At 63.6% G+C, this 230686-nt stretch carries 206 protein-coding genes and 3 pseudogenes (2 of these 209 cut by a window edge); 67 read left to right on the forward strand and 142 right to left on the reverse strand.

What is annotated here, in order from left to right; translation table 11 throughout:
- Window positions 1-393, forward strand: partial view of a CHRD domain-containing protein gene (locus V5279_RS30700; protein ID WP_029085329.1) — the 3' portion only. The gene continues 30 nt to the left of window position 1, outside the view; only the last 393 of its 423 coding nucleotides appear in the window; the start codon falls outside the window, past its left edge; the stop codon is at window positions 391-393.
- A gap of 91 nt (window positions 394-484) precedes the next feature.
- Here V5279_RS30700 and V5279_RS30705 read toward each other — a convergent pair whose 3' ends face one another.
- Both V5279_RS30705 and V5279_RS30710 read right to left on the reverse strand, forming a co-directional pair.
- Window positions 485-931, reverse strand: coding sequence for a cytochrome c (locus tag V5279_RS30705; RefSeq protein ID WP_338690910.1), 447 nt, complete (start codon window positions 929-931; stop codon window positions 485-487).
- Window positions 932-1033: 102 nt separating this feature from the next.
- Entirely contained in the window at window positions 1034-3343 is a 2310-nt protein-coding gene (locus V5279_RS30710) for a xanthine dehydrogenase family protein molybdopterin-binding subunit (protein ID WP_338690911.1), read from the reverse strand.
- A gap of 600 nt (window positions 3344-3943) precedes the next feature.
- Between V5279_RS30710 and V5279_RS30715 the strand changes: the two genes are divergently transcribed.
- On the forward strand, window positions 3944-6385 hold the full coding sequence (locus V5279_RS30715) for an EAL domain-containing protein (protein ID WP_338690912.1): 2442 nt from the start codon (window positions 3944-3946) through the stop codon (window positions 6383-6385).
- A gap of 1 nt (window position 6386) precedes the next feature.
- Here V5279_RS30715 and murJ read toward each other — a convergent pair whose 3' ends face one another.
- The 4 genes from murJ to V5279_RS30735 form a co-directional block, all read right to left on the reverse strand.
- Window positions 6387-7916 carry a murein biosynthesis integral membrane protein MurJ gene (murJ, locus tag V5279_RS30720; RefSeq protein WP_338690913.1) on the reverse strand — a complete coding sequence of 510 codons (1530 nt, stop codon included), beginning with the start codon at window positions 7914-7916 and terminating at the stop codon, window positions 6387-6389.
- A 43-nt stretch (window positions 7917-7959) separates the two neighbouring features.
- The gene (locus V5279_RS30725; protein WP_338690914.1) at window positions 7960-9111 is read right to left on the reverse strand and encodes a DegT/DnrJ/EryC1/StrS family aminotransferase; all 1152 of its coding nucleotides are present in this window, start codon (window positions 9109-9111) and stop codon (window positions 7960-7962) included.
- Window positions 9112-9144: 33 nt separating this feature from the next.
- Complete coding sequence (locus V5279_RS30730; RefSeq protein WP_166207465.1) at window positions 9145-10161, reverse strand: Gfo/Idh/MocA family protein; 1017 nt, start codon at window positions 10159-10161, stop codon at window positions 9145-9147.
- A gap of 247 nt (window positions 10162-10408) precedes the next feature.
- Window positions 10409-11821, reverse strand: coding sequence for a mannose-1-phosphate guanylyltransferase/mannose-6-phosphate isomerase (locus V5279_RS30735; protein WP_338690915.1), 1413 nt, complete (start codon window positions 11819-11821; stop codon window positions 10409-10411).
- Window positions 11822-12160: 339 nt separating this feature from the next.
- Here V5279_RS30735 and V5279_RS30740 point away from each other — a divergent pair, with 339 nt between their 5' ends.
- Complete coding sequence (locus V5279_RS30740) at window positions 12161-13126, forward strand: lysylphosphatidylglycerol synthase transmembrane domain-containing protein (RefSeq protein WP_338690916.1); 966 nt, start codon at window positions 12161-12163, stop codon at window positions 13124-13126.
- A 31-nt stretch (window positions 13127-13157) separates the two neighbouring features.
- The gene (locus tag V5279_RS30745) at window positions 13158-14168 is read left to right on the forward strand and encodes a glycosyltransferase family 4 protein (protein WP_338690917.1); all 1011 of its coding nucleotides are present in this window, start codon (window positions 13158-13160) and stop codon (window positions 14166-14168) included.
- A gap of 4 nt (window positions 14169-14172) precedes the next feature.
- On the opposite strand, the gene V5279_RS30750 is transcribed toward V5279_RS30745, so the two are convergent.
- The 6 genes from V5279_RS30750 to rfaD form a co-directional block, all read right to left on the reverse strand.
- A complete protein-coding gene (locus V5279_RS30750; protein ID WP_166305844.1) occupies window positions 14173-15114 on the reverse strand; it encodes an NAD-dependent epimerase/dehydratase family protein in 942 nt (313 codons plus the stop codon).
- Complete coding sequence (locus V5279_RS30755; RefSeq protein ID WP_338690918.1) at window positions 15111-16325, reverse strand: glycosyltransferase family 4 protein; 1215 nt, start codon at window positions 16323-16325, stop codon at window positions 15111-15113. Before V5279_RS30755 ends, V5279_RS30750 begins: the two co-directional genes overlap by 4 nt.
- Before the next feature lie 48 nt (window positions 16326-16373).
- Entirely contained in the window at window positions 16374-18287 is a 1914-nt protein-coding gene (locus tag V5279_RS30760; RefSeq protein ID WP_338690919.1) for a nucleoside-diphosphate sugar epimerase/dehydratase, read from the reverse strand.
- A gap of 84 nt (window positions 18288-18371) precedes the next feature.
- Window positions 18372-19664, reverse strand: a complete 1293-nt coding sequence (locus V5279_RS30765) for an O-antigen ligase family protein (protein WP_414645850.1) — start codon at window positions 19662-19664, stop codon at window positions 18372-18374.
- Window positions 19661-21133: a D-glycero-beta-D-manno-heptose-7-phosphate kinase gene (rfaE1, locus tag V5279_RS30770; protein WP_338690921.1), complete on the reverse strand. Its 1473-nt coding sequence runs from the start codon at window positions 21131-21133 to the stop codon at window positions 19661-19663. Before rfaE1 ends, V5279_RS30765 begins: the two co-directional genes overlap by 4 nt.
- A gap of 17 nt (window positions 21134-21150) precedes the next feature.
- Window positions 21151-22131 carry an ADP-glyceromanno-heptose 6-epimerase gene (gene rfaD / locus V5279_RS30775; RefSeq protein ID WP_338690922.1) on the reverse strand — a complete coding sequence of 327 codons (981 nt, stop codon included), beginning with the start codon at window positions 22129-22131 and terminating at the stop codon, window positions 21151-21153.
- Window positions 22132-22267: 136 nt separating this feature from the next.
- On the opposite strand from rfaD, the gene waaF reads away from it, so the two are divergent.
- Window positions 22268-23332, forward strand: a complete 1065-nt coding sequence (gene waaF / locus V5279_RS30780) for a lipopolysaccharide heptosyltransferase II (RefSeq protein ID WP_338690923.1) — start codon at window positions 22268-22270, stop codon at window positions 23330-23332.
- Here the strand turns inward: waaF and V5279_RS30785 are convergent.
- Window positions 23314-24402 carry a glycosyltransferase family 4 protein gene (locus V5279_RS30785; RefSeq protein ID WP_414645851.1) on the reverse strand — a complete coding sequence of 363 codons (1089 nt, stop codon included), beginning with the start codon at window positions 24400-24402 and terminating at the stop codon, window positions 23314-23316. The genes waaF and V5279_RS30785 overlap by 19 nt on opposite strands.
- 86 nt (window positions 24403-24488) lie before the next feature.
- Between V5279_RS30785 and galE the strand changes: the two genes are divergently transcribed.
- Together galE and V5279_RS30795 are read left to right on the forward strand one after the other, a co-directional pair.
- Window positions 24489-25502, forward strand: coding sequence for a UDP-glucose 4-epimerase GalE (gene galE / locus V5279_RS30790; protein ID WP_166305826.1), 1014 nt, complete (start codon window positions 24489-24491; stop codon window positions 25500-25502).
- A gap of 108 nt (window positions 25503-25610) precedes the next feature.
- Complete coding sequence (locus tag V5279_RS30795; protein WP_338690924.1) at window positions 25611-27416, forward strand: ABC transporter ATP-binding protein; 1806 nt, start codon at window positions 25611-25613, stop codon at window positions 27414-27416.
- 11 nt (window positions 27417-27427) lie between these two features.
- On the opposite strand, the gene V5279_RS30800 is transcribed toward V5279_RS30795, so the two are convergent.
- Window positions 27428-28606, reverse strand: coding sequence for a dipeptidase (locus V5279_RS30800; RefSeq protein ID WP_338690925.1), 1179 nt, complete (start codon window positions 28604-28606; stop codon window positions 27428-27430).
- A 171-nt stretch (window positions 28607-28777) separates the two neighbouring features.
- Between V5279_RS30800 and V5279_RS30805 the strand changes: the two genes are divergently transcribed.
- Window positions 28778-29479 carry a fumarylacetoacetate hydrolase family protein gene (locus V5279_RS30805; RefSeq protein WP_029085308.1) on the forward strand — a complete coding sequence of 234 codons (702 nt, stop codon included), beginning with the start codon at window positions 28778-28780 and terminating at the stop codon, window positions 29477-29479.
- Between the two features lie 66 nt (window positions 29480-29545).
- On the opposite strand, the gene V5279_RS30810 is transcribed toward V5279_RS30805, so the two are convergent.
- Window positions 29546-29767, reverse strand: a complete 222-nt coding sequence (locus V5279_RS30810; protein WP_338690926.1) for a hypothetical protein — start codon at window positions 29765-29767, stop codon at window positions 29546-29548.
- Window positions 29768-29812: 45 nt separating this feature from the next.
- On the opposite strand from V5279_RS30810, the gene V5279_RS30815 reads away from it, so the two are divergent.
- Window positions 29813-30232: a hypothetical protein gene (locus V5279_RS30815; protein ID WP_338690927.1), complete on the forward strand. Its 420-nt coding sequence runs from the start codon at window positions 29813-29815 to the stop codon at window positions 30230-30232.
- 36 nt (window positions 30233-30268) lie between these two features.
- Here the strand turns inward: V5279_RS30815 and V5279_RS30820 are convergent, their stop codons facing one another.
- Window positions 30269-31960: an NAD-dependent malic enzyme gene (locus V5279_RS30820; protein ID WP_338690928.1), complete on the reverse strand. Its 1692-nt coding sequence runs from the start codon at window positions 31958-31960 to the stop codon at window positions 30269-30271.
- Window positions 31961-32398: 438 nt separating this feature from the next.
- Between V5279_RS30820 and V5279_RS30825 the strand changes: the two genes are divergently transcribed.
- Window positions 32399-32554 (forward strand): hypothetical protein, encoded by a 156-nt coding sequence (locus V5279_RS30825; protein ID WP_165124580.1) that lies wholly within the window; start codon window positions 32399-32401, stop codon window positions 32552-32554.
- A gap of 142 nt (window positions 32555-32696) precedes the next feature.
- On the opposite strand, the gene V5279_RS30830 is transcribed toward V5279_RS30825, so the two are convergent.
- Window positions 32697-33626, reverse strand: coding sequence for an aspartyl/asparaginyl beta-hydroxylase domain-containing protein (locus tag V5279_RS30830; protein WP_338690929.1), 930 nt, complete (start codon window positions 33624-33626; stop codon window positions 32697-32699).
- A 346-nt stretch (window positions 33627-33972) separates the two neighbouring features.
- On the opposite strand from V5279_RS30830, the gene V5279_RS30835 reads away from it, so the two are divergent.
- From V5279_RS30835 to V5279_RS30845, 3 genes are all read left to right on the forward strand, one after another.
- A complete protein-coding gene (locus V5279_RS30835; RefSeq protein WP_414645852.1) occupies window positions 33973-35175 on the forward strand; it encodes an ABC transporter substrate-binding protein in 1203 nt (400 codons plus the stop codon).
- A 10-nt stretch (window positions 35176-35185) separates the two neighbouring features.
- On the forward strand, window positions 35186-36904 hold the full coding sequence (locus V5279_RS30840) for an FAD-dependent oxidoreductase (RefSeq protein ID WP_338690932.1): 1719 nt from the start codon (window positions 35186-35188) through the stop codon (window positions 36902-36904).
- Between the two features lie 216 nt (window positions 36905-37120).
- Window positions 37121-37915, forward strand: a complete 795-nt coding sequence (locus tag V5279_RS30845) for an IclR family transcriptional regulator (RefSeq protein ID WP_338690933.1) — start codon at window positions 37121-37123, stop codon at window positions 37913-37915.
- A gap of 1122 nt (window positions 37916-39037) precedes the next feature.
- On the opposite strand, the gene V5279_RS30850 is transcribed toward V5279_RS30845, so the two are convergent.
- From V5279_RS30850 to V5279_RS30865, 4 genes are all read right to left on the reverse strand, one after another.
- Window positions 39038-39190, reverse strand: a complete 153-nt coding sequence (locus V5279_RS30850; protein WP_165124582.1) for a hypothetical protein — start codon at window positions 39188-39190, stop codon at window positions 39038-39040.
- A 204-nt stretch (window positions 39191-39394) separates the two neighbouring features.
- Window positions 39395-40822: an adenosylhomocysteinase gene (ahcY, locus tag V5279_RS30855; protein WP_338690934.1), complete on the reverse strand. Its 1428-nt coding sequence runs from the start codon at window positions 40820-40822 to the stop codon at window positions 39395-39397.
- 201 nt (window positions 40823-41023) lie between these two features.
- Window positions 41024-42220, reverse strand: a complete 1197-nt coding sequence (metK, locus tag V5279_RS30860) for a methionine adenosyltransferase (protein ID WP_166308487.1) — start codon at window positions 42218-42220, stop codon at window positions 41024-41026.
- A 60-nt stretch (window positions 42221-42280) separates the two neighbouring features.
- Complete coding sequence (locus V5279_RS30865) at window positions 42281-43636, reverse strand: hypothetical protein (protein ID WP_338690935.1); 1356 nt, start codon at window positions 43634-43636, stop codon at window positions 42281-42283.
- A gap of 173 nt (window positions 43637-43809) precedes the next feature.
- Between V5279_RS30865 and V5279_RS30870 the strand changes: the two genes are divergently transcribed.
- Window positions 43810-45555, forward strand: coding sequence for a caspase family protein (locus V5279_RS30870; RefSeq protein ID WP_338690936.1), 1746 nt, complete (start codon window positions 43810-43812; stop codon window positions 45553-45555).
- A gap of 49 nt (window positions 45556-45604) precedes the next feature.
- Here the strand turns inward: V5279_RS30870 and V5279_RS30875 are convergent, their stop codons facing one another.
- The 7 genes from V5279_RS30875 to V5279_RS30905 form a co-directional block, all read right to left on the reverse strand.
- The gene (locus V5279_RS30875; protein WP_338690937.1) at window positions 45605-47341 is read right to left on the reverse strand and encodes a serine hydrolase; all 1737 of its coding nucleotides are present in this window, start codon (window positions 47339-47341) and stop codon (window positions 45605-45607) included.
- Window positions 47342-47600: 259 nt separating this feature from the next.
- Window positions 47601-48719 (reverse strand): cobalamin-independent methionine synthase II family protein, encoded by a 1119-nt coding sequence (locus tag V5279_RS30880; protein ID WP_338690938.1) that lies wholly within the window; start codon window positions 48717-48719, stop codon window positions 47601-47603.
- Between the two features lie 19 nt (window positions 48720-48738).
- Window positions 48739-49455: an ABC transporter ATP-binding protein gene (locus tag V5279_RS30885; RefSeq protein ID WP_338690939.1), complete on the reverse strand. Its 717-nt coding sequence runs from the start codon at window positions 49453-49455 to the stop codon at window positions 48739-48741.
- On the reverse strand, window positions 49448-50200 hold the full coding sequence (locus V5279_RS30890; RefSeq protein WP_338690940.1) for an ABC transporter ATP-binding protein: 753 nt from the start codon (window positions 50198-50200) through the stop codon (window positions 49448-49450). The genes V5279_RS30885 and V5279_RS30890 overlap by 8 nt, the downstream gene beginning before the upstream one ends.
- On the reverse strand, window positions 50197-51228 hold the full coding sequence (locus tag V5279_RS30895) for a branched-chain amino acid ABC transporter permease (protein WP_338690941.1): 1032 nt from the start codon (window positions 51226-51228) through the stop codon (window positions 50197-50199). The genes V5279_RS30890 and V5279_RS30895 overlap by 4 nt, the downstream gene beginning before the upstream one ends.
- Before the next feature lie 7 nt (window positions 51229-51235).
- Window positions 51236-52105 carry a branched-chain amino acid ABC transporter permease gene (locus V5279_RS30900; protein ID WP_166207542.1) on the reverse strand — a complete coding sequence of 290 codons (870 nt, stop codon included), beginning with the start codon at window positions 52103-52105 and terminating at the stop codon, window positions 51236-51238.
- A gap of 204 nt (window positions 52106-52309) precedes the next feature.
- Window positions 52310-53491, reverse strand: a complete 1182-nt coding sequence (locus tag V5279_RS30905; RefSeq protein ID WP_166305775.1) for an ABC transporter substrate-binding protein — start codon at window positions 53489-53491, stop codon at window positions 52310-52312.
- 378 nt (window positions 53492-53869) lie between these two features.
- On the opposite strand from V5279_RS30905, the gene V5279_RS30910 reads away from it, so the two are divergent.
- A complete protein-coding gene (locus tag V5279_RS30910) occupies window positions 53870-54148 on the forward strand; it encodes a hypothetical protein (protein ID WP_338701453.1) in 279 nt (92 codons plus the stop codon).
- Between the two features lie 81 nt (window positions 54149-54229).
- Here the strand turns inward: V5279_RS30910 and purU are convergent, their stop codons facing one another.
- Complete coding sequence (gene purU / locus V5279_RS30915) at window positions 54230-55093, reverse strand: formyltetrahydrofolate deformylase (RefSeq protein WP_166305769.1); 864 nt, start codon at window positions 55091-55093, stop codon at window positions 54230-54232.
- Between the two features lie 128 nt (window positions 55094-55221).
- On the opposite strand from purU, the gene V5279_RS30920 reads away from it, so the two are divergent.
- Window positions 55222-56067 (forward strand): uroporphyrinogen-III synthase, encoded by an 846-nt coding sequence (locus V5279_RS30920; RefSeq protein WP_338690942.1) that lies wholly within the window; start codon window positions 55222-55224, stop codon window positions 56065-56067.
- On the opposite strand, the gene V5279_RS30925 is transcribed toward V5279_RS30920, so the two are convergent.
- From V5279_RS30925 to V5279_RS30940, 4 genes and pseudogenes are all read right to left on the reverse strand, one after another.
- A complete protein-coding gene (locus V5279_RS30925) occupies window positions 56064-57041 on the reverse strand; it encodes a tripartite tricarboxylate transporter substrate binding protein (RefSeq protein WP_338690943.1) in 978 nt (325 codons plus the stop codon). The two genes, V5279_RS30920 and V5279_RS30925, sit on opposite strands and share 4 nt — an antisense overlap.
- Before the next feature lie 114 nt (window positions 57042-57155).
- The gene (gene fcl, locus V5279_RS30930; RefSeq protein WP_338690944.1) at window positions 57156-58097 is read right to left on the reverse strand and encodes a GDP-L-fucose synthase; all 942 of its coding nucleotides are present in this window, start codon (window positions 58095-58097) and stop codon (window positions 57156-57158) included.
- Window positions 58081-59162, reverse strand: a pseudogene (gene gmd, locus V5279_RS30935) (GDP-mannose 4,6-dehydratase). The gene fcl and the pseudogene gmd overlap by 17 nt, the downstream one beginning before the upstream one ends.
- 248 nt (window positions 59163-59410) lie before the next feature.
- Complete coding sequence (locus V5279_RS30940) at window positions 59411-60085, reverse strand: Crp/Fnr family transcriptional regulator (RefSeq protein ID WP_029084712.1); 675 nt, start codon at window positions 60083-60085, stop codon at window positions 59411-59413.
- Window positions 60086-60469: 384 nt separating this feature from the next.
- Between V5279_RS30940 and V5279_RS30945 the strand changes: the two genes are divergently transcribed.
- From V5279_RS30945 to V5279_RS30970, 6 genes are all read left to right on the forward strand, one after another.
- Window positions 60470-61291: an ABC transporter ATP-binding protein gene (locus V5279_RS30945; protein ID WP_338690946.1), complete on the forward strand. Its 822-nt coding sequence runs from the start codon at window positions 60470-60472 to the stop codon at window positions 61289-61291.
- On the forward strand, window positions 61288-63216 hold the full coding sequence (locus V5279_RS30950; RefSeq protein WP_338690947.1) for a long-chain fatty acid--CoA ligase: 1929 nt from the start codon (window positions 61288-61290) through the stop codon (window positions 63214-63216). The genes V5279_RS30945 and V5279_RS30950 overlap by 4 nt, the downstream gene beginning before the upstream one ends.
- Before the next feature lie 214 nt (window positions 63217-63430).
- On the forward strand, window positions 63431-64324 hold the full coding sequence (locus V5279_RS30955) for a branched-chain amino acid ABC transporter permease (protein ID WP_338690948.1): 894 nt from the start codon (window positions 63431-63433) through the stop codon (window positions 64322-64324).
- Between the two features lie 3 nt (window positions 64325-64327).
- Entirely contained in the window at window positions 64328-65401 is a 1074-nt protein-coding gene (locus tag V5279_RS30960) for a branched-chain amino acid ABC transporter permease (RefSeq protein WP_029084716.1), read from the forward strand.
- A 59-nt stretch (window positions 65402-65460) separates the two neighbouring features.
- Window positions 65461-66744, forward strand: a complete 1284-nt coding sequence (locus V5279_RS30965; protein ID WP_338690949.1) for an ABC transporter substrate-binding protein — start codon at window positions 65461-65463, stop codon at window positions 66742-66744.
- Window positions 66745-66904: 160 nt separating this feature from the next.
- Window positions 66905-67744, forward strand: a complete 840-nt coding sequence (locus tag V5279_RS30970; protein WP_029084718.1) for an ABC transporter ATP-binding protein — start codon at window positions 66905-66907, stop codon at window positions 67742-67744.
- 74 nt (window positions 67745-67818) lie between these two features.
- Here V5279_RS30970 and V5279_RS30975 read toward each other — a convergent pair whose 3' ends face one another.
- Entirely contained in the window at window positions 67819-68970 is a 1152-nt protein-coding gene (locus V5279_RS30975; RefSeq protein ID WP_338690950.1) for an AGE family epimerase/isomerase, read from the reverse strand.
- A gap of 98 nt (window positions 68971-69068) precedes the next feature.
- On the opposite strand from V5279_RS30975, the gene V5279_RS30980 reads away from it, so the two are divergent.
- Both V5279_RS30980 and V5279_RS30985 read left to right on the forward strand, forming a co-directional pair.
- Entirely contained in the window at window positions 69069-70292 is a 1224-nt protein-coding gene (locus V5279_RS30980; RefSeq protein WP_338690951.1) for a phenylacetate--CoA ligase family protein, read from the forward strand.
- Between the two features lie 125 nt (window positions 70293-70417).
- Window positions 70418-70948 (forward strand): HAD family hydrolase, encoded by a 531-nt coding sequence (locus V5279_RS30985; protein WP_338690952.1) that lies wholly within the window; start codon window positions 70418-70420, stop codon window positions 70946-70948.
- Between the two features lie 3 nt (window positions 70949-70951).
- On the opposite strand, the gene V5279_RS30990 is transcribed toward V5279_RS30985, so the two are convergent.
- The 6 genes from V5279_RS30990 to rfbA form a co-directional block, all read right to left on the reverse strand.
- Window positions 70952-72049 carry a DegT/DnrJ/EryC1/StrS family aminotransferase gene (locus tag V5279_RS30990; protein ID WP_338690953.1) on the reverse strand — a complete coding sequence of 366 codons (1098 nt, stop codon included), beginning with the start codon at window positions 72047-72049 and terminating at the stop codon, window positions 70952-70954.
- Window positions 72050-72059: 10 nt separating this feature from the next.
- Entirely contained in the window at window positions 72060-72527 is a 468-nt protein-coding gene (locus tag V5279_RS30995) for an acyltransferase (RefSeq protein ID WP_029079915.1), read from the reverse strand.
- Window positions 72524-73585, reverse strand: coding sequence for a Gfo/Idh/MocA family protein (locus V5279_RS31000; RefSeq protein ID WP_029079916.1), 1062 nt, complete (start codon window positions 73583-73585; stop codon window positions 72524-72526). Before V5279_RS31000 ends, V5279_RS30995 begins: the two co-directional genes overlap by 4 nt.
- 224 nt (window positions 73586-73809) lie before the next feature.
- On the reverse strand, window positions 73810-74640 hold the full coding sequence (locus V5279_RS31005; protein WP_029079917.1) for a class I SAM-dependent methyltransferase: 831 nt from the start codon (window positions 74638-74640) through the stop codon (window positions 73810-73812).
- Between the two features lie 296 nt (window positions 74641-74936).
- Window positions 74937-75992 carry a dTDP-glucose 4,6-dehydratase gene (gene rfbB, locus V5279_RS31010; protein WP_338690954.1) on the reverse strand — a complete coding sequence of 352 codons (1056 nt, stop codon included), beginning with the start codon at window positions 75990-75992 and terminating at the stop codon, window positions 74937-74939.
- A 14-nt stretch (window positions 75993-76006) separates the two neighbouring features.
- On the reverse strand, window positions 76007-76897 hold the full coding sequence (rfbA, locus tag V5279_RS31015; protein WP_338690955.1) for a glucose-1-phosphate thymidylyltransferase RfbA: 891 nt from the start codon (window positions 76895-76897) through the stop codon (window positions 76007-76009).
- Window positions 76898-77183: 286 nt separating this feature from the next.
- Between rfbA and V5279_RS31020 the strand changes: the two genes are divergently transcribed.
- Window positions 77184-78539 (forward strand): hypothetical protein, encoded by a 1356-nt coding sequence (locus V5279_RS31020; protein ID WP_338690956.1) that lies wholly within the window; start codon window positions 77184-77186, stop codon window positions 78537-78539.
- 94 nt (window positions 78540-78633) lie between these two features.
- Here V5279_RS31020 and V5279_RS31025 read toward each other — a convergent pair whose 3' ends face one another.
- The 32 genes and pseudogenes from V5279_RS31025 to V5279_RS31185 all read right to left on the reverse strand — a co-directional run bounded on the left by V5279_RS31025 (window position 78634) and on the right by V5279_RS31185 (window position 116234).
- Window positions 78634-79938 carry a nucleotide sugar dehydrogenase gene (locus V5279_RS31025; protein ID WP_338690957.1) on the reverse strand — a complete coding sequence of 435 codons (1305 nt, stop codon included), beginning with the start codon at window positions 79936-79938 and terminating at the stop codon, window positions 78634-78636.
- Between the two features lie 206 nt (window positions 79939-80144).
- Window positions 80145-80888: a hypothetical protein gene (locus V5279_RS31030; RefSeq protein WP_338690958.1), complete on the reverse strand. Its 744-nt coding sequence runs from the start codon at window positions 80886-80888 to the stop codon at window positions 80145-80147.
- Between the two features lie 8 nt (window positions 80889-80896).
- Window positions 80897-81415, reverse strand: coding sequence for a GNAT family protein (locus V5279_RS31035; RefSeq protein WP_338690959.1), 519 nt, complete (start codon window positions 81413-81415; stop codon window positions 80897-80899).
- Complete coding sequence (locus V5279_RS31040; protein WP_166305708.1) at window positions 81408-82115, reverse strand: WbqC family protein; 708 nt, start codon at window positions 82113-82115, stop codon at window positions 81408-81410. The genes V5279_RS31035 and V5279_RS31040 overlap by 8 nt, the downstream gene beginning before the upstream one ends.
- A gap of 15 nt (window positions 82116-82130) precedes the next feature.
- Window positions 82131-82922 (reverse strand): ABC transporter permease, encoded by a 792-nt coding sequence (locus tag V5279_RS31045; protein ID WP_165124639.1) that lies wholly within the window; start codon window positions 82920-82922, stop codon window positions 82131-82133.
- A complete protein-coding gene (locus V5279_RS31050) occupies window positions 82919-84136 on the reverse strand; it encodes an ABC transporter ATP-binding protein (protein ID WP_338690960.1) in 1218 nt (405 codons plus the stop codon). Before V5279_RS31050 ends, V5279_RS31045 begins: the two co-directional genes overlap by 4 nt.
- Window positions 84136-85311: an ABC transporter ATP-binding protein gene (locus tag V5279_RS31055; RefSeq protein ID WP_166305702.1), complete on the reverse strand. Its 1176-nt coding sequence runs from the start codon at window positions 85309-85311 to the stop codon at window positions 84136-84138. The genes V5279_RS31050 and V5279_RS31055 overlap by 1 nt, the downstream gene beginning before the upstream one ends.
- Window positions 85312-85556: 245 nt before the next feature.
- Window positions 85557-86705, reverse strand: a complete 1149-nt coding sequence (locus V5279_RS31060) for a DegT/DnrJ/EryC1/StrS family aminotransferase (protein WP_338690961.1) — start codon at window positions 86703-86705, stop codon at window positions 85557-85559.
- A gap of 105 nt (window positions 86706-86810) precedes the next feature.
- Complete coding sequence (locus V5279_RS31065) at window positions 86811-88706, reverse strand: hypothetical protein (protein WP_338690962.1); 1896 nt, start codon at window positions 88704-88706, stop codon at window positions 86811-86813.
- Between the two features lie 330 nt (window positions 88707-89036).
- Window positions 89037-90929, reverse strand: a complete 1893-nt coding sequence (gene asnB, locus V5279_RS31070; RefSeq protein WP_338690963.1) for an asparagine synthase (glutamine-hydrolyzing) — start codon at window positions 90927-90929, stop codon at window positions 89037-89039.
- 33 nt (window positions 90930-90962) lie between these two features.
- Window positions 90963-91961 (reverse strand): NAD-dependent epimerase/dehydratase family protein, encoded by a 999-nt coding sequence (locus V5279_RS31075; protein WP_165124653.1) that lies wholly within the window; start codon window positions 91959-91961, stop codon window positions 90963-90965.
- A gap of 137 nt (window positions 91962-92098) precedes the next feature.
- Window positions 92099-93160 carry a non-hydrolyzing UDP-N-acetylglucosamine 2-epimerase gene (gene wecB / locus V5279_RS31080; RefSeq protein ID WP_338690964.1) on the reverse strand — a complete coding sequence of 354 codons (1062 nt, stop codon included), beginning with the start codon at window positions 93158-93160 and terminating at the stop codon, window positions 92099-92101.
- Window positions 93160-94218: an NAD-dependent epimerase/dehydratase family protein gene (locus tag V5279_RS31085; protein WP_165124657.1), complete on the reverse strand. Its 1059-nt coding sequence runs from the start codon at window positions 94216-94218 to the stop codon at window positions 93160-93162. The genes wecB and V5279_RS31085 overlap by 1 nt, the downstream gene beginning before the upstream one ends.
- 2 nt (window positions 94219-94220) lie before the next feature.
- Window positions 94221-95153 carry an NAD-dependent epimerase/dehydratase family protein gene (locus V5279_RS31090; protein WP_338690965.1) on the reverse strand — a complete coding sequence of 311 codons (933 nt, stop codon included), beginning with the start codon at window positions 95151-95153 and terminating at the stop codon, window positions 94221-94223.
- A gap of 13 nt (window positions 95154-95166) precedes the next feature.
- On the reverse strand, window positions 95167-96114 hold the full coding sequence (locus V5279_RS31095) for an NAD-dependent epimerase/dehydratase family protein (protein ID WP_338690966.1): 948 nt from the start codon (window positions 96112-96114) through the stop codon (window positions 95167-95169).
- Window positions 96115-96137: 23 nt separating this feature from the next.
- Window positions 96138-98054 carry an asparagine synthase (glutamine-hydrolyzing) gene (gene asnB, locus V5279_RS31100; RefSeq protein WP_166305675.1) on the reverse strand — a complete coding sequence of 639 codons (1917 nt, stop codon included), beginning with the start codon at window positions 98052-98054 and terminating at the stop codon, window positions 96138-96140.
- 47 nt (window positions 98055-98101) lie between these two features.
- A complete protein-coding gene (locus tag V5279_RS31105) occupies window positions 98102-99430 on the reverse strand; it encodes a hypothetical protein (protein ID WP_338690967.1) in 1329 nt (442 codons plus the stop codon).
- 44 nt (window positions 99431-99474) lie between these two features.
- Window positions 99475-100974: a hypothetical protein gene (locus tag V5279_RS31110; RefSeq protein ID WP_338690968.1), complete on the reverse strand. Its 1500-nt coding sequence runs from the start codon at window positions 100972-100974 to the stop codon at window positions 99475-99477.
- Window positions 100934-101530 (reverse strand): acyltransferase, encoded by a 597-nt coding sequence (locus tag V5279_RS31115; RefSeq protein WP_166305666.1) that lies wholly within the window; start codon window positions 101528-101530, stop codon window positions 100934-100936. The genes V5279_RS31110 and V5279_RS31115 overlap by 41 nt, the downstream gene beginning before the upstream one ends.
- Entirely contained in the window at window positions 101527-102465 is a 939-nt protein-coding gene (locus V5279_RS31120) for a Gfo/Idh/MocA family oxidoreductase (RefSeq protein ID WP_165124670.1), read from the reverse strand. Before V5279_RS31120 ends, V5279_RS31115 begins: the two co-directional genes overlap by 4 nt.
- Window positions 102466-102600: 135 nt before the next feature.
- Window positions 102601-103116 (reverse strand): transcriptional activator RfaH, encoded by a 516-nt coding sequence (locus V5279_RS31125; protein WP_338690971.1) that lies wholly within the window; start codon window positions 103114-103116, stop codon window positions 102601-102603.
- Complete coding sequence (locus V5279_RS31130; protein ID WP_338701456.1) at window positions 103116-103754, reverse strand: winged helix-turn-helix transcriptional regulator; 639 nt, start codon at window positions 103752-103754, stop codon at window positions 103116-103118. Before V5279_RS31130 ends, V5279_RS31125 begins: the two co-directional genes overlap by 1 nt.
- A gap of 137 nt (window positions 103755-103891) precedes the next feature.
- Window positions 103892-105109 carry a glycosyltransferase family 4 protein gene (locus tag V5279_RS31135; RefSeq protein WP_338690972.1) on the reverse strand — a complete coding sequence of 406 codons (1218 nt, stop codon included), beginning with the start codon at window positions 105107-105109 and terminating at the stop codon, window positions 103892-103894.
- Window positions 105106-106197: a glycosyltransferase family 4 protein gene (locus tag V5279_RS31140; protein WP_166305654.1), complete on the reverse strand. Its 1092-nt coding sequence runs from the start codon at window positions 106195-106197 to the stop codon at window positions 105106-105108. The genes V5279_RS31135 and V5279_RS31140 overlap by 4 nt, the downstream gene beginning before the upstream one ends.
- 8 nt (window positions 106198-106205) lie before the next feature.
- Window positions 106206-108020, reverse strand: coding sequence for an asparagine synthase (glutamine-hydrolyzing) (gene asnB, locus V5279_RS31145; protein WP_338690973.1), 1815 nt, complete (start codon window positions 108018-108020; stop codon window positions 106206-106208).
- A gap of 176 nt (window positions 108021-108196) precedes the next feature.
- Entirely contained in the window at window positions 108197-108976 is a 780-nt protein-coding gene (locus tag V5279_RS31150) for a glycosyltransferase (RefSeq protein WP_338690974.1), read from the reverse strand.
- A gap of 401 nt (window positions 108977-109377) precedes the next feature.
- A complete protein-coding gene (locus V5279_RS31155) occupies window positions 109378-110307 on the reverse strand; it encodes an NAD(P)-dependent oxidoreductase (RefSeq protein ID WP_338690975.1) in 930 nt (309 codons plus the stop codon).
- A gap of 18 nt (window positions 110308-110325) precedes the next feature.
- A complete protein-coding gene (locus tag V5279_RS31160) occupies window positions 110326-110889 on the reverse strand; it encodes an acyltransferase (protein ID WP_338690976.1) in 564 nt (187 codons plus the stop codon).
- On the reverse strand, window positions 110886-111740 hold the full coding sequence (locus V5279_RS31165; protein ID WP_338690977.1) for a methyltransferase domain-containing protein: 855 nt from the start codon (window positions 111738-111740) through the stop codon (window positions 110886-110888). The genes V5279_RS31160 and V5279_RS31165 overlap by 4 nt, the downstream gene beginning before the upstream one ends.
- Window positions 111741-111748: 8 nt before the next feature.
- Window positions 111749-112837: a glycosyltransferase gene (locus tag V5279_RS31170; RefSeq protein ID WP_338690978.1), complete on the reverse strand. Its 1089-nt coding sequence runs from the start codon at window positions 112835-112837 to the stop codon at window positions 111749-111751.
- Between the two features lie 3 nt (window positions 112838-112840).
- Window positions 112841-114678 (reverse strand): annotated as a pseudogene (gene asnB / locus V5279_RS31175) (asparagine synthase (glutamine-hydrolyzing)).
- Between the two features lie 2 nt (window positions 114679-114680).
- The gene (locus tag V5279_RS31185; protein WP_338690981.1) at window positions 114681-116234 is read right to left on the reverse strand and encodes a lipopolysaccharide biosynthesis protein; all 1554 of its coding nucleotides are present in this window, start codon (window positions 116232-116234) and stop codon (window positions 114681-114683) included.
- A 305-nt stretch (window positions 116235-116539) separates the two neighbouring features.
- Here V5279_RS31185 and V5279_RS31190 point away from each other — a divergent pair, with 305 nt between their 5' ends.
- Window positions 116540-117733, forward strand: a complete 1194-nt coding sequence (locus V5279_RS31190) for a CoA transferase (protein WP_338690982.1) — start codon at window positions 116540-116542, stop codon at window positions 117731-117733.
- A 4-nt stretch (window positions 117734-117737) separates the two neighbouring features.
- Here the strand turns inward: V5279_RS31190 and V5279_RS31195 are convergent, their stop codons facing one another.
- The 9 genes from V5279_RS31195 to V5279_RS31235 form a co-directional block, all read right to left on the reverse strand.
- Window positions 117738-119249 (reverse strand): tripartite tricarboxylate transporter permease, encoded by a 1512-nt coding sequence (locus V5279_RS31195; RefSeq protein ID WP_029079940.1) that lies wholly within the window; start codon window positions 119247-119249, stop codon window positions 117738-117740.
- A gap of 22 nt (window positions 119250-119271) precedes the next feature.
- Complete coding sequence (locus V5279_RS31200; protein WP_338690983.1) at window positions 119272-119814, reverse strand: tripartite tricarboxylate transporter TctB family protein; 543 nt, start codon at window positions 119812-119814, stop codon at window positions 119272-119274.
- A gap of 72 nt (window positions 119815-119886) precedes the next feature.
- The gene (mtnA, locus tag V5279_RS31205; protein ID WP_338690984.1) at window positions 119887-120990 is read right to left on the reverse strand and encodes an S-methyl-5-thioribose-1-phosphate isomerase; all 1104 of its coding nucleotides are present in this window, start codon (window positions 120988-120990) and stop codon (window positions 119887-119889) included.
- Window positions 120987-121862: an S-methyl-5'-thioadenosine phosphorylase gene (locus tag V5279_RS31210; RefSeq protein WP_338690985.1), complete on the reverse strand. Its 876-nt coding sequence runs from the start codon at window positions 121860-121862 to the stop codon at window positions 120987-120989. The genes mtnA and V5279_RS31210 overlap by 4 nt, the downstream gene beginning before the upstream one ends.
- Before the next feature lie 151 nt (window positions 121863-122013).
- Window positions 122014-122991, reverse strand: coding sequence for a Bug family tripartite tricarboxylate transporter substrate binding protein (locus V5279_RS31215; RefSeq protein ID WP_414645775.1), 978 nt, complete (start codon window positions 122989-122991; stop codon window positions 122014-122016).
- Between the two features lie 1225 nt (window positions 122992-124216).
- Window positions 124217-125014 carry an enoyl-CoA hydratase/isomerase family protein gene (locus tag V5279_RS31220; protein ID WP_338690987.1) on the reverse strand — a complete coding sequence of 266 codons (798 nt, stop codon included), beginning with the start codon at window positions 125012-125014 and terminating at the stop codon, window positions 124217-124219.
- A 64-nt stretch (window positions 125015-125078) separates the two neighbouring features.
- Window positions 125079-126275: a pyridoxal-phosphate-dependent aminotransferase family protein gene (locus tag V5279_RS31225; protein ID WP_338690988.1), complete on the reverse strand. Its 1197-nt coding sequence runs from the start codon at window positions 126273-126275 to the stop codon at window positions 125079-125081.
- A gap of 297 nt (window positions 126276-126572) precedes the next feature.
- Window positions 126573-127856: an MFS transporter gene (locus V5279_RS31230; protein ID WP_338690989.1), complete on the reverse strand. Its 1284-nt coding sequence runs from the start codon at window positions 127854-127856 to the stop codon at window positions 126573-126575.
- A 67-nt stretch (window positions 127857-127923) separates the two neighbouring features.
- Window positions 127924-129126, reverse strand: coding sequence for an alanine--glyoxylate aminotransferase family protein (locus V5279_RS31235; protein WP_338690990.1), 1203 nt, complete (start codon window positions 129124-129126; stop codon window positions 127924-127926).
- A gap of 132 nt (window positions 129127-129258) precedes the next feature.
- Here V5279_RS31235 and V5279_RS31240 point away from each other — a divergent pair, with 132 nt between their 5' ends.
- The 3 genes from V5279_RS31240 to V5279_RS31250 all read left to right on the forward strand — a co-directional run bounded on the left by V5279_RS31240 (window position 129259) and on the right by V5279_RS31250 (window position 133517).
- Entirely contained in the window at window positions 129259-130011 is a 753-nt protein-coding gene (locus tag V5279_RS31240; RefSeq protein ID WP_338690991.1) for a GntR family transcriptional regulator, read from the forward strand.
- A gap of 112 nt (window positions 130012-130123) precedes the next feature.
- A complete protein-coding gene (locus V5279_RS31245; protein ID WP_338690992.1) occupies window positions 130124-133096 on the forward strand; it encodes an FAD-binding and (Fe-S)-binding domain-containing protein in 2973 nt (990 codons plus the stop codon).
- Window positions 133089-133517 carry a heme-binding protein gene (locus tag V5279_RS31250; RefSeq protein WP_338690993.1) on the forward strand — a complete coding sequence of 143 codons (429 nt, stop codon included), beginning with the start codon at window positions 133089-133091 and terminating at the stop codon, window positions 133515-133517. The genes V5279_RS31245 and V5279_RS31250 overlap by 8 nt, the downstream gene beginning before the upstream one ends.
- A 53-nt stretch (window positions 133518-133570) precedes the next feature.
- Here V5279_RS31250 and V5279_RS31255 read toward each other — a convergent pair whose 3' ends face one another.
- The 3 genes from V5279_RS31255 to V5279_RS31265 form a co-directional block, all read right to left on the reverse strand.
- Window positions 133571-134350, reverse strand: a complete 780-nt coding sequence (locus V5279_RS31255) for an enoyl-CoA hydratase/isomerase family protein (RefSeq protein WP_338690994.1) — start codon at window positions 134348-134350, stop codon at window positions 133571-133573.
- Between the two features lie 79 nt (window positions 134351-134429).
- A complete protein-coding gene (locus V5279_RS31260) occupies window positions 134430-136529 on the reverse strand; it encodes a molybdopterin oxidoreductase family protein (RefSeq protein ID WP_338690995.1) in 2100 nt (699 codons plus the stop codon).
- 125 nt (window positions 136530-136654) lie between these two features.
- The gene (locus V5279_RS31265; RefSeq protein ID WP_224741764.1) at window positions 136655-137638 is read right to left on the reverse strand and encodes an ABC transporter substrate-binding protein; all 984 of its coding nucleotides are present in this window, start codon (window positions 137636-137638) and stop codon (window positions 136655-136657) included.
- A 236-nt stretch (window positions 137639-137874) separates the two neighbouring features.
- On the opposite strand from V5279_RS31265, the gene V5279_RS31270 reads away from it, so the two are divergent.
- Both V5279_RS31270 and V5279_RS31275 read left to right on the forward strand, forming a co-directional pair.
- On the forward strand, window positions 137875-138849 hold the full coding sequence (locus tag V5279_RS31270; protein WP_338690996.1) for a tripartite tricarboxylate transporter substrate binding protein: 975 nt from the start codon (window positions 137875-137877) through the stop codon (window positions 138847-138849).
- Window positions 138850-138887: 38 nt separating this feature from the next.
- Complete coding sequence (locus V5279_RS31275; protein ID WP_166308472.1) at window positions 138888-139586, forward strand: molybdate ABC transporter substrate-binding protein; 699 nt, start codon at window positions 138888-138890, stop codon at window positions 139584-139586.
- A gap of 98 nt (window positions 139587-139684) precedes the next feature.
- On the opposite strand, the pseudogene V5279_RS31280 reads toward V5279_RS31275, so the two are convergent.
- A pseudogene (locus V5279_RS31280) lies at window positions 139685-140493 on the reverse strand (SDR family NAD(P)-dependent oxidoreductase).
- A gap of 154 nt (window positions 140494-140647) precedes the next feature.
- Here V5279_RS31280 and V5279_RS31290 point away from each other — a divergent pair.
- The 3 genes from V5279_RS31290 to V5279_RS31300 all read left to right on the forward strand — a co-directional run bounded on the left by V5279_RS31290 (window position 140648) and on the right by V5279_RS31300 (window position 143557).
- A complete protein-coding gene (locus tag V5279_RS31290; RefSeq protein ID WP_338690999.1) occupies window positions 140648-141343 on the forward strand; it encodes a cyclase family protein in 696 nt (231 codons plus the stop codon).
- Between the two features lie 19 nt (window positions 141344-141362).
- Window positions 141363-142358, forward strand: coding sequence for a tripartite tricarboxylate transporter substrate binding protein (locus tag V5279_RS31295; RefSeq protein ID WP_338691000.1), 996 nt, complete (start codon window positions 141363-141365; stop codon window positions 142356-142358).
- Window positions 142359-142462: 104 nt separating this feature from the next.
- Window positions 142463-143557 (forward strand): amidohydrolase family protein, encoded by a 1095-nt coding sequence (locus V5279_RS31300; protein ID WP_338691001.1) that lies wholly within the window; start codon window positions 142463-142465, stop codon window positions 143555-143557.
- A gap of 98 nt (window positions 143558-143655) precedes the next feature.
- On the opposite strand, the gene V5279_RS31305 is transcribed toward V5279_RS31300, so the two are convergent.
- The 7 genes from V5279_RS31305 to V5279_RS31335 all read right to left on the reverse strand — a co-directional run bounded on the left by V5279_RS31305 (window position 143656) and on the right by V5279_RS31335 (window position 149635).
- Window positions 143656-143925 carry a hypothetical protein gene (locus tag V5279_RS31305; protein ID WP_338691002.1) on the reverse strand — a complete coding sequence of 90 codons (270 nt, stop codon included), beginning with the start codon at window positions 143923-143925 and terminating at the stop codon, window positions 143656-143658.
- A gap of 130 nt (window positions 143926-144055) precedes the next feature.
- Window positions 144056-144799 carry a Crp/Fnr family transcriptional regulator gene (locus tag V5279_RS31310; protein WP_166308469.1) on the reverse strand — a complete coding sequence of 248 codons (744 nt, stop codon included), beginning with the start codon at window positions 144797-144799 and terminating at the stop codon, window positions 144056-144058.
- A gap of 274 nt (window positions 144800-145073) precedes the next feature.
- Entirely contained in the window at window positions 145074-145913 is an 840-nt protein-coding gene (locus V5279_RS31315; protein WP_166305578.1) for a phosphodiesterase, read from the reverse strand.
- Between the two features lie 9 nt (window positions 145914-145922).
- Window positions 145923-146987: an ABC transporter ATP-binding protein gene (locus tag V5279_RS31320; protein ID WP_166305575.1), complete on the reverse strand. Its 1065-nt coding sequence runs from the start codon at window positions 146985-146987 to the stop codon at window positions 145923-145925.
- Window positions 146984-147769, reverse strand: coding sequence for an ABC transporter permease (locus V5279_RS31325; RefSeq protein ID WP_166305572.1), 786 nt, complete (start codon window positions 147767-147769; stop codon window positions 146984-146986). Before V5279_RS31325 ends, V5279_RS31320 begins: the two co-directional genes overlap by 4 nt.
- Before the next feature lie 4 nt (window positions 147770-147773).
- On the reverse strand, window positions 147774-148589 hold the full coding sequence (locus tag V5279_RS31330) for an ABC transporter permease (protein ID WP_338691004.1): 816 nt from the start codon (window positions 148587-148589) through the stop codon (window positions 147774-147776).
- A 38-nt stretch (window positions 148590-148627) separates the two neighbouring features.
- Window positions 148628-149635 (reverse strand): ABC transporter substrate-binding protein, encoded by a 1008-nt coding sequence (locus tag V5279_RS31335; RefSeq protein WP_338691005.1) that lies wholly within the window; start codon window positions 149633-149635, stop codon window positions 148628-148630.
- Window positions 149636-149827: 192 nt separating this feature from the next.
- Between V5279_RS31335 and V5279_RS31340 the strand changes: the two genes are divergently transcribed.
- Window positions 149828-150979, forward strand: a complete 1152-nt coding sequence (locus V5279_RS31340) for a zinc-dependent alcohol dehydrogenase (protein WP_338691006.1) — start codon at window positions 149828-149830, stop codon at window positions 150977-150979.
- Between the two features lie 45 nt (window positions 150980-151024).
- Here V5279_RS31340 and V5279_RS31345 read toward each other — a convergent pair whose 3' ends face one another.
- From V5279_RS31345 to V5279_RS31380, 8 genes are all read right to left on the reverse strand, one after another.
- Window positions 151025-151729 (reverse strand): ABC transporter ATP-binding protein, encoded by a 705-nt coding sequence (locus V5279_RS31345; RefSeq protein WP_338701458.1) that lies wholly within the window; start codon window positions 151727-151729, stop codon window positions 151025-151027.
- A 4-nt stretch (window positions 151730-151733) separates the two neighbouring features.
- Window positions 151734-152504 carry an ABC transporter ATP-binding protein gene (locus V5279_RS31350; protein ID WP_338691007.1) on the reverse strand — a complete coding sequence of 257 codons (771 nt, stop codon included), beginning with the start codon at window positions 152502-152504 and terminating at the stop codon, window positions 151734-151736.
- Window positions 152501-153487 carry a branched-chain amino acid ABC transporter permease gene (locus tag V5279_RS31355; protein WP_338691008.1) on the reverse strand — a complete coding sequence of 329 codons (987 nt, stop codon included), beginning with the start codon at window positions 153485-153487 and terminating at the stop codon, window positions 152501-152503. Before V5279_RS31355 ends, V5279_RS31350 begins: the two co-directional genes overlap by 4 nt.
- A 7-nt stretch (window positions 153488-153494) precedes the next feature.
- Entirely contained in the window at window positions 153495-154379 is an 885-nt protein-coding gene (locus tag V5279_RS31360) for a branched-chain amino acid ABC transporter permease (RefSeq protein ID WP_338691009.1), read from the reverse strand.
- Window positions 154380-154433: 54 nt separating this feature from the next.
- Window positions 154434-155687, reverse strand: coding sequence for an ABC transporter substrate-binding protein (locus tag V5279_RS31365; RefSeq protein ID WP_338691010.1), 1254 nt, complete (start codon window positions 155685-155687; stop codon window positions 154434-154436).
- 73 nt (window positions 155688-155760) lie between these two features.
- Window positions 155761-158151 (reverse strand): xanthine dehydrogenase family protein molybdopterin-binding subunit, encoded by a 2391-nt coding sequence (locus V5279_RS31370; RefSeq protein WP_338691011.1) that lies wholly within the window; start codon window positions 158149-158151, stop codon window positions 155761-155763.
- Window positions 158148-158633 carry a (2Fe-2S)-binding protein gene (locus V5279_RS31375; RefSeq protein ID WP_338691012.1) on the reverse strand — a complete coding sequence of 162 codons (486 nt, stop codon included), beginning with the start codon at window positions 158631-158633 and terminating at the stop codon, window positions 158148-158150. Before V5279_RS31375 ends, V5279_RS31370 begins: the two co-directional genes overlap by 4 nt.
- Complete coding sequence (locus tag V5279_RS31380) at window positions 158630-159511, reverse strand: xanthine dehydrogenase family protein subunit M (RefSeq protein WP_338691013.1); 882 nt, start codon at window positions 159509-159511, stop codon at window positions 158630-158632. The genes V5279_RS31375 and V5279_RS31380 overlap by 4 nt, the downstream gene beginning before the upstream one ends.
- A gap of 170 nt (window positions 159512-159681) precedes the next feature.
- Between V5279_RS31380 and V5279_RS31385 the strand changes: the two genes are divergently transcribed.
- Window positions 159682-160776, forward strand: a complete 1095-nt coding sequence (locus V5279_RS31385; RefSeq protein WP_338691014.1) for an LLM class flavin-dependent oxidoreductase — start codon at window positions 159682-159684, stop codon at window positions 160774-160776.
- Between the two features lie 15 nt (window positions 160777-160791).
- The gene (locus V5279_RS31390; protein ID WP_166305548.1) at window positions 160792-161667 is read left to right on the forward strand and encodes a polysaccharide deacetylase family protein; all 876 of its coding nucleotides are present in this window, start codon (window positions 160792-160794) and stop codon (window positions 161665-161667) included.
- A 6-nt stretch (window positions 161668-161673) separates the two neighbouring features.
- On the opposite strand, the gene V5279_RS31395 is transcribed toward V5279_RS31390, so the two are convergent.
- From V5279_RS31395 to V5279_RS31415, 5 genes are all read right to left on the reverse strand, one after another.
- A complete protein-coding gene (locus V5279_RS31395; RefSeq protein WP_338691015.1) occupies window positions 161674-162360 on the reverse strand; it encodes a TetR/AcrR family transcriptional regulator in 687 nt (228 codons plus the stop codon).
- Window positions 162357-162911 carry a flavin reductase family protein gene (locus V5279_RS31400; RefSeq protein ID WP_166305542.1) on the reverse strand — a complete coding sequence of 185 codons (555 nt, stop codon included), beginning with the start codon at window positions 162909-162911 and terminating at the stop codon, window positions 162357-162359. Before V5279_RS31400 ends, V5279_RS31395 begins: the two co-directional genes overlap by 4 nt.
- Before the next feature lie 10 nt (window positions 162912-162921).
- Window positions 162922-164097, reverse strand: coding sequence for an acyl-CoA dehydrogenase family protein (locus tag V5279_RS31405; protein ID WP_414645963.1), 1176 nt, complete (start codon window positions 164095-164097; stop codon window positions 162922-162924).
- A 426-nt stretch (window positions 164098-164523) separates the two neighbouring features.
- Window positions 164524-165486, reverse strand: a complete 963-nt coding sequence (locus V5279_RS31410) for a PBSX family phage terminase large subunit (protein WP_338691017.1) — start codon at window positions 165484-165486, stop codon at window positions 164524-164526.
- A gap of 72 nt (window positions 165487-165558) precedes the next feature.
- Window positions 165559-166791 carry a hypothetical protein gene (locus tag V5279_RS31415; RefSeq protein WP_338691018.1) on the reverse strand — a complete coding sequence of 411 codons (1233 nt, stop codon included), beginning with the start codon at window positions 166789-166791 and terminating at the stop codon, window positions 165559-165561.
- Between V5279_RS31415 and V5279_RS31420 the strand changes: the two genes are divergently transcribed.
- Entirely contained in the window at window positions 166790-167230 is a 441-nt protein-coding gene (locus V5279_RS31420) for a hypothetical protein (RefSeq protein ID WP_338691019.1), read from the forward strand. The genes V5279_RS31415 and V5279_RS31420 overlap by 2 nt on opposite strands.
- A gap of 1224 nt (window positions 167231-168454) precedes the next feature.
- Here the strand turns inward: V5279_RS31420 and V5279_RS31425 are convergent.
- The 3 genes from V5279_RS31425 to V5279_RS31435 all read right to left on the reverse strand — a co-directional run bounded on the left by V5279_RS31425 (window position 168455) and on the right by V5279_RS31435 (window position 169435).
- Window positions 168455-168706, reverse strand: a complete 252-nt coding sequence (locus V5279_RS31425) for a hypothetical protein (protein ID WP_338691020.1) — start codon at window positions 168704-168706, stop codon at window positions 168455-168457.
- 308 nt (window positions 168707-169014) lie between these two features.
- Window positions 169015-169269, reverse strand: a complete 255-nt coding sequence (locus V5279_RS31430) for a hypothetical protein (protein ID WP_338691021.1) — start codon at window positions 169267-169269, stop codon at window positions 169015-169017.
- A gap of 4 nt (window positions 169270-169273) precedes the next feature.
- Window positions 169274-169435, reverse strand: a complete 162-nt coding sequence (locus V5279_RS31435; RefSeq protein WP_338691022.1) for a hypothetical protein — start codon at window positions 169433-169435, stop codon at window positions 169274-169276.
- Window positions 169436-170157: 722 nt separating this feature from the next.
- Here V5279_RS31435 and V5279_RS31440 point away from each other — a divergent pair.
- Window positions 170158-170343: a hypothetical protein gene (locus V5279_RS31440; RefSeq protein WP_166207815.1), complete on the forward strand. Its 186-nt coding sequence runs from the start codon at window positions 170158-170160 to the stop codon at window positions 170341-170343.
- A 103-nt stretch (window positions 170344-170446) separates the two neighbouring features.
- Here the strand turns inward: V5279_RS31440 and V5279_RS31445 are convergent, their stop codons facing one another.
- Window positions 170447-170731, reverse strand: coding sequence for a hypothetical protein (locus tag V5279_RS31445; protein WP_338701460.1), 285 nt, complete (start codon window positions 170729-170731; stop codon window positions 170447-170449).
- Between the two features lie 267 nt (window positions 170732-170998).
- On the opposite strand from V5279_RS31445, the gene V5279_RS31450 reads away from it, so the two are divergent.
- Window positions 170999-171259 (forward strand): hypothetical protein, encoded by a 261-nt coding sequence (locus V5279_RS31450; RefSeq protein ID WP_338691025.1) that lies wholly within the window; start codon window positions 170999-171001, stop codon window positions 171257-171259.
- A 24-nt stretch (window positions 171260-171283) separates the two neighbouring features.
- Here V5279_RS31450 and V5279_RS31455 read toward each other — a convergent pair whose 3' ends face one another.
- On the reverse strand, window positions 171284-171637 hold the full coding sequence (locus V5279_RS31455) for a phasin (protein ID WP_021080362.1): 354 nt from the start codon (window positions 171635-171637) through the stop codon (window positions 171284-171286).
- A 217-nt stretch (window positions 171638-171854) separates the two neighbouring features.
- Between V5279_RS31455 and V5279_RS31460 the strand changes: the two genes are divergently transcribed.
- Entirely contained in the window at window positions 171855-172040 is a 186-nt protein-coding gene (locus V5279_RS31460) for a hypothetical protein (RefSeq protein WP_029079997.1), read from the forward strand.
- 115 nt (window positions 172041-172155) lie between these two features.
- Here V5279_RS31460 and V5279_RS31465 read toward each other — a convergent pair whose 3' ends face one another.
- From V5279_RS31465 to V5279_RS31475, 3 genes are all read right to left on the reverse strand, one after another.
- Entirely contained in the window at window positions 172156-172359 is a 204-nt protein-coding gene (locus tag V5279_RS31465) for a hypothetical protein (RefSeq protein WP_338691031.1), read from the reverse strand.
- A 126-nt stretch (window positions 172360-172485) separates the two neighbouring features.
- Window positions 172486-173619 (reverse strand): alpha-hydroxy acid oxidase, encoded by a 1134-nt coding sequence (locus tag V5279_RS31470; protein ID WP_338691032.1) that lies wholly within the window; start codon window positions 173617-173619, stop codon window positions 172486-172488.
- Between the two features lie 166 nt (window positions 173620-173785).
- Window positions 173786-174805, reverse strand: a complete 1020-nt coding sequence (locus tag V5279_RS31475) for a GlxA family transcriptional regulator (RefSeq protein ID WP_029080000.1) — start codon at window positions 174803-174805, stop codon at window positions 173786-173788.
- A gap of 63 nt (window positions 174806-174868) precedes the next feature.
- Between V5279_RS31475 and V5279_RS31480 the strand changes: the two genes are divergently transcribed.
- The 4 genes from V5279_RS31480 to V5279_RS31495 all read left to right on the forward strand — a co-directional run bounded on the left by V5279_RS31480 (window position 174869) and on the right by V5279_RS31495 (window position 177972).
- Entirely contained in the window at window positions 174869-175582 is a 714-nt protein-coding gene (locus V5279_RS31480; protein WP_338691033.1) for a hypothetical protein, read from the forward strand.
- Window positions 175582-176874: an MFS transporter gene (locus tag V5279_RS31485; protein WP_338691034.1), complete on the forward strand. Its 1293-nt coding sequence runs from the start codon at window positions 175582-175584 to the stop codon at window positions 176872-176874. Before V5279_RS31480 ends, V5279_RS31485 begins: the two co-directional genes overlap by 1 nt.
- 94 nt (window positions 176875-176968) lie before the next feature.
- A complete protein-coding gene (locus V5279_RS31490; protein WP_338691035.1) occupies window positions 176969-177655 on the forward strand; it encodes a YqcI/YcgG family protein in 687 nt (228 codons plus the stop codon).
- Complete coding sequence (locus V5279_RS31495) at window positions 177652-177972, forward strand: cupin domain-containing protein (RefSeq protein WP_165124956.1); 321 nt, start codon at window positions 177652-177654, stop codon at window positions 177970-177972. Before V5279_RS31490 ends, V5279_RS31495 begins: the two co-directional genes overlap by 4 nt.
- A gap of 23 nt (window positions 177973-177995) precedes the next feature.
- Here V5279_RS31495 and V5279_RS31500 read toward each other — a convergent pair whose 3' ends face one another.
- From V5279_RS31500 to V5279_RS31520, 5 genes are all read right to left on the reverse strand, one after another.
- Window positions 177996-178178 carry a hypothetical protein gene (locus V5279_RS31500; protein ID WP_084518393.1) on the reverse strand — a complete coding sequence of 61 codons (183 nt, stop codon included), beginning with the start codon at window positions 178176-178178 and terminating at the stop codon, window positions 177996-177998.
- A 362-nt stretch (window positions 178179-178540) separates the two neighbouring features.
- Window positions 178541-179803, reverse strand: coding sequence for a CoA transferase (locus tag V5279_RS31505; protein WP_338701462.1), 1263 nt, complete (start codon window positions 179801-179803; stop codon window positions 178541-178543).
- A 314-nt stretch (window positions 179804-180117) separates the two neighbouring features.
- Window positions 180118-180540 (reverse strand): GFA family protein, encoded by a 423-nt coding sequence (locus V5279_RS31510; RefSeq protein WP_338691036.1) that lies wholly within the window; start codon window positions 180538-180540, stop codon window positions 180118-180120.
- 373 nt (window positions 180541-180913) lie between these two features.
- Entirely contained in the window at window positions 180914-181495 is a 582-nt protein-coding gene (locus V5279_RS31515) for a DUF6456 domain-containing protein (protein ID WP_338691037.1), read from the reverse strand.
- A gap of 94 nt (window positions 181496-181589) precedes the next feature.
- On the reverse strand, window positions 181590-182150 hold the full coding sequence (locus V5279_RS31520) for a GcrA family cell cycle regulator (protein ID WP_338691038.1): 561 nt from the start codon (window positions 182148-182150) through the stop codon (window positions 181590-181592).
- Window positions 182151-182277: 127 nt separating this feature from the next.
- Here V5279_RS31520 and V5279_RS31525 point away from each other — a divergent pair, with 127 nt between their 5' ends.
- From V5279_RS31525 to V5279_RS31535, 3 genes are all read left to right on the forward strand, one after another.
- Entirely contained in the window at window positions 182278-182907 is a 630-nt protein-coding gene (locus tag V5279_RS31525) for a LexA family transcriptional regulator (protein WP_029080008.1), read from the forward strand.
- A 159-nt stretch (window positions 182908-183066) separates the two neighbouring features.
- Window positions 183067-183342: a hypothetical protein gene (locus V5279_RS31530; RefSeq protein WP_166308448.1), complete on the forward strand. Its 276-nt coding sequence runs from the start codon at window positions 183067-183069 to the stop codon at window positions 183340-183342.
- 168 nt (window positions 183343-183510) lie between these two features.
- Window positions 183511-184665, forward strand: coding sequence for an OpgC domain-containing protein (locus V5279_RS31535; protein ID WP_338691039.1), 1155 nt, complete (start codon window positions 183511-183513; stop codon window positions 184663-184665).
- 109 nt (window positions 184666-184774) lie between these two features.
- Here the strand turns inward: V5279_RS31535 and V5279_RS31540 are convergent, their stop codons facing one another.
- Window positions 184775-186073, reverse strand: a complete 1299-nt coding sequence (locus V5279_RS31540) for a glycoside hydrolase family 3 N-terminal domain-containing protein (protein ID WP_338691040.1) — start codon at window positions 186071-186073, stop codon at window positions 184775-184777.
- Window positions 186074-186370: 297 nt separating this feature from the next.
- Here V5279_RS31540 and V5279_RS31545 point away from each other — a divergent pair, with 297 nt between their 5' ends.
- The 3 genes from V5279_RS31545 to V5279_RS31555 are packed head-to-tail and all read left to right on the forward strand — an operon-like array spanning window position 186371 to window position 190129.
- Window positions 186371-187807 (forward strand): DUF4173 domain-containing protein, encoded by a 1437-nt coding sequence (locus V5279_RS31545; protein WP_338691041.1) that lies wholly within the window; start codon window positions 186371-186373, stop codon window positions 187805-187807.
- A 28-nt stretch (window positions 187808-187835) separates the two neighbouring features.
- Window positions 187836-188540 carry a response regulator transcription factor gene (locus V5279_RS31550; RefSeq protein WP_338691042.1) on the forward strand — a complete coding sequence of 235 codons (705 nt, stop codon included), beginning with the start codon at window positions 187836-187838 and terminating at the stop codon, window positions 188538-188540.
- On the forward strand, window positions 188537-190129 hold the full coding sequence (locus tag V5279_RS31555; protein WP_338691043.1) for an ATP-binding protein: 1593 nt from the start codon (window positions 188537-188539) through the stop codon (window positions 190127-190129). The genes V5279_RS31550 and V5279_RS31555 overlap by 4 nt, the downstream gene beginning before the upstream one ends.
- A gap of 71 nt (window positions 190130-190200) precedes the next feature.
- On the opposite strand, the gene V5279_RS31560 is transcribed toward V5279_RS31555, so the two are convergent.
- The 10 genes from V5279_RS31560 to V5279_RS31605 form a co-directional block, all read right to left on the reverse strand.
- Entirely contained in the window at window positions 190201-191055 is an 855-nt protein-coding gene (locus V5279_RS31560) for an HpcH/HpaI aldolase/citrate lyase family protein (protein ID WP_166305489.1), read from the reverse strand.
- A 3-nt stretch (window positions 191056-191058) separates the two neighbouring features.
- Window positions 191059-191514, reverse strand: coding sequence for a MaoC family dehydratase (locus V5279_RS31565; RefSeq protein WP_097674680.1), 456 nt, complete (start codon window positions 191512-191514; stop codon window positions 191059-191061).
- The gene (locus tag V5279_RS31570) at window positions 191515-192291 is read right to left on the reverse strand and encodes an enoyl-CoA hydratase/isomerase family protein (protein ID WP_338691044.1); all 777 of its coding nucleotides are present in this window, start codon (window positions 192289-192291) and stop codon (window positions 191515-191517) included.
- A 16-nt stretch (window positions 192292-192307) separates the two neighbouring features.
- Window positions 192308-193513 carry a CoA transferase gene (locus V5279_RS31575; RefSeq protein WP_338691045.1) on the reverse strand — a complete coding sequence of 402 codons (1206 nt, stop codon included), beginning with the start codon at window positions 193511-193513 and terminating at the stop codon, window positions 192308-192310.
- Between the two features lie 27 nt (window positions 193514-193540).
- The gene (locus V5279_RS31580) at window positions 193541-194257 is read right to left on the reverse strand and encodes an ABC transporter ATP-binding protein (RefSeq protein WP_166305477.1); all 717 of its coding nucleotides are present in this window, start codon (window positions 194255-194257) and stop codon (window positions 193541-193543) included.
- The gene (locus V5279_RS31585; protein WP_166305474.1) at window positions 194254-195012 is read right to left on the reverse strand and encodes an ABC transporter ATP-binding protein; all 759 of its coding nucleotides are present in this window, start codon (window positions 195010-195012) and stop codon (window positions 194254-194256) included. The genes V5279_RS31580 and V5279_RS31585 overlap by 4 nt, the downstream gene beginning before the upstream one ends.
- A 2-nt stretch (window positions 195013-195014) precedes the next feature.
- Window positions 195015-195794 carry an SDR family NAD(P)-dependent oxidoreductase gene (locus tag V5279_RS31590; RefSeq protein WP_166305471.1) on the reverse strand — a complete coding sequence of 260 codons (780 nt, stop codon included), beginning with the start codon at window positions 195792-195794 and terminating at the stop codon, window positions 195015-195017.
- Window positions 195791-196819, reverse strand: a complete 1029-nt coding sequence (locus V5279_RS31595) for a branched-chain amino acid ABC transporter permease (RefSeq protein WP_338691048.1) — start codon at window positions 196817-196819, stop codon at window positions 195791-195793. Before V5279_RS31595 ends, V5279_RS31590 begins: the two co-directional genes overlap by 4 nt.
- The gene (locus V5279_RS31600) at window positions 196816-197718 is read right to left on the reverse strand and encodes a branched-chain amino acid ABC transporter permease (protein ID WP_338691049.1); all 903 of its coding nucleotides are present in this window, start codon (window positions 197716-197718) and stop codon (window positions 196816-196818) included. The genes V5279_RS31595 and V5279_RS31600 overlap by 4 nt, the downstream gene beginning before the upstream one ends.
- A 95-nt stretch (window positions 197719-197813) precedes the next feature.
- Window positions 197814-199073: an ABC transporter substrate-binding protein gene (locus V5279_RS31605; protein WP_338691050.1), complete on the reverse strand. Its 1260-nt coding sequence runs from the start codon at window positions 199071-199073 to the stop codon at window positions 197814-197816.
- Window positions 199074-199245: 172 nt separating this feature from the next.
- Between V5279_RS31605 and V5279_RS31610 the strand changes: the two genes are divergently transcribed.
- The 5 genes from V5279_RS31610 to V5279_RS31630 all read left to right on the forward strand — a co-directional run bounded on the left by V5279_RS31610 (window position 199246) and on the right by V5279_RS31630 (window position 205220).
- Window positions 199246-200742: an AMP-binding protein gene (locus V5279_RS31610; protein WP_338691051.1), complete on the forward strand. Its 1497-nt coding sequence runs from the start codon at window positions 199246-199248 to the stop codon at window positions 200740-200742.
- The gene (locus V5279_RS31615; RefSeq protein ID WP_338691052.1) at window positions 200739-201383 is read left to right on the forward strand and encodes a TetR/AcrR family transcriptional regulator; all 645 of its coding nucleotides are present in this window, start codon (window positions 200739-200741) and stop codon (window positions 201381-201383) included. The genes V5279_RS31610 and V5279_RS31615 overlap by 4 nt, the downstream gene beginning before the upstream one ends.
- Window positions 201380-202153 carry an SDR family NAD(P)-dependent oxidoreductase gene (locus V5279_RS31620; RefSeq protein ID WP_338691053.1) on the forward strand — a complete coding sequence of 258 codons (774 nt, stop codon included), beginning with the start codon at window positions 201380-201382 and terminating at the stop codon, window positions 202151-202153. The genes V5279_RS31615 and V5279_RS31620 overlap by 4 nt, the downstream gene beginning before the upstream one ends.
- A gap of 9 nt (window positions 202154-202162) precedes the next feature.
- Window positions 202163-204085, forward strand: coding sequence for an NAD(P)/FAD-dependent oxidoreductase (locus V5279_RS31625; RefSeq protein ID WP_338691054.1), 1923 nt, complete (start codon window positions 202163-202165; stop codon window positions 204083-204085).
- Between the two features lie 502 nt (window positions 204086-204587).
- Window positions 204588-205220 carry a 2-hydroxychromene-2-carboxylate isomerase gene (locus V5279_RS31630; protein ID WP_338691055.1) on the forward strand — a complete coding sequence of 211 codons (633 nt, stop codon included), beginning with the start codon at window positions 204588-204590 and terminating at the stop codon, window positions 205218-205220.
- A 33-nt stretch (window positions 205221-205253) separates the two neighbouring features.
- Here the strand turns inward: V5279_RS31630 and V5279_RS31635 are convergent, their stop codons facing one another.
- Window positions 205254-206264 carry a glutathione S-transferase N-terminal domain-containing protein gene (locus V5279_RS31635; protein WP_338691056.1) on the reverse strand — a complete coding sequence of 337 codons (1011 nt, stop codon included), beginning with the start codon at window positions 206262-206264 and terminating at the stop codon, window positions 205254-205256.
- Window positions 206261-207757 (reverse strand): M81 family metallopeptidase, encoded by a 1497-nt coding sequence (locus tag V5279_RS31640; RefSeq protein WP_338691057.1) that lies wholly within the window; start codon window positions 207755-207757, stop codon window positions 206261-206263. Before V5279_RS31640 ends, V5279_RS31635 begins: the two co-directional genes overlap by 4 nt.
- Before the next feature lie 188 nt (window positions 207758-207945).
- On the opposite strand from V5279_RS31640, the gene V5279_RS31645 reads away from it, so the two are divergent.
- The 3 genes from V5279_RS31645 to V5279_RS31655 all read left to right on the forward strand — a co-directional run bounded on the left by V5279_RS31645 (window position 207946) and on the right by V5279_RS31655 (window position 211137).
- Entirely contained in the window at window positions 207946-208740 is a 795-nt protein-coding gene (locus V5279_RS31645; protein ID WP_338691058.1) for a class II aldolase/adducin family protein, read from the forward strand.
- Window positions 208741-208852: 112 nt separating this feature from the next.
- Window positions 208853-209791: a GAF domain-containing protein gene (locus tag V5279_RS31650; RefSeq protein WP_166305438.1), complete on the forward strand. Its 939-nt coding sequence runs from the start codon at window positions 208853-208855 to the stop codon at window positions 209789-209791.
- 881 nt (window positions 209792-210672) lie between these two features.
- The gene (locus V5279_RS31655; protein WP_166305435.1) at window positions 210673-211137 is read left to right on the forward strand and encodes a GNAT family N-acetyltransferase; all 465 of its coding nucleotides are present in this window, start codon (window positions 210673-210675) and stop codon (window positions 211135-211137) included.
- A gap of 28 nt (window positions 211138-211165) precedes the next feature.
- Here the strand turns inward: V5279_RS31655 and V5279_RS31660 are convergent, their stop codons facing one another.
- Entirely contained in the window at window positions 211166-211627 is a 462-nt protein-coding gene (locus V5279_RS31660) for an invasion associated locus B family protein (RefSeq protein WP_338691059.1), read from the reverse strand.
- Between the two features lie 269 nt (window positions 211628-211896).
- On the opposite strand from V5279_RS31660, the gene V5279_RS31665 reads away from it, so the two are divergent.
- Window positions 211897-212019 (forward strand): hypothetical protein, encoded by a 123-nt coding sequence (locus tag V5279_RS31665; RefSeq protein WP_338691060.1) that lies wholly within the window; start codon window positions 211897-211899, stop codon window positions 212017-212019.
- Window positions 212020-212149: 130 nt separating this feature from the next.
- Here V5279_RS31665 and V5279_RS31670 read toward each other — a convergent pair whose 3' ends face one another.
- Together V5279_RS31670 and mddA are read right to left on the reverse strand one after the other, a co-directional pair.
- Window positions 212150-213136, reverse strand: a complete 987-nt coding sequence (locus V5279_RS31670) for an NADPH:quinone oxidoreductase family protein (RefSeq protein ID WP_338691061.1) — start codon at window positions 213134-213136, stop codon at window positions 212150-212152.
- 1 nt (window position 213137) lies between these two features.
- On the reverse strand, window positions 213138-213902 hold the full coding sequence (gene mddA, locus V5279_RS31675; RefSeq protein ID WP_338691062.1) for a methanethiol S-methyltransferase: 765 nt from the start codon (window positions 213900-213902) through the stop codon (window positions 213138-213140).
- Between the two features lie 97 nt (window positions 213903-213999).
- On the opposite strand from mddA, the gene V5279_RS31680 reads away from it, so the two are divergent.
- Both V5279_RS31680 and V5279_RS31685 read left to right on the forward strand, forming a co-directional pair.
- Window positions 214000-215535, forward strand: a complete 1536-nt coding sequence (locus V5279_RS31680; RefSeq protein ID WP_338691063.1) for an alpha/beta fold hydrolase — start codon at window positions 214000-214002, stop codon at window positions 215533-215535.
- A gap of 258 nt (window positions 215536-215793) precedes the next feature.
- Window positions 215794-216828, forward strand: coding sequence for an AI-2E family transporter (locus V5279_RS31685; protein WP_338701464.1), 1035 nt, complete (start codon window positions 215794-215796; stop codon window positions 216826-216828).
- Between the two features lie 90 nt (window positions 216829-216918).
- Here V5279_RS31685 and V5279_RS31690 read toward each other — a convergent pair whose 3' ends face one another.
- Window positions 216919-218637, reverse strand: coding sequence for a metallophosphoesterase family protein (locus V5279_RS31690; RefSeq protein WP_338691064.1), 1719 nt, complete (start codon window positions 218635-218637; stop codon window positions 216919-216921).
- A 113-nt stretch (window positions 218638-218750) separates the two neighbouring features.
- The gene (locus tag V5279_RS31695; RefSeq protein ID WP_338691065.1) at window positions 218751-219893 is read right to left on the reverse strand and encodes an epoxide hydrolase family protein; all 1143 of its coding nucleotides are present in this window, start codon (window positions 219891-219893) and stop codon (window positions 218751-218753) included.
- A gap of 244 nt (window positions 219894-220137) precedes the next feature.
- Here V5279_RS31695 and V5279_RS31700 point away from each other — a divergent pair, with 244 nt between their 5' ends.
- The gene (locus V5279_RS31700) at window positions 220138-220569 is read left to right on the forward strand and encodes a hypothetical protein (protein ID WP_338691066.1); all 432 of its coding nucleotides are present in this window, start codon (window positions 220138-220140) and stop codon (window positions 220567-220569) included.
- Window positions 220570-220579: 10 nt separating this feature from the next.
- On the opposite strand, the gene V5279_RS31705 is transcribed toward V5279_RS31700, so the two are convergent.
- The 5 genes from V5279_RS31705 to xoxF5 all read right to left on the reverse strand — a co-directional run bounded on the left by V5279_RS31705 (window position 220580) and on the right by xoxF5 (window position 225844).
- Window positions 220580-221533 (reverse strand): hypothetical protein, encoded by a 954-nt coding sequence (locus tag V5279_RS31705; RefSeq protein ID WP_166305417.1) that lies wholly within the window; start codon window positions 221531-221533, stop codon window positions 220580-220582.
- A 148-nt stretch (window positions 221534-221681) separates the two neighbouring features.
- Window positions 221682-222245, reverse strand: a complete 564-nt coding sequence (gfa, locus tag V5279_RS31710; protein WP_166305414.1) for an S-(hydroxymethyl)glutathione synthase — start codon at window positions 222243-222245, stop codon at window positions 221682-221684.
- A gap of 34 nt (window positions 222246-222279) precedes the next feature.
- The gene (locus tag V5279_RS31715) at window positions 222280-223389 is read right to left on the reverse strand and encodes an S-(hydroxymethyl)glutathione dehydrogenase/class III alcohol dehydrogenase (RefSeq protein ID WP_338691067.1); all 1110 of its coding nucleotides are present in this window, start codon (window positions 223387-223389) and stop codon (window positions 222280-222282) included.
- A gap of 49 nt (window positions 223390-223438) precedes the next feature.
- Window positions 223439-223915, reverse strand: a complete 477-nt coding sequence (locus V5279_RS31720) for a c-type cytochrome, methanol metabolism-related (RefSeq protein WP_035976611.1) — start codon at window positions 223913-223915, stop codon at window positions 223439-223441.
- A 123-nt stretch (window positions 223916-224038) separates the two neighbouring features.
- Window positions 224039-225844 (reverse strand): lanthanide-dependent methanol dehydrogenase XoxF5, encoded by a 1806-nt coding sequence (gene xoxF5, locus V5279_RS31725; protein ID WP_166305411.1) that lies wholly within the window; start codon window positions 225842-225844, stop codon window positions 224039-224041.
- A gap of 422 nt (window positions 225845-226266) precedes the next feature.
- Here xoxF5 and V5279_RS31730 point away from each other — a divergent pair, with 422 nt between their 5' ends.
- Window positions 226267-227241 (forward strand): helix-turn-helix domain-containing protein, encoded by a 975-nt coding sequence (locus tag V5279_RS31730; RefSeq protein ID WP_029080049.1) that lies wholly within the window; start codon window positions 226267-226269, stop codon window positions 227239-227241.
- A gap of 30 nt (window positions 227242-227271) precedes the next feature.
- On the forward strand, window positions 227272-227688 hold the full coding sequence (locus V5279_RS31735) for a YkvA family protein (RefSeq protein ID WP_338691068.1): 417 nt from the start codon (window positions 227272-227274) through the stop codon (window positions 227686-227688).
- On the opposite strand, the gene V5279_RS31740 is transcribed toward V5279_RS31735, so the two are convergent.
- Window positions 227685-229049 carry a histidine kinase gene (locus V5279_RS31740; RefSeq protein ID WP_338691069.1) on the reverse strand — a complete coding sequence of 455 codons (1365 nt, stop codon included), beginning with the start codon at window positions 229047-229049 and terminating at the stop codon, window positions 227685-227687. The two genes, V5279_RS31735 and V5279_RS31740, sit on opposite strands and share 4 nt — an antisense overlap.
- Window positions 229050-229230: 181 nt before the next feature.
- Here V5279_RS31740 and V5279_RS31745 point away from each other — a divergent pair, with 181 nt between their 5' ends.
- Both V5279_RS31745 and fghA read left to right on the forward strand, forming a co-directional pair.
- Entirely contained in the window at window positions 229231-229851 is a 621-nt protein-coding gene (locus V5279_RS31745; protein ID WP_338691070.1) for a response regulator transcription factor, read from the forward strand.
- 32 nt (window positions 229852-229883) lie between these two features.
- Window positions 229884-230686: the 5' portion of an S-formylglutathione hydrolase gene (gene fghA, locus V5279_RS31750; RefSeq protein WP_338691071.1), read on the forward strand. Its footprint extends 37 nt past the window's final position; only the first 803 of its 840 coding nucleotides appear in the window; its start codon is at window positions 229884-229886; the stop codon falls past the right edge of the window.

A 230686-nucleotide genomic window follows, 5' to 3' on the forward strand; every position in this document is an offset into this window, starting at 1 on the left:
ACGCTCGGCGCCGCCATCGCCCTCGCCGGCCCGGCCTTCGCCGAAAAGCTGACAGCGAAGCTGGACGGCAAGGCGGAAGTGCCGGCAACCACCACTGCCGGCACCGGCACCGCCGATATCGACTACGACGCCGCGAGCAAGAAGCTCAGCTGGAAGCTGACCTATTCCGGTCTCTCGGGCCCCGCCACTGCCGCGCACTTCCACGGCCCCGCAGAGGCCGGCAAGAATGCCGGCGTCGCGGTCGCGATCCCGAACGCGACGTCGAGCCCGGTCGAAGGCAGCGCAACACTGACCGACGCGCAGGCCGCCGATCTCCTCGCGGGCAAGTACTATGTCAACGTCCACACCGCGGCCAACCCGGGCGGCGAGATCCGCGGCCAGGTCACCAAGTAGTCTCTGACGAAGCAACCACAACAAGAAACGGCCGGCACAAAAAAGGGCGGACGCCTCAAAGCGTCCGCCCTTTTGATTGACCGAACGACGATCAGCCCTTCTTGAGGCGATAGGTCTCGTGGCAGCCGCCGCACTGCTTGAACAGCCCCGGCATCTCCGCCTTCAGCGTGTCGACATCCTTGACCTTGCCTTTGGTGTCGGCGACGACCTTGGTGAAGCTCGCAATGTGGGATTCGAATCCGGCCTTGTCTTCCCAGATCTTCGGCGAGGCGGAGTAATCGCCCTCCGGCTTGAGGCCCTTGGTGCTCTCCGGGAACAGCGTCGGCAGCTTCTTGGCGGTGTCTTCGAACTTCGCCAGCGCGGCATCGACGGTTGCCTGATCGTAGGGCTTCTCGCCCTTGATCATCGCCGCGATCACCCCCGCATTCTTGCCGGTTTCCTTCATCTGGGCCTGGGTCTTGTTGACCTGGTCCTGCTGGGCGACGACCGCGCCCGCACTCAACGCAAGCATCGCAGCAACGACGACAATCCGCTTCATCGGCAAAACCCCTCAATCCTGCTCTGTCCCGGTCCGCGGTGTGCGGCCGGCCTGGTTTGCAAACGCCGCAGGCGGAATCCTCATTCCGCCTGCGACAATTTATCAGAGATTATGCCGGCGCTGCGCCTCGCGGATCGCGATCCAGACCCGCTCCGGCGTGGCCGGCATGTCGATGTGGTCGATTCCGTATTCGCGATGCAGCCCCTCGACGATCGCGTTGACGACCGCCGGGCACGAGCCGATCGCGCCGGCCTCGCCTGCGCCCTTCACGCCAAGCGGGTTGGTCGTGCAGGGCACGTTATGGGTCTCGAACACGAAGGACGGACCGTCGGAGGCGCGCGGCAGCGCATAATCCATGAACGTGCCGGTGACGAGCTGACCGTCGGCCGGGCTGTAGACCGCCCGCTCCATCAGCGCCTGCCCGATGCCCTGCATCGCGCCGCCATGAACCTGTCCCGCAAGCATCAGCGGATTGAGCGTGACACCGAAATCGTCGACGATGACGTAGCTGACGATCTTGATGATGCCGGTGGCCGGATCGATCTCGACCTCGGCGAGATGCGTGCCGTTCGGATAGGTGCCGTCGGCGCTAGCGAACGTCGCGCTGGCGTTCATCTTCGAGGAATCGCCGCCGGGACGCCTCGCCAGATCGGCAAAGCTGACCGAGCGGTCGGTGCCGGCGATGCGGATGCGGCCATCGGCGATCTCGAGGTCGCCGGTGCCGGCTTCCAGCGCCTGCGCCGCGAGCTCCTTCAGCTTGTTGCCGAGGTCGTGCGTCGCCCGCTGCACGCTGACGCCGCCCGACGGGATCGATGCCGAGCCGCCGGTACCGAGGCCGGTCTCGATCTTGTCGGTGTCGCCCTGCAGCACGTGGACGCGCTCGGGCGGCACGCCGAACTGCTCGGCGACGATCTGCGCATAGGCGGTCTGGTGACCCTGCCCGCTCGACTGCGTGCCGATCAGGATCGAGATATCGCCATTGGGATCGAGCGCCACATTGGCGGTCTCCTCGCCCATGGTGCCGCAGACCTCGACATAGCTCGCCATGCCGATGCCCCGCACTAGGCCGTCCTTCTTAGCCGCCTTGGCGCGCTTCGGAAACTCCTTCCAGTTGGCAATCTCCATCGCACGCTTCATATGCGCGACGAAGTCGCCGGAGTCGTAGACCTTGCCGGTCGCGGTCGTATAGGGCAGCGACTTCGGCGGAATGAAATTCTTCCGCCTGATGGCATCGGGCGTCATGCTTAGTTTTCGCGCGGCCGCATCCACCAGCCGCTCGATGACATAGGCGGCTTCCGGGCGGCCGGCGCCGCGATAGGCATCGACCGGCACCGTGTTGGTGAACACGGTGCGGACCCGGCAGTGGAAGGCCTGGATGTCATAGAGGCCCGGCAGCATGCCGGCGCCGCCATGCGGGATGTAGGGCGCAAAGGTCGAGAGATAGGCGCCCATGTCGCCCATCAGGTCGACATCCATGCCGAGGAATTTGCCGTCCTCGGCGAGCGCCATCTTCGCGGTGGTGAGATTGTCGCGGCCCTGCGCGTCGCCCATGAAATGGTCGGAGCGCTCGGCGGTCCATTTGATGGTCTTCTTGAGCTGGCGGGCGGCGACCGAGATCAGCGCATATTCGCGGTAGGGAAACAGTTTGGTGCCGAAGCCGCCGCCGACATCGGGGCAGATCACCCGCATGTTTTCCTTCGGCATCTTCAGGATCATGTCGCAGAGGATCTCGCGCAGGCGATGACTGCCCTGGCTGCCGATCGTCAGCGTCAGATGATCCTTCCTCGCGTCGTATTCGGCGACCGCGGCGCGCGTCTCCATGAAATTGGTGATGACGCGCGGATTGACGATGGTGATCTCGGCCACCGCATGCGCCTTGGCGAAAGCATCTTCCGCGGCCTTCTTGTCGCCGATCGAGACGTCGAACAGCACATTGCCGGGCTTGTCCGGCCACACCTGCGGCGCGCCCTTCTTCACCGCGTTGACGAGGCCAGCCACCGCCGGCAGCGGCGTCCATTTGACGTCGATCGCCTCGATCGCGTCACGCGCATGATCGACGGTATCGGCGACCACAAAGGCGATGGCGTCGCCGACATGGCGCACTTCGTCCTTCGCCAGGATCGGATAAGGCGGCGCCGTGAACGGATCGGTTTCGAGATTGAACAGGCACGGCAGGCCGCCGAGATCGGCGACATCGGCTGCGGTCAGGATCAGCGCCACGCCGGGCATGCCGCGGGCCTTGCCGGCATCGATCGTGTAGGTCGCGTGCGCATGCGGCGAGCGCAGCATCAGCGCATGCAATGCGGGAGACGGGGCGACGTCGTCGGTGTAGCGGCCCTTGCCGCGAATCAGAGCGTCATCCTCCTTGCGCCGCACACTTTGTCCGACGCCGAACTTGATGGGAGCTGCCATCGTCTCTCCAATTGCCTTGGTTGTTTGCATGCATATTGGCGTGGTTGTCCGCGAAGCGCAAACCGCTTTCCGCCGCACGTGGCGCGATCACACAACCGGCACCTATGCATTTGATTTGACAACGCAAAACCAGAGCGTTTTGGAGCGAAGCGGGATACCGAGCCTCTCCATCGGAACGAGGCTCCAAACCATGAGATGCAGAATCTCTCGCAACGGCCGTGGCGAAAACTTCTGATGATAGAGAATTCGACCCGACGGATTTGTCGGAGCAGCGGGGATAGAGACGACTGCCAAAGCAACCTGAACTTAACCGCGACAACAAGAGTTTCATCCAGATTGGGTTCTTCCGCACACTTGGTGCCGGTTGCAGGATTCACAAAAACTACACCAAAGAACCGGAAGAACCCCAGGTTGTGACCGCCGTCGCTGCTAGATTGTCGCGCGATATGCTATCGAGTTTGCCGCGTAATTGTAGTTTGGCATTTTGGTTGGGGACCGATGGCCGCTCGCAAATTGTCGCAAGGGCAGGCCCCCACGCGGATCGCGCGTCGGCGTTGGCACGAAGAGCGGTCGTTGCGGTGTGCCATCAGGTTGGCCCGCATGGGCTACTGGGAAGCGGAGAGTCCCGCCGCGACCGATTTCTGGATATCGCCTGAGCTCGCCGCCTTCTACGAGTTCGAGACGGCCGACGGCTTCATCCCCATCGCCACGGTGCGCGAGCGCTATTTGCCTGAAAGCCGGAAGGTTCTGGAGGCGCATTACGCGGCCTGCTGGGCGGAGGGGCAGCCCTATGCGGTGCAGACGACGCTCCGCAGTTCCGATGGCCGCCTGCTCGACTGCGTGGTGCATGGCGAGCCGGAGTTCGACGCGCACGGTCAGGTCCGGCGCGTGTCCGGCATTGTCCGCGACGTCACGGAGGAGACCTCCGCGCTGCGCCGCCTGGCGGATAGCGAGCAACGGCTGGCCGATTTCGTCAGCACCGCCTCGGACTGGTGCTGGGAGAGCGACGCCGCCCATCGGCTGCTGCCCTATCCCAAGTCGCTCGCCGGCAACGCGGCCTTCCAGACCGTTGCGAGTGGCGGAAGTGCGCGCTGGGAACTGGCCTATGCGCCCGAGGACGCGGAGGCCATGGCGCGGCACCGGGCCGACATGGAGGCCCACCGCCCTTTTCGCGACTTCACCTATACGCTGGTCGGCCAGGACGGGTCGCGCGTCAGCATCTGCACCAGCGGCAAGCCCATCTTCGCCGATGACGGCAGCTTTCTCGGCTATCGCGGCACGTCCAGCGACATCACCCAGCTCAGGGCGGCCAAGGCGCTGCTCGACCAGCGCACGCGGGCGCTGGAGGAAGCCCACCGGCTCGGCAAGATCGGCACCTGGAGCTACCGGCTGGACGTCGGCCGCACGGTCTGGGCGCCCGAGCTCTACCAGCTTCTCGGCTTCGAGCCCGACGCGTTCGAGCCGACCAATGAGAACATGAGGCCCTATTTCCTGGACGGCGACGCCGACCGCTTCCGGGAGGTGCAGAAACGGGTCCTACGCAGCCGCAGGACCGAGGCCACCGACCTGCGCATGTTGCACGCGGACGGCACGGCCCGCGATCTTGCGGTGATCTGCAAGGCCGAGGTCGCCCACGACAAGGTCATCGGCATCATCGGCACCGTGCAGGACGTCACCGAGCGCAAGGAGGCTGAGCGCCAGCTCGAGCAGCTCGCCTACACCGACCCCTTGACCGGCCTTGCCAATCGCGCGCTGTTCAAGCGCCGGCTCGCCGACTTGATCGAGGGCTGCGCCCTGGAAGGCCGGAGCGGCGCGCTGCTGCTCATCGACCTCGATCGCTTCAAGGAGGTCAACGACTCCCTCGGCCATGCCGCCGGCGACGAATTGCTGATCCGGGTGGCGGCTGTGCTGCGGCAGGACCTGGGGCCGCGCGCCTTCATCGCCCGGCTCGGCGGCGACGAATTTGCCGTGCTGGCGGAGGGATGCGGCATGTCCGACGCCGCGCTGACCGGGCTTGCCGATCGGCTCATCGGCAAGCTGTCCGGCCCCGTCGATCTCACCGAGGGCGAGGCCTTCGTCGGCGCCACCATCGGCATCACCCGCCTGCCGGAGCATGGCGCAGCGGCGGAGAGCGCCGTGCGCAATGCGGACCTGGCGCTGTACATGGCCAAGGAGGCCGGGCGCGGCCGGGCGCAACTGTTCGAGCCGGTCCATGCGCAGGCGGTCGATCAAAGGCTCGATCTCGGCCGGCATCTGCGCCGCGCCGTGGAGGCCGGCGCCCTCGAGGCCCATTATCAGCCGCAGGTGGATTTGGGGACCGGCCGCGTCACCGGCTTCGAGGCGCTGCTGCGCTGGACCCATCCCGAGCGCGGGCCAATCTCGCCGGCGGAGTTCATCCCCATCGCCGAAAGCTCCGGGCTGATCGTCGATCTCGGCCTGTGGGTGCTGCGCGAGGCCTGCCGGCAGGGCCGCACCTGGCTGGATGCCGGGCTGCCGCCGCGCTCTGTCTCGGTCAATGTCTCGCCGGCGCAGATCTGGAACGTGGATTTCGAGACGGCAGTTTCGGCCGTGCTGGCGGAGACCGGCTTTCCAGCGGAGCTGCTCTGCCTGGAGCTCACCGAAAGCCTGTTCGTGGATCATACCGAGCAGCGGATCAGTCGCACGCTGACGGCGCTCTCCGGTCTCGGCATCCGGCTGGCGCTGGACGATTTCGGCTCGGGCTATTCCTCGCTCGGCTATCTGACGCGCCTGCCCTTCGACTGGCTGAAGGTGGACCGCGCCTTCGTCGATGGCATTTCCACCGCGCCGGAGAAGCGCAAACTGCTCGGCGGCATCATCGCTTTGTCGCACGGGCTGGGCATGAAGGTGGTCGCGGAGGGAGCCGAACTGCCGGCCGAACTGGACGTGCTCGGCGGGCTCGATTGCGACCTGGTGCAGGGCTTCGTCTTCTCCCCGCCCGTCGCCGCCGACAAGGCGCCGCTGGTGGCCGCCAGCATCGAGCGCGAGGCGTGCCGGATACAGCCAAAACGAAATCGCCTCTAGGCTATACGCGGCGCAGTGCGAACAGCCAGCCGCGGCCGAACAGCGTGAGGATCAGCAAGGCATAGACGAAGATGCCGACTGCAATCAGCAGCAGCAGGATCAGCTCGTCGCGAAGGATCTGCATCGGCGCGAACCATACATGGGCGAAATGCCAGGTCAGCCACAGCGCAAGCGCGAGCAGGAGGCCGCACAGCGCGAAGGTGCCGAACGAGCGGATCAGCGCGCGATCGAGCACGAGATAGCCGCGGCGGATCGCGAACATCAAAACGAGCAGCAGATTGACCCAGGCTCCGATCGCGGTCGCGAGCGCGAGCCCGACCTGCGCCAGCGTGCCGACCAGCGCGATCTTCAGCGCGACGTTGACCGCGACCCCGGTCAACGCCGCCTTCACCGGCGTTGCGGTATCCTTGCGGGCATAGAAGGTCGCGACCGCGCTGCGGATCATCACGAACGGGATCAGCCCGACGGCATAGGCCGCGAGCGTGGCGCCGGCGCTTGCCGCATCGGCCTTCGAGAACGCGCCGCGGGCGAACATCGCACGCATGATCGGATCGGCGACGGTCAGGAACGCCGCCACGAAAGGCACCGAGAACAGCAGCGTGAAATCGAAGGCGCGGCGCTGCGCGGCCATGGCGCCGGCGTGGTCGTCGGCGGAAAGCCGCCGCGACATTTCCGGCAGCAGCACGGTGCCGATCGCGATCCCGATCACGCCGATCGGCAATTGATTGAGGCGGTCGGCATAATACAGCGCCGACAGCGCGCCGGCCGGCAGGAAGGTCGCGATGATGGTGTCGGCGAACAGCGCAACCTGCGTTCCCATCGACCCCAGCGTCGCCGGGCCGAGCGCGCGGAAGAAGGCGCGGACGTCCTCGTCGAGCCTCAAGGGCGCGAACCGCGGCAGGCCGCCATGGCGCGCGAGGTCGCCGGCGAGCAGGAAGTACTGCAGGAAGCCCGAGATCAGTACACCCCAGGCCGCGGCATGACCGGCGCTCGGGAAGAACGCCGCGAGCGCCAGCGTCATCATCATGGCGAGGTTGAGGAAGATCGGTGCCGCGGCCGCGCTGGCGAAGCGATGCATCACGTTGAGCATGCCGCCATAGAGCGTCACCATCGTGATCAGCAGCAGATAGGGAAAGGTGATCCGCGTCAGCTCGATCGCGAGCTTGCGCTGCGCCGCGTCGTCTGTGAAGCCCGGCGCGAGGATGCTCATCGCCTGCGGCATGAACGCCATCGCCACCACCAGCAGGACCACCTGCGAGGCGAACAGCAGCGTGAAGATGCGGTCGGCGAACAGCCGCGCCGAGGCTTCGCCGCGCTCGCCATGGACATGGGCATAGGCGGGCACGAAGGCGGCGTTGAAGGCGCCTTCGGCAAAGATCGCGCGGAAATGATTGGGCAGCCTGAGCGCCACGAAGAAGGCGTCGGCGACCGGCCCGGCACCGAGGATCGCCGCGAGCATGATGTCGCGCGCAAATCCGGTCACCCGCGATAGCAGGGTATAGCCGCCGACGGTGAAGATGCGCCCAAGCATCCGCTGCTTCTAGCGCATCATCACCCTAGGTCAAAATGACGTATCAGGCCGAAAGCGCGCTGCGCACAGCCGCGATGACGCGGTCCTGCGTCGCCTCGTCGAGATAGGGGTGCATCGGCAGGGCGATGACGTCCTTGGACAGGCGTTCGCTGACCGGCAGGCCGCCGTCCGCGACCGGGAAGTGGCTATAGGCCGTCTGCTGGTGGACCGACTTCGGATAGTAGATCATGGTCGGGACGCCCTGCGCCTTCAAGGCGGCCGCGAAGGCGTCGCGATCGATGCCGTTGGACAGACGGATGGTGTATTGCGCCCACACCGAGGTGCAGCCCGGAGCAAGCCGCGGCACCGCGACGAGGTTGCCGAGTGCACGCGTATAGCGTTCCGCCACCTTGTTGCGCGCCGCGATCTCGTCGTCGAAGATCTTCAGCTTCTCGAGCAGGATCGCCGCCTGCATGGTGTCGAGCCGCGCGGTGAGGCCGAGCCGCACGTTGTCGTACTTGTCCGAGCCCTGGCCGTGCACGCGGATGCTGCGCAGCGTGCGTGCGAGCTCCTCGTCGTCGGTGAAGATCGCGCCACCGTCGCCGAAGCAGCCGAGCGGCTTGGCCGGGAAGAAGCTGGTGCCGGTCGCGAGCCCGAAGGTGCCGAGCTTGCGGTTCTTGTAGGTGGCGCCAAAGCCCTGCGCGGCGTCATCGAGCACGAACAGGCCCTCGGCCTCGGCGACCGCGGCGATCGCATCATGATCGGCGCTCTGGCCGAACAGATCGACCGGGATCACGGCGACCGGCTTCAACCCGCGCGCCCGCGCCGTCGCGATGCCGCGCTTGAGCGAGTTGACGTCGATGTTGAAGGTCTCTTCGTCGACATCGACGAACACCGGCGTCGCGCCGGTCAGCGTCACGACCTCGCCGGTCGCGCAGAAAGTGAAGGTCGGGCACAGCACCGCATCGCCCGGCCCGACATTCTTCGCCATCAACACCATCAGCAGCGCGTCGGTGCCGCTGGCGCAGCTCACCACGTGCTTGGCGCCGCTATAGTCCGCCAGTGCCTTCTCCAGCGCGGTCACTTCCGGCCCGTTGATGAACTGGCAATGATCAAGCACACGCGCGACCGCGTCATCGATCGACTTGCCGAGCCGCTTGCGCTGCGCGGAGATGTCGATGAAGGGAATGGGCTCAAGCTGCAGATGCTGGTTCATGGAGGCTCTTTGCAAATGTTGAATGATTGACGGTCAGCCGGCGATGCGGCGCGGCCCCTTGCGCAGCGTCGAAGCCGCAGGCCGGGCGGGCGATTCCAGGCAGCGGATCGCGATCTCGAGGCTCGCCACGCCCTCGTCGCCGGACACCGCCGGCACCTTGCCGCTGCGCACGGCATCGAGGAAGGCGATCAGCTCGGCGCGCAGAGGCTCGTCGTGACCGACCGGCAGATGACGCATCGAATAGCTGCCGTCCGGCTTGAAGCCGAAACATTCGGTGACCTGGCGCGTCAGCAGGTCGCCCATCACATATTTGCCGCGCGTCGCCACCGTCACGTTGCGCGCCTTGAACGGCGTCAGCCAGTTGGTGTTGATGTGGGCGAGCACGCCGGAGGCCGTGCGGAATTGCAGCAGCGCGATGTCCTCGCGCTCGGCGACCGCGCTCGAGAGCTGCGGCTGCACCTCGACGATGTCGGACTCGGTGAACCAGCGGATCAGGTCGATGTCGTGCACGGCCAGATCGATCACGACGCCGACATTGGACATCCGCGGCGGGAACGGGCCGACCCGGGTGATGCCGATCGACAGGATGTCCTCGCCCGAGATCGCCTGCTTGATCGCGGCGACCGCCGGATTGAAACGCTCGACATGGCCGACCATCAGCGTCACGCCGGCCTTCTCGGCGGCGGCAACGATCTCGCGCCCCTCCTCGACCGTGGACGCGACCGGCTTCTCGACCATGATATGGATGTTGCGCGCGATGCAGGCGAGCGCGATCTCGTGATGCAGATGGGTGGGCGCTGCGATCGTCACCGCATCGACGCCCTCGGCGAGCAGTTGATCGAGGCTTTCGAACGCACGGCAACCGACCAGATCGATGGCGCGCGTGCGGTGTTCGGGCAGCGGATCGACGATGCCGACCAGCATGACGCCGGGTAGTCCGGCCAGCACGCGGGCATGGTTGCTGCCCATCACGCCGGCGCCGATCACGCCGACGCGCAATACGCGGCCGATATCGGCCTTCGCGCCGGCTGCGGACACTTTTGCATTCATATCGTAGACCCCAAGTGACGTTCTGGCGGTTGTCCCGGGCTTCTCGCAGAGCCACCCCCGGCTCCCGCGGAATCAGGGCCCCTCTTCCCGATCTGCGCCTCCGGCGCAAATCACCCCGCTTCGTTGGCAGCCGCTATAGCACGGCGCCCCAAATGTGGCGAATGCCAACAACGAAATCCGGACACGTTTTGATTCAAAGAGTTACATCGTCCCGCGGCTCATGAATGGCGCGGGAACCGGCTCGCCCTCAGGTGCGCTGATAGTCGTCCTCGATGCGGATGATGTCGTCCTCGCCGAGATAGCTGCCGGTCTGCACCTCGATCAGCTCGAGCTGAATCTTGCCCGGGTTCTCCAGCCGGTGCACCGCGCCGATCGGGATGTAGATCGATTCGTTCTCGTGCACCGTCTTGATCAGCTCGTTGACGGTGACCTGCGCGGTGCCGCGCACCACGATCCAGTGCTCGGAGCGGTGATGGTGCTTTTGCAAGGAGAGCCGCCCGCCCGGCCGGACGATGATGCGCTTGACCTGGTGGCGGTCGCCATTGTCGACCGACTGATAGGAGCCCCAGGGGCGATGCACCTTGATGTGGTTCTCGGTCACCTCGGGCGCCGCGACCTTCAGCTTTGCGACCAGCCGCTTCAGCCCGTTGGCGTCCTTCTGGCGCGACACCAGCACGGCGTCCTGGGTCGCGACCACGACGAGGTCGTCGACGCCTTCGAGCGCGACCAGCGCCCGGTCGGTCGTGACGTTGCAGTTGCGGGAGTCCTCGAACACGGCGGTGCCGCGCGCGGCGTTGCCCAAGCTGTCCTTGTCGGACAGCTCCCAGACCTGGCGCCACGAGCCGATGTCGGACCAGCCGCACGCCACCGGCACCACCGCAGCATGCGATGTCTTCTCCATCACGGCATAGTCGATCGAGATCGCCTTCGCCGCACCGAAGGCCTGCGCATCGAGCTTGACGAAGCCGAGATCGCGCGCCGCCGATGCAACCGACAGCTCCACCGAGACAACGCTGTCGGCATCGACATTGCGATACTCGTCGAGCAGCACGCCGGCGCGGAACATGAAGTTGCCGCTGTTCCAGAGATAGCCCGCATCGATATAGCCCGCCGCCGTCGCGGCATCCGGCTTCTCGACGAATTTCGCCACCGCGCGCACCTCGCCGGCGACCACCTCGCCCGGGCTGATGTAGCCGTATTCGGTGGCGGGCCGTTCCGGCTTGACGCCGAACGTCACGATGCGGCCGGCTTCCGCAGCAACCAGTCCGCCGCGGCACGCGGCGACAAAGGCCTGGGTATCCCGCACCAGATGGTCGGCGGCGAGCGCCAGCACGATCGCCTCGCCGTCACGGCTCTGCGCGAACACCGCACCGGCCGCAATGGCAGGGCCTGAGTCCCGGCGCATCGGCTCCAGCAGCACATCGGCCTCGCGGCCGACCTCGGCCAGCTGCTCCAGCACCATGAAGCGATAGGCCTCGTTGGTGATCACGATCGGCCGCTCGAACACGCTGGCGTCCGAGACCCGCAGCAGCGTCTCCTGGAAGGTCGAGCGAGCCCCGAACAGCGACAGGAACTGCTTCGGATGCACCTCGCGCGACGCCGGCCACAGCCGGGTGCCCGCGCCACCGCACATGATCAGGGGAATAATTCGTCGATCCATCGATGCCTCAAGTCCTGTCGTGTCCGTGGACGACACACTAACATTGCGCCCGGGCGGCCGCAGCGGACAGCCGTGTTACCTCGAAAGCACGATCCGAGGAGCATAAACGTGCGCCCCCGCACGTCCGGTCGGATTTTACCTGTAATGGTAAACCCCGGCGGAGTGCCGTCCTTCCTGTTTCGGGCCTCTTTAGCCGCCCCGTCGAGCGGGCCGCAATAGGTTCCAGTACGGGTATTGCCAGATCGGTGCGGAAACCATACCAAGGCTGCGAATTTGGGCGCGCGAAAGCGTTTTGCGCAGTTTTTGAAACATTCTGAAAACCTGGCAGCGCGAACGGAAATGCGCCGAATCCTGCTTTCAACCGTCAAGATCCTGATCTCGGCTGCGCTGCTCTATTTCTCGCTGCGCAAGGTCAACCTGTATGACCTCGCCTCGCGCATCCAGGTCGAGAGCCTGGGCTGGCTCGGCCTCGCGATCGCGGTCACGTTCCTGCAGATCTTTCTCGGCGTGCTGCGCTGGCGGGAGATCGGCGTGGAGTGCGGCGCGCCGCTGGAGACCTCCCAGGCGATGCGCTTCAACGTGATCGGCACCTTCTTCAACCAGACACTGCCGTCCTCGATCGGCGGCGACGCGGTGCGGCTTTGGCTCGTCGCGCGCGCCGGCGCGGGCTGGCGCGCCGCCACCTATTCGATCTTCGTCGATCGCGCGGTCGGATTGATCGCGCTTGCCGTCGTGATCGCCGCCACCCTGCCCTGGAGCTATCGGCTGATCTCCGATCCCCACGGCTGGACGGCGTTGCTGCTGCTGGATCTCGCCGGACTGGCGGCCGGATTTGGCTTCCTGTTGATCGGCGTGTTGCCGTGGCCCTGGCTGGCGCGGTGGTGGGCCACGCATCACATCCATGCCTGCGCTGTGATCGCGAACCGGGTGCTGTTCAGCCGTGCGCATGGATTGAAGGTGGCAACCCTCTCGATCGCCATTCACGTGGTGACCGTCATGATCGGCTGGTGCGTGGTGAAGTCGATCGCGGCCCCCGTCACCTTCGGAGAGATCTTCCAGCTGCTGCCGCCGGTGATGCTGATCACGATGATGCCGATCTCGATCGCAGGCTGGGGCGTGCGCGAGGCCACGATGGCGCTGGCCTTCGGCTATGCCGGATTGATCGCCAATGAGGGCGTCAACGTCTCGCTGTTGTTCGGCGCGGTGACGTTCGTGGTCGGAGTGTTCGGCGGCCTGGTATGGATCCTGAGCCCGGAAAAGGCCGCCAACGGCGCCGCGCCGATCGAAGTCCCGGGATCGCAATAGCGAGTCCCGGGATCACAATAACCGGACCAGAATGAGCGCTTTCGAAATCCTCCTGTCGTTGATCGCAGCGGCTCTCGCCGCAGCGATCTCGGCCGTCCTGATCCAGGCGACGCGGCCACTGCTGCTGCGTGTGGCGCTCGCGAAACCAAATGCGCGCTCGTCGCACCGCATTCCGATCCCGCAGGGCGCCGGCATCGCGGTCACGGCAGCCACGCTGCTCGCGGGTGGCATCGTCATCGCCCTCACCGGATCGCCGGACCTGGCTATTCCATTCACGGTGTTCGCGGCCTGCCTGTTCATCGCGGTGGTGGGTTTTGTCGACGACATCCGTTCCCTGCCCGTCGTCCCGCGGCTGTTGCTGCAGGCTGCCGCCGTCGCGGCCGTGGTGTTCTCGGCGCCTGATGATCTCAGGCTCGTTCCGGCCTGCCCGATCTGGCTCGAACGCGGGGCGCTGCTGATCGCCGGGCTCTGGTTCGTGAACCTCGTCAACTTCATGGACGGGCTCGACCTGATGACGGCGGCCGAGGCAGTGCCGATCACGCTGGCGGTCGCTCTGCTCGGCTGCTTTGGCCATGTCGGCGCGGCACCCGCGCTGATCGCGGCAGCGCTGTGCGGCGCGCTGCTCGGCTTCGCGCCGTTCAACCGGCCGGTCGCAAAGATATTCCTCGGCGATGTCGGCAGCCTGCCGATCGGCTTGCTGCTCGGCTGGTGCCTGCTCGAGCTTGCCCTGCACCAGCAATTCGCCGCCGCGCTGCTGCTGCCGCTGTACTATTTGACGGATGCGACGGTCACGCTGTTCCGCCGCATGGCGCGGCGCGAGCCATTCTGGGCCGCGCATCGCTCGCACTTCTATCAGCGCGCGACCGACAACGGATTCACGGTATGGCGCGTCGTCGGCGAGGTCTTCGTGCTCAACCTCGTGCTGGCGCTGCTCGCCTTCGCCTCGGTCGGCCTCAATTCCCTCCGCGCGGACGTCGCCCTGCTGCTGGCCGGCGTGCTCGCCGTCGGCTGGCGGCTGCGCCGGTTCTCGCGACGGCTCTGATCGGTCAGATATCGGTCCGGCTCAGCGCGCGCCGCAGCCCCTCGTCGAGGCTGATCGGCTGCTGCCATCCGGTGCTCGCGACCTTGGAGAGATCGAGTTCGAGCGAGGCGAACAGGCTGTCATAGGCTTCCTTACGGCCGCTGATCCCGAGCAGCACCTTCAACAGCGGCTGCGGCAGCCAGAACAGGCGCGGCGAGGTTTGCGCCGCGCGGGCAAGGCGCTCGACGAACTCCCGCGTCGAGACCTGCTCGCGGTCAGCCACCAGGAACACGTCGAAATCACTTCCCGGTTGCAACAACCGATGCAGGATGAACGACGCCAGGTTTTCCGCCGACAGGAACGCGCGGCGATTCTTCACATAAGCGAGCGGGAGCGGCATGCGATTCATCACCGCGCGCTTGAGCAGGTCGAAATTTCCCTTCGCGCCGGCGCCGTAGATCAGCGGCGGCCTGATGACGGTGACCCGCATGCCGCTGCCCGGCACGATTTCCTTCAAGCCGACCTCGGCGGCCGCCTTCGAGTTTCCATAGAGGCCGCGCGGCGTCAGCACATCGTCCTCGCGATACGGCGGACGCCCGTAATTGCTGCGCCCATGCACCAGGATCGTGCTGACGAAAATGAAATCCCGCACGCCGGCAGCGGCCGCCGAACGCGCCAGATGCAGCGTGCCCTCGATGTTGACGTTGCGGTAGAGCTCGATCGCCTGTTCGTCGGACTGCTGGTGAACGCGGGCCGCAAGATGAACGACGGCGTCGACGCCATCGAGCGCGGCGCGCCAATCGGTGGCCGGGCTGAGCGAGCCGATCGCCACGTCGTTTGCATCCTGCGGCGGGGTCCGCACCGCGCGCCGCACCAGCCAGCCATTGCGCGCCAGCACCGGCACCACATGGCGACCGACGAAGCCGCTCGCGCCCGTCACCAGAACCGTCCGCCGACCATCCTTCATGCCGTCCGCTCCGCATCGCGATTGGAGAGCAGCTCCCGAACCAGCGCAGCATAGCTCGCCAGCGCCCGCTCGGGGCTGAAAGTCCGCGCGGTCGCGACGGCGCGCTCGGCCATCGCGGTGTCCTGCGATCGCGACGCCAGCCTGACGGCGTCGGCGAGTTGATCGGCCCGCTCGGGAGGCACGACCCAGCCGAGCCGGTTTTCGCTGACGGTGAGCGCAGCCTCCGCCTCGGGCTCGGAGACGAGGATGACAGGCCGTCCCGCCGCAAGCAAATTGTAGAACCGGCTCGGGACCGACACCCCGGCGACGTTCTTGCGATAGGGAATGAGCCAGACGTCCGCGCTGGAGAGCAGCGCATCCAGCTCGCCGTCGGCGACGCGGTCGACCAGCGTGACATTGGCGAGCCGCGATGCGGCCTGCAGGTCTTTCAGGCGCGCGAACCCCATGCCCCAGCCCGAGAGCAGGAAGTGGATGTCGGTCTCGTCCTGCAACAGCCGCGCGGCCTCGAACACGATGTCCGGATCATGGGTGAAGCCGAGATTGCCGGACAGGCCGACGACGAAGCGGGCGGCGATGGCCTTGCGAAACGGATTGTCGGGACTGACGGGACGGTTGCCCGGCGTGAGCGTGGCCCAATTCGGAATGAACCTGATCTTGTCCGGCGTCATGCCGCCATAGCGCAGCAACAGTTTTTCGGCGTCGCGGCCGATCACGATGACCGCGTTCAAGGCACGGAACATCAGCGCGTTGACCGCGCGCATCGCCCGTGCCACCAGCGAGGTCGGCCGCAGCAGCCCGGCCATCACCAGCACGTCGGGAAACAGGTCGTGCAGGATCAGCGCCGACCTTGCCCCCTTCAACCTTGCCGCGGCGGCAACCGCATAGGGCAGCGCGAAGGGTGCGGTCACGGTCAGCGCCACGTCGCCGCGCTGCAGCCGCGACAGCAGCGCAAAGAAGATCCGGCCGGTGAACAGCGCCTCGGCCAGTGCGCGCTTGATCAGCGCGGCCTTGCCCGGCAGCCAGTTCCTGATCTCGACGACGACGGGCCGCCCGGGCGCGGACGCCTGCGCCGAGCCCGGCATGCCGGAGACGACCATCACCTCGGCCTCCTGCGCGATCCGCTCGGCGATCGCGCCCATGATCGCGGCGGTCGTGCTGTGGTCCGGCGGATAGTGCTGGCTGACGACGACGACTTTTCGAGAACTGCGCATCAATGGCTTTCGAAACGGGCTTGCCTCATCGTGCGCAGGACGGCGCGGTCAGGCGGCATTCGATCCGAACTCGGGCACGGCATCCTGAAGCACGGCGTGGATGGTCACGCGGTCATCTCTCTCGATCGCATCCTCCAGCGCCGCGAGCCACTTGCGCAGCGTCGCCATCGGGGGCTGGTTCGGCTTCGCCGCCATCACGCCGGCGACGCCGATCTCGAGCGTCGGCTCCTGGCTTGCGAACAGGATCTCGTTCAGCCGCTCGCCGGGACGGATGCCGCTGAACACGATCTCGACATCGACGCCGGGCTGCAGGCCCGACAGCCGGATCATCCGCTCGGCGAGATCGACGATCTTCACCGGCTGTCCCATGTTCAGCACATAGACCGAGACGTCGGGCCGCGCCGGCGTCACCGCGTGCGTGGCCGCAGTGATCACGAGATCGCAGGCCTCGCGGATCGTCATGAAGTAGCGAACCATGTCCGGATGGGTGACCGTGATCGGTCCGCCGGCCTCGATCTGCGCCTTGAACTTCGGCACCACCGACCCGTTGGACGCCAGCACGTTGCCGAACCGCACCGAGATCAACCGCATGTGCGCCTTGCCCTTCGCCTCGGTCATCAGGTCATGGTCCAGCGCCTGACAATACATCTCGGCAAAACGCTTGGTCAGGCCCAGCATCGACACCGGCTCGATCGCCTTGTCGGTCGAGATCATCACCATCGCGCTGGCGCCCGCGGCGCGCGCGGCGTCGGCCACGTTGACCGAACCGAAGATGTTGGTCTTGACCCCCTCGCTCCAGTCGCGCTCCAGGATCGGCACATGCTTGAGCGCCGCGGCATGGAACACGATGTCGGGCTTGAACTCGCTCATCAGGCGCGTGATGCGCTCGCGATCCCTGATGTCGGCGATCCGGCCCTCGATCTCGGCGCCGGTGTCGCGCGCCGACAGCGCCTCGGTCACCGCATAGAGCGCCGGCTCGGAATTCTCCACGACCAGGAGGCGCGCCGCGCCGAAGGTCGCGACCCGGTCGCAGATTTCCGCGCCGATCGAGCCGCCGCCGCCGGTCACGATCACGGATTTGCCTCGCACCAGCGCCTCAAGGCGCGCGTAGTCGATCTTCTGGCTCGGCCGCAGCAGCAGGTCCTCGACCGCGACATTGGTGAGCCGCGGCGCATCGCCGCCTTCCAGCGACGGCAGGCGGCTGACCATCAGGCCGAGCCGCTTGGCGCGCATCAGCACGCTCTCCGGATGCGCCTCCGGCTCGAACGCCGAGGGCATCATGACCACGCGCTTGATCGGCCGCTGGCGGGTCTCGAAGTCGCGAATCACGGCCTCGATGTCATCGACGCCGCCGACCACGGGAATGTTGCGGATCATCTGGCCGCGATCCGCGTTCGACGGCGAGAGCACGCCGACCGGCCAGAGCCGCTTGATGGCGCCGTTCTCGATGCCGCGCAGCACGACTTCCGCGTCGGCAGTGCGTCCGACCAGCAGCGCAGGCGCGGCATTGTCGGACCGGGCATGCAGGCGCGTGCGCGAATAGCGGAAATAACGATAGCCGATGCGCAACGCGCTCAGCGCGAACACTTCAAGGAAGAAGAACAGGATGATCGTGACCCGGCCGAGGAACACCGGACTCTGCGAACTCGATCCCGTGAAGAAGTAGACATAGTCCAGCACGACCAGTGCCAGCGTCAGCACCGCCGCGACCCGCAGGATATTCACCGCGTCCGGCAGCGAGGTGAAGCGCCATTTCGCCGTGGTCAGGTTGGAGAAATAGCTGACCGCAACGCTGAACAGCACGAACCAGGGCAGAATGCGCAGCAGGTGCGGCAGCCGGTCGGTAAGGAGGCTGCCCTCGAAACGCAGATAAAAGCTCGCCAGCAACGCAAACGTCGTCGCGAGCGCGTCATGCGCCATAATCAGGAAGTTGCGCAGGGTGAATTGTGAAAGACGCGTCATCTAACAGACGGGTTGCCGGCAGCTGGGAGTTCGCGATGGGACATTGGCAGGCTGATAGCGTATCTGCACAGCCCTTGCCAGCGATCATGGACCGACGGGAGGTTCGGGTTCCATATCGGTCCCCAATCGCCCCTTCAACGCCATGCCGCCGGCTACCCCGACGCCCAGCACATACATCCAGCCTTCGTGAAAGTCGAAGATGTGTGAATTAAACAACGAAGTAAAAATATTCTGCACCACAACGAGGAGTCCAATCCAGTTGGCGAGACCATCGCCGCGAAACAGCAAGAGATGCAACAGCCACATGGCGTAAAGTATGGCGACGCCCAGAATGCCCCACTGCACGGCGACGTTCAACGTTTGATTGTGAGGATTGCCGACCACCCCGCCGCTAGCCTGGGTCTCACCGCCGACCGCGACGCGCTCGAACAGGCCGCGCGTCGAGCCGGTGCCATGGCCGACGAGCGGGGCCTCGGCAAAGAACCCGAGCGACTTGCGCCAGAATTCCAGCCGCAAACCCATCGACGTCGGCTCGTTGCGCTCCATGTAGAGCTTGTAGTCACGCTGGAATGACTCGGCCGTCCAGCGCAATTGCGGCGACGCATACCACGCCACCACGGACAACGCGGCGGTCGCGCAAGCGATCAGGATGATGCTGCGCCAGCGCAGATGGAGCAGCGCAAACACGGCAAACATGATCGGAACCGTCACCATCGCGGTCCGCGACACCACCACCAGCGCCATGTTGGCGAACAGGCTGAGCGCAATCGCGATCAGCAGCACGGCCGGTAGGACCCGTTTTTCCCGCAACAGCATGACGATCGGATAGGACAGCCCGACCGCGCACAGCGTGAATTCCTGGCTCTGGTTGATGTAGTTCTTGACGAAGACTCCCTGCTCCCCGGGACCAGGCGCCCTCAATGCGAGGCCGGGATAGGCGAACACCAGCCAGGACATCACCATCAACAGCGTGCAGGATATCACGAAGGCCACGAACACCCAGCTCCCGCGCGTCGAGCGCTGGAAATGATAGAGCAGGACCGGAAGCACCAGCAGCTTGGCCGTCGGCCCGACCGCGTAGAATCGCGCGCCCCATGCGGCGTCCGACCAGAGCGTGCCGACCAGCGCGAGGCAGAATAGCGCGATCGGCGCCACGCAGATCGGCCGCTTCAGCAGCGTCCAGAACGCCCTCAGGTCGACCGTCGGCGCGATCGCGATCAGCAGCACCACGCCGAAGATGCCGACCAGCGAGGTCGACCACGGCATCGACAGCGCAATCAGCACCGCGACCACATCGGTCGCAGTGTGCCAGCGAGCCGGATCGCGCCAGGCCGGGCACGCCGCGGCGCCGGCCTGAGATGCCACGCTCGCGCTCACGCCTTGCCCTCACGGGCCCGGGCAACCAGCGACGTGGTGCTGTGGCCGGGCAGGATCTCGACCAGCACGACCTCGCCGCCGGCGGCTTCGACGATCTCGTGACCGACCACCTGCTCGCGGGTGTAGTCGCCACCCTTGACCAGCACGGTCGGCCGCACCTTCGTGATCAGATTGATCGGCGTGTCCTCCTCGAAGATTGCGACAAGGTCGACGGCTTCCAGCGCCGCCAGCACCTCGGCGCGGGCCCGCTCGTTCTGCACAGGACGCCCCTCGCCCTTCAGCCGCCTCACCGAAGCGTCGCTGTTCAGCCCGACGATCAGGCGGTCGCAGGTGCTGCGCGCGGCGGTCAGCACCTTGACGTGGCCGGGATGCAGGATGTCGAAACAGCCGTTGGTGAAGCCGATGCGCAGATCCTGTTTGCGCCATTCCTCGAGATGCGCATCGATATCGCCGCCGGCCGGCACGATCTTGTCCTCGGCCGCGAGCGAGGCGTGCGGCAGGATCCTTCGCCGCAATTCGGCGGACCTGACGATCGCGGTCCCGGTCTTGCCGACCGCGACCGCCGCCGCGGCACTGGCGATCCGCAGCGCGCCGTCCCAGTCGGCACCACCCGCCAGCGCCAGCGCCAACGCCGCCGCAACGGTATCACCGGCGCCTGAGACGTCGCGCACCTTGACCGGCAGCGCCGGCACATGGATCGAGCCGCCGTCCCGCGTCACCAGCGTCATGCCGCGCTCGCCCTGCGTCACCAGCATCGCCTCGCAATCCGCGAGATACATCGCATCGGGCGCGGCCTGGGCGATGCTCTCCTGGCTGTCGGCGCGGCTGCGGGTCGCCTCGGCAAATTCCTTCCGGTTCGGCGTCAGCACGGTGGCGCCGCGATAGATCGCGAGATTGGCGCTCTTGGGATCGACGATCACGCGCTTCTTGGCCTGGCGCGCAGCGTCGATCACGTTGCGGATCACGCGCGCGGTGAGCACGCCCTTGGCGTAGTCGGACAGCAGCACGATGTCGGCACGGGCAAGATGCGGCAGGATCGCGTCGATCAGCTGCTGCTCGATGGCGGGCGCCGCCGGCGCGGCGAGCTCCCAATCGGAGCGCAGCATGTGGGTCGAGAATTGTTCGGAAACAAAGCGCACCTTGCGCGTGGTCGGTCGCGCGGCGTCGCGCACCAGCACGGTCTCGATGCCGGCCTCCTTCGCCAGCGCCTCACTCAACGCGGTGCCGGCGGCATCCTCGCCGATCAGGCCGACGAAGATGCAGCGCCCGCCGAGCGCGGCGATATTGCGCGCGACGTTGCCGGCGCCGCCGATATTACTCTCGCTGCGCCTGACCGCGATCACCGGCGCCGGCGCCTCCGGCGAGATTCGCGACACTTCGCCGTACACGAACTCGTCGAGCATGAGGTCGCCGACGCAGAGCACGGTCTGACCGGACATCGCACGCGAGATCGCTTCAAAATCGAACATCTGTCACACTGATCCGCTTAGCGATAGCGATCTGGGCGGTCGAGAAAGCCCTTCACATAGGCCAAGACCGCGTCTTCCAACCGAGTAAAGCCGCCATTGTATCCGGCGCGCCCGAGACGATCGACAACGCTCTGGGTGAAGTACTGGTAGCTGCCGCGGATCTGCTCCGGCATCTCGACATACTGGATGTTCGGCTGCAGGCCGAGCGCGCCATAGGCCGAGACGATCAGGTCCTTGAAGCTGCGCGCTTCGCCGGTTCCGACATTGAACAGCCCGGAGACCCGCGGCGTCGCGATCAGCCACATCATCACCCGCACGACATCGTCGACATAGATGAAGTCGCGGCGTTGATCGCCATCGGCGATGCCATCGCGATGCGACTTGAACAGCTGCACGACGCGGCCCGCCTTGATGTCGTCGAAGCGGCGCGCCAGCACGCTCATCATCGTACCCTTGTGATATTCATTCGGCCCGAACACGTTGAAGAACTTCAGCCCGGCCCATTGCGGCGGCAGCCGCTCGCCCTTCGCGACGCGCTCGGCGACCGCAAGATCGAACAGCTGCTTGCTCCAGCCGTACAGGTTCATCGGCCGCAGCCGCTTCAGCCCCTCGACCGACCCGTCGTCGTCGAACCCCCGCTCGCCGTCGCCATAGGTCGCGGCCGAAGAGGCATAGATAAACGGCGTGGCATTCGCGGTGCACCAGTCGAGCAGCCGCATCGAGAGCCGGAAATTGGTCTCGATCACCAGATCGCCGTCGGTCGCCGTGGTCTCAGAGATGGCGCCGAGATGGATGACAGCGTCCAGCCGCCGTCCCTTCAGCCAGTCGCCGAGTTCGGTCGGGGGAACGACGTCGGCAAGCTGCCGCTTGGCCAGGTTCCGCCACTTGCCGTCGTGCCCAAGGATATCGCAGACCGCGACGTCGCTGCGCCCGGCGTCGTTCAACGCGGCCACGACGTTCGAGCCTATAAAACCGGCGCCCCCGGTTACCAGAAACATGATGAAATCCCGCCAGATTCCTTTGCAGCCGCCAGCTTTGCCCCACTCCGGCGCCACAGGCAACGACGGCTTTACCTCTAATCGCGAACCAGTTACCGACTTGGCCGCGTCCGACCCGGTCTTGGCCCTTTTAGAAATGAATATTGATTCAATATATGATATCGAAACACAGGATACGGAGGATAGCAGACCTATCCTGATCGTACCCTATGTTTGGATTGGGGATTTCGTGCGCGGCCACACCGTGGTCCGGGTTCTCCGCAAGCGCTGGCCCAATCGGCCGGTCGATCTGCTGACGTCAAGCCTGTGCGCCCCTTTGGTCGATTATATGCCGGGTGTCCGCGCCGGGCTCGTCTACGACCTGCCGCGCAGCCAGCTGGCCTTGGGCAAGCAGCGGGAACTCGCTGCCGAGCTTCGCTCCCGGAACTACGCCACCGCGCTGGTGATGCCGCGCACCTGGAAGTCGGCCATCGCGCCGGCGCTGGCCGGGATCCCGGAGCGGGTCGGCTTCTTTGGCGAGGCGCGATTCGGCCTGATCAACGCCATGCGCTGGGGCGAAAGGAAGCTGCCGCGCTTCATCGACAAGAACGCCGTGCTGGCGCTGCCCGACGGCGCGCCCCGCCCGGGCGAATGGCCTGTGCCGCAGCTCCGGGTTCCCGCCGACGAGATCGGACGCTGGCGGCAGGCCAACGGCCTCGGCACCGGCCCCGCCGTCGCACTCGGGCCCGGCTCGGTCGGCGCCTCAAAGCGCTGGACCTATTATCCGGAAGCCGCGCGGCTGTTCGCCGAGCGCGGCTTCGACGTCTGGGTGGTCGGCGGCCCCGGCGAGAAGGCGCTGGCGCAGGAGATCGCGGCCGCCGGCGGCGCGCGGGTCCGCGATCTCACCGGCACCGATCTGCGCAATGGCGTGCTGGCGATGGCCGCGGCCAATGTCGCCATCGCCAACGACTCCGGGCTGATGCACATCGCGGCCGCGATCGGCACGCCGACCATGGGCATCTTCGGCCCGACCGACCCCTATCTCTGGGCCCCGCTCAATGAGCTCGCCGCAACGGTGCGGCAGACCAGGAGCAAGCTCGCGTGCCAGCCGTGTCAGCGCACGGTCTGCACCATGAACGACCATCGCTGCATGCGCGACATCGCAGCCGAAGAGGTCGTCGATATCGCGCAACGCGTGCTGGCTCAGATCAGCTTGCGATAGACCGCCGCGATTGCGCGCGCTTCCGCATCGAGGCTGAACTTATCCACAACTCGTTGGCGGGCCCGCGCCCCCATCGCCGCTGCCGACGCCGGATCGCGCATCAGCGGCTCGAGCGCGGCCACCAGCGCGTCGGCATCGCCGGTCGGCGTCAGCACGCCGGTCGTGCCATCGACGACGAACTCGGCAGCGCCCGCGCGCGCCGCGACCAGCGCCGCGCCTGCCGACATCGCCTCGATCAGGGTCAAACCAAAGCCTTCGTTGCGCGAGGTGAAGGCGTAGATCGTCAGCCGCTGGTACCAGCGCACGACATCCTCGATCGGCAATTCACCTGTGATGATGATGCGCGATTGCAGGCCGGCCGCCTCGATGCGCCGCTTCAACTCGCCGGCAAAGACCTGCTGCTCCGGCACCACGGCGCCGACGATGACGGCGGTGAAATCGGGATAGCGCGGCAGCAGTCTGCACATCGCCTCGACGAACACGTCGCTGCCCTTCTGCGCGCGCACCCGCCCGAAGCAGCCGATCGCATAGCGTCCCGGCAATCCGCTCTCGGCGAAGGCCGCCGCGCGATCGGCCGGCGGCGCATAGCTGATGGTATCGACGCCATGCATCACCACGGTCGCCTCGCGCTTCAGATACGACGCCGACAGCGGGCTGGTCGCGATGATCGCATCCATGTTGCGGATCAGCCAGCGCGTCAGCCAGGTGTGGTGACGTTGCGCGGCTGACGTGAACAGCAGTTTCAGCGGCCAGCCGAGCGCACGCAGCACGAGCCCTGCGATCATCTCGTCATTGCGCCGCGCATGCCAGATCAATGGCGACGCGCGCCGCCACAGCCGCATCAGATCGGCAAATCCCATCGCGTCGATGCCGTCGGGCCGATGCGAGCCGAGCCAAGCCGCGCGAAACATTTTGGCAAGCTTCGGCGCGACCATGCGGTTGGTCGCGGTGACACCGGAATAGCGTCGGTGCAGATTGGGCACGATGAGCTCGAGCTCGGGCGCAGGTGTGTTCTCGATCGGCACGCAAGTCTCCGTTTCGCGCCAGTTCCTATACGCAACATTAAGCATAGTGGCCAGTTCGGTTGGGTCGAAACCCCCTCTTCACCGCGCTCCCGCTAGCATCGCCGGCCAAAGATATCGGGAGAGCTCTATCCATGACCGTGCTCGTAACCGGCGGCGCCGGCTATATCGGAAGTCACATGGTCCATGCGCTGGTCGATGCCGGCGAGAGCGTCGTCGTGATCGACAATCTCTCCACCGGCTTCTCCGCGTTCCTGCCCGACGGCGTGCCGCTGTTCATCGGCGATGCCGGTGACGAGAACCTCGTCGAGGGCGTGATCGCCCAGCACGGCATCGACAGCATCATCCATTTCGCAGGCTCCGTGGTGGTGCCGGACTCGATGCGCGATCCGCTCGGCTACTACCGCAACAACACCATGACGACGCGCAGCCTGCTCAATGCCGCGGTGAAAGCCGGCGTCAACCGCTTCATCTTCTCCTCGACCGCGGCCGTCTACGGCAATCCGGACCAGGTGCCGGTGCCGGAGATCGCGCCGACCCGTCCGCTGTCGCCCTACGGCTCCTCGAAGCTGATGACCGAGATCATGCTGCACGATGTCGCCTCTGCCCATGGCATGAGCTACGTCGTGCTGCGCTACTTCAACGTCGCCGGCGCCGACCCGAAAGGACGCGCCGGCCTCGCCACCGTCGGCGCCACCCATCTGCTCAAGATCGCGGTCGAGGCCGCGACCGGCCAGCGCGCCAAGATCGACGTGTTCGGCACCGACTATCCGACACAGGACGGCAGCTGCGTGCGCGACTTCATCCATGTCAGCGATCTCGTCGAAGCGCATCGCTCGGCGCTGTCCTATCTGCGCGCCGGCGGGCAATCGGTGACGTTGAACTGCGGTTATGGCCGCGGCTATTCCGTGCTCGAGACGATCGAGACGGTGCGCCGGGTCTCGATGCGCAATTTCGCCGTCGCCTACGCCGCGCGACGGCCCGGCGACATCATGACCATGGTGGCCGACACCACGAGGATCCGCTCGGCTCTCGACTGGACGCCGCGCTACGACGATCTCGAGACCATCGCAACCCATGCACTGGCCTGGGAGGAGAAGCTGTTCCGGGAGCGCGGCGGCCCCGCGCGACAGGCAGAATCGGCCTAAAAATCAAGCCGTTATCAAGCCGTTATTGGGCTTGAAAAAGCCCCGCCAAGCGGGCAATGAGGTCCCGCAACCTGACGGCCGGCACGGCCCGCCGTCAATGGACCGCGGATGGCTCAGTTTCCAAAGAAAATTACCGACGATCCCTACGGCGCGGCGGTCCTGATTCGCCGCCTGGTCATGGAACAAGGGATTACCTACTGGCGGCGCTATCTGACGGCGTTCGCCCTGATGGCCGTGGCGGCGGGCTCGACGGCGGGCGCCACCTATGTGCTCGGCCAGGTGATCAACCAGGCCTATGTCGACAAGAACATTCCCGGCATCGCGATGTTCGCCGGGATTACGGTCCTGCTGCTGTTCATCAAGGGCGTGGCGACCTACGGCCACATGGTGATCCTGACCAAGATCAGCAACGCCATCCTGGCGCAGAACCAGCGCCAATTGTTCGCCAAGCTGATGAGCGAAAGCATCGGCTTCTTCTCGCAGCGGCACTCGTCGGAATTCCTGGCGCGGCTGACGGCCGGCGCCAAGTCGATCACCGACGTGCTCAACATGCTGGTCAATGCGATCGGCCGCGACTTCCTGATGCTGATCAGCATGCTCGCCGTGATGGTCTGGCAGGACCCGCTGATGTCGTTCATCGGGCTCGTGGCGGTGCCGCCGGCGATGCTGATGCTGCGCAAGCTGGTGAAGCGGATCAAGGGCCTCGCCTACAACCAGTTCACCGGCACCGCCGACATCATGGAGACGATGCAGGAATCGCTGCAGGGCATCCGCACCGTGAAGGCGTTCACGCTGGAAGACACCATGCAGCAGCGGATCGACGAGAACATCGCGATCGTCGAGCGCAACGCCAACAAGATGGCGCGGGTCGCCAACCGCTCCAACCCGCTGATGGAGATGCTCGGCGGCTTCGCGGTCGCCGGCTGCCTGATGTATGGGGGCTATAGCGTGGTGGCGCTCGGTTCCACACCGGGCCAGTTCTTCACCTTCCTGACCGCCTTCCTGATGGCGACCGAGCCGGCCAAGCGGCTGGCGCGGCTCAACATCGACCTCAACAGCCAGCTGGTCGGCGCGCGGATGCTGCTCGAGGTCGTCGACAGCCCGGCAAGCGAGCAGACCGACGACGACAAGCCGGCGCTGAAACTCTCCGACGCGCGGATCGAACTGCGCGACGTCAGCTTCGCCTATCGACCCGGCGAGCCGGTGCTGAACCGCATGAGCTTCATGGCCGAGCCCGGCAAGGTCACCGCGCTGGTCGGCCCCTCCGGCGGCGGCAAGTCGACGGTGCTCGCGCTGCTGCTGCGCTTCTACGAGACGCAAGCCGGCGAGATCCTGATCGACGGACAGTCGATCTCGTCGGTGTCGCGCAGATCGCTGCGCCGGCAGACCGCCTATGTCGGCCAGGACGTCTATCTGTTCCGCGACACGATCCGCGCCAACATCGCCTTCGGCAAGCCTGATGCCAGCGAGGCCGAGATCATCGACGCCGCCAGGGCCGCCTGCGCGCACGACTTCATCATGAGCTTCCCGCTCGGCTATGACACGCCGGTCGGCGAGCACGGCACCCAGCTCTCCGGCGGCCAGCGCCAGCGCATCGCAGTCGCCCGCGCGCTGATCAAGAACGCGCCGATCATCCTGCTCGACGAGGCCACCGCCGCGCTCGATTCGGAGTCCGAGAAGCAGGTGCAGGAAGCGATCGAGCATCTCTGCCAGGGCCGCACCACGATCGTGATCGCGCACCGTCTGCACACCATCATGCATGCCGATGCGATCCTGGTGGTCGAGGGCGGCGAGATCGTCGAGCGCGGACGCCATGACGATCTGCTGCGCCGCGGCGGCCGCTACGCCTCGTTCTTCCGCCTGCAGCATCGTCACGACGTGATCGAGCTCGCGCCGGTCAGCGCAACCGGCTGAGGTTCATCTTCTTATCCCTTGGCCGCAAGACCTGCGCGCAGCACGCGCAGGACATTGCCGCCCATGACCTTGCGGATGTCGTCCTCGGAGAATCCGCTCGACATCAAGGCCTGGGTCACGGCGACGATCCCACTCGCATCGAATCCCGTGGTGGTCGAGCCGTCGAAATCCGAACCGAGGCCGACATGGTCGATCCCGACGAGGTCGCGGACATAGGCAATCGCCCGCGCGACATCCTTCGGATCGAGCGAGCAGACCGCCCCCTGCCAATAGCCGATGCCGATCACGCCGCCGGTCCGTGCGATAGCCCTGACTTCATCGTCGGTGAGGTTGCGGTTGACCTTGCAGGTCGCCTGCACGCCGCCATGGCTCGAGACCACCGGGCGCGTCGCCATCGCCAGCACGTCGGCGACCGCGGCGTGGCTGGCATGGGCGAGGTCGACGACCATTCCGAGCGCCTCCATCCGCTGCACGACCTGGCGGCCGAGCGGCGTCAGTCCGCCCTTGGCCACGCCGTGCATGGAGCCAGCGACATCATTGTCGAAGAAATGGGCGAGACCAGCCATCCTGAACCCGGCGGCGTAGAGCACGTCGAGATTGCCGATGTTGCCCTCGAGATTCTGCAGCCCCTCGATCGACAGCATGCCGCCCACCACCGTCACGCCGGTCTTGCGGTCGGCAAGCAGGCGATCGATGTCGGCCGGCGTCGTGATCAGGCGAAGCCGTCCGCCGGACTGCTCGGCGAAGCTCCGCAATTTCTCGGCATGCCACAGCGAGCGCTGCAGCAGTGAGAACCAGGTCCGCGGCGGTTGCAGATCGATGATGGCGAGGTTGGTGATCGTATCGCTGTCGCCGCCATTGGCATCATAGTTCTGGCCCTTGGGCGACTTGGTGACCGACGAGAACACCTGCAGGGCGTAGTGCCCCTCGATCAGACGCGGCAGGTCGATGTGGCCGCGATCGGATCGCGCGATCAGGTCGCGCTTCCACAGCAGGCTGTCCGCGTGCATGTCGGCGACGTCGAGCTTCGCCTGCAAGGCGCGGGCGGCGGGCGTGATCTCCAGCGCCACGCGCTGGACCTTGTTCTGCCCGCGGTCGATCCGTTCCGGGGTCACCGTGAAGAAGCGGACGGCGGCGGCGACCAGGGCTACAGCGATCAGCGCAAGGCCGATTGAAAGCCACTTCCTCATGAACATCCCCTTGAACATCCCCTTGGGCTTCACCGCTCGCCCGCGACGGGTGTGCTCGGCGGAAAGCTGGCCTCACCTCTGCGCCGGATGCAGCCACAGCCACTAGCCCTGCGCGGCGTAAGCGCGTAAATACCGGCCGCGCTCCCTCCTTCAACCCTCCGGGACCCGTTCATGAACGCCGCCTCCACCGTCATTCCACTTCCCCCGCAGCCCTCGCTTCCCGTCGTCGGCGAATCCGGCACCTATCCGGTCCGCCGCATCTGGTGCGTCGGCCGCAACTATCTCGAGCATATCAGGGAGATGGGCAATGACGAGCGTGCGCCGCCGTTCTTCTTCGGCAAGCATGCCGACATGCTGGTGCCTGATGGTGCGACCATCCCCTATCCGCCGCTGACCAAGGACCTGCATCACGAGGTCGAACTGGTGGTGGCGATGAAGAGCGGCGGACTGAACATTCCCGCCGACAAGGCGCTCGAGCATGTCTACGGCTATGCGGTCGGCATCGACCTGACCCGCCGCGACCTGCAGATCGCCTCGCGCAAGAAGGAGCGGCCCTGGGAGATCGGCAAGTCGTTCGACTATTCCGCGCCCTGCTCCGCGATCCAGCCGGCCGCAAAGATCGGCCACCCGACCGCGGGCAAGATCTGGCTCACCGTCAACGGCAAGGAGGCGCAGAAGGGCGACCTCACCGAGCTGATCTGGAACGTGCCGGAGATCATCTGGCAGCTCTCGCAGCAGGTGAAGCTCGCCGCCGGCGACATCATCATGACCGGCACGCCGGCCGGCGTCTCGCAGCTGCAACCCGGCGACAAGCTCGAATGCGGTGTCGACGGTGTCGGCACGCTGAAGGTATCGATCGGCAAGCCGGAATAGGCCGACCGCAGAAGAGATGATGCAAAGCCCCGGACCTCGCAGTCCGGGGCTTTTTGCTGGGCGCGCTCAGCGCATCGTGCCGGGCATGCAGGGCGGCTCGGTGAAGGGCGCGGTTGCGAACGAACCGACATTCGGCGCGCGCACGCAGTCGGTGGACTTGCTGCCGACCTGTGTCGTCGCCTGAGCATGGGCGCGCCGCATCGCAGCATTGTTGCCGGCGGCGAACGCCTGAGCCGAGAACGCAGCTGCCGCAATCAGCGCAACCGTCGCGATGGTCATTTTGGTCATTGGGTTTCTCCGCACGATGGATGAAGCCGACCAAGTTCGGCTCCTGTGACCAATGACCGTGACAGTTCGAAGAATATTTCCTCCGGCCCGATCACCGAACCGCGAGCGCGTCATCACCTTCGGCGGAGCGAGGAATACGAGTTCGACCGACACAATCCATCCATCAGAGCCGCGCGCAAACGCGGCGATGACTGTATGGAGCTTTCCATGATCTGTTTTCGGCGACTTGGCCTGGCTGCAATTCTGTCTTCAGCCATGGCGACCACTTCCTTCGCGGCGACGGTCGAGGCCCCCGGCGCATACGCGGCAAACGAAACCGCGACCAGGCCATGGTCGGCGCCGGTCGGCCATCGCCAGCCGCGCGCCGCCGACATTCCCGCCGCAACATCGGCGTCGCAGCAGACCCTCGATCAGGAGGACGTAATCGTCGACCGCAAGATCAAGGGCATTTGCCGCGGCTGCTAGCACACCGACGCCGCGGAACGCGACCGGCGTTCGCGATCAGGGCGTGCGGCGATACGGCACGTAGCGCGGGGTCCAGACCTTGGCGTGGATGCGCGCCTCGACCTGGTCGATCGGAATATCCTCGGCGAGCCCTTCCTTGTGCGCCTGCAGCGCCACCGCCAGCGCAACCGTCAGCGACACGTCGCGCAGCGCGCTGACCGGCGGCAGCAGATTGTGCTTCGGGTTGTTGCGGGCCGGCGAGACGCTGGCCAGCGCCTTCGCCGCGGCCATGAACATGCCGTCGCTGACCCTGACAGCGCCGACCGCGAGCGCGCCGACGCCGACGCCGGGGAAGATGTAGGAATTGTTGGTCTGGTCGACCTTGAAGCGCGCGCCGTCGCGCGTGATCGGCGGGAACGGGCTGCCGACACCGATCAGCGCCCGCCCCTCGGTCCACGCCTCGATATCGACCGGCGTCGCTTCCTCGCGCGAGGTCGGGTTGGACAGCGGGAAGATCACCGGCCGCGCGTTGCACTCGGCCATCGCGCGGACGATCGGCTCGGAGAACGCGCCGGCCTGACCGGAGACGCCGATCAGCACGGTCGGCCTGGCGTTGCGCACGACGTCGAGCAGCGCGATCTTGTCGGGATGGCTGAGCTTCCAGCCGGTGATCGCCTGCTTGTCCTGGACGAAGGGAAGCTGGAACGGCGCGAGCCCGCTCATGCCCTCGAGCAGCAGGCCGTCGCGGTCGACCATGAAGAAGCGCTTGGCCGCCTCGCTCTCCGAAAGGCCGGCATCGACCATCGCGGCGCGGATCAGGCTGGCGATGCCGCAACCGGCCGAGCCCGCGCCGAGCACGGCGACGCGCTGCTCGGTCAGCGGCACGCCGGTGACGTTGATCGCGGAGAGCAAGGCGCCGGTCGCGACCGCCGCGGTGCCCTGGATGTCGTCGTTGAAGGTGAGGAGCCGGTCGCGATAGCGCTCGAGCATGCGCGTCGCGTTGTTCTTGGCGAAATCCTCCCACTGCAGCAGGACGCGCGGCCAGCGCTTGATCACCGCCGAGACGAAGGCCTCGATGAAGTCGTCATACTCCTGGCCGCGGACGCGCTCGTTGCGCCAGCCGATATAGAGCGGATCGGCCAGGCAGTCGGGATTGTCGGTGCCGACGTCGAGCAGGATCGGCAGCGTCGTTGCCGGATGCAGGCCGCCGCAGCCGGTGTAGAGCGACAGCTTGCCGATCGGGATGCCCATACCGCCGGCGCCCTGGTCGCCGAGGCCAAGGATGCGCTCGCCGTCGGTCACGACGATCGCCTCGACATGATCGAAGCGCGGCTGCGCCAGGATGCGGTCGATGCGGTGCTTGTGCGGGATCGAGAGGAACAGCCCGCGCGGCTTGCGGAACAGCCGGCTGAACTGCTGACAGCCGGCGCCGACGGTCGGCGTGTAGACGATCGGCAGCAGCTCCTCGAGGTTCTCGACCAGCAGCGCATAGAACAGCGTCTCGTTGGTGTCCTGCAATTCGCGCAGGAAAGCGTAGCGCTCGAGATCGTTCTCGAAGCCGCGCAGCGCCTGCAGCCGCCGCGAGACCTGTTCGTCCAATGTCGCAACATTGGGCGGCAGCAGGCCATGCAGGTCGAACGCCTCGCGCTCGGCCTCGGAGAACGCCGTGCCCTTGTTCAGCTGCGGATCGGCCAATAGCTCGTAGCCGCTCAGCGCAGTGGTCGCGAAAGCTCCTGACGTCTCCGACATGACAAGGTCCTCTCGGTGCGGAATGCCTGATGCGACTGTATCACTTCAGTGCAACGAATCGGAGAGCGAACGGCGTCGTGCAGCGCAAAGCGGAATGTTGGCTCAGGAGCGATGAGCGGTCATCCGGACTCCGGCAACGCACTCCCGCTACACAAGCGGACCGAGATCAACATACGTTGGTATAGCTTCCCTATTCCTTGTCATGACCTGTGCTGACGCTCGTACAATTGAGCGATGGCGAGAGATTTTTATGCTCCGGGGTACTCCAACGGATGCGCAAATAGCTCAGAACTTCTCTCTCCGGAGGCGCGACTAACAATAGCAATCCTCGTTCCACAGCGGGCGCGCGTTGTGTTCCCAAATCTGTGATCAGGATCACTGCTCCGAGGCGTGAATCGCAAGACTGTCAAGAATGCGGGTTCTTTGAGGAACACTGAAATGATCGTCAACATTCAGAAGCTTAATGGCCTGTGGCACCTCATCGTCGGATCGTGCAAGATCCGAACTCCGTTCCTGGAGACTCAGGACCGGGAGTCGGTCGTCGCCTACGCCCGGCGCGTCTACCCCGGCGCCAAGGTCTTCGAACGCGACTGATCCTGGCTGCGACGTCCCACAGCTCACGCCCCAGAAAGAAGCCCCGGAGCGCGCTCCGGGGTTTTGAATTTTATAGGGCGGATTAGCGAAGCGTAATCCGCCATGCTTCCGCACGACGCGGCGGATTACGCCTTCGGCACGATCACCGCAGCGCCGACACCACGATCAGGCCGAGGATCAGCGCGGTCACGGAATACTTCAGCGTGTAGTATACGTTCCGATTCCACTCCTTGACCTTGCGGCTGGCGAGATGGAGCTCGTAGAGCTTGCCGAACACCTTGTTCAGCGCGCCGACATGCTCGCCGTCGACGTTCTGGGTGGCCGACGCCTTGACGATGTTGTGGCTGACCCAGCGGTTCATCCTGGTCATGAAGCCGTACTTCATCGGGCGCTCGACGTCGCAGAACAGGATGATGCGGTTGACGCCGGTCTTGTTCTCGGCGCTGTGGATGAAGGTCTCGTCGAACATGAAGGCCTCGCCGTCGCGCCAGACGCATTCGACGCCGTCGACCAGGATGCGGCACTCGTTCGAATTCGGCGTCACCAGGCCGAGGTGATAGCGCAGCGAGCCGGCGAAGGGATCGCGATGCGCCCCGAGCTTGCCGCCGGGCGGCAGCATCGCGAACATCGCGCCGTGCACGTTCGGGATCGAGTTCAGCAGCTCCACCGTCTTCGGGCACAGCGTGCGCGCCGACGGCAGGAAGTCGTCGTACCATTTCAGATAGAAGCGCTTCCAGCCGCTCTTGAAGAAGGAATAGAAGCCCCAGTCGTTGTTCTTGGCGGCAGCGCGGATGAAACCCTCGTCGAACAGGCGGGTCGCCTCGTCGCGGATGGTCTCCCAATTGTCGGAGAGCTTCTTCAGCTCGGGAAACTGCTCGACCGGGATCACCGGCGTGTTTGCTACGGCCGAGCCCGCATACATCAGCACATTGTAGGGCGCGAGGTAGGTCGAGTGGTCGCCGAGCTGGCGGGCGAAGCGCAACCGCTGCTTGCCGCGGAAGTGAACGTAGAGCGTAGAGGCCACCAGCACGTAGAGAATGACGAGCTGCGGCGCGAAGAGCTGTCTCAACATGATCCGTCTATGATCGCAGCGTGCCGATGCTCTCCATGCACCGCCCCGTAGCAGCCTAGACCCTTGATGGGCGGCTTAGCCCCGGGCGGCGAAGCGCAACGCCGTCCGCGAAAACTCCCCTGTTTCATCCTGACTTGGCACTGCGGCGTGGGCGAGATGCCCTGCCGCGATGCCGTCCCGGATCAGCCATGTAAGCGTACGCTCACCGCATGTGAAGCGCCGCCTCATTCGAAGGAGCAACCCTGTGGCAACAATCACACACATCTAATTCGCCATTGACAAACTGATTAGATAATTACTAATAATGGATGAACCGCCAGAAGAGCGCGGACATCCACAGGGAGGAATGATGAGACACGTTCTGGCGGCAGCCATTCTCGCGGCAATGACATCGGTCGCTCATGCCCAGGTTTCCGACGACGTCGTGCGCATCGGGGTGCTGACCGACTTGTCGAGCTGGGGACGCGACAATTCCGGCCCGGGCTCGGTCGAGGCGGCCAGGATGGCGGTGGAGGAGTTCGGCCCCACTGTGCTCGGCAAGCCGATCGAGATCATCTCGGCCGACCACCAGATGAAGACCGATGTCGGCGTGCAGGTCGTGCGCGGCTGGTTCGACAACGGCAAGGTCGACGCGGTCGTCGACATCCCGAATTCCGGCATTGCGATCGCCGTGCACAACATGGCGCGCGAGCGCAACAAGATCGCGCTGTTGTCCGGCCCCGGCGCGAGCTCGCTGACCGATGAATTGTGCAGCCCCAACACCGTGCACTTCACCTACGACACCTACGCGCTGTCGAAGGTCACGGCGTCGGCGGTGATCGCGGAGGGCGGCAAGTCCTGGTACTTCATCACCGCGGACTATGCCTTCGGCCAGCAGCTCGAGAAGGACGCGACCCGCTTCATCAACGAGATGGGCGGCAAGGTGCTCGGCAGCGTCCGCCATCCGACCAACACCGCCGACTTCTCCTCCTTTGCGCTGCAGGCGCAGAGCTCGAAGGCCGACGTGGTGGCGTTCGCCAATGCCGGCCAAGACACCGACAATTCGATCAAGCAGTCCGGCGAGTTTGGCCTCGTGCAGGGCGGCCAGAAGCTGGTCGGCCTCCTGATGTTCGACACCGACGTGCATGCGATCGGGCTCAACGCCGCGCAGGGCACCTACATGACGACGGCGTCGTACTGGAACATGGACGAGAAGACCCGCGCATGGTCGAAGAAATTCTTCGCCCGCACCAACGTGATGCCGACCATGATTCAAACCGGCGTCTACGGCTCGGTGCTGCATTATCTCAAGGCGATCCAGGCCGCCGGCACCGACGATCCGCAAAAGGTGATGGCCAAGATGCGCGAGCTGCCGATCGAGGACACCTTCGTGCATGGCGGCAAGTTGCGCGAGGACGGCCGCGTCATCCGCGACATGTATCTGGCGAAGGTGAAGAAGCCCTCGGAATCCAAGGAGCCGTGGGATTATCTCGACATCATCAAGACGGTGAAGGGCGAGGACGCCTATCGTCCGGTCTCCGAGTCGAAGTGCCCGCTGCTCAAGAAATAGGATCGATCGCGTGGCCAACGAAGAAACTTATGAATGCGACGCGCTGGTCGTCGGCTCCGGCTGCGCCGGGCTGTCGGCGGCGGTCACCGCCGGCCATCACGGCCTGAAGGTTCTCGTCGTCGAGAAGGAGCCGCGGTTCGGCGGCACCACCGCGCGCTCGGGCGGCTGGCTTTGGATTCCCGGCACCTCGCTGGCGAAGGCGTGGGGCATCGAGGAGAGCCCCGATCAGGCCAGAACCTATCTGCGCCATGAGGCCGGCAACAGTTTTGACGCCGCCCGCGTCGATGCGTTCCTGACCGAAGGGCCGAAGGCGGTCGACTTCTTCACGACAGAAACCGCCGTGCGCTTCGACATGCCGCTGACGTTCCCGGACTATCATGCGGAAGCGCCCGGCGGCGCGCAGGGCGGCCGCTCGATGGTGACGCGCCCGTTCGACGGCCACGAGCTCGGCGACACCCTCAAGGATCTCGGCAGCCCCCTGCCCGAGCTCACCGTGTTCGGCATGATGCTCGGCTCCGGCAAGGAGATCGTGCATTTCATGCGTGCGACGCGCTCGCTGGCCTCGGCGGCCTATGTCGCGAAGCGGCTGTCGAAACACGCGCTGGACGTGATGCGCAACGGCCGTGGCATGACGCTGACCAACGGCAATGCGCTTGCCGGCCGGCTGGCGAAATCCGCCCTCGACCTCAAGATCCCGCTCTGGCTCAATTCGCCGGTGCGCGAACTGATCGTCGAGAACGGTGTGGTGCGCGGCGCGATCGTGGTGCGCGAGGGCCGCACCATCCGCGTCAATGCGAAGCGCGGCGTGGTGCTCGCCTGCGGCGGCTTTCCGCATGACGTAGCGCGACGGCAGAAGATGTTTCCGCATGCGCCGACCGGAAAAGAACATTACTCGCCGGGACCAACAGGCAACACCGGTGACGGCCTGCGGCTTGCGGAATCCGCCGGCGGCCGCGTCGAGGATTCGCTGCCGAACGCGGCAGCCTGGGTGCCGGTCTCGGTCACGACGCGCAAGGACGGCTCAAAGGGCGTGATGCCGCACTTCATCGATCGCGCCAAGCCCGGCGTGATCGCGGTGATGCGCGACGGCAAGCGCTTTGCCAATGAAGGCAATTCTTACCATGACTTCGTGCAGGAGATGATCAAGGCGGCGAAGCCCGGCGAGGAGATCGCGGCGTTTCTGCTTTGCGATCACGCGACTTTGCGCAAATACGGCCTCGGCTGCGTGCCGCCGCGCCCGATGCCCACAGGCCATCATCTGAAGACCGGCTATCTCAAGCGCGGCACGACGCTGTCGGAGCTTGCCGCGCAGGCCGGCATCGACGCAAAGGCGCTTGAGGCAACCGTCGCGGCGTTCAACACGACCGCCGCCGAGGGACGCGATCCCGCCTTCGGCAAGGGCTCGCGCGCCTATAACCGCTACCAGGGCGATGCGCTGCACGGGCCCAATCCCTGCATCGCGCCGATCCAGAACGGGCCGTTCTACGCCATCAAGATGGTGATCGGCGATCTCGGCACCTATGCCGGCATCCGGACCGACGCCAATGCCCGCGCGCTCGACGCCGACGGCCAGCCGATTGCGGGCCTCTATGCCGCCGGCAACGACATGGCGAGCATCATGGGCGGCAACTATCCCGGCGCCGGCATCACGCTCGGACCGGCGCTGACCTTCGGCTACATCGCGGGCAAGCACATCGCCGGCGCCGCGGCAGAACGCAGCGCGGCATGACATGAGTCCCGTCATCCTGAGGAGGCCGCAACGCGGCCGTCTCGAAGGATCGACGGCCCGACTGTGGCCGTGCATCCTTCGAGGCTCGCAAGGGCTCGCACCTCAGGATGACGGGGTGGGAACGGATATGACGCACAAAGACGTCCCGCACATCGACGTCTCGCGAACGGCGTGCTTTCTTGCTAATTGCGAAAGCGCGAGCGCGAACAGGGCCACATGACGAGAGAAAGCCGCGGCATACAGTCGATCGAGGTCGGCGGGGAATTGCTCCGCGCGCTCGCCCGCAGCGGCGAACCGATGATGCTGCGCGACCTCGCGCGCGAAGCCGGCATGCCGCCGGCCAAGGCGCATCCCTATCTCGTCAGCTTTTCCCGCATCGGCCTGATCGAGCAGGACGAGACCACCGGCCGTTACGAAATCGGGGCGCTGGCACTCGAGCTCGGCCTGATCAGCCTGCGCCGGCTTTCCGCCGTGCGGATCGCGACGCCGCGGATCGCCGCGCTCGCCAACAGCATCAATCACGCGGTGTCGCTGTCGGTCTGGGGCACCCACGGCGCGACCGTGGTGCGGCTCGAGGAGCCAAGCCATCCCGTGCATATCGCGATGCGCGTCGGATCGGTGGTGGCGCTGCTGGAGACCGCGACCGGCCGCGCCTTCGCCGCCTTCATGCCGCCGAACGCCGTCAAGACGGCGCTCGAGAGCGGCCTCGATCGCCTCGGCGTCGGCTACAATCCGAAACGCGAGACCATCAGCGCCAAGACCACGGAGATGCTTGCCGAGGTGCAAAGCCGCGGACTCGCGCGCGCGATCGGCGATCCCCTGCCCGGCGTCAACGCCTTCGCCGCGCCGGTGTTCGATCACGCCGGCCACGTCGCGCTCGTCATCACCGCGATGGGCCCGGAGGGCACCTTCGACGCCGACTGGGACAGCGCGATCGCAGCCGCGCTGCGCGATTGTGCAGGCGACATCTCGCGGCAGCTCGGGCACGGCTCGGTGCGGGCATCGGGGTGATGCTGGGCCTTTTCCGACGTCATCCCCCGGTGCGCAATTGCGCACCCGAGAAATGACGGTGAGGTGAGCACGCTGGTCAGGCTCGAGGGTTGGGGAGAGGGGTGGCCCCGGGCGAGATATTTGATGATGACATCGCTCTCGCAAAATCGTTTGCAATGTCGCCGCAACGATACGGAGAGAGTTCATCGTGTGGCACCCCTCTCCCTAACCCTCTCCCGCAAGGGGAGAGGGAACCCTGCCGTCGGTGACTCCCTCACGCGCGCGTGCCACTGAGTTGTCCGACGGCGCAAGCCCCCGCAGTAAAAATATTTCTCTTTATCAGAAATTCAACTCGGTGTATGGTTCGCCCGTCTCACCCGATCGAGGGGCGCTTCGCGATCGTCACGAACGCGGCGTGGGATGCGGTGGACGCCGAGCGTGTGACTGACGAGAGCACGCGAAGCGGACGGTGAAGTCGTGTGGTCCTGACGCCCTAGTGGCCGGTGTCCCCTTGTAAGACGCAATTGCGTCTTGCGAAGGCGGTGACAAGCAAGCCAAGTCTCGCCGGGGAGAGCACGAAGTAAGCTGTAAAACCATCGCGCAGGGAAAGCCGGACTGCTCCGGTTACACCTGTGGTCCTACCCCCGAGCTTTCCACCTTTTGCTCGGGGCCCATGGGTGCGATCGGCACCCGGCTTTCCCTGCGCCCTCTTCAAGAGAGAGGGCGAAACGAAGAGCAAAGCTCGGACAATTCATGTCGCGAGAATGCGGATGTTTGACTCACAGGCCGGGCCACACATTCACCGTCGTCCCGGCCTAGTGCGCAATTGCGCACGGGGGGCCGGGACCCATAACCACCGATGCTGCTTGTTATGCACCGCTGGAACGACGAGTCCCGTCCACTACATCTGCTGCGGCGTATGGGTCCCGGCCTTCGCCGGGACGACGGTGGAGTGTGCGGAGAAAGTCGCGCGACGAACGAAGCTGCATTCTCATCCACAACTGTCATCGCCCGGCTCGACCGGGCGATCCAGTACGCCGCGGCCTCTCGGCTCAAGCACCGACGCCTCTGGAATACTGGATCACCCGCATGCGCGGGTGATGACATCGAGTGCTCTGCTGTTTGAAATGTGAATCGAAACAATCAGGCGCGCAGCGCCTGCAGGCTCTTGAAGGTCAGGCGCTTGGGATCGCGGACGCCGGCGAGATAGAGCTTGCGGATGAAGGCAATGACGGTGTCGCGATCGCAATCGGTCAACGCGACCACGGCGTCGACCGCAATCTTCTGGGCTTCCATGGGAACACGTCCTCCGCTGCAGCCTCGAACCCGGAAGCCTAGGCGCTGCCGGTTAATCCGGCATTAACCTCTGCCCACAATCGCCGATTCCGGCCCCCTCGCGTATACGCGGAACAACGCATACGACGGCCTGTCCAACCACCGCAGCAAAAAGCCCCGGGCGATGCCGGGGCTCTTCACGTGATCGACTGTGACGACCGCAGATCAGTAGCGGTAGTGATCCGACTTGAACGGGCCTTCCTGCTTGACGCCGATATAGTCGGCCTGGTCCTTGCGCAGCTCGGTCAGCTTGGCGCCGACCTTGGCGAGGTGCAGGCGGGCCACCTTCTCGTCGAGCGTCTTCGGCAGCACGTAGACCTTCTTCTCGTACTTGCCGCCCTTGTTGTTGGCGAACAGCTCGATCTGCGCCAGCGTCTGGTTAGTGAACGACGCCGACATCACGAAGGACGGGTGGCCCATTGCGTTGCCGAGGTTCACCAGACGTCCCTCGGAAAGCAGGATGATGCGGTGCTTGTCGGGGAATTCGATCTCGTCGACCTGCGGCTTGATGTTGTTCCACTTCAGATTACGCAGACCTGCGATCTGGATCTCGTTGTCGAAGTGACCGATGTTGCAGACGATGGCGCGATCCTTCATCGCGCGCATGTGCTCGATGGTGATGATGTCCTTGTTGCCGGTCGCGGTCACGAAGATGTCGGCGCGCGGCGCGGCCTCTTCCATGGTAACTACCTCGTAGCCTTCCATCGTCGCCTGCAGCGCGCAGATCGGATCGACCTCGGAGACCATGACGCGGCAGCCGGCCTGGCGCAGCGAAGCCGCCGAGCCCTTGCCGACGTCGCCGAAGCCCGCGACCATTGCGACCTTGCCCGACATCATCACGTCGGTGCCGCGGCGGATGCCGTCGACCAGCGATTCACGGCAGCCATAGAGGTTGTCGAACTTCGACTTGGTGACGCTGTCGTTGACGTTGATCGCGGGGAACAGCAGCTTGCCCGCCTTCTCCATCTCGTACAGACGGTGCACGCCCGTGGTGGTCTCTTCCGAGACGCCCTGGATGTTCTTGGCAATCTCGGCGAACCAGCCCTTCGGCTTCTCCTTCAGCAGACGCTTGATCAGCGCGAAGAAGACTTCTTCTTCCTCGGAACCAGGCTTGTCGAGGAACGCGACGTCGCCCTGCTCGGCGCGCAGGCCGTGATGCACCAGCATGGTGGCATCGCCGCCGTCATCGAGGATCATGTTGGGCGTGCCGCCGCCGTGCCAGTCGAACAGCTTTGCGGTGTAGTCCCAGTATTCGGTCAGCGTCTCGCCCTTGACCGCGAACACCGGAATGCCGGCCGCGGCGATCGCGGCCGCGGCGTGATCCTGCGTCGAGTAGATGTTGCAGGAGACCCAGCGGATGTCGGCGCCGAGCACGGCCAGCGTCTCGATCAGGACCGCGGTCTGGATCGTCATGTGCAGGGAGCCCGCGATGCGTGCGCCCTTCAGCGGCTGCTTGGGGCCGTACTCCTCGCGGGTCGCGATCAGGCCGGGCATCTCGGTCTCGGCCAGCGAGATCTCCTTGCGGCCGAAATCGGCGAGCGAAATGTCCTTGACGATATAGTCGGTGAAGCCGGGCTTCGTGGGGGCGTTCATGTCTGTTTCCTAATCGGTGAATCCAGCGTGTCAGTAACAAAGCGAGCCGAACGCCCTGCGGCGCGACCTTCTCCCTCTCCCCGTTCTTACGGGGAGAGGGCCGGGGTGAGGGGCTCCATCCGCTGGCTGAATCTGCGGAGAGTCCCCCTCACCCGCCACTTCGTGGCGACCTCTCCCCGCAAGCGGGGCGAGGTAAGAGCATCAGAGCGCGCGCTTGAGCGGCTCGACGAGATCGGTCTTCTCCCAGGAGAAGCCGCCCTCATTGTCCGGCGTGCGGCCGAAATGGCCGTAGGCCGAGGTGCGCGCGTAGATCGGACGGTTGAGGTCGAGATGGGTGCGGATGCCGCGCGGCGTCAGATCCATAGCCTTGGCCGCCGCCTTCTCGAGCTCGTCCTCCGAGACCTTACCGGTGCCGTGGGTGTCGATGTAGATCGACAGCGGACGCGCCACGCCGATCGCGTAGGCGAGCTGCAGCGTGCAGCGGTCGGCGAGACCGGCCGCGACGATGTTCTTGGCGACGTAGCGCGCGGCATAGGCCGCCGAGCGGTCGACCTTGGTCGGATCCTTGCCGGAGAACGCGCCGCCGCCATGCGGGGCCGCGCCGCCATAGGTGTCGACGATGATCTTGCGGCCGGTCAGGCCGGAGTCGCCGTCGGGACCGCCGATGAAGAACTTGCCGGTCGGATTGATGTGCCAGATCGTCTTGCCGTTGATCCATTCCTTCGGCAGCGCCTCGCGCACATAGGGCTCGACGATGTCGCGGATCTGGCTGGACGAGAGGTCCTCGACCAGATGCTGGTGCGAGACCACGATCTCGCGGACGCCGACCGGCTTGCCGTTCTCGTACTGCACGGTGACCTGGCTCTTGGAGTCCGGACCCAGCACCTTCTCCTTGCCGGAGTGGCGCGCTTCGGAGATCAGCCGCAGGATCTTGTGAGCGTAGAAGATCGGCGCCGGCATCAGGTCCGGCGTCTCGTTGGTGGCGTAACCGAACATGATGCCCTGGTCGCCGGCACCCTCTTCCTTGACCTCGCCCGGCTGCAGCGCGTCGACGCCCTGCGCGATGTCGGCCGACTGCGGATGCAGCAGGATCTCGATGTCGCAGGTCTTCCAGTGGAAGCCGTCCTGCTCGTAGCCGATGTCCTTGATCGCGTCGCGCACGACGCCCTCGATGTGTTCATTGGTGACCGAGCTCGGGCCGCGGGTTTCGCCGGCGATCACCACCTTGTTGGTGGTCGCGAGCGTTTCGCACGCCGCGCGGATCTGCCACGGGTCGATGCCTGCCTTCGGGCCCTCGCGATAGAACAGATCGACGATCTCATCCGAGATGCGATCGCAGACCTTGTCCGGATGGCCTTCCGAGACCGACTCGCTGGTGAAGAGATAAGACGCGCGCATCAAGCAAACCCCTTGTTTCGTCGAAGTCCGACGTTGGTTGGTGAATATGTCCCCGGAATGTCAGTCTCGTCGCCGCGAGATGACGTAGGATTCGTCGTAGAACCACAGCCCGTTGTGTTTGCGGAGAACTTCGCGCGTAGCCTCGAGAGCTCGTCCGTTTTCGGTCGTTTCGGTCAACCGCTCATCTTCGATCTGCGCGACATACACCGCCGCATTCCACGCTGCAAAGGCCGTCGAGGTTCCGATCGAACCGGTCACCTCATTGGGCAGCGCTTCCATATCATATCGGAAGATCGAACGGTTATCGGCGTAGGCGTTGAAGTTCAGCTCGCGACCGGCCGACCCCAACTCGTATTTCACCGCGCGCAGTATCTCATGACGGCTGACGGCGAAAGGATTTTCTCCGGGCCACACGGCTCGAATGATTTCAAGTCCGGGATCGCCGCCGTGGGAATGGATTCCTATCAGCCGTCCGCCGCCGCGCAACGCGCGGGCCAGCGGCGCGATGATCCGCTTGGCGCGGAAATTCACCGAGGATTTGGCCCGATACGGCTGCGAGGCGATCACAAGATCGAAATTGGCCTCGGTGCGGCCAGCCCGGGGAATGATCGAATCAAGCAGGAAGCGGTGGTCGTCGCGGTACAGCACCAGCGCCACTGGACGCTCATAGATCGGCATCGCATTCCCGGGGCTGAGATTGGCCCGCCAATTCTGCTCGAGGAACGGGCCGAGTTCCGCGATCTGGGCCTCGAATTCACCCGAGGAGGCCCCGCGCAGCGCCACCTCGTGCCAGATCATGCTGGCGGCCGCCGTGGAGTTCTTGGGCGTCAGCCAGGGCGCCTCGGCGTAATACATGTTGGTGAACACGAAGACGCTGGCCGGGTGCTCGAACAGGCGGTCGGGGACCTTGTCCAGGGTGAGGCGGACGTCCTCCAGGCTCAGTTCCTTGCCGGCGACATAGAACGGCATATGTGGGAAGCGGCCATGCATGGCACGCAGGACCCGCGCCAGCACGGTGCCATCGCCCATCCCGGCATCGAACACCCGCAATGCCGGCGGCCGCGGGTGGATGGCGGCCAGTTCCAGCGAAACCCGGTCGGCGATCACCCGCTTCTCGCTGCAGGTGTGCACGAACAGCAGATAGCGCTGGCGGTTCTCGAAAAAGCGAAAATTGCCGCGCGGATCGCGCTTCTCCGGCGGAACCACCAGGCCGCGCGGCGGCGGCACGCCGCCCGGCGTCGAGGTCGCGATGAAGGCATTAATGCGGTCGAGCGTGTCGATGGTGATGCGCTTGCCCTCGCGCAGCCGGTGCACCAGCTTGCCGTCGTTGACGGCACGGCGGCCGAACGTCGTCTCCGCCATGTCGGAGCGCCGGCAGAAATCCGTGATCTGACTGAGGATTTCGTCGTTCTTCATGGGGCCTGGGGTGGGCGGCGGCGAGTGGGCAGAAAGTGGGCAGAGGTAATGTGTAGCGACGTCTTACCACCATTTTCCCACCAGTTGAACCCCCCTTTACTGCCCGATCACCAAACACGCATAGATCGCCTCGCCCTCGCCGATCGCCATGACGGCTTACCCGTGGATGACCGATGCGCCGCCTGCTCCTGATCCCCGCCTTCCTTGCCGCCCTGCTCTGGTCGGCGCCCTGCCTCGCCCAGACACGCGCGCAACTCGGCCCGCTCTGCACGACCGACACGACACCGGCCGACCAGATGATCGACGCCTGCAACAAGATCATCGCGCTGAAGGTGTTTTCTGGCGAGAAGCTCGCGACCATCTATTTCTGGCGCGCGGTCGGCTGGAACAAGAAGGGCAACTACGCGCAGGTGATCGCTGACGCCACCGAGGCGCTGCACCTCAAGCCGAGCACCGCCGTCTACAATCTGCGCGGCTCGGCCTATTACGACAAGGGCGAGTACGACATCGCGATCACCGACTTCAACGACGCGCTGCGCATGGGGCCGCCGAGCGGCATCATCTTTCACAACCGCGGCAACGCCTATCGCGGCAAGGGCGACTACGCCAAGGCGATCGCCGATTATGACGCCGCGATCAAGGCCGGCCCGAAGTCGGCCTTCTCCTACCAGAACCGCGGCTCCTCGAAGCAGGCGCTCGGCGATCTCGACGGCGCGCTCGCCGACATCAACGAGGCCGTCAGGCTCGATCCGTCGCTGCCGCAGCCGCTAATCAGCCGCGCCGTGATCTGGCGCGCCAAGGGCGACATCGCGCGCGCGATTGCGGACACGTCAGAAGCGATCCGGCTCGCGAAGGCGAAGGCGCCTGTCAACATCATGACGCCGCCGGGCAGTGTCTTGATCTCGGCCTATACCCAGCGCGGCCTCAGCTATGAGGCAAAGGGTGATGCCGCGCACGCCAAGGAAGACTACGCCTCGGTGCTCGAGGGCGTCGCGTCCGACGCCGGCAGCAAGGCCAACCAGGCCACCGCCAAGGTGCGGCTCGCGCTGCTCAAGGAGGCCGATGCGGCTCCGCGCAACGATGCAGCCCCCCGCAAGGCTGCGGCGGCGCCTGCCGCCGAGAGCAGCCCGACCGCGCCACCGGCAGGCTCCGTCACGGCACCGGCCCCGCCCGCCGCGCCGTCGCAGGCCGCAGCAACCAGCCGGCGCGTCGCGCTGGTGATCGGCAACGGCGCTTATGGACATGTGAAGGCGCTGCCCAATCCGCCCAACGATGCGCGTGCCATCGCCAAGAGCCTGCGCGAGATCGGCTTCACCGTCTCCGAGGGCCTCGATCTCGATCGCGACGCGATGCAGAAGACGATCCACGACTTCCTGCGCGAGGCGGCACGGTCGCAGATCGCCGTGGTCTACTACGCCGGTCATGGCGTGCAGGTCGATGGCCGCAACTATCTCGTGCCGGTCGATATCGAGTTCAAGGCGGGCGGCCGCATGACCGACGCGATGGTCGACATGGACACCATCATGGCCGGTCTCGACGATCAGATCCGCACCAACATCCTGATCCTCGATGCCTGCCGCAACAATCCGATGGCGCCGCAGGTGGCATCCGCAGGTCCGAGCCGCGGCATCGAGGCCGGCTCCGGCCTTGCCGCCCCCGCCTCGCTCGGCTCAGGCTCGACGCTCGGCGCCGGCACACTGATCGCGTTTGCGACCGCGCCGGGCCAGGTCGCGCTCGACGGCGAAGGCGCCAACAGCCCGTTCTCGGCGGCACTGTCGCGCCATGTCGGCACGCCCGGTCTCGAGGTGCAGCAGATGCTGACCCGCGTCCGCGCCGAGGTCGTCGCCGCGACCAAGGGCAAGCAGGTGCCGTGGTCGAACTCCTCGCTGCTCGGCGAAGTCTACCTGGCGGAGAAGTGAGACGACGCCCGCGAGAACCGTCGTCGAGGAGCGTCGGCGACCGGACAACCTACTCGTCTGTTCGCCGCGCCACGAACGTGCCACCCGGCTGATGAAAGATCATCTCGTCCGCGATCGTCCCGTCACCGCAAAACTCGACGAAGCCGGCCTGCCCGACAATGCGAAATCTCCTGCCCTGCTCGGGCGCGAGGCGATAGGCCGGCTGGTGGTCGGACTTCAACTCGAGCGCCCCCTCGCTATCCAGCGTGACGCGGTGCGTGATCGCACCCCACTTGAAGCTGCCGACGCACCGCGCACGGAACGCGGCGTCGGTGCATTCGCCGGCCGCAAGGCGCACGAACACGATATCCGCGACGGCCGGTTCGAGCGGCGCGGAGAGACTGACGATGGCGCCGTCGCGATTGGTCAGGAACGTGAGCGGAAGCGAGTCCGGCACGTAGCGGTCCTGCACCTCCGGCGTTTCGAACGTCTCAAAGTGACGGTGCCCCAATGTCGCAAACAGCCCGCGCCACGACCAGTGCAGCGCACCGTCCTGCTCCCTGATCGACATCACGCCGTAAGCAGGGTGCTCATAATCGCCGGAGTAGGCCGCAAGTTCGTGTGCCGGGTGGGTGCTGGCGTGGCGGCCCTTCTCCCGCACGCCCTTGTCGGCCTGGATCTGGTCAAGCGCTTCTTCACGCCGCTTGCGGAAACGCTCGCGCCATTCGATCGGCTCGCGGCCGCGCAGCCGGTCGATGATGTGCAAGGTCAGCGTCCACGGCACCTGATTGGGACTGCGGTTGGTGAAGACGGCAATGCCGATGCCAAAATCCGGCAGCAGCGTCATCTGGGTATTCCAGCCAATCCAGCCGCCGCCGTGCTCGACCAGCCGGTCGCCGCGGTAGCTGTTGCACTGGAAGCCAAGGCCGTAATGCGCCTGGCCGAACTCCGCATAGCCTGGCAGCGAATTGTAGACACGCGGCGCATGCAGCTCACCGATCAGCGCTGCCGGCAATATGCGCTCACCGTCGAACGCGCCCTGACCGAGATGCAGCCGCATCCAGTTCGCGAAATCCGCGACCGAGGTGGTCATCGCGCCGGACGCGGTGGTCGTGATCGGCAGACGGAACGCGGGCAGCCGCGTGTCCTCGTGCATCTTGTACGGCCGTGCCGGCTCGCTCGACGCTTCGAGATCATCAAGGTTGAAGCCGACATTCATGCCGAGCCGGTCGGTCAGCCGCGCGCGGATGAACGCCTGATAGCTCTGCCCGCTCAGGCGCTCGATCAACAGGCCCGCAACATTGTAGCAGAGGTTGTTGTATTGAAAGGCGCTGCGGACATCGCGGCTCAACTCCAGATGCCGCATCAGGCCGAGCATGTCGGCCGGCGCGAGATCGCCGGGCTCGTGCACCCAGTCATGACGCGGCAGCCCGGGGTGATGACACAACAAATCGAGCACGGTGACGCGCTCCGTCGCCACCGGATCGCTCAGACGAAACTCGGGGATGTAGTCGCGCACCGGTTTGGCCCAATCGAGCCGCCCTTCATTGTGCAGCAGCGCGATCGCGGTCGCGGTGAAAGATTTGGTGATCGAGCAGATCGCGAACTGCGTCGCCGGCGTGACGGGCAAATTCGCCTCGACATCGCGCTGGCCGTAGGCGCGTGCGAGCACGACCTTGTCGTCCTGCACCACGGCGAGCGCGGCGCCTGGCACCTTCCAGTCGGCCATGACATCGGAGGCCAGACGATCGAGTTCGGGGATAAAGGATGCAATTGGCGCACTGGGCGCGTCGGATGATTGGGGCATGAGGGCTTCTCGGCTTGGACAGCAACAGACGGCGCCTCACCAGGGTGAGGCGTGGCGGCGTTACGGCAACCCGGTCGTTCGACCGGCTCACCGTTCGTCAGTGCTGGCTAAGCTCGAAAGCGATCAACATCGTTGGATCATCCTCAATGGACCAAAGCTATCATGTGGCCAGAACAACTGTCCAGCCACACGAGCTCACGCGGGATGCGCCGTCATTCCGGGTGCCTCGAAGCCGCGAACCCGGAACGATGAGCGAAACCTACTTGCCCCACACCTCGTTGGCGACCTCGACGGCGAGCCGCAGCTTGGCCCACTGCTCTTCCTCGGAGAGGATGTTGCCCTCCTCGGTGGAGGCAAAGCCGCATTGCGGCGACAGCGCGAGCTGCTCGATCGGGGCAAACTTCGATGCCTCCTCGAGCCGCCGCTTGATGTCGTCCTTCTTCTCGAGCTCGCCGAATTTTGAGGTGATGACGCCGACCACCACGACCTTGTTGCCCTTGGGCAGGAAGCGCAGCGGCTCGAAGCCGCCGGCACGATCGGAATCATATTCGAGGAAGTAGCCGTCGTAATTGGTGCCGGCGAGCATGGTCTCGGCGACCGGCTCGTAGCCGCCTGAGGAAATCCAGGTCGAACGGAAATTGCCGCGGCAGACATGCGTGGTGATCACCATGTCGGACGGCCGATCGGCGATCGCGTAATTGATGACGCGGGCGTAGATCTCCTGCAAACCGTCGGGATTGTCGCCGCGGTCGCGCGACTTCTCCAGTTCCTCCTGCGAGCACAGATAGGCCCACACCGTGTCGTCGAATTGCAGGTAGCGGCAGCCGGCGTCGTAGAACGCCTTGACCGCCTTGCGATAGGTCTTGCCGAGGTCCTGGTAGAATTCCTCGAGGTCCGGGTAGACCTCTTTCGAGATCAGCTTGCGGCCGCCGCGGAAGTGCAGCACCGCCGGCGACGGGATCGTCATCTTCGGCACAACATGCGCCTGGTCGGCGTACTTCTTCAGGAACCGGAAGTGATCGAGCATCGGGTGATGATCGGAGAAGTCGAGCTTGTCGATCACCCGGATGGCGTCGTGCCGGGTCTGCACGCCCGCGAACTGGATGCCCATGTCGGGATGGAACAGCTCGCAACCGGTCAGGTGGCTGAGGAAATCGAAGTGCCACCAGGAACGGCGGAACTCGCCGTCGGTCGCAAGCTTCAGGCCGACCGACGCCTGCTTGTGCACGACCTTCTCGATTTCCATGTCCTCGACCTTGCGCAGCTCGTCGGCCGAGATCTCACCCTTCTCCAATCTGGCGCGGGCTTCCTTGATCTTTGGCGGCCGCAACAGGCTGCCGACCTCGTCGGCGCGAAACGGAGGCTTGGTTCGCTGCATGGTCAACTCCCGAACGTTTCTAATGTACCTTGGCCCCGGAGACGCCGAGGTGGCGCTCGAGGACGGAGGGATCGGCTTTCAGCGCAGTGCTTGTGGCATCGTGCACGATCATGCCGCGTTCCAATATCACAACGCGGTCGGCGAGCCCGAGAATCTTTTGTGCATTCTGCTCGACGATGATCGAACAGATCCCACCGGCCCGCGTGATGGTTCCGATCGCCTTTAACAATTCCTCAACGATGATCGGCGCGAGGCCTTCGGTCGGCTCGTCGAGCAGCAGCACTTTCGGATTCAAGGTCAGCGCGCGGCCGATCGCCAGCATCTGCTGCTCGCCACCCGACAGCTGGTTGCCGAAATTGCCGCGCCGCTCCTTCAGCCGCGGAAACATCTCGTACACCCGCTCGACCGTCCACGGCCCGGGCTGCGCCACCGCGGTCATGTTCTCTTCCACCGTCAGCGAGCGGAAGATATTGCGCTCCTGCGGCACCCAGCCGATCCCGGCGCGGGCGCGCTGGTCGGGCCGCATCGCGGTGATGTCGTGGCCTGCCAGTGCGACGCTGCCGCTGAAGCGTCTAACGATGCCGACGATCGAATTGATCAGCGTGGTCTTGCCGGTGCCGTTGCGGCCGAGCAGCGCGAGCACCTGGCCCTCGGCGAGCGAAAGCGACATATCGGGCAGCACCACCGCCTCGCCATATCCGGCGCGCAGGCCCTTGATGGAGAGCAGGTCAGGCATCGGCCGCCTCGCCGAGATAGACCGCCCTGACCTGCGGATCGCGCGCGACCTCGTCGGGTGCGCCCTCGGTGAGCAGGCCGCCATTGACCAGCACCGAGATGCGGTCGGCAAAGGAGAATACGAGGTCCATGTCGTGCTCGATCAGCAGCACGGTGACGTCGCGCGGCAGCGCCGCGACCGCCGCCAGGATATCATGGCGCTCGCTCTCGGGCACGCCGGCCGCGGGCTCGTCGAGCAGCAGCACCCGCGGCTTGGCGGCGATGGCGACCGCGATCTCGAGCAGCCGCTGCCTGCCATAGGGCAATGTCGAGGTGAGCTCGGTCATCACGTCGAGCAGATGGAACCGCGACAATATCTCGGCGATCTCGGCGTTGACGTCTCTCCGCGTCCCCATCCGCCGCCACCAGTCGCCGCCGCGGCCCATTCGCTCAGAAACGGCGAGTCCGATGGTCTCGAGCGGGGTCAGGTCGGCATAGAGCTGGTTGATCTGGAAGGTGCGCGACAGTCCGCGCAGCACCCGCTTGTGCACGGAGAGGCCGGTGATGTCGCTGCCTTCGAGCAGGATGCGTCCGCTGTTCGGCGTCAGCACCCCGGTAAGCTGATTGATGACGGTGGTCTTGCCGGCGCCGTTGGGTCCGATCAGCGCGTGGCGGGCGCCCTGCATCACCTGCAGCGAGAGATCGCGGGTGACGCGAAGGCCGCCAAAGGATTTTTCCAGGCTGCGGGTCTCCAGCGCGATCGTCATGACGCATCGCTCTCCGGCACGGCGACGGCGGCTTTGCGGCCGGCGAACTGGCGGACGATCAGGTTCGGCACGAACAGCACCCAGCGGTGGATGCGCGCGCGGCCGACCAGCACGATCACGACCAGCACGAGGCCGATCCAGAACAGCCAGTATTGCGGGGTGATGGTCTGAAACAGCTCCTGCAGCATCTTGAACACGACGGCGCCGATCAGCCCGCCATAGAGATAGCCGGTGCCGCCGATCACGAGCACCAGCATCAGGTCGGCGGAGCGCTCGAAGGAAAACACGTCGAGCGAAGCGAGCGCCGTGGTCTGGGTGAACAGCGCGCCGGCGATGCCGGCATAGAACGCGGCGAGTGTATAGACCGCAATCAGGCGGCGGTTGACCGGCACGCCGATCGCGGCCGCGCGCAGCGGATTATTCCTGATCGCGCGCAGCGACAGGCCGAACGGCGAATGCACCACGCGGCGGGCAAACAGGAACAGGATGAACAGCACGATCAGCGAGTAGAAGAACCCGGTCTTGCCGAACATGTCGAAGGTGAACAGCCCGAGGATCGGCTGCATCTCGATGCCCTGCAGGCCGTCGGTGCCGCCGGTGATGTTGGAGAAGCGTTCGGCGAGCGCTTCCAGCAAGAGCGCGATGCCGAGTGTCACCATCAGCCGCGTCAGGTCGACGCCGCGGATGACCAGGAAGCTGGTCAGGAAGCCGAGCACGGCGGCCACAAGACCAGCGACAACAAGCGCAATGACGGGCTCGTTGATGATGCCGTGCAGCGCCAGCAAGCCGGCCGAATAGGCGCCGACGCCGAAGAAGGCCGCATGGCCCAGCGAGACGATGCCGGCGTAACCGAGGATCAGGTCGAGCGACAGCGCGAACAGGCCAAGCCGCACGATGTCGGTCATGATCAGGTAGCGCGACGGGAACAGGAAGGCGCAGGCGAGCGTCAGCACCCAGAACGCGACCTCGCCGATCCGCCAGCGCGCGCTGGCCATCGCGTGAGTGGAGACGTCGGACAGCGCGGTCATGCCAGCCTCACCGCGCCGCGGTGCGGCCGAACAGGCCGTTGGGACGCCAGAGCAGGATCACGATCATCACCGTGTAGATCACGAAGGGTCCGACCTTGGGCACGTAATATTTGCCGGCGACGTCGGCGATGCCGAGCAGCAGCGAAGCCAGGAACGGCCCGGTGATCGAGGAGGAGCCACCAACGGTCACGACGATCAGGAAGTAGATCATGAATTTCAGCGGGAAGTATGGATCGAGCCCGAGGATCTCCGCGCTCAGCGCGCCGCCAAGGCCGGCGAGGCCGCAGCCGAAGGCGAAGGTGAAGGCGAACACCTGCGGCACGTTGATACCGAGCCCGATCGCGGCGCGCGGATCGTCGACGGCGGCGCGCAGCCGGCTGCCGAACCGCGTCTTGGCGAGGATCAGCTGCAGCGCCAGCGTGAGCAGGCCGCAGATCACGACGATCATCAGCCGGTAGCGGCCGATGCCAACTCCGAACAGATCGATCTGGCCTTCCAGCGCCGCCGGCAGCTTGATGAAGACCCGCGACGATCCCATGATGTAGTCGACCGCGGCGACCGACATGAAGACGAGACCGATCGAGAACAGCACCTGATCGAGATGGCTGCGGGCATAGAGATGGCGGTACAGCGTGCGCTCCAGCGCGATGCCAATCACTGCGCTTCCGACAAAGGCGAGCGGCAGGCCTGCGAAGAACGGCCAGCCGGAATTGTTGACCAGCACGGCGCAGATATAGCCGCCGGCCATGGCGAAGGCGCCGTGCGCGAGATTGACGAAGTTCATCAACCCGAGCGTCACCGCCAGCCCGCAGGCGAGCACGAACAGCAACATGCCGTAGGCGACGCCGTCAAACAGATTGGTGAGGATAGAGGCCATCGGGTCAGCCTAGCCGAAAGAACGCCACCACGTCGCGCAGGTCGGATAGATCGTCATGGCCGGGCTCGTCCCGGCCATCCACGTCTTGCTCGCACGCCGGCAGGAAAGACGTGGATGCCCGGCACATCTGCGTGAAGACACGCTTCGCGTTTTTGGCCGGGCATGACGGAGTACGGGCACGCGCTAGGAATGACGATAACGGCGTCACTTCTTCGTCTTGCCGGAATCCTTGACGGCCTCGAAGGTTGCGAACTCGACGTTGTAGAGCTCGCCGTCGACCTTCTCGACCTTGCGGATATAGATGTTCTGCACGATGTCGCGGGTTTCCGGATCGATCGAGATCGGGCCGCGCGGGCTCTCCCACTTCATGCCCTTCATCGCCTCGATCAGCTTGTCGCCGTCGGTTGCACCATTGGTCTTCTTCAGCGCCTCGTAGATCAGATGGATGCCGTCATAGCCGCTGACCGCCATGAAGCCCGGCCGGTTGCCGTATGCCTTCTTGTAGGCGGCGACGAAGTCCTTGTTCATCGCTGACGGATGGGCTGCCGAATAGAGATGCGCGGTCACCGCGCCGAGCGCGGCATCGCCCATATTGTTGAGCAGATCGTCGTCCATCACGTCGCCGGGGCCGATCACCTTGATGCCGCTCTTGTCGAGCCCGCGCTCGGCATATTGCTTCATGAAATTGCCGCCCTGCCCCGCCGGCACGAACACGAACATCGCGTCGGGCTTGGCATCCTTCATGCGCTGCAGGAACGGCGCGAAGTCAGGATTGGCGAGCGGGACCTTGACCTCTTCCACGACCTCGCCGCCACCGGCGGTGAAGTGCTGCTTGAAGAAGGTCAGCGCGTCGTTGCCTGGCGCATAATCCGAGGTCAGCGTCGCAACCTTCTTGATTCCGTTCTTGACCGCCCAGTCGCCGATGATGGTGGAGGATTGCGCCAGCGTGAAGCTGGTGCGCACGATATAGGGCGAGCGCTCGGTGATGATGGAGGTGCCGGCCGCCATCACGACTTCCGGGATCTTCGCCTGCGTCGCCAGCGGCGCCGCGGCAAGCGCCGCGGGCGTCACGCCGAAGCCGGCGATGAAGCTGACCTTGTCGTTGACGATCAGCTCCTGCGCGAGCCGCTTGGTGTTGTCGGGCACCGCGGCGTCGTCCTTCAGGATGATCTCGATCTTCTTGCCGGCGACGGTGTCGCCCTTCTGCTGCATGTAGAGCTTGATCGCGTTATCGATCTGCTTGCCGGTCGACGCCTGGCCGCCGGTCATCGGCAGGATCAGGCCGATCTTGACCGCGTCGTCCGCCCGCGCCGGCGCGCTGGCGCACAATCCCGGAAGCACGGCCGAAGCGGCGCCCCACAGCAACAATTTGCGACGATTGAACATCGACGTCCCTCCCCCCTTCCATTCTTCTGCGTCGAGCCGAGTCCCCCGGCCCTTGCCCTACCTTAACCCAAGCATGTCACGGCCAAGGCGCAACGCGACAAGGCGTCTCCCCGTGCTCTCTGTCAATCGGACGATGGACGTGTGTCGCGCGGGGTGCGATCCGGCTCGCGGCCGAGACCAGTATCAGGATACCAAAGCCGCTCCCCTAAATTCGATGCCCGCGAGAACCGGTCTCGCGCGCACAAGGGCTTCGCGGGCTCGATTCATTTGTACGATCGTACAAACAAAGCCGCGATGTCAACAAACAAGCACAATTGCAGCCGAACGGTCGCGCCCGACATCATCATCCATAAAGACCAGGGCTGTATGCTGCCTCCCATGCCGATCGTCACGCGCCACATCCCTGTCCTGATTGCCCTCGCGCTCGCGGCCTGCGCGCTCGGGGGATGCAGCACCGTGAACCAAAAGCTCTCGTCCGGCATGGCCGACTACATTCCAGCCTGGGCCGGCGGCCTGCCCGCGGATGCGCCGCCGCGGCAGGGCACCCCGGAATACGACAAGTTCATGCAGGAGCGGGAACGCAAGCGCCAGATACCCGCGGCCGAGCGTGGCGACGACGCCAAGCCGGCCGCGACGACGCAGGACGCGCCCCACTGAGCCGATGCTCCGGTCGAGGGAGTCCTCTCTCCTGAGGATTTCGCGGCGGCCGTCGAGTTCGGCCACCACGTGAACCGCGGATCAGTCCACGAACACCACGGTCTTGCGGCCGTTGAGGATGACACGGTCGGCCAGATGGTAACGGATCGCGCGCGCCAGCACGCGGCGCTCGATATCGCGACCCTTGCGCACCAGATCCTCCGGCGTGTCGCGATGGCTGATGCGCTCGACGTCCTGGTCGATGATCGGCCCCTCGTCGAGATCGCTGGTGACGTAATGCGCCGTGGCGCCGATCAGCTTGACGCCGCGCTCATGCGCCTGGTGGTAGGGCTTGGCGCCCTTGAAGCCGGGCAGGAAGGAATGATGGATGTTGATGCAGCGGCCCGACAGCCGCGCCGACATCTCGTCGGACAGGATCTGCATGTAGCGGGCCAGCACCACGAGGTCGGTGTTGGTGTCCTGGGCCAGCTGCCACACCGCGTCTTCCTGCTGCCGCTTGGTCTCTTTGGTCACCGGCAGATGATGGAATGGGATGTCGCCGAAATCGAGCGAACCATAGCTCTCGCGCGGGTGGTTGGAGACAATCGCGGTCGGGATCATCTCGAGCTCGCCGGTGCGCCAGCGATAGAGGATGTCGACCAGGCAATGATCGGACTTGGACACCAGCAGCATCACCCGGCGGCGGCTGGCGCGATCGCGCATCTGCCATTCCATGCCGAAACGCTCGGCGATCGCGGCAAAGCCGGTCTGCAGCGCAGCCAGCTCCACCGCGAGATCGGCCGCGGTGAACACCACGCGCATGAAGAACTTGCCGGTCTCGATATCGTCGAACTGCTGGGCGTCCAGGATGTTCTGCCCATTATGCGCGAGGAAGGTCGAGACCGCCGAGACGATCCCCGGACGGTCCGGACAGGACAGGGTCAGAACGAATTGATGGTCGGGCATGCCAATTGACCAAAGCTTGAGCAGGTAGGTGGAATTTTCGGCCCTCGTCTACACCGCGGGCGGCCTTGCGCCAATCCCGGCGCGGGGGTCAAATCGAACAAATGACGACAATGTTGTTAGGGACCATCATGGCTGACCGGCTGAACGGCTACCGCATCCTGATCCTCGAGACCCGCGAGGAGGCGCAGTTTTCCCGCCTGCTCGCCGAACAGGGCGCCGACGTGCTGCAATGCCCGATGTTCACCATCCATGATGCGCCTGATCCGGCGCCGATCGAGGCCTGGATTCGCCGCGCCATCGAACGCCCGCTCGACGACCTCGTGCTGATGACCGGTGAGGGCCTGCGCCGCCTGATGAAGGTCGTGCGCCGGATCGGGGTCGAGGCGGAGTTTGTCGGCAGCCTCGGCAAAACGCGCAAATTCGCCCGCGGCCCCAAGCCTGGCCGCGCGCTGCGCGAGATCGCCCTGGAGCCGCAAATGACGACGGAGAAGCCGACCTCGGAAGGCGTCGCCGAGATGCTGGCAAAGCTCGACCTGACCGGCCATCGGCTCGGCCTGCAGCTTTATCCGGACAAGGACCACGCCACCCTGATCGGCGCGATCAAGGCACGTGGCGCCGAGATCGATACGGTGCTGCCCTATGTCTATGATGCGCAAGCCGCCGACACCAACATCGTCACCGCGATCGAAGAGATGGCGCAGGGCCGCATCGATGCGATCGCGCTGACCAATCTCGGCCAGGTCCGCCGCCTCGTCGAGGTGGCACGGGCGCGCGGTTGCGAGGACAGGTTACGCGAGGGGCTCGCGCGTACCCCGATCGCTTCCGTCGGACCGGCGGTATCGGATGAACTCAAGTCCCAAGGCCTGCGCACCGACATCTACCCGGCCGAAGACGCCTTCTTCATGCGGCCGTTGATATCGGCAATGGCGGCAGCGCTTTCAAAAAATCCGCCGCGCGCGGCGGCGCGAAGCTAATCCACCTTGGCGCCGGCGAACTTGACCACCTTGCCCCATTTCTCGGTCTCGTCCGCCACCAGTCTGCCGAAGTCGGCAGCCGAGCCCGGCAGCATCATCGCGCCGAGCTCGGTGAACCGCGCCTTCGCCTTCGGATCGGCGAGGATTTCATTGACCGCCTTGTTGAGCTTGTCGACGATTTCGGGCGGCGTGTTCTTCGGTGCCGCGAGGCCGTACCAGGCGCTCGCCTCGTAGCCCGGCAGGAAGTCGGCGACCGGCGGCAGATCCGGAAGCACGTCCGAACGGGTCGTGCTGGTCACGGCAAGTCCGCGCAGCTTGCCGGATTTGACGTGCTCGGCACAGGTCGGAAGATTGTCGAACATCACCTGCATCACGCCGGAGAGCATGTCGGTTATCGCCGGCGCGCCACCCCGGTAGGGCACGTGCTGCATCTTGATGCCGGTGAGCATCTTGAACAGTTCGCCCGACATGTGGATCGTCGAACCGTTGCCTGACGACGCCATGTTGAGCTTGCCGGGATTGGCCTTTGCATAGGCGATCAATTCGGGAATCGACTTGATCGGCAGTGAGGGGCGCACCACCACAACGTTGGGAAAGCGAATGATGCCCGCGATCGGCTCCATCTCGCGCATGAAATCGAAGGGCAACTTCTCGTAGAGCGTCGCGTTGATCGCATTTGCCGGCGCGACCAGCAGCAGGGTGTAGCCGTCGGGCGCTGCGCGCAGTGCCGCCTCCGTGGCGATGTTGGTGCCGCCGCCCGGCCGGTTCTCGATAATGAAGGATTGCCCGAGTCTTTCCGACAGCCATTGCCCCATCAGGCGCGCCGTGAGGTCTGCCGAACCGCCCGGGGTGTAGCCGATCACGAGGCGAACCGGCCGCGCCGGATAGGCCTGGGCACGCGCGCTGCCAAATGTGAGCGGAAGCGCAGCCGTACCGGCCGCAAGTTGCAGGAATTGGCGGCGCAGAATTTTCATGATGCCTCCTCCGACGCACTGGCGGCTCTTGCGGCCGCTCGGGTACGCGCATCCTATCCGCGGCGTCGCCAAGCCGACAGATATTCTCAGTCGGAGGGCGGGAGGATCACCGCGTCACTTCGTCTCGCGCAGAAAGGCCTGATAGGCGAGCTTGATGCCATCCTCGAGCGAGGTGGTGGCGCGCCAGCCGAGCTTGGCCAGACGGCTGACGTCGAGCAGCTTGCGCGGCGTGCCGTCCGGGCGCGAGGTGTCGAAGCCGATCTCGCCGCGATAGCCGACAGTGGCGGCAACGACGCGGGCGAACTCGGCGATGGTGATGTCCTCGCCGGTGCCGATATTGACCAGGTCCGGCGAGGAATAGGTCTTCATCAGATGGATGCAGGCGTCGGCGAGATCGTCGACATAGAGGAATTCGCGGCGCGGCGTGCCGGTGCCCCACACCACGACATTGCTGGCGCCCGAGACCTTGGCCTCGTGGAAGCGGCGGATCAGAGCGGCGACGACGTGGCTGTATTCGGGATGATAATTGTCGCCGGGACCGTAGAGATTGGTCGGCATCACGCTGATGAAATCTGAGCCATACTGGCTGCGATAGGCTTCGGCCATCTTGATCCCGGCGATCTTGGCGATGGCATAGGGCTCGTTGGTCGGCTCCAGCGGGCCGGTCAGCATCGAATCCTCGCGCAGCGGCTGCGGCGCCAGGCGCGGATAGATGCAGGACGAGCCGAAGAACATCAGCTTCTCGCATCCATTGGCATGGGCGGCCTGGAGCACATTGGTCGAGATCGCGAGATTGTCGTAGAGGAATTCGGCCCGCAGCGTGTTGTTGGCGACGATGCCGCCGACCTTGGCGGCGGCGAGGAACACGGCCTGCGGCCGCTTCGCGGCAAACCAGGCGCTCACCGCGGCCTGGTCGCGCAAATCGACCTCGCTGCGCGACACCGTCAGCAGATCGGCCTGTTCGCGCGCCAGCCGGCGCATCAGCGCCGAGCCGACCATGCCGCGATGGCCGGCAACGAAAACCGTCTTGCCCTTCAGTTCAAACGTGCTTGCCATTGCCCGCGTCCTGCCTGGCCTCAGCGAGATCGCTGGCGACCATCTCCTGCACCAGCCGCGCGAATGGCGTCTTCGGGGCCCAGCCGAGCTTGGCGCGTGCCTTGCTGGCGTCGCCGATCAGGAGATCGACCTCGGTCGGACGGAAATAGGTCGGGTCGATCTGCACCAGGGTCTTGCCCGACGCCTTGTCGACGCCGACCTCGTCGACGCCCTTGCCGCGCCATTCGATGCTGCGGCCGACCTCCGCAAACGCCAGCTCGACGAACTCGCGGACCGAGCGCGTCTCGCCGTCGCGAGCACGAAATCATCAGGCTCGTCGGCCTGCAGGATTTTGTGCATGCCTTCGACATAGTCGCGGGCATGGCCCCAGTCGCGCTTGGCATCGAGATTGCCGAGATAGAGCTTGCTCTCGAGGCCGACCTCGATGCGGGCGACGGCGCGCGTGATCTTGCGCGTCACGAAGGTCTCGCCGCGGATCGGGCTCTCATGGTTGAACAGGATGCCGTTGCTGGCGAACATGCCATAGGCCTCACGGTAGTTCACCGTGATCCAGTAGCCGTAGAGCTTGGCGACGCCATAGGGCGAGCGCGGATAGAACGGCGTGGTCTCCTTCTGCGGCACCTCCTGCACGAGCCCGTAAAGCTCCGAGGTCGAGGCCTGGTAGAACCGCGTCTCCTTTTCCATGCCGAGGATGCGGATCGCCTCCAAAAGGCGCAGCACGCCGATGGCGTCCGCGTTCGCAGTATATTCCGGGCTCTCGAAGCTGACCTGGACGTGGCTCTGGGCGGCGAGGTTGTAGATCTCGGTCGGCCGGATCTGCTGCATCAGCCGGATCAGATTGGTCGAATCCGTCATGTCGCCGTAGTGCATCAGGAACGGCACGTTGCCGGCATGCGGGTCCTGGTAGAGATGGTCAACCCGCGCGGTGTTGAACGAGGACGACCGGCGCTTGATCCCGTGCACGGTGTAGCCGAGGCCAAGCAGATATTCGGCGAGATACGCGCCGTCCTGCCCGGTCACGCCGGTGATCAGCGCCACGCGCCGCTTTGAGTCCTGAGCCGCCATGTCATCTCCAGAGAGCGCGAGACCGCGCGATCCCGACGAGGCCGGTCTGTAGCATCCGGCCTTCGCCAAGTCTAATCGCTTAATCGTGTGAAATCAGGACTTTAAGGCATGATCCGGAAAAGTGTGAAGCGGTGCGACAAGCGCGGAACGCGCTTGCGCGGAGATCATGCCCAAACAAGAAGCCAAAGCGCGATGGATCTCATCGCGCTTTAGAACCTCAGAAAGTGGCTCAACACTACCCTGCCCCGTCACTCGCCGTAGTGGCGGAGCCGGTCGAGGTTGATGATGGTCACCCCGCCATATTCGAGCCGCAGCAGCCCCTCGCGCTCGAGTCGCTTCAGGCACTGGTTGGCATTCTGCCGGGAGATTCCCGACAGCGCCCCGATCTCCTCCTGGGTGATCTCCAGGTGCAGGGTGAGGTCGGGGTAGAGGATCGGATTGAACAGCGAGGCGATCGAGCGCGCCAGCCGCGCCGTCGCATCCAGCGTGCGGCCGTATTCGAGCAGCGCGATGAACTGGCCGAGCCGTTCGTTGAGCGATCCGACCAGGAAACGGTTGAACCCGACGCTGTTCTCGAACAGCCAGACGAAGGTCCGGCGATCCATCATCGCCAGCCGCGTGTCGCGCAGCGCGACCACGTCGTAGCGCCGCGGCTCGTTCTTGAGCACGGTGCCCTCGCCGAACCACGCGCCGGCGGTGAGGCCCGCGAAACTCGCGGCCTTGCCGCCGCGCGACACGATGCCCATGCGCGCGAGCCCGCTGACGATGCCGGTCCAGTACTGGAAATTGTCGCCGCGCATGAAGATGAATTCGTTGGCGCGGTAGGACTTCTCGGAAATGCCGGCGCGCGCGATTTCGATTTCTTGCTCGCTCAGTTCGCGCGACCAGGCCGCGATGCGCCTTAAGTAATCAGCAGCAATCATTCTAGCGACGGCATCCCACCCCAAAGATACTGACACGATATTGCACTGCAGCAACGCCGTGTGCGAAGCCAGCAGCCCGACGCCTGGAATGCCAGCGAAAATTCCTGACCAAATGTCGGGCACATGACAATTCAACCTATCGCTTTCTCGTATTCAGAGCCACCTCGCGTAACGCCGCGCAGCACCTTGGTGGATCGCTGACGGCGGATGACGCGAGACCAGGCTTGCAGGCGGGTGCGGCGTTACCGCGCATGGCGCAGGCGATCGGGGCAATGCTCCCGAACGCCGGCATCATTAGTCGGATGGTCTCCCTTCGGCGGCCCATATAAGATCGGAGCGAAAGATCAAGAGCGCGCCAAAGCGCCTGTATCTGGAGGGAACAGGGTGTCTTACAGTCTCGAGGTGCGCGGGGTCTCATTGCGCTTTGGCGGCGTCCGCGCGCTGACCGAAGTGAGCTTCGGCGTGAATCAGGGCGAACTGTTCTCGATCATCGGCCCGAACGGCGCCGGCAAGACCTCGATCGTTAACTGCATTTCCGGCCGTTATAAGCCGACCGAAGGCCAGCTCTTTTATGGCGGCAAGGATATCACCGGCCTCACCCCGAACGCGCGGCCCCGCCTCGGCATCGGCCGGACCTTCCAGAATCTCGCGCTGTTCCACCACATGAGCGTGCTCGACAACATCATGGTCGGCCGCCATCACCTCTTGAAGAACAACTTCATCACCGGATCGCTGTACTGGCTGACCGGCGCGCGCCGCGAGGAGCTGGAGCACCGCCGCAAGGTCGAGGAGATCATCGACTTCCTCGACCTGCAATCGGTGCGCAAGGCGACCGCCGGCACCCTGCCCTACGGCCTGCGCAAGCGCGTCGAGCTCGCCCGCGCGATGGCGCTGGAACCGCAACTGATCCTGCTCGACGAGCCGATGGCCGGCATGAATTTCGAAGAGAAGGAGGACATGGCGCGCTACATTGTCGATCTCAACGAAGAGTTCGGCATGACCGTGATGATGATCGAGCACGACATGGGCGTCGTGATGGACATCTCCCACCGCGTCATGGTGCTGGATTTCGGCCGCAAGATCGCCGAGGGCGATCCGGCCGCCGTGCTCGCCGATCCCCATGTCAAGCGCGCCTATCTCGGCGAAGAGGACGAGGCGCTGGTCGATCCCGACGACAAGCCGGCGGCGCGGGAGAGCGCGGCATGATGGACTATGCCGGACGCGCCGCGCAGGCCGACACCTATCCAAAGCTGCTGCGCCTGAACGCAAAAGAGCACGGCAACGAGATCGCGCTGCGCGAGAAGGATCTTGGGCTGTGGCGCGAATTCACCTGGAACGATTACCAGACGCGCACCCATGATTTCGCGCTCGGCATGGTCGAGCTCGGGCTCGGCCGCGGCGACGTGATCGGCATCATCGGCGACAACCGGCCGGACTGGGTCGCCGCCGAGATCGCCAGCCACGCCATCGGCGCGATGAGCCTCGGCCTCTATCGCGACGTGCTCGACGAGGAAGCCGCCTATCTGTTGAGCTACGGCGAAGCCAAGCTGGTGTTCGCCGAGGACGAGGAGCAGGTCGACAAGCTGCTCACGCTCGCCGACCGCGTGCCTCACCTCAAGCACATCGTCTATTCCGACCCGCGCGGCATGCGGAAATACGACGATCCGCGGCTGATGGAGGCGAGCAAGCTGGTTGCGCTCGGCCGCGACCGCGCCGCACGTGAGCCCGCTTTGTACGATCGGCTGGTCGACGAAACCAAAGGCGAGGACGTTGCGATCCTCTGCACGACCTCAGGCACGACGGCGAACCCGAAGCTCGCAATGCTTGCGGCGGGCCGTGTGCTGCGGCACTGCGCGACCTATCTCGCCTTCGACCCGAAGGGACCGGACGACGAGTATGTCTCGGTGCTGCCGCTGCCCTGGATTATGGAGCAGGTGTACGTGCTCGGCAAAGGGCTGCTCTGCCGGATGAAGGTCAACTTCGTCGAAGAGCCCGACACCATGATGAACGACTTCCGCGAGATCGCGCCGACCTTCGTGCTGTTCGCGCCGCGGGTATGGGAATCAATCGCGGCCGACGTCCGCGCCGGGGTGATGGACGCCTCGCCGTTCAAGCAGCGGCTCTACGGTCTCGGCATGAAGACCGGGCTTGCCGCGCTCGCCGAGGGCAAGCATTCGGTGCTCGCCGACCAGATCCTGTTCCGCGCGCTGCGCGACCGGCTCGGCTTCACGCGGCTGCGCTCGGCGGCAACCGGTGGCGCCGCGCTCGGACCGGATACTTTCAAGTTCTTCCAGGCGATGGGCGTGCCGCTGCGCACGCTTTACGGCCAGACCGAGCTGCTCGGTGCCTATACGCTGCACCCCGAAGGCGAGGTCGATCCCGATACCACCGGCGTGCCGATGGCCGACAGCATCGAGATCCGGGTCGACAATGCCGACGTCAACGGCGTCGGCGAGATCGTGGTGCGCCACCCCAATATGTTCCTCGGCTACTACAAGAACCCGGAAGCATCGGTGGCCGACATCAAGGACGGCTGGATGCATTCGGGCGATGCCGGCTACTACAACGACAACCGGCAGCTCGTCGTGATCGACCGCATCAAGGATCTCGCCGAGACCTCGCGCGGCGAGCGCTTCTCGCCGCAATATATCGAGAACAAGCTGAAATTCTCGCCCTATGTCGCCGAGGCCGTCGTGCTCGGCGCCGGCCGCGACGCGCTCGCCGCGATGATCTGCATCCGCTACTCGATCATCTCGAAATGGGCGGAGAAGAACCGGCTCTCGTTCACGACCTATACCGACCTGTCCTCGCGTCCGGAGGTCTATGCGCTGCTGAGGAAAGAGGTCGAGACGGTCAACGCCACTCTGCCGCCGGCGCAGCGCATCTCGCGCTTTCTATTGCTCTACAAGGAGCTCGATGCCGACGACGGCGAGCTGACCCGCACCCGAAAAGTCCGCCGCGGCGTCATCAACGAGAAATACGCCGACATCATTGATGCGATCTACCGTGGCACGGCCAAAATCCCGGTCGATACCGTGATCCGCTTCCAGGACGGCACGACACAGCGCGTGCGCACCACGCTCGAGGTCGTCGATCTCGGCCGCGCCGTGACCGCGGAGGCCGCGGAATGAACCTTGGGCAATACAGTGAGATCGCAGTGACTGCGCCCTCTCCCCTTGTGGGAGAGGGCTACACCGCCGACCGACACGACCTCGCTGCGGTGAGGGGGCCTCTCTCCGCATTCCCGATGCGGAGACAACCCCTCACCCGGCTTCGCTTCGCGAAGCCACCCTCTCCCACAAGGGGAAAGGGTACTAGCGCCGCCGTCCGGAGCTACCACACCCCATGAACACCCAGTTCCTGATCCAGCTGATCGTCAACGGCCTCGTGGTCGGCACGCTTTATGGCGTGGTCGCGATGTCGTTCGTGCTGATCTACAAGGCGACGCAGGTTGTCAACTTCGCACAGGGCGAATTGCTGCTGGTCGGCGCCTGGGTGTGCTGGGCGCTGCTGACCAAGTACCAGGTGCCCTTCTGGGTCGGGATGCCGATCACGCTGGTGTTCATGTTCATCTTCGGCATCGCGATCCAGGTCGTGATCCTGCGGCCGATGATCGGCGAACCGATCATCTCCGTGATCATGGTGACGATCGGCCTCTCGACCGTGTTCCAGGCCGCGCTGAAGTGGATCTTCGGCGTCAACCCGCAACCGTTCCCGCGGGTGTTCCAGAGCCAGTCGGTCAGCCTGTTCGGGCTGCAGATCCAGACCGTCTATCTCATGAGCCTCGTGGTCTCGCTCGCCATGATGGTCGGCATGGCCTGGTTCTTCCGCGCCTCCAAATACGGGCTTGCGATGCGCGCCACCGCCTTCAACCAGCAGGTCGCGCAGTCGCTCGGCATTTCCGTGAAGAACGTGTTCGCGATGGCGTGGGCGATTTCGGCTACCGTCTCGGCGGTTGCCGGGGTCGTGGTTGCGGTCGTGAACGGCGTGTCGTCCGGCCTCTCGGCCTATGGCATCAAGGTGTTTCCGGCCGCGATCCTGGGCGGACTCGACTCGGTCGGCGGCGCCGTGCTCGGCGGCATCATCATCGGGCTGCTGGAAAACGTCGCCCAGTATGTCGACAGCGAGTATCTGCACTGGGGCAATCTCTACGAAATCGCGCCGTTCTACGTCCTGATCATCATCCTGATGATCAAGCCCTATGGGCTGTTCGGCACCAAGGACATCGAGCGGGTCTGATCAATGGCAACAAGCACTCTCATTCCTTCGGGCGATTTCCGCACCAGCTACGCGGCCGACACCACGATCTTCCCGACCGCAACCAGCCGCAACTTCGCGATCGCCGGCATCCTGCTCGCCTGCCTTGCACCGATGGTGCTGACCAATTACTGGCTCAGCGTCTCGATCCAGATCGGCATCTTCGCGATCGCAGCCCTCGGCCTCAACGTCCTGGTCGGCTTCACCGGCCAGATCTCGATCGGCCACGCCGCGTTCTTCCTGTTCGGCGCCTTCACCTCGGCCTACATCTCCAACAATCTGCCGATACCGGTGTTCTTCGCCATTCCCCTCGCCGGCGTGGTCACCGCGCTGGTCGGCCTGATCTTCGGCGTACCGGCGGCGCGGCTGAAGGGGCTCTATCTCGTCATCGCAACGCTTGCCGCGCAGTACATCCTGCTCGATTTCTTCTCGCGCGCCGACTGGTTCTCGGGCGGCTCGGTGCCGGCAAGCGCCAACCCGTTCTCGATCTTCGGCTACACGCTGCGCGGCGACCGGCAGTATTTCTACGTCGTGCTCGCCTACATGGTGATCAGCTACCTGCTGGTCACCAATCTGATGCGCACCCGCGACGGCCGCGCGCTGGTCGCGATCCGCGACCATTATCTCTCCGCCGAGATCATGGGCATCAACCTCACCAAGTACCGGACGCTGTCGTTCGGACTTGCCGCGTTCTTTGCCGGCATCGCCGGCGCGCTCTACGCGCATTATCAGCTGGTGGTCTCCCAGGAAGGCTTTGGCATCGAGCGCTCGGTGCTGTTCCTCGCCATGGTCATCATCGGCGGCACCGGCTCGGTGATGGGCACGCTGATGGGCACGGCCTTCGTAGTGCTGCTGCCGGAATCGATGGAATGGCTGAGCGCGTGGCTGAAGGGCGGCGCCATCGACAAGGCGCTGCAGCTCAACAACAACATCACCTTCCTGCGCGAGATCGCGATCGGCCTGATCATCATCGGCTTTTTGATGTTCGAGCCGGACGGGCTGGCGCATCGCTGGCGGCAGATCAAGGCCTACTGGAAGCTTTACCCGTTCTCGCACTGACGCAAGGCACGGAACGCAACTCAAAATTCGGTTCAACGAATAAGCAGGAGGAAACCAAAATGACGATTAGATCCCTTTTGAGCTCGGTCTCCCTCGCGCTGCTGATCAGCAGCGCGGCCGCCACCGCCCAGGCCCAGATCGCCATCGGCCATCTGCAGGACCTCTCCGGCGGCACCTCCGACGTCGGCACGCCCTACGGCCAGGGCGTTGCCGATACCTTCGCCTGGGTCAACAAGAACGGCGGCGTCGGCGGCAAGCAGCTCAATGTCGACAGCAACGACTATGGCTACCAGGTGCCGCGCGCCATCGCGCTGTACAAGAAGTGGTCGGCGCCCGACGGCAAGGTCGCGGCGATCATGGGCTGGGGCACCGCCGATACCGAGGCCCTCACCGGCTTCCTCGCGCAGGACAAGATCCCCGACATCTCCGGCTCCTACGCCGCCGCGCTGACCGATCCGGAAGGCACCAGCGGCAAGGCCAAGCCCGCGCCGTACAATTTCTTCTACGGTCCGAGCTATTCGGACTCGATGCGCGCGATGCTGACCTGGGCCGCTGAGGACTGGAAGGCCAAGGGCAAGTCCGGCAAGCCGAAGTTCGTCCATATGGGCGCCAACCATCCCTATCCGAACGCGCCAAAGGCGGCCGGCGAGGCGCTCGCCACCGAGCTCGGCTTCGAGGTGCTGCCGCCGCTGGTGTTTGCGCTGTCGCCCGGCGACTACTCGGCACAGTGCCTGAGCCTGAAGAGCTCCGGCGCCAATTACGCCTATCTCGGCAACACGGCCGCCTCCAACATCTCGGTGCTGAAGGCCTGCAAGACCGCCGGTGTCGACGTCCAGTTCATGGGTAATGTCTGGGGCATGGACGAGAACGCCGCCAAGACCGCCGGCGATGCCGCCGACGGCGTCATCTTCCCGCTCCGCACCGCGGTGAGCTGGGGCGGCAACGCGCCCGGCATGAAGACGGTGATGGAGATCTCCAAGATGTCCGATCCCACCGGCAAGGTCTATCGCCCGGTGCACTACATCGCGGCGGTGTGCAGCGCGCTCTATCTGAAGGAAGCGCTCGACTGGGCCGCCAAGAATGGCGGCGCCACCGGCGAGAACGTCGCCAAGGGCTTCTACCAGAAGAAGGACTGGGTGCCGGCCGGGATGGAGGGGGTCTGCAACCCGTCGACCTGGACCGAGAAGGATCACCGCCCGACGACGAAGGTCGATCTCTATCGCTCGAAGGTGTCGGGCGCGACCGACGGCGACATCAACGACCTGATGGGCAAGGGCACGATCAAGCTCGAGAAGGTGAAGACCGTCGAACTGCCGCGCAAGCCGGAATGGTTTGGGTGGTGACGTGGTGAGGCTGCCACCAGTGCAGCCTCTACAACAACCGTCATCCCCCGCGAAGGCGGGGGATCCAGGTCGCCGCGCTCTCACGTTTTGATCGCCGGCGTCTCTGGAATACTGGGTCACCCGCCTTCGCGGGTGACGACAGTGGAGAGTGATCGAGACCATGAACGAAACCCTCGAAGCCACCCGCCCCGGGCCGACGGCAGTGCCGCCGCCGCCCCTGCTCAGCGTCAACAACATCGAGGTCGTTTATGACGACGTCATCCTGGTGCTGCGCGGCCTCAGCCTCGAGGTGCCGAAAGGCGCGATCGTGGCGCTGCTCGGCGCCAATGGCGCCGGCAAGTCGACCACGCTGAAGGCGATCTCCGGCCTGCTCAAGACCGAGGACGGCGAGGTCACGCGCGGCGAGATCCTGTTCGAGGGCCAGCGCATCAACGGCATCGATCCGGACAAGATCGTCCGCCGCGGCATTTTCCAGGTGATGGAGGGCCGCCGCATCGTCGCCGACATGACGTCGCTGGAAAATCTGCGGCTCGGCGCCTTCACCCGGCGCGACGGCGAGGTCTCGGCCGACATCGACATGGTGTTCAAATATTTCCCGCGGCTGAAGGAGCGCACCGGCCTCGCCGGTTATCTCTCCGGCGGCGAGCAGCAGATGCTCGCGATCGGCCGCGCGCTGATGGCGCGCCCGAAGATGATCCTGATGGACGAGCCGTCGATGGGGCTGTCACCGCTGCTCGTCAAGGAAGTGTTCGCGATCATCAAGGAGATCAACCGCGATCTCGGCGTCACGATCCTGCTGGTCGAGCAGAACGCGCGCGCCGCGCTTTCGGTCGCGAGCCACGGCTACATCATGGAACAGGGTAAGGTGGTGCTCGACGGCTCCGCCGACGAGCTGCGCGACAACGAGGACGTCAAGGAGTTCTACCTCGGCGGCGCCGGCGACCAGCGCAAGAGCTTCAAGAACCTAAAGAGCTTCAAGCGGCGCAAGCGCTGGCTGTAAGGCCGTGGCGCGTTTTCTAGCGGAGTTGAGGACCGGTTCGCGTGCAGAAAACGCATCAGACCAGAAAGGGCGTTCTAGCTGAGCACCTGTTCCGCTTCGGTGACGGCGCAGAGCACATGGTAGAACGACGACGCCGGGATCGTCGCAATCAGCGACTTGCCGTCGCGGTCGAACTGGTCGTACCAGCCGCCGGCGACGGGATGGCTGAGATAGTGCCGTTCGAGCAGCACCAGCGCCGCGCGCGCCTCGTCCGCCGCGCTGGCTTCGCCCGACTCGGCCTGCGCGATCCAGGCCTTCGCCAGCTCACTTTGCGGCCACAGCCGCCGTGTGTGGCGGCGGATGTTGCCCTCGGCGTCGCCCTCATCGATCAGGCAGCCGGTGGCCGCGTCGCGATAGCGCAGCGCCGAGGCCAGCAGTTCGCCGCGCGGACGCCCGGTCGGGCAGCCCGTGATGCGTTCAAATCCCTTCAGCAACCAAACCCATTCCGCGAGGTGCCCGGGCTCGACAGAGACCGGCAGGATCTTCGACCAGTCCTCCTCGAAATATTCGCCGAGGGTGCGCGTCTGCTTGTCGTAGAGGTTGGCGAGGAACAGCGCGAAGAACTCGCCGGCGCGGTTCTGGAACGACAGATCGTGGGTCGCGTCGAAGCACGCGATCATCGCCTCGAACAGGTGCATCTGCGGATTCTGCCGGCGCGGCATCGAGGGCGGCAGGCCTTCCTGGAAGCCGCCGTGGGGCGAGCGCAGCTGGGTGTCGAGGAACGACAGCAGCGCGTCGATCTCGGCGCGGATCTGGGCGTCCTGGTCGAGGCCGTAGACGGTCGCGAGCGCCAGCAGCACGAAGGCGTGACCATAGGTGTCACGCAGCGGCTCATGCACGCCGCCGTCGGGCGTGAGGCTGTAGACGAAGCCCGGCCGGCCGTCCGGCGCCTTGGCCTTGGCCAGCAGGTAGTCCAGCCCCTTCAGCGCGATCGCGCGGCCTTCCGGATACCAGCCGAGCTGGGCCGCCTTGGCGTAGCAATAGATCTGGCGCGCTTGCACAAGCAGGCGGCGCGGCGCGGCGTGATCGGCTGTCCCATCCTGATGCAAACGGTCGACAAAGCCGCCGGTTGTGCTGTCCCAGCCGACCGTCGACCACAACGGCAGGGCGTGGTCGATGATGCGGCGCTTCAACCTCGCGACGACGTCGGCGGCCCCGTCCGCCGCAACGCTCTCTGCCTCAGCCATCGTGCTCCCTGGAACCATCCCAATGTCAGCGGTCACCGTCTGATAGCACGCGCCAGCCGGCACGTAACCCTGCGCACATCTTCCCTCAAGGATCCGCCATGACCGACCATTACGACGCCCTTGAAACGCGCGATCCGGCCCAGCGCGAGGCCGCCCTGTTCGCCCGGCTGCCGGACGTGCTGCGCAAGGCGATGGCAGCGCCCGCCTATGCCAATTTGCTGAGGGGCACCGATCCCGCATCCATCACCAGCCGGGAAGCGCTGGCGGAGCTGCCGGTGCTGCGCAAGTCGGAATTGCCGGCCCTGCACAAGGCTGCCCCGCCCTTTGGCGGCTTCGTGGCCGACAAGCCGGGCTCATTCGCCCGCCTGTTCACCTCGCCCGGCCCGATCTTCGAGCCTGAGGGCCGCCAGGCAGACCCTTGGCGCGGCGCGCGGGCGCTGTTTGCGGCGGGCTTCCGCGAGGGCGATGTGGTGCTGAACACTTTCAGCTATCACCTCACGCCCGGCGGCTTCATCTTCGACGCCTCGGCGCGGGCGCTCGGCTGCGCGGTGATCCCGGCAGGCCCGGGCAATACCGAGCAGCAATTCGAGCTGATCGAAGCCTATCGCCCGGTCGGCTACAGCGGCACTCCGGACTTCCTGAAAATCCTGCTCGACGCCGCCGCAGCGGGCGGCCGCGACGTGTCCTCAATCAAGCGCGCGCTGGTTTCGGGCGCCGCATTTCCGAAGTCGTTGCAGGAGGAGATGAAGTCGCGCGGCGTCGAGGCCTACCAGGCCTTCGGCACGGCCGATCTCGGCCTGATCGCGTTCGAGACGCCGGCGCGCGAGGGGATGACGGTCAACGAGGAGCTGATCCTGGAGATCGTCAAGCCCGGCACCGGCGATCCGGTCGCACCGGGCGATGTCGGCGAGATCGTGGTGACCTCGCTCGATCCGCATCATCCCTGGATTCGCCTTGCGCTCGGTGACCTGACCGCCGCGCTGCCCGGCGCGAGCCCGTGCGGGCGCACCAACATGCGTATCAAGGGCTGGATGGGCCGCGCCGACCAGACCACCAAGGTGAAGGGCATGTTCGTGCGTCCCGAGCAGGTCGCGGAAATCGGCAAGCGCCACCCTGCGCTCGGACGGCTGCGCCTCGTCGTCACGCGCGCCGGCGAGGCCGACGCAATGACGCTGAAGGCCGAATGCGCTTCGCCGCCCGCGTCGCTGCAGGATGAGGTTGCGGCGACGCTGCGTACCGTGACGAAACTCGGCGGCGCGGTCGAGCTTGTCGGCACAGGTGCGCTGCCGAACGACGGCAAGGTGATTGCCGACGAGCGATAGTCGTTGAGGTCAGAGAAGCGCGAGCGCCCGGCCACCTTTGGCGTGATCCGTCTACATTGTCGCGCGCGGCATTGTGAACTATTGAGCTGGCTCATGCCTCGTGGAGACGGACGGATCATCACCTCATGAGCAACGCTTCCGGAGATCAGCCGCGTCGGACGGCGGTTTTCTTCGATCGGGATGGCGTCCTGAACCAGGACATCGGCTACCTCTTCGAGAGCCACAGGCTGATCTGGATCGACGGCGCGCGCGAGGCGGTGAAGGCCGTCAACGACATGGGCTATTTTGCGTTCGTCGTGACCAACCAGTCAGGCGTTGCAAGAGGCCTCTACGAAGAGGCGCATGTCCAGGAGCTCCACGGCTGGATGGCCACAGAGCTCGGCAAGATCGGCGCACATATCGACGCCTTCGAATACTGCCCGTTCCATCCTGAGGGGACCGTCGAGCGATATCGGCAAGTCAGCCATCGCCGCAAGCCGTCGCCCGGCATGATCAATGACCTGCTGGCGCGTTTTCCGGTCGATCTCGAACGCAGCTTCCTGGTCGGCGATCAGCCGACCGATCTCGAGGCGGCGCGCGCAGCCGGCCTGAAGGGCTACCTGTTCTCAGGCCCCAATCTGGAGCTGTTCCTGAGGCCTCTGCTGCAGCGAAGCTGAGCCTCAGAACTTCCGAATCAGGTCGATCACCTCATCCTGCTGCTGGCGCGTGATCTCGGCGAAGATCGGCAGCGAGAGGATCTGGCCCTGGTCGCGGTGCGCGTTCGGGAATTGCTCCGGCCGGTGGCCGAACCGCGCATAGGCCGACAGGAACGGCAGCGCGGTGGGGTAATTGATCGCGGTCTGCACGCCATTGGCGTTGAGATGGGCGGCAAGCGCGTCGCGGCGCGGATGCCTGATCGTGTAGAGGTGGTAGACATGGCTGCGCGCCGGCGCGACCTCGGGCACCACGACGTCCTCGATCTGGTTGAGGCCGGCATCATAGACCTCGGCAGCGGCTTGACGGGCCTCGGTCCACGCCTCGAGATGCGGCAGCTTGGCCGAAAGAATCGCGGCCTGCATGCCGTCGAGCCGGCTGTTGACACCCTCGATATGGTGCTGGTGCTTCACCAACCCGCCATGACGCGCGAGCATCGCCATCTGCTCGGCAAGCGCTGCGTCATTGGTCACGACGGCGCCCGCGTCGCCCATCGCGCCGAGATTCTTGCCGGGGTAGAATGAATAGGTCGCAGCCTCGCCGAACGTTCCGACCATGCGGCCCTTGTAGCGCGCGAGATGGGCCTGGGCGCAGTCCTCGATCACCCAGAGCTTGTGCTTCTGCGCGATCGCCATGATGGCGTCCATATCCGCGGGCTGACCGTATAGATGCACCGGGATGATGCCGACGGTGCGCGGCGTGATCGCGGCCTCGATCGCGGCCGGATCGATCGTGAACGTGGCGTCATCGGTGTCGCAGAACACGACCGTCGCGCCGGAATGGGTGATCATCGCCGCGGTCGATATCCACGAATGCGCCGTCGTGATCACCTCGTCGCCGGGCTTCACCTTCAGCGCCCGCATCGCGAGGTAAAGTGCATCGGTGCCGTTGGCGCAGGACACGCAATGGGCGACCTCGGCAGCCGCGGCAAACTCACGCTCGAAGCGGTCGACGTAGCTGCCGCGAATAAAGGCGTTGTCGCGGATGACGCCGGCGATCGCCGCATCGATCTCGTCCTTGATGGACTGGTATTGCAGTTGCAGGTCGGCATACGGCACCGGCATCAGATATCCCCTATTGGCTCGCCAGCAGCCGGCGCGCCGGATTGCCGGCATAGGTGCCGGGCGTCGTGATGTCCTTGGTCACCACCGATCCCGCGCCGATGACAACGTCATCGGCGATCCGGACCGGCATGATCGTGGCATTGGAGCCGATCGACACCCGGTTGCCGATCACTGTCTCGCGCCACAGCTCCTTGCGTCCGCGCGCAGGGCCGCCGGTTGCGAACGTGTCGTTGACGAACATCACGCCGTGCCCGACGAAGCAGTCCTCGCCGATCGTGACGAGCTCGCAGACGAAGGCATGCGATTGCACGCGGGTGCGCGCTCCGACCACCACGCCTTTCTGGATTTCGGTGAAGGGACCGACGAAACAGTCGTCACCGAGCGTGCAGCCATAAAGGTTGCAGGGCTCGACGATCTTGACGCGTTCGCCGAACGCGACATCGCGCACGCTGGCCTGATGCACTTCCGGCCGGTTCACGAAACGACACCCAACCGGCTCAAGCGCGGCGTGAAGCGCAGCGCCACTTCCTCGCCGGTCTCGATCGACTCATAGAGGGCCGAGATCAGCTCCAGGCTCTTGCGCCCCTCAAGCCCGTCGACCAGCGCGGCGCGCTGGTTCTCCAGGCAATCCACCACATGATGATAGTAGGCCTGATGGCCGAAGCCGTAGACGTTGGGCGGGTTGACCGAGAACTTCTCCACGACGTCCTTGTCCGACGGCAGCTCGTCGACAAAGCGCCAGTGCCGGATCTGGTTGACCGCAAAACCGGAAATCTCGACGGTGCCCTTCTCGCCCAGGATCGACAGCGAGCCCTCGAGATCGGTCGGTCGCGCCGCCGTGGTCGCCTCGATGATCCCGAGCGCGCCGTTGCGGAACTTCAGCGTTGCGACAGCGGTGTCCTCGGTTTCGATCTTGGCCAGCGCCGTTGCCGCGCGGGCATGCACGCTCACCACATCGCCGAAGAACCACTCCAGCATATCGACATGGTGGCTCGCCTGATTGGTCAGCACGCCGCCATCGTAAGCCCAGGTGCCGCGCCATTGGTCCTGATCGTAATAGGCCTGGTCGCGGCACCAGCGCACCCGGACCGTCCCCAGGATGAGCTTGCCGAAGCGGCCGGCATCGAGCGCCTCGCGCGCCTTGACCACCGGCACGTTGAAGCGGTTCTGCTTGACGATGAACATCTTGACACCAGCCTGATCGCAGGCCCGGATCATGTCGTCGGCGTCCTGCAGCCGCAGCGCCATCGGCTTCTCGACCACGACATGCTTGCCGGCCCTGGCACAGGCGATCACATGCGCGGGATGCAGCCCGCTCGGCGTCAGCACAGCGACAGCGTCGATATCCTTGCGGCCCAAGAATTCGTCCATGTCGTCATGGGCCGCAACCCCGAACTTCGCGGCAACCGCATCGGCGCGGGCACGAACCGGATCGCAGACCGCAACCAGGCTTGCTCCCTCGATGTGATTGCCACCCAGGAGATCGGAATGACGCTTGGCGATACGCCCGCACCCGAGCAGGCCAAATCTGATCATGCAACAGGCCCTGTCTTGTCTCGCGGCCGACCGTTGCAGCCAGCCGAACAGCCGAGGGAACAAGCGGCCTTGCAAGCCGCACGGTAACGTCCATTACCCAGAAAACTTGGGATTAGGCAAGGCGTATGGGCCGATCCAGCGGCGCGGCCCGCGGCGTCATGCTTCAAGCCTGCCATAACCGATAGGCCGCGAAATATGCGGGCCAAAAGCAGCAAACATCGATCTCACGCGCCCGACTTGTTGCAGCTCCAATAAATGTCCAGTCCGCAATACCGCGGGATCGGCGAGGCAAGGAGTTGGGGACGCTTCCAGAGCTTAAATGGCCGTTCCTGATCGGCGTTCTCCGGGACCGCCTGAAAATTCGAGTATCCCGCGCAGATCTTCCGCAACGACCTGGCCGAGATGAATTCGGTCGCCGGCGCCAGCGAACCGTCCTGCGTTTTATCGTAGGCGGCGGTTTCACCGTCTCGGAAGGTCCCGCGATAGCCGCCGAGTTCACGCAGCATATAGCGAAGCGCGCGTTTCGGCTCGAGCACGAACTGCCGGTAGGAGTAGGCATAGTAGACCATGCCGACGAGGCGTCCGCCTGGCACCAGAAGCCGGCGGCAGGCCGCGATTGCAGCGGCGAGGTTGCCGGTATGATGCAGACAACCGATCGCGACAACCGCATCGAACGAATTGTCGGGAAGCGAGTTGCTGAGAATGCTGCCTTGAACGGCCCTGCCGTTCAGCCCGCTCTGCTTGATCCGGTGATTGACCATCGTGACCGGATTAGCGGCGATATCGAGACCAGTGAAGTCGGCGCCACTCTCCGCGATCTTCTGCGAGACGCTGCCGTAACCGAGCCCGATCTCGAGCACGCGCTTGCCGCGCATCGCCTTCCAGTCGATGTATTTCTCGAGATACGGATAGAAGTGGAAATAATTCTCGTCGTAGCGCCGCAGCGACTCCATCGAGGAATCGGTGATCCCCCACGCGCGGGCTGCCGCCGAGCCGCACAGTTCGTCCCAGAACGCCGCATTGGCGGCGTCGATCGCCTGTTGAGTGTCAGTCATAGCGGCCCTTACCTGCTTCAGCCAAATAGTGTGTTTCGACGCATCCGACGCCGAATATCCGGTATTGCTCGTCCTGCCAACATCTGATTCGGCCCCGATTTCCGCTTCAATTTCGCTATCGGCAAACCGACTGCGTGCCGCGAGCGGGCCGATCCCGTCAGCGCAGCGACAGTCGCAATTCAGCCGGAACGGCCGGCGCGACGACCTCGGTCTCCGCGCTCGCCAGGGGACGTCTGAGGCGCTTCAGGAGCCGCCAGGCATCAACCAAACCCCGGCGGGCCTGGAAGGGCGTCCCGCTATCCCAACCGTTGGGCCTGGTATCCTCGCCGAAGAATCTCTTCCCACCAGTGCCTATTGTTAAGGTACCAATATACCGTCTTCCTGATGCCGGCCTCAAAGCTCTCCTGCGGGCTCCAGCCGAGTTCTCGCTCGATCTTGGACGGGTCGATGGCGTAGCGGCGATCGTGACCGGGGCGGTCCCTGACAAACGAGATCAGGCGCTTGTGCGCGCCCGTCTCGGCCCCCCTGGCCTCATCGAGCAGCGTACAGAGCAGTTCCACGACCTCGAGATTGGTGCGTTCGCTCCTGCCGCCGATATTGTAGGTCTCCCCCACTTTCCCGTGGTGAAGAACGCGGATCAACGCCTCCGCATGGTCCTCGACATACAGCCAGTCACGGATGTGCTGACCATCACCGTAAACAGGCAGCGCCTCATCGGCCAATCCCCTGATAATCATGTGAGGGATCAGCTTCTCGGGAAATTGATAGGGTCCATAGTTGTTGGAACAATTTGTCACCAGGGTCGGCAGCTCGTAGGTCTCGCACCACGCACGCACGAGATGATCGGAAGCGGCCTTGCTGGCAGAATAAGGTGAATTTGGCGCATACGGGCTTGTTTCCACGAAATTGCCATCCGCACCCAGCGTGCCAAACACCTCGTCCGTCGAGACATGAACGAGCCGGAACGCGTCGCGCTCCGCGGGCGCCAAGGCCCGCCAGTAACGCAGAGACTCCTGCAGCAGTGTGAAGGTGCCGACAACATTGGTCTGGATGAAATCGCCGGGCGCGTCGATCGAGCGATCGACATGGCTTTCCGCAGCAAGATGCATCACGGCCTGAGGCCGGTAGTGATCGAACAGACTGCGCAAGCCCGGACTGTCGCAGATATCCGTTCTCGAGAGAGCATAGCGTTCGCTGCTTAACTCCGACGGAATTGAGTGAAGGCTGGACGCGTACGTCATCTTGTCGACATTGACGATCGAAGCGTCGGTGCAATTTAGCAAACGCCGAATAACGGCAGAGCCGATGAAGCCGGCTCCTCCGGTGACAAAGATCGTTGCTTTGCTAGGCACCACTGGCGTCGACCTCAGTGCGACCGCCTCGAATTGGCAAAGCTATCATAGATCGACAAAAGATACTCACCATAGCTGCTCTTCGCATTCCGCTCCGCAACGCTGCGAAAGGCGTCAAGGGAGATGTAGCCGAGCCTCAACGCAATCTCTTCCGGACACGCGATCCGCAGGCCCTGGCGCTGCTCGAGGACTTGCACGAAATGACTGGCCTCGACCAGCGAGGCATGGGTCCCGGTGTCCAGCCACGCGAAGCCGCGTCCCAAAATCTCGACATGCAGCTCGCCGCGCTCCATGTAGGCGCGATTGACGTCGGTGATCTCGAGTTCGCCTCTTGCCGAGGGCTTGATGGAGGACGCAATCTCGAGCACGTCATTGTCGTAGAAGTACAGGCCCGTCACGGCGAGATTGGATTTCGGCAGACGCGGCTTTTCCTCGATCGAAATCGCCCGTCCATCCCCATCAAGTTGGACGACGCCGTAGTCCTCGGGACGCTTGGTGACATAACCAAAGATAGTCGCTCCCGAAGCTCGCGCGCTGGCGCGGTTCAATATCTCCGGCAACCCGTGACCGAAGAACAAATTGTCGCCGAGGACCAGGGCGACGTTGTCCTTGCCAACGAAATCACGCCCGACAATGAAGGCATCGGCCAGCCCCCGAGGTTGGTCCTGGCTTGCGTATTCCAGCTTGAGGCCGAAGTCCGAGCCGTCACCCAGCAACCGGCGAAACAACGGCTGATCCTGGGGTGTGGAGATAATCAGAATCTCCCTGATGCCACTCAGCATCAAGGTCGAGAGCGGGTAATAGATCATGGGCTTGTCGAAAATCGGCAAGAGCTGCTTCGACACGACAATCGTCACCGGGTAAAGCCGAGACCCGGTACCACCAGCAAGAATGATACCCTTCATCCAATCCCGCCTGTGCAATTATCCAGACAGTCTACCAGAGGCCGTCGGTTCGACAAACGCGCGCACGATTCCAGCGAGCCGCATTGACACCATTGGGCAGGAACAATGGAATAAAATACAAGCATATTCTTGTCGTCTTATCGGCGCCGTGTCATGTCCCTAGGCCCAAGTCACTAGGCCCAGGACGGTGCCATCGTCTGGCGATCGTGGGGGCCCAGTCGGCCTGGCGCGATGACCAGCAAATGGAACAGTCCAAACGTACAGCCCGATACGGCGGTGAGCAAGAATGAACGATCGGATCACTCAGCTAGAGCTTGGTTGGCCCCAGGCCAAACTTGCCCTGCTCGCCTATGCCCACATCGTGGTGTGTTGCGTTTCGCTCTACTTCATCACGGCCGTCGATACGTTTCCGGGTGTCACCGGTATCGACCAGGCGCACGTGGCAGCTGCCATCCTGAATGTGCTAGCGTTCAGCCCCGTCGTCATCCTGTTCGCGATCGTACGCTTCAGCTTTGGCTATCTCGTCGGCTTCTACTTCTACATGATGATCCTGGGATATCTCTGGCTGATCGAATTTTCGCTGCTTGATTACGATCACCGCCTGGCGCTTGTCTCGATCGTGCTTTCAGGATTTGCATTCCTTGCCCCCGCGCTGTTCATCACCGCGCCTGTGCGGCAGGCCGTCGTCATGCCGGCACGCGCCTTTCACATGATGCCTTCCATCATCCTGATCGCCTCGGCCGCAATCGTCGGCATCGGCGCTCTCTACCACCTCAAGCTGGTCGATCTCTCCGAGATGTACAAATACCGCGCGGAGATCGAGTTTCCCGGCTTCCTTCGATACGCAACCTCGATCGCCTCGAACGCCCTGTTGCCATTCGCCTTTGCCTGCTTCGTCGTCAGCAAGCGGAACTGGCAGGCAGCGATCACTCTGGCCCTGATGGTTCTGTTCTATCCCATCATGCTGACCAAGATGGCGCTGTTCGCTCCGTTCTGGCTGCTGCTTCTCGCGCTCATCTGCAAGCTGGCCGAGGTGCGGCTGACGACGATCCTCTCGCTATTCCTGCCTGTCTTCGTCGGCGTTGTCCTGGTCTTCCTGGTCAAGACCGGCGTGATTCCGTTCAGACCCGGGATGGTCTATTTCGGCACCGTCAACAACAGGATGATCGCAATCCCGTCGCTCGCCCTCGAGGTCTACAACAACTACTTCTCAGCGCATCCGCTGACCCATTTCTGCCAGATCAACGTCGTGAAGCTCGTGGCTGCGTGCGCCTACGACGAGCCAATATGGGCCGTGATGGCCAAGGCCTACGACCTCGGCTCCTTCAATGCCTCGCTGTTCGCCACCGAGGGAATCGCCTCGGTCGGCCTCGTGCTCGCGCCGCTGTCCGCGCTCGGTTGCGGCCTGATCATCGCGCTTGGCAACCGCCTGTCGGCAGGCCTGCCCCCGCGATTTGTGCTGCTATCCGCCGGGGTCCTGCCGCACGTTCTGCTCAATGTACCGCTTTCGACGGCCTTGCTGACCAACGGCACCGGTCTGCTTTTCCTGCTCTGGTACGTTACGCCGCGGTCGGCCTTCGAGCAGACGGCAGCGTCAACGACCGCAGTGGACGGACAGTTACAAGGCGCAAGCGCCAGCTAGCGCGCCGGCTTCGAACCCGTCTCACCCGAAAGGGCACCCGGTGGGCGGGATAGCCGGCGCCGCGACGAGATCGCCTGTGCGCGAATGATATCGCCTACGCGCGAATGATATTGTCTGCCGGCTCAGGGAACTTGCCGCGACAATCGACGAGCAGCGGCGCGTGCGCGCCGAGCAGCTGATAGTCGAACTTGTCGTGGTCGGTTGCCAGCAGGACGCAATCGAAGCGCCGCAGATTGGCCTCGGTGAGCGCGACACTCGACAGATCGAACGAATGCGCCCGCATCTTCGGGAACGCGGGAACGTGCGGATCGCTGTAGGCGACGCTGGCGCCGAGATCGCGAAGCTTCTCCATCAGCAGCACGGAAGGCGACTCGCGAACGTCGTCGACGTTCTTCTTGTAGGCAATGCCGAGGACCAGGATCGAGCTGCCGCTGATCGACTTGTGCCTCTGATTGAGCGCCAGCGAGATCTTCGACACCACGTAGTCGGGCATCGAGGAATTGATCTCGCCGGCGAGCTCGATGAAACGCGTATGCATGCCGTATTCCCGCGCCTTCCAGGTCAGGTAGAACGGGTCGATCGGAATGCAGTGCCCGCCGATGCCGGGACCGGGATAGTACGGCACAAACCCGAACGGCTTGGTTGCTGCCGCGCGGATCACCTCGTGAATGTCGATCCCCATCTTGTCGGCGACCATCTTCATTTCGTTGACGAGGCCGATATTCACCGAACGATGGATGTTCTCCAGCAGCTTGGTCAGCTCGGCAGCCTGCGTCGAGCTCACCGGAACGACCTTGTCGATCACCTGACGATAGAGGGCGATTCCGGCCTCGAGGCAAGCGGGCGTGCAGCCGCCGCAGACCTTCGGGATCGAGCGGGTCGAGAAGTTCTGGTTGCCGGGATCTTCGCGTTCCGGCGAGAACACCAGGAAAATATCGGTGCCGACGCTGAAGCCGCACTTTTCGATACGCGGCTTCAGTTCCTCCTCGGTCGTGCCGGGATAGGTCGTGCTTTCGAGCGACAGCACCATCCCCTTGTGGAGATATGGCAGCAGCGATTCCGTGGTGTTCAGCACGAAGCTGAGATCGGGTTCGCGATATTTGTTGAGCGGGGTCGGAACGCAGAGGATGAGCGCGTCGACCTCTCGCGCCCGCGAGAAGTCCGTGGTCGGCTCGAAGCCGAGCTCCGTCGCCCGCTTGATGCTCGCGCTCGAGATATGCTCGATATAGGACTGGCCGGCGCGAAGCGCATCGACCTTGGTCTGGTCGATATCAAAGCCAATGACCTTGTAGCCCACCTCGCTGTAGCGAAGCATGAGCGGCAGGCCGACGTAGCCCAAGCCCACGATACCAATCCTGGCGGTCTTGCGGTCCAGCTTGTCGATCAGTTCGGAATTCATGTCTAACGTCCGTACGTGTGGTTGTGTTCAAAACAGCGTGCTGAATAAAATCCGCAAGGTAAGTCGCCTTTGGCGAGATGGTGCATAGACGCCCCGTATCCGTCCGACAAGCCCAAAAGCGGTGGGCTGGCTTGGCTCGTCCACCCCGGCGACGGGCCCCGTCGCTGCCGGACCAAATTGAGATCGCCTTCGCCTAAGAGAACGGCCTATTTCAGATTGCGGCGTCCGGCTGTCTGCAGCACCAGATCGTAGTCGCTGCGAACGTGGCGCGCCCGCCCGAGGATTGCGCGATCGATACGCTCTGACGGCGCCATCGGCTCCGGCGTCCACCATTCGGGATGAGTGAGAAGGTGTAGCCGATCATGTCCGTGCGCGATCACCTCCGACATTGGCTTGAAGCGCCAGTAGCCGTTGGAGTCGGAGCAATAAACGTAGTCACGCCTGAATCGGCCCGCATAGGCATTGATCAACCCGCCCACCTCCTCCGCCTCAAACTCGAGCAGATTGGTGAGGTCGGGATTGTGCCAGCTGATACAGCGGACGGGAAGCTCCAGCGCGAGCTCAAGCAGCTGCCGTTCGCGCTGCACGGCCGCGACAAGTTCCGCTTCGTTCCACTGCGTCACCGGGTAAGCGCCGGCATCGAAGTGCAGTCCGATCTCGTGACCGAGGCCGGCGATCCGGCGCACCAGCGCCATGATTTGGGGCTCGAGCAAATTGCAGAACAAGCAATGCGGATTGACGAAATAGGTCGCGACCGCCCCCTCCTCCGCCTCGATCTCGGCCAACGCGGCTGCGCGATGCATCGATATGTCGACGTCGTGCCGCCAGATCACGTGCCGGCCGCTGGCAGGCTCGCCGTATCGCGTGAAACGGTAGCCGCCGGCCTTGAGCAGAAGCAGCAGTTGTCGAAAACCAGCTTCTGTAAATTCGGAGAAATCCTGTTTCGTCATCGTGGAGCTCAAGCGTGATCCCGAAGTTTGGCCATCACCACCTGATCCGTCCACCTGCCGTCGATAAAGCAAGCGCGCCGCATGGTGCCTTCGATCGCGAGCCCAGCTTTCTGATACGCCTTGATGGCCCGTTCATTGTCTGCGAAGACACTGAGCCACACGCGCTGAAGATTTCGGTCCTTGAAGGCGAAATCGATCGCAAGCGTCACCGCCTCCGTTCCCGCGCCACGGCCGCGATCAACCTCCTGCCCGATACGGATCGTCAGCTCAGCGGTACGATGGATCGGATGAAGGTCGATCAGCTGCACTACGCCGATCAAGCGGAGGTCGGGAAGTGCGCGAATGGCGAAGACGATCTTGGCCGTTGAAGTGATGACCGATTTCAACCAATTCTCATGGGTGGTTTCGTGAACCGGGGAGAATGGAGCGTTGAAGCGCACCGTATCGGGATCGTTGATCCAGCGAAACAATTGGGGAGAGTCTTCGTTTCGAATTTCGGTAAGCGCGATGACCTGCCCTTTAATCATAGCTGCCTCCAGGTGATCCCGTTGCTGGCCGCCCGTCCCACATCAGATAGTCGATCACGGAGAGGCCCGGAATGAACGCCTCATGCGGGCCATACGGCTGCGGCGCGAAGCCCTGGCTGACCAGACGAACGCCATGCTGCTCGAACAATTCGTCCTGCTGGTACCCCGTGGCACCGCCGCCGGCGAGATAAGCATCCCCGCCGACTGCCTTGACGAGTGAGATGAGAAGCTCGGTCGCCTTACCCGCATGCGGCAGCTCGGACTGCCGTTCAAATCGCGTCGCAAGGCCGAGATGCTCCGTGATCGCCTTGATGGCCGCGATATTGAACGCCGCAAGGTTCGTTTCATGCTGCTCGACCAGGGGCTGCAAGAGGCCCATCGCCTCGCGAAACCGCGGCGCTTTGCCGTAGCTGGCCTGCAGCGTCGCAATCATCTTGCGACGCCAGGGCCGACCGTCATCGATCTCTGCGGCATTGAGCGGCGCCCCCAACGGCAGGCGATGGACAGGACACGTGGCCCAGCGCGCCTCGCCCTGGATAGCAATTCGCACCCTGTTCGACCACGATCCCATGCCCCCCGATCCCGAGCGCGGATAATCGACGGCATCGAGCAGCACGAACACATCGGCACGCCGGATCTTGTCAAAGTACCCGAGCCACGGAAAGAAGTTGGGTTGATGGATCGCAACGAGGCATCCCATCGTGCTGCCTACCCGCTACAGCCGCGTGTCGAAGAACGACTTGAGCCGCCGGAACCACCACAGCCCGGCCCAGAATGCAGCTGCGCCAACCACCGCCAGGTAGCAGATCATCCAGAAGCTCGGCATCGCCCCGTCTACAGTTGCAGTGCGGTAGCACTCCGCGATGACATAGAACGGGTTGAGCTGCACAACAGGCCGAATGAAGTCCGGGTAGGACGAAAGCGGGTAGAAGATCGGAGAAGCGAACAGCAGCACGGTGAGCACATTCGGCAGCGCCAGAGCGGTATCCCGTACAAAGACGTTGAGCGCCCCAAGGAACAATCCCAGTCCCGACACGAACAAGATGTGGAGGGCTACGATCAGCGGCAGCGCCAGATAGCCTGGGCCCGGCATCTCGCCCGAAACCACCTGCAGTATGAGTACGATAGCGAGCGCGACGACCAGCGGCACCAACCCCATCAGCGCGCCCACCATCGGCAACAACTCCGATTTGAAGGCGATATTCTTCACGACGCCGGCGTTTCCGACTACGGACGTCGTTGCCGCCGACAGGCCTTCGCTGATCGCAAGCCACGGCCCGTAGCCGCTAAGCAACCAGATCACGAACGGCAACGACCCCGTACGTCCGGGCAGCCGCCCCGGAAAAACGACGGTGAACACGAACGTGAAAATGCACATCAGCATCAGCGGCGACAGCACCGCCCATACCAATCCCAGCGCCGAGCCCAGATAGCGGTCGCCCAACGTCATGCGGAAGAGATTACTCAGCATGCCGAGATCTCGCCGATCAAAACCTGCCAGCATCATGTCTTGACGTCCTCAAGGCGGCGCGCGCTGATCCGCGGAGGATAGAAGATCAGCGGCTGCCCACCTACTTGTCCTTCCTCGTCGACGACCTCCAGCACGCAGGAAATCGATTCCTTGTCGCCCCCGTTACCGACAAGCGCAACATCGAAGCGATAGAGATTGGCCCCCAGCACGAAAGGATCCATGTCGATGGCGACCGTGAATGGACCCGACGCGGGCAGCGCCATCCCCACCTCCGAAAGACGCCGCCGCCAGACCAAACGTCCGTCGACCCGTGTGAGAACAACCTCGAGATCATGCATCGGCGGGGTCGAGTCGAGCCGCCCGCGCGCGACGATCGCCAACGGCACCATGGCGAGCGCGGTCGCCTTGCGCGCCTCCCCGCGCTGAATGATTTCGACTGCATCGAGCTGAAGGGGTGCGGCCCGGTTCACCACGCTCCCTTCAAACTTGCGCATCAGCTCCGCCTCGTCCGCCTCACGCACGGCCGCCTCATAGGCCTTGGTGACGACCTGCGGCGAACCATCCATGACGAGCCGACCGTCATCGAGCCAGAGGCATCGTGAGCACATTTCCACGATCGAGCCCAAACCGTGACTCACGACGATCACAATTCGGCCGCTGGCCGCGACTTCTCGCATGCGCCGCGTCGCCTTGGCGGCAAAGAAGGCATCGCCGACCGATAGCGTTTCGTCGATGACGAGAATGTCGGGATTGATGAACGCCCCCATCGAAAACGCGAGCCGGGCCTTCATCCCCGAAGAGTAGGTTCGCACCGGACGATCGATGAATTCACCGAGTTCGGCGAACGCGATGATTCGATCGGCGACGTCATTGACCTGTTGTCGACTACGGCCGTGCACGGCCGCATCGAGGAAAATGTTGTCGCGGCCGGTCATGTCCTCGCGCAGCACGGCGCCCACCGTGAGCATCGCGTGCAGGTCGCCGTCGACCTCCACAGAGCCTGAGGTCGGCTTGGTAAGCCCCGCGATGATTGAAAGCAGCGTCGTCTTGCCCGCTCCGTTGCGGCCTATGATGCCGACGCGCTCGCCCTCCGCCACTTCGAAGCTGATCGAATCGAGCGCCTGCACGTGACGCGTGGTGACTTCGCGCTTGCCTGTGCGCAACGCTTCCATCAGCGATACGGGCCCGCCGCCCTGGTCGGCAAGCGCAAACACCTTGCTGACATTGCTCACCCGAATTGCCGCGCGCATCAACCAGCCACCTTCCACTCGGCTGGCAGGCTGAATCCGCGCCCGGCCGAGCCTTCCACGCTGAGCGCGAGTCCGTTGCCGTCGAGCCAGCTGAATCCATCGAGAACAATTCGGACCACCGGATTGTCTGGATCCGGCATCGCAAGGTGCAGGCCGATCTGGTAGCTCCCGGGTGCAAGCGGCAGTGCCGGGATATCGACGCCGATCGCATAGCGCCCGGGTTCCTCGCCGACAGGCGTGAGCCGACGCGACATCAGCCCCGTCTCCCAGCCGTACGCGGGCTGGAGGTGCTCGACCACAACCACCGCGCCGACCTCCGCCCGGGTGAGGATATCGACCTCCGCTTCAAGCCTGAAATCCGCTCCCGTCATAATCGTGCGCGGATAGACAGGCGCCCCCGCGAACCGTGCAATTCCATCGCGGTATGTCGACTTTGCCTGCTCGCCGTAGAGGTAGCGCCTCACTGCATGCTCGGCCGGCCCCGAAAAGATCACCTTGCCACGGTCCAGGACGTGCGCCGTTTCGCACAGCCGTACGATCGCAGACCAGTCGTGCGTCACGAGGACCCCGGACGCCCCGCCCGATACCCGTTCGCGCAACCGCCGCCAGCACTTGGACTGAAAGTGCTGATCGCCGACCGCAAGCACCTCATCGAGGAGATAGACCTCGTATTGCCCGGCCGTCGCGGTCGAGAAATAGAGCCGCGCGCTCATCCCGGTCGAGTACGTCAGCACGGGATCCTCGAATCGATCTCCAAGTTCGGAGAAATCGTGGATATCCAAGATCATTGCCGCTCGCTCGCTCGGCGAAAATCCATGCACGGTCAGCAGCCGGTCGGCATATTGTCGTCCCGTGAGCTCCGGATGGCCGACCAGACCGAGCTCGTAGAGGCCCGACATCGCCCCGTTTACCTTGACCCGGCCGGTATCCGGCGCGTAGACGCCGCCGATCACCCGAAGCAGCGTGGACTTGCCGGCCCCGTTGCGGCCGAGCACGCCGAGGAAACGGCCCTTGGGCACCTCGAAGCTGACGTCCTCAAGCGCCGTGAAGTGCGGAACGTCGCGTCCCAGCCCGAACGCGAGCCGCCAGGCGCTTCCACCGTCGACGAGCGCAAAGCTTTTCGACACACCTTGGCACGTGATGGCAACGGCGCGCGACATCATGCCTTCGCGCATTGCCCATACCGGCAATCAGCCGCAAAATCAGAGATCGGTTGTTCAACCATTTTCGAGGTCAAAGTACGCATTCATTTTGTACGGCGCGGACCGCGCGGCCGATTTTCCATTCAATACGGGTTCATCGAGGACGCTGAACAACCGTCTCCAAAATCTCTCGATTGGCTGGCGTCGGATGATAGTTGGCGAGATTTTGGCTCACCTTCCACCGCCTCGCGCACGCAGGGATCAGAATACTGAGATGCTTACATTTCTTCCAGCGCCGCCACCACCCGGTCGACGTCGGCGGGACCCATGTGGTTGTGCAACGGCAGCGCGATGGTTTGCGCCTCGGCGCGCGTCGCAACCGGGAAGTCGGCCGGATCAGTCCCCAGCCGCTTGCGATAGGCGGCAAGACCGACCACCGAGTGGGTACCAGGCCTGCTGCCGATACCCTTTTCCTGCAGCCGCAACAAAATTTCGTTGCGGCTGAGCGGCGCATTGTCAGCCACCATCGCTACGTAGGCCTGCCAAGCGTGTACATACCCCTGTGGTCGCGTCGGAGGCTTGATCCAGTCGATCCGCCTGAGCCCCTGGTCGAGACGGTCGGCAAGCACCTCCCGCTCGGCGATGAACCTGTCGAGCTTCTGCAGTTGCACGCTCGCCACGGCGGCCTGGATATCTGTCATTCGATAGTTGAAGCCGAACACCTCGAACTCCGGCAATTCGTAGGGCTTCGGACCACGATGTCTCACCTCCTCGGAAATCGACGCGCCGTGGTTGCGGTACACATCGAGGAGGCCAGCGAGCCTGTCGTCGTTGGTCGTGACAACCCCTCCCTCGCCGCACGTGATCGACTTTCTGGGATGCAGTGAAAAGCATCCCATATGCCCAAGCGAACCTGCAGCCTGCCCATGATAGCCGGCTCCGGCAGCGCACGCGGCATCCTCGATCACCGTCACCTGAAGGCCGCCAAGCGCGTCGTTGATCGCATCCATGTCGGCGGCGAGACCGAACAGGTGCACGGGAATGATTGCCTTGGTCCGCGCGCTGACGGCCCGGCTGACCGCCTTGGGATCGATGTTGTAGCTGGCGGGGAGAATATCGACAAAAACAGGCGTGGCTCCGCAGTGCATGACCACGTTGGCCGTTGCCACCCACGTGAATGCCGGCACGATCACCTCGTCCCCCGGACCGATGCCGGCAGCGACCAGCGCCAGATGCAATGCAGTGGTGCAAGAGGTCGTAGCGAACGCATGCTTCACGTCGTGCCGCTCGGCGAATGCCGTCTCGAGCTTGCGCACCCATGGCCCCTGCGTGAGCCATCCTGATTCGAGCACCTGACGAACTGCCTCCAGCTCTTCGGCTCCCATTACGGGCTTTGCGATCGGCAAGGTTGGCAACGACGACGACATTGATGGCACTCGGGCTTGTTTAAAAGCGATGCAGGAAACTTAACCGGTCACACTCGGCAATGCCAGCGGGACGACAAGGAACGATGGGTGACAACCGCCAGGGCGTCAGGCGTGGGCATGTTTCTTAAGCATCTCAGTACGGACAACATCACCCAACGCATTGTCCGGATCCGCGGGCAAGCCGGCACGAACACGATCGATAATCGTCTCGAAGCGCGCGGCACATACTTCCTGAGTATGCCATTTGAGAGCGAAGGCGCGCGATAGCTCGCTCATCCTGCGGCGCCGCTCTGGATCATTGACCAGCGCCTTGAGCTCGCCGTAGATCGTTGCTTCGTCAGCGTGCTGGACCGGCGCCTCCGCCAGATAAGGCAGCTTCTCTCCTCGCCCGTGCTTGAGACTGGTGATCACCGGCCGGCCCAGCATGAGACTCTCCCGCGCGTTGGCACCGAGCCGCCCGTAGTTGAGCTGGTCGACGACAATGTCCGCTTGTACCTGATAGTAACGCACGTCCCGGCTTGGCAGGTCGGTGGCGAAGAACAAGCGGATCGGACATCCCTCGGCCTTCAGCCGATCGATGGCCGCCAACACCGCTCCGGTGCCCTTGATGTCGCGCCCCTGGTCTCGGCGGCTCTCATAGTTGCCGACCGCGTGATACACCAGCAGCTCATCCGGGGCCCGCGCGATCCAGAACGCGTCTGGGACTTCCAGATCAGGCCGCCAGCGGTCCTTCGATAAGGCCGTGACTGCAGGCCCGAACACATGGCGCGGTGTCTTGCGCTCGGGCGTGACCCAGTCTCCCTCCAATCCGACCCAGTCGCAAACCAGATCCAGCCTTGCCAGCCACGCCGCATTGCGGTCCTCGGAGCAAATGTCGGGCCGAAGTTGCCAAACGCAGTGCGAACATACACCGTCCGTCACCTCGAAAAACGATGATGGCAGAGCGCCCTCAATGCATCCGCTCGGCATATTGCCAATGATCAGATTGTGCCGCCGCAACTCCATGAAATCCCATGGAATCTTCGTATTCTTTTGACCTGCCTCCATGTTATCGGAGAATAGGGCCGCTGCGCCCATTCCATAGAAGTGCATTGCCTCGAAACGTTCCGGCACAGACTTGAAGAACTGAGCGACCTGGCGCTGCATTTGCGTGGGGTCTGCGTGAAACAGGCTGAGATCCTCTCCGTGAAAGAACTGTTGTTGCGGACTGGCCGGGTTCTCGAGCGATACCGTCATCGCATCCCATCCGCGCTCCTTCAGTCCCTCCGCAAGATTGTTGAAGTGGTAATAGCTGTGGTGCAAGAACAGCGCCGAGCGCCGCCTCGGTTGCGCTGGAACGCGAAAGTCCGGCAGGTACTCGGGCAGCGCAAAGGGAGCTGGCACACTGCCCGCCGCAGTCTTCCGCCCGGCGGCAAGAAAATCAATCAAGTCGGGCGTTTGCTTTAGAAGACGCGCCGTCATTTCGAATGCGTGCTCGGAGTCAGACGCAACTAGCTGTAAGTCGTCCGCAACTCCAGCATGCGCGTTCAGTGCGTCCCTGAATAGGGTCGGCTCCGTCGCGATATGCTTCAAGACTGCCGGCCGGGCCGTCCATGGCCCGAGCGTGCCGTCGGCAGCGAGCACTGCCAACTCGAACTCCGTCACCTGGCCCGCGACAATCGCGGCTACGATGGAGTCGCCAGACCAGCCGCCAAGCCCCAGCACCTGCACCTGCTCTTGGCTTGCCGTGATTGCGCGCAGCGTCTTGCCCCGTCGCACGATCAGGATGCGATCGGGCCACGCCTCATTGTTGGGCGCCGTCAACAGCGGCCAAACAATGTGGCCGGGAGGCACCCGCACATCCGCACGTCGTTGCGCCTCCAGTTCAGCTATCCGCGTTTGCGCAGACGTCAGTTCATCACGCAACACGTCGAGCTCCGCCTTCAAATCGGACAGGTCCGCCCGCACGGAGTCCTTCCATTGCCTGGCGCGGCGCATGAGGGTGAAGGGATTGGTTGTCATCAACGGCTTCAAACTGGCGACCTTTCGTGGTCCGGCCGACCCAGTCGCCCCAAATCCGAGCGACCGCGTACGCGTTACGGCCTTAGCTGGTGAGGCGACCACTCTCGATCAAGTAGCAGATCCGGCCGGCCGCGGCTTCTTGCGTGAGACGAGCAGCTCGGCTCCGACATCGGAAGAGCGATCGCCGGCTTCAACGTGCGGCATGCAGACCCTCGTGATGACGCAGCTCTGCACACATGTGGCCGACATCTTGTCATTGTTAAGATCGCGTTTTGGCTTTCTTAAGGACCAAGGAGGCTGCGACGAATCACCCTCTGCCCTGCCGGGATATCATCCGCAGTCCTCAATATGCGCGCGCAGCGCGTACTCCACGTTGATCAGCGACCATATCAGCAGTCTGCGATTCTCCCGACCGTGGAGATGATCATCGACCAACTCCCTGATCGGCTTGGGATCGAGATAGCGATAGATCTTCGCCTGATCATCGAACAGGACGTTGCGGACGAAGTCGATGCTTTGGCCCTTGAACCAGCTTGCGTCAGGACCGGAGAAGCCCTGCTTCTCGCGTTCCACGACCTCCTGGGGGATATGGCGCAGCATCACATTCCGCAGCAGCATCTTGCCGTCATGAGCCTTCTGGAAGTATGCCGCCGTCTTCCTGCCCAGCTCGTTTTCGTCCAATGCCACGACTTCATCGAGCTTGCCGAGCTTCATCCGGACAGGCAGCTTCATGGCAAAGTCGACAAGATCGTTGTCGAGGAACGGAACGCGCGTCTCTAGCGAATGCGCCATTGAGAGCTTGTCTTCCATAGTCAACAAGCCATGGAGAAAGGTCTTGGCCTCCAGATAGAGCGAATGATTGACGTAATCCTCCGGGCGGGTCAGACGCTCGGCGTGCTGATTGAACATGTCCCTGAAGATATCGCGGGTCGAGACGCCCTGCACGTCGCCCCAGATCGGTGCGAAGACGCGCTTCAGCACAGTGTTCGGTACAAGCCGCTGCCAGTACCCGTAGTACTTGTCGATATATTCCTCGAAGCTCTGGTTCACGACCGCGCGGTAGTAGCGCCAGGGGTAGCCACCGAAGATCTCGTCGCCGCCTGTTCCCGCAAGGACGACCTTGTTGAACTTGCTGGCGAGCTGAGCGACGTAGTAGTTCGGATAGCTCTGTCCGACGCGCGGCTCTTCCAGATGCCAGGCCAGCTTGGGAAGAACGCGCTCCATGTCGCCCGATTTGAGCACCATTTCGTAGTGCTCGGTGCGAAACAGATACGACATCCGCTCCGAAGCCGCGCGCTCGTCGTAGTAAAGTTCGATGCCTGACACCGAGCTCAGGTCGAAACCGCAGGTGAACGTGCGCATGTAGCTCAGCGACTGCGCCGCAATCGCCGTGATCGTACCCGAGTCCATTCCGCCGGACAGATAAGCCCCGATGTCCACATCTGACACCAGTTGCCGCGTCACGGCCTGCTGGATCAGATGCTCAAGTTCATCCTGATAGTCCGCTTCAGACCGCGCCGTTTCCGGCTCCTGGAAATTGTAGTCCCAGTAGCGCGTCAGCTTCGGCTGCGTTCCAGCGCCTGCCTCGCTCGACACGCTGATATAGCAGCCCGCGGGAAGGATGCGGACGCCCTTGAGCAAGGTGCGGTCCGTGAAGAAATTCTGGAATGTGAAGTACTCCAGCAAGCCCTCGGAATCGAGCTGCGCGTTGAAGTTTGGAACGGCGCGAAACGCCTTTGATTCCGACGCGAACAGCAACTGGTTGCCACCCAACCAGTAGTACAGCGGCTTGATGCCGTAGCGATCCCTCGCAAGCGTAAGTCTGCGCTCCTTGCGGTCCCACAGCGCGAAGGCGAACATGCCGTTGAAACGCTGCAGGGCACCCAGTCCCCACGCTGCGATCGCCTGCAACAGGACCTCGGTATCGCTGCTGGACCTGAAGACATGTCCCTGGGCTTCGAGCTCGGCGCGAAGTTCCCGATAATTGTAGATTTCGCCATTGTAGGAAATCACAAACCGGCCATCCGCCGTTTGCATCGGCTGCGCGCCGGTCGGGCTCAGATCGATGATCGCCAGCCGGCGATGCCCTAGACCGATCGAACCGTCAATCCATTGGCCTTCACCATCAGGGCCACGGTGGGCGATCGCCTGCGTCATCCCACGCAGAACATGCGAGGACACCGGCCGCCCATCGAGGTTAAGAATGCCCGCAACGCCGCACATCTCTAAATCCGTCCGATCCTGGACTGCAGGGCCTTACTCAATGCCGGCCTTGGCGCGCCGCCGCTCAAGGCCGGCCCGATGCTTCGATCGCCATTCGATCAGCATCTGCAGTCCCTCACGCAAATCGACTTCCGCGGTGAAGCCGATTTCCTCGGCCGCGCGCTTCGTGGAGCCGACCCGATTGCGCACGAAGGTCGCGTTGCTGCGCGGCGCGTACTTGATCGGCTGGTTCGACCCGGTCAGCTGCAACAGCATTTCCGCGAGTTCCTTGAGCGAGGTTCGCTCGCCGGTCCCGACATTGTAGTAGCGGGCAACCGTATCGGCCGACATCGCGCAGAGATTTGCCCGCGCGCAATCGAGCACCGAAACGAAGTCGAAGGCTTCCGAACCGTCGCCCAGAATGGTCGGCCCCTCGCCGCGGTCGATCGCGTCGAGCATCTTCATGATGACCGCAATATAGGCGCCCTGATAATCCTGACGCGGCCCGTAGACGTTCATGTAGCGCAAGCCGACCGCAGGCAGGCCATAACGGTGACAGAACGCCGTCGCCATCGCCTCGCCGGCGATCTTGGTCGCGCCGTAGAAATTCTTGTTGTTGAACGGATGGTCTTCGGTCATCGGCTCCTCGACCGCATCGCCGTAGACCGAGGCCGAAGAGGAATAGACGAGACGCTTGATCCGGTTCGCGACGCAGGCTTCGAGCACATTGAACGTCCCTCGAATATTGGTGTCGAAGGCCGCCCGGGGGAATTCATGGCATTGCAGCAGCCACAGCGCCGCAAAATGGAACACCCCATCCTTGCCCTTCATCGCGGCATCAAGGATATCGGATTGGCAGACATCGCCACCTGCCTCGAATATCTTGACACGCGGATCGCTGAGCACCCGCTCGACATTCTCGAGCGAGCCGCGCGCGAAATTATCGAAGATCACGATCTCGCCGACGTCGTGCTTCGCGAGCTGTTCGACCGCATGCGAGCCGATCAAGCCCGCTCCGCCGATGACGAGGAACTTCTTGCCGTTGATTTCCAAGGCCGACCTCTTGGACTGGAGTTTTACGCCTCACCACGAGCAGACAAAGTCAAGCTCGCGGCAAAGTAACGATGACTGCTTGAGATGCTGGAGAACCGCCAGGAGGCCAACGGGTACGAATCCCGTTGGCAATGATCTCAGCCTGCTGCGCGCGATGGAGCCTGGTCCCGTAGCAGTTCCGCGATCTCGAAAGCTGCCCGTCCCTGGCCGTAGTCGGTGATGTCGTTCCGCGCCAGATGCGCCGGTCCCTTCCAGAGCCGGTTCCAGCCGTTTGCGACCGTCTCGGTCCACTCGGTTTCGTCGCGCAGCGTCACGCATGGCACGCGATGAAAGTAGGCTTCCTTCTGCAGGCCGCCGGAATCCGTGTACACTTCCCTGGCGTGGTGCAGCAGCTTGGCCATGTCGAGATAGCCGACCGGGTCGATGATACGCAGCCCTTCCAGGCTCACGCCCAGCCGCGAGGCGGCGCCCCGGGTGCGCGGATGCAGTGGCAGGACCACGGTGCGCCCGCGCGACTGCTCCAGCAGGAATTGAACGACATCGCGGAGCCGCACCGGATCGTCGGTGTTTTCCGCACGGTGCACGGTGGCAAGCGCGTATTGCCCGGGTTGCAGCCCCAGTTCATTCAGGATCGTGGAGCTGACCTCGGCCTTCTCCAGAGCGAACAGCGTGGCGTCGTACATCACATCGCCGACGTGATGCACGCCCTTGACCACGCCCTCAGCCGCAAGGTTTGCGATTGCGGTTGCGGTGGGACAGAGGTGAAGGGTCGAGAGATGATCCGTCACAATCCGGTTCAGCTCTTCGGGCATGCGCCGGTTGAAGGAACGGAGCCCGGCTTCGACATGGGCGACCGGAATGTGGATCTTTGCCGCCGCCAGCGAACCGGCCAGGGTCGAATTGGTGTCGCCGTAGACCACGACCCAGTCCGGCTTTTCGGCAAGCAGGATCGGCTCGATTTCCATCAGCATCCGCCCGGTCATGTCGCCGTGACCGCCGCCATTGATATCCAGATGATGTTTCGGCTTCGGGATGGCCAATTCCTCGAAGAACAGGTCGGACATGTTCGCATCGAAGTGCTGACCGGTGTGAATCATCACCTCCGTCAGTCCATCCGTTTCGCGGATGGCCCGGCTGACCGCCGCGGCCTTGATGAACTGCGGCCGCGCACCGACCACCGTGAGGATCTTGATCGACATCAGGAATACTTCGCGACGTCGGCCACATGCGCAACGTGATTGCGCATGCAGCCGAGGATGCGGTCACGGTTTTCCCGGGTCCACGCGATGGTCCGCTTGAGGCCATCCTCATGCGCGACGCTCGCGACGAAGCCGAGCTTTTCGCGCGCCTTCCCCGGATCGCCGAAGCGCTGACCCGACCGGTCCCAATCACGCGCCGGCGTGAGCGCGATCGGGGTCTGGTTGCCGGCGATCGAATTCACCCGCTTCGCCAGATCAAGGATGCTGGTCTCGACACCCGAGGCAAGATTGTAGATTTCGCCGGGCTCACCGCCGAGCGCGCACGCCATCAGTCCCCGCGCCATGTCTTCCACGAAGATGAAATCCCGCGACGCGATCCCGCCATTCTCGACCGGAAGGGCTTCGCCATGCAGGGCCTTCCAGATGAAGGTCGGGGTGACATTGCGCCAAACCGTGTGAACGGTGCCGCGCCAGCGGCCGGCCCCCAGTATTTCGCCCGGCCCGTAGACGTTCTGGAACCGCGCCTTCACGAAGGGCAGCTTGTACCGGGTGAAGTAGTAATTTCCGTACATCTCCCCGATCAGCTTGGAGATCGAATAGGGACTGTCGTGAAACAGCGAGACCGGAGCGTCCTCCGTCGTCGCCGAGGCGCCGTCAAAGGTCTTCTCGGCCACTGCACAGCCAGCCGCGGCGTACACCACCTTTTGCAGCGAGCGTATGTCCTTGAGCCTTTCGAACAGCTTCAGGCTCGTCAGCGTGTTGTTGTCATGATCCGCCAACGGATCGGCGATCGACGACTGGTTGCCGTGGAAGCACGCAAGGTGGAAGGCAAAGTCGAGATCCTCCGGCAGCGCGGCCAGCACGGCGTCTTCGGTGATCGGACGCGGCACGAACTGGATCCGGGGATCAGGCGGCACGTTCGAGGCATCGGCCGACAGCAGATTGTCGACGACAATGACCTTGGCCGGCGCCTGCTCTAGCAGCAGCCGCACGAGATTAGAGCCGACGAACCCGGCTCCGCCGACGACGAGAATGGTCGATCCGTTAAATGACTTCATGATCAGCTCTTTGGTGCCGCCAGGTGACTATAGACATCGCTCACGCCATAGGCGTCGTACCACGCAAGCAGGCGCCGGATGGTCTCATCGAATGGCACCTTGGCTTGCCATCCGAGAACTGCACGGGTCCTGCTCGGATCGGGAACGACGGACGGCACGTCGTCATCACCGACCGGCACCACCTTCACATCAGGATCGGCCTGCAGTCCAAGGTGAGAACGCACGAGGTCGTAGATTTCCTTGATCGAGTGACCGATCCCGCTCGATACGTTGAAAACGCCGGTCGGCGCCTGCTCGGCCATCGCGAGATCCACCGCGGCCAGGAAGTCAGACATGTCGAGGAAATCGCGCTGCGCGTCGCTGCAGAAGCAGCCCTGCCCGGCCTTCAGGCGCTTGTAGAAGGTCGGGATCGGACCAATCGCCAGACGAGGCCCCGTCACGTTGGCAAGCCGCAGCGACACGTAAGGCAGACCGCTCATCGCCAGGTACTGCTCGCCGGCAACCTTTGAGATGCCATAGCTGGTGAACGGCCGGAGCGGATGCTCGACCGGGATCGGTGTGCTTTCCGGCCGGCCGTAACACAGCACGGTCTGGAAGTTCAGGATCCGGCCCGCGCCGGCGGCCCGCGCCGCGTCGATCACGTTCGCGGTGCCATCGACGTTGGTTGCGATATCTTCGCGCCAGTTCGCCGGGTCCTTGTAGGAAGCCGCCGAATGCACGACATGCGTCGGTCGAAACTTCTCGAATGCCGAGGCAACGAGATCCCGATCGGCGATCGAACCTTCAATCAAGGTCAGGCCGGGAAGGGCCGGCACAACCTCGCGCTTGCCGGTGGCGAAATTGTCGATGACGAGAATCTCGTGGCCTTGCGGCAACCAGTGCTCGATCAGGTTCGAGCCGAGGCAGCCCGCGCCGCCGGTGATGATGATGCGCATATCGTGGTTCCGATCAGGTGCGGATTTCCGCACGCGCTTCCTTCAGGTGCGTATAGCCGCCGACGACGCCTTCCTTCTCCCAGCGTTCAACGGACAGACGGGCAATCTCGTCGAGCGAGGTGAACTCGACGGCGCCGAAATCCTTGAAGGTACGTGACGGGTCGAGGAGGATCGAAGGTGCATCGTCCGGACCGAGCGGCTTCACTTCCGGCTCCGGGTAATCATTGATCTTCATGGCGCGCACCACGGAATCGTAGAGGTCCTTGATGGCGACATCCTTGCCCGAGGAGAAGTGATAGGTGCCACGGCCGACACCATCGGCGGCCTTGACGACGACGCGGGCAAGATCACCCGCGTAGCAGAAGTCGCGGCGCGCCGGGGTGACGAAGCACTTCTGTCCCTTGGCCAGCCGCCCGTAGAAGATCGGCAGCGGCCCCGACACGTTTCGCGGCCCGATCACGTTGGCAAGGCGGAACGTCACCCATTCGACCCCGGAGAACTGCACGTAGTGCTCGCCGGCTGTCTTCGAGATGGCGTAGCTGGAATTGACCGGGTTGATGGGATGGTCGAGCGGGATCGGCGACTGCAGCGGCTTCGTGCCGTAGCAGAGCGCCGTCTGGAAGTAGATCAGACGGGATACGCCGAAGGTCTTGCAGGCCTTCGCGATGTTGGCGGTGCCGACCGCGTTCACCAATGCATCGCTGCTCCAGTCCTCCGGATCCTTGTAGGACGCCGCGGTATGGATCACGACCTCAGGCCGGAAGTCGGAGAACAACTGATCGACCACCGCAGCATTCGCGATCGTGTCCTCGACCAGGGTCAGATTTGCGTGCTTGGTGAGGTTGTCGGCTCTGCCGGTCGCATAATTGTCGATCGCAACCACTGTGTCGCCGCGCGACAGCAGCATATCGATAACCGTTGATCCGACCTGCCCGGCTCCGCCGGTTACAAATATCTTCATAGCCACCATCCAGATTGAGAAGTTTAAGCACTGACCATCGCGCGGAACTCGGCCGCCCGGTCATGAAACCGTTGGTGCCAGAGTTCCAGACTGAGAAGACCCCACGTCTTTCGGGAGAAGCGGGATTGCTCGCCAAAGCTGGAGAGCACGACATCGCTGTTGAAGAACGGGCGATGCTTCGAACGCTGTTCACCAAAGATATCAAGGACAAAGTCCTTGAGCTCGCCGTCGAACCATTCCTTCAGCGGCACCGGGAAACCCATCTTGTCGCGCCGCTGCAGCAGTGCCTTCGGCAGGGTGTCGCGATAAGCCGTCTTCATGAGCTGCTTCATCTGCCCGCCCATGAACTTCACGTCGGCCGGCACGGTAGCGAGAAACTCCACAAGGGGATGATCCAGCAACGGCACGCGGCTCTCCAGGCCGTGCGCCATGCTCATGCGGTCCTCGACGTGAAGCAGCGCCGGCAACAGGCACTTGAAGTCGAAGTGGGTCATCTTGTCGAAATAGGCTTCCTTCCGCACATTGTCCTGGTTGTTGAAGATGGCGCGGAAGGACTCGAACACCCCCTCCTTGTTCAGCGCGCTCCAATCGACCTCACCGACCATGTCGGTCGAACGATCGACCAGGCGGAAGTACCTGCGATCAAGATCCGCGAACAGGCCATCGCGCCAGAACTCCTTGATCATCGGCTTGTATTCACGCAGCAGACCGAGATTGGGCACGATCGACTCGATCGTGACCACGTAGTGACCACTCTGGTAGGTGCCGTCGATCGCCGCCTTGATGCATTGCTCGAAATAGGCGACCAGATACCGCGCATAGCCGCCGAGCAGCTCGTCGCCGCCCTGCCCGCCGAGCACGACCTTGACGTTCTTCGCCGCCAGCGCGGACACCATGTATTGCGGAAACGACCCCGGTCCGGCGACCGGGAAGTCCAGATGGTAGATCACGTCGCCGATGCTGTTGCGGAAGTCGGCGGCGGTGATGTCGACCATGTGGAGCGACATATCAGCCAGATCGGTCACCGTCTTGGCGTAGCCGCTCTCGTCATAGCCCGGAAATTCGAGAAAGCGGCCGTGGAATGCGTCGCGGCTGCGGTGATCCAGCTTGGAGGCCATCAGTGCAACGAGGCTGGAGTCGAGACCGCCCGACACGTAACCGCCGACCGGAACGTCGGAGCGCAAATGCACCTGCATCGAGTCGGACAGCAGTTCGGTGAAGCGCCGCTCGAAATAGGCGGGACTGCGATCGAAATCGACATCGTACTGCACGTCCCAGTACCGGGACGTCATGACGTCGCCGCCCGCGAGCCGAAGCAGATGGCCGGGCAGCAGGGCCGATATCCCCTTGAACAGGGTCTTCTTGCCGATCGTGTACTGAAACGTGAGATACTCGCTCAGCGCATCGGCGTCGGTTTCGATGTCGCTCAGGAACGGCAGCAGCGCCTTGGCTTCGGATGCGAAGTAGAAGACCCCCTGTTGCACCGTGTAGTAGAACGGCTTGATCCCGAAGCGATCGCGCGCGGCAAACAGCTTCTTGTTTCTCTCGTCCCAGATCGCAAAGGAGAACATCCCGCGCAGATGATCGACGCAGCGCTCGCCCCATTTGGCGTAGGCGGCGAGGATCACCTCCGTGTCCGAATGGGACTGGAACGTCCAGCCGTCCGAGAGCTGTTCGCGAAGTTCGACGAAGTTGTAGATTTCCCCGTTGTAGGAAATCACGGTGCCGTTCGCCCCCTTCATGGGCTGGGCGCCGGCAGGCGTCAAATCGATGATCGCAAGCCGACGGTGGACCAGCCCGACGCTTCCGGCGTCATCGCTCCATTGCCCTGAACCATCGGGCCCGCGATGCGCAATCAAGCTACTCATCGCGTTGAGCGACGCGACGCGCCTTGCGACGGGATGACCGGACAGAGATGCAAATCCTGCAATGCCACACATGAATTCAGAGAACCTCGATATTCAAGATCGCTGCAAAGACACTAAAGCTATCCGCGAATTCTGCGCGCGAGTGACAGCATCTGGCGGACAAGCGTAACGATAACTGCGTGAAGGAAATTGGGTAGCAACCTGATTTCCTTCACATCCTCGATGTGATGCTGATGCGCGCGAAGAACGGCGCGGGTAAACGATTCCCGTAAGGCAAGCTCGTCTGTTACCGTACCGGTTGAGCTACCGCAATCAGGGAGTCGTCGGCCCTTCCTGACCGCCGCATCTCGAACTTCCGCTAGCAGACCTGCCACGAAATTCCTATAGCGGAACTTCGGATCCTCGACCAAGGCACGATAACAGGCCTCGATCCGCGCCATATTGGCGTCCTCGTCCTGCATCTGCTCATAGACGTCTTCGACATTCGAGCAATCCAGCGCGAGCGCGATGTAGTGCTCACCCGCCTTCAGGGCACCGGCGTAATTGCCGGGTGTCAGTATCTGACAGGACCGCGCGATCGCCGCCTCGAACAGACGCGGACCCGCTGCGGTATAGACATTCCGCATATCCTGACCGGGAAAGCAGGCCTGCTCCAATTCCTCAAAGCTGGCCGCCGGGTTGCGCTGCAGCCGCCGCTCGACGCATTCCCTGATCTCCCCCCTGGCGTCCAGCAGCGAACTTCCGCTCTCGCAGCCCAGGGTGAACTTGCTGTTGCCCAGAAACTGCAGCCAGGCGTCGCCAACGAGGGCGTCGCGCGCCTGCGTCGAGATATCCAGCTTCAGCTGGCGATCGGCCATGCTGGAGCGGAAGCGATCGCCCAATTCGGTTTTCAGCTGGCCAATTCTTCCAAAATAAGCAGGCAGCGCCCTGGCCCTGTAGCCGACGTCGATCTCCCGGTCCTTGAACGGGACGGCAAAGCGCTGCATCAGCCCGATGTCGGCGTCGTCAACGTATCCCGTCAACGCCTCGAGCACCCGGGCATGCTTCCCCGCGCGAGGATAGAACTCCGCATGATGGTCGTAGCAGACGGAATAGATGAGATCGACCTTCCAGTCCGAAAGCCAGTTGTCGAGTATTTCGGCGTGGTCGTACTCGTCCTGGGGCAGCGCCACCTTGACGGCATCCGACTTCGCGATGAAGTCGTAGGCATCGAGGAGCCGATCTAGCCACAGCGATTTCGGCCTCGCCCATCTCCAGCACAGAAACGTGGTGTCGAGAATGATCGCGTCGAAGGCCTGTTCGCGAAGACGGGCGGTGACGGGCTGGCGTGCGCTATGCAGCGTGTATTCGTGCTCAGGAGCATATTTGACCAGTGCAAACGCGTGATTGATCGACGTACGCCGCGCCGAGCCAAGATCGTCAAGTTCGTGCAGGATAAGGATGCGCACGATCGAAGATTAACCCTGCACCCGGCAGCGTGAGACGGCAACTGTCACGCATCAATCCCGATCAGCCGACGAATTCTCGTGTGCCTCAAAACGATCCGTTTCGCCCAACGACGGAGTGGACCCGGCGTCAAACGCGCCACATGGATGACGCCATTCGCTGCAACGACCTTCGCGATGACGACCAGACGGTGGCGCACCGTCTGCTTCGCCTTCCGCATCACTTTCTGCATCAGCTCCCGGCGCCGCATGCGGCGCTTTTCGCGCGCGAGCAATGCGACAAGCTCCCCTTCGGCATAGCACCGTTTCGTTGCCGCCATTTCAGGGTGATATCGACGGTCGATAGCGCGATCGACCTGCCGGACCATTGCCTCGAAGCTGTTGTCGGGATTGAGCGCAACCTCACGATAGGCCCGATCGACAATCTCCTGCGCCCGCACCGGATCGCGCAGCACCTCCATGACCTCGGCCATGTTGGAATGATCCTTTTTCAGCGGCACATAGTGCCGCCAGGGCTCAAGCCTTCCGGAATAGGTGCCCTCGTACAGGATCATCAAGGTTTGCAGCGCGGCCGCCTCGAAGCATCGCGGCGAGATGACGGCGAGAATGACTCGATTGTCCTCATCCTTGAAATACAGATCACGCAGCGTTTCAAAGCTCGCCGACGGATCGCGGGCCAGATGCTGATCCACGTTGCGCTGAATCTCGCCGGTGAAGTCGCAAACGCTGGCACCACTTTCGGTGCCGAGGACGGCCTTGCAGTTGGCAAGGAACTTGATCCAGTTCTCGCCGTAGATGCGGTCTTCCTCGCGTGTGGACATGTCGCAGGTCAGTCCATACAGGGCGGCATCCGCCTCAAACCGACCGGAAATCAGCCACTTCTCCTGGGCAAAGCTTCCCAACCAGTCGGGAACCTTTCTCGCACGGTAACCGACATCGATGGATCGATCCTCGAGACGCGGCACTGTCCTGCTGAGCAACTCGCCTGGGACGTAGCCGGTGAGCACGGTTTCCCGGACGACATTGGGCAGCCGATCCTGCGGATAGTAGTCGTCCATGATCTCCTGCGGGACGACGCTGAACAGGATATGGACGCCGAGTTGCCGGAACGCGGCCATCGTGTCGTTGATCCAGCGATACTCGTCCTGGATGAAGGCGGCCTTCAGCCCTTTGAACCTGCAAATGGCGGCCCGCAGATTCGGGCCGATATAGGTGTCCATGCAGGCGACGAGAGAATAGTGGATGATGACACCGTCAAATCGGTCGAGCTCGAGCAGATTGGAGACGTCGCCCCGCGAGTTGAAGATCTGGATCGAGTGCCTGGAGAACTCCTTGAGACCCATGACGTGGTCAATGATCGTGGAGGCGCTGCCTGGGATGAAATCACAAAGCAGCAGAAATTCAAGACGCCGAAGATTGGGCGCGTCGACCGCGGTGAGCGGAGGAACCGGATGGGTGACTGGAATCATCTGGGTTAACTGAAGTTGGTTTGGAAAAAACGCCAGCCTAGTGCTTCTCTTTGAGAAGGCATCGACCATCAATTTCAACGTAAGCTTCGCCGGACCGCGGACACTTCAGATCGTCGCCGAGCCGCTCGCCGGCCCTGCTCATCCAGCCGATCCTTCTTGCGGGATTGCCCGCCATCAATGCAAACGCAGGGACATCCTTCGTGATCACCGAACCGGCCCCGATGAAGCAGTATTCGCCCAGCGAATGCCCGCAGACGATGGTCGCATTGGCACCGATGCTCACCCCGCGTCCGATCGGCGTCTTGCGAAACTCATCCTTTCTGGAAACGTCGGCGCGCGGATTGTTGACGTTCGTGAAGACGCAGCTCGGACCGCAAAACACGTCGTCCGCAAGCTCGACGCCATCGTAGATCGAGACGTTGTTCTGGATCTTGCAGCCGTTTCCGATCCTCACGTTTGGACCGATCATCACGTTCTGGCCGATCGAGCAATTCTCGCCGATCACCGTGCGCGACAGAATATGGCAGAAGTGCCAGACCTTGGTGCCGCGTCCAAGCACGGCACCGTCGTCGACGTAGCTCGATTGATGGATCAACACGCCGGGGAAGCGCGGATCCTCGCGCATCTCGCTCATTTGTGCATCGCCTTCTGGGCAAAGGCGTGAACGCCATTGCTTCGAACGAGCGGCGCCGTGCGGAACGTGGAAACGATATCGATCGAGGGGCGGACTTCGTCCAGACGGAAGCCGCGGCCGGCGACGATCTCCTCATAGCTCCTGGTATGGAGATCGGTGAAACCTTCGGAGAACTCGACCTCTTCGCCATCGACGGTGATGGAGCGAAAGGTCGTCTTCTTGCCTTTCACGCTGTCCGGCAGGTCGTTGCGGTCCAGCGACAGGAACCAGCTCACGTCGGCGCGCTCGCACTCCAGCGAGCCTGCAGCCCTCTCCGGCTCGCGCAGGTGCGCCTCGTTGCGGCTGGCGGGACCGAACACGAAGCTCAGCATGTCGAAGAAATGCACCCCGATATTGGTGGCGACACCGCCGGACCTTTCCTCCGCGCCTTTCCAGGAGGTGTGATACCAGCGCCCCCGCGATGTGATGTAGGTGAGCTCCACCTTGTGACGCTTCTGCGAATTGGCGAAGCGATCGCGAAGCGCGATGATCGCCGGATGCAGGCGCAATTGCAGAATGGTGGAGATGCGCCGGCCGGTATCGCGCTCAATGGCCGCCAGTCCGTCGATGTCGCCGGGATTGAGCACCAGCGGCTTTTCGCAGATGGCGTCCACCCCGGAGCGAAGCGCAAATCGGCAGTGCGCGTCGTGAAGGTAGTTCGGCGAGCAGATCGTCATGTAGTCGAGCTTTTTGCCGTCGCGCTGCAACGCACCGACGTGGCGATCGAACAGCTCAAATTCCGTAAAGAACTCGGCATCCGGAAAATGGCTGTCCATGATTCCCACGGAGTCGTTGGGATCGTAGGCCACCGCGAGCTTCCCGCCGGTATCGGCCATCGCCCGCATGTGCCGTGGCGCGATGTAGCCGGCAGCACCGATCAGCGCGTAGATCGTCATGAAATTCCTCTCTTCGAACTTTCTGCTCTGTTTAGGCAAGCTGTTTGCTTCAGGCAAGCTACCGCACTCGGGGTGAATCGAGCGTCACACCCAAGCCAAAATATATCCATCACGTCCGCCAGGCAGCGGACGCACTCAAGCCGCGGCGATCAGATCCGCCCCGACGAGAACGCGAACCTTGCGGCCCAGCAGGTTCAAAAGCACAGCCACGCGATGGTGATCGCTGGCATCTTCGACGAGCGCAAGACTATCGACGAATGCACCCTGGACAATTCGCACGGTGTCACCGGGCGAGAAAGCCGGCCGGCGTACGAGCTGGATAAATCCGGCTTCGTCCTCGCGCGATTTCAGCGTGTCGATGACGCTACTTTCCACCGCGGCCGGCCCGTCGCCCACGCACACGAGATGCGAAACACCGAGCGTCGATTGAATGGCGCGCCAGCGCTGGGCCGCAACATCGATTGCGACAAAGAGATAGCGCGGGAATAGCGGCCGCGGCACCAGTTCCACCTTCCGCGCATGGCTGCGGCGCCTCTGATAGCGGGGAAGGTAGGTGGAGAATCCCTGCCGCACGAGGCCCGCCGCCGCCTTGGCTTCGGCATTGACCTGTGTCTGCACGACGTACCAGCGCGAATCGGGCTGCATCGCCATCACGCCCCCTGCGGCTGCTTTGGACGCAAGCCCAGCAGGTCCGGAGCGAGCACTTTCTCGACACCGAACTTGCTGACCGCCTGGTCGAATACATGTCGCGCGCCGGTCAAATGGGTCACGACGACCGCATCGAACGGCTCATCCACCAACGCATAGGAGGAAACCACCTTGACGCCGATGAACCGGGACGCGGTTGCATCGGGATCAACGATCGCAAGGACCGAAATCGGCCCGTCGACCGCGCACAGGATCGCGATTTCGCAAAGGTCCGATTGTCCGGCAAGCACGACGCGCCTGAAGCCCCGCGCCTGCGCGCGTTCAAACAGCTTGCCATATTCATCCTTCGCCTTGCGGAAGAGCGAAAAGGAGTCGGACAGGAATTGAACGGTCAGCCGCGATTTCTCGGAGAAGCCTTGCGGCGTGAGGTAGTAGGCATATCGCCGCGCGGGCGCCGACCCGACCTTGACGAAGCCCTTCTTGATCGCCCGCTTCAGGTAAGCGTTGACCAGGCCAAGCGCGACGCCCAGTTCGGCTGCGATGTGCCGCTGCGATTGCGCGCCATCCGCCTCAAGAGAGGTGAGCAGCCCGAGCACGAGCCGGTCGCTGTCATTCTCATCCGTCGGTAGAGTGCCTGCCATCACGCCTATCCCCACTGGAGAGGCTGATAGCGCGTTCACACGATGAACGTCAAGCAAATTCGTTCACGCCATGAACATTGCAACTATCTGATTATAAAAGAATTTATCTCGCGAGCCTGTGTCGCAATGGCCACACTTCAGGCCGGATCACGGGGCTCGGCCAGATACTGCGCAGCGAGAGTCGAATAGCTGTATCGCTGCGCGGCGGCGACACGATCGCCGCGCGGACGCGCCGGACCGTCGAGAGCGGCACGCAGCGATGCCGCAAGCGCATCAGCATCATCAGGTGCGCATCGCGCGGTCACCAGATCCTCGAGCCCGGCCAGCGCCCGCTCCTCGCAGGCTATGACGCTGCGCGGCGCGAACAGGCAGTAGTCGAACAGCTTGTTGGGACTGATGCCATGGTAATAGAGCGCGTTCTTGTGGAAGGCGACGACCGCGCAATCGGAAGCATGCAGCATGCCGTGCACGACCGACCGATCGACTTCATCGTGAAACTCCACATTACCAAGCGCGACCGCCCGCTGTTCGAGCGCGGCTCGCGAGGTCCCTGAACCGATCATCACGAAACGAATCTCGGAGTTCGATTTGCCGAGGATGGCAGCCGCATCGAGAACGGCCTCCACGGCGTTCGGAGGACCCATGCCGCCGGCGTAAAGCACCACGCGCCTGCCCTGCTGCTTCAGCAGATTGATGCGATCGGTCAGAGGGTGGCGAAGATTGTCGATCGTCAGTGCGCTCTGGATCTCGCCGTCGGAGACCCCGTTCGGAATCCACAGGAACCTGCCGGCCGGCAAGCCACGTGCCCGCATATGGGGTTCCGCTCCGGCCAGCAGACAGATCACCCGATCCGCCGCGCGATACGCGGAGCGCTCCTTCCAACCGAGCACCTTCATCAGCGGATGCCATGCCGGGGTCATTCCGAGCGCGATGATGCTCTCGGGCCAGAGGTCGCGGACCTCCAGCCAGAACCTCGCATCGAAACGCCGCGCGACCTGATGCGCCGCTGAGATGAAGAACAGATGCGGACTCGACGCAATTATCAGATCCGGTTTGCCGAACCGTGCGGCAATTGCAGACGCCGCCGAGCCGAAGGCCGGCCCGAAGCTCAGATTGTTGCGGAGCCGCCCCAGGCTGCCGCTGCCATAGCGCGGTGTATCGAGAAACCAGAAGTCGATGTCGTTGATCCGCTGCGGCCCCGGAACGCGCGGCTGCCTGTGCAGATGATGGAAGGCGGCGCTGACCACCACCACCCGGTGCCCCATCTTGCCCCAGGCGTCCGCCAGCCAGAACGGACGATAGTGACGCCCCAGGCCGGGTCCGCCAGCAAAGGGATGCACCAGCCAGATGTTCATGCCGCCGCCCCGGGCGAAGCAAATCGCCGGTAGAGGTCGTTGAGCTCCGCCGCGTCGTGCTGCCAATTGAAATTCCCGGCAACCGCCGCCCGTCCCGCCAGCCCCAGTCCGATCGCCATTTGAGGGTCGTCCGCCAGCCTGGACAGGCTGTCGAGCAGCGCCGCGCGATCCCTGAGCGACACGACGATGCCGCAGCCGGCGGCCTCGACGATCTCCTTGGATTTCGGCAGATCACTCGAAATGACGGGTAGCCCAGCGGCCATGTATTCAAAGAGCTTGGTTGGAAGTGAGAGCAAATAATTCGGTTCGGGCAATAGCAGGTTGAGTCCGATGAGACTTTCGTTCAGCAGCGTCGCGATCTCACCACGTCCCAGCCTGCCCCTGTATGACACGTCGGCGGATGATTTCTCAAGCCAGGCCTGTTCTTCGCGGCCGATGGTTCCCGCGAGCACGAGCGGCAGACGCACCGCGGCGCATGCTTCCACCATTTCGACCAACCCGCGATCGAAACTGGTGCGGCCGACGTAAACCGCCTGACGCTGCCGTTTTGTGGTCGGCGTCGGCTCGATGAATTCGTCGAGCCGCACGGTGTTCCTGACCAGCGTGACATTAGCGCCATAGCTCTGAAAGCGATCCGCTATCGCCGGCGTCGCAGCCACGATCGCATCAAAGCGCCGCGCCGCGCTCCGCTCCACCAGTTCCATCGCGCGCGCCACCAGAGGCCGCATCCAGGGCCAAATCCACCGCTTGGAATGGATGTCCGACGGCACGTCCTCGTGAACGTCATAGACCACCTTGCAGCGCCGGCTCTTGAGCAGGAGCGCGAACGGTATCAGTTCCGGATCGTGGAATTGCACGACATCGGCCCCGGATGCGCGGGCAAGTGCAATTGCCGCCCTCCCCGCGACCCACGGACGCTTCCAGCGCGCGACCGAGGCCTGCTCGATCAGTTTGAACGCGATGCGTCCTGTGTCGCCTGGGCGCGGCGGCCGCGCCACGACGGTCACCTCGTGACCTGCCTCGGACAGGCTTCGCGCTTCCTTCTCAACAATTCGAATGTCGTTGGCCGAATGGACGCTCGACAGCATACAGATCTTCATGGGGCTCCAACCCGGAAGCGTTCGCCCCAGAGCGCCACGCAATAGAGCCGCCAGCGCATTCCGAGGTCGAGCCGGTGGAATTTCCTCTTCACTGCAGCCATGTCGACGTAGCGGGCCAGCAGCGTGCTGCCAATCACCTTGTCATACATCACCGGCGAGTGTCTGTTGAGCCAGAGCTGATCGGGAGCCGCAAAGCCGATCTTGTCCTTGCGCCAGCAGATGTTGGCCGGAAGAACATCCTGCATGGCTGCGCGGAGCGGCCATTTTGTCCAGCCGTGGTTGACCTTGGTCCGGGTCGGCAAGCCCAGTGAAAATTCGACAAAGCGGTAATCGAGGAATGGCAATCGCGTTTCGACGCCGAACCGCATCGAATTCTTGTCCTCGAAACGCAGCAGCATCGGCAGGTTGGTTTCCGTGATCTCCAGAACCTGCATCTCCCGTGCATCGTTGGTGTTTCGCGCAAAACGGCGAAGCGACTCCGGCAGGGCTGGACTCTTCAGGAACGCGTATCGCCAACGGTAGACGCCGGCTCGCAGTCCCGCCAGACTGGCCCCGAACAAATACATCAACAGGCGGCTGGCTGAAACGCCCGCCTTCCTGGCCGCGCCGAAGGCGGAGAAAAATCCGCGCACACCCGAGCGATGAAAGTGGTCGCGGAGCCAGGCCGCATAATAGCGATGATATCCGAGCAGCGTTTCATCGCCGCCCTGACCGTCGAGAAGCACAATCACGCCGTTCGCGCGCGCCGTCTTCATCACCTCATACTGCATCATGATCGAGGGGCCTCCGAACGGCTCCTCCTGAACCTCGAGCAGGGTTTCCGCCGTCGAGGCGAAATCCTCGTAGCCCGGCTTGGTGCGCAACCAGTTCAGCTCGGCGCTTGCCACGATTTCGGCCGCGTAGGCTTCCTCGTTATTGGCGGCCTGCTCGCTGACTGCGGTGATGGCAAAGAAGCGATCGTTGGAGGTCGTCGCATAGCGCCGTGCTGCCAGCGTCGCGACGCTCGAACTGTCCAGTCCTCCCGACAGGCAGGTTCCGACGCGAACGTCCGAGCGCAGGCGCAGACGCGTTGCGTCGTCGAGCAGTTCTCGCAGCAATTTGGCTGCATCCTGCCCGTCAGCGACGTCCGGGCGAGGCGCCAGCGAATAATAGCGCTCGGTCCTGATCCGGCCTGTTGCCACATCGACGCGCATCTTGTGTCCGGGGGCGAGCTTCTCGATGCCCTTGAAAAAGGTGCGATTGGTATGGTCGCTGAGGCCGCAGACGAGAAAATCCCTGACAAGATCGTCGTCGGCGACGGAGCGCCCGATCAGCGGCAGCAACTGGCGAATCTCCGAACCGAATGCGAACTGCGTCGCCGTGTCGGCATAGTAGAATGGCTTCACACCGAAGCGATCACGCGCGCAGAACAGCGTATTGTCGCGCTCGTCATGGATCGCAAACGACCACATGCCGTTGAAGCGGTCGAGGCAGTTTTCGCCCCAGTGGACATAGGCGGCCAGCAGGACCTCGGTGTCGGACGCGGTGTGGAAGACATGTCCGAGCGCCTCGAGTTCCGCGCGGAGCTCGAGGTAGTTGTAGATTTCACCGTTGTAGGTGATCCAGATCGGAAGCAGCCTGTCGCGCATCGGCTGCGCGCCGTCTTCGGTCAGATCGATGATGGCGAGGCGCCGGTGTCCCAACCCGACATTGCCATTGACCCTCACGCCGCGCCCGTCCGGCCCGCGGTGAGCGACCAGATCGGTCAGTCGATCGACTTGATCAGCATCAACGAGCCCGTTCTTGGCGATGAGGCCGAATATGCCGCACACGTGGGACTAACCTGTTCGTCTGGGTTTCGTTGACAATTCGACAGGACGCGCAGTCTGGCCGCCGCGGCATGACATCCGACCCAGCGCCTGAGCTCTCCTCTACCCCGTTCACGCGATGAACGTCAACCTCGCCGGGTGAAGCAGCGCCCGCGCGATCTGCTGCGCGACCTCAGCTTCTATCTTGCGACTGGCTCACTGATCTCCTGACCGGCAGCCCGTCGCATGGTGGCCGCAAAACTCGCCGCAAAGGCGCGGACGCTGTCGTCCTGATGCGGGACGACGTTCCGAACGACGAGCCCGCGCGCCTGCTGTGAAACTTGCATCAGGTGGTCCGCGAGCGCGACCGGATCATTGACGCCGAAATAGCGTGCAGCCCCGTCGGTCTGCTCCTTGTGCACATCGAGATCGGACAGGATCATCGGAACGCCGAACGACTTCGCCTCCTCGACCGTCGTGCTCCACCCCTCGAAACGCGATGGATTGATCAGTGCGGTCGATGCCCGCAGCAGCGCGTAGACGTGTGACAAGGGGATCGTCCCAACATGGCGGAAATGCGCATCGAGGCCGCGCTCGCGAACCTGCGCGTTGACCTGTTCGTAATAGCCCGGCTCGCGGCGATCCTCGGTGCTGCCGGAGGCACAGACCACCACGTTGGCGCCGCGCTCCTTCAGGATCGTCAACGCGTCGACCACGAGCTGATGGTTCTTGTGACGGTAGAACTGATTGGGCAGGTAGAAATAGCTTTCCGGCAGGCCGTAGGTCGCGATCACCTCGGACGGATCCGTGTTCAGGAAGGCGGCCGGCGGCTGGGTCGCGAAGCGAACCACGCAGACATCGTTCCCGGCGCGCGGATAGTAGGTCCTGAAATCGCGATGCGCACTCTCGCTGCTCAGCATGATGGTCCGGCCCGACGCCATCTGGACGCGGAAGCCGATTTCGCGGCGCCAACGTGCCATCCTCGGAAAGAGCTGAGGCAGAGATCGGTGTTGCAGGTCCGGAATCCACGCCACTACCGGGATAGCCAGCCGCCAGCCGAAGAAGTGTGCCGCTTCAACAACAACATCGACGCGCGCGGAGCGAAACGCCGCGGCGGCTCCGGGGTCCAGCCCAAGCCCCAGCGCCGCGGCTAAACCTGGCTGTCCATCGAATGCTGCCGACCGGACCACCTCAACACCCGGTGTTGCGGCAAGCTCCGCGAGTTCATTCTCATCGGCCGTATTCCCGGCAAAGATGACCGGAACGAATTCGCCAGGCAGAGACCAGGCGAGCGCCGCGAACAGATTGCGCTGATAATTGTATCCGCCAGCCCAAAGCCGACGCGAAATGTGACTGAACGCGATCCGCAACGGGCGCAACGTCACGAAGCCTGCCCCTTGAACCACGTCACGTAGTCGGCAAGGCCCTGATCGAGGGGAATGCGCCAATCGAACCCGATTTGGCGCAGCATTGCATCGTCGGCCAACAGGCTCACGGGATCGCCGGGCCGGCTTACGCCCGAGTGTCGCACTGCGGTGTTGCTTCCCCACTCCCGGATAAGGCCGGCTGCAATGTCGGCAACGCTCGTCCCGCGGCCCGATCCGCCATTGATGACCCGGAACGTCTCCTGCGGCGACGGTTCCGCGACACTTGCAAGAAGCCTCGCGACGTCGCGAACGTCGGTCCAGTCGCGGATTTCGTTGCCCGTCCCGCCGAGCGTGAGCAACGGCTCCCTGGCCTCGAGCCGCGAGCAGATGTCCCAGAGCAATTGTTTGCGCAGGTTGGGACCGTAGACCGAGAACAGCCGCACGACAGTGCAGCGGATGCCGAACGACTGCGCGTAGCTCCGGCACAATTGCTCCATCATGAACTTGTGTTGCCCATAGGGCGACATCGGAGCTGCGACGGCGCTTTCGGCGATCGGGCCTGTATGGTCGGCACCATAGACGGCGGCACTCGACACCGCGATCACTGCGCAATCTGGCGCGGATCCACGCAACCATTCGAGCAGCCGCGCCGTGCTGGCGACAGTCCGTGTGAAATCCTCAAACGGCCGCTCAATCGAGACGCCGACGGACGATCCGCCGGCGAGGTGAAAGACCTGCGCCGGCAACCCGTGCACAGCCGCAAGCGTGTTGAGATTGGCCGCGTCGATCTCACCGTTGATCCAGCTCTGCAAACCGAGGCGCCGGGCTTCCGCCGCATCGACGGCTCCGTGCCCGACCCCATGCACCGCATGGCCCGGCGCGGCCAACTCCCGCACAAGATGGCGGCCGATGAACCCGTTCGCGCCTGTGACCCACACGATCATGCGATTGACCCAGCCAAACTAAGTTTCAAGGACTGACCTTACAAGACGTGCCGGGTTTCCGGCGACGACTGTGTCTTCGGCGACGTCCCCAGTGACTACCGAACCAGCCGCTACTATCGCGCGGGCGCCGATCCGAACGCCTCTCGTCAGGAAAACGCCAGCCCCGATCCAGGCATCGTCGTTGATCAGGACAGGACGCTCATCGAGATCTAGCTCACGCGGATGACCTTTGGTAAACATCTCCTGAATCTGCCGGTGGCGCGCCACGTGGTCCACAGGATGAGTGAGATTGTCGAAGACATTCACATCGTGCGCAATCAGCACCCGGTCTCCAATTCGTACGGATCCAGCGGACCATATCCGCGAATTCTCCCCGACATAACACCACGATCCGATTTCGATGCGCCCGCCATGGGCGAACGTCAAAAGCTCGCCTCGGATAATGCTGTTCGCACCAATGACGATGCAGTCGCTGTCACCGCGAATATTGCGGATGCGTGCAGTCGGCATCAGCCTGGCGTTCGACCGAAGGCGACAGGTCGCGCGGCCCAGCATCCGCTGCAGCCAGTAATCGAGATTCATCTGATCAACTCGATGCAGGCAATAGCGCGCGCGCAGCCAGCCCTGTCGTCGAGCCGGCCGCGTCCGCTATGCGGGTCAAATGCAGTCGCATTCGCAACCTCGGCCTCCGTTGCCCGACGCCAGCCCGTCTTCTCATAGCCGAAGAACTCGAGCTCGAAGGACGAAGGCGCAAAAGCGTCGATCAGGGTCTGGATCATCCCCCGGTCGAAGACCTGAAACCAGTTGAAGTTCTCATATCGCCCATATGGCACCGTGATCAGGCAACGTCCGCCCGGAGCAATGATCCGTCGAAACTCGCGCATCGCATCGGCAAAGCCATGCTTATTGGTTTCTGATTTAGCCGGATCATTGGTGTAGAGCATTGTGTTGTCCAGTCCGACATGCTCCAGGGTAGAAATGCTGACAATGGTGTCGAAGGCGCCATCCTCGAACCTCGTCTTGCGAAAATCCCCAAAGACGTAGGAATAGCCCTCGTACCAGTAACACCGCTTTTCCGGTGCCAACGTCATGATCGTCAGGTCCGCGTTGCGCAGTGGATCGCGGCCCAGAATGTAGTCGTGATTCAGCGTCGAGCCCGCATCAAGCATTCGTCCCAGTCGGACACCATCGCGGCGCAACCGGTCGAACAGCCATGGATATTCGACTACCCTCTCATCGATGGCGATGCCAAATGCGTCAGGCAGCGGGCGCCCCGATCGAACGGCGGCCGTGTCGATCGCGGTCTGAATGCAGTCCTTCTTGCGCGTAAAGTAACCAACCGACCAGGGTCGACGCCCTCTAGCAAAGTAGACAGGCAATGCAGCCGCGTCAGCCAACTCCTTGATTCTAAAAACCAGACCGTCAACGTGCATGCCTGCTCCTAGACGCGCTCCAAGAGGTCTTCAAATAGTGCCCACTGGCGCCCTTTGCTATACAAATCTCCGACCACTCGCCGCCCCCGCTCGGCTTTCGCCTTCATTTCATCCCAGCCCCGCAAGCAATTCGCGATCTGGGTGAGGCAATCATTGCCCGACTCGTAGACCGCAATCGTCTGCCCAGGATCCATCCCCTCCGGATAACTGCCGGCGTCCGACACGAGCAGCGCTCCGCAGCCCATCGCCTCGAAGCAGCGCATGTTGCCGCGATCGTTGCCGGCCATGTCGATTGCGCCGTTGAGCACGATCTTCGCCGATCCGAACAGCTCGTAGAGGTCCCTGCCGAACAGCGGCAACCTCGCGATCCGCGCGATGACCTCGGGACGCCGGTACTTCCCCAGCGGCAACAATCGTCCGACCGGGCTTTCGGCGAGCCGCGTCAGCCGCGACGCATCGAGGCAGAACACGATGTTGCGATCAGCCGCCAGCGCCGCGACCTGCTCGAGGGTCCGGCCCCGCGCGCTGTGATGCCGCGAATATCCACCGACAAACGCCACGTCGATCGGTCGTTCGCCGTGGCCGTATTGCTCCATCACCGGATCGACCGCGGGGAAGAACAGCTCCGCCCGGCACCCCTTGCTGCGCCAGGCCTCGAGGATCGAAGGGAAGTTTCCAAGCACCGCGCCATAAGCGGTCAGGTCGGCATTTCCGGAGGGTGCCGCGCGCCAGCACAGCGTCTTCTTCACACAGCCGGGAAGCTTGGCGACGAACGCGCTCGGATAGCGCACCGGATCGAGATTGTAGAACACCTCGGTTCCGTGATGCTCGATCTGCGCGAGCAGGATTGCCTCGAGCGTCGGCGTCCCCTTGATGCCCTGCTCATGCGCCCATCGGCGCTGCAGCACTTCGTCGTCGCCATTGGTGAAGAAGGCTTCGGGTGCGCCGTCGAGCACCGGCTTGAGGAAATGCGCCGCGCCAAAGCGATCGTGCAGGAACACGTCGCGCCGCGCCGCGAAGGTCGACGCCTTTGCCGCAAGCTGGTTCAGCCGCGGCAGATAGGACGAATAGAGACCGCTGTTCTGGAACAGACGCATTGCTTACGCGGACCTCGCCAACATCCATTTCATGTTCAGATACGGCCAGATCCGGCCGACGGATTCCCAACCCCAGCTTTGCGATGCCGTCAAGCGGCCGACCGCCTTTCGAAGCGGCACCTCGTCGACGAACTCGGCAAATGCCGGGACCTTCCGATCGAGCAGCTCTGCGGTCCAGCCGGCCAACGGCCCGTTCAGCCATTCCGGCATCGGCGAATTGAATCCAACCTTGCGGCGCGCAGTGCGGATGCTTTCGGGCATCAGGTTCGCCATCGCCTGCCGCGCCACCACCTTGGTCATGCCGTCGGCCGACTTGCTCGTTTCCGGCAGCGCCATCGTGTAGGTGACCAGCCGCCAGTCCATGAACGGCATCCGGACCTCGATCCCGTGCGCCATCGAGAGCCGGTCGAAATTGCGCAGGATGGTTGGCAGCGTGGTCGAGTGAAACATCCGGTAGAGACGCCGGTTCAGCGCGCCCCACGCGCTCGGCATTTCGTCATCCTCGGCGACCAGCCGCAACGGTGCGGGCATCGCCGCCGCGCCGCCACGCAGGAAGTAATACCCCTGCCGCCTGATCATCTGCGCCCGCAAGAAGTCGATGCCCCGCTGCGCCAGCTTCGATCGTGACGTGAGCGCGGCCGCTGCGTTCCGGATCCGGAATGCGGTCGACTGCCCCTCCTGCAGGTAGGCGCCCATCAATTCATCCGCGCCGTGACCGTCAAGCGACACGGTGACGTTCTGGCGCCGGAGTTCGCGGTAGATCAGCCACGGCGCGCTCGGCAGCCCGATATAGACGTCGTCATTGTCGTCGAGGATCCGGTCAAGGTCGGTGAGCGCATCAGAGCGGCCGATCTCGAGAAAGCTCGGCGCCACCTCGGCCCACGCGGCCGCCTCCTCCGCCATCGGCCGCTCGTCATTGCTGTCGCCGGGAAAGGTCGCGACAAAGGCGTGCCGCCAGGCGGTGCTGTCGCGCGGTCCCATGCCGGCCTTCTCATGCGCCGACATGGTGCAGATCACCGCGGACGAGTCGAAGCCGCCGGACAGGCAAGTGCCGATCGGTACGTCGCTGCGCATGCGCAGCGCCACGGAATCCTGAAACAGCTCACGAAAGCGCGCCACACGTTCGGCCTCGCCGGCCGGGACATCAGGCAGGTGATCCACGGTTCGCCACCAGCGGCGCACCTGCACCTTGCCTTGGCGCAGCCACATGCAGTGGCCGCCCTGCAGGCGGCGCAGCTGCGCGAACAGGGTCCGCTCGCTGCCTTCGATCCCGAATGGGTCAAGCAACAGCCGCCGCGCTACGTCGATGTCGAGCGATGTCTCATTCAGCCCGCTCCGCGCCAGCGCTCGCTGCTCGGATGCGAAAACGAATCGTTCGGACGACAGCGCGTAGAGCAGCGGCTTGATGCCGAAACGGTCGCGCGCAAGGAACAGATCATCCGTGGCGGTGTCGTAGATCGCGAGCGCCCACATGCCGTTGAAGCGCAGCAGCATGTCCTCGCCCCATGCCTGCCAGGCGGCAAGGATCACTTCGGTATCGGACTGGCTGCGGAACATCGCGCCCTCGCCTCGAGTTCGCGGCGCAATTCGAGGAAGTTATAGATCTCGCCATTGTAGACAATCACATGGCGGCCATCGCCTGAGACCATCGGCTGATAGCCACCCTCGCCGGGATCGATGATGGCGAGCCGGCGATGGCCGAAGGCGACGTTTCGCTTGGCGTTGAACCAGATGCCCTCGCCGAACGGACCGCGATGCGCGATCAGACTGGTGAGCCGCGAGATCTCGGCCGGCTCCACGGCGGAACCGCGCAGATTGACGATGCCTGCGATACCACACATGTCTAGGCGGCCTTGAAGGGCAAGAAGCGGGTGATGATGATGCGGAGGTCCCGCCAGCAGACGGCACGATAGGGACCAAGCTGCGACACGGCGACGGCGGCGACGAAGATTGCCGCCGCCGACACGCCGTAGAGCGACACCACATACCACCATGACGGCGCGTGGTCGAATGAGGTGTGGCCAAGTTGGGAGCGCAGCGCCAGCGCAACGGCGATCCCGGTGCCGAGCGGGACGAGGACGAAATGCAGCATCCGCGACCACATGGCTGAAAGCCTGAAGGTCCGCCGCAACAGCAGCACCGTGGTGACCATCTGCGCGACCATCCCGACGCAGGTGCTCCAACCGGCCGCCTGCCAGCCGAAATACGGCAATGCGACGGCGCTGGTCGCCAGCGTGAAGACACCGGTGACGAGCGAGATCAGCGCGTTGGAACTGGAGCGCCCCTGCGACAGCAGATAGAACGCAAACACGTTGGCGCAGGACCCCAATATGCCGCTGATCGAGAGCACCACCAGCACCAGTTGCGCCTCGGCCGCCACCTCGGCGCCGGTCCATCGATATAGTAATGCGCCTGCGACCGGGATCAGGCCGCCCAGCGCGCTCGCGGCAAGCACATTGAGAATCCAGGACGAACGAAGCAGCAGGTCGACCTTGCGATCGTCATCCTCCTTTTGCAGCGTGCTGAAGAACGGGAACAGGATCTCGCCGACCTTCAGCACACCGATATAGACCGCCTCCTCCAGCCGCTGCGCAACACTGTAGAAGCCGACGAATTGCGGCTGCAGCAGCGCGCCGAGCAGATAGCGGTCCGCCTGCCCGGCAAACAGCGCGCCGCTTTGCGCAGCCACCTGCCAGCCGCCAAGCTTGACCAGTGCACGCAGCGCGTTGCGATCGAGCGCCGGCCGTGCCAGCCAGTCACCTATCGCGTGCCGCGACCAGGCGACGGCCATCAGGAAATTCGTTGCGAAGCCCAATGCCTGGCAACCGAGGAACGTCGAGGCGCGCGGCGCATGCGGGATCAGCAGCAGCATCGACATCGTCGTCACCACCGTGCCTGTGATGCTGATCGACGCGATCCGCCGATAATCCTGGCGCGCCGTGAACAGCGAGAGGAAGACCGCGAACAGGCACTGGCACAGCCAGCCGGCGCCGGCCAATGCAAAGGCAAGCCCCAGGTCGTCGCCAGCCGGGCCCCCCAGGTGAAATCCCAATCGCGCGAGCGGCGCGCCCACAAGGCTAAGCACTACAGCGATCAGGCCGCCCACGACGATGGCGAGCGCAAGGGCGGTCGCAAAAAATCGCCGCGCCTGGTCACGGTCGGACGATTCCAATCGTTGCGCGAGCTCGCGCGTCGTGGAGAGGCCAAGCGCGTTGCTGAACATCAGCGCAGGCGCGACGCAGGCTGTCACCAGGCCCGCAACACCGAACGCAGCGAGGCCAAGGCGGAAAATCACGAATGGCAGGATCGCAAGATTGAGCAGCACTGCGACCGCGAAGGCAGTCGCGTTCCATGCCGAGTTGCCGAGCAGATGGGATGGACCTTTCTTCACCGCCATGCCCGTTTTCGGTCCATCGCTTCGATACGCTTCAAGTGCCTATTCCATAAGGGCAAAACCCGTTCGGCTCGGCGACGGGCTAGCAGCCGCCGGGGTGATTGTCGAGGGTTGGCAGATGGTAGTGCCGGCGAGCAGGCCCGGCTGGCCCAAATCACCGCCAAGGGACGAACCGATCTTCACGGAACCATGGCTGGTTGTTTCCGGCCCGGCCTGTCGTCCGGGTAACAGTTGGAAAGGTCAGCCAAATTGTCTAAGGCAGATAGGCAGTAGCCCCCAGAGCGGCCCGCCAAACAAGAGGTGTCTCAATGCCCTTTCCCCGCGCATCCCAAGCCCTGTCCCGTTTCACCGTGCTGGATTTGACCCGGGTCCGGTCGGGGCCGACCTGCGTGCGCCAGCTCGCCGACTGGGGTGCCAACGTCATCAAGATCGATGCGCTGCTGGAGGACAGTGGCGGCGAGCAGCCGGGCGGCCCCCGCGGCGGGTCCGATTTCCAGAACCTGCATCGCAACAAGCGCGCCATGACCTTGAACCTGAAAGACCCCAGTGGGCTCGAGGTGTTCAAGCGGCTCGCCGAACAGGCAGATGTCGTGGTCGAAAACTTCCGGCCGGACGTCAAGGCCAAGCTCGGCATCGACTATGAGAGCATCCGCAAGATCAATCCGCGGATCGTCTATGGCAGCATCTCCGGCTTCGGCCAGGACGGCCCCTATCACAAGCGCCCGGGGTTCGATCAGATCGCGCAGGGCATGGGCGGCCTGATGTCGGTGACCGGCGCGCCCGGCGAGGGGCCGATGCGGGTCGGCATTCCCGTTGCTGACCTGACCGCGGGCCTGTTCTGTGCGCTCGGCATCCTGACCGCGCTGCTGGAGCGCGATGTTTCCGGCGAAGGCCAATGGGTGCAGACCTCGCTGCTGCAGGCGCAGATCTTCATGCTGGATTTCCAGGCGGCGCGCTGGCTGATGGAAAAGGAAGTGGCCAAGCAGGCCGGCAACAACCATCCGACCTCGATCCCGACCGGCGTGTTCAAGACCTCCGACGGCTACATCAACATCGCCACCACCGGGGGCCGGATCTGGGAGCGCTGCGCGCAGGCGATCGGCGCGCCCGATCTGGTCACCGACCCCGACTATGCGACCGCACCGGCGCGCTCGAAGAACCGCGACGCGCTCAACGCGCGGATCGACGCGCTGACCCAGAAGAAGTCGACCGAAACCTGGGTGCAGGAGCTGAACGCCGCCGGCGTGCCGTGCGGGCCGATCTACGCGATCGACCAGATGTTCGAGGATGCCCAGGTCAAGCATCTCGGCATGGCCCAGCACGTGCCCAATGACGAGAACCGGCATATCCAGCTGGTCAGCCAGCCCGTGACGCTGTCGCGGACCCCGAGCAGGATGGCGGCGCGTCCGCCGGAATTCGGCGAGCAGACCGAGGAAGTCCTGGCCGAATTCGGCTTCGACAAGGACGAGATCGCCGAGCTCCGGCAGCGCAAGGTCGTCTGACCCCTCACGCCTTTGCCGGCCGCACCAGACGCGCGACGCCGGCAAAGGCCCGATCGATCACCGGCCAGAACAGCAGCACGATCGCCAAGGTCGTGATGGTGCCGACGAGGCCGTTCGACCAGAACACCTTCATATCGCCGCCGGAACCGATCATCGAGAGCCGGAATGCGTCCTCGGCACGGCTGCCGAGCACCAGCGCGAGGGTGAATGGCGCAAGCGGGATGCCGATCTTCTTGAAGACGTAGCCGACGACACCGAAGCCCAGCATCAACCAGATGTCGAACATCGCGTTCTGGATCGCATAGGCGCCGATCGCGCAGGACACCACGATCATCGGCGCGACCGCCGCGAACGGTACCCGGAGGATCGAGGCGAAGATCGGCACGGTGGTCAGCACCAGCACGAGGCCGACGACGTTGCCGAGATACATCGAGGCGATCAGGCCCCAGACGAAGTCCTTGTGCTCGACGAACAGCAGCGGGCCCGGGTTGAGGCCCCACACCATCAGGCCGCCAAGCAGGATCGCCGCAGTCCCCGAGCCGGGAATGCCGAGCGCGAGCATCGGCAACAGCGCCGAGGTGCCCGAGGCATGCGCGGCGGTCTCCGGCGCGAACACGCCCTCGATGCGGCCCTTGCCAAAACTTTCCGGATCCTTGGCGAAGCGCTTGGCGAGATTGTAGCCCATGAAGGAGGCCGCGATCGCGCCGCCCGGCGTGATCCCGAGCCAGCAGCCGATCACGGACGAGCGCAGCAGCGTCACCCAGTATTTCGGCAGGTCCTTCCATACCGAGAGCACCACGCGCAGGCTGATGCCGGCGGCGTGTCCACGCAGCGCCAGGCGCTCCTCCATCGTGAGCAGGATCTCGCTAATGCCGAACAGGCCGATCACCGCGACGAGGAAGTTGATGCCGCGCAGCAGCTCCGCGGAGCCGAAGGTCATGCGCAGCTGCCCGGACACCGTATCCATGCCGACGCCGGCGAGCAGCAGCCCAAGCGACATCGAGATCACCGTCTTGTGCTTGGCCTCGCGGCCGAGGCCGACGAACGAACAGAAGGTCAGGAGGTAGACGGCGAAGAACTCCGGCGGGCCGAACTTCAGCGCGAACGACGAGATCATCGGCGCCAGGAAGGTGATCAGGAGCACCGCGACCAGCGAACCGATGAAGGACGAAGTGAACGCGGCCGTCAGCGCTTCAGCCGCCCTGCCTTGCTGCGCCATCGGATAGCCGTCGAAGGTGGTCGCGACCGACCAGGCCTCGCCGGGAATGTTGAACAGGATCGAGGTGATGGCGCCGCCGAACAGTGCGCCCCAATAGATGCACGACAGCATCACGATGGCGGAGGTCGGATCCATCGTGAAGGTCAGCGGCAGCAGGATCGCGACGCCGTTCGGACCGCCAAGCCCGGGCAACACGCCGACGAAGATGCCGAGCACGAGGCCAACCATCATCAGCAGCAGCGTCTTCCACGTCAGCAGGACGGCAAAGCCGTGCAGCAACAGACCGAAGGCTTCCATGTCTCGAAATCCTGTCGGTTGGCTAGCGGCCGAGAGCCGCTTCGAGCGGCCCCTTCGGCATGATGACGTCGAACGCGACGTCGAACGTTATGAACATCACGGCGGTGAAGACGAAGGCAGTCAACAGCGACTTCCACAGCGCGATCTTGCCGACCAGGCGCATGAAGCCCGCGATCAAGAGAAAGCTCGCGACATAGAGGCCGAGATACTGGGTGGCGAGGCAGAACAGCAATGTCGGCACGAACACCGCCATCACCCGGCGCAGCTGGGCGCGGGTGACGAAGGTCTCGGCGGCTTCCCGGCGCGAGAGGAAGGCGGCGCCGAGGCCATAGAGACTGGCGCCGCCGAGGATGACCGCGAGATAGAACGGAAAATAGCCCGGTTGCGGCCCGGTCGAATCCCACGAGGCGCCGGTGCGCCAATTGTCCCAGCCGAGCACCAAGGCGAGCGCAAGCAACAGCAGCGAGACGACGACGTCGACGACGCCGGTGCTGACGACCGCAGGCGAGTTCTCCTCAGGCGCGGTCGGATCGTCGACGACGATCTCAATATCGGTATTGGACATGGATGAGACGGTCTCGGTTGCGAGGGCAACGATTGGGATAGCGCGCTGACACAATCACCGTCAATGCAGCCTTCAGCTAACGCCGGAACGTTCGGGAAACGCGCTCGCAAGTGCAGCACGGCTAGCGTTGAGGACGCCGCGCTCGGTGATCAATCCCGTCACCAGCCTGGCCGGCGTCACGTCGAAGCCGAAATTGGCGACGGAAGAGCCTTCCGGCACCACGCGCACGGTCTCGATCCGTCCATCAGTCGTGCGCCCGGTGAGGTGCGTCACCTCGGCGGCCGCGCGCTGCTCGATCGGAATCTGTTTGATGCCGTCATCGATACGAAAGTCGATGGTCGGCGACGGCAGCGCAACGTAGAACGGCACGCCGTTGTCATGGGCCGCGAGCGCCTTCAGATAGGTCCCGATCTTGTTGCAGACGTCGCCATTGGCGGCGACGCGGTCGGTTCCGACAATCGCAAGATCAACCATTCGATGCTGCATCAGATGGCCACCGGTGTTGTCAGGGATCACGGTGTGCGGCACGCCGTGATGCCCGAGCTCCCAGGCGGTCAGCGAGGCACCCTGATTGCGCGGCCGCGTCTCGTCGACCCAGACATGGACCGCAATGCCGCGATCATGCGCCTGGTAGATCGGCGATGTCGCCGTTCCCCAATCCACCGTTGCAAGCCAGCCGGCATTGCAATGCGTCAGCACATTCACCGGCTCGCCCAGCCGCTTCGTCGCGGCGATTTGCTCGATCAGGGCAAGGCCGTGGCGGCCGATATCGCGGTTGATCTCGACATCCTCGTCGGCGATTTCGCGGGCGCGGGCATAGGCGGCTTCCGCGCGGGCTGAAGCTGCGAGCGGCGCGAGCGCGCGCTGCATCTCGTCGATCGCCCACTTCAGATTGATCGCGGTCGGCCGGGTCGCAGCGAGCATCTTGCCGGCCCGCGCGAGCGCCGCGTCGGACGCATCGGCGCGCATCGCAAGCGCCATGCCATAGGCTGCGGTGGCGCCGATCAGCGGCGCGCCGCGCACCAGCATCGAGCTGATCGCCTCGCCGGCCTCGTCCGCCGTCGTGAGCCTGGCGACGATGAACTCATGCGGCAGCCGGCGCTGATCGATCGCTCCGACCGACCAGCCGTCGGGCTCAAGCCAGATGCTGCGAAAATGCCGTCCATCGACCTTCATGCGTTCAACACCCTTCCGGCGACGGCATCGAGCTTGGCAAGCAACTGCGGATCGCGCGCCGCGGGCGCCGTGATCAGCGCGGTGTCCAGTGCACGATCTGAGCCGATCGGACACGGCTCATGCTCGCGCGGGAAATCCCGCGCCAGACGCGCGACCAGCGCCTTTGCCTTCTCGGCGTTCGAATTCAGCACGCGGATGATATCCTGCACCGTCACGGCATCATGCGCCGGATGCCAGCAATCGAAATCGGTCACCATCGCCACGCTGGCGTAGCAGATCTCGGCCTCACGGGCGAGCTTGGCTTCCGGCATGTTGGTCATGCCGATCACCGAATAGCCCTGCGCCTTGTAGGTCAGGCTTTCGGCGAGCGAGGAGAATTGTGGCCCTTCCATGCAGAGATAGGTGCCGCCGCGCGCAAACGCGATGCGCTCGGCTTCGGCGGCGGCGGCGAGATGCTTGACCAGCAACGGCGACACCGGATGCGCCATCGAGACATGCGCGACGCAGCCCTTGCCGAAGAACGAGCTCTCGCGCTTGTGGGTGCGATCGACGAACTGGTCGACCAGCACGAAGGTGCCCGGCGGCAACTCCTCCTTGAACGAGCCGCACGCGGACAGCGCGACAAGGTCGGTAACCCCCGCCCGCTTCAGCACGTCGATATTGGCGCGATAGTTGATGTCGGACGGCGACAACGCATGTCCCTGGCCGTGCCGCGGCAGGAACACGATCGGCAGTCCCGCCATCTCGCCGCGGCGCAGCGGCGCCGACGGCTCGCCCCACGGGCTCGTGATCGCTTCCTCGCGGACATTTTCCAGGCCCGGCAGGTCGTAGATGCCGGATCCGCCGATGATGCCGAGAACGGCTTTGCTCATGATCGCTCCTCACGGTCCCGCAACGGCGACGGAGGGTTGACCCAGCCCGATCGGGCTCGCCGGACGTTCGGCCTTACTGCGGCGCAATAATCACTGCGCCGCCGCCGCTTGCAAGCCAATTCCGGCCTGAAGGTAAAGCAAACCACGACCGCTATTTTGCGACGAAGCCCGCCGCATTCATCAGCGAGGCGTTCAGCTTGTCGTCATCCTCGAGGAACTCGACCATGTCCTTGCCGGTGAGGAAGATCGGCTTCAACGCCTGCTTCTCCATATAGTCCTTGTATTCAGCCGTCTGCGTCACCTTCTGGAACAGGTCGGCATAGAACGCCTGTTGCTCCTGCGTGACCTTGCCCGGCAGGAACATCGCGCGCAGCATCAGATACTGCAGGTCGAGCCCCTCTTCCTTGCAGGTCGGGATGTCGTTCCAGGACTGCGTCTCGGTGACCTTGGTCTTGTAGGAGATCCGCTCCTTGTCGAACACGCAGAGCGCGCGGACCTGTCCGGCCCGCCAGACTTCGAGGTTCTCGCTGGGATTGTTGACGTTGGACTCGGTGTGGCCGCCGACCAGCTGGGTCGCGGCCTCGCCGCCGGACTTGTACGGCAGGTAGGAGAATTTTGCGCCGGTCTTCTGCTCCATGAAGACGGTCAGCACGTGATCTTCGCGCTTGGAGCCCGTCCCGCCCATCTTGAACGGTGCGCTTGCCGCCTTGGCGGCCTCGATAAACTCCTTCACGGTCTTGGGACCCGTTGCATTGTCCCACAACACGAACTGGTCGAGCGCAATCACCGACACCGGCGTGAGGTCGCGCCAGTTGAAGGGAATTTTCGCCGACAGCGGCAGCATGTAGATCAGCGAATAGGCGATCAGCACTTTGTTGGGATCGCCTTCGCTCGACTTCATGTACATCAGCGCTTCCGCACCCGACGCGCCGCCCTTCAGCGACACCACCATCGGCTGCTTCATCAGATTGTTCTTCTGGATCGCCGCCTGCATCATCCGCGCCATCTGGTCGGAGGCGCCACCGGCACCCGCCGCAACCACGATCTCGACCGGCTTGCTCGGCTCCCAGCCGGCAAAGGCCGGCGTGCTCAGCAGCAGGGCCGCGATGGCAGCCGTGGTTTTCACAATCTGTCCCACGTGTTTCTTCCCTATCTATTTGTTCGGCTTGGCGAAAACCTGCGAATTGGCGGGTGCCGTCATTGTGCTGAGAATGCGGGTGAGTTCAAGCCGCGAACTGCCGCAGCACGTATGACTTTGGAATGAGGTGGGTGTGTCGGTTCGCACTGACATTAGCAGTCCCGTCATCCTGAGGAGCGCGTAGCGCGTCTCGAAGGATGCACGGCCACCAGCCGGGCCATACATCCTTCGAGGCTCGCTCCGCTCGCACCTCCAGCGACAAAGGCGAAGCCTTTGCGCGGGGATGACGGTCCTGTTCGGATTCGAATGGCAAACAACATGCTCGATGGTCATCACCCGCGCATGCGGGTGATCCAGTATTCCAGAGACGCCGGAGCTTGAGCCGAGCGGCCGCGGCGTACTGGATCGCCCGGTCAAGCCGGGCGATGACAGGTGAGGATGGGGATACAGCATCGCATTCTCGCGACATGAATCGTCCGAGTCTTACATCTCGTTCCGCCCTCTCATCAAACAGAGGGCGCAGGGAAAGCCGGGTGCCGATCGCACCCATGGGTCCCGTGCAACAGGAAGCACGGGAGGTAGGACCACAGGTGTCACCGGGAACTCCGGCTTTCCCTGCGCGATGGGTTACGGCTTATTTCGTGCTCTCCCCGGCGAGACCGGGCTTTGTTGTCACCGCCCTCGCAAAGTCGCATTCGCGTCTTGCGAGGGGACACCTACCGCTGGGGCGTCAGGACCACACGACTTCACCGTCCGCTTCGCGTGCTCTCGTCAGTTCCACGCTCGGCGTCCACCGCATCCCACACCGCGTTCGTGACGATCGCGAAGCGCCCCTCAATCGGGTGAGACGGACGAACCATACACTGAGTTGCCATTCCGATAAACCGAAATATTTTTCGCGGAAGGGCTGGACAGGGTGTGTCGCATTGATTTGTCGGGTGAAATTAGATTTTACGCGCATATTCACCCTCTCCAGGTCACGCCGATGGAAATTTGAAACCGAAGAGTGGGGTCGCCCGTACAATTGCAATCGGACGACCCCTGCCGACCACTTCCAATTGCCCCCTGCCATTCAACAGGTGCGATAGCCGACCCCACAAATACGCAGCAACCATGATCCGGTTTTGCTGCGCAATCCGGTCATTCCTTTTCATCTGACCAGTTTGGGCTATATGGCGTGCGTTGGCGCGACCTGGAGCAAAGCGTGAAACCGCCGCTACTTGCCCTTGAAGTTCGGCGCGCGCTTGTTGAGGAAGGCGTCCATGCCTTCGCGGAAATCCTCGCTCATGTAGGCGCGCAGGATCAGGTCTTCGCCTTCCTCGCGCGACAGCGTGCGGCGGATGCGGCGCACCGCTTCCTTGGTCACTTCGAGCGTGATCGGCGCATGGCCGGCGACAAGCTTGGCGGTCTCGTTGGCGCGGCGCTGCAGCGTCTCCACGTCGGGAACGACTTCGTTCAGGAGCCCGAGCGCCAGCGCCTCCGGTGCCTCGACCAGGCGCGCTTTGAAGATCAGATCCTTGGTCCGCGCCGGGCCGATCAGCGAGACCAGCCGCGAGATGTTGGACATCGAGAGGCAGTTGCCGAGCGTGCGCGCGATCGGGAAGCCGATCCGTGTCGCCTCGGTACCGATGCGGATGTCACAGCATGCGGCGATGCCGGCGCCGCCACCGGTGCACGCGCCGGCGATCGCTGCGATGACGGGCACGCGGCACTGTTCGAGCGTTCCCAGCACGCGGTCGATCCGCGCCTCATAATCCAGCGCATCCTGCGCGGTCTTGAAGGCCCGGAACTGCGAGATGTCGGTGCCCGAGGCGAACGCCTTGTCGCCGGCACCGGTCATGATCAGCGCCTTGATGGAGTGATCCTGATTGATGTTCTCGCAGATCGAAGCCATCTGCTCATACATCGCAAAGGTCAGCGCGTTGCGCGCCTGCGGCCGGTTGAACGTGATGCGCGCGATCCCCTCTTCGACGGAGTAGATCAGGTCTTCGGTCGAAGTGACGGGCGCGTTCATGTCTCGCTCTTTCTGTTGTCTACGATTCGATTTCAGGCGACGGCCTTTTTAAGCAACAGCCTCTTCAAGCAACAGCCTTGGACGCCTGCGACGGGTCGCGTCCCTTCAGGACTTCCATCGCCGCCAGCACGCCGCCACTGCGATGCGGCACCTTGGCGAGATCAAGCCCCATCTCGACGCCGGACAGCGTGCCCATCAGCATCAGGTCGTTGAAGTGACCGATATGCCCGATCCGGAATACCTTGCCCTTGACCTTGTTGAGGCCGGTGCCGAGCGACATGTCGAAATTATCAAGCACGACCTTGCGGAAATGATCGGCGTCATGGCCATCAGGCACCCGCACCGCGGTCAGCGCCGGCGAGTGCGCGCCCTGCTCCTGGCACTGCGTCTCGAGGCCCCAGACCTTGATCGCGGCGCGCGTCGCCTCGCTGTGGCGCTTGTGGCGGGCGAAGACGTTGTCGAGCCCCTCCTCCTCCAGCATCTTCACGGCCTCCTTGAGGCCGAACAGGAGATTGGTTGCGGGCGTGTACGGCCAGGTGCCGGCCTTGTTGATGTTGATGACCTCCTGCCAGTCCCAATAGGAGCGCATCGCGGGATTGGCCTTGGCCACTGCCAGCGCCTTCTCCGACACGGCGTTGAAGCCGAGGCCGGGCGGCAGCATCAGTCCCTTCTGGGAGCCGGCGATCGACACGTCGATCCCCCAGGCATCGTGCTCATATTCAAGCGAGCCGAGGCCCGAGATGGTATCGACCATCAGCAGCGCCGGATGCTTCAACGTGTCGAGGATCTTGCGGACGTCGCGCGGATAGGTCACGCAGGCGGTCGAGGTCTCGTTATGGACCACGCAGACGGCCTTGATCTTGTGCGCCTTGTCGGCGGCAAGCCGCGCCTCGATCTGCTCGAGGTCGGCGCCGTGGCGCCAGTCGCCGGGAATGAAATCGACGTCGAGCTTGAACTTGTCGGCGATGCCGTGCCACAGCACGGCGAATTGCCCGGTCTCGCACATCAAAACCTTGTCGCCGGGCTGCAGCGTGTTGACGATCGCAGCCTCCCAGGCTCCGGTCCCCGACGAGGGGTAGATGATCACGGGCTGCTTGGTGCGGAACACACGCTGCATCGCCGAAAGCACGGCAAAACCGATCTCGGCGAATTCGGCACCGCGATGGTCCATAGTCGGCATGTCCATGGCCCGCAGCACCCGGTCCGGCACGTTGGTCGGTCCCGGAATCTGGAGAAAATGCCTTCCAGTATGCACGGTCATGAGCGTCTTCCCGGTCTTGTCTTGGTCGTGGTGAGCCGCTCGCATATCACTATTCGCCGGGTTTGTCCTAGGCTCGGCGAGGGGCCGTCATGCATATCTGACGGCGCTCCACCGGGGCCGGCAGCCCCTCATTCGGCCGAGGCTATCGAGGTTGGGGAATCGACGCGATCATCGTCCCCGTAAAACTCGTCATGCCCGGGCTTGTCCCGGGCATCCACGTCTTCGTTTCCGGGCAAAGATAGACGTGGATGGCCGGGACAAGCCCGGCCATGACGCTGCCATATGCGATGGCCCTATTCACTCGGCGGCCACCACCTTTCCCGGTGCCACCGGTTCGCTGGTCTCCTCGAACGGCCGCTCCGGGTGCATCAGCAATGCCGAGAAACCTCCGACCAGCAAGAGCCCCATCGACATCAGGAACGGCAGGTACCAATTGCCGGTCGCGTCGATGACGAAGCCGGCGACCAGCGGCGAGACGATGGCCGCAAACGCCGAGCCGGAGTTCATGATCCCCGCGGCGGTGCCGGAATATTTCGCCGCGATGTCCATCGGGATCGACCACATCGGGCCGATCACGAGCTCGGCGCAGAAGAAGCCGGCCGACAGGCTGAGCGCGACCACCGTGATGTCGTGAACGAACAGGATCGGCATCAGGGACAGCAGCGCGCCGGCGAATCCCACGATCGTCACGCTGAGCCGCGCCAGACGCACATTGCCGGTGCGCTCGAGGATGCGGTCGGAGATGACGCCGCCGATGCTGTCGCCGACGACGCCGGCGAAGAAGACGCCGGATGCGAACAGCGCCGAGTTCTTCAGGTCGAGGCTGTAGTTGTTCTTGAAGAACAGCGGCAGCCAGTTGAGGTAGAGCCACAGGCACCAGCCGTAGCAGAAATAGGTCAAGGTCACCGGCCACATGCGCTGCAGCAGCGGGCCCCACGGCACCTTGGGCCGCTCGCCCTGCGGACGCGGCGGCAACGTCGCAAGCTCGGCTGCGGTGATCGAGCCATGGTCGCTCGGCTCGTTGCGGAAGTACCAGACCCACGCGACGCCCCAGATCAGACTGACAATACCGAGCGCGATGAATGCGCCGCGCCAGGTCAGCCATAGGATCAGCAGCGCTACCACCGGCGGGGTGACGGCATTGCCGAGCCGCGCGAACGAATGCGTCAGCCCTTGCGCGAAGCCGCGCCGCTTGGCCGGCGTCCAGTACTGCATGGCGCGCGTCGCGGTGGGAAAAGTCGCGCCTTCGCCGAACCCGAGCGCGAAGCGGGCAACGAACAGCGCGGCGAGACCATGGACAAAGCCGGTCATGATGGTCGCCGCAGCCCAGATCATGCCGCACCAGAACAAGGTCTGGCGCGGTCCGAAGCGATCGCCGACCCAGCCGCCGATCACCTGGAACAGCAGATACGGATAGGCGAAGGCCGAGAACACCAGGCCGAGCTCGGTGTTTGACAGGCCGAGCTCCTTCTGGATATCGCCGGCCGCGGTACCGATGTTCACCCGGTCGACATAGGTGATGAAGTACATCACGCAGAGCATGGCCAACACGACATGGGTGGCCTTGAACCGAAGCCTCATATCCTCCCCTTCCCTGATCCCCGATTTTTCTGTGCCGTTGGCCTGCGGGATGCCGGTAGGTGATCGCTTAAGTGCTGACCACCTTCAGATGCGACGGCGCGTTGTGCTGATCGCGCTGCTCAAGAATCCGCATGGCGGCCTCGACGCCACCCGCACGATGCGGGACGCCGGCGACCGACAGCCCCATCTCGACGCCGGTGAGCGCACCAAGCAGCGTCAGCTCGTTGCACTCGCCGAGATGGCCGATGCGGAACACCTTGCCGGCAACCTTCGACAGGCCGGCGCCGAGCGACATGTTGAAATTGTCGAGCACGACCTTGCGGAACTGATCGGCATCGTGGCCGGGCGGCATCATCACCGCGGTCAGCACCGGCGAGAATTCCGATGGCTCCTGGCAGAGATTCTCGAGCCCCCATTGACTGACGGCAGCCCGCGTCGCGGCGGCGAGCCGCCGATGGCGCGCGAACACGTTGTCGAGCCCCTCCTCCAGCAGCATCGCGATGGCTTCGCGCAGCCCGTAGAGCAGGTTCGTCGCCGGCGTATAGGGGAAGAAGCCCTTGGCGTTGGGCTTCAGCATCTCCTCCCAATCGAAATAGGAGCGCGGCATCTTGTTGCTGCGCGACGCGGCGCGCGCCTTGTCGGAGATCGCGTTGAAGCCGAGGCCGGGCGGCAGCATAAAACCCTTCTGCGAGCAGCTGACGCTGACGTCGACCTTCCACTCGTCGTGCCGGTAGTCGACCGAGCCCAGCGAGGAAATGGTATCGACCATCAGGAGCGCCAGATGCGAGGTGCGGTCGATCGCGGCGCGGATATCCGCGATGCGGCTGGTGGCGCCGGTCGAGGTCTCGTTGTGGACGACCATCACCGCCTTGATGCTGTGGGCGGTGTCGCCGGCGAGTCTCGCCTCGATCTCGGCGGGGTCGGCGCCGCGGCGCCAGTCGCCGGGCATGAAGTCGACCTCGATGCCGAAGCGGCCGGCCATCTGGCGCCACAGCGTGGCGAAGTGGCCGGTCTCGACCATCAGGACCTTGTCGCCCGGCGACAGCGTGTTGACGATCGCGGCCTCCCAGGCGCCGGTCCCGGACGACGGGAAGATGACCACCGGTCCTGCGGTCTGAAACACCTTCTGGCTGCCCTCGAGCACGGTGCGGCCAAGCTCGCCGAATTCGGCGCTGCGGTGGTCGATGACCGGCATGTCCATCGCGCGAAGAACGCGGTCGGGGACCGGGCTCGGTCCCGGAATCTGGAGAAAATGGCGCCCTTGATGCATGAGAACCTCCCAATCGCCGTGCTTCAGTCTGCTGGTCGGCTATTTTGCATTCATTTTTTGTCTTTTCAACGCATATTTGGTATTCGATTGGAGACGTCGACGCGACCCTGTGGGTAAATTATTGTCCTGGATATGAAATCTGCGATTCCCGAAACCGGGGTTCCGATCACCCCACCGGCCGCCAGCAATGGCGGCGACCGCCAGGAAGCCTCGCTTCATGGCGAGATCCTGTTGCGGCTTCGCGACTATGTGGTGGAGGGCAACATCCCCGAAGGCGGGCGCGTTCCGGAGCGGCAGCTCTGCGACATGCTGGGGATATCGAGGACGCCGCTGCGCGAAGCACTCAAGGTGCTGGCCGCCGAAGGCCTGATCGAGCTGTTGCCCAATCGCGGCGCGCGGGTGCGCCGGCTCAGCCCGCGCGACCTCGAGGAACTGTTCGACGTCATGGCAGGGCTCGAGAGCCTGGCCGGGCGGCTGGCCTGCGAAGCCATTACCGATGAGGAAATCGCCGCGATCGAGCGGCTGCATTACGAGATGTACGGCCACTATCTGCATCGCGACATGCACGGCTATTTCCAGGTCAACCAGCGCATTCACGAGAGCATCGTGGCCGCCGCGCGCAATGAGACCCTGAAGACCGCCTACGCCAATTTCGCGGGCCGGATCCGCCGGGTGCGCTACTCCGCCAATTTCGCCCGCAAGCGGCAGCGCTGGGCCGAGGCGATGCGGGAGCACGAAGCGATCCTCGATGCGCTGCGCCGCCGCGCCGGCAGCGAGCTCAGCGACATCCTGTTCGCCCACCTGCGCAACAAGCGGACCGCCGCCATCGAGCACCTCGCCGAGGGACCGGACGCCGCCGACGAGGCGACGCTTCAGGGCGACTAGCCTTGAGGCCGCAAGTCTTGCTCATTATGAATTCATAATGTAATTTTAGTCGCCATAGAATGAATAATCTACGGGCAGTTTCGGCTGCGTCGTGGATCACATCGGATCTGGGATGAAGAACGCCTCATCGCTCGAACAGCGCCTGCGGTCCGAAATGACCGGCGACGTCTTTTTCGATGCCTTCAACCGCGGCCGCTACGCGACCGACGCCTCGTTCTACCAGATCATGCCGGCCGGCGTGGTGGTGCCCCGAACCATCGACGAGGCGCTGCGGGCGCTCGCGATCGCCCGCGACGACGGGCGGATCGTCACCCCGCGCGGCGGCGGCACCTCGCAATGCGGCCAGACCGTCAATGACGGCATCGTGGTCGACCTGTCCAAGCACCTGAACCGGATCCTCTCGCTCGACGTCGACAACCGCACTTGTGTCGTTGAGCCCGGCATCGTGCTCGACGACCTCAACCGCCAGCTGAAGAAGCACGGGCTGTGGTTTCCGGTCGACGTCTCGACCGCGTCGCGCGCCACGATCGGCGGCATGGCCGGCAACAATTCCTGCGGCGGCCGCTCGCTGCGCTATGGCACGATGCGCGACAACACGCTGTCGATGGATGCCGCGCTTGCCGACGGCACGCTGCTGCATTTCGGCGAGGTGCCGCGCGATCTGACGCGGATCAATTCTCGCGACAGCGGATCGCGCCTGTTCCGCGACATGCTCGATCTCGGCGAGCGCGAGGCGGCCGAGATCGCGGACAAATTCCCAAAAGTGCAGCGCCGCGTCGGCGGCTATAACCTCGACGCGCTGATGCCGCGCAATGCGCCGAACAACATGGCGCATCTTTTGGTCGGATCGGAGGGAACGCTCGCCTTCACGACCCAGGTCGAGTTGAAGCTGTGGCCGGTGATCCGCAACAAGGCGCTCGGCGTCTGCCATTTCGGCAGCTTCTACGAGGCGATGGACGCAGCCCAGCATTTGGTCAAGCTGCGCCCGATCGCCGTCGAGCTGGTCGATCGCACCATGATCGCGCTCGGCCGCGAGATCGCGATGTTCCAGCCGATCATCTCCCAGGCCGTGCGCGGCGATCCGGACGCCATCCTGGTGGTGGAGTTCGCCGAGGAAGATCAGGCCGACAATCTCGCCCGCCTCAAGCAGCTCGGCGAGCTGATGGCCGATCTCGGCTTCGGCTGGGACAGGCCGCAGCGCAAATGGGGCGGCGTGGTCGAGATCGTGGAGCCCGCGCTGCAATCCGGGATCGCCGATTTCCGCGCCGCCGGCCTCAACGTCATGATGTCGATGAAGCAGGAGGGCAAGCCGGTCTCCTTCGTCGAGGATTGCGCGGTGCCGCTGCCGCACCTCGCCGACTACACCGAGCGGCTCAACGCCGTCTTCGCCAAGCACGGCACCCGCGGCACGATGTATGCGCATGCCTCCGAAGGCTGCCTGCATGTGCGCCCGGTGCTCAATCTCAAGCTCGAGAAGGACGTCAAGGCAATGCGCGCCATTGCCGAGGAAGCCTTCGAGCTGGTGCGCGAATACAAGGGCTCGCATTCCGGCGAGCATGGCGACGGCCTGGTGCGCTCGGAATTCCACGAGACGATGTTCGGCGCGCGCATCGTTGCCGATTTCTGCGAGGTCAAGCAGCGCTTCGATCCGGACAACACGCTCAACCCGGGCAAGATCGTCGATCCTCCGAAGATGGACGACCGCTCGCTGTTCCGCTTCTCGCCGGATTATCGCGTCGGCGAATTGAAGACGGTGCTGGACTGGTCGGCCTATCCCGGCGCCGGCGGCGGTTTCCAGGGCGCCGTTGAGATGTGCAACAACAACGGCGCCTGCCGCAAGCTCGAAGGCGGCGTGATGTGCCCGTCCTATCGCGCGACCCGCAACGAGAAAGATGTCACCCGCGGCCGCGCCAACACGCTGCGGCTGGCGATCTCGGGCCAATTGGGTCCGGACGCGCTCGCCTCCGACGAGATGATGGACACGCTGAAACTCTGCGTGTCCTGCAAGGCGTGCCGTCACGAATGCCCGACCGGCGTCGACATGGCCAAGATGAAGATCGAGGTGCTGGCCGCGCGCGCCGCAACGCACGGCCTGTCGCTGCGCGACCGGCTGGTGGGCTATCTGCCGCGCTATGTCGATCTCGCCTCGCGCCTTGCGCCGCTCGCGAACTGGCGCAACCGCAGCCCGCTGCTGCGCGCGCTGTTCGAGAGACTCGCCGGCATCAGCGCCAGGCGCGCGCTGCCGGCGTTTCGCCGCGACACGTTCCGGCCTGACGCCGAGGTGCTGGGTCCGCCTGATGGCCGCGAAGTGGTGCTGTTCGCCGATACGTTCAACCGCGGCTACGAGCGGGAAAATCTCGACGCGGCGATCGAGGTCCTGCTTGCCGGCGGCTATCGCGTCCACCTCCCCAAGCCTTTGGATGGCGGCCGGCCGCCGTGCTGCGGGCGGACATTCCTGTCAGCCGGACTGGTCGAGCAGGCCCGGGCCGAGCTCGACCGGCTGGTTGCGACCTACGCGCCGTTCGCCGCCCGCGGCGTGCCGATCATCGGTCTCGAGCCGAGCTGCCTGCTGACCCTGCGCGACGAGCTGCTATCGCTGCGTTCGGATGCGCTTGCGAAGACCGTGAGCGCGCACGCTTTGCTGTTCGAAGAGTTTTTGGTACGCGAGGCAGAGGCCGGGCGTCTCGCCTTGCCGCTTGGCGCGGTCGCCGGCAAGGCCGTCGTGCACGGTCATTGCCACCAAAAGTCCTTTGGCGCGTTCAAGCCGGTGGAGAAAGTGCTCCGCCTGGTGCCGGGCCTCGAGGTCAAGACCATCGAGTCGAGCTGCTGCGGCATGGCCGGCGCGTTCGGCTATGGAGCGGATACCTATCAGGCCTCGATCGAGATGGCCGAGCTGTCGCTGCTGCCGGCGATCAGGAGCGCCGATCCGGACACGCTGATCGTGGCCGACGGCACCTCATGCCGGCACCAGATCATGGACGGCAGCGGCCGCACGCCGCTTCACGTTGCCAACGTATTGGCGATGAGCCTGAAGTGTGCGAAATCCAGTTCAGATCAATCGATAAAGGAAGAGGCCCATGGCTGATCTCACTCTCGACACTGCCCGCAAGATTCTGGATGCCGCGCTGGCCAAGGGGGTCGAGAAGAAATTCAAGCCGCTCGTCGTCACCATCCTCGACGCCCGCGGCGCCGTGAAGGTGACGGCCGCACAGGACGGCACCAGCCTGATGCGGGCCGAGATCGCCCATGGCAAGGCCTATGGCGCGCTGGCATTGGGAATGGGATCGCGCGCCCTGTTTCAGCGCGCGCAGGAGCAGGCCTATTTCGTCGACGCCGTGAACACGCTGGCGCAGGGCCGGCTGGTGCCGGTCCCCGGCGGCGTCTTGATCATGGACGGCTCTACCCTGCTCGGCGCCGTCGGCGTCAGCGGCGACACGTCAGACAATGACGAGATCTGCGCCGTGGCCGGCATCGAAGCCGCCGGCCTGAAGGCCAACGCGGGCTAGCTATGCGCACCGCCGCGCGACCCAGTCGCGCGGTGCGTGGTCGTCGCGCCGCTCTAGCGCCCGGTCCATGTCGGCTTGCGCTTCTCGCCGAAGGCCTTGAGGCCTTCCTTGGCGTCCTCGGTCATCGCGAGCAGCGCAATCTGGCTTTCGGTGTAGGCGATGCTTTCGTCGAACGACATCGAAGCGATCGCCCGCATGGCGTATTTGCCGCGCCGGATCGCCGTCGGCGACTTGTCGACGATGCGGCCGATCAGCCAATCGACCTTGGCATCGAGCTCGGCCGCGGGCACGACATAGTTGAGAAGGCCGGCCGCCTGCGCAGTCCTGGCGTCGAACGGCTCGCCGGTCAGCGCCCATTCGTTGACGAGGCGCGGCGGCGCGATCGATTGCAGCAGGCTCAGCACCTGCATCGGAAACACCCCGACCTTCACCTCGGGCAGGCCGAAGATCACGCCATCGGCGGCGACCGCCATGTCGGTCATGCACAACAGCCCCATGCCGCCGGCCATGCAGACACCGCCGACCCGCGCGATCGCAGGCTTGGTCGAATTCTGCGACAGCCGCAACAGGTCGGCGTAGTCGACATTGGGACGCGAATAATCCATCGAGAACGCCGCGCCACTGTTCTGCAAATCGGCGCCGGCGCAGAACGCCTTGTCGCCCGCGCCCGTCAGCACGATGACGCGCACGTCCTTGTCGTCATGGGCATCGCGGTAGCCCTTGGCGATGCCGGCGATCACACCGGCGTTGAGCGCGTTTCGCTTGTCCGGGCGGTTGATGGTGATCCAGAACGCCTGCCCGCGCTTCTCAAGAAGAACGCTGTTGTCGGTCATGTTTCCTGCCTGTTTTCTTGCCTGTGTGCCGTTGTCAGCGCACATTTGCGGCAGGATCGGCGCCGACTGCAAGCAGGATTTAGGCGGCGGCCGACGCCTTCCGGATCCAGACCTTGTTGTCGTGGAACGCGGCGCCGCCAAGCGGCGCGACGGCCTCCGCTCCGGTCAGCATGTTGATGCCGCGGCCGCCGATGTGAGACTTGTTCGGGTGGATCGATTCGGCGATCAGCACGCCGCGGCGAACGCCATCGAACAATTTCGCGGTCAGCGTGGTCTCGCCGCGCATGTTGCCGAGCGTCACGGCCTCCCCGTCGGCGATCGACAGCGCGGCCGCATCGTCGGGGTGAATCATCACGGTCGGCGCGCCCTCGCGGGCCTGCGACGACGGCGTTTCGTTGAAGCTGGTGTTGAGGAAGCTGCGCGAGGGTGATGTCGCCAGACGGAACGGGTGCTGCGCGTCGGCCTCCTCGATGATCCTCCAGTGGTCGGGCAGCGAGGGCATCTTGTCCCATGCTCCCATCAACCCGCCTGTGCCGACCGGGACCTTGCCCCAATCGACCTTGAAGTGGAACTTCTTGTCGGCGTGGGCAAATCCATCGAGATAATGCGACGTGCGGAAATCGGGTTGCAGATCGCGCCACAAATCGGCTTCCAGCGTCGCGATATCGCCGTGGCCGCTCTTCTTCAAAGTTGCGTCTATCAGCTGGCGCGGCGTCATGTCGAAGCCGGGATGCACGGCATTGAGGCGGCGGCCGAGCCCCTGCATCACCTCGTGATTCGAGCGGCACTCGCCAGGCGGATCGATCAGCTTCGGGCCGACCGAAATGTGCTGATGGCCGCCACCGTAATAGAGGTCGTCGTGTTCCATGAACATCGTCGCCGGCAGCACGATATCGGCCATCTGGGCGGTCTCGGTCATGAACTGCTCGTGCACCGCGACGAACAGATCCTCGCGGGCAAAGCCCTGGCGCACCAGCGCCTGCTCGGGCGCCACAGTCATCGGATTGGTGTTCTGGATCAGCATCGCCTTGACCGGCCCACCGCCGCGCAGTGCTTCGGCATCGCCGGTGAGGATGCGGCCGATCTTCGATTGATCGAGCACCCGCGTCGAGGGATCGATCGCGTCGTGGCCTTCGATGATCGACTCGTCGAAGCGCCAGATGCCGGCATTGTTGAAGAAGGCGCCGCCGCCCTCATACTGCCAGGCGCCGGTGACCGCGGGAATGCACGTCGCGGCGTGCATCTGCGCGGCGCCGTTGCGGCTGCGGGTGAAACCGTAGCCAAGACGGAAGAAGGAGCGCTTGGTCTGGCCGACCAGCCGCGCGAATGACTCGATCTCCTCGACCGGCACGCCCGAGATTTCCGACGCCCATTCCGGCGTGCGGGTCTTCAGATGCGCTTCCAGCTCGTCGGGGCAATCGGTATAGCGCGCGAGATAGTCGCGATCGGCAAATCCCTCGCGGAACAGCACGTGCATCACGGCGCAGGCGAAGGCGCCATCGGTTCCCGGCCGCAGCAGGATCTTGACGTCGGCCTGCTTCATGGTCTCGTTGTTGTAAACGTCGACCGCCGCAATCTTCGCGCCACGCTCCTTCCGCGCCCGCGATGCATGCGTCATCACGTTGACCTGGGTGTTGACCGGATTGGTGCCCCAGATCACGACGAGGTCGGAGACGCCCATCTCGCGGGGGTCGACGCCGGCGATCTTGCCGGTCCCGGCCGCAAAGCCGATGCGCGCGATGGTTGCGCAGATCGTGCCGTAGAAGCGCGAATACTTCTTCACATGCGACAGACGGTTGAGGCCGTCGCGCATCACGAGCCCCATTGTGCCCGCGTAATAGTAGGGCCAGACCGACTGGGCGCCGAACTCCCGCTCGGCGGCATCGAAACGCGCGGCGATCTCGTCCAGCGCCTCGTCCCAGGAGATCCGCTCGAATTGGCCAGAGCCTTTCGGACCGGTCCGGCGCAGCGGATACATCAACCGTTCGGCATGATGAATCCGCTCGGCATAACGCGCGACCTTGGCGCAGACCACGCCGGCCGTATAGGTCTGCTGCTTGGAGCCGCGTACCCTGCCGATCGAACGTCTGTCGATCACCTCGACGTCGAGCGCACATGCCGAGGGGCAGTCGTGCGGACAGGTGGAATGGCGGATGTCGACCTTGGCATGCTGGTTCATGGCCAAATTGGTAACATCAAATGCCCCCTCCGCCGAGGGGCATTATTGACCCAGTCTCGGCGAAAACCGCGCATATGCCATGCGGCAGGCGCCCAAATGCTCGGCTATCGAGCCCACGCCGTCCGTCAAACGCGGAAGATGCGGGTGTAGCGCGATTTGATCGATTCCCCTTCCCGCTCCACCGCCGCGGGATCGTCCTTCATCGTCTTGATGTCCTTCAGCGGCTTGCGGCCCGCCTTCTCCTGGGCCTGCGCGTGGACCGAGCGCAAGCCGCCGATCTCGATGTTGAGTTGCTGCCCCTCGCGCCCGAGCGCGAACGATTGAAACAGCCTCGCGGCGTTCGGATGCGGGCAATCCTTGAAGATCCCGTTCGGGCCGACAATGAGCGGCGACCCTTCGGTGGCGTAGACCGGCTCGACCGGGCGGCTGGCCTCCTTCATCTGAAAGATGTTGTACTCGTTGCCGTCAGCCATCACGGCGCGCTCGCCGAGATCGAGCTTCTTCGGCGGATCCGTCGAGGACTGCACCTGCATGATATTCTGCTTTGCGAGCTGCTCGAAAAAGCTCCAGCCGAGGTCGCGCTGCATCTGATAGGTTGCAGTCATGATGGTGCCGCTATAGCCGGGATGCGCCTTGACGATCTTGCCCTTCCATTTCGGGTCGAGCAGATCGGCAAAGCTCTTCGGCGCCTCCTCGGCCTTCACCAGATTGGTGTTGTAGGCAATGATCGACAGCCAGACCCGGAAGCTTGCGAACTGGCCGTCGGGATCGCGATGCTCGTCCGGATAGTATCTTGCGACCTCCTCCGGAACATAGGGCGCCAGAATGCCGTCGCGCTTCCACACGATGAAATGTGCGGCGTCGGAGGAGTTGACGACGTCGACCGCATGAATGTTGCTGGAATATTCCTGGCCGACCCGCTGGAACACGCGCTCCGCGCCGGTGCGTTCGACACGCACGGTGATCCCCGGATATTTCGCTTCGAACGCTCTTGCCAGCTTCTCGGCGACCGGCAGATCGGTCGAGGTGTAGTAGACGACCTGGCCCTCTTTCCTCGCCGCCTCGATCAGCGTCGGCGTGACCGGTTCGGCGGGTGGCGCAGCGGCCATCACACGCGTTGAAAAAGCGGCCCCTGCCAGCACAGCGCCCGAGCCCTTGAGCATAGCGCGGCGCGATAGCCCAGGATGTTTCCTCATGTGATTCCCCGCACGCGATGGCGAAGTTGAATACACCGTCCTCCCGCTGATATTCCGATGCGCAAGGACGGAGTCTGTCGTCGAAAGAGGCTTCAGGTTGCCGCTAGACTTCTAACCAAGAAACAAGACTAAAGTTGGGGAGAGGATCAATGGCGGGCTTACGGTACGCCTTGGTGCTTGTCGCGGCGCTGCTGACCGGGTCGATGGCAGGCTCATGTGCGGATGCCGAGGACTATCCTGCCCGGCCGGTCAGGATCATCGTTCCCTTCGGTCCCGGCGGCCCGGCCGACGTCGTCGCGCGACAGATCGGCAGCATCTTGCAGGAAAGCCTCGGCCAGCCCTTCGTGGTGGAGAACCGCACCGGCGCCGGCGGCGTGATCGGCACGCTCGAGGTCGCCAAGGCGACGGCCGACGGCTACACCCTGCTGATGATGTCGAACACCCAGACCGCGAATGAATCGCTGGTGCCGCAGCGCAAATATGAGCTGATGCGCGACCTCACGCCGATCGCGTCCCTGAACACTTCCGACCTCGTGATCGTGGTCCACCCTTCTGTGCAAGCGAAGACGCTGCAGGACTTCATTGCACTCGCAAAAGCCCAGCCCGGAAAACTGAACTACGCCTCGTCGGGTCAGGGCACGCCCTATCACATGGCCGGCGAGTTGTTCAAAGCCATGGCCGGGATTGACGTCATGCATGTGCCCTACCGCAACAGCGGCGAAGCCCGTAGCGGCGTCATCGGCGGCCAGGTCCAGATGATGATCGACGCCGTGCCGGCGATGGCGGCGAATGTTGCCGAAAACCAGGTGCGCGCGCTCGCAACAACCGGCAAGGTTCGTTCGGCGGTGCTGCCCAACGTTCCGACGGTGATCGAGGCCGGTGTCCCCGGCTATGAGGCAACGATCTGGCTCGGCTTGATGGCGCCGGCGGGTACGCCGAAGCCGATCATCGACAAGCTCAACACGGCCGTGAGCGCCGCGATCAGGCGGCCGGATGTCGAGAAGCTCTGGGCCGCGCAGGGCGCAGTACCGATGCCGATGACGCCGGACGAGTTCGACAGATTCCTGCGCGCCGATATCGTGAAGTGGGCGGACGTCGTCAAAAGGCTGGACAAGACTCAATAGGCACGCAGCGGGCAAGACATGGCAATGGAACAGTGCGAATGAAGACGTTGAACATCCTGAGCGGTGGCGCCGCGCAGGGCCTGGTCCGCAGCCTCGCGCCGGCCTTTGAAGCCGAAACCGGTCTCAGTATTACCGGCGATTTTGGTGCGGTCGGCGCCATGGCCGACAAATTGCGCGCCGGCATTCCGACCGACATCGTCATCCTCACCGCCGCCCTGATCGCGAAGCTTGCCGACGAAGGGCTGGTCCTGCGCAGTTCGATTGCCGACATCGGCCGAGTTGAAACGGCGCTTGCGGTCCGGGCGGGCGATCAGCCGGTGAGCGCAAAGGATGCGGCGAGCCTGCGCGCGGCGCTGCTCGCTGCGGACGCGATCTTCGTGCCCGATACCAAGGCCTCGACGGCCGGAATTCACGTCGCCAAGGTCCTCGCACAGCTCGGCATTGCGAACGATGTTGCCAACCGGCTGAGGATCTTTCCCAACGGCGCGACCGCGATGCGGCATCTGGCTGCCACCAATGACCGGCGGCCGCTCGGTTGCACGCAATCGACCGAGATCATCAGCACCCAGGGTGTTGTGCTGTCGGGCAACTTGCCGCCGGGATGCGACCTTGCGACCATGTATACGGCCGCTGTTCCGACGCAGGCAGCCTCTGCATCGCAGGCGCTACGCCTGATCGCGTTGCTGACGTCGTCGGATGCATCGCAGCTGCGCAGCAAAGCGGGCTTCGTCTCCTAGAGCCTTTCCCGTTCCGATTGAATCGGAACGGGGCTCTAGATTCTCGTTTTGACGCGTTTTCTTCACGCGAACCGGCATCCACTTCGCTCGAAAACGCTCTAGCGCGCCAACTGCGTGAGACCCGTCGGCGGTCCGTCGACCGCGGTCCAGCCACCGTCGACGAACAGCGTGCTGCCGCTGACATAACTCGCCGCATCCGAAGCGAGGTAGGCGACGGCGGTCGCGACCTCATCGGCACTGCTCCAGCGATTGAACACGGTGTGGCCGGCGTAGAGATCGTAGATGTCGGGCCGCTGCTTGAACGGGCCGGTCAGCGCGGTCTCCGCGATGCTCGGCGCGATCGCGTTGACCCGGACGCCGGATCGGCCGACCTCGGACGCGAAGCCCTTGACCAGCAGCCCGATCGCAGCCTTGGTCGATCCATAGACCGCAAGCCCCGGCTCGATGGTCACTGCGCGCACGGAAGAGCAGGCAATCAGGCTGCCACCTTGCTGCTTGACCATGATGCGGCCGAACGCCTGGAAGAACCAGACCGTGCCCTTGATGTTGAGGTTGATGACACGGTCGAGATCCTCCTCGGTGTAGTCGAGGATGGTCTTGCGGATGTTCAGGCCCGGCGTCGTCACCGCGATATCGATCCGACCAAATTCCGCGAGCGCCTTCGCTGCCAACGCCTCGACATCAGCACCATCAGCCCCGCATCGCAACTGACGGTCGTTGCCGATCCGCCCTGTTGCCGGATCGCCGCGGCGGTTGCTTCCGCTCCTTCCTGGGCTCGATCCGCGCAGAGCACGCGCGCGCCGAGCGACGCCAGCGCTTCGGCCGAGGATTTGCCGATCCCTGAGGCAGCCCCCAACACGACGGCCGTCTTGCCGGTGAGATCAAATAGCTTGCGATAGTCGGTCACGTGAACTCTCCCTTCGGCAATGCGTGCCGGAATGCCCGATTTGCTTCAGGTTCTGCACCGAGGGCAAGCGGCATCTTGCACAAGCGCGGCAAACGCGTCAGCATCATGGGTAGAAGCGCGCCTGCGCCAGCTCCGCCAAGAAAGGGCACCCGTCGTGAGGATCGTCGACCTGAGCCGAGAGCTCTATCACCGCACGCCGAGCTATCCCGGCCATCCGCCGATCATCCACGGGATGTGGAAGAACCACGCGGAAGCCCTCGCGGATTCGCGAAATGTCTATGGGTTGGCATCGATGTTCATCTCGATGCCTGACCATGGCGGAACCCATATCGATGCGCCCCGGCATTTCGGCCCGAGCGGCATCCCGATCAACGAATATCCGCTGGAGAAGTGCATCGTGCCGGGCATCTGTCTCGACCTGCGCCATATTGCGCCGCGTGCCGAGATCACCCCGTCCGATCTCGACGCCGCCGTGAAGGCGGCCGGACGGCCGATCCCGAACGGCGGCACCGTCCTGCTCTGCACCGGGCATCATGCGAGGACCTTTCCGCGCAAGGAATATTCGACCGACAATTCCGGCGTGAATGTCGCCGCCACTGAGTGGCTCGCGAAGCAAGGCATCGTTCATTTCGGCATCGATTCGATGCGCCCGGGTCCCGATAGCGACGAGAACCTCCTGGTTCACAAGGCCTGCCTCGACCTCGACATCACCCACATCGAAAGCCTGTGCAATCTCGAGGCCCTGCTTGGCCAGGGGCAGTTCACCTTCATCGGCCTGCCGATGAAATGGCGCGACGGGACGGCATCGCCGATCCGCGCGGTGGCGGTGTTCGGCCTGCAGGAGCCGTGATGCGGGTGAGGCATATCCAATGACGGGCAGCAGGCCAGCCTCGCCCTCGCGTCGCGCCATCTTGAAGGCCGGTGGCGTGCTCGCGGTCGCGGGTCTCGCCGGGGAAGCCAGGGCGGCCGGCTATCCGGAACGCCCGATCAAGGTCATCGTGCCGTTCGCGCCGGGCGGGCCGACCGACATCATGGCCCGCATCCTCGGTACTCACCTCGGCGAAGCGCTCGGCGGCACCATCGTGGTCGAGAACCGGCCGGGCGGTGGAGGCAATATCGGGATCGGCATAGCGGCACATGCCGACGCAGACGGCTACACGCTGCTGATCACGTCGAGTGCCTATGTCGTCAATCCCGGCCTCTGCGCCAAAATCCCGTACGATCCGGCGAAAGACTTTGCACCAATTGCCGAGCTTGGTACCTCGCCCAACGTGATCCTGGTCAATCCGAAGCTCGGGATCAATTCGGTCGCGGACCTGGTCGCGCGTGCCAGGGCCAACCCGGACGAACTGAACTATGCGAGCCCAGGCCTGGGGACGACGCCGCATCTCGCCGGAGAGCTGTTCAAGATCACAGGCCAGATCCAGATGGCGCACGTGCCGTTCTCGGGCGCCGGTCCGGCCATCCAGGCGATCCTGAGCGGAACGACCCAGGTCGCGTTTGCAGCGCTCCCACCTGCCCACCCGCACATCGAGTCGGGCGCGCTAAAGGCGCTGGCCGTCACCGGAACCTATCGATGGTTCGATTTGCCTGATGTGCCGACTATGATCGAGCTCGGCTACAAGGATTTCGTCTCCGACACCTTCCAGGGTTTTCTTGCGCCCGCAAATGCGCCCTCCTCCATCGTCGCGCTGCTGTCGGCGAAGTCGATCGCGATCCTGAAGACACCGAAGATCACCGAACAGCTGCGCAATGACGGTTTCGAAGTGCTGGCAAACGGCCCCGACGGCATGCGCAAGCGAATTGCGGACGAAGTGCCGAAATGGCGCGACATCATCGCAAAGGCCGGGATCAAGCCGGTCTGAGCAGATCAACATTGCGCGACACGCACAGCGTGTGGCCTTGCGACCGCCAAAGCGCATCCCTACGCTGCCCCCCATAACAAAACAACACTTGGGAGGCGATCGTCATGGCTACAAGGCGGGATTTCCTGAAGGTGGGAGCAACGGCGGCGGCCGGCATCGTGTTCTGCGGCTGCGGGCTCGTGCACAACGCGAACGCGCAGCAATCGCGCCAGAAATTGCCGGTCTCCGTCAATGGCAAACGCGTCAAGACGATCGACATTCATTCGCATTGCCACTTCCGCGAGGCGGGAGCCCTGCTCGGTGCCGACGCCGGAAGACTGCAACTGCCGCCGGTCAACGGCGCCGTTGAGGCCTTCGTCGAGATCGACAAGCGCCTGGCTGCGATGGACGCGCAGGCAGTCGATATGGAGGTGCTGTCGATCAATCCATACTGGTACGACCGCGATCGCGAGCTTGCCGGGCAGATCGTGAAAATCCAGAATGAAAAGCTCGCCGAACTCTGCGCTTCAAAGCCCGAGCGGTTTGCGGCCTTCGCCTCGCTGACGCTGCAGGCGCCTGATCTCGCCGTGCAGGAGCTGGAGACGGCGGTCAGGAAGCAGGGCCTGAAGGGTGCGGCGATCGGCGGCGTCGTCAACGGCGTCGAATTCTCCGATCCGAAACTTCATCCGGTGTGGGCCAAGGCCGAAGAACTCGGCGTCCCCCTGTTCATCCATCCGCAGGGTGTGCCGGAGCTCAACAAGCGGCTCTCCGGCAATGGCTGGCTCGGCAACACGATCGGCAATCCGCTCGAGACCACGATCGCGCTCTCTCACCTGATCTTCGAGGGTACACTCGATCGCTTCCCGGGATTGAAGGTCATCGCCGCGCATGGCGGCGGCTACCTCCCCTCCTATGCCGATCGCTCGGACCATCCCTGCCTGGTCGGCCCCAAGGGATGCAACCCGGACATCAAGCTCCAGAAAGCGCCGACGGAATATCTCAAGCAGATCTATTTCGACTCCCTGATCTTCACGCCTGAGGCCATCCGGCACCTCGCCGCCCAGGTGGGCTCCGGCCAGATCGTGCTGGGAAGCGACTATCCCTATCCCTGGCAACTGGCACCGGTCGACCACATCTTCGCGTGCACGTCGCTGAGCGACGACGACAAGGCCAATATTCTCGGCCAGACCGCAGCAAAGCTGCTCGGTGTTGCCGCGTGAGGATGGAAGCGGAGCGTTGGACGATCTGAATTGCCGACGTCGCATCTTGGCGCGTGACTTTGGCACGCGACCTTGGCACGCGACGACGGCATCAACGATCAGTAGGCTTTCACTGTCCGTATTTCGTTGCCCGGCGGGGCCGTTGGCGCCGGCTGTGCGATGTTGGGCACCGGATCAGCGTAGATGGCATCAGTTCCAGCGAACTCGGCTTGCGCCGCGTCCGATATCCATTTGACCGCCGCCGGGCGACTGACCAGCATCCCGATCAAGGCAACGATGACGAGCACCGGCAGAGCGATCAGCTTGATGCTGAAGCTCTGGTAGTTGCTCTGCGGGTCCTGCTGTCGCTTGTCGAAAGAGCCCTGCATGGATTCCTCCATAGTGTGCTCCCCGAAGCGTCACTTACCGCAATGCATGGAAGGCCGATGTGATTGGTTTCACAGGGCCTGCCAGATTCACCGTTTCGTGACATGCCTGACTGGTCGGCGGCCGCGGCAACTAGTCGCCGTCATCAGCTCCGGCCTCGACCAACGCTTGAAGCGTCTCGGGCTTCAGCACGACGATCGCGCCATGCTCAAGCCTGACCCAGCCGCGTATCGCCCACGCCCGGAGCTGCTTGTTGATGCTCTCGCGTGTCATGCCGACCATCTCGCTGATCTCCTGCTGGGTGATCGAGATGGTGCGCCCTTGCGGCTCGCGCTTGTGCTTGTCACTCAGGCGCAGCAGCGCGCTGGCCAGGCGACCGGGCAAGTCCTGCAGGATAACCTGCTCGACCTGATCGCTGGTCCGGCGCAATCGTTCGCAAAGCAGTTCGATGAACTTCATCGCGAGCGTCGGCTGGCTGCGCACGAAGGGAATGAACTCGCGCCGGTCGATGACGAACAGCTCGCAATTGCTGTTGGCGGTGGCATCGGCCGTCCGCGACAAGCCGTCGAGCAGCGCGATCTCCCCGAATATCTCTCCTGCCTCGATCAGGTTCAGGATCGCGTTACGACCATCCGGCGATGAGATGCTGATCTTCACGGTGCCCGAAATCACCGCAATCAAACTCGTGCCGGGATCGCCCTTGGAAAAGATCGTCGTCCCGCGCTTCAGCGTGGTGTGCTTGGCGTAGCGGCAGAGCTGATCGAACGCCTCCGGCTCAAGATCTGAGAAATAGGGATGCTTGCGCAGCACCGAAAGCTTGTTGTTCGGAAACGACGGCGCACCGGCAATTCGTTCTATGGGCGACGCACCGGTCATTGTCATCCAGACTGATTGTGTTGCGTTTAATCGGCCGCCAGAGCGGACGCCGACAAAGCCATCGATCAATGAAAGCGGAGGGGACTATAACCCCGCCGGGGACCTACAGCAACAAAGGTCCGTGCAGGGGATTCAAAGTACAATTTGGAATAAATAAACACCTAGTTGCAACGCTCAATTGTACCCGACAGCGGCACCTGATCCGGAAACCCGGTCCGGCAACGCAAATCCCGCGTGGCGAAACGCCTCTGTGCTGGCCGGCGCCCGGCCGGGCTCACAGCAGCTTGCCGTCAGGCCCAAAGAACGGATGCGGCCCGTCGAACTGACCGATTGGGACCTGATGCGTGACCAATTGCCCAAAACCCTGCCCGGGAAACCACGCGTGCAGATGAAACGCAGGCGGTTCCACCTTGAACGACGGTTCTCGGAGCTGTCCGAGATCCAGGTCGACCGCATGGTTTGGCGCAGGACATATTGTCACGGGAATGCCGGCAAGGGTGGTAAGCATGGCCCGGTGAACGTGCCCGCACGCGATCAACTGCGCACGCGGGTGGCGCCTGACGATTGCGGCCAGTTCCTCGGCATTGAACAGGTCCTGGCGGTCCATGTGCCAGATCCCACCCTTGAACGGCGGGTGATGCAGGAAAAGCAGCGCCGGCCGATCGGTCGCCGTCGCCAGCGTCGCATCCAGCCATTGCAACGTCGACGCTTCAAGCAGGCCATGCGGCTTCCCGGCAACGCTTGAATCAAGCAGCAGGAGATCGAGGCCGTTCACCTCGATCTTCTGGTCGAGCGGTCCCGTTGCGTGAGCATAAGGCGCGGCGGGAAATGCTGCGCGCATCCACTCCCGCGAGTCGTGATTGCCGGGAATGCCGGCTAACGGCAGGCGCAGCGGCGCGAGCAATCGCTTGAGATAGTCGTATTCTTCGACGGACGGCGTATCCACAAGGTCGCCCGAGATGACGACGAAATCCGGTGCAGGCTCGAATGCACCGAGCGCCGCCACACAGCGTTCAAGCGCCTTGGCGGTATCGACGCGGCCATAGGCCAGCGCGCCGGGCGGCTTGATGTGGAGGTCGGATATCTGGGCGATGAGGACCGGTTTCGACGGCATCGATGGAGCTCAGGGTTCGGAGGGCAGGACACGAAGAGCATCGGGCGCGATCGAAAGTCCGATCCGGTCGCCGACTTTGGCTTGAATCGTGTTCGGCGCATCGACATTGAGCGGCTTGCCCGATGCACCACTCACGACGATCCGCTGCCGGTCGCCGATGAAACTGACGGAATCGACGATACCCGAGAGCACCCCCGCGCCCGCGCCGGTCTCCGTCACGCGGATGGTTTCGGGGCGGATCATGACGGTTGCATTCGCAATCGTCGCTCCACCGTCGATCGGCAATCGCCCGCCGGGCAGCTGCAATACACCGTTCTCGATCGGAGCTTCCACAATGTTCGCTGCGCCGATGAACTCCGCCACAAACCGATCCTTCGGCGCGAAGTAGACCTCGCGCGGCGTTCCGATCTGGGCAATCGCGCCCTTCCGCATCACCACAATGCGATCACCCAGTTCCATGGCTTCGGCCTGGTCATGCGTGACATAGATCGTCGTGATCCCGAGCGCGCGCAACAGCCGGTTGAGTTCGCTGCGCAGCCGGTCTCGCAAGGCGGCGTCAAGGGCGGTCAAAGGCTCATCGAGCAGCAAGATGCCGGGCCGGATCGCAACCGCACGCGCCAATGCGACGCGCTGACGCTGGCCGCCCGAAAGCTGGTCGATGCGGCGGTTCTCCAATCCGGTGATGTTCGTCAGCGTCACCAGCTCGGCGACGCGTGCGACCCGCTCGCTCCTCGCGACACCGCGGATCTTCAGGCCGTAGGCGATATTGTCCGCCACCGTCATGTTGGGGAACAAGGCGTAGGACTGAAACACCATTCCGACATTACGCCGCTCGATCGGGACCGAGGTCATATCCTTGCCGTCGAACAGGACCTTGCCGCCGGCATCGGGCAACTCGAGGCCTGCAATGATGCGCAGCATCGTGGTTTTGCCGCAGCCGGATGGCCCGAGCAGCACCAGCGTCTCGCCGCGCGCAATGTCGAGGGTCGCGGGATCGAGGGCGCGCGTGCCGTCGGCAAACGTCTTGCCGCAGCTTTCAATCTGCACCGCTGCGCCATGGCCGTCCGTACTCATCGCTTGGGATCCCTGTCAGCCAGCAGCTGCATCGCAACGAGGAGCGGAATGATCATCACGAAGAAGATCAGGGTGTAGGCCGAGGCCACTTCGAGCCGCATCGAGGCGTAGCTGTCGGCGAGCCCGATCGGCAACGTCTTCGTCAGCGGCGTATGCAGCATCCAGGTCAGGTTGAATTCGCCGAGCGACAGCGTGACCACCATCAATGCGCCGGCCAGAATTCCCGGCAGGGCATTCGGCACGATGACATCGCGAAATCGCCGCCACGGCGATGCGCCGAGCGAGGCGGCGCCTTCATCGAGCGTCTTGATGTCCACGGTGGCAAACACCGCCATGACCGACCGCACCATGAACGGCATGGTGAAGATCACGTGGCCGACCAGGATGAACAGCCAGGAACGGCGAAAGCCGCCAAAGCTCCCATAGGAGAGCAACAGTGCAAGCGCGATCGCAAGTCCGGGGATCGCCAGTGGCAACGTGATGATCTCCTCGACGATGCGCGCAAGCCGGCCGCCGCGCGCATGCAGCGCATAGGCGGCGGGGACGCCGGCGACCAGCGTGACCGCAAGGGTCGCGAAGGCGATCACGAAGGAGAGCAGGATGGTGCCGGCATAGAGCTCCCAGACCTGCGCCACCCATTGCAAGGTGACACCGGACTGGATACCGCGGAAATAATTGACGGTGACCCCGGCGGAGATCGAAAGCCCCGCCGGCACCACCAGGAATGCCGCGACGAGCAGTGTGAAAATGAACTGGCCGGCGAAGATCAGGCGGTCGCGCATGGGTTCACCCGGCCGCCGCGACCGCGCTGCCGCTGAACGTGCGGGCAAGCGCAAGGATGAGCCAGGTGATCAGGCCAAGTCCGACCGATAATGCTGCCGAGGTCGCGAAATTGGCGGCCAGCGTGAACTCGGTGTAGATCAGCATCGGCAGCACGTCGATATTCGTCGCCAGCGTGAAAGCGGTCCCGAACGCTCCCATTGCGGTGGCAAAGGCGATCGCACCGGAAGCGACGAAAGCCGGCGCGAGCGCCGGCAGCACGACGTCACGCTGCACCGCCCATGGGCTGGCGCCGAGCGACCGCGCGGCTTCCTCCAGGCCGACATCGAGCTTTTGTACGGCCGCCATGATGGTGAGGATCACGCGCGGGATCGAGAAATAGAGATAACCCAGGAAAAGCCCGTAGATCGAATAGGCGAAAACGATCTTCTCGCCGAAGATCCTGTTCGAGAGATCGCCGATCAGCCCCTGTCGTCCGGCCAGCAGAATGATCATGAAGCCGACGACCACGCCGGGAAACGCCAGCGGAAAGGTCAGCATTGCGATCAGCACGGCCCGCCCGGGAAAGCGGTGCCGCTGCAGAAACATTCCGGCAATCGTCGCCACGATCAGCGTCACGATTGTGGTTGCCGCCGCGAGAAGCACGGTGTTGATCAACGTCGCGCGATAGCGGCCTTCCGCAAGGATCGCGAGATATCCGGCGAGCCCGTGCGGCCCTTCGGCGCCCGCGATCACCAGCCGTGCCATCGGCAACAGGAAGAATGCCGTCGTCACCACCGCAAGCGGCAGCAGACAGAGCCAAACAAAGGACTTTTGCGACATCGGAAGATTGGTGCCCTGGCGAAGGGCACCATATTGCCTCAGCGAATCTCGGCGAGATAGCGGTCGACGAAGGCTTTTTGCACGTTCTCCATCTCGCCCCAGTCGACGCTCTTGGCCCGCGCGTAGTCGCTGTCGGGGAGGAATTTGCCCTTCACGGAAGCCGGCAGCTCGATCGGGCGGGCCGGACGCAGATAGGCATTGGTCCAGATCGCCTGGCCCTTGTCGGACAGCAGATAGTCCATCACCTTCTTGGCCTTCTCCTTGTCGGGCGCGTTCTTCACGAGACCGACGACATAGGGAAACACCACCGAGCCCTCGCAGGGAATCACAAACTCGAAGTTGCCCTTTTCCGAGTATTTCGCGCGGTAGGCGTTGAAGTCATAGTCGAACAGAATCGGCATCTCACCGGAGACGACGCGGGCATAGGACGTCTGCTTCGGCACGATCGGATCGTTCTTGCGCAGCTCCTTGAAGAAGCCGATCGCGGGATCGAAATTGGTGGGCGAGCCGCCCAGCGCCAGATTGACGGCCACTGCGCCGACATAGCCGACCGCCGCCGACGACGGATCGAGGTAGCCGACCATCCCCTTGTAGTCGGGCTTTAACAAATCCTTCCAGCAGGCCGGCACCGGCTTGCCGCCAAGTGCGTCCTTGTTGACGAACAGGCCGAGCGTGCCGGAGTGGATCGTGGTCCAATAGCCGTCCGGATCTTTGAGGCCGGCGGGGACCTGGTCCCAATGCGCCGGCTTGTAGGGTTCGAGCGCGTCCTGGGCCTTGGCCTTCATGCCGAAGGTGACGCCGAAATAGCCGATATCGCCGACCGGGTTGGCCTTCTCAGCCAAGATCTGAGCCAGCGCCTGGCCGGAATTCTTGTTGTCGTGCGGGATGTCGTAGTTGAGGTCGGCCTTGATCGCCTTCAGCATCGAGGCCCAATCCGCCCATTCCGGCGGGCAATTGTAGCAGATCACGTCGGCCGCCCTAGCCGATTGCCATGGCGCGATCAGCGTCAGCGCCAGCAACGCGAGGACAAGGCGGACGGTCTTCATGGGAGGCTCCGGTTTGGCGGGATGCGATGAGGATTTCAACATCAACCGGACGATCAAGTATAGTCCGCGTATGAAGGTTTTGCGACGCGCCCGCTGCTGTGCAGCAAATGGCGGAGCCGCGATGCCAACCATCGGCTGCTCGCGGCCGCCGGCCGTTTTGCGCTAGGCTGCCAACCAAAAGAGGAGGCGACCATGTACCAGCCGCCCGGCGTCAAGACATCGCCCGACCTTCCCGTCCCCGACCGCATGAAAGCCTGGGTCCTTGGCGACCCCGATCAGCTCCACCTGAGCGAGAAGCCGACGCCTGCCCCGTCGCGTGCCGAGGTGCTGGTCCGTATCGATGCGGTTGCGATCTGCGCCACGGATCTTGAGATCATCCATGCCGGGTCGCCGGCGAGCATTCAGGGCGGCCTGCCCTTCAACAAGAACTTTACGCCTGGCCACGAATACATGGGCACGGTCGCCGCGCTCGGCCCGGACGTTGACGAATTCAGGATCGGTGAGCGGGTCAGCGTGGAGATTCACGCCGGTTGCGGCCAATGCAAACGCTGCCGCCAGGGCATGTACACGTCCTGTCTCAACTATGGAAGACCCGAGAAGGGTCACCGTGCCAACGGCTTTACGACCGATGGCGGATTCGCCGAATACGCGGTGAACCACATCAACACGCTGGCGCGCGTACCTGATGCGATGAGCGACGCGGAAGCGACGCTTGTCGTGACCGCCGGTACGTCGATGTATGGCTTGACGGAATTGGGGGGATTGGTTGCCGGCGAGAGCGTCGTGGTGATCGGCCCCGGGCCGATCGGACTGCTCGCTGTGGCGGTGGCCAAGGCGCTTGGTGCAAGCCCGGTCATCCTGACGGGAACACGCAACAAGCGGTTGGCGATCGGCGGGGAATTGGGGGCCGATCGGGTCATCAACATCAACGATGAGGACGCCGTTGAGGTTGTGAGGCAACTAACAGGGGGGATCGGCGCTGACTATGTCGTCGAATGTGCCGGCACCGAAGCGACACTCAACCAGGCGATTCACATGACCAACCGTGGCGGCAGGATTTGTCTGGCCGCCTTCCCGCACGAGGCCGCAACGCTGGACATTGCGCATCTCGTGCGAAACAACATCTACGCCTACGGCATCCGCGGCGAGGGCCGCAGCGCCACCCACCGCGCCATGGAACTGATGGCAGCGAAGCGGTTCGACGCGAGAAAGATCCACACGCATACCTTTCCGCTGGCCGACCTGCCGACGGCGCTCAGATATGCGCGGGATCGTGTCGACGATGCGATCAAGGTCGTCGTGACCAATCGCAGAGCCGAAGGGATCGCAAGCGCCGCGGAGTAAGATGGCGTCGGCGCCGGTTGCAACTGCGCCCGCCTGCGAGCCCGCTCACACCGAACAATATCGCTCCTTGATCTCATTGTCGGCCAGCAGTGCCTGCGCAGATGCCTGGTGCACCACGGATCCTTGATCCAGCACATAGGCACGATCCGCGATACCCAGCGCCAGCTCGACGTTCTGCTCGACCAGCAGCACCGTCGTTCCCTGCGCCTTCATGCTGCGGAACAGCTCGAACATCTCGTCGACCAGCACCGGCATGATGCCCTCCGAGGGCTCATCCAGCATGATCAAGTCGGGCTTGGCGATCATCGCCCGCGCGATCGCCAGCATCTGCTGCTCGCCGCCGGACATCGTAACCGCCTCTTGATCCATGCGCTCGGCCAGTCGTGGGAATATCACGGCCATCTCGTCGATCAGCTCGGCCTCCCGCTTCTTCTGCTTCGATGCGACCAGCCCGAGCCGCAAATTCTCCCGCACGGACAGTCCCTGCACAATCCGCCGCTCTTCGGGAACATAGGCAAGCCCCAGCGCGAACCGAACATGCGCCGGCTGGCGCAGCAGCTCTTCACCCTTGAAGGTGACCGAGCCGCGTGTCCGCCCCATCAAGCCCATGATCGATTTCAGCGTCGTCGTCTTGCCGGCCCCATTGCGGCCGATCAGACAGACGATTTCGCCTCTGCTCACCTCGAGACTGATGTCCTGCAACGCGTGGCTTGCGCCATACCAGGCATTGAGCTTGCTGATCTGCAGAATCACCTCAATGCTCCCGCTGGCCGAGATAGACACGCTTCACGGCCTCGTTCTGCCGGACCTCCTGCGGCGTTCCCTCGGCAAGAAGTTCACCATGGTGCAACACGAGGATGCGATCGCTGATCCCGAGCACGAGTTTCATCTTGTGCTCGACGAGGATGACCGTCCGCTCCTTTGCGAGCTTCACGATCAGATCCATCATGGTCCGAGTTTCTTCCGGGCTCATGCCGGCCGTCGGCTCGTCCAGCAGCAGCAAGCGAGGCTGACTGGCAAGCGCCATGCCGATTTCCAGCGCCCGCTGCTCGCCATGAGCCAGCGTTTTGGCGGCGCGTTCGCGGGACTCCCACAACCCAACGAGGGTAAGCAGTTCGTCCGCCCGCTCCACCAGTTCGGTCAGCCGCGCGCGCGGGCGCCAGATGTCGTATCTGGACACCAGGGCCTGCAGACCGACGCGGATGTTCTCACGCGTCGTCAGCTGCGGAAACACGCTGGTGATCTGGAACGACTTTGCTATCCCCATGTGCGCAAAGCGGTGCTGCGGCAGACCGGTGACATCCTTGCCCTCGAACTCGACGCTGCCATTCGACGGCGGAAAGGCACCGCACAGCAAATTGAAATAGGTGCTCTTTCCGGCGCCGTTCGGCCCGATGATGGAGGTGATCGCTCCCCTGGCAAACTCGGCCGAGATGTTGTTGAGCGCAACAAACTTGCCGAACGTCTTGCCAACGCCCCTGGTGCGCAGAATGATTTCTCCCGCCCGGTCTGCCGCCGCGGTCATCGCCTGCCCCGCGCGATCAGCGTGCCCCAGATTCCGGCAGGGAAGAACAACACGCATGCAATGAAGATGGCGCCAACGATCAGTTGCCAGTGCACGGTCCAGACGGAGACGATGTTCTCCAGCACCAGGAAGACCGCGGCGCCGATCATCGGCCCGAAGAATGTCCCCATACCGCCCAGCAGAGCGATCATCACGACGAGGCCCGAGGTCTCGTAGTGCAAAATCTCGATCGGCACGATCGACAGATGCAGGGCCTGCAAGGCACCCGCGAGGCCGCAGAAGCCGCCCGACAAAACAAAGGTCAGCAATCGGGTCAGGGTCACGTCATAGCCTGACGCGCGTGCTCGCATCTCATTCTCGCGCACGGCCTCAATGACGGCCCCAAATGGCGACGCGAGAATGCGCGACATCACGAAGAATGCAGCGATCACGAAGGCCGCAATGACGTAGTACCGGACCATCGGGTTGATGAAATCAATCCGCAGGCCGAACAGATCGATGGTGCGGACGTTGATGCCGCGCAGGCCGTTCTCGCCGCCGGTCAGGTCAACCGCCTGATAGAAAAGGTAGTAGACGCATTGCGACAGCGCCATCGTCACCATGGCGAAGTAGATGCCGCGGGTCCTGATCGCGAGTACGCCGATCAACAGCGCCATCAACAGGCCGCCGGCGACCCCCGCCGCAATGGCCGCATACCATGGCCAGCCAAAGTGCACGATGGCGATGCCACAGACATAGGCACCGGTTCCAAGCAGCGCAGCATGACCGAATGAGAGTAGGCCCAGATAGCCAAACACGAGGTTGAAGCCGAGGGCGTACAGCCCATAGATCAGGATGTTCACGGCCAGGGCCGTGAACGGCATCACCAGCGGAAAAACCAGGATCACCACGGCCACGATGCTGGCGCGATGCTTCGTTGCAAACTCGTACCAGCTGGCCGTGGTGGTATCTGGCTGTTTGATGGATTCGGTGGCGTCGGTCATGCCTGGCTCAGCTCATCAATCCGGCGCGGCCGAAGAAGCCCTGGGGACGAACGATCAGCACGACCGCCATCAGGGCAAAGATCGAAACCTTGGCCATCTCCGGTGCAAACAGCGAGGTCATGCTGACCACCACACCGACCAGCAGGCCTGCCAATATGGCGCCGCCGATCGACCCCATTCCGCCGACGACGGTCACCACGAAGGCTTCGGCGAGAATCGTGCCGCCCATCTCCGGAATGACGCCCTGCAGCGGGGCGGCCAACAGGCCGGCCAAGCCCGCAATCGCGGTACCTATCCCGAACACGATCAGCCAGACCCTGGAAACATCAACCCCAAGGACGCGGACGATCTGTGGATCGCGCGCGCCGGCGCGGATAATGAGCCCGAAGCTGGTCTTCTCCAGAAACAACCAGAGCGCCAGCAGGACGACGGCCGTCGCCGCGATGACAAACAGGCGGTAGAGCGGGAAATAGCCGACACCGATGTTGACCGCCCCCTGCAGGATCTCGGGCGTGTCAAAGGGATAACCGGTCTTCCCAAAGGCAATGCGCACGCATTCAACCATCACGTAACTCAGCCCGAAGGTGAGCAGCAGCGGATAGTCGATGCCGCGGCCGTAGAGCGGCCGGATCAGCACGCGCTCGACCACAAGGCCGAACAGTCCGATCAGGAGCGGCACCGCCACCAGGCAGATCCAGAAATTGCCGCCGATCGAAATCAAATAGAGCCCGACATAGGCACCGACCATGTAGAACGCGCCATGGGCGAAGTTGACGACCGTCAACATCCCGAAGATCAGCGAGAGGCCGATCGCAAACAGCACGTAGATCGCGCCGAGCGCCAGCCCGGCAAACAGTTGCAGCGCAATCAGGTCAAAGCTCAGGCCCGCCATCTCATCACCCCAATGTGGCGCGCACCGTTCCGCGGCGCGCGCCATCGCACGAGCTCAGCTCTTGTGACCGAGCGCTTCGCAGGTACGCAGGTTCTTTTCGTTGGGTTCTTCGGTCGACAGAACCTCGAACACATCGGACTCGTTCTTCATGTCCTTGGACTTCGACTTGATCACGAGCACCGACTGCACCGACTGGTGATCGCATTTGCGATAATATTGCGGTCCCTTGTAGTAGTCGTACTTCAGAGCCTCCAATGCGGTGACGACCTTGTCGGTCTCCACGCTGCCGGCGCCCTTGACCGCCTCGAGCACGGTCCGAACACCGCCATAGCCGAGCGCACCGTAATCGGTGGGCAGCTTGCCGTCATACATCTTGCGGAAAGCATCGTTGAACGCCTTGGTCGAGGCGAACTTGTCATCGATACCCCAGTAGAACGAGCAACCGCCGACGACGCCTTCGAATGCCTGCGGACCCGCCGCGACGCGACTGGCATGCGAGAGCAGCGGCGCGATGATCTGGATCGATTTCTTGATGCCAAAGTCGGTTGCCTGCTTCAGCGCGATTTGCTGGTCCCGCCCGAAATTGCTGATGCACAAAATATCGGGCTTCAGCGACTGGAGACGCGGCAGCAGGGTCGAGAAATCGGTCGTTCCCAGCGGATGGCGGATGTCGCCGAGGTTCTCGATGTTGAACTCCTTGCCGACCTCAAGGAAGCCGCGAACCATCTCGTGACCGTAGGCATAATCCGCCGTGAGAAACGCAACCTTCTTGCCGAATTTGGTGAAGGCGTAGCGGCCGACCGCACCTGATGTCATGTGCGGGTTCAGCGCTTCGTGGAATGTGTATTTGCTGAAGTCTGCCGCCTCGTTGATGGCGTCGGACTGGCTGATCGAATTGAAGATGACGCCGCGCTCCTTGGTGACGTTGTTGATCGCAAGCTGAACCGCCGCCGACAGACTGCCGACGACGAAATTCACCTTCTCCTTCTCGACCAGCTCCAATGTCCGCGTCGCCGCCTCACCGGGATTCAGCTTGTCATCGCGCACGACGAGCTCGGCCTTGCGGCCGTTGAGACCGCCGGCATCATTGAATTGGGCGACAGCCAGCTGACCCGCCCGGACCTGGTCCTGGGCCTCGGCGCCATATGGGCCGGTCAAGGGAACCGGGAAGCCGATCTTGATCGGTGCTTCCTGGGCCTGCAGTAGATTGATGCGAAAGGGCGAGACGGCGAGAGCGGCGCCGGCGCTTGCCGTCGTCAGCAGACGACGCCGCGATATCGATCCAGCTTTGGTGACCTTGTTCGTCATGACCATTCCTCCCCAAGAACTGTCTGTGTTGTGTTTTGCTTATCGTTTTGTCTTTGCCCGGAACGTCTCCACCTCAGATTCGTCCCAGGGCCGTCAGGATAACCTGAGGCGTCAGCGGAATCTCGGTAATTATTGCGCCGAACGGCCGGAGCGCGTCATTGACCGCGTTGGCCACGCAAGCTGCCGCACCGGCTGTCCCCGCCTCGCCCGCCCCCTTGGCGCCCAGCTCCGATTCTAACGTCGGAGAGACCACGTGGCCGATCTCGATATCGGGCATCTCACCGGACATCGGGACCAGGTAGTCCGCCATATTGGCGTTGGTCAGCTGACCGCGTTCATCATAGATGCACTTTTCGAACAGTGCCGCGCCGAGCCCCTGCACGACCCCGCCCCGGATCTGCTCGTCAACCAGTTGCGGATTGACGATGGTGCCGCAATCTTCGACAACCCAATGCTTGAGCAGCGTAACGAACCCGGTCTCGGTATCGACCTCGAGCCACGAGGCCTGAATGCCGTTGGTAAACGCAAAGGGGTACTGGCGTGGAACGAAATGCCGGGTCGCCATCAACTCGGGCTGGATCCCTGGCGGGAGGGTGTCCGGTCGAAAATAGACGATCCGCGCCAGCTCGTTCAGCTCGATGCGGGGCGCGCCGTCGTCGGCATTGACGATACTGTTGTTGACGATATCGAGCCCGGCTGGCGTCGATTGCAGGATGGCCGCAGCAACGTCGAGAATATTCTTGCGCAGAGCCTTGGCGGCTTGCAACGCGGCTTCGCCGCCGATGCCGGCGCCGCGCGAGGCCCACGTACCGCCGCCATAGGGCGTGTTGTCGGTATCGCCCAGGATCACGCGGACCCGCTCCATCGAAACGCCAAGCACGCTGCCGACGATCTGGGCCGTCAGCGATTCCGACCCTTGCCCCTGCTCCGTGATGCTGGTCTGGCAGATCACCGAGCCCTGGGCGTCAAGCCGAACCGCGACACCATCCTGCGACGAGATCCGCGCGCCGCCGACGCCGTAGAAGGCGGCGCTGGGATTGGTCACTTCTATGAAGCTGGCGATTCCGATGCCTCGATGAACGTTTCTGGTACGCAACGCGGCTTGCTCGGCACGCAATGCGTCGTAGTCCATCATCTGAAGCAGCTTGGCCAGCGAGGCGTGATGCGAGAGCTGCTCGAACTTCATGCCCGAGGGTGATGCGCAGGGATAGGCATCGTCGGCGATCAGGTTGCGCCGGCGGATCTCGACGGGATCCATGCCGATCTTCGCTGCGGCCAGATCGACCAGGCCTTCGGTAACCGAACAGGCGATCGGGTGCCCGACCGCGCGGTACTGGCACATCACATTCTTGTTCTGGAACACGACCCGCGCGCGCGCCCGAAAGTTCGGGGTCAGATATGCCCCACCGACCAGGTTGACCACCTGATTTGCCTCGATGGCGCTGGTGCGCGGATACATCGAATAGGGGCCGATCCCCGTCAGATCGTCGATCTCGAATGCCGTAATCGTGCCGTCCTTTAGGACGCCGATCCGTCCCCTGCATCGATGATCGCGGGCGTGAATGTCCGTGTTGAAACTCTCGACGCGGTCAGCCACGAATTTGACCGGCCGCCGCAGCAGCTTGGACAGCGCATAGGTCGCCATTTCGTCGGCGTAGATATGGACCTTGATGCCGAACGAGCCGCCGACATCCTTGCAGACCACCCGGACCTGCGCTTCCCTCAGCCCGAGATGGAGGGCCGCGATGTTCTGCACCATGTGGGGCGCCTGCGTGCCCTGATAGATCGTGAGCCGCGCCTCGGCCGCATTCCAGTCGGCAACGACGGCCCGCGGCTCAAGTGTCACGCCGGTGTGGCGCCCGAACACGAAGTCGGCTTCGACCACCTCGGACCCCGACAATGCGAGGTCGACATCGCCGGCATTGAGGGTCCGCTCAAAGGCGAGATTGTCACCGAGCGAGGCGTGAATGACAGGAGTCGCCGGATCGAGCGCAGTGCGCATGTCCGTGACCGCCTCGAGTTCCTCGTAGTCGACGGCAATGTGCTCCATGGCATCTTCAGCGGCCGCGCGGCTGGTTGCCACAACCGCCGCCACCGCCTCACCCTGCCAGCAGACCCGGTCGACCGCGATCGCGTGCTGCGGCGCCGACTTCAATCCCTTTAGATGCGAGAGCACACCGACCCAAGGCGTAATCACAGCCTCAAGCTCACGCCCGGTGACGATGGAAATGATGCCCGACATTCGCCTTGCCGCGGCGGCATCGATCGCCACGATTCTGGCGTGGGCATATGGCGACCGCAGAAAGACCACGTGCGCCATACGCGGCAATTCCAGGTCGCTGACGTACTGTCCGCGCCCTTGCAGCAGCCTGTCGAGATTCGGACGCGGCACCGTCTTGCCGATGTAGGAATTCGGGCGATCGAGCACTGAAAGTGTGTCGGCTGGCGCACGGGTCGCTGTCATGCGCGGCGCTCCGCGCGCGTCTTGGCTGTCGCCTCCACAGCATCCACGATGGCCTGATAGCCCGTGCAGCGGCAATAGTTGCCGGAAAGATGCTCGCGGATCGCTTGACGATCAGGCACGGACAGACGCTTCAGCAAGTCCTGCGCCGTCATCAGCATGCCAGGCGTGCAATAGCCGCACTGCAATGCATTCCGTTCGCGAAACGCTGCCTGAAGATCGGCGACTTCTCCGCTGTCGGACAGCCCCTCGATTGTCTCGACCGACGCCCCCTGCGCCTGGACCGTCAACATCAGACAGGAGCGAACGATCTCGCCATCGACCCGGACAGTACAGGCGCCACAGACGCCGTGCTCACAACCGATGTGAGTGCCGGTCAGCTTCAGGTTCTCCCGGAGAAAATCAGCGAGGTTGAGCCGCGGCAAGACAAAGGCATCGATCAGTTCGCCGTTGACCAGAAGCGAGATCGATACCGGAACGCTCACTTGGTTGCTCCCGTTTCCAGTTCAGGTCGCGCGAGTAACGCGGCCACACAGCGCCGGAGCAAGACTGTGGCGAGATGTCGGCGCATGGCTGGGCTAGCCTGCTGATCCTCATGTGGATCGAGTTCATCGGCCAGCGCGGTCGCAGCCTCTGCGAGCAAGACGGCGGTCACAGATGCATTGATCAGCTTGTCGGCGGCGGACGCGAGCAGAGGCCGGTCACCAACCGCAAAGAAACCGAGCCGAAGATCCGTGAACCTGCCGCGCGCCACAACAGCGCGAGCGGCGAGACCAGCGATGGCATAGTCGCCATGCCGCCGGGCGTATTCCTGAAAGAAAAACGTCGAGCCTTGGCCTGCGACAGGCACCTCGACTGCGACAAGCAACTCGTCCGGAGACAGTGCCGTTTCGTAAATTCCCTTGAAAAACCCGGTCGCAGCAATCAGGCGCTCGCCGGCCGGGCCGCGAACGATAACCGTGGCGTCAAGTGCTACGACGCAGGCGGGCAGTTCCGACGCAGGATCGGCATGGGCGAGGCTACCGCCAATCGTTCCGCGATTGCGAATTGCGGGATGAGCAACATGGGCAACGGCATCGCGCAACAACGGCGCGTGCAGAGCAACCTCCGGCGAACCGAGCAGGTCGACATGCCGGGTCAACGCACCAATGACCAGCACATCCCCCTTCACCGCGATGCCGCGCAACTCGGCGAGGCCGCCGATATCGACCACAATGTCCGGAGATAGGAGCCGCAGGTTCATCGCCGGCATCAGGCTCTGACCACCTGACAAAACCCTCGCCTTGTCGCCATGCGCAGCGAGCAATTCCAGCGCATTCACGACGCTGGTCGCGCGGGCATAGGCGAAAGCCGCAGCTTTCATGTGGGCGTGGCCTCCCGGGCCCAATTTTGGTTTGCCCGATTAGAGGGCCGCCCTCTTCAAAGGTCAAGCTTGTTTATCGAGTGATTATTTGCGCGGCGGGGCTTGTCTTCGCTGCGGGAAGGCCGCAGGTTCCTCGCCAACTAAAGTTCTACTCGCAAGGGAGGCGGATCATGAAGCTCGGATTCTTTACGATGCCGATCCATCCTCTCGACAAGGATTGGCGGCAGTCGCTCCGGGAGGATCGGGAGGCCTTCCTGCTCGCGGATGAGCTCGGGTTCACCGAAGGCTATGTCGGCGAGCATGTCACCGACAAGGCCGAGAACATCACTTCCAGCATCGCGTTCATTGCCTGGCTCGCGGCCGCAACCAAGCAGATCAGGCTTGGAACCGGCACCATCAACATGCCGAACACCCATCCGGCTGCAGTCGCCGCATCTGTCGCCATGCTCGACCACATGCTTGATGGGCGCTTCATACTCGGGATCAGCCCTGGCGGATTGCTGTCCGACGCGGAAGTCTTCGGCAATCTCGATGCCGACCGCAATGCGATGTTCCTGGAAGCGATCAATCAGGTTCTCGACATCTGGGCCGGCAAGCCGCCCTATGATCTGCAGGGCAAATATTGGGATGTCTCGGTCAAACGAACTCTGATTGAGGATATTGGCCAAGGCATCGTCGCGCGCCCCTTGCAAACCCCTCATCCGCCGATCGTGGTGACCGCGGTCGCGCCGTTCTCAAAAGGGGTCACGGAGGCGGCGGCACGCGGCTGGGATCCGATCTCGGCAAACTTCCTGATGCCTGCCTGGGTGAAGAGCCATTGGCCCAAATATGTCGAGGGCTGCGAACGCGCAAACCGGGCGATCGACAGCGCCAATTGGCGTGTCGCCAAGAGCGTGTTCGTGGCAAGGGACGCAGCAACCGCGAAAGCCTATGCCACGTCGCCCGACAGCCCCTACGTGTACTACTATCACCAGCTGTTCACGAAGCTGAAGCGCAGCGGCCGGCTCGAACTGTTCAAGACGCGGCGGGATCAACCTGACGCCGAGGTTACATTGGAAGAGATCTGCGACAAGCTCATCATCTACGGCACACCCGAAAGCGTTGCAGATCAACTGCTAGCGTTCCAGGAGGAGATCGGCGCCTTCGGAACCTTGCTGTACGCCGGCAAGGACTGGAGGGATCGCGAGCTTGGCCGTCAATCGATGATCCTGATGGCTGAGAAGGTCTTGCCGCGGATCAATGCCGCTCCCGGATTATCGGCGTGATCAAGGAGTCTCGACATGGCCTTCACTGATCGCATTCCGTACCAGGCCCAGGTCGATCGCCCGAAGCTGACATTGCCGGGCGGCAAGAAACTTGCCGTGTGGGTGATCCTCAATGTCGAGGAATGGCGCATCGGGAACGCGATGCCGCGCACCGTGCTGAGCCCACCGATGGGCCAGCCCCTGCTGCCCGACGTGCCGAACTGGTCGTGGCATGAATACGGCATGCGCGCCGGCTTCTGGCGGCAATTCAAGGCCCTCACCGATCGAAAGATTCCGGTGACGCTGGCCGTGAATGCCAACGTCTGCAACAGCTATCCGCGGGTGGCGTCGGCAGCGCTTGAGGCGGGCTTCGAATTCATGGGACACGGATTTGTCCAGGGCCCGATGCACAAGGTCGAGAACCAGGCTGACGCAATCAAGCGCGCGGTCGACACCATTGCTGGATTTACCGGCAAGCCGCCGCGATCGTGGGAAAGCCCCGGCCTGACCGAGACCGAAGAGACGCTCGATCTCCTGCGCCTCAACGGCATCGAATACGTGGCCGACTGGGTGATCGACGATCTCCCGCAGGACATCGCCACGCCGCACGGAACGGTGACGACAATTCCCTATTCCGTCGAGACCAATGACATCGTTATCCACGCGCTGCAGCATCTTCCGTCAGAACAGTTCCTGACGCGCTGCACCGACCAGTTCGATCGGCTGTATCTCGAAGGCGCGGAGAATGCGCGGATCATGGCGATCTCGGTGCATCCCTACATCACGGGCGTGCCACATCGAATCAAATATCTGGAGGCGCTGCTCGATTACGTCATCGGCCATGACGGCGTAGCGCTGATGACGGCGAGCGAGATCGGAGATTGGTATCGGGGTCAGATGGCAACGAGGTAGTGCCGCTCAACCAACGACCTTGATCGGCGCCCGTCGACGATCGGTCGCGCTCTCCGCCATCCTCTCGAATCCTGCGAGAAAGATATCCAGCGCATCGCTGATCATTTGTGCCTTGTCCTCGAGGACCGGCGTTTCGTAGATGTACTTCCGCACACCATAGTAGAAGATACCGCCGTGAAACACCCAGGCCAGTTCCAGTTCAGCGGCGCTGGGCCTGCTTTGCGTCGCGAGGCCGGCGTCGTGGCGACATTCCCTGAGAATGCGGGTCAGGATCTTGTCCTTGACCATGCCGACATACCAGCGATTGATATCGAGGCCCTTCAGGCCGGAGTAAAGATAGATCCTCAGCCATTTGCGGTTGAAGATTGCATCCGTATAAACTTCGTAAAACTCCTGTAGGCGCACGCGGAGCGGACGCGAGCGATCCGAGAGCAACTTCTCCCAGCCGATTTCCAGGGGTTCGAGATATACCTTGCGGTAGACCTCCTTGATGAGATCATCCTTACTCGGAAAGTAGCGGTAAAGCAGCGGCTGGGTTACGCCGAGCTTGCGCGCGAGGGTACGTGTACCGCCGCCGAATCCCTCTTCCGCAAAAAGCTCAGTCGCCTTGGTGACGAATTCGCTGCGCCGGTCGTCAGCTGATAGTCGCCTCTGCTTGGTACGAGCTCGCTTGACGGGCGTCTTTCGATTCATGATGTCTTGTCACCATCGTCAGGCTGGAATCCGCCAAAACCTCCCCGCGCGAACAACAACGGATTGTTCCGGTTATAAGCGTAGGCTTCCACCGCCCCTAGAAAAATGACGTGATCTCCGCCGTAGTAGCGGTTGGCGGCACGGCATTGAAAATTTGCAACCACGTCGGCAAGCACAGGAGCTTGACCGAGACCTGGCGTCCAGCTCACACCTGCGAACTTGTCGCCTGATGACCTAGCGAACTGCAGCGCCAACGCCCGCTGCGACGCATCAAGAACGTTGACGGTAAAATGGCTGGCATTCTGGAAGATCGGCAGCCCCTGCGAAAACATGCCCAGGCTCCACAGCACCAGCGGCGGATTGAGCGATACCGACGCGAAGGAATTGCAGGTAATTCCGTACGGCCGCCCTTCGGCAGACATCGCGGTCACGATCGTCACGCCGGTCGCGAACGTGCCAAGCGCGTTGCGGAAGTCACGAGGGTCGATCGTCGAACTGTCGCTTGCGAACTCACTGGCCGGATCCGGCGGATGTTTGGGTAAGTCAGACATCCAATCGGCCTCAAAGCGTCAGGTTTTCAGACGGAAGCCCGAGGGCCACCCGCCCGTAATTGGTACCGGCCGCGTCAAAATTGAAGGCGAGGTGCGAGTTCACCGCATGCGCATCGCGGAATTGGCGCTGCAACGCGCCCGAGGTGAACAGGCTGCGCGCCCCGCTCGCCGCGAACAGAAGAGACACCGCTTCGGTGCACAGATTGACCGCAAACGCGCCGTCGCGTCGGAGCTTCGTCTTCGCCGCAATGCTCGGGATGTCGCCACGCCGAACTTCCGCTAACACCTCAACGCAGTTCGTACGCATGATCAACCGCGCGGCATCTATCTTTGCCGACGCCTCAGCGATCTTGATTTGTGTGCTTTGCAGGTCTCCGATCTTGGCCCGGTTGTATGTCGAGGCGCGGTGTCGCGCGATCTCGACATAATCATCAAGGCAAGCCTGCGCATTCCCCAGGCCGACCCCTGACAAGACATAAGGAAACAACGAGAAGACCGGAAGCATGTAGAGCGCATTCGGATTGACAACACTGCCGGGCGTCGCACCGCCCGCGAGATCGCTGACGGCAATCGTCATATGCTCGGGGACGAACGCGTCAGTTACCCGAACGTCGTTTGATCCCGTTCCGCGCAAACCAGCCGCATTCCAGGTATCGTCGATGCTGTAGTCCCGCCTGTTCAGCAAGAACAACCGATACTCGACGCCATCGGCTTCATCGTCAGAGGCAACCACACTCGCGAGCATGTTCCATCCGCACGCTTCCACCCCGGACGAGAACGGCCAATGACCGCTCAGTATATATCCGCCACTTGTCTTCCTTGCACGGCCTGCCGGGAATACAAAGGAAGACGCGATCAGCGTATCCGGATCCTTGCCCCACACCGCGCTCTGCGCCTCGGGCGCGAACATACCGAGCATCCAGTGGTGGCTCGCAAGATTGGCAAAATTCCAGGAGACCGAGGCGTCGCCCTGGCCCAAGGCATCGGCGCAATCGACCAGTGCAACATAGTCGAGTTCGCTTCCTCCGACGCGCTTGGGCTGCAGGATTCGGAAAAGCCCATTATCGTGCAGATCCCGTTCGGTCTCGGGCGGCAATCGGCGCAGGTCTTCGGTCCGTTGAGCTCGCTCGCGCAAGGCCGGCACAAGCGCCCTGGCTCGTGCGACCATGACCGAATAGCGATCCATGTCTGCGCCTGGCGGCACCTTCGCGTCGAGCCCGCGGTCAACCTCAACCATGGTCTCTTCCTTCGTTCGATCTCCAAGACATTTGTGCGTGCGATCGAGCCGTACGGCTCAGTTTATCGATCGATCACCAGAGATCAAGCCGCGCAAGCCTACGTCCCTCGAATTTTCAACGCCCAGGACTAACGACTGCGGCGGGTGCCCACTGAGGGAACGTTTTCAGCGATGCCTCGTCCGCGCAGGACAGGCCAATCCAGCATTTTTTCCCGGCCAAGATACGACATGTGGTCCAGGCTCATGCTAGCGAACGCTGAATGCAGAAGGCCGCTTCCTGGCGCGGAAACGCAAAAAAGCCCGGTGGCCATTCGGCCGCCGGGCTCTCTACGTCATGGTATTATTGGTAACCGCTCAACCCATCTCGCGCGCTTTCTAGACGAGTTCCTTCCGCCAATACAACGTGTGCTCCCATGCCCAGGGCGAGGCAGGTTCGAACAGCCTGTAGCCGCGCGAGCGCAGCCAATTGAGGTGATACGCCAACACCTGGCCGGCGCTCTCATAATAGTCCAGAATCCTTATTTCGCTACCGGCCCACTGCACGATCCAGATCGTGAACGCATCCGCAGTCGCGCCCGCGCCACCAATATCGATAAAGGCGCGCAACGGCAGCAGCGGATCGGCCGCGACCTTGCCGATCCGACCGTCCTTGTGCGCCTGGGCCAGCAACGTGGCGAAGTACGCGCCTTCGAACGCTTGCACGTAACCTCCTTCCCAGATGTGATTGTAGCGATCGGGATAAAGCGAGAGGTCAACGCGCCGCTCTTCATCGAGCACCCCCGGAAACCACGGATTGTCGCGCCAGCTTGCGTTGACGACGATCGCTCCTGGGGCTTTGCGGGTTCGCAGGAAGTCATCGATCGCGTCCGACTTCCGCCGCGGATTCCAGCTCGCCCAAAGCTCGGAGCCCGGCGCGCGGATCGTCGGCCGCAGCAGAGCGAGGCTATGCGCGCTCAGCGACTGCGCTTCGTCGATCCATGCGACCTTGAAGCCCTCCAGACTCTTGATCGAGTCGGCCGTATGATCCCGCATGCCCCGGAAGATCATCACGCCGTCACCGGGCGTCGTGATCCTGTCCGAATAGACCTTAAACCCTTGGCCGACGCCGAGCGACGCGATCTTGCTTTCGATCAACCGCTTCGACGATTGCGCCAGCGTTCGCTGCGCCTCGCGGATACATACCGCCAGCGTGCCGCGCTCGGCCTGGCACATCTCGACCAGGAGCTCGCCGAAGAAGTGGGATTTTCCCGAACCTCGGCCGCCGAATGCCCCCTTGTAGCGCGCCGGTTGTAGCAGCGGCTCGAACACTTTTGCGGTTGGAATTTTCAGGATCGACAAGGCTGCTCTCGATAACGCAAGATGGCTCGCTCGCCCGCCTGCCGCCTCACGGCGATCATCGGGCCTGAACTGTCAGTGACGAGGGCGTGCTCTGGTCAGCTCGGCAAGCCAGTTATCCAGATTGGTATTCGCCGCGCCGGACGCGTCCGGAATGCCAAACACAGACGGCGGCAGATATCGCATGGGTTGTCCACTGAACGGGCTCGGCGGGCTCATCGAAGCCGAAGGCGCACCCGCCGCGAGCGAGGACGCAGGAAACCGTTCGTCGAACGTCACGGATCGGCCGGGAGGCGAAATCGGAGCCGATGGAACGAACGGCACGGCCGGTGCTCCCGCATCGAACGCAGTTTGCCCCTCGCCTGTGAGCGGTACACGTACCAGACGCCGAATGTCCCCTCTTTTGCGGGCCTCATCTTGCGAAACGTCGTCAGGTGGCGCGACGGACGAGTGCGTCGCGACGCTTCTCGAAGCAGATGCCGGCACCGCGCTCCAGCGGCCTGCAAAGTCTGCTGGCGCATCAGCTAACGCCTGGGCCACTGCGGCTTGATTTGCCAGGTATGTCGCGCCCGCGCCGTCTGTGCCAATTTGCGGAATATAAGGAACACCATTCTGCGCGGCGGTCCACTTGCTTCTCAGCACCCGCTCCGGAGTCGGACCTTGCTTATAAAATTGAACAAGCAGTGCACTTCGCAGCTCTGGACTCAAGGCATTCCAAGCATCGATCCCTGTCTTGGGATCTCCGTTGATACTCATGTTGGATTGATAAACGCCAAGGCCATGCCGCAAATATGCCGCTATCGATGATGCCGTAAGGGCTCTGTCGCTACCGTTCTGCAAAGCGACGCCAGCAGAAAATAGGTTGTTCGCATAAGGCGCGAAGGCCGGATCATCTGGATCTGTCAGAATTGCCTGAATCGCGTTCTGGAATTTCACTCCAGCCGGACCATAGTCGATAAGCAGAGCATTCTTGAATTTCTTCTCAATATCCGATCCGACCGTTATTGCGTTTGGATCGGAGTTGTACCGATCCAGGATGTAGCTGGAGGCTCCTTGTCGAGGGTCAGATGGATTGATTTTCGCTCCTCTTTCTAGCGCTTCTCGAAGAAAATGAGTTGCCCAATAAGATGATCCTGCACGCTTCACTTCGTTCCAATAGCTAGCAGTCTGATCGAATTGCTCTTGGGCCACACTTCCGGCAATCGCTTCGGCGGGCACGCCGTACCTCGCTGCCGCGGCGGCGATCTCAGGCGCCATTGATTGAACACCGGCAAGTGTCTCCTTGCTGTATGACGGCAGGGGGTCCATGGATGACCTATTCGCTGAGTTTGAGGATTCAGATCAATTTTTGGATTCAGGAAACGATCCAGACGGCGGCACTGAATCCCGCCCAATTGGCCAAGGCGCATGTCAGGACTACCGTGCTCCACAAATTCACGCGGGTTACCCACGCGATGCCTACCAATATCGCGATCAGAACGACGTTCAGGGACGAATTCATGAATGGCCAGGGGATGAAGAACGAACAAGAGAAGTCGAGCGTGGTCACGAAGGCCCATGTCGAAAGGCCGAAAACGATACCCAAGGACAAGATCAATCGATAAGTCGCAAGGCGAAGATCGAGAAAGTATGTTGGAAGAACGCATCCAATGGAGCCGATCGTACAGAGGTTATTGATCGTGGGCAGCGCATTGATAAGGTGACAGACGTCATCCATGGATGGTATCCGCAGAAGCTATATGCGTGAGCATACTGCTAGTCAGGGCTGCATCCCGTCGTCGAGCCAGGCGCGGCCGGCACCGCCTGACCGACAATGAAAGGCCCATTGCCGCTCTACACTCACACGTCTGCAATAGCAGGGTATCTCCAATCCCGCCCATGTATTTGCTGCGCATGGTTTCGGGATTTTTTGTGCAGAAAGAGGGGCAGTCAAATAGACAGCGAAGATAACAAGCCCAATGCCGCCAACCCCCGCGTCAAGATCGACAGAGGTCCTCCGGATAGTCAGATCGCGTCGCACGTCCGCTCGCCGCCTTGCGGACGGTGCCAGGCTGGACTGTTATTGGCGAGGGCGCGCTCTGGTGAGGCCGGCAAGCCGGTCATTCAAACTCTTGTCCGGCGCACCGGAAGCGTCCGGGATACCAAACACTGACGGCGGCAGATATCGCATCGGCTCGCCGCTGAACGGGCTCAGCGACCTGATCGAATCCGGAGGCGCGCCCGCAAAAGCTCCGAAGCGTTCGTCGAATGTCGCGGGCCGACCCGCCTGCGGAATCGAAGCCGACGGAACGAACGGCACGGCAGGCACTCCGCCATCGAAGTCAGGCTGGTTCTCGCCTTTCGGCGGTACCCCGCACCAGGCGCCGGATGGGTGCTTCCTTGCTGGCCAATTCCGGTGATGGGTCATCGGGCGGCGCAACGAGCGACTGCGTCTCGTAAAGTGGTCGCGACGATGTGGCCGATCCCGGCGAGAACTGTCCGCCGGTGCCGAACCGGCCGAAGGCGCCGGCATGGCTTGGCGACGGACTGAGATAGTTATAGCCCGGATAGCGCGCCGCAGCCTCGCGCGGCAACAAGCTGCTTGGAGGAGACGCGGGATGATTACGCGAGTTCAGCGGATCGCTGCCGTAGAGATTTTCTCAGTAGGCACGGTCTGAATCATAGATGGCCTGTGCTTGAGCGTGGTCGAGGAGGCCGCGAAACTCTTTCTGTATGCGATCAACGTAAGCCTCTTTGCGATTTGCCTTGGGTATTGAAGGTAGACCGATCGATCCAGCAATTGCCCTTCCAGCAATTGGCGCGTACGACATACAAAATCTCGGTTCGATCCGACGTCAATATGCGCCACGGGCTATCCCAAGCGTTGCGCACGTCTGAGGTGGTCGCAAGGCCTAGTCCACCTAGGCTCGTCCGCGACGGGCGTCTGCGCTAAGGAATAGAGCGTATAGGGATATGCCGACTGGGACGCAGCTCAGTGAATGAAGAACAGACCCAGCATAAACCCGGCACAAAAAACCAATAGCCCGATCAAGGTGGCGAAAGTGCCTTCGATTTCCAGGCGACCGTCTTCGCGATACCGATAGCCGAGCCAGTTGAATTTGTGAGAATCGAGGAATGAGCCGACCCGGACCTTACCGAATGAGACGATCGGCAACACCAGCAGAGCTATGGCGTAACCCAATAGCCACCAGATCGATTCAAAGGTCGAGAGCAGCACTGTCATACTCATTGCCCGGAGTACACGACGCCTATCGGCCATGGCCATCAACATCCACCGATATGAGATCAGCCGCTACCAACCGAGCAGGCCGCATCATCGCACAATAGTACCATTCCGCTCGGACACGCCACGATTGATATCATGCCGGCTAGCACGTAGGTAAGAGCAACCCCGCAGAACAGGACACACGATGCTGCGAGCGGTCACGATAGCGATCCGGGCTCTCGATGACGTGATTGAACGTGTCGGAAGGACCCTCGACAAAGCTAGCCAGGCGATCCGCAGAATTGGACGGGCCGCGGCCTCCGCTCTCAGGTATCTTCACCCTCAGCCTCCTCAGGCTCGACGATGATCCGCTCGATGCGGTGCACAAGTTCGAGCGCTCCGTCGCCGTTTTCGATCGCCTGCGGCGCTTTGCCCCAACCGCGATCGAGGATGGCATTGGCGGCGGAGACGCGGGCAGCCGGGGTTGCACTGGTCGATCGCATCACGCCGACCAGCGCGTTGATCGCGCTCCGCGTATGACTCCGCGCGAGTGAACGGATCTGGGTGATCGACTTCGCCAAGCTACTACTTCTCCTGCCAATCGGAGGGGAGATACTCACTCGGGGCCGTATCGGAGCGATCCGTGTCGGGATCGGGCAGCACCGAGCGAAATGCGATCGTGGGAAAATCCGTTCGCTCACACTCACGACGCGGTCGCGGAATGAACTGGATGATCTCGGCGCTCATGCGGCCTCCCACAGAGCGGGGGCAACCAAGCCCGCGAGTGCGAGCGAGATTAGATAGGCGGTCATTGCAAACCTCATTGATCGGCCGGCAGCGCGCGGTGCGGCCATCGAATTAAAGATGCGGCAGGTCGCGCAAAATGCTGCAACCGTTTGGGGCGCGAACCTTATCCCTGACGAGTGGGGCCGCGGGCGGCGCCGGCTTGCGCCGCGCCGCAGGACCGGCGCGTTCGCGCGCGCCGGCCAATTTCGTGCTCGTTTCAAAGGGTTCGGACGGCGGCGCGCTGACGACGCTCAGGCGATGGGCGGGGAGGATGTGGCGTCGTGACGTTGCGGCCGCCGTCCGATTGATGAAACGGCAAACAAAAAGCCCGCCGCGGATTGCTCCGCGCGGGCTCAACAATTTCGGAATTTTTGAATTATGCAGCTGAGTTGCCCGACGTGTCAAACCTTTTTACGAGCTGAATGCGATCGGTAAAATGCAACGCGTCGGCTTCGACGGTGGGAAACCGCCTTGATCGAAAGTTTGCGCATGATCTGGAATCGCAACATGAGTTGGCGTCGATCGGCCGTATGCTTGTTGCGATGATGTCAGTGTGCCGCTGAGTTGCCCGACGCGTCAAGTGGGACAAGCCGTTCATATTTGGACCGACATCAATTACGGTTTTCGGCTCGCGCCGGTCGAACCGGCCCGCGCCGTACGTTGATTGCAGGGAGGAAGCGTCGATGTATTTCGTTGCTGCCGTGCTCGCGGTCCTGTCCGGCCTGTTCTATGCCGCAGGCCATCATCAGATCGGTTCGCTCGGTACCACCATGTGCCAGTATGGCGGCTTCTTTTGCGACACTCCGGTGCTGGTTCTCGTCGGTGCCGGGTTCGCCGCGGCGTGGGGCATGCTCGTCAGCGTTCGCTGATCATCGCTTGATGCTGCCGACAGTGATCTTGTGCCGCTGAGTTGCCCGACGAGTCAATTTCTGCGCTCCGCGTCATCGGACGCATCTCCACGAACGCCCACATCTATTGCGGCGGGATAGGGTTTGCCGGTTGCGCCGGCTTGGGGCCAGGTGGAACGGGTTCAATCGGCGCCTTCGGCTCGGTCGGCATGACCGTTGCGCCGGCCGCACGCGCAGCCTCGCCGGTCGTCCAGTAGTTGGCGGAGGCGGCCGGCTGCACCTTCGGCGTATTCCATGGACCGTGGTCGACGATCAGCATCCCGAACACGCCAAGGATCGCAATCACGGCTGCAATCACCAGCGGCGTACCGCCGTGCCGATTGCGATGCCTGAGCGAACCACCTTCCATTATGCCGTGCGCTTGCATTGTCATCATCGTCTCCTCCCCGGAAACAAGCCGCGACCCGCGCGTAAGTTTCCGGTTCCCTGACGTGAAAGGACGGCATGTCGGTGGAACCAATCTACGGCTGTGGCATTTGCACGATGTGCGACCGCCACCCGCAATTCAAAACGGCGCCTGTCGCGGATAGCCCTAGGTCATCGACCCGCTGTTCAAAGCATGTGCACGCGCGGATGGAAGGTGGCGACCACCTGACCTTTAGTGAGATCGCGGCACATGAGCTCCGAGACACCCGAGTCCCCCCTGCAGCCCACACTCGGCGAACGAGCGATCGACGCTGCGACGGACGTTTCGCGCACCATCACGGAGGTGTCGGACGGACTGCGAGCGGCTGCGGATCGGCTCAGCGACGCGATCGCAAGCTCGCGCCGGCCGGGCGGAGTCCTTGCCACGGTGAGCGCGGTCACGCGCGAAGCGCCGCTCGCCAGCCTGTTCGTCGCGTTTCTGCTCGGCGTTGCCGTCGCGCGCCGGCGCTAGGCTCGACGCGCTGCGAAAGCCGTCCTAGAACTTGCCTTTGGTGGCGTCCTTGGTTGCGGACATGACGCTTCCGCTGATCTGCCGCATATGTTCGCCGGCGTTGGTGAACTGGCTGCGCAGGAACTCCGACTGGATCCGCATCGCCTCCTGCAGATCGGTCGCGTGCACGAGCTTGCGCGCATGCTCGAACGCCGCCTTCATGTTCTGCTCGGTGAACGACAGCGCCTGTTTGGAAATCTCGGTACCGGTGCCCGGCATCGCCGTCATCGACTTGCTCGCGGCGTCAAAGAACAGGCTGAAGGCCTGTTCGGCCTGGTCGATGGTCTTCTCCGCGAGATCGCGCAACTCGGCGGGAACTTCAAGCTTCGGCTCAATCATGATCGCGCCCCCTGAAATAAGCGTGGGGCAACGTTAGCATAGTTTGTGACGGCGTCAGCGCCGGATCAGGCCCGCTCGTTCTAGCCTCCGAGGAAAATTTACCTAGCCAAGGCCAGACCGCATGCGTAGCCGATTCCAATCGTGTCAGCACTGTGGCATAGTGATTCGACTTTCTTCGTTGGTCGCGTTCGCGTCTCTTGGGGAATAAGGGGATCCGATGCTGCGCGCCGTTCGTCCGACACCGACCTGCACCCGATTCAAGACCAGTATCGAGATGCCGTGCATGAAGTGCGGCACGCAAATGCGGCTGACCTTGATCGAGCCGCGCGACCAAGTCTACGACGTGCTGACCTATCAGTGCACGCCCTGCAATTCCGGCGAAAGCTTTCTGAACGCGCGATAAAGCGTTTTCACGCGAAGTAGATACCGGTTCGCGTGAAGAAAACGCGTCAAAATAAGAATCTAGAGCCCCGTTCCGATTCCATCGGAACGGATAAGGCTCTAGGCGGCTACCCCGTTCAGTCGCTCAACACCGCAGCTCCCGCCGGCGTCAGCACGGGCTCGTCGTCATGCAGTTCGACCAGACCCAGCTCCGTCAGGATACGCAAATCCTCGTCGCTGATCGGGGACAGTCCGAGCCGGCGGGCCTGGATGTCCCGCAGGGTCCAGCGCAAGCCGATCGCGCGTTCAAGTGAAAACTCAGCGAATGGATTATCTGCCATTCGCCTCGACTAGTGCGGCAATTTGGATCAGACTTTGTCTTTGCCGCGGCGGCTTCATGGACACCACAGATTGATAGCGAACTGGCGCGCCCGTGGGCCCCGATCGCGCTATCGCTTCGTACCAGTTCAGTAGCGGTAGGGATCGATATCGACCAGCGGGAATGCGCTGAACACGCTCGGCAGATGGGTCGGCAGCGCCGGGTGAAGATAGGATTTGTCCAGTTCGGCAAAGCTGGTGACGCCGAGCAGCCCGAGGCACCGGATTACCTCGTCCTCCAGCAATTCAAGCATCCGGACAATGCCCGCCTCGCCGGCCGCGGCGAGCGCCCAGCACTGCAGACGACCGATCCCGACAAGGTCGGCGCCCGAGATGATGGCCTTCACGATGTCGGTGCCGCGGCAGAACGAGCCGTCGACCATGATCTTGGCTCGCCCCGCGACGGCCTGGACGATCTCGGGCAGCACATGCATGGAGCCGCGGCCGTGGTCGAGCTGGCGTCCGCCGTGATTTGAGACGTAGATCCAGTCGACCCCGTGATCGAGGGCGATCCTTGCATCTTCGGCGGTGGCGATGCCCTTGAGGATCAGCGGAATCTTGAACTTGTCCTTGATCAACTTCACGGTCCGCCATTCCAGACCCTTCTGGAAATCGCCGCCGGTGGCGCGGATACGGCTTTCACGGACGTAGCGCTTGGCGATGTCGCGCTCGCGCCGGCTGTAATGGGCGGTGTCCACGGTGAGGCAGAACGCGGCATAACCGTTGTCGATGCTACGGCTGACCGTGTCCTCGACAAATGCGTCGTCGCCACGCACATAGAGCTGGAAGATGCGCAAGGCGTCAGGCGCGGCCTTGGCCGTGTTCTCCAGACCCGGCTCCGACACCGAGCTCAGCATATGCGCCGCGCCGAACGTTCCAGCTCCGCGCGCAACGGCTGCACCCGCATCGGGATCGAATATCTCGAGCGCGCCGACCGGGGCGATCATCACGGGAAGCCGGAGCTTGCGGCCGAAGACCTCGACGGAAGGATCGACATCGATGACGTTGCGCAGAACGCGCGGCCGGAACGCGATCTCGTCGAGGGCCATTCTGTTGCGGCGCATCGTGGTCTCGGTCTCCGAGGCGCCGACGATATGATCCCAGGCGTTCTGGTTCAGCTTGGCGCGGGCCTTTTGCACGAATTCGTGCAGGTTTTGGAATTCCTCGCCGCTGGCGCCGAGCTCGACATTGCGCGTCTGTTGAATGGGGGTCCCGTCATTCATGGTGTTTCTTCTCCCGATTTTGGCCGGCACATTAGCCGCAGACAAACCGGAAAAGCTACCGCCTTGAACTATGAATCCGGCCAGCGAAGGCCAGCTATTCGCTCGTGAGATAGATCAATTTCGACACCAAGCGCCCGGCGTCCGGACTGAGCCAGCCAGAGGCGAGCTAGCTGCCCGAAAACCGGTTTCGGTACTCGGTCGGTGACACGCCGAGGTGGCGCAGGAAGGCCCGCCGCATTCGTTCGTCATCGCCGAAACCCGCGCGCTTGGCGACTTCGACCACCCCGCCGATCTGACGGCTCTCGAGCAGCAGGCGCGCGGTCTCCACGCGCAGCGCCTCGACGCCGCTTGCGGGCGTCATGCCGGTGCGGCTGACATAGGTCCTGGCAAAGGTGCGAGGCGTCATCCCGGCCTTTTCCGCGAGGGTCTCGACCTTGAGGTCGTCAGTGATGTTCTCGATGATCCAGGCGTGCAGCGCGCTGAAGCGTCCCTCGACGTCCGACGCCTGGGCCGCGAGCACAGTCGAGAACTGGCTCTGACCGCCCGGCCTCTTGAGAAACACAACAAGCCGGCGTGCGACATCGAGCGCGGTGGTGTGGCCGAAATCCTCTTCGATCATGGCAAGCGCGAGGTCGATACCAGCGCTGACGCCGGCCGATGACCAGACCCGCCCATCCTTGACGAAAATCGCGTTGGGTTCGACGCGGATGTTGGGGAAGCTGTCCTGCAAGCGCGGGCAATACCGCCAGTGCGTTGCAGCACGCTTGCCGTCCAGGATTCCGGTCCAGGCCAGCGCAAACGCGCCGAGGCACACCGATGCGATACGGCGCGCCTTCGGCAGCGCCTCCGCAATCCAGTTCATCAACTTGGCGTCGTTGCGGAGCTTCCAGATGCCCGGCCCACCAGGGATCACCAGCGTATCGACCTCGGCGGGCGCAACACTGTCGATCGGCGCCGTGTCGATCATCATGCCGACATCGGTCGGCACCAACCCACCGGACGCCGACAGGTAGGAGAGCGAGTAGTCCGGCCCGGGCAGTTCGATCGCCTCCAGCTCCGCGAACACCTGGGCGGGCCCGGAGATGTCGAGCAAGGTCACGCCCGGAAAGGCGACGATCGCGATCCGCCGCGTGGTTTTCTTGTCGCGCGGCTCCGGCCGGGGCGCTTTGGCAGCTTTCGAGGGCATATTGTCCTTTAAGCCATTCGAGGCTGCCCTGTATAGGTCGCGATGGAATTCTGGAGTTCTGCCATGTCGCGAAATCTGGGCAGCGGATACGAGGCGATCAAATCGCCTTGGGCGGATTACGCGATCTACAGTCTACCCGACGCCTCGCGGATCGAATCCTGCGACCGTCAGCCGCTGATGGATGCCATGAACGGCATCATTGCCATCAACTGGCAAGCCCGCGAGCCGCACTGGACCGCAACCTCCTCGCCCTTCGACAAGAAGTACAGCCTGATCCTGGTCTACGACGGCTCAGGCCTCGTGGCCTTCTCGGTTTACCGCATCCTGCAGATGTCGGCCGGACTTGGAATCTACCGCAGCGGCACGGAAGTGCTGCCGGCGCACCAGGGCCGCGGCTTGTACGGCTTCTTCACGTCGGAAGTTCTGAAATGTTCGGGCGCCGCTGCGAGAGCCGACGGCAACGTCCTCTACGGCTGGCGGACCCGCAATCCGATCGTGTGGGCAGCGAACGCTAAGATTTGCGAAAAAGTGTCTCCATCGTTGCTCGACGATGCACAGGATCCCGCGTTGCAGGCGGCCTGTGTCGAGATGTGCACCTCGCTCTATCCGGGCAAGCCGCTCGAACTTCCCGACATGATCATGCGCGGCGCCTACGGCCACATTAAGCACCATCGGCAGACCTACCATGGCACCGCATCGCTGGTCGACGCCGCGATGTCGCGCAAGATTCCGAATTCAGCGGATGCCCTTTTCTCTGTCGGTTACGCGAGGGTTTGATGTCGATGCTCGGACAACAGGCGGTATACGTCCCGACGTCGCGCTTCACCGATCGCGCCTATCTGGCCTGGACGGCGGTCGCGATCGCCTATGCCATCGCGTTCCTGCAACGCGTGTCGCCGCAATCGGTGAGCCTCAGCTTCATGCACGACTTCGACACCGACGCGGCCGGTGTTGCGATGCTCGCCTCGAGCTATTTCTGGGGCTACACCTTGATGCAGATTCCGGCCGGCCTTCTCGTCGACCGTTTCGGCGTCAAGCGCGTCGTCCTGGCCAGCATGATCGCCTCGTCGCTCGGCAGCGCCGCATTCGCGCTCGCGCCGAACTTGCTCGACGTCTTTGCCGCTCGGCTGATCGTCGCCTGCGGCGACGCGCTGGTCTTCACCGCCCTGCTGAAGCTCGTCGCGCAGAGCTTCGCCGACGAGCGGTTCGGCATGATGTCCGGCATTTCGCAGGTGTCCGGCTATGTCGGCGGCGTGATCGCGACCACGCCGCTCGCGGCCGCGGTCTCGGGCTTTGGCTGGCGGTCATGCTTCCTGTTCATCGCCTGCATCGGACTTGCCAATCTCGCTTTCGCCAAGCTTGCGCTCAAGCCGGATCCGGTCTCGCACAGCAACAAGACGCTGAAGGGCGTTGCCATTACGGCACGACAAGCGCTGGCCCATGTCGCGAACTGGGGTTGCGCAATGACGTTTGCCTCGCACTTCGCGGTCGTGACGACGCTGTCGGGCGTCTGGGGCATTCCGATGGTCGCGCACTTCTTCCATATCTCGCCGACGGCCGCCGGCACGCCGCTGCTCGCCTTCATGATTGGCAATGCGCTCGGATCGATCTTCCTCGGTCATGCCGCCGACCGTGCCGCCGCGGTACTCGACCGCGCGCTGATCGGCATTTGCGCGCTGCGCATGCTCCTGATCGCGATGCTGCTGCCGCCGATCGCCCAAACGTTTGGTCTTGCCTACGTCACCGTCGTGTTCACGGCATTGGGCCTCGTTGCCGGCGGCACGGTTCCGCTGGTGCTGAAATGCGTCAAGAAATTGTACACGGCGGACCTGATCGGTGTCGGCGCCTCCGTGAATACCACGGCTGCCGGCATCTTCGCCGGCGTCGCGCAGCCCATCATCGGCTTCGCGATGCTTGCCGCCAGCAGCGCCTCCGGGACCGACGCCGTGCACAACACGGCCGTGATCGGTGATGGCGGCTACAGCGCCTTGATTGCCATTCTGCTTCTCATGTCGCTGCCGGGCATTGCCGGGCCGCTGTTGATGAGAAGCAAGTTGATAGCTCGTTAGTGTCGTTAGGAGTCGAGGGGGTGTTATGGAGCGCTTGTTTTTGAGAAGAGGCGAAGTCGCGTCAAACTTTCCGGTCAGCAGCTGGCAAAGCGTGATGTTTTCCGAGTTTGAAGCGCAGATGAGCAGCGAGGCGAGGCCGTTCCCTTGCGTGTTCGGGGTGACCGGACATCGCCAGGACCAGCTCCGCTACCTCTTCCTTGATCCGTATGATGTGGCGGTGCTTGGCGAACAGCTCGGACAATATGTCTCGGAGGCGCGCTCGTTCGGTCCCAACACCTCATTGATCGTCTTCACGCGGCCCCGCCCGGTGCAGACGATCGACGCCTATTATCGCAAGATGTGGCTGACGCTCGACCAGCTTGCGCGGCTGGACAAGAACCCCTGGCCATCAGAGATTCCGGAGCAGATCGACCATCCGATGTGGGAGTTCTCGTTTGCGGGCGAGCCGATCTTCGTCGTGTGCACAACGCCCGCGCATGTGATGCGCCAGAGCCGCCGGTCCAGCGCCTTCATGCTCACCTTCCAGCCGCGCTGGGTGTTCGAGAAGATTCTCGGGACGGAGAAGGCGGCGAACGCTGCGTTCGCCGAGGTGCGCAAGCGCCTGATCCCTTACGACAGCGCGAGCCCCTCGCCGCTGCTTGGCCGCTACGGCGCGTCCGACGGCCGCGAGTATCTGCAGTACTTCCTGGACGACGACAACAATGCGAGCGCCGGCTGCCCCTTCGCCAAGCTCGCACAGAACAAGACGGCACCGATCGCGAACAAGGAACAGGCAGCATGACCCAGATCATCGCAGGCGCGAAGACCGAATTTGCCATCGATCCGGAGATCCTGAACCTGCTCCCGGCGCAGGGCTCCGTCGAGCTGCAGCATGATGCGGCCGGCAAGGTGCATCACTTCCATACCCATCCGGTCGATGAAATCCTGATGATCATCAGCGGCCGGCTGAACTTCATCTGGGATGGCGGCGAACGGGTCGTCGGCGCCGGCGACACCATCCTGCTGCCTGCCGGCACCCGACATCAATCCGAAGCGCTCGAAGGCGGCGCGATCTACGTGATCGCGACGCAGCCCCCGGCCAAACCAATGAACAACTGACATCCAGGGAAAACGCGAACACCTCAGGACAGTGGAGGGTCGCGCGGCGGTTCAACCGCCAAACGTTCGACCAGCTCGATGACCTCGGAACGCTGGTCGGGCGCAAGCCGAAGGAAAGCCTTCAACAGTCGCAGGCTTTCCAGTGTTTCGCTCGATGGAGCTCCGAGCTTGTTCTGCAGCTCTGCAACATATGTGGGATTTTTCATCTCGCACCTTAAGTGAGGATTACGAATGGCATACCCAGGTAAACGTGAAGGCTTGGCCCAGAAGGTCGACACCGCAGCGCAAGAGGCCGAACGCCTCGGCCTGACCACGGCAACCCTTATACTCCGGATGGCCCGCCTCGAGATTGATCGGGCGGAGCCCGAGGAAGTTGAAAGTATGCCAAGGAACAACTTGCGCAGCAAGCCGAACTGAACTCCCGAAAACGGACCGGTTCTGGCTCCGGGGCCGCCGGCATGCGCCGGAGGCCTGTGACGTCTGAACGACGTCCTGTGAGGCGAGAGGCTTGCCTCTCGCCTGCGCTCAGGCTTTGCGAATATTCGATCTTCGGTGCAGGCCAGCCACGCTAGCCGGTGTTCCCTGCCTTGCCGAACGCGCCCGCCTCGGCCAAGGCGGCCATGCGCCGGTCGTCATAGCCAAGCGCCTTGCTCAACACATCCCGCGTGTGCTGACCGAGCAGCGGAGCCGCAACAGGATCAACCGCCGGCGTCAGGCTCATATTGACCGGCGACTCGATGTTCGGAACCGAACCGGCGGTCGGATGCGCGATTCTGCTCAGGCGATGCCGATCGCGCACCTCGGGTGCGTTGAACCCTTCCTCGACCGTCCGCAGATAGCCAACCGGAATGTTTGCCTTCTTCATCTTCGCCATCCAGTGCTCGAGCGTGTCGCTCGCGAACACGCTGGCAATGATGGCGCGGAGCTTCTCCTTGTTGGCCGTCCGCGCCTTGCGGTGAGCAAATTCGGGGTCAGTGACGAGATCCGGACGCTCCAGCACGTCGGTGACCAACCGGCGATAGAGCCGATCATTGGCGCAGGCCATGTAAAGCGGACCATCGGACGCCCGGTAGACGCCGACGGTCGGCGAACCGTTCGGAGAATTGCCGAAACGGCCCGGGTTGTTGCCGTTGATGAGATAGGCCATGCCGTAGAAGCCGGTCATTGAGACCGCGGTGTCGATCAACGCGACCTCGACCTGCTGACCGCGTCCGAGCCGATCGCGCGCGATCAGCGCCAGCAGGATGGCGTTGCAGGCCGACATGCCCGTTGCCATGTCCACGATCGGCGGCCCGGTGCGCACCGGCTCGCCATCCGGAAAGCCGTTGAGCGACATGAAGCCGCTTTCGGCCTGGGTGATCGGGTCAAAACCTGGACGTAGTGCGAAATCACCTTTGCGGCCGTAAGCGGAGATCGAGCAATAGATCAGCCGCGGATTGGTCGGCGCCACCGACGCATAGTCGAGCCCGAATTTCTTCATCACGCCGCCGGAGAAATTCTCCACCACGACGTCGGCCTTGGTGATCAACGCGCGCGCGACCTCGAGCGCGGCCGGATTGTTGAAATCGAGCGCAATGCCGCGCTTGTTGCGATTGAGGCTCAGATAAGCTGCGCTCTCTCCGCCGATTTCGGCGTGCTCGTAAGCGCGCGTATCGTCTCCGCCGTCCGGGTTCTCGATCTTGATGACCTCGGCCCCGAAGTCTGCCAACGTTTGCGTGCAGGCCGGACCGGCGACAACGCGGGTGAAATCGACAACCAGCAGCCCATCGAGCGCCGTCGGAACTCCCTCCCCGCGCGGCGCGCGCCCTGGCAATTCTGGTCCGGTCATGATCTGACGCTTCCTCTGTTATTTTGTCAGGCGAAATACGACGGCCCTCCCACGACCGACGCTGCGCGCCTTTTTAGCGGAAGCCCGTCACCAAAACCAAACCCGGATTTTGCAGGGCGGGACCTTCGCCTGACATGGCTGTCATCAGCAGAGCAGATCCCGCGGTGCCGGCAGTGCCGACACGGTCGGACCATTCGAATGTCGAGGAAGACTACCGGATAGCGGGTCCGTGAGGGCTTCCGGCCAGCGGAGGAATGTAGATTCGATGGGTGGCGGCGTCCGGCCGCCACCCGCTTTCGTCATCGAGAACCGTCGTGCTATTCGGCGATCATTTCGCCGGACCCGCCGAACTCGGCCGGAAAATCCTTCAACTTCGGCAGACCATCGCGTATCGGCAGCACCGCCTCGGCATAGTTGACGTGCACGCCAGGGCTGAATTTCAGCGTCGGGATCGTTGCCGTGAAGACGTCGACGAGCCCAAGCGTCGGGTGGTTGGTCATCAGGTGACCGCCGCACTTGGTGCAATATTTGCGTTGGCTCATCGCCGTCTTCTCGAATGTCCCGATATGGTCGGCGCCCCTGGTGACCTCAACCGCCTCAGGCTTCCAGAGGCTGAACGCATTCACCGGACCGCCGGACCAGGAACGGCACGAGCGGCAGTGGCAGTAACCCATCGCCTCAGGCTCTCCCGTGACCTTGAGTTCGACGGCGCCGCAAAAGCAGTTTCCAGTGTGATTCATCGGTCGGTTCTCCTTGGGTGAATTTTGATTGGGGCTCCGCGCCGGCACCGACCCACGTTGCTCGTGATGTTCGTGATGCAGGAGGAAGATATGGAGAGGCGTAGCCGCTGCGAACTCCCTTGAGGTGACGCGCCAGACCCATTCCCGGCCCCCGAGGCCATCACACTTCGCTCGAACGCAGGCAGGTCATAGGCGTGGGCGAAGTTACATGAGAGTCCGCGCCGCTGTCGACCTTCTTCACGGCCTGGCCGAGTGCAACGCCCATCACACACGAAGGATGGAGCGCAATGTGAGGCCAGGCACAGTCCCGCAATGTGATGAAGCGTTGCCGTGCCGGAGGCCTGCGTCGCAACCGGCACGCAAGCACATCACTTCAGATCAGCATCGGCGATCCCTTCACGGGAACCCTGTTCGGCGTGGCAAGCCCGTACATCAGCGCCAGCCGATCCAGGCATTCCTTGAGACGCCGCGCGAAATAGTCCTGCCAGCGCTGCGTGCGCAGCCCGCGCCGCTGCCCAACCTGCTCCATGGTCATGCCGAGGATCAGGACGTCGTGCACCAGCGCCGAGCCGTCGGCGCCGAGTTCATGCTCGGCACGATTCAACCGCAGGGTCGCCTGACGCTGCCCCTCCGTGATCGGCTCGCGTTGCTGACCGCCGTCGACGTATTCGCGTGTCGTGTCCACCGCGCGAGGGCCACGCTCGGCCTTCTCCCAATCGTTTTGGAAGGCCCTGCCGCTCCGATACTGCGTATCGTCGATCTGTCGATGCGCGTGCAACCGGCCGAGCGGATCGTTGCGTATCGAGCGGAACGCAACGATCTTGTCGCCCGGCTCGAGCGCAAGGGGGTCGTCGATCTCGACCGTCGCCACCTCGGCATTGAAGGGCAGATCCTGGGAGCGTCGATCGTGCGCTCCGGCGGGATCGTACGGTTTCCGGCGTTTGGCTCGCGGCATTGCTGGTCTCCAAATATTTGCGTGAAGAGCGCGCGGAGTCATCCGCGCGATTGCGGTTACGGACTGAAGTCCGGCGGTCGGGAGGTGAATCGCCTCAGATGGCCCCGACGGCCTGAAGCCAGGCCTCGTTCAATACCGGCCTCGCCGAGGCCTCCGGATCGCGGCCTAGGTGAAAATGCGGTGGACAGTAGCTCGTGCCCGGCCGGCACGGATGACCGCAGAAGGTGACCGTCTCGCCGTCGGCATCCCCGCCATAGGGATAGCGGCAGTCGCCGCGTTTCAGGTCGAGCAGTGAAAGATGCCGCGGCTCGACCGCCGCGCAACGAAGTTGGGGCATCTCCACCGCTTCGGCGAAGATCTTTGGCCAGCGAAGCAGATCGGGCTTCAGCTCGGCCCGCCCCTCCCGCAGGCGCCCGATGCCCGGGAGCTTCGGCAGGGACGGTTTCGGTGGGTCGAGGCGCCCCGGCAGGGACGGCTCCACCCGATCGAGGCCTACCAACCCCATGCGCTGGGCCCGGCTGAGGGCCGCGTAGCGTGTGTAGGCCGTGTTGAAGGTTGCGTTGATGGTGTCAGCGATCTCCGAGTAGGACAAGCCGCGGGCGCGCAGGTCCTGCAGGGCTGCCGAATGCTCCGGCAGCCAGTTCGTCATTTCCATTCCAGATTCCCATTTTTGTCATTCCGCCGGCGCCTTGCATAACTTCCGATATTCCGAAGGAAAAGTCAAGCTTGAATTCTGATAATCGTAACGGTATGGATATGGCAGGATTTGGAGAGGATGAAACATGCTGGACGCGGCACTGATCGAACGAGCACTGGAAAAGACAGGGAAGAGCAAGGGCGGGCTTGCCCGCGCAATGGGGGTACGGGCAGGGGCGGTATCCGAGATACTGTCGGGGATACGGTTGATCAAGGCGTCGGAAATCGCTCCGATCATCGAATATCTGGAGCTGAACTCGGTGCCGATCATGGGCCGGGTCGGCGCCGGCGCCTCGATCGAGCCGGACCTCGAGCAGGTACCGCCGGAGGGTCTCGGCGAGGTCGAACTTCCGTTCCCGGTGACCGAGGAGACCATCGCTTTCGAGGTCTCGGGCGATTCGATGCTGCCAAAATACGAGAACGGCGACGTCATCGTGGTCTATCGCGAGCAGCGCCATCCGCTGTCGAGCTTCTACGGCGAAGAAGCTGCGGTCCGGCTGAAGAGCGGCGAGCGCTACCTGAAGACGATCGAACGCGGCAGCTCTTCCGGCCTGGTCAACCTCAAGAGCTTCAACGCCAAGCCGATCAACGGCGTAAAGCTCGAATGGATCGGGGAAATCTGCGTCACCCTGCCCCGCGGCCAGATCGAACGGCTGCGCGGCAAGACGGCGAAGGGCCGCAAATCTGCCCGGACGCAGGGGCGATCGGAGAAATAGCGGCGCGACTTCAGGGCCGACCAGGCCGATTCGGATACCTCCGGACCGAATCGGCCGGACCAGCGGCGTCGGAATTCGGGTTATCGGCAATTTCTCTTGACATAGTTCCGATTATCGGAAATAATGGCCGATGACAGTCAAGGCATCGAACTATCAGGCATGCAGTATTTTGTCGTGATGATCGACTATGGCCGCCGCGGCCGGGAAGCGATCGTCGACCCCGAAATGACCCGGCGTGAGGTGGTCTCGCGCATCGCGTCGGGTGAATACACCAACATCAGCTTCATCCACGAGATTGCCGAATGTTCGGTTGAGGATGTCACGAACGACATCCTTGCCGAGGCTGCCCTGCCGGAGGTCCCCCTGACCGCCGCTGATATGCAAGCCAATACGCTCGATCACATCGGCGACCTGCGCAAGCACGAGCCGGTCTGACGTCGAGACCTCACATGGTGATTTCGAAAACGTGATCTTTCTTGAGCCGGCCACTTGGCCGGAACCGGAAACGGACTAGATAGGGTTCACGCAAAGTCTATTCGGACCGGGCGTGGGTTCCCTTTAGATTAGCGATTCGTTTCTCGGGCCGGTAGATTTCTGCTTCAAATGACTCCGACAAAAGATGCCGGGATCGCGGCAGGCGATGGCGATCTCAGGATTGCGCTGCTGCTCGGCATCGCGAACTGGTTTCTATTCCTCGATCATATTCCGCACAACGTCGTCAACACGCTGACCATGCGCAACTTCGGCTTTAGCGGCGCCACCGACCTGTTTGTATTCGTTGGCGGCTACGCGACGACGCTGATCTACAGTGGGATGGCGGTGGAGCGGGGAATGCTGGTGGCGGCCACCCGCATCTTCAGGCGCGTGTGGCAGCTCTATGCCGCCTACATCGTTTTGTTCGTGATCTATGTCGAGTTGATCAGCTATGTCGCAGCCCGGACCGCGGCGCCCGAGATCATCAGCGAGTTCAACATCACCGGCTTCATCGACCACGGGATCCGAACGCTGATCTACGGCCTGTTCCTGCAAGCCAAGCCGCTCAATCTCGATGTGCTGCAACTCATTATCGCCTTGATGGCCTTCCAGCCCATTATCGTGTGCGGACTGCTCTATGTGCCGAACGCGACGCTTGCCGGGTCCGTTGCGCTTTATGCGACCGCCCGCGTACTCGACTGGAATCTGTCATCATACCCGGACGGACACTGGTACCTGAACCCGTTCTGCTGGCAATTGCTGTTTGTGATGGGCGGCTGGCTCGCACTTATCGGCAAGCGGTACGCCTCCGATATCCGCTCGCTGCAGGCTACTCCAGCGCTGCGCGCCGCGGCCCTGTTGTATCTGGTGCTCGCGCTGACGATCGTCTCAGTTGGCGATATCCCAGCCCTCGCCCAGATGATGCCGGATGGACTGAGCGATATGCTCCTGCCAAGCGATCGGGAGGACGTTGCACCCCATCGCATCCTGCATTTCCTGACCCTGATGTTCCTGTTCACCTTGCTGGTGCCGCGGGACTGGGGGTATCTGCGATCACACGCCCTGCAGCCGATCATCAAGTGCGGCGAGGAGTGGCTCGCCGTGTTCTGTGCAGGCGTTTTCCTCTCCTTTGCCGCGCACCTTATCCTGATCACCGGCCCGAACTCGGTGGCGAGGCAGGTCGCGGTCAGCATCGCCGGCATCGCGGCGATGATTGCAGTCGCCTACTACGTCTCGTGGTCGAAGCAGCAGGATCATAAGTCGGCTGTGGGAGCCCATTCGTGAATCAGGTGATTGAGAGCGTTTTCGAGCGAAGTGGACACCGGTTCGCGTGAAGAAAACGCGTCAAAACAACCAGCCAAGCTGCGGTTCTGATTCAATCGGAACCGCAGCTCTAGTCGAGCGCCAGCGACCGCCGCAGCCGCGTCTCGCTGTCGTGCAACATCGCAGCGTCTAGCGCATCCCGACCGGCTGCATCGCTTGCACAGGCGAACAAGCGGTAGAATTGGGCCCCATCATAGGCGACCAGCAAGAGATCGACGCCTGCGTTCAATGCCTCGACGACGGCGGTGCAGACATCGTGCTGATAGATCGCGCCCATCACCAGATCATCCGTCATGACGAGGCCGGGGTAGTTCCAGCTTTTCCGGATCAGCCCATCGATGACGGCCTTCGAATGCGAGGCAGGCCGCGCCGGGTCGAGAGCGCTGACCGCCACATGCCCGACCATCAGGCGCGCACCGGTGGTCGACAGCACATCGCGGAACGGACGCCAGTCGGTCACCTCCAGTTCGCCGACCGGCGTATCGAGATCGGCGTTGAAATGATGCGTGTCGGCGCGCACGCGGCCCAATCCGGGAAAGTGCTTCACGGTGGCATTGACGCCCGCGGACTCGAGGCCATGGATGTAGGCGCCCGCGATCGCGCTCACCTTGGCGGGGTCGTCGGAAATCGCGCGCTGATTGGTCAGCGTATTGAAATCGAACCGGTTGCGCGTCGCCTCGGGCCGAAGGTCGAGCACCGGAGCCAGATTGAGGTTGACGCCGAGCGACGCCAGTTCGCGTCCATGGATGCGTCCGAACTCCTCGGCTTTTGCCGTTCGCTGCTCCGGCGCCAATTCGGCCAGCGAGGCAAGCGCGGGCAGCCTCGTCAGCGGCGGCGCGAGGTGCGAAACGATGCCACCCTCCTGATCCGTCGCGACCAGCAGCGGCGGCAGCCCGGCCGCGCGCCGCTTCGCCTGCAGTGCAGCGATCTCCGCCTTCAGTGCATCGACCGTCCGGCCGGCGACATTGCTCCCGGTGACATAGATGCCCGCAATCAACCCGCTCTCCGCCAGCGGCGCGACCTCGTCGAACGACCGGTAGCCAACGATGAAATGCTGCCCAAGGGACCGCGCAAGAAGCGGCTCAGTCTGCATTACGCGGTGCTTGCGGACCTCGAACACACCGTGCGCGGCCAGCATTGCGAGTGGCGGCAGGCACCACAGGATGACGAGAAGCTTCCCCGCCCAGGCCCGCCAGGCGCCGCGGCGGACCAGCATGGGCACGACGGCGACGCTTGCGACCACGAGCAGCAGATTGCCGATCCCGCGTAGCGGGACCAGATAGGGATCGTTGTGGTTGACGCCGGCAAAGACGAATGCGAGCCCGACGATCCAGGCTAGGGCAATGCTGACTCGCTTGATGATTTGCATGGAGACGAAGGGTTGAACAAACCGAACGTGTCGTCCGTATCAGACCGGATTCGCCGCAGCTAGCGGATAAGACCCCTCTGCACGCAATCTGCATAAGACTCCTGAACTCCTGCTGATCGCCTTTCCGCTGTCTGCACGCAGCCAACCCAAGGTTCGCCATGCTGCAGCCGGGATCGCGTTCGCACACCCGTCGATGACGTCAGCGCGACCGCCGGAGTCCAAACGTCCTTCAATCCTGAGGTCACAATGACAAGCCTTGAGTCACCGGAAACCGAGACACAATCGATTGCCAACGGCTTGCCGCCGGCCAAGGCCGCCGCCGCGCTTACTCTCGCCGCGCTGGCCGATTGGTTGTTCTATGATCAGAATGCCGGACTCTCGGTGGTCCTGTTCGCAGTCGCGCTGGCCGGCGTGTCACTGGCCTCCAACTTTGGTCACCTCGCTCGCCACAGGCTGCTGATGGCCGGCGCGATCGTTGTGGCCGGGTTGCTCCCTGCCCTGGAGGAGTTCAACGCAGCCTCGCTGGCCTTCGCCGTTCTTGCGCTCGGCGCCGCGCTCACTCTCACGACCAATCCCTGTCTCGACAGTGTGGCCAAGGGAGCTGCCTCGCTGGTGGACCTCTTGCTGGTCAGCCCTTTCAGGTTGTTCCGGGACGTCGTCAGCGCATTCAGCCTGCCGGGCCTGACCAAGGGTTTCATCCTATGGTTGGTGCCATTGCTGCTCGGAACCGTGTTTGTCTTTCTGTTCGTCGCCGCCAATCCAGTGCTGGAAATATGGATCAGCCAGCTGAACCCGGGCAATCCCGCCGCCAGCCTCAGCCTCGGCCGCACGCTGTTCTGGATCCTCGCATTGGCGCTGGTCTGGCCCTTCATCCATGTCAAATGGCGGCACTACACCAACGTCGTGCCCAACGGACCTCGATCTTCCGCGAGGGATCCCGCCGAACCCGATCATTTCATCGACTTGTTCGGCGCAGGCTCCATCCTGCGCTCCCTGATCCTGTTCAACCTGCTGTTTTCGATTCAGACCATTCTCGATGCGATCTATCTCTGGGGCAACGCGACGCTTCCTGCCGCGATCACTTACGCGTCCTACGCCCATCGTGGCGCCTATCCGTTGATCGTCACGGCGCTACTGGCCGCGGCCTTCGTTCTGCTCGCGATGCGCCCGGGCGGCCCGGCCGAACAATCGCGAGTGATCCGACCGCTCGTCTACGTCTGGGTCGGGCAGAATGTCTTGCTGGTGATCTCCTCGATGCTCCGGCTTGATCTCTACGTCCAAACCTACCTGCTCACCTACTGGCGCGTCGCAGCATTCGTCTGGATGCTGCTCGTCGCCGTCGGGCTGATCCTGATTCTGGTGCGCATCGTCCTGCGGGCGTCGAATGAATGGCTGGTCCGCACCAACCTGTTGGTACTCACCATCCTGCTCTATGTCTGCTCCCTGGTTAATTTCGCCGCCGTCATCGCCGACTACAATGTCGGCCACAGTCGCGCAGCCTCGGGCAGCGGCGCCAATCTGGATATGGACTACTTGATCCAGCTCGGCCCCCAAGCCCTTCCGGCCATCGACCGGGCGATCCAGCTCCGCTACGCCAACCCGGTCCTTGTCTCGCGCCGCAATAGCCTTGTAGAACAGCAACGCCAGCAGATGGCCTCATGGCGCAGCTGGGGCTTTCGCGGCTGGCGGCTTCGGCGTTTCCTCGACAGGCAGCAGACCAATGCGCCGGGATAGTCGAAGCGCCGGTTTTCGGAGACGACTCGTGACGCACCGCATCCTCATCGTCGACGACGACCTGCATATCCGCGAGGTCATCCGCGTCGCCCTCAAGAAAGCCGGCATGAGCGTGGCCGAGGCCCGCGACGGAAAGGAGGCGCTGACCCGGTTTGCCGGCGAGCGGCCGGACCTGATCGTGCTCGACATCGGCATGCCGGAGTTCGATGGCCTCGACGTCTGCCGTGAAATTCGCAAATCGTCCGACGTGCCGATCCTGTTCCTCTCCGCCCGTGACGAGGAGATCGACCGCGTCCTCGGCCTCGAGATCGGCGGCGACGACTATGTGACCAAGCCGTTCAGCCCGCGCGAACTCGTCGCGCGGGTGAATGTCATCCTACGGCGGCTGACCCCACGGATAGCGGCGACAAGGACAGAGGCCGCCGTGCTCTCGCGGGGGCAGCTCTCGATCGATCCCGAGCAGCACATCGCGACGTTCGCGGGCGCGCCGCTGCGCCTGACCGCAATCGAGTTCGGAATTCTGCGCGCCTTCCTGACGCGACCGACGGTGGTATTTAACCGCGAACAGATCATGAGCGCGGCCTACCAGCTCAACATCCAGGTCTCCGACCGCACCATCGACAGCCACATCCGCAACATCAGAGCCAAGCTCGCAGCCGCGAGCTGCGACAACGTTATCGAGACCGTTCACGGCGTCGGCTTCAAGCTCGGTCGCTGCGAGCTGCAGGCATGACATCCTTCCGCGCCCGCCAGAAGTGGCGACCGTCGCTTGGTCTGGTCATCTTCACCGTGCTTGCCCTGGTCGCGCTGCTGCCGCTGGTGGGTCTGTTCTTCTTCCGCCTCTACGACAACCAGCTGATTCACCAGACCCAGGCCGAGCTGATCGCGCAAAGCCGCGTTCTTGCCGCGATCTACGCCGAAGAAGTGAAGGCACGATTGGGCAACGGCATCCCGCTCGGCCCCGCGGTCCCCCCGGAGGCGTTGCCTGATCCCGGCGATCAGGTGACGCCGATCCGGCCCGCGCTCGACCTCGCCGGCAACGACCTGCTGCGGCGACGGCCCGACGCACTGCCGGCGGCCAGGGCCGCGGATCCGGCCTATGTCGAGATCGGCACCCGGCTGATGCCCATCATCCTGGAGACCCAGAAGGTGACGCTTGCAGGCTTCCGGATTCTCGATCCGCAGGGCGTGGTGATCGCCGGACGCCAGGAGGTCGGACAGTCGCTTTCCCATATCGAGGAGGTGGCCGCGGCGTTGCACGGCCAGTATAGCGCCGCATTGCGCATCCGCATGCCCGACAAGCCTCCACCACCGATCTATTCAATCAGCCGCGGCGTCGGTGTTCACGTCTTCTCCGCGATGCCCGTGATCGTCAACGACCACGTTGCCGGCGTGATCTACACGTCGCGGACGCCGAGCAACATTTTCGACCATCTCTATCAGGAGCGCGGCAAGTTCCTGCTCGCCACATCGGCCGTGCTGCTGGCGACGATAGCGATCGGGTTGATGTTCTCACGCACGGTCACGCGCCCGATGCGCGAGCTCGTCGATCGCGCCGTGCGGATCGGCCGTGGCGACCGCAACGCCTTCCAGCCGCTGCAGCACTATGGCACACGCGAACTCGCCCAGCTCTCCGACAGCTTTCTGGACATGGCCCAGCAGCTGTCGCGGCGGTCCGACTACATCGCCACCTTCTCGGCACACCTGACGCACGAGTTGAAATCGCCGCTGACATCGATCAGGGGCGCAGCCGAGCTGCTGCAGGATTCGCTTCAGAGCAAATCGGATACGCTGACCCGCTCCGAACAACAAAGCTTCATCTCGAACATCCTTGGCGACGTCGAGCGGCTCGATGCGATGAGCCAGCGGCTGCGCGAGCTCGCCCGTGCGGAGAGCACCCCACAGAACGAGCAGACCCCGCTCTCTCCCGTCATCGAAAACCTGAAGGGCCGCTTTGAAGGCCGTACCATTGCGGCCAGCGGCTGCCTCGACCGCTCAATCGGCATGTCCGGCGAGAAGGCGCTGATCGTGCTGGCGCATCTGGCCGACAACGCGTTCCGTCACAATGCCAAGTCGGTGGAGATAGAAGCGACCGGTGACGCCTCCAGCGTCAGAGTGACGATGAGCAATGATGGCGACCCGATCTCCGACGCCAACAGCGACAAGATCTTCGACGCCTTCTTCACCACGCGCCGCGACAGCGGCGGCACAGGCATGGGGCTGGCGATCGCGCAAGCCGTCATGGTGAGCCATGGCGGCTCGATCCGGCTCCTGCCCTCCAGCCGGGGCGCCGCCTTCGAGTTGCAGTTTCCCGCCGTCTGACCGGTCAGAACCGCTTGATGATGATCGCCGCCCTCATCGCCGAGGGCGCGCCGATCGAACCCGCTTCCTGACTATTTTCGGCGCGAAGCCAAAATCTTCTCGGCGGCGCGAAGGTGCGGCTTGTCCAGCATCTTGCCATCCATCTTGGCGACCCCGGACGGATTGCGGGCAAACGCGGCGATCACCCGTTCCGACCACGCGATCTCCTCATCCGTCGGCATGAAGGCCGCGTTGACGACGTCGACATGCTTGGGATGGATCACGGCCTTGGCGAGGAAGCCGTCCTGCCGCGCGGCGATCGCCTCCGCCTTCAAGGCATCCAGATCGTTGATGTCGGTGGCAATGGTATCGATCGCGACCACCCCGGCGGCGGCCGCGCCGATCAGGCAGAGATCGCGGGCCAGGATGAAGGGGGAATGATAGCGGCCGTCGGTGCGGTTGCGCGTTGCCCCGAGCGAGGCCGCGAGATCCTCCGCACCCCACATCATGCCCCAGAGACGCGAGCTCATATTCTCGAAGTCGAGGATTTTCAAGACTGCCCGCGCCGTCTCGGTCGCGACCGTGACGATCCGCGTGGTGCCCTGCGCGATGTCAGAGGCGGCCTCGAATGCGTCAAGATACAGCGCGAGCTTGTTGACGTCGGCGGCGCCAGCGCATTTCGGCAGCACGATGCCGTCGGGCTTGCCGGGCATCACGGCGGCGAGGTCGCCGAGCGTCAAATCGGTGTCGAACGCATTGACCCGGATATAGAGCTTCTGGTCCGGATTGCGCGCATCGAGCATCTCGCGCGTGATACCGCGCGCAACCACCTTCTGGTCCGGTGCGATGGAATCCTCGAGATCGAGGATCAGCGCATCGGCCGCGGTCTTCTTCGCGCTTTCATACTTCCGGGTGCTGTCACCGGGAACGAACAGGAACGATCGCATTGTCTATGCCTTCGGCTTGCAGTGCATCAGGCCGGTGCGGCGGCAACTCGCCACCACCTCGCCGCGCTGATTGGTCATAGTGTGCTCGAATTCGACGATGCCCTGGGTCGGCCGCGACTTGCTGGCGCGCTTGCCGATGATCCTGGTGTGCGCCTTCAGCGTGTCGCCGTGGAACACCGGCTTTGGAAACTTAACGTCGGTCATGCCGAGATTGCCGACCGTGGTGCCCAGCGTCGTGTCGTACACGCTCATGCCGATCATGATGCCGAGCGTGTAGAGGCTGTTGAACAGCCGCTGGCCGAACTCGGTCTTCTCGGAAAAGTGCGCATCGAGATGCAGCGGCTGCGGGTTCATGGTCAGCAGGCTGAACATGGTGTTGTCCATCTCCGTCACGGTGCGGCTGAACTCGTGATGGAATTCCTGCCCGACCTCGAACTCTTCGAAATACAATCCAGCCATTTAGCGTCCCTTGTAGTTGGGCGTCCGCTTCTCGACGAACGCATTGAGCCCTTCCTGGCAGTCTTCCGTCGACGCCACCACGACAAAGCTCTCAGCCGCATTCTCGACCGAACGGCGGAAATCGGCATCGACTGCGCGCATTAAGGCGTCGCGGCCGATCTTCATCACGATCGGCGACTTCGCCGCAAACTTCCGTGCGATCTCGCGCGCTCGCTTCAGCGCAGTGCCCTTCGGTACCACTTCGCTGAGCAGGCCCATGCGATAGGCGGTCGCCGCATCGAAGGGTTCGCCGAGGAACAACGGGCCGAACGCCTGGTGTTTCCCGACCAGCCGCGGCAGCTGCACGAAGTGGATCGCCGGGATCAGGCCGACATCGATCTCGGGGTAGCCGAAAGTCGAACCGTCGCCCGCGATGATCATGTCGCAAGAAATCGCGATCGTCATGCCGCCGGCCCGCACCGCGCCATCGATCGCCGCAATGGTGGGCTTGCCCATGCGGTATTGCGTATCGTTCAGCGCAAAATACAGCCGCTCGAGAAATGTCTTGGTCTCGATCGCGGGCTTGCCCCTGACGATATCGAGGTCGAGGCCGGCGCAGAACACCTTGTGCGCGCTGCTGATGATGACGGCGCGCACGCCCTCATCATCGCGCGCCTTCGCAAGGGCCGCCAGCAACGCGTCGATCAGGGGGATGCTGAGTGCGTTGACCGGCGCGCGATCCAGCACGATCTCCGCAATCTGATCGGTGACCGAGTAACGAACGAGGTCCGTGCTCATGATGTATTGCCTCCCGTTATCGCTTGGCTTGCCGCACGGCGCCTGACAGCAACAGGCCGTCGATCTCTGCGGAGCCGAAACCAGCCTCTATCAGCACGGCGCGGCTGTCCTGTCCAACATCGGGCGCAGGACAGAGCTGATCCTCGGACAGGCTCGCGATGCCCGGCGTCCGCGGCGTGTAGACCGCACCGACGCCCGGCGTATCCTGGCGCACCGACGCCCTGGTCGCCTCGACATGGGCGTTGCGCAACCATTCACCGGGGGTGAGGATCCGCTCGGCTATGATATCGCCGACGTGCAGCCGCGTCAGCCAGGCGTCGGTCGGCTGCGTCAGGAACACCTCGCGCAGCTGCGGGATCAGCGTGTCGGCCGCATCGGCGCGCCGGGCGAAATCGGCGAAGCGCGGATCGCTGGCGAGATCCTCGCGGCCGATCGCGGTGCACAGCCGCTTGTATTGCGGCTCGTTCACCAAGGTCACCATCATCCAGCCGTCCTGGGTCTGGTAGGTGCCAGCCGGCACGTTGAGCGCGCGCGGCGCACCGCCCTCCAGGATGAACTCCGCGACCTTGTGGCCGAGCAGCGCCGACGTCGACTGGCAGAGATTGACGTCGATCCAGCGACCGGTGCCGACCGTCGCGCGCGCGAACAGCGTCGTCGCAATCGCCTGGAACGCATACACGCCGGTGACGACGTCGGAGATGGTGGTGCCGACCCGATGCGGCACGCCATCGGTGCCGACATTGACCGAGACCAGGCCGGAGAACGCCTGCGCGACCGAGTCCGATCCGGGCCGCTTCGAATACGGCCCGCTCTGCCCGAAGCCGCTGACCGACAGATAGACCAGGCCGGGATTGTCGCGCGACAGGCTCTCATAGCCGAGCCCAAGCCGCTCCGCCACACCAGGGCGAAATCCTTCGATGAGCACGTCTGCCTCGCGCGCCAGAAGCTGCGCGATCGCGATGCCGTCCTTGTGCTTCATGTCGAGGCACAGGCTGCGCTTGCCGCGGTTGTAGACCGCCGACAGCGTCGTTTGATTGCCGTAGGTGGTGCCGAGATAGCGCGACCAGTCGCCTTCCGGCGGCTCGACCTTGATGACGTCCGCGCCGTAGACTCCGAGCAGCATCGCGCAATAGGGCGAGGCGATCCCCTGCCCGAAATCGAGCACCTTCAGCCCGCGATACGGCGCCTCGTGCGTCGGCGTCAGCCTGCGTTCGCCCGCCATTTGTCCTCCCACATCCGTCGAGGAGCCTTACAGCGCCAGATAGCGCTGCCGGATGTTGTCGTTGGCCTTCAGCTCTTCGATGGAGGATGTGTAGACGATCTGTCCCTTGTCGATAACCGTCGCGTGGCTCGCAAGGCCAAGGCAAAAATGCATGTTCTGCTCGGCGATCAATACTGTGGCACCGGTGCCGCGGAGCTGCCGCAGCAGCTCGCCGATGCGCTGCACGATGATCGGCGCCAGCCCCTCGCTCGGCTCGTCCAGCAGCAGCAGCACCGGATTGCCCATCAGCGTGCGGGCGATCGCCAGCATCTGCTGCTCGCCGCCGGACAGCCGTCCGGCGATCCGGTGCCGCAGCGGCTCCAGCAGCGGAAACACGTCGTAGACGCGGCGGATCGACCATTCGTCCTCGCCATCCGGCCCTTTCTTCTGGCCTATGACGAGATTGTCCTCGACGGTATGCTCGGGAAAAATCTGGCGGTCCTCGGGCACGAAGCCGAGCCCGGCCCGCGCGATATGATGCGGCCTCATCCCGGACACCACGCGGCCGCGCAAGGTCACCTTGCCGCGGCGCGCCGGCGCCAGCCCCATGATCGCCTTCATGGTGGTCGACTTGCCGGCGCCGTTGCGGCCCAGCAGCGCCATGGTCTCGCCTTGCCGCACCGAGAGGCCGACGCCGAACAGGATCTGGCTGGTGCCATAATAGACGTCGAGGTCCTCGACCTGCACCACCGGCTGCGCACTCATACCACCGCTCCCGCGTGGTCGTCGCTGCCGAGATAGGCCTCGATCACGGCATCGTTTCGCCGGATCGCGTCCGGCGTCCCGGTCGCAAGGATCCGCCCGTAGCACAGCACGACAATCTGCGGCGCGATCTTGAACACGATATCCATGTCGTGCTCGATGAATACGACGGTGATCTTCTGCGTTTCCCAGAGCTCGCGCACCTTGTCGATCATGCGCCAGCGCTCTTCAGTGCCCATGCCCGCGGTCGGCTCATCCAGCAGCAGCACCTTGGGTTCGAGCACCAGCGCGAGCGCGATGTCGAGCAGCTTCTGGTCGCCATGCGACAGTGTGGCCGCGGTCCGGTTGCGCTTGCTGGCGAGGCCGAGCAGCTCCATCGCATGCTCGGCGCGATCGCGCGTCTCGGCCAGCGGAAAGCGGCGATGCATCACGCCGGCGCGGCGCTGATCGGCGCAGACCGCTGCGAGCATCGTCTCCTCGACCGTCAGCGACGGGAAGATGCTTGCGACCTGGAAGGCGCGGCCGATGCCATGACGCACGATCTCGGGCGGCGTCTTGCCCGCCATATCGACGCCATTGAGCAGGATCTGCCCGGCATCGGGCCGCAGCGCGCCCGTGATCAGATTGAAGAAGGTGCTCTTGCCGGCACCGTTGGGGCCGATCACGGCGGTGAGCGAACCGTCGGCGAAGTCGAGCGAGACGTTGTCGGTCGCCTTGACGCCGCCAAAGGATTTCGAGAGGGCGCGGATTTCCAGCATGGCTAGCCGCCCGCCTCCCGCAGGCCGCCATAGCTGTTCCACGATGTGGCGACGAGCCAGCCGCAATCGACCGGCACATTGGCGCCGGTCATCGCGGAGGCCGCATCGGAAGCCAGGAACGCGACCACGCGGCCGATCTCCGAGGGATCGACGAGACGGCGAAGCGCTGCGTTGGCGGCGAGCGCGGAGACATCCCGCTCGCCGCGATCGATGGCATTCTTCAATGCCGGAGTCAGCGTGTAGCCGGGCGACACGGCGTTGACACGGATACCCGATGGCCCCCACTCGGCCGCCAGGCATTCGGTGATGGCGATCACCGCGGCCTTGGCGGGCGCATAGGCGTGCAAGGGCATCGAGCGCATTCCGGCAATCGAGGCGATGTTGACGATGCTGCCGCGCTTGCGCGCGATCATCTGCCGCGCAAAGGCGACGCAGGCGACATAGGTGCCGCGCTGGTCGACGCGCACGACGTCGTCCCAGGAGGACATCGGCAGATCGTGCGGCCGGACCGGCACCTGGATGATGCCGGCGCTGTTGACGAGCACATCCACGGGGCCGCAGTCCCGCTCGATCGCGGCGGCGCTGGCCTCGACGCTGCGCTCGTCTGCGACATCGGCGGCAAAAGCCTTGCCGCCAACTTCCGCTGCAACCGCCTGCGCCTTGGCGAGGTCGCGGTCGACGACCGCCACAATATCGCCTGCCGCCGCCAGCTCACGGACGCAGGCCGCGCCGATGCCGCTGGCGCCGCCGGTGACAACGCTGATCCGTCCTTTGGTACTCATAGCGCGCGCTCCCCGGCTGCTCCGCGGCGCTGCGCGAACCATTCGACGACGAAGTCCATCAGGCCCTTCCGCAGGCCGATGGCAAAGAACAGGATCACGATGCCGAGCACAATGCCGTGATACTCGGTCAGCCGCGTGACGGTGTCATTCAGGATCAGGAACAGCATGGTGCCGACCATCGGTCCGAGGAAGGTGGTCACGCCGCCGAGCATGTTGATGAAGATGCCCTCGCCGGAAATCGTCCAGTAGGCGAATTCGGGATAGGCGCCGGAGACGAACAGCGCCATGATCATGCCGCCGGTCGCAGCGAACAGCGCCGCCAGCACGAAGATTGTCAGCTTGGCGCGCCAGACGTCGATGCCGATGAAGCTCGCCCGCGTGGCGTTGTCGCGGATCATGCGCAGCGTGTAGCCGAACGGCGACTGTGCGATCTGGCGCATCAACAGTAACCCGATCACCAACAGCGCGCAGCTCGTGATGTACAAATGCAAATGGTTCGACAGATCGATGCCGAGAAATGGCGGCCGCGGGATGCCGCCGCGCAAGCCCTGGTCGCCACCGGTCAGCGATTGCCACGACAGGATGGTCGAGTGGATCAGCATCTGGAACGCCAGCGTGACAAAGGCGAAGTAAATCTCTTTCAGCCGCACGCAGATCGCGCCAATGACGGCGGCAACGACCAGCGTCATCGCCAGCGTGCCGACGAAGGCCACCGGGATCGGCACACCGGTCTTCTGCATCATGAGGCCAAAACCATAGGCGCCGAGGCCGAAGAACATGCCGTGCCCGAACGAGATCAGTCCGGTGTAACCGACCAGCAGGTTGAGCGACGTCGCGAACAATCCGTAGGCCGCGCAGCGGATCACGAAGTCGAGCAGCTGCTTGCTGCCGAATACCATCGGCAGCAGCGCGAGCACGACAAACGCCGCGAGCGCGATCAGCACATCGCGATAGCGCTGCGGTCTGGCATCGATCCGGGGAACCTCGAGGGGCGGCGCGCTTTGGCCTGCCTGCAATTCGGTCATGCGACCTCCCTTCCGAACAGGCCGGTCGGGCGCGACACCAGCACGATCACCATGAAGAGATACATCAGCCCCTCGGTGAACAGCGGGAAGCCGAGCGATCCGAACGAGCGGATCAGGCCGATCAGCAGCGCGCCGATCAGCGCCCCCAGGATCGAGCCCATGCCGCCGATCACGGTGACGATGAAGGACTCGATCAGCACCGAGAACCCCATGCCCGGGGTCAGCGAGCGCACCGGCGCGGCAAGCGCTCCCGCCAGTCCCGCCAGCATGCCGCCAAGCGCGAACACGCCGCCATAGATCAGCCCGGTATTGATGCCGAGCGCCGAGACCATCCCGGGATTATGCGCGGCGGCGCGGATCACCTTGCCGATCCTGGAGCGCGCCAGCGCCAGCCCGAGAACCACAGCCGCAGCGAGCGCCACGCCGATCAGCAGCAGATAATATGGCGGCACCACGCCGCCGGCGATGAACAGCGGCGGAACCTGGAATGCGGCCGGCATGCCCATCGAGCGGAATTCAGGTCCCCAGATCATGCGGACGACGTCGTCGAAGATCAGCACGAAGGCGTAGCAGACCAGAAGCTGCATCAGCACGTCGCGGCCGTAGACCCGGCTCATGAACACGCGCTCGAAGATCAGGCCGAGGAGCGCGGTGCCCGCTGCGCCGCTCAGTATCGCCAGCGCAAAGCTGCCGGTGAACTGATAGGCCGTCATCGCGAAATAGGCGCCGAACATATAGAAGGCGCCGTGGCTGAAATTGACCACCTTGAGCACGCCGAAGATCAGCGTCAGCCCGACGGCGACGAGAAACAGCAGCATGCCGATGATCAGGCCGCTGGTGGTCTGCGTCACCAGGCATGCAGGACTGGCGAGGCAACTGGCGAGCGCGTCGAGGTCCAAGGGAAATCATCCATTACGGCGGGCCGCAATGCCGGCGCGCGACAAACTTCAGATGAAAGGCGGAGACAGCACGCTGTCTCCGCCCCGCATGCGGATCAGGTGTAGCCCTTGCTCTTCTTCCACTCGGCTTCGAGCTCGAAGATGGTCTTCCAGTCGCCGGCCTTCACGTCGGGCACGTAGGGCTCCTGCGGGATCGTGGTGCCCCAGCCGATCGCGTAGCCGACCAGCGTGTGGTCGTCGGCGCGCATGGTGACGGTGCCGTCGGCGCCGAACGGGCACTTGATGGTAAGCCCGGTGAGGGCCTCCGCGACCTTCTTGCCATCGGTCGAGTTCACCTTCTTGACGGCCTCGTTGAGGAACATCACCGCCGTCGCATTCTGCCAGGACCAGTTGGTCGGGTATTCGTTGTACTTCGCCTTGTAGGCATCGCCCCAGGCCGCATTCTCCGGCGTCGGCGGGAATGTCTTGATGTAGCGGTCGCCGGAGTGGATGCCCTTGGGCAGGTTCTTCACCACGGTGAGCGCGGTGTAATCGGCCATGTTGACCGCGAACACCTCCATCTGGGTGAACATCGCGTAGATGTTGGCCTGGTCGATGTAGGAGGTGAGATCGCCGCCCCACAGGCAGGAATACAGCGCCTGCGGCTTCGCCTGCAGGATCTTGGTCACCACCTCGGTGTAGTCGGGCTGGAACAGCTTCGGCCAGGATTCGCTGATGATCTCTGCGTCAGGTGCGAACTTCTTCAGGTACAGCACGAACTCGCCGGTGGTATCGCGGCCATAGGCATAGTCGGGCGAACAGGTCGCCCATTTCTTCAGGCCCTTGGCCTTGGCGATCCCTGCCGCGTAGCCGGCGCCGACGATCGAGTCGTGAATGCCCTGCCGCACGCAACGGAAGGCGTTCGGGATGTGCTGCTTGGGATCGGCGGTCAGCGACGACGCTTCCGAGCAAGTGTGGATGCAGAGCACGCCGAGATCGCGCGCCACCTCATGAACCGCGAACGATCCTGACGACGCCTCGCCGTCGAGCAGCATCTCGCAGCCGTCGGTGTTGACGAGCTCGCGCGCGATGCGGGCGGCTTCCTGCGGCTGTCCCTTGGAATCGCGGATCACCATCTCGATCTGCCGCCCGGCGAGCCCGCCGGCGGCATTGACCTTCTCGACCTCCAGCATCACCGCATTGCGCGAAGACGTTCCAAGCTGCGCGACGCGGCCCGAGAGAATGGTCGGCATGCCGATCTTGATGGTCTTGGCCTGGGCACGCGCCACCCACGGTGCGGCAAGGCTCGCCGCGCCGGCACCCATCAACGCAAGCGTCGAGCGCCGGGTGATGCCCGGTTTCCGGGTCCTCTTCATATTCCCCTCCCTGTCGGGTGTTGGCGTTCCCAAAATCCCTGTCGGAGATCGTTCCGTCTCCGTGACCGCAATGTTTTCAGAGCAAGGGGGGTGACGTCAAGCCAAAGATGAATTACGACTCATAATTCATCTAAGGAGAAACGGCGCCGGAAATCGGCCCGACGGGCGGCAAATGATCAATCTTTCCAGCTTCATCGCATTTCATGCCAGGCGGACTCCGGACCGCTGTGCGCTGAAATATCGCGGCGAAGATGTCTCCTATGCCGACTTTGATCTGCGCATCCGCCAGGTCGGCGGCTGGCTCGCGGCGCGCGGGATCGCGCCCGGCGATGTCGTCGCGGTCCTGATGAAGAACAGTTCGGCTTTTCTCGAGCTGGCGTTCGCGACCAGCCATATCGGCGCGGTGTTCCTGCCGATCAATTTTCGCCTGTCGGCCGATGAGGTCGGCTACATCGTCGGCAATTCCGGCGCGCGCCTGCTCGTCGCCGACGAGGAATTTGCCACCATCGCAGCCGGCGACGCGCCCGTCGTTTTGCTTGATGAAGGCGCGCAGGCCAGCATCACTAATCTCGCGCCCGATATCGCACTGGCGCCGATGCATGTGCGCCAGCCGCGCGACCTGATGCGGCTGATGTACACCTCGGGCACGACGGATCGTCCCAAGGGGGTGATGCTCACCTACGAGAACATCTACTGGAAATCCGCCGACCAGACGCTGGTGCTCGGGCTCAGCGCCGACACGCGGCTGCTCATCGTCGGCCCGCTCTATCATGTCGGCGCACTCGACCTGCCCGGCATTGCGGTGCTTTGGCACGGCGGCATGCTATGCATTCACCGCACCTTCGAGCCCGAGCCGGCACTGGCCGCGATCGAGCGAGAGAGGCTGAACGCGGCGTGGTTCGCGCCTGTCATGACCACGTCCCTCCTCACCTGCCCGAACCGCGAGCGTTACGACGTCTCCAGCCTGAAATGGGCGATCGGCGGCGGCGAGAAGACGCCGGAAGTGCGCATCCGCGCCTTCTCGGATTATTTTGGGAATGCGCGCTACATCGATGCCTACGGCCTCACCGAAAGCTGCGGCGGCGACACTTTCATGGACGCGGGCCGCGAGATCGAGAAGATCGGTTCGACCGGCCGCGCCATCGCCCATGTCGAGATCGAGATCCGCGACGATGCCGGCAAGCGCCTGCCCGCCGGGCAGAATGGCGAGATCTGCCTGCGCGGCCCGAAGGTCACGCAGGGCTACTGGAAGGATCCCGAGAAGACCGCATCCGCTTTCTTCGGCGACTGGTTCCGCACCGGCGACGTCGGCTATCTCGACGCGGATGGCTTCCTCTATCTGACCGACCGCAAGAAGGACATGATCATCTCCGGCGGCGAGAACATCGCCTCCTCCGAGGTCGAGCGCGTCATCTACGAAATGCCTGAAGTGCGCGAGGTCGCAGTGATCGGCCTGCCGGACGCGCGCTGGGGCGAAAAGCCGGTCGCCATCGTGGTGCTGGCCGATGGCGCGAAGCTCGACCTGCCTGATCTCACCGACTTCTGCCGTTCGCGGCTCGCCGGCTTCAAGGTGCCGCGGCAGCTGATCATCCGCGACAGCCTGCCGCGCAATCCATCCGGCAAGGTGCTCAAACGCGTGCTCCGCGCCGAACTCGAGGCCATCGCATGACACAAGCGACATCCGCCAAAGTCACCAAGCTCAACCGGGTCGAGCGCAACGCCTGGACCAAGCAGAAGATCTTCGACGCCGCGACCAAGATCGTCGGCAAATACGGCTACGCCGAAGCCTCGGTCGCCCGCATCACCGAAGCCGCCGGTGTCGCGCAGGGCACCTTCTACAATCATTTCGAGAACCGCCAGGAGCTGCTAGACCAGTTGCTGCCGAAGATCGGCCTCGACATGGTCCGCTTCATCCGCGCGCGAACCGGCACCGCCAGCGCAGCCCGGCAGGAGATCGAGCGCTTCAGCGCCTTCTTCGATTTCATCCGCGAGGTACCGGAATTCCTGCGCATCCTCAACGAGGCCGAGTTCTTCGCGCCGATCGGCTACCAGAAGCATTTCGACAACATCTCGAGCGCCTATCTGCGGATTCTGCAGCGTGCGCGTACCGCGGGCGCCACCAACAATTTCAGCGACGACGAGTTCGAGGCCATCGTCCAGGTGCTGATGGGCGCGCGCGGCTATCTCAGCCGCCGCTATTCCTACTCCGAGCAGGGCGTCACCGCCGTCCCCGATTACGTCATCACTGCCTACCAGAAGCTGGTCACGCGCGGCCTGTTCACCACGAGCGACAAGGGAAGACAATCATGAGCGCCGACGGCACCATCCTCGTCACCGGCGGCAGCCGCGGCATCGGCGCGGCGACCGCAACGCTGCTTGCCGATCAGGGCCATCGCGTCGTCATCGTCGACATCGCGCCCGAGCCGCTGGCCGGAACGGCGGCCATCCTTTGGCCGGCGCCGTTCGACGTCGCGAGCGAAGCCGCCGTGGTCGCGGGCATTGCCGATATCGAGAAGGCGCACGGCCCGATCACCGGCCTCGTCAACGCGGCCGGCGTGTTCGGCAAGATGCACACGATCGAGCGGGTGCGGATGGAGCAATGGGACCGCGAGGTGAACATCGACCTGCGCGGCACCTTCCTGGTCGCGCGCAGCGTCGGCGTCGCGATGGCGAAGCGGCGGCATGGCGCGATCGTCAACGTCGCCTCGGTGGCCGGCATGACGTCGGGTCCGATCCACGCCTATACCGCGGCAAAGGCCGGCGTCATCCAGATCACGCAGACGCTCGCCGCCGAATGGGGCCGCGCCGGCGTCCGCGTCAACGCGGTGTCGCCCGGCTTCACCCGCACGGCCGCGCTCGAGGCCGGCATCGCGTCGGGCGCCCTGAACAGGGACCTGCTGACGCGCCCGACCGCGATGAACCGGCTGGTCGAGCCGATCGAGGTGGCGCAGGCGATCGCCTGGCTGCTCTCGCCGCAGAGCAGCGGCGTGACCGGCATCAATCTGCCGGTCGACGCCGGCTACATCGTGGGCACCACCTGGGCCGCCTATGGCGGTCTGCCGGACGCTCCGGCGAGCTGAGGACAACGCATGAACATCGAGCTTTCGCGCAAACACCTCGATCTGTCCTCCGCCATCGCCGAGGGCGACATCCGCGTGCTGCTGATGGTGCTGGTGCACATGACCGGCGACGAGAAGTGGCTCGAGCCGCCGTACAAGCCGAAGCGCGACGTCCGCCTGATCCCCGATCCGGACGCCGGCGTGCCGAAGGAAATCCAGGACGAGATCCGCGCCGCCGTCCTCAACCTGTTCGCGAACGGCATGCCGAAGCCCGTCATCACCGATCCCGGCAACGAGCTGATGCTGCGGATGATGCGCGCGACGCTCGGTGAGAACGTCGCACCGGAATACGCCCCGCTGATGCGCGAGGAAATGGCTTTCACCCCGCGCGATGCGCGCTGGCGCGAGCGGCCCTCCGACGGGCGGCTGGCGCAGCAGCACGTGCTGATCGTCGGTGCCGGCGTGTGCGCGATCGCGCTTGGCGTTGCGCTCGGCCGGCTCGGCATTCCCTATACGATCGTCGAGAAGCAGGACGAGATCGGCGGCACCTGGTACGTCAACCGCTACCCCGGCTGCGGCGTCGATACGCCGAACCACTCCTATTCCTTCTCGTTCGGCGCGCGCAATCCGTGGACCCGCTATTTCGCGCAACGCCAAGAATTGCTCGACTACCTGCTCAAGGTCGTGCGCGAATACCACATCCGCAAGCACGTCCGCCTCAGCACCGAGCTCGTTGCCTCCTACTGGGACGAAGCCAGGCGGCGCTGGATCTCGACCCTGAAGACTGCGAGCGGCGAGGAGACGTTCGAGTCCACCGCGCTGGTCAGCGCGATCGGGCAACTCAATGATCCCCTGCCCGCTCGCTTTGAGGGAGACGACGATTTTGCCGGTCTGAAGGTCCATTCGGCGCTGTGGTCCGACGACGTCAAGCTTGACGGCAAGCATGTCGCCGTGATCGGCACCGGCGCCACCGCGATGCAGCTGGTGCCTTCGATCGCCGACCGCGTCGCCTCGGTGACTGTCTACCAGCGCACCGCGCAGTGGGCGCGGCCGGTGAAGGGCTATTCCGATCCGATCACCGAAGGCGCGCAGTGGCTGCTCGCCCATCTGCCGTTCTATGTGCAGTGGTATCGCTTCAACATGTTCTGGCGTTACGGCGACGGGTTGCTGCCGTTCCTGCGCAAGGATCCGGCCTGGCCGCATCCGGACCGTGCCGTCAACAAGGGCAACGACCGGCATCGCCAGGAACTCGCCGACTTCATCCTGTCCGAGCTGAAGGATCGCCCTGACCTGATCGAGAAGTGCATGCCGACCTATCCGCCTTACGGCAAGCGAATCCTGCTCGACAACAACTGGTTCAAGACCCTGACCAGGCCGAATGTCGAGCTCGTCACCGACAAGATCAACCATTTCGCTGCAGAAGGAATCGTCACGGCTGACGGCAAGTCGCGGCAGCACGACGTCATCGTGATCTCGACCGGCTTCAAGGTCTCCGAGATGGCGGCGCGTCTCAACATCACGGGACGCGACGGCAAGACTCTCAAGCAGGTGTGGGACCACGACAATCCGACCGCGTATCTCGGTCTCACTGTGCCTGACTTCCCCAACCTCTTCCTGATGCTCGGGCCCAATTCGGGACCTGCGCACGGCGGCAGCGTGATCTTCCAGTCGGAGTGCCAGAGCCGCTATATCTCCGCCTGCCTCGTCGAGATGATCGAGAACGATATCGCTGCGATCGACGTGCATCCTGATGCGCATGATCGGTACATCCGCGAGGTCGATGCCGAGCATGAGCAATTGATCTGGACGCATCCGGGCATGACGACCTACTACCGCAACAGAAGCGGCCGCGTGTTCTCTGCGATGCCGTGGCGGTTCGTCGACTACTGGAAAATGACGCACGATCCGGATTTCACGCAGTATCGCCAGACCAAGTCGCGACAGGAATCCTGACCTGAATTACCCCTCTCGTTAACTTGACAGACGACCATAACTGCCGCAGCATTTCGCTGACTGCACCTGTTGGGGTGCGGGAGCGCCTGCTCCCCGCGTCGCAGGAATTGACGGACGATTATGGGATCGGCCGCCAGGCAGCAGAAGCGGACAGAGGTCCGTCGGCCCACCCTTGGAGAGGAGCATGACGCCACCGGCGAAAGCCAGCGACCTTGCTCGGCAAGGTCTCGGTGCACGTGAGGCGAACAGCAGCTGCTAGCCGCGTGTACCGCCGACAATCTGAACATATCCGCAGGACGAGAGCGCAAAGGCCAAGCGCTTTTAGGTCCAGAATCACCACTGGTCTACACCAGAGATCCTTCGCTAAAACGAAGTAGCAGGGCCCCGCGATGCTTGAATGCACCGGGGCCCATTCGTTTGCCTGCCATCTCCCCTTCGTCACCCCGCATTGCGCCACCGCCGTGGATCGGGAACAATTGTCGTGACGGGATGAGGAACGCCGATGGAAAAGCCGCTTGTACGGATCTACACCGACTACAAGTCTCCCTACGCCTATGTCGCCAACAAGCGACTGTTCGAACTTGAGGAGACCTACGGCGTCGAATTGGAATGGCTGCCCTACACGCTGCGCATTCCTGAATTCATGGGCACGGTGGAGGCGCGCACGCCGCACTTCTGGCGCAAGGTGCGCTACGCCTATATGGACGCGCGGCGGTTCGCCAACGCGCAGGGGCTCACCATGAAGGGCCCGCGCCGGATCTATGACGCGTTCTACGCCAGCGCCGGGATGCTGTTCGCACAGCGTCACGGGCTGTTCCGGCCCTATCATGACACGGTGTTCCAGAGGTTCTGGAACCATGAGCTGGAGATCGACGAGCTGTCGGAGATCTCCGGCGTGATTGCCGCGGTCGGCGGTTCCGCTGAGGCGTTCGAAGCCTATGTTCGCGGCCCTGCGCGCGCGGAGCATGATCGCATCATCGACGAGGCCGAGACGCTCGGCGTGTTCGGCGTACCCAGCATGGTGTTCAACGGCGAGCTGTTCTGGGGCGGCGACCGCATCGACATGCTGATCGAACGGATCAAGCGGCCGGAGTCGATCGCGGTTGCGCTTGGGAGCAGGCACCACCGGACCTAGGTGCCGGGTGTTTGGAAGCCGCCTCCTGATCAATCAGCCTCCATCCAGGATGGCCCAGCATCCCGTGCGTTCCAGCACGGGCCTCAACGCAGCGCGATCGCCGGCATCGAGCGCGGCAAACTTCTCGCGCAGCTGCTGCAGGCATTTGACCTGATATTTGAACGCCACCAGCGCGTAAGGCAGCCCCCAGACGTTGATCTCGAGCCGCTCGAGGCCTTTCGCGAATGCATCCGCATTGGCCGCCAGGAACGGCAGATAGAGCTCGCCCGCGATCCGCAGCAACGCCTCGGCGAACCCACCGAGCGCCTGCTCGCGCGGATACCATTTGCCCTCGACGCCGGACGCGTCATCGAGCCGCCGCACCCAATGGTCGGTGAACGGCGCCCGCTCGCGCATGATCCGCATCGGGGTCGGATCGGTTGCCATCTCGCTGAGCTGGCCGAACCAGGCAAAATCCGCCAGCGACGGCCGGCTGCCGAACAGATAGTTCGTCATGCCGACATGCGGCTCGAACGCCGCGAGGGTCCGGCGGTAACTCTCCTCCAGCAGCGGCCTGTTCTCGTCGGTCGCGCCGAGAATGACCATGCGCGAAATCTGCCGCTGCCGGAACTGCTCGATCTCCTCGCGGCTGCCGGCCGCGGCGTCCGATGTCGACCATTCCTCGCCGGCCCAGCGCGACACATAGGCCTGATCTTCCGGATCCCACCAGCGATAGAGAAACAGCGGCTTGACCGCCCATTCGTCGGCGAGGTCCTCGAGCAGGTCGCAGACGAACGCGACGGCCTTGTCCTCGGGGATCACCGAACGCCCCTGGTGGCGCGCTTCGAGGTCGTAGGCGAGCGTCGTGGTCTCGCCGCGATAGCTGCCGTCGGGATATTGCAGTACCGGGATCAGCATTTGCTTCAAATGCGCGGTCGCCGCGCGCAGGGCCTTGGTCATGATCACCCAGTCGTGCGCGATCCGCCGGTAGCGCATCAGCGCGCGCAGCTTGATCGCATAGGGCGACGCGGTCGATCCGATCAGGCGATAGCGGCCCTCGGTCATGACGACGTCTCCGAGAACGCCGGATTGCCGTAGGGATAGAACTGCGCAAGATCGACGTTCTTGTAAGGCAACTTGTCGAGGCGCGTCGTGCCGAGGAAAGGCCCGTCGGGCTCGACCAGCAGGATCGTCTTGGCAAAGCCGTTGTCGTCGAAGCCGCGGCGGAAATGGACCCGCGACTTGATCGCCATCACATCGAACGAGCCAATGTCGGGCACCAGCGTCTTCAGCGAGAACGGCTCCATGACCTGCACCAGATAGGTGGAGAGGACCAGCACATTGTTGCGCCCGAAGCGCACGCAGACCCAGAACTGCCCGTACCCTTCCCCGGCGGCGGTAATCGTCCCCTGAATACGAACCGGCTCGCCCGCCGACTCGTCGGCGCGGCCGCCGATCGCCATGTCGAAGGCATCGCCGGCCTTGGCGCCGACGGCCTTCAGCGCTGCAGTCGCCCTGCCATCCGCGATGGTCGCGATCACCGTGTTGGCGAGGTCCTGCGCGATGATCTCGCGCAGCAGCCAGGTGGCCGATCCCGAGCGGTCGCTGTGATCGGCCAGCACCACCGGCGTGTTGCCGTCAGCGACGGCCTGCTTGGCCAGTGTGACGCCCTCGGTGATGCTGTGCAGCTTGGTCGATTGCAGCAGCGCCTCACGCAGCCGCCAGATCGTGCCGGCGAGGTCGCGCGCGACCTGTTCGGCGAGTTTTGGATTGTCGTTGGTCAGGACCTGCACGGTCATGCCGACGTCGGGAACGTCGGCGAATGGGAAGCCGAAGAAGATGTTGACGTAGACGTCGACCTCGCGGGCCTCCCAGACCAGCGCGCGCTGCACCAGATCCATCCACGGCCGCGCCCCGGTCCATTGCAGCACGGTGGGCGAGATCACAGGAACCTTGATGGTCCGATGCGTTGGCTTGTAGTCACCGCGGATCGCCCGCACCAGCACGCGCGCGGTCCGCTCGCCCTGCAGATGGGCGTCATAGTGCGGGAAATATTTCACAGTGAACGCCATATCTGCCTGTTCGAGGAACGCCTCGTCCTCATTGCCGTGAAGGTCGAAAGTTGCCGCGATGAAGGCAGAGCGGCCGACTACCTCGCGCACCTGCCGCGCCAGATCGGCCTCCGGCCGCGGCACGCCATGCACGGCCATGGCGCCGTGCAGACACAGATAGACGCCGTCGAACGGCCCCTCCTCCTTCAGTCCGGCCATCATCTTGCCGACGAAGGTGCGATAGGCGCCCTCGGTGATCCAGCCCGATCCGGTACCGGTCTTCGGCCAGAGCGGGGATTCGATGCCGACCAGCTCGACCTCGGAGAACTCGCGCGCCACCTGCACGAAGCCGCCCATGTAGTTCCTGGGATCGAACTGCAGCAGCGCCTCGCCGCTCGCCGGCGAGCCCGGATAGATGAAGTCGTCGAGCGTGGTCTCGTTCGGCAGGAACGAGACGGTTTCGTGGGAGAAATGCAGGACGGCGATACGTATCTTGCGTTCGCTCATTTTGTGCGCCTCGGCTGTTTTTCCGTATCCTGACATCGAAGGCGCGGCGCGCCAATGCCGCATTCGGTTTTTGCCCGCCAGCCCTGCAAATACGCAGACGCGCCACAGCTTGCCGCCGCGCCGATTCTGCTATGGTCCACGCCAACAATCGGGCCTCGGCCCCGCAGATGTCTCAAGGAGAGAACGCCATGAATCCCCCCGTCAGCTCGCCCGCGATCAAGGTCGTCAAATCGGTTCGCGAGCAGGTGAGCGCCGAGGAGTGGCAGGCCCGTGTCGATCTTGCCGCCTGCTATCGGCTGACGGCGATGTACGGCATGACCGAGATGATCGCGAACCACATCTCCTGCCGCGTGCCGGGCACCACCGACCAGTTCCTGATCAACGCCTACGGCATGCTGTATGAGGAGATCGACGCCTCCAGCCTGATCAAGGTCGATGTCGAGGGCAACACGCTGCTCAACGCCACCGATTATGACGTCAACGTCGCCGGCTTCGTCATTCACAGCGCCATCCACATGGCCAGGCACGACATGGATTGCGTCGCGCACACCCACACCCCGGCTGGCATGGCCGTCTCCGCGATGGAATGCGGCCTGCTGCCGCTCGCGCAGACCTCGATGCGCTTCCTGCACATCGCCTATCACGATTTCGAAGGCATCGCCGACAATGTCGACGAGCGCGAACGTCTGGTCCGCGACCTCGGCGACAACGAGGCGATGATCCTGCGCAATCATGGCCTCTTGGTCGTCGGCCGCACCGTGCCCGCCGCCTTCAACGTGCTGTTCCGGCTCGAGCGCGCCTGCCAGACCCAGGTGATGGCGCTGTCCTGCAACACCAAGCTGATCTATCCGCCGCGAAACATCCTCGAAGACACCTATGAGCGGATGCAGCCGAAGCCCGGCCGCGCCGCGCGCAACGGTGAGCTCGCCTGGCCCGCTTTGCTGCGAAAGCTCGATCGCGTCGATCCGTCGTATCGGGACTGAGGCGAAATCGCGCCTTCGCATCAACTTTGGGCGTCGCTTGCCCGCTATTTGAGCGCACGCTTTGTCGCGAGATCGCCGATGCTAGCCCTCGGCGAGACGGCAGGTGCGTGCGATGAAAACCTTCATTCGCGTTGTTGAACTGTGGGTGCCCGATAAAACCCGGACGCGGCTGGAGTTCGGCGGCAGCCTCCACAGCGGCGAGTTCACGGAGTTCAACGCGGTCAGCGAGAACGCACTGTTCGCCTATGACGAGGGCCTTCCCGGCAAGGCCTGGGCGAGCGGCCATCCGGTCATCCTGACCGAATTCGCCAATTCCTATTTCAAGCGAACCGACGAGGCGCGCGAAGCCGGCCTGACCTGCGGCGTCGCGCTTCCGGTGTTCGCCGGCGAATTCCTGATGGCGGTGATGGTGCTGCTGTGCGGTGACGACAGGAAGCATGTCGGCGCGATCGAGCTCTGGCACAACGATCCGGACAGATCCCACGAAATGGCGCTGGTCGACGGTTACTACGGCACCGCCGACATGTTCGAGTTCAACTCGCGCCACACCAAATTCCCGCGCGGCTTCGGCCTGCCCGGCCGGACCTGGAAGGCCGGCATGCCGCTGATCATCAAGGACCTGCACAATGCCAAGGGATTCCTGCGCTGGGAGGACGCATCCGAGATCGGCATCAATTGCGGTGTCGGCATCCCCTACACGACCGGCGACCAGACCTGGGTGGTGACATTCCTGTCGGCCCAGGCGACGCCGATCGCACGCCGGTTCGAGATCTGGGTGCCGAACGAAGAGCGGTCGGCGCTGGTGTTCCACACCGGCGATTGCAGCGAGCAGTCCGACCTCGCCACGCTCTACGCGGCAAAGACGATCGGCCGCGGCGAAGGCTCTATCGGCGGCGTATGGGCAACCGGCATGCCCGCGCTCACCGAACATCTGAAGCAGGATCAATCGATTGCGGCCGCACTGGCGCGCGCCTCCGGTATGAACCACGTGGTCGCGCTGCCGGTGATCGAGAGCGCCCGGCTCAAGGCCGTGCTGGCCTGGTATCTTTAGGGGGCGGAAGGATCGTCCGTCACCGCCTGGATATAGCTCCATCACCGTCATCCCCGCGCAAAGGCTTCGCCTTTGTCGCTGGAGGCGCGAGCGGAGCGAGCCTCGAAGGATGTGCGGCCCCGCTGGTGGCCGTGCATCCTTCGAGACGCGCGCAAGAGCGCGCTCTTCAGGATGACGGTATTGGCCTGATTTGACTGTCAAACAGCTTGGTGTCATCACCAGCGCATGCGGGTGATCCAGTATTCCAGAGACGCCAGTGCTTGAGCCGAGGAGCCGAGGCGTACTGGATCGCCGGTCGAGCCGGGCGATGACAGTGTGGGTGGGGACACAACTTCGCGTTCTCGCGACATGAATTGCCCGAGTCTTGCTCTTCGTTTCGCCCTCTCACTTGCAGAGGGCGCAGGGAAAGCCGGGTGCCGATCGCACCCATGGGCCCCGAGCAAAGGGTGAAAGCTCGGGGGTAGGACCACAGGTGTAACCGAACAATCCGGCTTTCCCTGCGCGATGGGTTACGGCTTACTTCGTGCTCTCCCCGGCGAGACTGGGCTTGTTTGTCACCGCCTTCGCAAGACGTAATTGCGTCTTACAAGGGGACACCGGCCGCTAGGGCGTCAGGACCACACGACTTCACCGTCCGCGTCATGCGCACTCGTCAGTTGCACAATCGACGTCCACCGCATCTCACACCGCGTTCGTGACGACCGCGAAGCGCCCCTCGATCGGGTGAGACGGGCGGAATTGGACCACTGAGTTGCCCGACGACGGAAGCGCCGATTTGCCCGTCGGGTTGATTTGTCGCAGGACCGGTTACGCCATCGCCAACCCGCCCGCCGTCCTCGCGTGATTTGCCTGCGGGGCGCGTTTTCAACTAAGGTCGCCGGATGGACATGCTCGTCAAGCTCTATGCCTTGCCCGATTCCCAGCCCGCCTACGATCGATTGCTTAAGGCCGGAATTGTGATGCGCCGTGCGCTTGCCCCCGAAAAGCACAAGGTCGTGGCCTGGGTGCGGGAGACATTCAGCGAGGCATGGGCCAGCGAAACCGAGGTCGCGTTCAGCTGCCAACCGGTCTCCTGCTTCATCGCGATCCAGCAGAAGAAGATCGTGGGATTCGCCTGCCACGACGCGGCCTGTCGCAACTTCTTCGGTCCGACCGGTGTCGCGCCCAAGGCGCAGCAGGGCGGAATCGGCAAGGCGCTGCTGTTCGCCTGTCTCGAGGACATGAAACACCAGGGCTTCGGCTACGCCATCATCGGTGGCGTCGGCCCGGCGGAATTCTATTCGAAAGCCGTCGGCGCGGTGGCCATCGAAGGCTCCGCGCCGGGGATCTATCGGGGACTGCTGTAGCTGCGCCTTTGCGCGGCGCGCATGTCGATCAGCTCCCGAGCTGAATGGTGCGCTCCAGCGCCCCGCCGAAGCCGTTGAGGGGGACGTTGAAGGCGACAGCCTGCCCGCCGTTGATGTTCTGCGCGGCAACGGTGAGCGTCTTGGCCTTGCTCATGGTGTCGGTAACCACTGTTGGAAATGATACCGGAAGCAAACACCCTTGCGCGGTGCACGTGGAGAAGCGCGTCTGCTCCAGATCCTTGCCGTCAAGCTTGACGACGGCCCCGGTGTCGAGCTTCAGCCCAAACGGCATCAATATGTTGCCTTCCGCCTTTCCGTCGCTGGGAATCAGTTCGATGGCGAAGATTTGCTGATTGGTCTCCTTGGAGAGCTGTGTCTGACCGAGGGTGCACAGCTTTGCACCGCCGTCGAGCAGGCATTTGACGATCCAGTCTCCATAAGTCTCGCTGATCGCGGAAGCGCCCTTGGGAAGCTGGACGGGGCGGACCACGCCATCCGCCGCGGAGGTCTGGCTCCGCGTCTCGATCGGAATCGAGACGGTGCCCCCGCTGGCATCCGATTTATCGGCTGTTCGGGCGGCTTGTGCCGAACCGATGCCGGCAAGGACGACGAGAGCGACGATCGCCCGAAGACGCCTGTCCGCAGCGCTTACTCTCACCATGCATTCGCTCCAGCACGATACATCTCGAAACCGATTCCGGCTCTACGTGGGTCTATTTCCCACGCAGATGTGCTACGTGTACTTGGAGAACCGCAGACATGCAAGAGATTATCGCCGCCAGTGTGATCGTCGCGATCGTTGCATTCTGCGGCGGGTATTTTTGGGCAGTTGCGCGTGAAGTCAGGACCTCGAACAAGCAAAAGCGGAAATCGCAGCGCTGACCGGCGATCCGCACCACGCGCCGCACAGCCCGGGTGGAGGAGCGAAGCGATACCCGTCGTTCCAGCCTCCGATGCGGCCTGGTGGTAGCGCTGCGCTCCACCCATTCTACGAAGTTCGCGCAGAGATCGGTCAAAGGTCTTGTCTGACCTGCAGCACAATTCGCCCCATCGCGCGCCGGTTCGCAACCAGGCTCATCGCCTCGCCGGCACATTGGAGCGGAAGCACCCGGTCGACCTGCGGCCGCAGCTTGCCCTCGCCGACCCATGCCATGACGGCTTCCGTCGCGCGGGCCGCTTGTTCCGGACAACGCTCCATCCAGGCGCCGACAAAGACGCCGACGACCGAATAGTTCTTGAGCAGAGGTAGATTCATCGCGAGCGACGGGATTTCGCCGCTGGTGAATCCGATTGGGAGCAGCCGACCGTTCCAGCCCATAAACCTTGCAAGGGTCGCGAACAGCGCACCGCCGATATTGTCGACGCAAATGTCGAGGCCCTTGTCCCCCGCAAGAGCCTTCACACGTTCACGCACATCTTCGCGCGAATGGTCGACGATCTCGGCAGCGCCATGCGCGCGCACCATGGTCGCCTTCGCAGCACTGCCCACGACGGCAATGACCCGCGCGCCCATCAAATGCGCCATCTCGACGCAGGCGAGACCAACTCCGCCGGCAGCGCCCGTCACGAGCACCGTCTCGCCCGCCTGCAGGCGCGCCCGCTCGATCAGGGCGTACCAGGCCGTGAGATAGGTGTGCAGCACTGTTGACCCCACGGTGAAATCTACGTTGGCCGGCAGCAATGCGACGCTGCTCTCCCTGGCAACCATCCGCTCCGCAAATGCACCGAACCAGTTTCCGCAACTGACACGGTCGCCGGGCCGGAAGCGCGTGACCCGGTCACCACAAGCCAGCACGATTCCGGCAGCGTCCGTACCGGGCACGTAGGGAAGCGCCGGCCGCATCTGATAGCCGCCGCAACTCATCAGGTAATCCATGTAGCTGACGGACGCGGCATGGACATCGACGAGAACCTCGTTTGCTGCCGGGCGCGGTTCGGCGATCTCGGCGAAGCTCAGGTCTTCGATACCTTTGAAGGCCTTGCAAACAATAGCGCGCATATCAGCCTCCGTGGCGGGTTTCTGGAGCGATCGGGGCACCGCCAGGAAGACGCGGCAGCAGCATCGGAACGCGTTGGCGATACTGCTCGTAGCTGGCGCCGAACTGCGCAACCAGGTCCCGTTCCTCGAGCCTGACGCCGATAAAGATGTAGCCGGTGGTCGCGACAGCAAACAACAGATGCCCGGCCGTCATGTGCGGCGTCGCCCAGAAGGCGAGCAGCAGACCCAGCATCAGCGGGTGACGGACCAGCCGGTACAGTAGCGGCGTCTTGAACGCTGGCATGCGATCGGCTGCTCCGCGTAGCACATCGACGACCTGGCGCAATCCAAACAGCTCGAAATGATCGATCTGGAATGTCGACATCAGCGCGATCAGCCAGCCCATCCAGAAGATTGATGTCAGCATTACTTCCGGCCAACCCTCGACGCGCCAGACTGTCGCGACGATCGGACGCCACTGCCAGAAGATCAGGATCAACAGAAAGCTCGATATCAGCACATAGGTGCTGCGCTCACAGGAAGCCGGGACGATGCGCGTCCACCAGCGCTTGAAGCCCTGACGCGCCATGACGCTGTGCTGGATCGCGAATATCCCGAGCAAAATCGCGTCGATCGCGAGCGCCTGCGCTAACCCGCTGTCCGGTCCGACATCGATCGTCTTCGGGACAAGAAAATTGCCGGTAAAAACCGACGCATAGGCAAATGAAATCGAGAAGACGAGGTAGCTCGCGAGGCCATAGATGAGGGCAACGGCGCGTCCGGTCATGACGTTTCTCCAGAAGGTGGCGGCGCAATGCCCCCGGTGCTAGCATCGCGGCGTCCCTTGAGCGTCCCCGGACGCCTTCATCGAAGATCGCATCGGTATGGCTTCGTTCAGTGTCCGGACGCTCGGATTTCCGGAGGTTCGTTGTGATGACCGCCTGCGCCCGTTGGCGCTGCGCAAGGGACTTGCACTGCTGGTCTATCTGGCTGAGGCGAAAGGCCCGGTCGGACGCGATGCGATTGCGACCATGTTGTGGCCGGAAAGCCCCGCCGAGGTGGTAAGAGCCCGGCTGCGTCGGCTGTTGCATCGCCTGCAGCTCGCGCTCGGCGATGTCATCGCATCCGACAGATCCACAGTTCGATTATCGGCGGGGATCAAACTGGACATCGATTCACGCCTGTTTGAACAGGCTTGCGAGCGCGGCGAGTTCGAGCGCGCCTGCGGTCTCTATCAAGCCGATTTCCTCGACGGCTTCTCGCCCGGCGATTGTCCGCAATTCGACGAATGGGCGTTCTTTCGAAGAGAGGCCTTGCGCGGCCGCGCGATCCAGGCGCTCGAGCGGGTTGTGCAGGAGAAGCACGCGGCGGGCGACTATGCCTCCGCCGCCGCACATGCCGGCCGTCTGGTGGCACTCGATCCGCTCAGCGAAATCTATTCCCGCCACTTCATCCGCAATCTCCTGCTGGGGGGCGACAGGGCCGCGGCCGAGCGCCAGCTCAAGGCGCTGACGCGGCGTCTGCGCAACGAACTCGACGTGGCGCCCGAAGCCGAGACCAGCGCGCTGCTCGAGGCCGGCGCCGCGGAGCCGCCGACGACGCAATATGTCAGCGGAGGCAACGTGCATCTCGCATTCCAGACCTATGGCAAAGGGCCCACCGACGTTCTGATGCTGCCCGGCTTCGTGTCTCATGTCGAACGGGTCTGGGAGGACGCAAGGTGCCGAGCCTTCCTTTCCTCGCTTGCGGCGATGGGCCGTCTCGTCCTGCTTGATCGCCGTGGCGTCGGCCTGTCTGACCGGGTCGGGTTCACCCCCAACGCCGAGGCAACTGCGCAGGACATCCGCACCGTGCTTGATGCCACGGGCTCGCGCCGGGTCGTGCTGTTCGGCGCATCCGAAGGCGGACCGGCCTGCATCAGGTTCGCCGCCGATCATCCCGACCGCGTCGCCGGACTAATCCTGTTCGCTTCGCTCGCGAAGGGAAGTGCCGCGCCCGACTATCCGCATGCGTTGAACGCCGAGCAGTATGATGCGTGGCTGCAGCAGCTCGTTTCGGCCTGGGGCGGCCCTGCCGGTATCGAAACTTTTGCGCCGAGTCTGGCCGGCGATGCCAAGGCGAGGGCCTGGTGGGCCGGCCTGCTTCGTGCGGCCTCAAGCCCTGGCGCCATCAGGGGCGTGCTGGAGACGCTGCGCGACACGGATGTGCGACATCTTCTGGGGCGGGTTACCGTTCCGACCCTGGTGCTGCACCGCCGCGGCGACCGCGCCGTCCGCATCGGTGCCGGGAGACATCTCGCCGACAACATCCCACACGCGCGATTCGTCGAGCTCGACGGCGCCGATCACTGGGCTTTCGCCGGCGATCGGCAAGCGGTGCTTGATAACGTCAGGCAGTTCGTCGGCGACCTCGCGGAGTAGTGTTGTCAGGGCAGCCGCAGCGCTGACCGACGATCCGCACCGCGCGCCGACGGTTGAATGTTTGATCTTCCCTTCCGATTTCAATTGCACACGCCTGGCGATCGCCGCGGTCCTGCGCATCTGGCAACGTACGTAGGAACATGGCACACTTGCGATGGGTCGTACCTTTCGCGAGGTCTCCGTCAGCTTGACGGAGGTGCCGGCCTCGTCGCACTGCGAGACAGACTGACAATCTTTGTGTTCTGGGAGAATCCAAAGATGGGTGGCGGGTTGAAGATCACGACCGGCATCATCGCCGTGGTGCTGGTCACTGCGGCAGTGGCCCAGGCGCGCAGTGTGCTCGCCCCGCTTGCGGCCGCCCTGTTCATCATTGCGATCGTCTGGCCCGTTCAGAAGCGGCTTCAGTCGTGGCTGCCGAAACTCCTCGCGCTCGCCATTACGGTCGTTGTTACGGCTGCAACCTGCGTCGCGTTTGCTTCGCTGGCGGCATGGGGATTCGGCCGCGTCGGGCGCAATTTGATTGCGGACGCGGCGCGGTATCAGGCCTTCTACGACGCCGCAGTGATGTGGCTGGACGGCCATGGCGTCTCATTCGCCGGCCTTTGGGCGGAGCACTTCAATGTCGGCTGGCTGCTGCGCACCACTCAATATGTCACGGGTCGCATCAACACCACGCTGAGTTTCTGGCTCATCGCGCTGGTCTATGTCGTGCTGGGACTTCTCGAGGTCGAGGACGCTGGTCGACGAATTGGGCGGCTGGAGAATCGCACAGCTGCGCGCGTCTTGCTCAAGGGCAGCAAAGCCACGGCCGCGAAGTTCCGCAAATATATGCTGGTGCGGACGCAAATGAGCGCGGTCACCGGTCTGCTGGTCGGCCTGTTCGCTGCCGTGACCGGACTGCCATTCGCTTTCGAATGGGGCGTGATCGCCTTTGTCCTCAACTACATTCCTTTCATCGGCCCTTTCATCGCGACGCTGTTCCCCACCCTGCTGGCCATGACGCAGTTCGACAGTTGGCCTGCGGTGTTTGGTGTGTTCGCCTGTCTCAACGTCATCCAGTTCGTGGTCGGCAGCTATATCGAACCGCGGGTGGCCGGCTCGACGTTGTCGATCTCGCCGTTCCTGGTTCTGTTTGCGATCTTCTTCTGGAGCTCACTTTGGGGCCTGTTCGGGACCTTCATCGGCGTGCCGATCACGCTCGCTATTCTGACCTTCTGCGCCGAGTATCCCCCGGCCGCTTGGATCGCCGATCTCTTCGGCGGATCACACGAAGACAAGCCGAAAACGGCCTAGAGCCGTTCCGATGGAATCGGAACGACTCTAGATTCTTGTTTTGACGCGTCTTCTTCACGCGAACCGGTATCCACTTCGCTCGAAAACGCTCTAACTCTTGGCAATCTCCACCCGCTCGGGCTCGGCGAGGCAGAGCTTCCGGTCCGGCCCGACCATCATTCTGTGGATGTAAAAATAGCTGGCTGCATCATCGGCCCCCATCACCGGCGACGGGGCCGAGACGATCTTCGATGCACCACATGTACCGATCCAATCGATATGACGGTGACCGTGCATCACAACCGAGCGGTCGGAAAACCTTTGCAGCCTGCGCACAAACCAACTGCCGTTGATCAACGCCGTCCCAATGCGCTCGGCGAACGTCTTCACCGGCATGGGATATTCCATCAGGTGATGGTGTAGGGCGATGGTCCAGTACGCCGTCGGGAAATGACGGATCGCAGCCTCCAATCGCCGCGTTTGCGCCTCCGAAACCAAACCGAGCGCGTTCGTGAAGGAGAAGTGGGTTTCGGCGTTGGAGTTGAGAACGGCGATCCCGAGGCCGCCGTCCCCGTCCGGCGGCACGATCATTGGAAACTGATCATCGAACAGGCCGCGGAGCGCCGCTGCGCGGCGCACGCCCCCGTGCTGCGCAAATTGCGTGATCCGATCATAGGAGGGCGCCAGTGCCTGGTTCAGCGTCGCCGATGGCTTGCCGGAACCATCGATGACGCGCACGCGATCACCCTGGACCGCCGCGATCGCCGATAGCGTACGCATCTGCCGCAGCCGCTTGCTTGGGCTGAACGGCAGGTCGAGACGCGCGGGATTGGCGCGATCCACGACGTTAACGTCATGATTCCCCGGAAGCATGATGATGCGTGCGGCAAGGTCGGGATGACCTGCCAATGCATCGAGAAATTCCGCCCATTCGCCGGGCCGGCCGGCATCGGTCATATCGCCGCTGATCAGCACTTGGTCGAGCGGATCAACGGCGTGAATTTCGGCAAGCCGAGCCAGCACGCGATTGAAGCGTTCGTTTCCTCGCGGACCGGCCGTCCCGCTTTCGATGCGGAAGCCGTATCGCTCGCCGACCACGTGAAGATCGGACAGATGTGCAACGCGCCAGACGCGGCCTCCTGACGGCGTCGCGTCGAACCCGGCAAGGTCGGCCGGTTGATCCATGCTGGCGTCGGCCACACTCCAGGCCAGTGATGCCACCGCAAGATAGCAGGACACCAGCACCACAGCGTTCGCGAACGTCGGCACCACAAGATGATGGATCAGAACAAGGTCATTGATGGTCGCCTTCCATTGCGAAGCAGGCCAGGCCAGGACGGCGATCAATGCCGCACCCGCAGCGAGCAGTATGCCGGCGCCGACGGAGCAACTGCGGCGCAGCCGCATGCGGGAGGCAGGAGTTGCGCCGGAGTGCCAGAATAGCTCGGCCAGATGGCCCAGCGCCTCGCGCGCGAACGCGTAGCTCGGCTGGACCGCGAGCGCGTTAAGTGACCAGAAGCTGGTTTCCGCGATTTGAAACAGCGGTCGCCCGCCGAGCCATCCTAACGCCGCGATCACAATGAGCGCCAACACGGCGCCCGCTTCGGACAGTGCAAGAGCGTGTTGGGAAAGGCCCGAAATCCAGGCGGACGCGACCAGCGGCGCGAGGCCGAGTAGCACGCCCGGAACCAGAAGCGAAACCGTCCAGGCGAATAACAGCTTCGCCGGGCTGATCTCAACGAGAAGGCTGCCCACGATCGCGAACAACGAACGCTGTTCGGGACTGGCGGCATCGTCCTCAAAGTCACCGTCGCGGGGGTCAAGCAGCACGCTGACGTCCCTCCGTAGGATGGGTGGAGCGCAGCGATACCCATCAACTCAGATTCGCGGCGCGAACGATGGGTATCGCTGCGCTCCACCCATCCTACACGGCTAGCCTATCGTCAGCGCAGTTTCCTGAAAAACTCCCGGACCTCACCGACAAACAGCTCAGGCTGTTCGAACGCCGAGAAATGCCCACCCTTCGGCATCTCGCTCCAGTGCTGGATGTTGGTGAAGCTCGTCTCCATCCATTTGCGGACCGGCGTGACGATCTCCTTGGGGAACACCGCAACGCCGGTCGGCACGCTCACTCTGTGGAGGGTTCGCTTGCCCGGCCCAAAGCTTTCCCAGTAGAGCCGCGCCGACGACGCGGCCGTCGCGGTGACCCAGTACAGCATCACATTGTCGAGCAGTTCGTCGCGGCCCAGGATGTTCTCCGGATGCCCGTCGCAGTCGGTCCAGGCCCAGAATTTTTCCAGGATCCAGGCCGCCTGCCCGCTCGGCGAATCCGTCAGGCCATAGCCAAGCGTCTGCGGCCGGGTGGACTGCTGTTTGGAATAACCGGAATCCCAGTCGGCATAGTATTTGATGCCGTTGAGCGCGCGGGTCTCCTCCGGCGTCGGCTTCCCCTCGACATTGGGCCGCGTCGACATCGCGAGCGTGATGTGAATGCCGGCGCAGTGTGCAGCGTCCTGACCGCCGATCGCGGTCGTGACCGCGGAGCCCCAATCGCCGCCTTGCGCGAAATAGCTGGCATAGCCGAGCCGTTCCATCAGGACGGCCCAGGCCCTGGCGATCCGGTCGACGCCCCAGCCTGTCGCGGCCGGCTTGGCGGAGAAGCCGAAGCCCGGCAATGACGGGCACACCACGTGGAAGGCATCGGCCGCGCTGCCGCCATGCGCGGTCGGATCGGTCAGCGGCTCGATCACCTTGTGGAATTCGACCACCGAACCGGGCCAGCCATGGGTGATGATCAGCGGCCTTGCCTCCGGATGCTTTGAGCGGACATGAATGAAGTGGATGTCGAGCCCGTCGATCTCGGTCGTGAACTGGCTGAAACGGTTGAGCTGCGCCTCGCGCTGCCGCCAATCATAGGTCTCGGCCCAATAGTGGCAGACCTCCCTGATCCACTGCAGCGGCGCGCCCTGGCTCCAGTCGTCGACCAGTTCGGCCTCCGGCCAGCGGGTCCGGCGCAGCCGGGTGCGCAGATCCTCGAGGACGTCGTCGCTGACGGCGATGCGAAACGGGCTGATGGCGGTAGTCATGGCGTCTCCCCGGGATGCAGACCTTTCCGGGGAAGATAGGGGCGCGCGGGTCGCCGATCAAACCCGCGCCGCGCCATTTACCGCGACCCTAGCCGCCCTCTGCACGAACCCTGCACGACAAACCGCGAATTCTGCACGACAAAATCCATCATCGGCCTCGCCATGTTGTTAAGACGAAGGCTGCGATCGATCGACATCAATCGCGGACGATCGAAGCACTCATGGCGCAGCGCGTGGAGCTGATGTGGCACTCTATTTGACGAGCATCATGAACGCCCAGGACGTTCTGTTGAAGCTGGGCGTGCCGCTTGTCGTCATGTTCTTGTCGGGGTGGATCATCATCGGGACATGGGTGAACAGGCCTGGCATCGATTCGTCAGGCTTTTCGCCGGCAGCGTCGTCGGCCCTGTTTTCCCCTATACTCCTCGTCATGTACTTCTTGCTGCTGCAATCCGTCATGCAGGAAGGCATTGCCGCTCACGCGGAGCTCGTCATCTTATACGGCGCGATTTTCGCACCGACATTTCTTCTGCTGCTGCCATTCGCAATCATCTCCCTCGTGCGAGTGCGCCGACGGAGAGCACCGCTCGGCAATGGGCTGCTATGTAGCGCATTCGCGGCCTGGCCGATCTTGCAGGTGGTGTGGATGTGTCTGCTGTTCGGAGAATGGGAATAGATCGGTCAAATTACCTGCCGATCGCGGTCTGCAGCAGCGCCTGGGCCTGTTTGGTGGCCTCTGCGAATGCCGGTTGCTCTGGCGCGTGCTGAACGAAGCAGCGCTTGAAGGCGTCGTCGCCCTGTTGGCGCAAATCGCCGAGCTTGTCATAGGCCTTCTTCGTGATCTCTTTGCGATCGAGCTTCTCGGCCGCCGCGTCGGCCTTCTTGTTGTAGTCGGCACGAATGGTCGCGCAGGCCGGCACCTGCACGGCAGGCGCGATCTCGCCATAGGCGATGTAGAACTTGCCGTTGGCAAGCGCCGCGACGAACACCTCGTCGGCGGCCTCGGGGGTCGAATCCTGGGTGCGGCCGGCCAGGAAGCCGTATGTCAGGGTGGCCGACGACGGCTTGGCGACCGGCAGTTGGTCGAAGTTGATCACCGCGGCATCGGTCGAGATCGCCTGGGTGTAGAGGCCTTCGAACTTCAGAGCCGCTTCGATCTGTTGCGGCACGTTCTTGCTGCCCTTGTCCCACCAGGTCTTGTGCTCGTGCAGCCAGCGGGTGAACAGGGCTTCGGTGGTGACGATGATATGGGCCTTCGGCTCGACGAAGCTCCCGTCGGGGCGCTGCTCGCCGATCTTGCCGCCGTCCCTGCCCTTGTCGGCATCGAAGCGCAGGCCGTCCAGCATGCCGAACCCCATATCGCCCTTATAGAGAGTGTCGAGGTTGAGCTGGGCGGGCGCAAAGCCCGGCCGGGCGGGCTCGGACAGGATTGCGGTGAGCTGCGTCTTCAGCTCGTCGCGCGCCGCCGCCTCGGCCTTGTCGACGGCCTCGCCGGTCTTGCCGTCATTCGCCTGCTTGGCGAATTTGGCGATCGCGGCGTCACGCGCGGCAATGTAGCGGTCTTCCGGCGACGCCGCGTGGGCGTGCGAAAGGACCAGGATCGGGGAAAGCGCGAGGGCAAGGCGGAAAATAAAATGCATGCCCTGTGGTCGCCCGCAGGGCATGCAAGGTTCAAGGTCACGGGTACTACCAGCATACCCAACACCGGCAGCCCTCTGCCGGCGCAGGATCTCGTCAGGCCCGACCGTTCAGGCCGCCTCCGCTAGGCTGCCTTGAGATTAGGCTGCCTTAAGCCGCCTTGGAGTTCGCCACGTGGGTGGCGATTGCGTCCATCAGCGGCGGCGACAGGCAATCATAGGGCTCGAGCCCAAGCTCCTTCAGCCGCGACCGGATCCCGGCCATATCGGCCGGCTTGACGCCGGACTCGATCACCGACGAGACGAAAGCGGCAAATCCCGGAGCCGCCGAGCCGGACTCCTGGAACAGCTCGGGGTGGACGAAGTCGAGGCCGTAGAACGGATGGCCCTTGTTCTCGATCCGGCCGTACATGTGAGTGCCGCAGCCCGAGCAGGCGTGGCGCTGAATCACCGCCGCCGTATCGACGATCTTCAGCTTGTCGCCGTTTTCCAGCACGGTGACGTTCTCGCGCGGCACCACCGCGACCACCGAGAAGGTGGCGCCCGAAGGCTTCCAGCATTTGGTGCAGCCGCAGGCGTGGTTATGGGCGACGTCGCCCTTGACCCCGACCTTGACCTTCTTGTCCGCGCATTTGCAGACAAGCGTGCCGCCGGCGAAACTGCCGGAGCCTTGCTTGACGCCGTTGTCGATTGACGGGTGGATATGAACAGTCATTGACCTATCCTCCTAGTGCTTGGTGTTTTGATTTTTAGAACACGACGACCGAACGGATCGACTTGCCCTCGTGCATGAGGTCGAAGCCCTTGTTGATCTCCTCGAGCTTCAGCACGTGGGTGATCATCGGATCGATCTGGATCTTTCCGTTCATGTACCAGTCGACGATCTTCGGCACGTCGGTACGACCGCGCGCGCCGCCGAAGGCGGTGCCCTTCCAGACCCGTCCGGTGACGAGCTGGAACGGCCGGGTCGCGATTTCCTTGCCGGATTCCGCGACGCCGATCACCACCGAGACGCCCCAGCCGCGGTGGCAGGCTTCCAGCGCCTGGCGCATCACGTTGGTGTTGCCGGTGCAGTCGAAGGTGTAGTCGGCGCCGCCGTCGGTCAGGCCAACCAGGTGCTGGACGATGTCGCCGGAGACCTTGGTCGGGTTGACGAAATGCGTCATGCCGAACTGGCGGCCCCAATTGTCCTTGGAGTCGTTGATGTCGACGCCGATGATCTTGTCGGCGCCGACCATCTTGGCGCCCTGGATCACGTTGAGGCCGATGCCGCCGAGGCCGAACACGACGACGTTCGAGCCTGGCGTCACCTTGGCGGTGTTCACCACCGCACCGACGCCGGTGGTGACGCCGCAGCCGATGTAGCAGCTCTTGTCGAACGGCGCGTCCTCGCGAATCTTGGCCACCGCGATCTCGGGCAGCACGGTGAAGTTCGAGAAGGTCGAGCAGCCCATGTAGTGGAAAACCGGCTTGCCCTTGTAGCTGAAGCGCGAGGTGCCGTCGGGCATCACGCCCTTGCCCTGGGTGGCGCGGATCGCGGTGCAGAGATTGGTCTTCTGGCTGAGACAGCTTTTGCACTGCCGGCACTCGGGCGTGTAGAGCGGGATCACGTGATCGCCCGGCTTCACCGACGTCACGCCGGCGCCGACCTCGCGAACGATGCCGGCGCCTTCGTGCCCGAGGACCGACGGAAAGATGCCTTCGCTGTCGAAGCCGTCGAGCGTGTAGGCATCGGTGTGACAGATGCCCGTCGCCTTGATCTCGACAAGGACCTCGCCGGCCTTGGGGCCTTCCAGGTCGAGCTCGACGATCTCAAGCGGCATCTTTGCTTCGAATGCGACTGCGGCGCGGGTCTTCATCTTGGTCTCCAACAAATATTAAACAGGTTGCCGTTCGCGCCGGACACGCTCACTTCTTGTTGCCCATGCAGGCGTCTTCCGCCTTGGTGTAGGCTTCCGATTTGTCTTCGTGCTTGGCCGGCCGAACACGCCCGGTCGCATCATTGGCGCGGGCGCGCAGGTACACATAGAGGTCGTCCATGTAGCAGGCAACGTTCGGGTTATCGCCGAATGCCGGCATCACGTTCTCCTGCGCCGTAGAGACATTCTTGCGGCCGCTCGCGACCACGCCCATGAAGTCGGCATAACTCATGGTCTTCAGCGAATCCTTCAACGCCGGCGCGTAGGTCGAGCCCATGCCATCGGGTCCGTGGCAGACGTGGCACTCCGAATGATAGCGGCGGTATCCGGAGTAGGTGTACCAGTCCACCGTGCCGTCGGGCGCCACCTTGAACGTCGGGTCTCCATCCTTGTCGAGATACTTGCCGTCCTCGGACTTGACGGCGGTCGGATCACCCGCGTCCTCGGCGGAGGCAACTCCACCCATTGCCACGACAAAGATCGCGGCACTCACAAACCAGATCTTACGCAAAAGCATATCCTCGCGTGCAGATTGAAGACGGTCCGGCGCATGGAGATCGCTCCATGCGCCGGAACGAGCTTACTCAGCTCACTGCTGCGGCAGCGAGAACACGGTGAGCGTTCCGCCGAGCGCGGTGTAGTTGCTCAGCGCGGCATAGCCACCGACCGCACCGAGACCGGCCGTCGGATCGGTCAGACCGGCCGCGAGGCCGATGCCCGCCCAACCGCCAACACCCGAAAGAATGGCGATGTACTGCTTGCCGCCGTTCTCATAGGTGGTGACGTTGCCGATGATGCCGGACGGGGTCTTGAACTTGTAGAGTTCCTTGCCCGTCTTGGCGTCGACTGCCTTCAGGTAGCCTTCCAGCGTGCCGTAGAACACCACGCCGCCGGCGGTCGCGAGCGCACCCGACCAGACCGAGAACTGCTCCTTGTTCGACCACACGATCTTGCCGGTCTTGCCGTCCCAGGCGATGAAGTTGCCCATGTGGGTTTCACCGGGAGGCGGATACATCGACAGCGTCGCGCCGACATAGGGCTGACCTGCGGTGTAGCTCACCTTGAACGGCTCGTAGTCCATGCAGACGTGGTTGGTCGGCACGTAGAACAGCTGGGTGTCCGGCGAGTAGGCTGCCGGCTGCTCGTCCTTCGAACCGAGCGCCGCCGGGCAGATGCCCTTCACGTTGACGTCCTCGCCGGCCTTGTCGGTCGACGCTGCGTCAAGAACCTTCGGGCGACCATAGGTCGGCGAGCTCTTGTTCATGTCGACGCCGGAGGTCCAGTTCACCTTCGGATCGTACTTCTCGGCGACCAGCAGTTCGCCGGTGGCGCGATCGAGCGTATAGCCGAGGCCGTTACGATCGAAATGCGTCAAGAGCTTGCGCGGGGTGCCGTTGATCGATTGATCCGAGAGGATCATCTCGTTGATGCCGTCATAGTCCCATTCGTCATGGGGCGTCATCTGGTAAACCCACTTGGCGACGCCGGTATCCGGGTTGCGTGCCCAGATCGTCATCGACCACTTGTTGTCACCGGGACGCTGCTTCGGATTCCAGGTTGAGGGGTTGCCCGACCCGTAGTAGACGAGGTTCAGTTCGGGATCGTAGGAGATCCAGCCCCAGGTCGCGCCGCCGCCGATCTTCCACTGATCGCCTTGCCACGTCTTCAGGCTCGAGTCCTTGCCGACCGGCTTGCCGAGCTCGGTGGTCTTGTCGTCGACCAGGATCTGGTCATCCGGACCTTCCGAGAAGCCACGCCAGACCTGCTTGCCGGTCTTGATGTCGTAGGCGGTCACATGAGCCTGGACACCGAATTCGCCACCGGAGATGCCGAGCAGAACCTTGTCCTTGACCACCAGCGGCGCGGAGGTGCCGGTCGAGCCCTTGCTGGGATCGCCGTTCTTCACTGTCCATTCCACCTTGCCGGTCTTGGCATCGAGCGCCACCAGCGTGGTGTCGGCCTGGTGCAGGAAGATCTTGCCGTCGCCATAGGCAACGCCGCGGTTGACCGTGTCGCAGCACATCACCGGAATGACGTTCGGATCCTGCTTCGGCTCATACTTCCAGACGATCTTGTTGTCCTGCGAAAGGTCAAGAGCATAGACCTTGTTTGGGAACGGCGTGTGGACGTACATCATGTTGCCGATGATCAGCGGACCGCCCTCGTGGCCGCGCAGCACGCCGGTCGAAAACGTCCAGGCGACCTGCAACTTTCCGACATTCGAAGCGTTAATCTGATTCAGCTTCGAATAGCGCGTATTGGCGTAGTCGCCAGCCGGCATTACCCAGTCTTTCGGGTTCTGCGACATCTTGCTGAGTTCTTCATTGGCATTGGCAGCTCCGGCGGCGAACACCGCCATGGCGCCAAGGCTGGTCGCGTAAAGCAACTTGCGCATCGTGGATTTCCTCCCAGGGTTCAAGAGCTCAAGGGTTTCCGCCGAAACGGCCCCACTTCTTCCATTTTGGTTGCTCAGTCGTAGTCCGATCGAACCCCGCTGACTTGCCCAGCAGCGAAGCGCCGTTTGCTCAGAAGCGAAGCTTTGTCAGATTTTTGCGGCCGGGCCCCCAATTGGCAGGAAAGGCCGCCTCATGTTGCAGGGCATCAAACGCCCTCGGTGCCGTTCCAGCGTCAGATGGAAGCGGCCCAAGGTTGCGCTTGACGCGCCCAGAACTAAGTCGGAGGATCACCCGACATTAACCGGGAAGAAATCCCGCCGCCTCCCTAAGCTGTTCAGAATCAGGGAGAAGGCGCATCATCCCGGGCCAGACCTAAGCTCGGTGAGCAGTCACGTTGGGGATCGAATCGGTGGCTGGAAAGATGACCGATACAGTCCATTCACTCAGCACGAACGGTTTGACGCCCAAGCGTCAGATCCAGCGCTGGTCGGATGCGCTCACTGACCTCTGCGGTCAGTTCGACGTCGATGCGCTCGAGGGATCTTCGCTCGAGGGCCGGATCAATTTCACGACGGTCTCGCGATTGAAGCTGTGCCAGATCGAGGCAAGCCAGCACCGGATCGCGCACACCATCTCGCGCATCAAGCTGAGCGAGCACCCCTACATCAAGATCGTGTTCCAGACCCATGGCGTCTCGCATTTCGAGCAGGACGGCCTGCACTTCGACATCATGCCGGGCGACTGCTTCGCCTACGATGTGTCCTGCCCGCATACGATCATCAGCCCGTCCCTGACCCGTCACGAGGTTGTCATCGTGCCGAAGGACCTGCTGAAGGAGCGCGGCTTCCAGCTCTCCAAGATGGCGCCGTGCAAGCTGTCGGCGCGCAACGGCACCGGCCGCATCGCCTATGATTTCGTCCATGCCGCGTTCGGCGAGGCCCCGACGCTGACCCCGGTCAACGCGGTCGGCGTCGCCGATGCGCTGATCGACCTGCTGCTGCTGCCGCTGCGCGAGACCGGCGCCATGTTCGACCGCGGCAGCGCGGAGGCGACCTACGTGCGGGCCCAGGGCTTCATCCGCGAGCATCTGCGCGATCCCGATCTCTGCATCGACCGCATTTCCGCGGCGCTCGGCTGCTCGAAGCGCTATCTGCACATGCTGTTCAGCGATCGCGGCATGACCGTCAGTGATTACATCTGGAAGGCCCGGCTGCAGAATTGCCGGCAGGAGCTGGAATCACAGAACGGCAAGACCATCACCGATGTCGCGTTCTCCTGGGGCTTCTCAAGCTCCTCGCATTTCAGCCGCGTGTTCCGGAAGTATTTTGGCATCGCGCCCTCCTCCGTCCACAAGGGTCTGCACGGCGGCATGCCGGCCGACGTGGTGCTGGAATAGCGTTTCCGCCTGGCGTGCAGGCGTCACGCCATGCTGTCCGCGACCAAACTTTCCTCGATCAAGCATTCACTCAAAACCTGGGCGCGAAACCTCAAACGGGACAGCGTCGCGCTGTATCTCGCAGCGCGTGATCCGCGCGTGCCCTGGTACGCCAAGGCCGTTGCGGTCGCGGTGGCCGCCTACGCACTGTCGCCGATCGATTTGATTCCGGATTTCATCCCTGTCATCGGCTATCTCGACGATCTGATCCTGCTGCCGCTCGGCATCCGGCTTGCGATCGCGCTCGTTCCCGACGAGGTGATGGCGGAATGCCGCGCCAAGGCCAGCACCATATTGCAGCGCCCGACCAGCCGGGCCGGCATGACCGCGATCATCGTGCTCTGGATCGCCGGCGCACTGGCGCTTGTCTGGGCCGCCTTCGCATACTTGCCGCGATCCGCCCCCTAGGACGGTGCGGCCTTCGGCACCAGCGCCTCGACCGTCACGCCGTCATCGCCTGAAGTGATATTGAGCGTGCCTCCAAGCGCGAGGATTCGCTCCCGCATGCCGGATAAACCGCGCCCAAGCCGGTGATCCCCGAGCATACCGCGGCCGTTGTCGCGAACCCGCACCAGCGCGCAGCCACGGCTGCCGCGCGGGCCTGCCTGCCGCTCCGCAGGCTCGATCATGATGTCGACTTCAGTTGCGCCGGCGTGGCGGAACACATTGGTGAGCGCCTCCTGGACGATGCGATAGATCGTCAAATCGGCCATCTCGCCGGTCTCGCCGAGATCGGGCGAAATGCAGCTCTCGATCTCCACCTCGGGGTGCGACTCACCCCACATCCGCACCAGCGCGCCAAGCGCTTCCGCAAGCCCGAGCTCGGCCAGTCCGACCGGCCGCAAGCGCTCCAGGATGCGGCGGGTGAACTGCTGGAGCGCATTGACCTGCTCGAGGATGGCATTGCCGTGCTTGCGCAGCGCCGAGGGATCGGGCTTTTCGACCTCCGACAGCCGGTTCAGCGCGGCGGCATGCGCGCGCAGCGCAAACAAATACGGCCCGAACTCATCATGCAGTTCGCGCGCGATCTCCTTGCGCTCGGAATCCTGCAGCGACACCGCGCGTTCGGCCAGCTGCCGCTTGCTGTCCACGGCTTCGCCAAGGGTCGCCGCCAAATGGTTCAGTTTGGCACAGATTGCCGCCAATTCCGGCGATCCGCCGGGCTCGACGCGCGCATCATAATCCCCGGCCTCGATGCCGGTCATGGCCTGCGACAGCGCCTCGAGCGGCGCAAGCGCACGGCCGACCACCAGCATCGTGACGAGAAGCAGCGCCACCGCAATCGCGGAGCCGACCTCGAGCTGGGTGACGATGCCGTCCCAGATCTCGGCCATTTCATCATCCGGATGCGAGGTGATGACCAGCGATTGCGGCTTGCCGTGAACCGAGATCGGCACCCGCACCGAGGTCTGCTCGGGATGCACCAGCGCCACGAACCATTCCGGTGGGGCGCGCGGATCGCCGGCCTCCTCCGCCCGCTCCGCCGGCTTTGCGGTCGCGTCATCCTGCCGCGAGATGCTGACATGGCGCAGCCGGCTCAGGTCCTCGACGATCTGATCGAGCCGCGCATCGGGGTCCGGCGCCTCGTCGAGACCGGCCACGATCGTCGCGACAAACTCGCGCGCCAGCCTGATCACGCTCTGATCCTCGGCCTGGACACGCGGCCCCGCTTCCAGTACGAGCCGCGCAATATTGACGCCCAGTCCAAGCGCCAATATCAGCGCCAGCAGCAGGTTGATCCGTGCGCGCAAGGATAGCTTTTGCCACATGACGTTGCCCCCGACCCGCGATCCCTCCTCCGAGAGGATCGTTGACAGCCAAATTTGCCCGGCTATCTAATCGCAGCCTATCGCAATCTCGCGCCAGGTGCACAAGCGGCCGGAACCGACGTGTGCTTCGTGCTAACCGATGTGATGATGAGTGAGCCAAGGAAGGCCGCGGAACAACGCCATGCGCATTCTGATTGTTGATGATCATCCCATCGTCGCCTCGGGTTGTCGCACCGTGTTCGCCGACGATCCCGAGATCATCCTGCTGGAAGCCGCGGATGCCGAGAGCGGCGAACGGGCTTTCGTCGCTGAAAAGCCCGATCTCTGCGTGATCGACATCAACCTGCCGACGGTCTCCGGCTTCGAGCTGGCGCGCCGCATCCTGTCGCACGATGCGTCCGTGCGCCTCATCATGTTCAGCATGAACGACGACCCGGTGTTCGCCGCCCGCGCCATCGATATCGGCGCTAAGGGCTACGTCTCGAAGACGGGCGATCCCAACGACCTGGTGGAGGCGGTGCGCGAGGTCGGCAATGGCGGCGTCTATTTGCCGCCTGCGATCGCACGCAATGTCGCCTTTGCGCGGCCGGGCTTTGCGCAGAATCCGCTGTCCAAGCTGACGTCGCGCGAGATGGAGATCCTGCGCCTGCTCAGTTCCGGCAAGAGCCTGTCGGAGATCGCCTGGCTGGTGCATTCGTCGTACAAGACGGTCGCGAACACGTCATCGATCATGCGTCAGAAGCTTGGCGTGCGCACCTCGGCAGAGCTCGTGCGCCTCGCGATCGAGAGCGGCGTCGGCTGACGCGCAGCACTCCAACCCAGAGGAATACGACAATGCAGACGGTTTCCCAGAACAAGTCGCATGGCGGCACGCAGGCCGTGTACCGGCATCCAAGCCGCGAGACCAAGACCGATATGACCTTCTCGGTGTTTGTCCCGGCGCACACGGCCGGCGCCAAATTGCCCGTCGTCACCTATCTGTCGGGCCTGACCTGCACGCACGCCAACGTCACCGAGAAGGGCGAATTCCGCCAGGCATGCGCCGAACTCGGCCTGATCTTCGTTGCGCCCGACACCAGCCCGCGCGGCGAAGGCGTCCCCGGTGATCCCGCCAATGCTTACGATTTCGGCCTCGGCGCGGGCTTCTATGTCGATGCGACAGAGCAGCCGTTCGCGACCAATTACCGGATGTGGAGCTACGTCACCGAGGAATTGCCAAAGCTGATCGCCGAGCATTTTCCGGTCGACACGACGCGGCAATCGATCCTCGGTCACTCGATGGGCGGCCATGGCGCGCTGACGGTGGCGCTGCGCCATCCCGATCGTTATCGCGCGGCGAGCGCGTTTGCGCCGATCGTGGCGCCGTCGCAGGTGCCGTGGGGCAACAAGGCGCTCGGCGGCTATCTCGGCAGCAACAAGCAGGCGTGGCGAAAGCACGATGCGGTGGCGCTGATCGAGGACGGCGCCCGCTTCTCCGATCTGCTGGTCGACTACGGCGATGCCGACGGCTTTCTCACCGAGCAGCTGCGGCCCGAACTGCTGAAAGCCGCATGCGAGAAGGCCAACATTCCCCTCACTCTGCGGCGTCAACCGGGCTACGACCACAGCTACTACTTCATCTCGACCTTCATGGCCGA

This window comes from Bradyrhizobium sp. 26S5 (assembly GCF_036923295.1).
Classification (GTDB): Bacteria; Pseudomonadota; Alphaproteobacteria; order Rhizobiales; family Xanthobacteraceae; genus Bradyrhizobium; species Bradyrhizobium septentrionale.

Excerpts from the sequence above, each read along its gene's own strand:
- V5279_RS31210 (WP_338690985.1), bottom strand. The coding sequence starts at position 121,862 with ATGAGCAAAGCCGTTCTCGGCATCATCGGCGGATCCGGCATCTACGAC.
- V5279_RS31740 (WP_338691069.1), bottom strand. The coding sequence starts at position 229,049 with ATGTGGCAAAAGCTATCCTTGCGCGCACGGATCAACCTGCTGCTGGCG.
- V5279_RS31315 (WP_166305578.1), bottom strand. The coding sequence starts at position 145,913 with ATGCCGTCGAAACCGGTCCTCATCGCCCAGATATCCGACCTCCACATC.
- V5279_RS31405 (WP_414645963.1), bottom strand. The coding sequence starts at position 164,097 with ATGGATCGCTATTCGGTCATGGTCGCACGAGCCAGGGCGCTTGTGCCG.
- V5279_RS31055 (WP_166305702.1), bottom strand. The coding sequence starts at position 85,311 with ATGCGCGAAGGCATGATGTCGCGCGCCGTTGCCATCACGTGCCAAGGT.
- V5279_RS31625 (WP_338691054.1), top strand. The coding sequence starts at position 202,163 with ATGAACATCGAGCTTTCGCGCAAACACCTCGATCTGTCCTCCGCCATC.
- V5279_RS31090 (WP_338690965.1), bottom strand. The coding sequence starts at position 95,153 with ATGCGCATCATCATCACCGGCGGCGCGGGCTGCCTCGGCTCGAACCTG.
- V5279_RS31435 (WP_338691022.1), bottom strand. The coding sequence starts at position 169,435 with ATGAGCGCCGAGATCATCCAGTTCATTCCGCGACCGCGTCGTGAGTGT.
- V5279_RS30735 (WP_338690915.1), bottom strand. The coding sequence starts at position 11,821 with ATGGATCGACGAATTATTCCCCTGATCATGTGCGGTGGCGCGGGCACC.
- V5279_RS31450 (WP_338691025.1), top strand. The coding sequence starts at position 170,999 with ATGAGCTCCGAGACACCCGAGTCCCCCCTGCAGCCCACACTCGGCGAA.
- fcl (WP_338690944.1), bottom strand. The coding sequence starts at position 58,097 with ATGGCAAGCACGTTTGAACTGAAGGGCAAGACGGTTTTCGTTGCCGGC.
- V5279_RS30875 (WP_338690937.1), bottom strand. The coding sequence starts at position 47,341 with ATGCCCCAATCATCCGACGCGCCCAGTGCGCCAATTGCATCCTTTATC.
- V5279_RS31385 (WP_338691014.1), top strand. The coding sequence starts at position 159,682 with ATGAAGCTCGGATTCTTTACGATGCCGATCCATCCTCTCGACAAGGAT.
- rfaE1 (WP_338690921.1), bottom strand. The coding sequence starts at position 21,133 with ATGTTCGATTTTGAAGCGATCTCGCGTGCGATGTCCGGTCAGACCGTG.
- V5279_RS30740 (WP_338690916.1), top strand. The coding sequence starts at position 12,161 with ATGCGCCGAATCCTGCTTTCAACCGTCAAGATCCTGATCTCGGCTGCG.
- V5279_RS31350 (WP_338691007.1), bottom strand. The coding sequence starts at position 152,504 with ATGACCGCGGCGGCAGACCGGGCGGGAGAAATCATTCTGCGCACCAGG.
- V5279_RS31715 (WP_338691067.1), bottom strand. The coding sequence starts at position 223,389 with ATGAAGACCCGCGCCGCAGTCGCATTCGAAGCAAAGATGCCGCTTGAG.
- V5279_RS31250 (WP_338690993.1), top strand. The coding sequence starts at position 133,089 with ATGGCTGATCTCACTCTCGACACTGCCCGCAAGATTCTGGATGCCGCG.
- V5279_RS31400 (WP_166305542.1), bottom strand. The coding sequence starts at position 162,911 with ATGTCTGACTTACCCAAACATCCGCCGGATCCGGCCAGTGAGTTCGCA.
- V5279_RS31005 (WP_029079917.1), bottom strand. The coding sequence starts at position 74,640 with ATGACTGACACTCAACAGGCGATCGACGCCGCCAATGCGGCGTTCTGG.
- V5279_RS31455 (WP_021080362.1), bottom strand. The coding sequence starts at position 171,637 with ATGATTGAGCCGAAGCTTGAAGTTCCCGCCGAGTTGCGCGATCTCGCG.
- V5279_RS31595 (WP_338691048.1), bottom strand. The coding sequence starts at position 196,819 with ATGACCGAATTGCAGGCAGGCCAAAGCGCGCCGCCCCTCGAGGTTCCC.
- V5279_RS31155 (WP_338690975.1), bottom strand. The coding sequence starts at position 110,307 with ATGATCGTGTGGGTCACAGGCGCGAACGGGTTCATCGGCCGCCATCTT.
- V5279_RS31425 (WP_338691020.1), bottom strand. The coding sequence starts at position 168,706 with ATGACAGTGCTGCTCTCGACCTTTGAATCGATCTGGTGGCTATTGGGT.
- V5279_RS31025 (WP_338690957.1), bottom strand. The coding sequence starts at position 79,938 with ATGAATTCCGAACTGATCGACAAGCTGGACCGCAAGACCGCCAGGATT.
- V5279_RS31085 (WP_165124657.1), bottom strand. The coding sequence starts at position 94,218 with ATGAAGTCATTTAACGGATCGACCATTCTCGTCGTCGGCGGAGCCGGG.
- V5279_RS30890 (WP_338690940.1), bottom strand. The coding sequence starts at position 50,200 with ATGACGATCGCGCTGGAGACCCGCAGCCTGGAAAAATCCTTTGGCGGC.
- V5279_RS31195 (WP_029079940.1), bottom strand. The coding sequence starts at position 119,249 with ATGGAAGCCTTCGGTCTGTTGCTGCACGGCTTTGCCGTCCTGCTGACG.
- V5279_RS30990 (WP_338690953.1), bottom strand. The coding sequence starts at position 72,049 with ATGCCGGTGCCGTATGCCGACCTGCAACTGCAATACCAGTCCATCAAG.
- V5279_RS31270 (WP_338690996.1), top strand. The coding sequence starts at position 137,875 with ATGGCGGGCTTACGGTACGCCTTGGTGCTTGTCGCGGCGCTGCTGACC.
- V5279_RS30725 (WP_338690914.1), bottom strand. The coding sequence starts at position 9,111 with ATGAACCAGCATCTGCAGCTTGAGCCCATTCCCTTCATCGACATCTCC.
- gfa (WP_166305414.1), bottom strand. The coding sequence starts at position 222,245 with ATGACTGTTCATATCCACCCGTCAATCGACAACGGCGTCAAGCAAGGC.
- V5279_RS30900 (WP_166207542.1), bottom strand. The coding sequence starts at position 52,105 with ATGGCCTCTATCCTCACCAATCTGTTTGACGGCGTCGCCTACGGCATG.
- murJ (WP_338690913.1), bottom strand. The coding sequence starts at position 7,916 with ATGCTTGGGCGCATCTTCACCGTCGGCGGCTATACCCTGCTATCGCGG.
- metK (WP_166308487.1), bottom strand. The coding sequence starts at position 42,220 with ATGCGCGCGTCTTATCTCTTCACCAGCGAGTCGGTCTCGGAAGGCCAT.
- V5279_RS31245 (WP_338690992.1), top strand. The coding sequence starts at position 130,124 with ATGAAGAACGCCTCATCGCTCGAACAGCGCCTGCGGTCCGAAATGACC.
- V5279_RS30850 (WP_165124582.1), bottom strand. The coding sequence starts at position 39,190 with ATGGAAGCCCAGAAGATTGCGGTCGACGCCGTGGTCGCGTTGACCGAT.
- V5279_RS30980 (WP_338690951.1), top strand. The coding sequence starts at position 69,069 with ATGACCGACCATTACGACGCCCTTGAAACGCGCGATCCGGCCCAGCGC.
- V5279_RS31470 (WP_338691032.1), bottom strand. The coding sequence starts at position 173,619 with ATGAATGACGGGACCCCCATTCAACAGACGCGCAATGTCGAGCTCGGC.
- V5279_RS31125 (WP_338690971.1), bottom strand. The coding sequence starts at position 103,116 with ATGGCGATGCAGCCCGATTCGCGCTGGTACGTCGTGCAGACACAGGTC.
- V5279_RS31310 (WP_166308469.1), bottom strand. The coding sequence starts at position 144,799 with ATGACCGGTGCGTCGCCCATAGAACGAATTGCCGGTGCGCCGTCGTTT.
- V5279_RS30965 (WP_338690949.1), top strand. The coding sequence starts at position 65,461 with ATGACGATTAGATCCCTTTTGAGCTCGGTCTCCCTCGCGCTGCTGATC.
- V5279_RS31380 (WP_338691013.1), bottom strand. The coding sequence starts at position 159,511 with ATGAAAGCTGCGGCTTTCGCCTATGCCCGCGCGACCAGCGTCGTGAAT.
- galE (WP_166305826.1), top strand. The coding sequence starts at position 24,489 with ATGACCGTGCTCGTAACCGGCGGCGCCGGCTATATCGGAAGTCACATG.
- V5279_RS31120 (WP_165124670.1), bottom strand. The coding sequence starts at position 102,465 with ATGACGATCTACGCGCTGATCGGTGCTGCCGGCTACATCGCGCCACGG.
- V5279_RS31500 (WP_084518393.1), bottom strand. The coding sequence starts at position 178,178 with ATGAAAAATCCCACATATGTTGCAGAGCTGCAGAACAAGCTCGGAGCT.
- V5279_RS30940 (WP_029084712.1), bottom strand. The coding sequence starts at position 60,085 with ATGATTGCTGCTGATTACTTAAGGCGCATCGCGGCCTGGTCGCGCGAA.
- wecB (WP_338690964.1), bottom strand. The coding sequence starts at position 93,160 with ATGTCGATCAAGATCCTCACGGTGGTCGGTGCGCGGCCGCAGTTCATC.
- xoxF5 (WP_166305411.1), bottom strand. The coding sequence starts at position 225,844 with ATGCGCAAGTTGCTTTACGCGACCAGCCTTGGCGCCATGGCGGTGTTC.
- V5279_RS30870 (WP_338690936.1), top strand. The coding sequence starts at position 43,810 with ATGCGCCGCCTGCTCCTGATCCCCGCCTTCCTTGCCGCCCTGCTCTGG.
- V5279_RS31225 (WP_338690988.1), bottom strand. The coding sequence starts at position 126,275 with ATGACCGTGCATACTGGAAGGCATTTTCTCCAGATTCCGGGACCGACC.
- V5279_RS31520 (WP_338691038.1), bottom strand. The coding sequence starts at position 182,150 with ATGGAAATGACGAACTGGCTGCCGGAGCATTCGGCAGCCCTGCAGGAC.
- V5279_RS31200 (WP_338690983.1), bottom strand. The coding sequence starts at position 119,814 with ATGTCCAATACCGATATTGAGATCGTCGTCGACGATCCGACCGCGCCT.
- V5279_RS31130 (WP_338701456.1), bottom strand. The coding sequence starts at position 103,754 with ATGGCAGGCACTCTACCGACGGATGAGAATGACAGCGACCGGCTCGTG.
- V5279_RS30925 (WP_338690943.1), bottom strand. The coding sequence starts at position 57,041 with ATGAAAATTCTGCGCCGCCAATTCCTGCAACTTGCGGCCGGTACGGCT.
- purU (WP_166305769.1), bottom strand. The coding sequence starts at position 55,093 with ATGCCCGACCATCAATTCGTTCTGACCCTGTCCTGTCCGGACCGTCCG.
- V5279_RS31395 (WP_338691015.1), bottom strand. The coding sequence starts at position 162,360 with ATGAATCGAAAGACGCCCGTCAAGCGAGCTCGTACCAAGCAGAGGCGA.
- V5279_RS30955 (WP_338690948.1), top strand. The coding sequence starts at position 63,431 with ATGAACACCCAGTTCCTGATCCAGCTGATCGTCAACGGCCTCGTGGTC.
- V5279_RS31645 (WP_338691058.1), top strand. The coding sequence starts at position 207,946 with ATGAATCCCCCCGTCAGCTCGCCCGCGATCAAGGTCGTCAAATCGGTT.
- V5279_RS31185 (WP_338690981.1), bottom strand. The coding sequence starts at position 116,234 with ATGGCGGTGAAGAAAGGTCCATCCCATCTGCTCGGCAACTCGGCATGG.
- V5279_RS31040 (WP_166305708.1), bottom strand. The coding sequence starts at position 82,115 with ATGGGATGCCTCGTTGCGATCCATCAACCCAACTTCTTTCCGTGGCTC.
- V5279_RS31480 (WP_338691033.1), top strand. The coding sequence starts at position 174,869 with ATGTCGCGAAATCTGGGCAGCGGATACGAGGCGATCAAATCGCCTTGG.
- rfaD (WP_338690922.1), bottom strand. The coding sequence starts at position 22,131 with ATGTTTCTGGTAACCGGGGGCGCCGGTTTTATAGGCTCGAACGTCGTG.
- V5279_RS31590 (WP_166305471.1), bottom strand. The coding sequence starts at position 195,794 with ATGAGTACCAAAGGACGGATCAGCGTTGTCACCGGCGGCGCCAGCGGC.
- V5279_RS31390 (WP_166305548.1), top strand. The coding sequence starts at position 160,792 with ATGGCCTTCACTGATCGCATTCCGTACCAGGCCCAGGTCGATCGCCCG.
- V5279_RS30950 (WP_338690947.1), top strand. The coding sequence starts at position 61,288 with ATGATGGACTATGCCGGACGCGCCGCGCAGGCCGACACCTATCCAAAG.
- V5279_RS31230 (WP_338690989.1), bottom strand. The coding sequence starts at position 127,856 with ATGAGGCTTCGGTTCAAGGCCACCCATGTCGTGTTGGCCATGCTCTGC.
- V5279_RS30885 (WP_338690939.1), bottom strand. The coding sequence starts at position 49,455 with ATGCCTGACCTGCTCTCCATCAAGGGCCTGCGCGCCGGATATGGCGAG.
- V5279_RS31535 (WP_338691039.1), top strand. The coding sequence starts at position 183,511 with ATGACTCCGACAAAAGATGCCGGGATCGCGGCAGGCGATGGCGATCTC.
- V5279_RS31575 (WP_338691045.1), bottom strand. The coding sequence starts at position 193,513 with ATGGCGGGCGAACGCAGGCTGACGCCGACGCACGAGGCGCCGTATCGC.
- V5279_RS31165 (WP_338690977.1), bottom strand. The coding sequence starts at position 111,740 with ATGCACGTTGACGGTCTGGTTTTTAGAATCAAGGAGTTGGCTGACGCG.
- V5279_RS31415 (WP_338691018.1), bottom strand. The coding sequence starts at position 166,791 with ATGGACCCCCTGCCGTCATACAGCAAGGAGACACTTGCCGGTGTTCAA.
- V5279_RS31135 (WP_338690972.1), bottom strand. The coding sequence starts at position 105,109 with ATGAACATCTGGCTGGTGCATCCCTTTGCTGGCGGACCCGGCCTGGGG.
- V5279_RS30785 (WP_414645851.1), bottom strand. The coding sequence starts at position 24,402 with ATGCTTAATGTTGCGTATAGGAACTGGCGCGAAACGGAGACTTGCGTG.
- V5279_RS31510 (WP_338691036.1), bottom strand. The coding sequence starts at position 180,540 with ATGAATCACACTGGAAACTGCTTTTGCGGCGCCGTCGAACTCAAGGTC.
- V5279_RS31475 (WP_029080000.1), bottom strand. The coding sequence starts at position 174,805 with ATGCCCTCGAAAGCTGCCAAAGCGCCCCGGCCGGAGCCGCGCGACAAG.
- waaF (WP_338690923.1), top strand. The coding sequence starts at position 22,268 with ATGAATATTGATTCAATATATGATATCGAAACACAGGATACGGAGGAT.
- V5279_RS31095 (WP_338690966.1), bottom strand. The coding sequence starts at position 96,114 with ATGAAGATATTTGTAACCGGCGGAGCCGGGCAGGTCGGATCAACGGTT.
- V5279_RS31420 (WP_338691019.1), top strand. The coding sequence starts at position 166,790 with ATGGATGACCTATTCGCTGAGTTTGAGGATTCAGATCAATTTTTGGAT.
- V5279_RS31465 (WP_338691031.1), bottom strand. The coding sequence starts at position 172,359 with ATGGCAGATAATCCATTCGCTGAGTTTTCACTTGAACGCGCGATCGGC.
- V5279_RS30750 (WP_166305844.1), bottom strand. The coding sequence starts at position 15,114 with ATGAAGGATGGTCGGCGGACGGTTCTGGTGACGGGCGCGAGCGGCTTC.
- V5279_RS31555 (WP_338691043.1), top strand. The coding sequence starts at position 188,537 with ATGACATCCTTCCGCGCCCGCCAGAAGTGGCGACCGTCGCTTGGTCTG.
- V5279_RS31745 (WP_338691070.1), top strand. The coding sequence starts at position 229,231 with ATGCGCATTCTGATTGTTGATGATCATCCCATCGTCGCCTCGGGTTGT.
- V5279_RS31305 (WP_338691002.1), bottom strand. The coding sequence starts at position 143,925 with ATGCAGGGCTCTTTCGACAAGCGACAGCAGGACCCGCAGAGCAACTAC.
- V5279_RS30835 (WP_414645852.1), top strand. The coding sequence starts at position 33,973 with ATGATGAGACACGTTCTGGCGGCAGCCATTCTCGCGGCAATGACATCG.
- V5279_RS31370 (WP_338691011.1), bottom strand. The coding sequence starts at position 158,151 with ATGACAGCGACCCGTGCGCCAGCCGACACACTTTCAGTGCTCGATCGC.
- V5279_RS31320 (WP_166305575.1), bottom strand. The coding sequence starts at position 146,987 with ATGAGTACGGACGGCCATGGCGCAGCGGTGCAGATTGAAAGCTGCGGC.
- asnB (WP_166305675.1), bottom strand. The coding sequence starts at position 98,054 with ATGTGTGGCATTGCAGGATTTGCATCTCTGTCCGGTCATCCCGTCGCA.
- V5279_RS30845 (WP_338690933.1), top strand. The coding sequence starts at position 37,121 with ATGACGAGAGAAAGCCGCGGCATACAGTCGATCGAGGTCGGCGGGGAA.
- V5279_RS31240 (WP_338690991.1), top strand. The coding sequence starts at position 129,259 with ATGAAATCTGCGATTCCCGAAACCGGGGTTCCGATCACCCCACCGGCC.
- V5279_RS31065 (WP_338690962.1), bottom strand. The coding sequence starts at position 88,706 with ATGACAACCAATCCCTTCACCCTCATGCGCCGCGCCAGGCAATGGAAG.
- V5279_RS30920 (WP_338690942.1), top strand. The coding sequence starts at position 55,222 with ATGGCTGACCGGCTGAACGGCTACCGCATCCTGATCCTCGAGACCCGC.
- V5279_RS31695 (WP_338691065.1), bottom strand. The coding sequence starts at position 219,893 with ATGACTACCGCCATCAGCCCGTTTCGCATCGCCGTCAGCGACGACGTC.
- V5279_RS30755 (WP_338690918.1), bottom strand. The coding sequence starts at position 16,325 with ATGCGCAGTTCTCGAAAAGTCGTCGTCGTCAGCCAGCACTATCCGCCG.
- V5279_RS31615 (WP_338691052.1), top strand. The coding sequence starts at position 200,739 with ATGACACAAGCGACATCCGCCAAAGTCACCAAGCTCAACCGGGTCGAG.
- V5279_RS30810 (WP_338690926.1), bottom strand. The coding sequence starts at position 29,767 with ATGACCAAAATGACCATCGCGACGGTTGCGCTGATTGCGGCAGCTGCG.
- V5279_RS30705 (WP_338690910.1), bottom strand. The coding sequence starts at position 931 with ATGAAGCGGATTGTCGTCGTTGCTGCGATGCTTGCGTTGAGTGCGGGC.
- V5279_RS30960 (WP_029084716.1), top strand. The coding sequence starts at position 64,328 with ATGGCAACAAGCACTCTCATTCCTTCGGGCGATTTCCGCACCAGCTAC.
- V5279_RS31275 (WP_166308472.1), top strand. The coding sequence starts at position 138,888 with ATGAAGACGTTGAACATCCTGAGCGGTGGCGCCGCGCAGGGCCTGGTC.
- V5279_RS31560 (WP_166305489.1), bottom strand. The coding sequence starts at position 191,055 with ATGCGATCGTTCCTGTTCGTTCCCGGTGACAGCACCCGGAAGTATGAA.
- V5279_RS31260 (WP_338690995.1), bottom strand. The coding sequence starts at position 136,529 with ATGAACCAGCATGCCAAGGTCGACATCCGCCATTCCACCTGTCCGCAC.
- V5279_RS31680 (WP_338691063.1), top strand. The coding sequence starts at position 214,000 with ATGGCTTCGTTCAGTGTCCGGACGCTCGGATTTCCGGAGGTTCGTTGT.
- V5279_RS31235 (WP_338690990.1), bottom strand. The coding sequence starts at position 129,126 with ATGCATCAAGGGCGCCATTTTCTCCAGATTCCGGGACCGAGCCCGGTC.
- V5279_RS31035 (WP_338690959.1), bottom strand. The coding sequence starts at position 81,415 with ATGATTAAAGGGCAGGTCATCGCGCTTACCGAAATTCGAAACGAAGAC.
- V5279_RS31685 (WP_338701464.1), top strand. The coding sequence starts at position 215,794 with ATGGGTGGCGGGTTGAAGATCACGACCGGCATCATCGCCGTGGTGCTG.
- V5279_RS31605 (WP_338691050.1), bottom strand. The coding sequence starts at position 199,073 with ATGAAGAGGACCCGGAAACCGGGCATCACCCGGCGCTCGACGCTTGCG.
- V5279_RS31620 (WP_338691053.1), top strand. The coding sequence starts at position 201,380 with ATGAGCGCCGACGGCACCATCCTCGTCACCGGCGGCAGCCGCGGCATC.
- V5279_RS31295 (WP_338691000.1), top strand. The coding sequence starts at position 141,363 with ATGACGGGCAGCAGGCCAGCCTCGCCCTCGCGTCGCGCCATCTTGAAG.
- V5279_RS30760 (WP_338690919.1), bottom strand. The coding sequence starts at position 18,287 with ATGACGCGTCTTTCACAATTCACCCTGCGCAACTTCCTGATTATGGCG.
- V5279_RS31445 (WP_338701460.1), bottom strand. The coding sequence starts at position 170,731 with ATGGAAGGTGGTTCGCTCAGGCATCGCAATCGGCACGGCGGTACGCCG.
- V5279_RS31585 (WP_166305474.1), bottom strand. The coding sequence starts at position 195,012 with ATGCTGGAAATCCGCGCCCTCTCGAAATCCTTTGGCGGCGTCAAGGCG.
- V5279_RS31565 (WP_097674680.1), bottom strand. The coding sequence starts at position 191,514 with ATGGCTGGATTGTATTTCGAAGAGTTCGAGGTCGGGCAGGAATTCCAT.
- V5279_RS31300 (WP_338691001.1), top strand. The coding sequence starts at position 142,463 with ATGGCTACAAGGCGGGATTTCCTGAAGGTGGGAGCAACGGCGGCGGCC.
- V5279_RS30820 (WP_338690928.1), bottom strand. The coding sequence starts at position 31,960 with ATGTCGGAGACGTCAGGAGCTTTCGCGACCACTGCGCTGAGCGGCTAC.
- V5279_RS31655 (WP_166305435.1), top strand. The coding sequence starts at position 210,673 with ATGGACATGCTCGTCAAGCTCTATGCCTTGCCCGATTCCCAGCCCGCC.
- V5279_RS31490 (WP_338691035.1), top strand. The coding sequence starts at position 176,969 with ATGTTTTCCGAGTTTGAAGCGCAGATGAGCAGCGAGGCGAGGCCGTTC.
- V5279_RS30795 (WP_338690924.1), top strand. The coding sequence starts at position 25,611 with ATGGCTCAGTTTCCAAAGAAAATTACCGACGATCCCTACGGCGCGGCG.
- V5279_RS30800 (WP_338690925.1), bottom strand. The coding sequence starts at position 28,606 with ATGAGGAAGTGGCTTTCAATCGGCCTTGCGCTGATCGCTGTAGCCCTG.
- V5279_RS31525 (WP_029080008.1), top strand. The coding sequence starts at position 182,278 with ATGCTGGACGCGGCACTGATCGAACGAGCACTGGAAAAGACAGGGAAG.
- V5279_RS31610 (WP_338691051.1), top strand. The coding sequence starts at position 199,246 with ATGATCAATCTTTCCAGCTTCATCGCATTTCATGCCAGGCGGACTCCG.
- V5279_RS31515 (WP_338691037.1), bottom strand. The coding sequence starts at position 181,495 with ATGCCGCGAGCCAAACGCCGGAAACCGTACGATCCCGCCGGAGCGCAC.
- mddA (WP_338691062.1), bottom strand. The coding sequence starts at position 213,902 with ATGACCGGACGCGCCGTTGCCCTCATCTATGGCCTCGCGAGCTACCTC.
- V5279_RS31705 (WP_166305417.1), bottom strand. The coding sequence starts at position 221,533 with ATGCATTTTATTTTCCGCCTTGCCCTCGCGCTTTCCCCGATCCTGGTC.
- V5279_RS31000 (WP_029079916.1), bottom strand. The coding sequence starts at position 73,585 with ATGATCAGATTTGGCCTGCTCGGGTGCGGGCGTATCGCCAAGCGTCAT.
- V5279_RS31255 (WP_338690994.1), bottom strand. The coding sequence starts at position 134,350 with ATGACCGACAACAGCGTTCTTCTTGAGAAGCGCGGGCAGGCGTTCTGG.
- V5279_RS30985 (WP_338690952.1), top strand. The coding sequence starts at position 70,418 with ATGAGCAACGCTTCCGGAGATCAGCCGCGTCGGACGGCGGTTTTCTTC.
- V5279_RS30905 (WP_166305775.1), bottom strand. The coding sequence starts at position 53,491 with ATGTTCAATCGTCGCAAATTGTTGCTGTGGGGCGCCGCTTCGGCCGTG.
- V5279_RS31665 (WP_338691060.1), top strand. The coding sequence starts at position 211,897 with ATGCAAGAGATTATCGCCGCCAGTGTGATCGTCGCGATCGTTGCATTC.
- V5279_RS30865 (WP_338690935.1), bottom strand. The coding sequence starts at position 43,636 with ATGAAGAACGACGAAATCCTCAGTCAGATCACGGATTTCTGCCGGCGC.
- V5279_RS31460 (WP_029079997.1), top strand. The coding sequence starts at position 171,855 with ATGCTGCGCGCCGTTCGTCCGACACCGACCTGCACCCGATTCAAGACC.
- V5279_RS30880 (WP_338690938.1), bottom strand. The coding sequence starts at position 48,719 with ATGCAGCGAACCAAGCCTCCGTTTCGCGCCGACGAGGTCGGCAGCCTG.
- V5279_RS31160 (WP_338690976.1), bottom strand. The coding sequence starts at position 110,889 with ATGAATCTCGATTACTGGCTGCAGCGGATGCTGGGCCGCGCGACCTGT.
- V5279_RS31365 (WP_338691010.1), bottom strand. The coding sequence starts at position 155,687 with ATGACGAACAAGGTCACCAAAGCTGGATCGATATCGCGGCGTCGTCTG.
- V5279_RS31650 (WP_166305438.1), top strand. The coding sequence starts at position 208,853 with ATGAAAACCTTCATTCGCGTTGTTGAACTGTGGGTGCCCGATAAAACC.
- V5279_RS31140 (WP_166305654.1), bottom strand. The coding sequence starts at position 106,197 with ATGCTGTCGAGCGTCCATTCGGCCAACGACATTCGAATTGTTGAGAAG.
- V5279_RS31050 (WP_338690960.1), bottom strand. The coding sequence starts at position 84,136 with ATGCGCGCGGCAATTCGGGTGAGCAATGTCAGCAAGGTGTTTGCGCTT.
- V5279_RS31670 (WP_338691061.1), bottom strand. The coding sequence starts at position 213,136 with ATGCGCGCTATTGTTTGCAAGGCCTTCAAAGGTATCGAAGACCTGAGC.
- mtnA (WP_338690984.1), bottom strand. The coding sequence starts at position 120,990 with ATGAAGGTCGATGGACGGCATTTTCGCAGCATCTGGCTTGAGCCCGAC.
- V5279_RS31495 (WP_165124956.1), top strand. The coding sequence starts at position 177,652 with ATGACCCAGATCATCGCAGGCGCGAAGACCGAATTTGCCATCGATCCG.
- V5279_RS30745 (WP_338690917.1), top strand. The coding sequence starts at position 13,158 with ATGAGCGCTTTCGAAATCCTCCTGTCGTTGATCGCAGCGGCTCTCGCC.
- V5279_RS31540 (WP_338691040.1), bottom strand. The coding sequence starts at position 186,073 with ATGCAAATCATCAAGCGAGTCAGCATTGCCCTAGCCTGGATCGTCGGG.
- V5279_RS31030 (WP_338690958.1), bottom strand. The coding sequence starts at position 80,888 with ATGACGAAACAGGATTTCTCCGAATTTACAGAAGCTGGTTTTCGACAA.
- V5279_RS31170 (WP_338690978.1), bottom strand. The coding sequence starts at position 112,837 with ATGCGTCTGTTCCAGAACAGCGGTCTCTATTCGTCCTATCTGCCGCGG.
- V5279_RS31330 (WP_338691004.1), bottom strand. The coding sequence starts at position 148,589 with ATGTCGCAAAAGTCCTTTGTTTGGCTCTGTCTGCTGCCGCTTGCGGTG.
- V5279_RS31325 (WP_166305572.1), bottom strand. The coding sequence starts at position 147,769 with ATGCGCGACCGCCTGATCTTCGCCGGCCAGTTCATTTTCACACTGCTC.
- V5279_RS30970 (WP_029084718.1), top strand. The coding sequence starts at position 66,905 with ATGAACGAAACCCTCGAAGCCACCCGCCCCGGGCCGACGGCAGTGCCG.
- V5279_RS30830 (WP_338690929.1), bottom strand. The coding sequence starts at position 33,626 with ATGTTGAGACAGCTCTTCGCGCCGCAGCTCGTCATTCTCTACGTGCTG.
- V5279_RS30825 (WP_165124580.1), top strand. The coding sequence starts at position 32,399 with ATGATCGTCAACATTCAGAAGCTTAATGGCCTGTGGCACCTCATCGTC.
- V5279_RS31630 (WP_338691055.1), top strand. The coding sequence starts at position 204,588 with ATGGAAAAGCCGCTTGTACGGATCTACACCGACTACAAGTCTCCCTAC.
- V5279_RS31720 (WP_035976611.1), bottom strand. The coding sequence starts at position 223,915 with ATGGGTGGAGTTGCCTCCGCCGAGGACGCGGGTGATCCGACCGCCGTC.
- V5279_RS31335 (WP_338691005.1), bottom strand. The coding sequence starts at position 149,635 with ATGAAGACCGTCCGCCTTGTCCTCGCGTTGCTGGCGCTGACGCTGATC.
- V5279_RS30715 (WP_338690912.1), top strand. The coding sequence starts at position 3,944 with ATGGGCTACTGGGAAGCGGAGAGTCCCGCCGCGACCGATTTCTGGATA.
- V5279_RS30805 (WP_029085308.1), top strand. The coding sequence starts at position 28,778 with ATGAACGCCGCCTCCACCGTCATTCCACTTCCCCCGCAGCCCTCGCTT.
- V5279_RS30895 (WP_338690941.1), bottom strand. The coding sequence starts at position 51,228 with ATGACCGCGCTGTCCGACGTCTCCACTCACGCGATGGCCAGCGCGCGC.
- V5279_RS30975 (WP_338690950.1), bottom strand. The coding sequence starts at position 68,970 with ATGGCTGAGGCAGAGAGCGTTGCGGCGGACGGGGCCGCCGACGTCGTC.
- V5279_RS31580 (WP_166305477.1), bottom strand. The coding sequence starts at position 194,257 with ATGAGTGCGCAGCCGGTGGTGCAGGTCGAGGACCTCGACGTCTATTAT.
- V5279_RS31115 (WP_166305666.1), bottom strand. The coding sequence starts at position 101,530 with ATGAGCGAGATGCGCGAGGATCCGCGCTTCCCCGGCGTGTTGATCCAT.
- V5279_RS31355 (WP_338691008.1), bottom strand. The coding sequence starts at position 153,487 with ATGACCGACGCCACCGAATCCATCAAACAGCCAGATACCACCACGGCC.
- rfbA (WP_338690955.1), bottom strand. The coding sequence starts at position 76,897 with ATGAAGGGTATCATTCTTGCTGGTGGTACCGGGTCTCGGCTTTACCCG.
- V5279_RS31640 (WP_338691057.1), bottom strand. The coding sequence starts at position 207,757 with ATGAGCGAACGCAAGATACGTATCGCCGTCCTGCATTTCTCCCACGAA.
- V5279_RS31340 (WP_338691006.1), top strand. The coding sequence starts at position 149,828 with ATGTACCAGCCGCCCGGCGTCAAGACATCGCCCGACCTTCCCGTCCCC.
- V5279_RS31735 (WP_338691068.1), top strand. The coding sequence starts at position 227,272 with ATGCTGTCCGCGACCAAACTTTCCTCGATCAAGCATTCACTCAAAACC.
- V5279_RS31360 (WP_338691009.1), bottom strand. The coding sequence starts at position 154,379 with ATGGCGGGCCTGAGCTTTGACCTGATTGCGCTGCAACTGTTTGCCGGG.
- asnB (WP_338690963.1), bottom strand. The coding sequence starts at position 90,929 with ATGTGCGGCGTTGCGGGCATTCTTAACCTCGATGGGCGGCCGGTGTCC.
- V5279_RS30710 (WP_338690911.1), bottom strand. The coding sequence starts at position 3,343 with ATGGCAGCTCCCATCAAGTTCGGCGTCGGACAAAGTGTGCGGCGCAAG.
- ahcY (WP_338690934.1), bottom strand. The coding sequence starts at position 40,822 with ATGAACGCCCCCACGAAGCCCGGCTTCACCGACTATATCGTCAAGGAC.
- V5279_RS31570 (WP_338691044.1), bottom strand. The coding sequence starts at position 192,291 with ATGAGCACGGACCTCGTTCGTTACTCGGTCACCGATCAGATTGCGGAG.
- V5279_RS30730 (WP_166207465.1), bottom strand. The coding sequence starts at position 10,161 with ATGAATGCAAAAGTGTCCGCAGCCGGCGCGAAGGCCGATATCGGCCGC.
- V5279_RS31265 (WP_224741764.1), bottom strand. The coding sequence starts at position 137,638 with ATGGCCGCTGCGCCACCCGCCGAACCGGTCACGCCGACGCTGATCGAG.
- V5279_RS31220 (WP_338690987.1), bottom strand. The coding sequence starts at position 125,014 with ATGAACGCGCCCGTCACTTCGACCGAAGACCTGATCTACTCCGTCGAA.
- V5279_RS31530 (WP_166308448.1), top strand. The coding sequence starts at position 183,067 with ATGCAGTATTTTGTCGTGATGATCGACTATGGCCGCCGCGGCCGGGAA.
- V5279_RS31190 (WP_338690982.1), top strand. The coding sequence starts at position 116,540 with ATGCCCTTTCCCCGCGCATCCCAAGCCCTGTCCCGTTTCACCGTGCTG.
- V5279_RS31060 (WP_338690961.1), bottom strand. The coding sequence starts at position 86,705 with ATGTCGTCGTCGTTGCCAACCTTGCCGATCGCAAAGCCCGTAATGGGA.
- V5279_RS30910 (WP_338701453.1), top strand. The coding sequence starts at position 53,870 with ATGCCGATCGTCACGCGCCACATCCCTGTCCTGATTGCCCTCGCGCTC.
- V5279_RS31150 (WP_338690974.1), bottom strand. The coding sequence starts at position 108,976 with ATGGCACGTTGGCGCCGCGAAATCGGCTTCCGCGTCCAGATGGCGTCG.
- V5279_RS31635 (WP_338691056.1), bottom strand. The coding sequence starts at position 206,264 with ATGACCGAGGGCCGCTATCGCCTGATCGGATCGACCGCGTCGCCCTAT.
- V5279_RS31485 (WP_338691034.1), top strand. The coding sequence starts at position 175,582 with ATGTCGATGCTCGGACAACAGGCGGTATACGTCCCGACGTCGCGCTTC.
- V5279_RS31020 (WP_338690956.1), top strand. The coding sequence starts at position 77,184 with ATGAACGATCGGATCACTCAGCTAGAGCTTGGTTGGCCCCAGGCCAAA.
- V5279_RS31440 (WP_166207815.1), top strand. The coding sequence starts at position 170,158 with ATGTATTTCGTTGCTGCCGTGCTCGCGGTCCTGTCCGGCCTGTTCTAT.
- V5279_RS31730 (WP_029080049.1), top strand. The coding sequence starts at position 226,267 with ATGACCGATACAGTCCATTCACTCAGCACGAACGGTTTGACGCCCAAG.
- V5279_RS31045 (WP_165124639.1), bottom strand. The coding sequence starts at position 82,922 with ATGATGCTGGCAGGTTTTGATCGGCGAGATCTCGGCATGCTGAGTAAT.